General features: G+C 69.9%; 206 protein-coding genes and 2 pseudogenes (2 of these 208 only partly in view). 94 read left to right on the top strand and 114 right to left on the bottom strand.

Annotated elements, in window-relative coordinates; translation table 11 throughout:
* Positions 1–194: the beginning of a helix-turn-helix transcriptional regulator gene (locus QTI20_RS27090; protein ID WP_286555246.1), read on the bottom strand. 577 nt of this gene lie to the left of the window's left edge; only the first 194 of its 771 coding nucleotides appear in the window; the start codon lies at positions 192–194; its stop codon lies off the left edge, out of view.
* A 105-nt stretch (positions 195–299) separates the two neighbouring features.
* Between QTI20_RS27090 and QTI20_RS27085 the strand changes: the two genes are divergently transcribed.
* From QTI20_RS27085 to QTI20_RS27070, 4 genes are all read left to right on the top strand, one after another.
* Positions 300–776 carry a DUF3237 domain-containing protein gene (locus QTI20_RS27085; protein WP_286555247.1) on the top strand — a complete coding sequence of 159 codons (477 nt, stop codon included), beginning with the start codon at positions 300–302 and terminating at the stop codon, positions 774–776.
* Between the two features lie 40 nt (positions 777–816).
* Entirely contained in the window at positions 817–1,809 is a 993-nt protein-coding gene (locus QTI20_RS27080) for a Bug family tripartite tricarboxylate transporter substrate binding protein (protein ID WP_286555248.1), read from the top strand.
* A 34-nt stretch (positions 1,810–1,843) separates the two neighbouring features.
* Positions 1,844–3,121 (top strand): flavin-dependent oxidoreductase, encoded by a 1,278-nt coding sequence (locus QTI20_RS27075; RefSeq protein WP_286555250.1) that lies wholly within the window; start codon positions 1,844–1,846, stop codon positions 3,119–3,121.
* Positions 3,122–3,203: 82 nt separating this feature from the next.
* Positions 3,204–3,845: a TetR/AcrR family transcriptional regulator gene (locus tag QTI20_RS27070; RefSeq protein ID WP_286555252.1), complete on the top strand. Its 642-nt coding sequence runs from the start codon at positions 3,204–3,206 to the stop codon at positions 3,843–3,845.
* Between the two features lie 19 nt (positions 3,846–3,864).
* On the opposite strand, the gene QTI20_RS27065 is transcribed toward QTI20_RS27070, so the two are convergent.
* On the bottom strand, positions 3,865–5,439 hold the full coding sequence (locus QTI20_RS27065) for a carboxylesterase family protein (RefSeq protein WP_286555254.1): 1,575 nt from the start codon (positions 5,437–5,439) through the stop codon (positions 3,865–3,867).
* Entirely contained in the window at positions 5,436–6,449 is a 1,014-nt protein-coding gene (locus QTI20_RS27060; RefSeq protein ID WP_286555255.1) for an ABC transporter substrate-binding protein, read from the bottom strand. Before QTI20_RS27060 ends, QTI20_RS27065 begins: the two co-directional genes overlap by 4 nt.
* A 246-nt stretch (positions 6,450–6,695) precedes the next feature.
* Here QTI20_RS27060 and QTI20_RS27055 point away from each other — a divergent pair, with 246 nt between their 5' ends.
* The 3 genes from QTI20_RS27055 (at position 6,696) to QTI20_RS27045 (ending at position 10,031) form a co-directional block, all read left to right on the top strand.
* Positions 6,696–7,898, top strand: a complete 1,203-nt coding sequence (locus tag QTI20_RS27055) for an aromatic ring-hydroxylating dioxygenase subunit alpha (protein ID WP_286555257.1) — start codon at positions 6,696–6,698, stop codon at positions 7,896–7,898.
* Positions 7,895–8,851, top strand: a complete 957-nt coding sequence (locus tag QTI20_RS27050; RefSeq protein WP_286555258.1) for a PDR/VanB family oxidoreductase — start codon at positions 7,895–7,897, stop codon at positions 8,849–8,851. The genes QTI20_RS27055 and QTI20_RS27050 overlap by 4 nt, the downstream gene beginning before the upstream one ends.
* Positions 8,852–8,981: 130 nt before the next feature.
* Positions 8,982–10,031 carry a helix-turn-helix transcriptional regulator gene (locus tag QTI20_RS27045; RefSeq protein WP_286555259.1) on the top strand — a complete coding sequence of 350 codons (1,050 nt, stop codon included), beginning with the start codon at positions 8,982–8,984 and terminating at the stop codon, positions 10,029–10,031.
* Between the two features lie 3 nt (positions 10,032–10,034).
* On the opposite strand, the gene QTI20_RS27040 is transcribed toward QTI20_RS27045, so the two are convergent.
* A complete protein-coding gene (locus QTI20_RS27040) occupies positions 10,035–11,423 on the bottom strand; it encodes an aminopeptidase P N-terminal domain-containing protein (protein WP_286555261.1) in 1,389 nt (462 codons plus the stop codon).
* A gap of 131 nt (positions 11,424–11,554) precedes the next feature.
* Between QTI20_RS27040 and QTI20_RS27035 the strand changes: the two genes are divergently transcribed.
* Positions 11,555–13,603 carry a hypothetical protein gene (locus QTI20_RS27035; protein ID WP_286574306.1) on the top strand — a complete coding sequence of 683 codons (2,049 nt, stop codon included), beginning with the start codon at positions 11,555–11,557 and terminating at the stop codon, positions 13,601–13,603.
* A 28-nt stretch (positions 13,604–13,631) separates the two neighbouring features.
* Here the strand turns inward: QTI20_RS27035 and murU are convergent, their stop codons facing one another.
* A complete protein-coding gene (gene murU / locus QTI20_RS27030) occupies positions 13,632–14,327 on the bottom strand; it encodes an N-acetylmuramate alpha-1-phosphate uridylyltransferase MurU (RefSeq protein ID WP_286555663.1) in 696 nt (231 codons plus the stop codon).
* A gap of 11 nt (positions 14,328–14,338) precedes the next feature.
* Positions 14,339–14,731, bottom strand: a complete 393-nt coding sequence (locus QTI20_RS27025; RefSeq protein WP_286555264.1) for an S-adenosylmethionine decarboxylase family protein — start codon at positions 14,729–14,731, stop codon at positions 14,339–14,341.
* Between the two features lie 116 nt (positions 14,732–14,847).
* On the opposite strand from QTI20_RS27025, the gene tkt reads away from it, so the two are divergent.
* Entirely contained in the window at positions 14,848–16,899 is a 2,052-nt protein-coding gene (gene tkt, locus QTI20_RS27020; RefSeq protein WP_286555267.1) for a transketolase, read from the top strand.
* 39 nt (positions 16,900–16,938) lie between these two features.
* Positions 16,939–17,940, top strand: a complete 1,002-nt coding sequence (gene gap / locus QTI20_RS27015) for a type I glyceraldehyde-3-phosphate dehydrogenase (protein ID WP_286555269.1) — start codon at positions 16,939–16,941, stop codon at positions 17,938–17,940.
* A 54-nt stretch (positions 17,941–17,994) separates the two neighbouring features.
* Here the strand turns inward: gap and QTI20_RS27010 are convergent, their stop codons facing one another.
* Both QTI20_RS27010 and QTI20_RS27005 read right to left on the bottom strand, forming a co-directional pair.
* Positions 17,995–18,303: a putative quinol monooxygenase gene (locus tag QTI20_RS27010; protein ID WP_286555271.1), complete on the bottom strand. Its 309-nt coding sequence runs from the start codon at positions 18,301–18,303 to the stop codon at positions 17,995–17,997.
* A gap of 65 nt (positions 18,304–18,368) precedes the next feature.
* Positions 18,369–19,301, bottom strand: a pseudogene (locus QTI20_RS27005) (LysR substrate-binding domain-containing protein).
* A 115-nt stretch (positions 19,302–19,416) separates the two neighbouring features.
* Between QTI20_RS27005 and QTI20_RS27000 the strand changes: the two are divergent.
* Both QTI20_RS27000 and QTI20_RS26995 read left to right on the top strand, forming a co-directional pair.
* Positions 19,417–20,508 (top strand): tartrate dehydrogenase, encoded by a 1,092-nt coding sequence (locus QTI20_RS27000; protein WP_286555273.1) that lies wholly within the window; start codon positions 19,417–19,419, stop codon positions 20,506–20,508.
* A gap of 40 nt (positions 20,509–20,548) precedes the next feature.
* Positions 20,549–21,539: pseudogene (locus tag QTI20_RS26995) on the top strand (Bug family tripartite tricarboxylate transporter substrate binding protein).
* Positions 21,540–21,549: 10 nt separating this feature from the next.
* On the opposite strand, the gene QTI20_RS26990 reads toward QTI20_RS26995, so the two are convergent.
* Positions 21,550–21,957, bottom strand: coding sequence for a VOC family protein (locus QTI20_RS26990; RefSeq protein ID WP_286555275.1), 408 nt, complete (start codon positions 21,955–21,957; stop codon positions 21,550–21,552).
* 104 nt (positions 21,958–22,061) lie between these two features.
* On the opposite strand from QTI20_RS26990, the gene QTI20_RS26985 reads away from it, so the two are divergent.
* Complete coding sequence (locus QTI20_RS26985) at positions 22,062–22,706, top strand: TetR/AcrR family transcriptional regulator (protein ID WP_183028583.1); 645 nt, start codon at positions 22,062–22,064, stop codon at positions 22,704–22,706.
* 3 nt (positions 22,707–22,709) lie between these two features.
* Here the strand turns inward: QTI20_RS26985 and QTI20_RS26980 are convergent, their stop codons facing one another.
* From QTI20_RS26980 to QTI20_RS26965, 4 genes are all read right to left on the bottom strand, one after another.
* The gene (locus tag QTI20_RS26980) at positions 22,710–23,897 is read right to left on the bottom strand and encodes an MFS transporter (RefSeq protein ID WP_353621774.1); all 1,188 of its coding nucleotides are present in this window, start codon (positions 23,895–23,897) and stop codon (positions 22,710–22,712) included.
* Between the two features lie 130 nt (positions 23,898–24,027).
* Entirely contained in the window at positions 24,028–24,999 is a 972-nt protein-coding gene (locus QTI20_RS26975) for a Bug family tripartite tricarboxylate transporter substrate binding protein (RefSeq protein ID WP_286555278.1), read from the bottom strand.
* A 26-nt stretch (positions 25,000–25,025) separates the two neighbouring features.
* Entirely contained in the window at positions 25,026–25,379 is a 354-nt protein-coding gene (locus QTI20_RS26970) for an AtuA-related protein (protein ID WP_286555280.1), read from the bottom strand.
* Between the two features lie 8 nt (positions 25,380–25,387).
* Positions 25,388–26,743: an acyclic terpene utilization AtuA family protein gene (locus tag QTI20_RS26965; RefSeq protein WP_286555281.1), complete on the bottom strand. Its 1,356-nt coding sequence runs from the start codon at positions 26,741–26,743 to the stop codon at positions 25,388–25,390.
* 111 nt (positions 26,744–26,854) lie between these two features.
* Between QTI20_RS26965 and QTI20_RS26960 the strand changes: the two genes are divergently transcribed.
* Together QTI20_RS26960 and QTI20_RS26955 are read left to right on the top strand one after the other, a co-directional pair.
* Entirely contained in the window at positions 26,855–27,760 is a 906-nt protein-coding gene (locus tag QTI20_RS26960; RefSeq protein ID WP_286555282.1) for a LysR family transcriptional regulator, read from the top strand.
* A 29-nt stretch (positions 27,761–27,789) separates the two neighbouring features.
* Positions 27,790–28,179: a DUF1090 domain-containing protein gene (locus QTI20_RS26955; protein ID WP_183028588.1), complete on the top strand. Its 390-nt coding sequence runs from the start codon at positions 27,790–27,792 to the stop codon at positions 28,177–28,179.
* 13 nt (positions 28,180–28,192) lie between these two features.
* Here QTI20_RS26955 and QTI20_RS26950 read toward each other — a convergent pair whose 3' ends face one another.
* From QTI20_RS26950 to QTI20_RS26935, 4 genes are all read right to left on the bottom strand, one after another.
* Positions 28,193–29,248: a pirin family protein gene (locus QTI20_RS26950; protein ID WP_286555285.1), complete on the bottom strand. Its 1,056-nt coding sequence runs from the start codon at positions 29,246–29,248 to the stop codon at positions 28,193–28,195.
* 118 nt (positions 29,249–29,366) lie between these two features.
* A complete protein-coding gene (locus tag QTI20_RS26945) occupies positions 29,367–30,170 on the bottom strand; it encodes an IclR family transcriptional regulator (RefSeq protein WP_286555286.1) in 804 nt (267 codons plus the stop codon).
* A gap of 12 nt (positions 30,171–30,182) precedes the next feature.
* Complete coding sequence (locus QTI20_RS26940) at positions 30,183–30,635, bottom strand: MaoC family dehydratase (RefSeq protein ID WP_286555288.1); 453 nt, start codon at positions 30,633–30,635, stop codon at positions 30,183–30,185.
* Positions 30,632–31,843, bottom strand: coding sequence for a CaiB/BaiF CoA transferase family protein (locus QTI20_RS26935; RefSeq protein WP_286555290.1), 1,212 nt, complete (start codon positions 31,841–31,843; stop codon positions 30,632–30,634). The genes QTI20_RS26940 and QTI20_RS26935 overlap by 4 nt, the downstream gene beginning before the upstream one ends.
* Positions 31,844–32,003: 160 nt before the next feature.
* Here QTI20_RS26935 and QTI20_RS26930 point away from each other — a divergent pair, with 160 nt between their 5' ends.
* From QTI20_RS26930 to QTI20_RS26905, 6 genes are read left to right on the top strand one after another with little or no spacing between them, the layout of a single operon-like run.
* Positions 32,004–33,008: a C4-dicarboxylate TRAP transporter substrate-binding protein gene (locus QTI20_RS26930; RefSeq protein ID WP_183028593.1), complete on the top strand. Its 1,005-nt coding sequence runs from the start codon at positions 32,004–32,006 to the stop codon at positions 33,006–33,008.
* A 35-nt stretch (positions 33,009–33,043) separates the two neighbouring features.
* A complete protein-coding gene (locus tag QTI20_RS26925; RefSeq protein WP_183028594.1) occupies positions 33,044–33,592 on the top strand; it encodes a TRAP transporter small permease in 549 nt (182 codons plus the stop codon).
* Positions 33,589–34,902 carry a TRAP transporter large permease gene (locus QTI20_RS26920; protein WP_183028595.1) on the top strand — a complete coding sequence of 438 codons (1,314 nt, stop codon included), beginning with the start codon at positions 33,589–33,591 and terminating at the stop codon, positions 34,900–34,902. The genes QTI20_RS26925 and QTI20_RS26920 overlap by 4 nt, the downstream gene beginning before the upstream one ends.
* A gap of 37 nt (positions 34,903–34,939) precedes the next feature.
* Entirely contained in the window at positions 34,940–36,064 is a 1,125-nt protein-coding gene (locus tag QTI20_RS26915; protein WP_286555294.1) for an extracellular solute-binding protein, read from the top strand.
* Positions 36,061–37,203, top strand: coding sequence for a CaiB/BaiF CoA transferase family protein (locus tag QTI20_RS26910; RefSeq protein ID WP_286555296.1), 1,143 nt, complete (start codon positions 36,061–36,063; stop codon positions 37,201–37,203). Before QTI20_RS26915 ends, QTI20_RS26910 begins: the two co-directional genes overlap by 4 nt.
* A 40-nt stretch (positions 37,204–37,243) precedes the next feature.
* Positions 37,244–37,972, top strand: a complete 729-nt coding sequence (locus tag QTI20_RS26905) for an SDR family oxidoreductase (RefSeq protein ID WP_286555297.1) — start codon at positions 37,244–37,246, stop codon at positions 37,970–37,972.
* Positions 37,973–37,979: 7 nt separating this feature from the next.
* Here the strand turns inward: QTI20_RS26905 and QTI20_RS26900 are convergent, their stop codons facing one another.
* Positions 37,980–38,228, bottom strand: coding sequence for a DUF3297 family protein (locus QTI20_RS26900; protein ID WP_183028599.1), 249 nt, complete (start codon positions 38,226–38,228; stop codon positions 37,980–37,982).
* A gap of 53 nt (positions 38,229–38,281) precedes the next feature.
* Between QTI20_RS26900 and QTI20_RS26895 the strand changes: the two genes are divergently transcribed.
* Complete coding sequence (locus tag QTI20_RS26895) at positions 38,282–38,878, top strand: DNA-3-methyladenine glycosylase (protein WP_183028600.1); 597 nt, start codon at positions 38,282–38,284, stop codon at positions 38,876–38,878.
* Here the strand turns inward: QTI20_RS26895 and QTI20_RS26890 are convergent.
* The 3 genes from QTI20_RS26890 to QTI20_RS26880 are packed head-to-tail and all read right to left on the bottom strand — an operon-like array spanning position 38,875 to position 44,821.
* Positions 38,875–40,365 carry an efflux transporter outer membrane subunit gene (locus QTI20_RS26890; protein ID WP_286555300.1) on the bottom strand — a complete coding sequence of 497 codons (1,491 nt, stop codon included), beginning with the start codon at positions 40,363–40,365 and terminating at the stop codon, positions 38,875–38,877. The two genes, QTI20_RS26895 and QTI20_RS26890, sit on opposite strands and share 4 nt — an antisense overlap.
* Before the next feature lies 1 nt (position 40,366).
* A complete protein-coding gene (locus QTI20_RS26885) occupies positions 40,367–43,543 on the bottom strand; it encodes an efflux RND transporter permease subunit (RefSeq protein ID WP_286555301.1) in 3,177 nt (1,058 codons plus the stop codon).
* 9 nt (positions 43,544–43,552) lie between these two features.
* Positions 43,553–44,821, bottom strand: coding sequence for an efflux RND transporter periplasmic adaptor subunit (locus QTI20_RS26880; RefSeq protein WP_286555303.1), 1,269 nt, complete (start codon positions 44,819–44,821; stop codon positions 43,553–43,555).
* A 286-nt stretch (positions 44,822–45,107) separates the two neighbouring features.
* Here QTI20_RS26880 and QTI20_RS26875 point away from each other — a divergent pair, with 286 nt between their 5' ends.
* Positions 45,108–46,502, top strand: a complete 1,395-nt coding sequence (locus QTI20_RS26875) for an amidase family protein (RefSeq protein WP_286555304.1) — start codon at positions 45,108–45,110, stop codon at positions 46,500–46,502.
* A gap of 16 nt (positions 46,503–46,518) precedes the next feature.
* Here QTI20_RS26875 and QTI20_RS26870 read toward each other — a convergent pair whose 3' ends face one another.
* A complete protein-coding gene (locus QTI20_RS26870) occupies positions 46,519–47,022 on the bottom strand; it encodes a GNAT family N-acetyltransferase (protein WP_286574305.1) in 504 nt (167 codons plus the stop codon).
* Positions 47,016–47,900, bottom strand: coding sequence for a LysR family transcriptional regulator (locus QTI20_RS26865; protein WP_286555308.1), 885 nt, complete (start codon positions 47,898–47,900; stop codon positions 47,016–47,018). Before QTI20_RS26865 ends, QTI20_RS26870 begins: the two co-directional genes overlap by 7 nt.
* Before the next feature lie 127 nt (positions 47,901–48,027).
* Here QTI20_RS26865 and QTI20_RS26860 point away from each other — a divergent pair, with 127 nt between their 5' ends.
* Entirely contained in the window at positions 48,028–48,924 is an 897-nt protein-coding gene (locus tag QTI20_RS26860) for an alpha/beta fold hydrolase (protein ID WP_286555310.1), read from the top strand.
* 37 nt (positions 48,925–48,961) lie between these two features.
* On the opposite strand, the gene QTI20_RS26855 is transcribed toward QTI20_RS26860, so the two are convergent.
* From QTI20_RS26855 to QTI20_RS26835, 5 genes are read right to left on the bottom strand one after another with little or no spacing between them, the layout of a single operon-like run.
* A complete protein-coding gene (locus tag QTI20_RS26855; RefSeq protein ID WP_286555314.1) occupies positions 48,962–49,864 on the bottom strand; it encodes a hypothetical protein in 903 nt (300 codons plus the stop codon).
* An 11-nt stretch (positions 49,865–49,875) separates the two neighbouring features.
* A complete protein-coding gene (locus QTI20_RS26850) occupies positions 49,876–50,130 on the bottom strand; it encodes a hypothetical protein (protein WP_183028609.1) in 255 nt (84 codons plus the stop codon).
* Positions 50,131–50,167: 37 nt separating this feature from the next.
* Entirely contained in the window at positions 50,168–50,644 is a 477-nt protein-coding gene (locus tag QTI20_RS26845; RefSeq protein WP_183028610.1) for an FKBP-type peptidyl-prolyl cis-trans isomerase, read from the bottom strand.
* 59 nt (positions 50,645–50,703) lie between these two features.
* A complete protein-coding gene (locus tag QTI20_RS26840) occupies positions 50,704–50,979 on the bottom strand; it encodes a hypothetical protein (protein ID WP_286555317.1) in 276 nt (91 codons plus the stop codon).
* On the bottom strand, positions 50,979–51,644 hold the full coding sequence (locus QTI20_RS26835; RefSeq protein ID WP_286555318.1) for a hypothetical protein: 666 nt from the start codon (positions 51,642–51,644) through the stop codon (positions 50,979–50,981). Before QTI20_RS26835 ends, QTI20_RS26840 begins: the two co-directional genes overlap by 1 nt.
* A 58-nt stretch (positions 51,645–51,702) precedes the next feature.
* Between QTI20_RS26835 and QTI20_RS26830 the strand changes: the two genes are divergently transcribed.
* Together QTI20_RS26830 and QTI20_RS26825 are read left to right on the top strand one after the other, a co-directional pair.
* Complete coding sequence (locus QTI20_RS26830) at positions 51,703–52,188, top strand: metallophosphoesterase family protein (protein ID WP_286555319.1); 486 nt, start codon at positions 51,703–51,705, stop codon at positions 52,186–52,188.
* 247 nt (positions 52,189–52,435) lie between these two features.
* Complete coding sequence (locus QTI20_RS26825; protein ID WP_286555320.1) at positions 52,436–52,657, top strand: DUF3606 domain-containing protein; 222 nt, start codon at positions 52,436–52,438, stop codon at positions 52,655–52,657.
* An 8-nt stretch (positions 52,658–52,665) separates the two neighbouring features.
* Here the strand turns inward: QTI20_RS26825 and QTI20_RS26820 are convergent, their stop codons facing one another.
* The 3 genes from QTI20_RS26820 to QTI20_RS26810 form a co-directional block, all read right to left on the bottom strand.
* Positions 52,666–53,391 carry a hypothetical protein gene (locus QTI20_RS26820; protein WP_286555321.1) on the bottom strand — a complete coding sequence of 242 codons (726 nt, stop codon included), beginning with the start codon at positions 53,389–53,391 and terminating at the stop codon, positions 52,666–52,668.
* 25 nt (positions 53,392–53,416) lie between these two features.
* Entirely contained in the window at positions 53,417–55,555 is a 2,139-nt protein-coding gene (gene glgX, locus QTI20_RS26815; protein ID WP_286555322.1) for a glycogen debranching protein GlgX, read from the bottom strand.
* Positions 55,556–55,669: 114 nt separating this feature from the next.
* Positions 55,670–56,056: a DUF2845 domain-containing protein gene (locus QTI20_RS26810; protein WP_286555324.1), complete on the bottom strand. Its 387-nt coding sequence runs from the start codon at positions 56,054–56,056 to the stop codon at positions 55,670–55,672.
* A gap of 355 nt (positions 56,057–56,411) precedes the next feature.
* On the opposite strand from QTI20_RS26810, the gene QTI20_RS26805 reads away from it, so the two are divergent.
* The gene (locus QTI20_RS26805; protein ID WP_286555325.1) at positions 56,412–56,867 is read left to right on the top strand and encodes an HIT family protein; all 456 of its coding nucleotides are present in this window, start codon (positions 56,412–56,414) and stop codon (positions 56,865–56,867) included.
* Here the strand turns inward: QTI20_RS26805 and QTI20_RS26800 are convergent.
* The 4 genes from QTI20_RS26800 to QTI20_RS26785 all read right to left on the bottom strand — a co-directional run bounded on the left by QTI20_RS26800 (position 56,864) and on the right by QTI20_RS26785 (position 59,517).
* The gene (locus QTI20_RS26800; RefSeq protein WP_286555327.1) at positions 56,864–57,892 is read right to left on the bottom strand and encodes a MerR family transcriptional regulator; all 1,029 of its coding nucleotides are present in this window, start codon (positions 57,890–57,892) and stop codon (positions 56,864–56,866) included. The genes QTI20_RS26805 and QTI20_RS26800 overlap by 4 nt on opposite strands.
* Before the next feature lie 9 nt (positions 57,893–57,901).
* The gene (locus tag QTI20_RS26795) at positions 57,902–58,510 is read right to left on the bottom strand and encodes an NUDIX hydrolase (protein WP_286555328.1); all 609 of its coding nucleotides are present in this window, start codon (positions 58,508–58,510) and stop codon (positions 57,902–57,904) included.
* Positions 58,511–58,512: 2 nt separating this feature from the next.
* Positions 58,513–59,025, bottom strand: a complete 513-nt coding sequence (locus QTI20_RS26790) for a P-loop nucleotide/nucleoside kinase family protein (protein ID WP_286555329.1) — start codon at positions 59,023–59,025, stop codon at positions 58,513–58,515.
* A 186-nt stretch (positions 59,026–59,211) separates the two neighbouring features.
* A complete protein-coding gene (locus tag QTI20_RS26785) occupies positions 59,212–59,517 on the bottom strand; it encodes a hypothetical protein (RefSeq protein ID WP_183028624.1) in 306 nt (101 codons plus the stop codon).
* A gap of 50 nt (positions 59,518–59,567) precedes the next feature.
* Between QTI20_RS26785 and QTI20_RS26780 the strand changes: the two genes are divergently transcribed.
* Together QTI20_RS26780 and QTI20_RS26775 are read left to right on the top strand one after the other, a co-directional pair.
* Positions 59,568–61,124, top strand: coding sequence for a CYTH and CHAD domain-containing protein (locus QTI20_RS26780; protein ID WP_286555331.1), 1,557 nt, complete (start codon positions 59,568–59,570; stop codon positions 61,122–61,124).
* Positions 61,125–61,261: 137 nt separating this feature from the next.
* Entirely contained in the window at positions 61,262–62,422 is a 1,161-nt protein-coding gene (locus tag QTI20_RS26775) for a YihY/virulence factor BrkB family protein (protein WP_286555333.1), read from the top strand.
* Between the two features lie 22 nt (positions 62,423–62,444).
* Here the strand turns inward: QTI20_RS26775 and QTI20_RS26770 are convergent, their stop codons facing one another.
* Complete coding sequence (locus QTI20_RS26770; RefSeq protein WP_286555335.1) at positions 62,445–63,239, bottom strand: transglutaminase-like domain-containing protein; 795 nt, start codon at positions 63,237–63,239, stop codon at positions 62,445–62,447.
* A gap of 85 nt (positions 63,240–63,324) precedes the next feature.
* Complete coding sequence (locus tag QTI20_RS26765; protein WP_286555337.1) at positions 63,325–65,775, bottom strand: catalase; 2,451 nt, start codon at positions 65,773–65,775, stop codon at positions 63,325–63,327.
* Positions 65,776–65,925: 150 nt separating this feature from the next.
* Here QTI20_RS26765 and QTI20_RS26760 point away from each other — a divergent pair, with 150 nt between their 5' ends.
* The gene (locus QTI20_RS26760; RefSeq protein WP_286555338.1) at positions 65,926–67,242 is read left to right on the top strand and encodes an Nramp family divalent metal transporter; all 1,317 of its coding nucleotides are present in this window, start codon (positions 65,926–65,928) and stop codon (positions 67,240–67,242) included.
* A 20-nt stretch (positions 67,243–67,262) separates the two neighbouring features.
* Here the strand turns inward: QTI20_RS26760 and QTI20_RS26755 are convergent, their stop codons facing one another.
* The 10 genes from QTI20_RS26755 to QTI20_RS26710 all read right to left on the bottom strand — a co-directional run bounded on the left by QTI20_RS26755 (position 67,263) and on the right by QTI20_RS26710 (position 75,630).
* Complete coding sequence (locus tag QTI20_RS26755) at positions 67,263–68,459, bottom strand: ABC transporter substrate-binding protein (protein ID WP_183028630.1); 1,197 nt, start codon at positions 68,457–68,459, stop codon at positions 67,263–67,265.
* Between the two features lie 29 nt (positions 68,460–68,488).
* Positions 68,489–69,196, bottom strand: coding sequence for an ABC transporter ATP-binding protein (locus tag QTI20_RS26750; RefSeq protein WP_286555339.1), 708 nt, complete (start codon positions 69,194–69,196; stop codon positions 68,489–68,491).
* On the bottom strand, positions 69,183–69,947 hold the full coding sequence (locus QTI20_RS26745; RefSeq protein WP_183028632.1) for an ABC transporter ATP-binding protein: 765 nt from the start codon (positions 69,945–69,947) through the stop codon (positions 69,183–69,185). Before QTI20_RS26745 ends, QTI20_RS26750 begins: the two co-directional genes overlap by 14 nt.
* Positions 69,940–70,950: a branched-chain amino acid ABC transporter permease gene (locus tag QTI20_RS26740; protein WP_183028633.1), complete on the bottom strand. Its 1,011-nt coding sequence runs from the start codon at positions 70,948–70,950 to the stop codon at positions 69,940–69,942. Before QTI20_RS26740 ends, QTI20_RS26745 begins: the two co-directional genes overlap by 8 nt.
* On the bottom strand, positions 70,947–71,816 hold the full coding sequence (locus QTI20_RS26735) for a branched-chain amino acid ABC transporter permease (protein WP_183028634.1): 870 nt from the start codon (positions 71,814–71,816) through the stop codon (positions 70,947–70,949). The genes QTI20_RS26740 and QTI20_RS26735 overlap by 4 nt, the downstream gene beginning before the upstream one ends.
* Before the next feature lie 218 nt (positions 71,817–72,034).
* Entirely contained in the window at positions 72,035–72,205 is a 171-nt protein-coding gene (locus tag QTI20_RS26730) for a hypothetical protein (protein ID WP_183028635.1), read from the bottom strand.
* Between the two features lie 35 nt (positions 72,206–72,240).
* Positions 72,241–73,638, bottom strand: coding sequence for an ATP-dependent RNA helicase DbpA (gene dbpA / locus QTI20_RS26725; RefSeq protein ID WP_286555340.1), 1,398 nt, complete (start codon positions 73,636–73,638; stop codon positions 72,241–72,243).
* Positions 73,639–73,661: 23 nt separating this feature from the next.
* The gene (infA, locus tag QTI20_RS26720) at positions 73,662–73,928 is read right to left on the bottom strand and encodes a translation initiation factor IF-1 (RefSeq protein ID WP_183028637.1); all 267 of its coding nucleotides are present in this window, start codon (positions 73,926–73,928) and stop codon (positions 73,662–73,664) included.
* Positions 73,929–73,980: 52 nt separating this feature from the next.
* Positions 73,981–74,238 (bottom strand): hypothetical protein, encoded by a 258-nt coding sequence (locus QTI20_RS26715; RefSeq protein WP_183028733.1) that lies wholly within the window; start codon positions 74,236–74,238, stop codon positions 73,981–73,983.
* 336 nt (positions 74,239–74,574) lie between these two features.
* Complete coding sequence (locus QTI20_RS26710) at positions 74,575–75,630, bottom strand: sugar phosphate isomerase/epimerase family protein (protein WP_286555342.1); 1,056 nt, start codon at positions 75,628–75,630, stop codon at positions 74,575–74,577.
* A 145-nt stretch (positions 75,631–75,775) separates the two neighbouring features.
* On the opposite strand from QTI20_RS26710, the gene QTI20_RS26705 reads away from it, so the two are divergent.
* Complete coding sequence (locus QTI20_RS26705) at positions 75,776–76,663, top strand: gamma-glutamyl-gamma-aminobutyrate hydrolase family protein (protein WP_286555344.1); 888 nt, start codon at positions 75,776–75,778, stop codon at positions 76,661–76,663.
* Between the two features lie 9 nt (positions 76,664–76,672).
* On the opposite strand, the gene QTI20_RS26700 is transcribed toward QTI20_RS26705, so the two are convergent.
* Genes QTI20_RS26700 through QTI20_RS26690 form a run of 3 tightly spaced genes read right to left on the bottom strand, consistent with a single transcriptional unit; the run spans position 76,673 to position 80,698 of the window.
* On the bottom strand, positions 76,673–78,181 hold the full coding sequence (locus tag QTI20_RS26700; RefSeq protein WP_286555345.1) for a class I adenylate-forming enzyme family protein: 1,509 nt from the start codon (positions 78,179–78,181) through the stop codon (positions 76,673–76,675).
* A gap of 17 nt (positions 78,182–78,198) precedes the next feature.
* The gene (locus QTI20_RS26695) at positions 78,199–79,839 is read right to left on the bottom strand and encodes an acyl-CoA dehydrogenase family protein (protein WP_286555346.1); all 1,641 of its coding nucleotides are present in this window, start codon (positions 79,837–79,839) and stop codon (positions 78,199–78,201) included.
* A 28-nt stretch (positions 79,840–79,867) separates the two neighbouring features.
* A complete protein-coding gene (locus QTI20_RS26690; protein WP_286555348.1) occupies positions 79,868–80,698 on the bottom strand; it encodes a thioesterase family protein in 831 nt (276 codons plus the stop codon).
* A 71-nt stretch (positions 80,699–80,769) separates the two neighbouring features.
* On the opposite strand from QTI20_RS26690, the gene QTI20_RS26685 reads away from it, so the two are divergent.
* Positions 80,770–81,399, top strand: coding sequence for a TetR/AcrR family transcriptional regulator (locus tag QTI20_RS26685; protein WP_286555350.1), 630 nt, complete (start codon positions 80,770–80,772; stop codon positions 81,397–81,399).
* Positions 81,400–81,415: 16 nt separating this feature from the next.
* Here the strand turns inward: QTI20_RS26685 and QTI20_RS26680 are convergent, their stop codons facing one another.
* Together QTI20_RS26680 and QTI20_RS26675 are read right to left on the bottom strand one after the other, a co-directional pair.
* A complete protein-coding gene (locus QTI20_RS26680) occupies positions 81,416–81,607 on the bottom strand; it encodes a hypothetical protein (protein WP_286555352.1) in 192 nt (63 codons plus the stop codon).
* An 85-nt stretch (positions 81,608–81,692) separates the two neighbouring features.
* A complete protein-coding gene (locus QTI20_RS26675; protein WP_286555353.1) occupies positions 81,693–84,626 on the bottom strand; it encodes a DNA topoisomerase III in 2,934 nt (977 codons plus the stop codon).
* A 179-nt stretch (positions 84,627–84,805) separates the two neighbouring features.
* Between QTI20_RS26675 and QTI20_RS26670 the strand changes: the two genes are divergently transcribed.
* Genes QTI20_RS26670 through QTI20_RS26660 form a run of 3 tightly spaced genes read left to right on the top strand, consistent with a single transcriptional unit; the run spans position 84,806 to position 86,402 of the window.
* Positions 84,806–85,417, top strand: coding sequence for an SET domain-containing protein (locus QTI20_RS26670; protein WP_183028646.1), 612 nt, complete (start codon positions 84,806–84,808; stop codon positions 85,415–85,417).
* A gap of 11 nt (positions 85,418–85,428) precedes the next feature.
* Positions 85,429–86,223 carry a biotin--[acetyl-CoA-carboxylase] ligase gene (locus QTI20_RS26665; protein ID WP_183028647.1) on the top strand — a complete coding sequence of 265 codons (795 nt, stop codon included), beginning with the start codon at positions 85,429–85,431 and terminating at the stop codon, positions 86,221–86,223.
* A 2-nt stretch (positions 86,224–86,225) separates the two neighbouring features.
* On the top strand, positions 86,226–86,402 hold the full coding sequence (locus tag QTI20_RS26660) for a sporulation protein (protein WP_286555354.1): 177 nt from the start codon (positions 86,226–86,228) through the stop codon (positions 86,400–86,402).
* 24 nt (positions 86,403–86,426) lie between these two features.
* On the opposite strand, the gene QTI20_RS26655 is transcribed toward QTI20_RS26660, so the two are convergent.
* The 3 genes from QTI20_RS26655 to QTI20_RS26645 all read right to left on the bottom strand — a co-directional run bounded on the left by QTI20_RS26655 (position 86,427) and on the right by QTI20_RS26645 (position 89,190).
* Positions 86,427–87,866 carry a sensor histidine kinase gene (locus QTI20_RS26655; RefSeq protein ID WP_183028649.1) on the bottom strand — a complete coding sequence of 480 codons (1,440 nt, stop codon included), beginning with the start codon at positions 87,864–87,866 and terminating at the stop codon, positions 86,427–86,429.
* A gap of 55 nt (positions 87,867–87,921) precedes the next feature.
* On the bottom strand, positions 87,922–88,596 hold the full coding sequence (locus tag QTI20_RS26650) for a response regulator (RefSeq protein WP_286555356.1): 675 nt from the start codon (positions 88,594–88,596) through the stop codon (positions 87,922–87,924).
* Between the two features lie 111 nt (positions 88,597–88,707).
* A complete protein-coding gene (locus tag QTI20_RS26645; RefSeq protein WP_286555357.1) occupies positions 88,708–89,190 on the bottom strand; it encodes a MarR family winged helix-turn-helix transcriptional regulator in 483 nt (160 codons plus the stop codon).
* A gap of 142 nt (positions 89,191–89,332) precedes the next feature.
* On the opposite strand from QTI20_RS26645, the gene recA reads away from it, so the two are divergent.
* Genes recA through QTI20_RS26630 form a run of 3 tightly spaced genes read left to right on the top strand, consistent with a single transcriptional unit; the run spans position 89,333 to position 91,732 of the window.
* Entirely contained in the window at positions 89,333–90,457 is a 1,125-nt protein-coding gene (gene recA, locus QTI20_RS26640; protein ID WP_183028652.1) for a recombinase RecA, read from the top strand.
* Positions 90,458–90,516: 59 nt separating this feature from the next.
* Positions 90,517–90,969 (top strand): recombination regulator RecX, encoded by a 453-nt coding sequence (gene recX / locus QTI20_RS26635; protein ID WP_286555359.1) that lies wholly within the window; start codon positions 90,517–90,519, stop codon positions 90,967–90,969.
* Between the two features lie 49 nt (positions 90,970–91,018).
* Entirely contained in the window at positions 91,019–91,732 is a 714-nt protein-coding gene (locus tag QTI20_RS26630; protein WP_286555362.1) for a hypothetical protein, read from the top strand.
* 18 nt (positions 91,733–91,750) lie between these two features.
* On the opposite strand, the gene QTI20_RS26625 is transcribed toward QTI20_RS26630, so the two are convergent.
* From QTI20_RS26625 to QTI20_RS26595, 7 genes are all read right to left on the bottom strand, one after another.
* Complete coding sequence (locus tag QTI20_RS26625; protein WP_286555364.1) at positions 91,751–92,860, bottom strand: mandelate racemase/muconate lactonizing enzyme family protein; 1,110 nt, start codon at positions 92,858–92,860, stop codon at positions 91,751–91,753.
* 4 nt (positions 92,861–92,864) lie between these two features.
* Complete coding sequence (locus QTI20_RS26620; protein WP_286555367.1) at positions 92,865–93,668, bottom strand: transporter substrate-binding domain-containing protein; 804 nt, start codon at positions 93,666–93,668, stop codon at positions 92,865–92,867.
* A 37-nt stretch (positions 93,669–93,705) separates the two neighbouring features.
* Entirely contained in the window at positions 93,706–94,638 is a 933-nt protein-coding gene (locus tag QTI20_RS26615) for an alpha/beta hydrolase (RefSeq protein ID WP_286555369.1), read from the bottom strand.
* Positions 94,639–94,651: 13 nt separating this feature from the next.
* On the bottom strand, positions 94,652–95,464 hold the full coding sequence (locus QTI20_RS26610; protein WP_286555370.1) for a transporter substrate-binding domain-containing protein: 813 nt from the start codon (positions 95,462–95,464) through the stop codon (positions 94,652–94,654).
* Between the two features lie 61 nt (positions 95,465–95,525).
* On the bottom strand, positions 95,526–96,254 hold the full coding sequence (locus QTI20_RS26605; RefSeq protein ID WP_286555372.1) for an amino acid ABC transporter ATP-binding protein: 729 nt from the start codon (positions 96,252–96,254) through the stop codon (positions 95,526–95,528).
* Positions 96,238–96,894: an amino acid ABC transporter permease gene (locus QTI20_RS26600; RefSeq protein ID WP_503011451.1), complete on the bottom strand. Its 657-nt coding sequence runs from the start codon at positions 96,892–96,894 to the stop codon at positions 96,238–96,240. Before QTI20_RS26600 ends, QTI20_RS26605 begins: the two co-directional genes overlap by 17 nt.
* A 10-nt stretch (positions 96,895–96,904) precedes the next feature.
* Complete coding sequence (locus QTI20_RS26595) at positions 96,905–97,588, bottom strand: amino acid ABC transporter permease (RefSeq protein WP_286555373.1); 684 nt, start codon at positions 97,586–97,588, stop codon at positions 96,905–96,907.
* A 266-nt stretch (positions 97,589–97,854) separates the two neighbouring features.
* Here QTI20_RS26595 and QTI20_RS26590 point away from each other — a divergent pair, with 266 nt between their 5' ends.
* From QTI20_RS26590 to QTI20_RS26580, 3 genes are all read left to right on the top strand, one after another.
* Positions 97,855–98,628 carry an SDR family oxidoreductase gene (locus tag QTI20_RS26590; RefSeq protein WP_286555374.1) on the top strand — a complete coding sequence of 258 codons (774 nt, stop codon included), beginning with the start codon at positions 97,855–97,857 and terminating at the stop codon, positions 98,626–98,628.
* A gap of 158 nt (positions 98,629–98,786) precedes the next feature.
* Positions 98,787–100,085: an L-fuconate dehydratase gene (locus tag QTI20_RS26585; protein ID WP_286555376.1), complete on the top strand. Its 1,299-nt coding sequence runs from the start codon at positions 98,787–98,789 to the stop codon at positions 100,083–100,085.
* Between the two features lie 46 nt (positions 100,086–100,131).
* Positions 100,132–100,944 carry an IclR family transcriptional regulator gene (locus QTI20_RS26580; protein ID WP_286555378.1) on the top strand — a complete coding sequence of 271 codons (813 nt, stop codon included), beginning with the start codon at positions 100,132–100,134 and terminating at the stop codon, positions 100,942–100,944.
* A 44-nt stretch (positions 100,945–100,988) separates the two neighbouring features.
* On the opposite strand, the gene yiaA is transcribed toward QTI20_RS26580, so the two are convergent.
* Both yiaA and argC read right to left on the bottom strand, forming a co-directional pair.
* Positions 100,989–101,426 carry an inner membrane protein YiaA gene (gene yiaA, locus QTI20_RS26575; RefSeq protein ID WP_286555380.1) on the bottom strand — a complete coding sequence of 146 codons (438 nt, stop codon included), beginning with the start codon at positions 101,424–101,426 and terminating at the stop codon, positions 100,989–100,991.
* A gap of 79 nt (positions 101,427–101,505) precedes the next feature.
* Positions 101,506–102,429, bottom strand: coding sequence for an N-acetyl-gamma-glutamyl-phosphate reductase (argC, locus tag QTI20_RS26570; RefSeq protein ID WP_286555382.1), 924 nt, complete (start codon positions 102,427–102,429; stop codon positions 101,506–101,508).
* Between the two features lie 183 nt (positions 102,430–102,612).
* Between argC and sucC the strand changes: the two genes are divergently transcribed.
* The 8 genes from sucC to QTI20_RS26530 all read left to right on the top strand — a co-directional run bounded on the left by sucC (position 102,613) and on the right by QTI20_RS26530 (position 110,850).
* Positions 102,613–103,776 carry an ADP-forming succinate--CoA ligase subunit beta gene (gene sucC, locus QTI20_RS26565; RefSeq protein ID WP_286555384.1) on the top strand — a complete coding sequence of 388 codons (1,164 nt, stop codon included), beginning with the start codon at positions 102,613–102,615 and terminating at the stop codon, positions 103,774–103,776.
* Positions 103,777–103,786: 10 nt separating this feature from the next.
* Positions 103,787–104,680: a succinate--CoA ligase subunit alpha gene (gene sucD, locus QTI20_RS26560; protein WP_286555386.1), complete on the top strand. Its 894-nt coding sequence runs from the start codon at positions 103,787–103,789 to the stop codon at positions 104,678–104,680.
* 92 nt (positions 104,681–104,772) lie between these two features.
* On the top strand, positions 104,773–105,459 hold the full coding sequence (locus QTI20_RS26555; RefSeq protein ID WP_286555388.1) for a TerC family protein: 687 nt from the start codon (positions 104,773–104,775) through the stop codon (positions 105,457–105,459).
* 17 nt (positions 105,460–105,476) lie between these two features.
* Positions 105,477–106,283, top strand: coding sequence for a Stp1/IreP family PP2C-type Ser/Thr phosphatase (locus QTI20_RS26550; protein WP_286555390.1), 807 nt, complete (start codon positions 105,477–105,479; stop codon positions 106,281–106,283).
* 66 nt (positions 106,284–106,349) lie between these two features.
* Positions 106,350–107,006, top strand: a complete 657-nt coding sequence (locus QTI20_RS26545; RefSeq protein WP_286555392.1) for an FHA domain-containing protein — start codon at positions 106,350–106,352, stop codon at positions 107,004–107,006.
* A gap of 35 nt (positions 107,007–107,041) precedes the next feature.
* The gene (locus QTI20_RS26540; RefSeq protein WP_286555394.1) at positions 107,042–109,312 is read left to right on the top strand and encodes a CHASE2 domain-containing protein; all 2,271 of its coding nucleotides are present in this window, start codon (positions 107,042–107,044) and stop codon (positions 109,310–109,312) included.
* Positions 109,313–109,324: 12 nt separating this feature from the next.
* Complete coding sequence (locus QTI20_RS26535) at positions 109,325–110,131, top strand: 3',5'-cyclic-nucleotide phosphodiesterase (protein ID WP_286555395.1); 807 nt, start codon at positions 109,325–109,327, stop codon at positions 110,129–110,131.
* 212 nt (positions 110,132–110,343) lie between these two features.
* Positions 110,344–110,850 (top strand): pilin, encoded by a 507-nt coding sequence (locus QTI20_RS26530; RefSeq protein WP_183028671.1) that lies wholly within the window; start codon positions 110,344–110,346, stop codon positions 110,848–110,850.
* Between the two features lie 705 nt (positions 110,851–111,555).
* Here the strand turns inward: QTI20_RS26530 and QTI20_RS26525 are convergent.
* From QTI20_RS26525 to QTI20_RS26500, 6 genes are read right to left on the bottom strand one after another with little or no spacing between them, the layout of a single operon-like run.
* Complete coding sequence (locus tag QTI20_RS26525; protein WP_286555396.1) at positions 111,556–112,089, bottom strand: type IV pilin protein; 534 nt, start codon at positions 112,087–112,089, stop codon at positions 111,556–111,558.
* Positions 112,071–115,409 carry a pilus assembly protein gene (locus tag QTI20_RS26520; protein WP_286555398.1) on the bottom strand — a complete coding sequence of 1,113 codons (3,339 nt, stop codon included), beginning with the start codon at positions 115,407–115,409 and terminating at the stop codon, positions 112,071–112,073. Before QTI20_RS26520 ends, QTI20_RS26525 begins: the two co-directional genes overlap by 19 nt.
* 11 nt (positions 115,410–115,420) lie before the next feature.
* Positions 115,421–116,008, bottom strand: a complete 588-nt coding sequence (locus QTI20_RS26515; protein ID WP_286555400.1) for a pilus assembly PilX family protein — start codon at positions 116,006–116,008, stop codon at positions 115,421–115,423.
* Between the two features lie 8 nt (positions 116,009–116,016).
* Complete coding sequence (locus tag QTI20_RS26510; protein ID WP_286555401.1) at positions 116,017–116,793, bottom strand: PilW family protein; 777 nt, start codon at positions 116,791–116,793, stop codon at positions 116,017–116,019.
* Positions 116,790–117,353, bottom strand: coding sequence for a type IV pilus modification protein PilV (gene pilV, locus QTI20_RS26505; RefSeq protein ID WP_286555402.1), 564 nt, complete (start codon positions 117,351–117,353; stop codon positions 116,790–116,792). Before pilV ends, QTI20_RS26510 begins: the two co-directional genes overlap by 4 nt.
* Positions 117,350–117,916, bottom strand: a complete 567-nt coding sequence (locus QTI20_RS26500; RefSeq protein WP_286555404.1) for a GspH/FimT family pseudopilin — start codon at positions 117,914–117,916, stop codon at positions 117,350–117,352. The genes pilV and QTI20_RS26500 overlap by 4 nt, the downstream gene beginning before the upstream one ends.
* Positions 117,917–118,137: 221 nt before the next feature.
* Here QTI20_RS26500 and QTI20_RS26495 point away from each other — a divergent pair, with 221 nt between their 5' ends.
* The 4 genes from QTI20_RS26495 to asnB all read left to right on the top strand — a co-directional run bounded on the left by QTI20_RS26495 (position 118,138) and on the right by asnB (position 124,177).
* Positions 118,138–119,808, top strand: a complete 1,671-nt coding sequence (locus QTI20_RS26495) for a PglL family O-oligosaccharyltransferase (RefSeq protein ID WP_286555406.1) — start codon at positions 118,138–118,140, stop codon at positions 119,806–119,808.
* Positions 119,809–119,890: 82 nt separating this feature from the next.
* The gene (locus QTI20_RS26490) at positions 119,891–121,072 is read left to right on the top strand and encodes a glycosyltransferase (protein ID WP_286555407.1); all 1,182 of its coding nucleotides are present in this window, start codon (positions 119,891–119,893) and stop codon (positions 121,070–121,072) included.
* On the top strand, positions 121,069–122,247 hold the full coding sequence (locus QTI20_RS26485) for a glycosyltransferase (protein WP_286555409.1): 1,179 nt from the start codon (positions 121,069–121,071) through the stop codon (positions 122,245–122,247). The genes QTI20_RS26490 and QTI20_RS26485 overlap by 4 nt, the downstream gene beginning before the upstream one ends.
* 37 nt (positions 122,248–122,284) lie before the next feature.
* The gene (asnB, locus tag QTI20_RS26480) at positions 122,285–124,177 is read left to right on the top strand and encodes an asparagine synthase (glutamine-hydrolyzing) (protein ID WP_286555411.1); all 1,893 of its coding nucleotides are present in this window, start codon (positions 122,285–122,287) and stop codon (positions 124,175–124,177) included.
* Here asnB and QTI20_RS26475 read toward each other — a convergent pair.
* Complete coding sequence (locus QTI20_RS26475) at positions 124,174–125,496, bottom strand: chloride channel protein (RefSeq protein ID WP_286555413.1); 1,323 nt, start codon at positions 125,494–125,496, stop codon at positions 124,174–124,176. The two genes, asnB and QTI20_RS26475, sit on opposite strands and share 4 nt — an antisense overlap.
* Before the next feature lie 61 nt (positions 125,497–125,557).
* Positions 125,558–126,037 (bottom strand): cyclic pyranopterin monophosphate synthase MoaC, encoded by a 480-nt coding sequence (moaC, locus tag QTI20_RS26470; RefSeq protein WP_183028678.1) that lies wholly within the window; start codon positions 126,035–126,037, stop codon positions 125,558–125,560.
* A gap of 64 nt (positions 126,038–126,101) precedes the next feature.
* Between moaC and QTI20_RS26465 the strand changes: the two genes are divergently transcribed.
* Complete coding sequence (locus tag QTI20_RS26465) at positions 126,102–127,682, top strand: M48 family metalloprotease (protein ID WP_286555415.1); 1,581 nt, start codon at positions 126,102–126,104, stop codon at positions 127,680–127,682.
* A gap of 92 nt (positions 127,683–127,774) precedes the next feature.
* Complete coding sequence (locus QTI20_RS26460; protein WP_286555417.1) at positions 127,775–132,958, top strand: non-ribosomal peptide synthetase; 5,184 nt, start codon at positions 127,775–127,777, stop codon at positions 132,956–132,958.
* Here QTI20_RS26460 and QTI20_RS26455 read toward each other — a convergent pair.
* From QTI20_RS26455 to QTI20_RS26445, 3 genes are all read right to left on the bottom strand, one after another.
* Positions 132,945–133,295: a phage holin family protein gene (locus tag QTI20_RS26455; protein WP_286555418.1), complete on the bottom strand. Its 351-nt coding sequence runs from the start codon at positions 133,293–133,295 to the stop codon at positions 132,945–132,947. The genes QTI20_RS26460 and QTI20_RS26455 overlap by 14 nt on opposite strands.
* 104 nt (positions 133,296–133,399) lie before the next feature.
* Positions 133,400–133,864 carry a hypothetical protein gene (locus QTI20_RS26450; protein ID WP_286555420.1) on the bottom strand — a complete coding sequence of 155 codons (465 nt, stop codon included), beginning with the start codon at positions 133,862–133,864 and terminating at the stop codon, positions 133,400–133,402.
* Between the two features lie 48 nt (positions 133,865–133,912).
* On the bottom strand, positions 133,913–134,650 hold the full coding sequence (locus tag QTI20_RS26445; RefSeq protein ID WP_286555421.1) for a TerC family protein: 738 nt from the start codon (positions 134,648–134,650) through the stop codon (positions 133,913–133,915).
* Between QTI20_RS26445 and QTI20_RS26440 the strand changes: the two genes are divergently transcribed.
* The 4 genes from QTI20_RS26440 to QTI20_RS26425 all read left to right on the top strand — a co-directional run bounded on the left by QTI20_RS26440 (position 134,637) and on the right by QTI20_RS26425 (position 136,561).
* Positions 134,637–134,855 carry a hypothetical protein gene (locus QTI20_RS26440; protein WP_286555422.1) on the top strand — a complete coding sequence of 73 codons (219 nt, stop codon included), beginning with the start codon at positions 134,637–134,639 and terminating at the stop codon, positions 134,853–134,855. The genes QTI20_RS26445 and QTI20_RS26440 overlap by 14 nt on opposite strands.
* Positions 134,856–135,067: 212 nt before the next feature.
* Positions 135,068–135,514, top strand: coding sequence for a DUF3717 domain-containing protein (locus QTI20_RS26435; RefSeq protein WP_183028685.1), 447 nt, complete (start codon positions 135,068–135,070; stop codon positions 135,512–135,514).
* A gap of 7 nt (positions 135,515–135,521) precedes the next feature.
* Positions 135,522–135,830 carry a putative signal transducing protein gene (locus QTI20_RS26430; protein WP_286555424.1) on the top strand — a complete coding sequence of 103 codons (309 nt, stop codon included), beginning with the start codon at positions 135,522–135,524 and terminating at the stop codon, positions 135,828–135,830.
* Entirely contained in the window at positions 135,827–136,561 is a 735-nt protein-coding gene (locus QTI20_RS26425) for a sulfite exporter TauE/SafE family protein (RefSeq protein WP_259652221.1), read from the top strand. The genes QTI20_RS26430 and QTI20_RS26425 overlap by 4 nt, the downstream gene beginning before the upstream one ends.
* A 4-nt stretch (positions 136,562–136,565) precedes the next feature.
* Here the strand turns inward: QTI20_RS26425 and QTI20_RS26420 are convergent, their stop codons facing one another.
* The 6 genes from QTI20_RS26420 to QTI20_RS26395 form a co-directional block, all read right to left on the bottom strand.
* Positions 136,566–137,126 carry a YaeQ family protein gene (locus QTI20_RS26420; RefSeq protein ID WP_183028688.1) on the bottom strand — a complete coding sequence of 187 codons (561 nt, stop codon included), beginning with the start codon at positions 137,124–137,126 and terminating at the stop codon, positions 136,566–136,568.
* A gap of 50 nt (positions 137,127–137,176) precedes the next feature.
* Complete coding sequence (locus QTI20_RS26415; protein WP_286555665.1) at positions 137,177–139,312, bottom strand: TonB-dependent receptor family protein; 2,136 nt, start codon at positions 139,310–139,312, stop codon at positions 137,177–137,179.
* 56 nt (positions 139,313–139,368) lie between these two features.
* Complete coding sequence (locus QTI20_RS26410) at positions 139,369–140,496, bottom strand: PepSY-associated TM helix domain-containing protein (protein WP_286555427.1); 1,128 nt, start codon at positions 140,494–140,496, stop codon at positions 139,369–139,371.
* Positions 140,497–140,626: 130 nt separating this feature from the next.
* Complete coding sequence (gene purB / locus QTI20_RS26405; RefSeq protein WP_183028690.1) at positions 140,627–142,006, bottom strand: adenylosuccinate lyase; 1,380 nt, start codon at positions 142,004–142,006, stop codon at positions 140,627–140,629.
* Positions 142,007–142,037: 31 nt separating this feature from the next.
* Positions 142,038–143,096: a M48 family metallopeptidase gene (locus QTI20_RS26400; protein ID WP_286555429.1), complete on the bottom strand. Its 1,059-nt coding sequence runs from the start codon at positions 143,094–143,096 to the stop codon at positions 142,038–142,040.
* 5 nt (positions 143,097–143,101) lie between these two features.
* Entirely contained in the window at positions 143,102–144,256 is a 1,155-nt protein-coding gene (locus QTI20_RS26395; protein ID WP_286555430.1) for a YjgN family protein, read from the bottom strand.
* Positions 144,257–144,408: 152 nt separating this feature from the next.
* Between QTI20_RS26395 and QTI20_RS26390 the strand changes: the two genes are divergently transcribed.
* On the top strand, positions 144,409–145,020 hold the full coding sequence (locus tag QTI20_RS26390) for a glutathione S-transferase N-terminal domain-containing protein (RefSeq protein ID WP_286555432.1): 612 nt from the start codon (positions 144,409–144,411) through the stop codon (positions 145,018–145,020).
* A gap of 69 nt (positions 145,021–145,089) precedes the next feature.
* Here the strand turns inward: QTI20_RS26390 and QTI20_RS26385 are convergent, their stop codons facing one another.
* The gene (locus QTI20_RS26385; protein WP_286555434.1) at positions 145,090–148,695 is read right to left on the bottom strand and encodes an indolepyruvate ferredoxin oxidoreductase family protein; all 3,606 of its coding nucleotides are present in this window, start codon (positions 148,693–148,695) and stop codon (positions 145,090–145,092) included.
* A gap of 173 nt (positions 148,696–148,868) precedes the next feature.
* Between QTI20_RS26385 and QTI20_RS26380 the strand changes: the two genes are divergently transcribed.
* The gene (locus QTI20_RS26380) at positions 148,869–149,351 is read left to right on the top strand and encodes an Lrp/AsnC family transcriptional regulator (protein WP_286555436.1); all 483 of its coding nucleotides are present in this window, start codon (positions 148,869–148,871) and stop codon (positions 149,349–149,351) included.
* A gap of 149 nt (positions 149,352–149,500) precedes the next feature.
* Here the strand turns inward: QTI20_RS26380 and QTI20_RS26375 are convergent, their stop codons facing one another.
* On the bottom strand, positions 149,501–150,961 hold the full coding sequence (locus QTI20_RS26375; RefSeq protein WP_286555438.1) for an ATP-binding protein: 1,461 nt from the start codon (positions 150,959–150,961) through the stop codon (positions 149,501–149,503).
* A gap of 183 nt (positions 150,962–151,144) precedes the next feature.
* On the opposite strand from QTI20_RS26375, the gene QTI20_RS26370 reads away from it, so the two are divergent.
* The 8 genes from QTI20_RS26370 (at position 151,145) to QTI20_RS26335 (ending at position 159,682) form a co-directional block, all read left to right on the top strand.
* The gene (locus QTI20_RS26370) at positions 151,145–152,767 is read left to right on the top strand and encodes an MFS transporter (RefSeq protein WP_183028697.1); all 1,623 of its coding nucleotides are present in this window, start codon (positions 151,145–151,147) and stop codon (positions 152,765–152,767) included.
* Positions 152,768–153,069: 302 nt separating this feature from the next.
* Positions 153,070–153,888 (top strand): creatininase family protein, encoded by an 819-nt coding sequence (locus QTI20_RS26365; protein WP_183028698.1) that lies wholly within the window; start codon positions 153,070–153,072, stop codon positions 153,886–153,888.
* A gap of 2 nt (positions 153,889–153,890) precedes the next feature.
* A complete protein-coding gene (locus QTI20_RS26360) occupies positions 153,891–154,697 on the top strand; it encodes an ABC transporter ATP-binding protein (protein WP_286555440.1) in 807 nt (268 codons plus the stop codon).
* Complete coding sequence (locus tag QTI20_RS26355; protein WP_286555442.1) at positions 154,675–155,556, top strand: ABC transporter permease; 882 nt, start codon at positions 154,675–154,677, stop codon at positions 155,554–155,556. Before QTI20_RS26360 ends, QTI20_RS26355 begins: the two co-directional genes overlap by 23 nt.
* Positions 155,553–156,923, top strand: a complete 1,371-nt coding sequence (locus QTI20_RS26350) for an FAD-binding oxidoreductase (RefSeq protein ID WP_286555443.1) — start codon at positions 155,553–155,555, stop codon at positions 156,921–156,923. The genes QTI20_RS26355 and QTI20_RS26350 overlap by 4 nt, the downstream gene beginning before the upstream one ends.
* A 40-nt stretch (positions 156,924–156,963) precedes the next feature.
* Positions 156,964–157,983: an ABC transporter substrate-binding protein gene (locus tag QTI20_RS26345; protein ID WP_286555445.1), complete on the top strand. Its 1,020-nt coding sequence runs from the start codon at positions 156,964–156,966 to the stop codon at positions 157,981–157,983.
* Positions 157,984–157,985: 2 nt separating this feature from the next.
* The gene (locus QTI20_RS26340) at positions 157,986–158,948 is read left to right on the top strand and encodes a PDR/VanB family oxidoreductase (protein ID WP_286555447.1); all 963 of its coding nucleotides are present in this window, start codon (positions 157,986–157,988) and stop codon (positions 158,946–158,948) included.
* Between the two features lie 47 nt (positions 158,949–158,995).
* Positions 158,996–159,682 carry a TetR family transcriptional regulator C-terminal domain-containing protein gene (locus QTI20_RS26335; RefSeq protein WP_286555448.1) on the top strand — a complete coding sequence of 229 codons (687 nt, stop codon included), beginning with the start codon at positions 158,996–158,998 and terminating at the stop codon, positions 159,680–159,682.
* Here QTI20_RS26335 and QTI20_RS26330 read toward each other — a convergent pair.
* From QTI20_RS26330 to mdeB, 14 genes are all read right to left on the bottom strand, one after another.
* Positions 159,675–160,139 carry a RidA family protein gene (locus QTI20_RS26330; protein ID WP_286555449.1) on the bottom strand — a complete coding sequence of 155 codons (465 nt, stop codon included), beginning with the start codon at positions 160,137–160,139 and terminating at the stop codon, positions 159,675–159,677. The two genes, QTI20_RS26335 and QTI20_RS26330, sit on opposite strands and share 8 nt — an antisense overlap.
* Positions 160,136–161,332 carry an amidohydrolase family protein gene (locus QTI20_RS26325; RefSeq protein ID WP_286555450.1) on the bottom strand — a complete coding sequence of 399 codons (1,197 nt, stop codon included), beginning with the start codon at positions 161,330–161,332 and terminating at the stop codon, positions 160,136–160,138. The genes QTI20_RS26330 and QTI20_RS26325 overlap by 4 nt, the downstream gene beginning before the upstream one ends.
* On the bottom strand, positions 161,329–162,156 hold the full coding sequence (otnI, locus tag QTI20_RS26320; RefSeq protein ID WP_286555451.1) for a 2-oxo-tetronate isomerase: 828 nt from the start codon (positions 162,154–162,156) through the stop codon (positions 161,329–161,331). Before otnI ends, QTI20_RS26325 begins: the two co-directional genes overlap by 4 nt.
* Positions 162,157–162,179: 23 nt before the next feature.
* Positions 162,180–162,848, bottom strand: a complete 669-nt coding sequence (locus tag QTI20_RS26315) for a class II aldolase/adducin family protein (protein ID WP_286555452.1) — start codon at positions 162,846–162,848, stop codon at positions 162,180–162,182.
* Positions 162,849–162,909: 61 nt separating this feature from the next.
* Positions 162,910–164,181 carry a 3-oxo-tetronate kinase gene (gene otnK, locus QTI20_RS26310; RefSeq protein ID WP_286555453.1) on the bottom strand — a complete coding sequence of 424 codons (1,272 nt, stop codon included), beginning with the start codon at positions 164,179–164,181 and terminating at the stop codon, positions 162,910–162,912.
* Positions 164,178–164,474 (bottom strand): putative quinol monooxygenase, encoded by a 297-nt coding sequence (locus QTI20_RS26305; RefSeq protein WP_286555455.1) that lies wholly within the window; start codon positions 164,472–164,474, stop codon positions 164,178–164,180. The genes otnK and QTI20_RS26305 overlap by 4 nt, the downstream gene beginning before the upstream one ends.
* 17 nt (positions 164,475–164,491) lie before the next feature.
* Complete coding sequence (locus tag QTI20_RS26300) at positions 164,492–165,466, bottom strand: Bug family tripartite tricarboxylate transporter substrate binding protein (RefSeq protein ID WP_286555457.1); 975 nt, start codon at positions 165,464–165,466, stop codon at positions 164,492–164,494.
* Positions 165,467–165,531: 65 nt separating this feature from the next.
* The gene (locus QTI20_RS26295; RefSeq protein ID WP_286555459.1) at positions 165,532–166,623 is read right to left on the bottom strand and encodes an isocitrate/isopropylmalate dehydrogenase family protein; all 1,092 of its coding nucleotides are present in this window, start codon (positions 166,621–166,623) and stop codon (positions 165,532–165,534) included.
* Positions 166,624–166,670: 47 nt separating this feature from the next.
* The gene (locus tag QTI20_RS26290) at positions 166,671–167,399 is read right to left on the bottom strand and encodes a GntR family transcriptional regulator (RefSeq protein WP_286555460.1); all 729 of its coding nucleotides are present in this window, start codon (positions 167,397–167,399) and stop codon (positions 166,671–166,673) included.
* Between the two features lie 116 nt (positions 167,400–167,515).
* Entirely contained in the window at positions 167,516–168,499 is a 984-nt protein-coding gene (locus QTI20_RS26285; RefSeq protein WP_286555461.1) for a 4-hydroxythreonine-4-phosphate dehydrogenase PdxA, read from the bottom strand.
* A 7-nt stretch (positions 168,500–168,506) separates the two neighbouring features.
* A complete protein-coding gene (locus QTI20_RS26280; RefSeq protein WP_286555462.1) occupies positions 168,507–169,484 on the bottom strand; it encodes a Bug family tripartite tricarboxylate transporter substrate binding protein in 978 nt (325 codons plus the stop codon).
* A 70-nt stretch (positions 169,485–169,554) separates the two neighbouring features.
* Positions 169,555–170,523, bottom strand: a complete 969-nt coding sequence (locus tag QTI20_RS26275) for a LysR family transcriptional regulator (RefSeq protein WP_286555464.1) — start codon at positions 170,521–170,523, stop codon at positions 169,555–169,557.
* Positions 170,520–171,413, bottom strand: a complete 894-nt coding sequence (gene ltnD / locus QTI20_RS26270) for an L-threonate dehydrogenase (protein WP_286555465.1) — start codon at positions 171,411–171,413, stop codon at positions 170,520–170,522. Before ltnD ends, QTI20_RS26275 begins: the two co-directional genes overlap by 4 nt.
* Positions 171,414–171,504: 91 nt before the next feature.
* Positions 171,505–174,153 carry an alpha-ketoglutarate dehydrogenase gene (mdeB, locus tag QTI20_RS26265; protein WP_286555467.1) on the bottom strand — a complete coding sequence of 883 codons (2,649 nt, stop codon included), beginning with the start codon at positions 174,151–174,153 and terminating at the stop codon, positions 171,505–171,507.
* A 106-nt stretch (positions 174,154–174,259) separates the two neighbouring features.
* On the opposite strand from mdeB, the gene QTI20_RS26260 reads away from it, so the two are divergent.
* Positions 174,260–174,721, top strand: coding sequence for an Lrp/AsnC family transcriptional regulator (locus tag QTI20_RS26260; protein ID WP_219215195.1), 462 nt, complete (start codon positions 174,260–174,262; stop codon positions 174,719–174,721).
* Between the two features lie 21 nt (positions 174,722–174,742).
* Here the strand turns inward: QTI20_RS26260 and QTI20_RS26255 are convergent, their stop codons facing one another.
* Positions 174,743–176,779 (bottom strand): PhoX family protein, encoded by a 2,037-nt coding sequence (locus QTI20_RS26255; RefSeq protein WP_286555472.1) that lies wholly within the window; start codon positions 176,777–176,779, stop codon positions 174,743–174,745.
* Positions 176,780–177,053: 274 nt separating this feature from the next.
* On the bottom strand, positions 177,054–178,190 hold the full coding sequence (gene mltA, locus QTI20_RS26250) for a murein transglycosylase A (protein ID WP_286555473.1): 1,137 nt from the start codon (positions 178,188–178,190) through the stop codon (positions 177,054–177,056).
* Between mltA and QTI20_RS26245 the strand changes: the two genes are divergently transcribed.
* Positions 178,189–178,335, top strand: a complete 147-nt coding sequence (locus QTI20_RS26245) for a hypothetical protein (protein WP_286555475.1) — start codon at positions 178,189–178,191, stop codon at positions 178,333–178,335. The two genes, mltA and QTI20_RS26245, sit on opposite strands and share 2 nt — an antisense overlap.
* 242 nt (positions 178,336–178,577) lie before the next feature.
* The gene (locus QTI20_RS26240; protein WP_183025284.1) at positions 178,578–179,225 is read left to right on the top strand and encodes a YiaD family glycine zipper/OmpA-like lipoprotein; all 648 of its coding nucleotides are present in this window, start codon (positions 178,578–178,580) and stop codon (positions 179,223–179,225) included.
* A gap of 11 nt (positions 179,226–179,236) precedes the next feature.
* On the opposite strand, the gene QTI20_RS26235 is transcribed toward QTI20_RS26240, so the two are convergent.
* The 4 genes from QTI20_RS26235 to QTI20_RS26220 form a co-directional block, all read right to left on the bottom strand.
* The gene (locus tag QTI20_RS26235) at positions 179,237–179,863 is read right to left on the bottom strand and encodes a response regulator transcription factor (protein WP_286555477.1); all 627 of its coding nucleotides are present in this window, start codon (positions 179,861–179,863) and stop codon (positions 179,237–179,239) included.
* Between the two features lie 342 nt (positions 179,864–180,205).
* Positions 180,206–182,224 carry a two-component system sensor histidine kinase NtrB gene (locus QTI20_RS26230; protein ID WP_286555667.1) on the bottom strand — a complete coding sequence of 673 codons (2,019 nt, stop codon included), beginning with the start codon at positions 182,222–182,224 and terminating at the stop codon, positions 180,206–180,208.
* Positions 182,225–182,264: 40 nt separating this feature from the next.
* Entirely contained in the window at positions 182,265–183,089 is an 825-nt protein-coding gene (locus tag QTI20_RS26225) for a carbon-nitrogen hydrolase family protein (RefSeq protein WP_286555479.1), read from the bottom strand.
* The gene (locus QTI20_RS26220) at positions 183,086–187,156 is read right to left on the bottom strand and encodes a YhdP family protein (RefSeq protein ID WP_286555481.1); all 4,071 of its coding nucleotides are present in this window, start codon (positions 187,154–187,156) and stop codon (positions 183,086–183,088) included. The genes QTI20_RS26225 and QTI20_RS26220 overlap by 4 nt, the downstream gene beginning before the upstream one ends.
* 24 nt (positions 187,157–187,180) lie before the next feature.
* Between QTI20_RS26220 and glnE the strand changes: the two genes are divergently transcribed.
* Together glnE and QTI20_RS26210 are read left to right on the top strand one after the other, a co-directional pair.
* On the top strand, positions 187,181–189,964 hold the full coding sequence (gene glnE, locus QTI20_RS26215) for a bifunctional [glutamate--ammonia ligase]-adenylyl-L-tyrosine phosphorylase/[glutamate--ammonia-ligase] adenylyltransferase (RefSeq protein WP_286555482.1): 2,784 nt from the start codon (positions 187,181–187,183) through the stop codon (positions 189,962–189,964).
* On the top strand, positions 189,948–191,042 hold the full coding sequence (locus QTI20_RS26210; RefSeq protein WP_286555483.1) for a septal ring lytic transglycosylase RlpA family protein: 1,095 nt from the start codon (positions 189,948–189,950) through the stop codon (positions 191,040–191,042). Before glnE ends, QTI20_RS26210 begins: the two co-directional genes overlap by 17 nt.
* Before the next feature lie 10 nt (positions 191,043–191,052).
* Here the strand turns inward: QTI20_RS26210 and QTI20_RS26205 are convergent, their stop codons facing one another.
* From QTI20_RS26205 to QTI20_RS26195, 3 genes are all read right to left on the bottom strand, one after another.
* Positions 191,053–191,511, bottom strand: coding sequence for a carboxymuconolactone decarboxylase family protein (locus QTI20_RS26205; protein WP_286555485.1), 459 nt, complete (start codon positions 191,509–191,511; stop codon positions 191,053–191,055).
* Between the two features lie 69 nt (positions 191,512–191,580).
* A complete protein-coding gene (locus QTI20_RS26200; RefSeq protein WP_286555487.1) occupies positions 191,581–192,462 on the bottom strand; it encodes an RNA polymerase sigma-70 factor in 882 nt (293 codons plus the stop codon).
* 55 nt (positions 192,463–192,517) lie between these two features.
* Positions 192,518–193,375, bottom strand: a complete 858-nt coding sequence (locus QTI20_RS26195) for a ferritin family protein (RefSeq protein WP_286555489.1) — start codon at positions 193,373–193,375, stop codon at positions 192,518–192,520.
* A gap of 604 nt (positions 193,376–193,979) precedes the next feature.
* Between QTI20_RS26195 and yajC the strand changes: the two genes are divergently transcribed.
* From yajC to QTI20_RS26175, 4 genes are all read left to right on the top strand, one after another.
* A complete protein-coding gene (yajC, locus tag QTI20_RS26190) occupies positions 193,980–194,309 on the top strand; it encodes a preprotein translocase subunit YajC (RefSeq protein WP_183025275.1) in 330 nt (109 codons plus the stop codon).
* A 94-nt stretch (positions 194,310–194,403) separates the two neighbouring features.
* Positions 194,404–196,287 carry a protein translocase subunit SecD gene (gene secD, locus QTI20_RS26185; RefSeq protein ID WP_286555491.1) on the top strand — a complete coding sequence of 628 codons (1,884 nt, stop codon included), beginning with the start codon at positions 194,404–194,406 and terminating at the stop codon, positions 196,285–196,287.
* A 12-nt stretch (positions 196,288–196,299) separates the two neighbouring features.
* Complete coding sequence (gene secF, locus QTI20_RS26180) at positions 196,300–197,253, top strand: protein translocase subunit SecF (protein ID WP_286555493.1); 954 nt, start codon at positions 196,300–196,302, stop codon at positions 197,251–197,253.
* A gap of 136 nt (positions 197,254–197,389) precedes the next feature.
* Positions 197,390–199,744, top strand: coding sequence for a DUF1631 family protein (locus tag QTI20_RS26175; RefSeq protein WP_286555497.1), 2,355 nt, complete (start codon positions 197,390–197,392; stop codon positions 199,742–199,744).
* 18 nt (positions 199,745–199,762) lie between these two features.
* Here the strand turns inward: QTI20_RS26175 and QTI20_RS26170 are convergent, their stop codons facing one another.
* Genes QTI20_RS26170 through QTI20_RS26160 form a run of 3 tightly spaced genes read right to left on the bottom strand, consistent with a single transcriptional unit; the run spans position 199,763 to position 202,714 of the window.
* Positions 199,763–200,278 carry a Smg family protein gene (locus QTI20_RS26170; protein ID WP_286555498.1) on the bottom strand — a complete coding sequence of 172 codons (516 nt, stop codon included), beginning with the start codon at positions 200,276–200,278 and terminating at the stop codon, positions 199,763–199,765.
* 54 nt (positions 200,279–200,332) lie between these two features.
* Entirely contained in the window at positions 200,333–201,481 is a 1,149-nt protein-coding gene (gene dprA / locus QTI20_RS26165; RefSeq protein ID WP_286555500.1) for a DNA-processing protein DprA, read from the bottom strand.
* 21 nt (positions 201,482–201,502) lie between these two features.
* Positions 201,503–202,714, bottom strand: a complete 1,212-nt coding sequence (locus tag QTI20_RS26160; RefSeq protein WP_286555501.1) for a LysM peptidoglycan-binding domain-containing protein — start codon at positions 202,712–202,714, stop codon at positions 201,503–201,505.
* A 162-nt stretch (positions 202,715–202,876) separates the two neighbouring features.
* Here QTI20_RS26160 and def point away from each other — a divergent pair, with 162 nt between their 5' ends.
* The 6 genes from def to QTI20_RS26130 all read left to right on the top strand — a co-directional run bounded on the left by def (position 202,877) and on the right by QTI20_RS26130 (position 207,228).
* Positions 202,877–203,410, top strand: a complete 534-nt coding sequence (gene def, locus QTI20_RS26155; RefSeq protein ID WP_286555502.1) for a peptide deformylase — start codon at positions 202,877–202,879, stop codon at positions 203,408–203,410.
* On the top strand, positions 203,407–203,907 hold the full coding sequence (locus tag QTI20_RS26150; RefSeq protein ID WP_286555504.1) for a hypothetical protein: 501 nt from the start codon (positions 203,407–203,409) through the stop codon (positions 203,905–203,907). The genes def and QTI20_RS26150 overlap by 4 nt, the downstream gene beginning before the upstream one ends.
* A gap of 16 nt (positions 203,908–203,923) precedes the next feature.
* Complete coding sequence (gene fmt, locus QTI20_RS26145) at positions 203,924–204,874, top strand: methionyl-tRNA formyltransferase (RefSeq protein ID WP_286555668.1); 951 nt, start codon at positions 203,924–203,926, stop codon at positions 204,872–204,874.
* Complete coding sequence (locus tag QTI20_RS26140; protein WP_286555505.1) at positions 204,874–205,611, top strand: AzlC family ABC transporter permease; 738 nt, start codon at positions 204,874–204,876, stop codon at positions 205,609–205,611. Before fmt ends, QTI20_RS26140 begins: the two co-directional genes overlap by 1 nt.
* Complete coding sequence (locus QTI20_RS26135) at positions 205,608–205,946, top strand: AzlD domain-containing protein (protein WP_286555507.1); 339 nt, start codon at positions 205,608–205,610, stop codon at positions 205,944–205,946. The genes QTI20_RS26140 and QTI20_RS26135 overlap by 4 nt, the downstream gene beginning before the upstream one ends.
* A gap of 88 nt (positions 205,947–206,034) precedes the next feature.
* Positions 206,035–207,228, top strand: a complete 1,194-nt coding sequence (locus QTI20_RS26130) for a phosphoglycerate kinase (RefSeq protein ID WP_286555509.1) — start codon at positions 206,035–206,037, stop codon at positions 207,226–207,228.
* Between the two features lie 63 nt (positions 207,229–207,291).
* Here QTI20_RS26130 and QTI20_RS26125 read toward each other — a convergent pair whose 3' ends face one another.
* Complete coding sequence (locus QTI20_RS26125; RefSeq protein ID WP_286555511.1) at positions 207,292–208,401, bottom strand: fatty acid desaturase; 1,110 nt, start codon at positions 208,399–208,401, stop codon at positions 207,292–207,294.
* 184 nt (positions 208,402–208,585) lie between these two features.
* Between QTI20_RS26125 and pyk the strand changes: the two genes are divergently transcribed.
* The 7 genes from pyk to QTI20_RS26090 all read left to right on the top strand — a co-directional run bounded on the left by pyk (position 208,586) and on the right by QTI20_RS26090 (position 215,737).
* Entirely contained in the window at positions 208,586–210,034 is a 1,449-nt protein-coding gene (gene pyk / locus QTI20_RS26120; protein ID WP_286555512.1) for a pyruvate kinase, read from the top strand.
* A gap of 241 nt (positions 210,035–210,275) precedes the next feature.
* On the top strand, positions 210,276–210,986 hold the full coding sequence (locus QTI20_RS26115; RefSeq protein ID WP_286555513.1) for a hypothetical protein: 711 nt from the start codon (positions 210,276–210,278) through the stop codon (positions 210,984–210,986).
* Complete coding sequence (locus QTI20_RS26110; protein WP_286555514.1) at positions 210,983–211,960, top strand: hypothetical protein; 978 nt, start codon at positions 210,983–210,985, stop codon at positions 211,958–211,960. Before QTI20_RS26115 ends, QTI20_RS26110 begins: the two co-directional genes overlap by 4 nt.
* Before the next feature lie 94 nt (positions 211,961–212,054).
* The gene (locus tag QTI20_RS26105) at positions 212,055–212,594 is read left to right on the top strand and encodes a hypothetical protein (protein ID WP_286555515.1); all 540 of its coding nucleotides are present in this window, start codon (positions 212,055–212,057) and stop codon (positions 212,592–212,594) included.
* A 108-nt stretch (positions 212,595–212,702) separates the two neighbouring features.
* Positions 212,703–213,614 (top strand): alpha/beta hydrolase, encoded by a 912-nt coding sequence (locus QTI20_RS26100; protein WP_286555517.1) that lies wholly within the window; start codon positions 212,703–212,705, stop codon positions 213,612–213,614.
* Positions 213,615–213,669: 55 nt separating this feature from the next.
* Positions 213,670–214,734: a class II fructose-bisphosphate aldolase gene (gene fba, locus QTI20_RS26095; protein ID WP_183025260.1), complete on the top strand. Its 1,065-nt coding sequence runs from the start codon at positions 213,670–213,672 to the stop codon at positions 214,732–214,734.
* 94 nt (positions 214,735–214,828) lie between these two features.
* Positions 214,829–215,737, top strand: a complete 909-nt coding sequence (locus QTI20_RS26090) for a phosphoribosylaminoimidazolesuccinocarboxamide synthase (protein ID WP_286555519.1) — start codon at positions 214,829–214,831, stop codon at positions 215,735–215,737.
* Positions 215,738–215,759: 22 nt separating this feature from the next.
* On the opposite strand, the gene QTI20_RS26085 is transcribed toward QTI20_RS26090, so the two are convergent.
* Positions 215,760–216,200 carry an META domain-containing protein gene (locus QTI20_RS26085; RefSeq protein ID WP_183025258.1) on the bottom strand — a complete coding sequence of 147 codons (441 nt, stop codon included), beginning with the start codon at positions 216,198–216,200 and terminating at the stop codon, positions 215,760–215,762.
* Positions 216,201–216,240: 40 nt separating this feature from the next.
* Entirely contained in the window at positions 216,241–217,161 is a 921-nt protein-coding gene (locus tag QTI20_RS26080) for a tetratricopeptide repeat protein (protein WP_286555521.1), read from the bottom strand.
* Positions 217,162–217,197: 36 nt separating this feature from the next.
* Here QTI20_RS26080 and purE point away from each other — a divergent pair, with 36 nt between their 5' ends.
* From purE to QTI20_RS26065, 3 genes are read left to right on the top strand one after another with little or no spacing between them, the layout of a single operon-like run.
* Positions 217,198–217,755, top strand: coding sequence for a 5-(carboxyamino)imidazole ribonucleotide mutase (gene purE / locus QTI20_RS26075; RefSeq protein ID WP_183025256.1), 558 nt, complete (start codon positions 217,198–217,200; stop codon positions 217,753–217,755).
* Positions 217,752–218,939 carry a 5-(carboxyamino)imidazole ribonucleotide synthase gene (locus QTI20_RS26070; RefSeq protein WP_286555523.1) on the top strand — a complete coding sequence of 396 codons (1,188 nt, stop codon included), beginning with the start codon at positions 217,752–217,754 and terminating at the stop codon, positions 218,937–218,939. The genes purE and QTI20_RS26070 overlap by 4 nt, the downstream gene beginning before the upstream one ends.
* 4 nt (positions 218,940–218,943) lie before the next feature.
* A complete protein-coding gene (locus QTI20_RS26065) occupies positions 218,944–219,945 on the top strand; it encodes an L-threonylcarbamoyladenylate synthase (protein WP_286555525.1) in 1,002 nt (333 codons plus the stop codon).
* A 3-nt stretch (positions 219,946–219,948) separates the two neighbouring features.
* Here the strand turns inward: QTI20_RS26065 and QTI20_RS26060 are convergent, their stop codons facing one another.
* Both QTI20_RS26060 and dacB read right to left on the bottom strand, forming a co-directional pair.
* The gene (locus QTI20_RS26060; RefSeq protein ID WP_286555527.1) at positions 219,949–221,550 is read right to left on the bottom strand and encodes an alpha/beta hydrolase family protein; all 1,602 of its coding nucleotides are present in this window, start codon (positions 221,548–221,550) and stop codon (positions 219,949–219,951) included.
* Between the two features lie 106 nt (positions 221,551–221,656).
* Positions 221,657–222,241, bottom strand: partial view of a D-alanyl-D-alanine carboxypeptidase/D-alanyl-D-alanine endopeptidase gene (gene dacB / locus QTI20_RS26055; protein ID WP_286555528.1) — the end only. The gene runs 843 nt beyond the window's last position; 585 of the gene's 1,428 nt are visible here — the last part of the coding sequence; the start codon falls outside the window, past its right edge — the gene reads right to left on this strand; the stop codon is at positions 221,657–221,659.

The following is a 222,241-nucleotide window of genomic DNA, read 5'->3' as shown; positions in this document are numbered from 1 at the left end:
ACGCCGCGGGCGGCCGAAAGGAACAGCGCCGGCCGCGCGCCCAGCCGGTAGACCGACCAGGAGGCGGCGGGCACCAGCTCCTGCAGCCCGTCGAGCACGGCCGGGCCGAAGCCGGGGCTGCCGAGGTGGCCGATCAGCTCGCCCAGCACCTGGGTGCGCCGGTCGCTCGCGGGGGCCGCCTGCCAGCTTCTCATGGCCGCGCCTGCCGAGGGGGCGAGGGAAGGAAAGCAAGGGCGGCGCGCATGCTGTCATCTTCCGGGATGACAGACCGTCCGGCCACCCGGAATTACGCTAGCCGGATGCCCTCGAACCCCTCGCTCGCCCCACCCTTGCTCGAACATTTCGCCACCCTGCGCGTGGAGGTCGGTGCGCCCCAGGACGTGGGCGTCACGCCGCGCGGCCGGCGCCGGCTGATCCCGATCACCGGCGGCGCGGCCGAGGGCCATGGCTGGCAGGCGCGCGTGGCGCCGGGCGGCGCCGACTTTCAGCTCATGACCGCCAGCGGCATGACCGACCTCGACGCGCGCTACACGCTCGAGACCGATGCCGGCGACTGGATCTACGTGCAGAACACCGCGCTGCGCTGCGGCGCGCCCGAGGCGATGGCGCGGCTGGCGCGCGGCGAGCCGGTCGACCCGGCCGAAATCTACTTCCGCTGCGCGCCGCGCTTCGAGACCGCCTCGGTGGCGCTGGGCTGGATCAACGAACGGCTGTTCATCGGCAGCGGCGTGCGGCGTCCCGACCGCGTCGAGATGCAGTTCTTCAGCGTGGCCTGAGCCGGCCCGCGCTCTTTCCCCAAAACACCCGGAGACCGTCATGACCCTCTTCCCTTCGCACCGCCGTGCGGCCCTGGCCGTGGCCGCCGCCTTCGTCGCCTGCGCCGCCCTGCCCGCCGCGGCCCAGGGCGCCTACCCCGACAAGCCGGTGCGCATCATCGTCGGCTTCCCGGCCGGCACCGGGCCCGACATCGTGGCGCGGCTGCTGGCGCAGAAGCTGTCCGAGGGCTGGGGCAACCTGGGCGTGGTGGTCGACAACAAGCCGGGCGCGGGCGGGCTGATCGCGGCCAGCGAGGCCGCGCGCGCCGCGCCCGACGGCTACACGCTGATGCTGGGCGAGACCGGCCAGCTGAGCATCGCGCCCAGCAGCTACAACCGCCTGCCCTACGACCCGGCCCGGGACTTCGCGCCGGTGAGCCAGGTCGTGACCTCCGACTTCGTGCTGCTGGTCAATCCGCTCAAGGTGCCGGCGAAGAACGTGCGCGAGTTCGTCGACTGGAGCAAGCAGCAGAAGGGCCTGTTCATGGCCACCTTCGGCGCCGGCACGCCGGGCCATTTCGGCGCCTACATGTTCGGCGACGCGATCGGCCAGAAGCCCGAGCCGGTGCACTACCGCAACACGGCCGATGCGCTGGGCGGGCTCTATGCGGGCGACGTGTCGGGCGTGTTCGCCACCGTGGGCCTGGCCGCGTCCACCGTGAAGGCGGGCAAGCTGGTCGCGCTGGGCAGCACCGGCGCCACGCGCAGCCCCTCGCTGCCCGAGGTGCCGACCATCAAGGAGCAGGGCTACCCGAACCTGGCCTTCACCGCCTGGTTCGGCATCGTGGCGCCCGCGAAGACGCCGCCCGAGATCGTGCGCAAGCTCAATGCCGACATCGTCAAGGCCGTGCAATCGACCGAGGGAAGGCAGAAGATGCTGGACGCGGGCTTCCGCGCCACGGGCACGAGCGCGGCAGAATTCGCCAAGGTCATCGCCGACGACACGCAGGTGTGGGGCAAGGCCGTGGCGGCCACCGGCTTCAAGGCCGACTGAAGCGCCGCCGAACGACAACCCAGGAGACAGCATCATGAAAGTGGCCATCATCGGCGCCGGCATCGGCGGACTCACGCTGGCGCTCGCGCTGCAGCGCGAAGGCATCGAGGCCGAGGTCTTCGAGGCCTCCGAGACCATCCGCCCGCTGGGCGTGGGCATCAACCTGCTGCCGCACGCGGTGGCCGAGCTCACGGCCCTGGGCCTGGGCGACGCGCTCGCCGAGATCGGCATCGAGACCGCCGCGCTGGCCTACTACAACCGCTTCGGCCAGCGCATCTGGCACGAGCCGCGCGGGCGTGCCGCCGGCTACCCGGTGCCGCAGTACTCGATCCACCGCGGCGCCTTCCAGATGCTGCTCTACGAAACCGCGGTGCAGCGCCTGGGCGCCGGCCGCATCCACACCGGCCAGGTGCTCGAATCGGTCGTGCGCACCGGCTCGGGCCTGATGGACGCGCCGGGCCAGCCCGCGGTCTTCACGCTGCGCAGCCGCGCCGACGGCTCGCTCGCCGAGCACAGCGCCGACGTGCTGGTGGGCGCCGACGGCATCCACTCGGCGGTGCGCCGGTCCTTCTATCCGAGCGGCGACCTGCCGCGCTTCTCGCGCCGCCTGCTGTGGCGCGGCGTGACCGAGGCCGCGCCCTACCTCGACGGCCGCACCATGTTCATGGCCGGCCACCAGGACCAGAAGTTCGTCTGCTACCCGATCTCCGAGCCGCTGCGGCGCGAAGGCCGTTCGCTGATCAACTGGATCGCCGAACTGCGCGTGCCCGGCACCGACGACGACACGCCGCCCAAGAGCGACTGGAACAAGAAAGTCGACAAGTCGGTGTTCGCCGATGCCTTCCAGGACTGGCGCTGGGACTGGATCGACATCCCCTCGGTGATCGACGGCGCCGAGGCGATCTACGAATTCCCGATGGTCGACAAGGACCCGCTGCCGGGCTGGACGCGCGGCCGCGTCACGCTGCTGGGCGATGCGGCGCACCCGATGTATCCCATCGGTTCCAACGGCAGCGCGCAGGCCATCATGGACACGCGCGCGCTGACGGTGGCGCTCACGCAGTTCAAGGACCCGTCGATGGCGCTGCGCGAGTACGAGGCCGACCGCCTGCCGCGCACCGCGGGCATCGTGCTGCGCAACCGCATGAACGGTCCCGAGCAGGTGATGCAGATGGCGCACGAGCGCGCGCCCGAAGGCTTCACCGAGATCGACAAGGTGGTGCCGCACGCCGAACTCGCGGCCATCGCGCTGCGCTACAAGCAGCTGGCGGGCTTCGACCCCAAGAGCGTGGTGGCGCGGCCCGCGGCCTGAAGCGCGAGGCGCCATCGGCGCCCGGCCGCGGCCTCGCTTCCGCCGTTACCATCGGGCGAGTGAGACACTGCGACGGAGCGCCATGGTCAACGAGCGGAAACTAGCCAAGCGGTCGCGACCCGAGATCCAGGAAGACATACGGCAGGCGGCGATCCAGGAATTCGCGCTGCACGGGCTGCGCGGCGCGACCACCCAATCCATCGCCGAGCGGGCCCAGCTGTCCAAGGCCCAGCTGCACTACTACATCGAGAGCAAGGAAGCGCTCTACGTCGAGCTGCTGCAAGGGGTGGTCGACGAATGGAGCCGCGAATCCTTCGGCCAGCGCGACGGCGATCCGGCCCATGTGCTGGCTTCGTACGTGAAGCGCAAGCTGGCCTTCTCCTTCGACCAGCCGCTGCTGTCGAAGATGTTCGCCAACGAACTGATCAGCGGCGCCGAAGTGCTGCGCAGCATCCTCACGCAGCCGCGCACGCGCGCCGGCCAGGCCATCCAGACGCTCACGCAGTGGATCGACGAAGGGCGGATCCGCGCGCTCGATCCCTGGCTGTTCCTGATGCACATCTGGGCCGTCACGCAGCACTACGCCGACTTCGACGTGCAGGTGCGTTTCATGATGCGCGTGCGCGCCGGCCAGCCACTGGACCGGGCGCGCATCGTGCGCGAGGTGGTGGCCTTCGTGCTGCACGGCTGCGGCCTGACGCCTGGCGAGGACGACCTGGCCTGAGGCGCCGCGCGGCGCCGGTTCAGCGCGCGTCGAGGAAGGGCCGCCACTTCGCGCAGGCCCCGTGCATGTCGGCGAAGGGATGCGGCGTGGCGGCGGGCGGTTCGGCCCACACGTAGGCCGACGGCGCGGATGCGGTCATCGGCCGCCATCCGGGCGTGGCCGGATCGCCGCCGTGGGCGATCGCGGCCCAGCTGCGCATCATGCGCAGCGACAGGGCCCTGTCCTGCGGCGTGAACGGGTAGCCGGGCGGGTAGACCGGCGCGCCGAAGAGCAGGTCCAGCTCGTCGCCGTGCGTGGCGCCCAGGTAGGGCTTGGGATGGTTCGCGCTCACATGCGCGAAGCGGTAGCCGTGCACCGGGCGCCGGCTGTGGCGCACCAGGGCCAGCGCCGCGTCGTGGCTGCCGCAGTCGATGTAGAAATCGCCCAGCAGCCGGCTCAGCGCCCGCCAGTTGCCCTCGGCCGCGCGCAGCGGCGCGTACCAGGAGAGCATGTCCTCGACCTGCTGCGATGCGTAGAAGGGTTGCAGCGCGCCGCGCGCCGCCTGTTCGTAGACCGCATCGGACACCGGCTCGCCGGGTTTCTTCCAGCCGGTGCGCGACATGGCCATGAAGTGGCCTTCGCTGGCGTTCAGCCCCAGGGTCACCGCGACCTCGCGCTGGAAGCGGCCTTCGCGCAGCAGCTGCAGCGGTTGGGCCTGGAGCTGCCGGCCGTCGACCGTGGGCTGGAAGGCGTGGCTCCGGGCCAGGCCGGGCAGCAGCCTCTCGGCGGGCCGCTGGCGCAGGCAGTCGAGCAGCGCCTCGCCGTCGACCGGGCAGCCCTGTGCCTGCGCCAGGGCCTGGGTGCCGCGCGTGGCCTCGGCCAGCGTGGGAAGCCGCCATTGCCAGGTCGACTGCAGGATGGCGCGCTGGAACAGGCCGGCCGCGTCCTCGGCCAGCAGCTGCTGCAGCACGCTGCCGGCGCCCGCGCTCTCGCCGAACAGCGTCACGCGCGCGGGGTCGCCGCCGAAGCGCGCGATGTGCTCGGCCACCCAGCGCAGCGCCATGCGCTGGTCCTGCAGGCCCGCATTGGCATGGCCTCGAGCGGCCTGCGCCGGGGTGGCGAGGAAGCCGAAGGCGTTGAGCCGGTAGGCCGGCGTGACCACGATCACCCGGCCCTCGCGCGCGAGCTGTTCCACCCGGTTCTCCGAGCTGCGGCCGGTCCAGTAGCGGCCGCCGTGCAGGAAGACCATCACCGGCAGCGGCGCATCGCTCGTGCGTGCCGCATCGGGGCGGTAGACGTTGAGATAAAGGCAGTCCTCCGACATGCCGATCTCGGCCGGCACGGGGCCGTCCTGCATGCAGGCGGGCTTGAAGCGGCCCGCGTCGAGCACGGCGGGCGCCCAGGCCGCGGCGGGCGCGGGGGACTGGAAGCGGCGCGCGCCGAGCGGCGGCTGCGCGAAGGGTATGCCCAGGAAGGCGGCGGTGCGGTGGGCGTCGACGGAGACGCCCTGCACCGCGCCCTGCGCGGTCTGCACCAGGGGCCGGTCGTCCGCGGCGGCGCCCAGGCTCCACGCGAGGAGCGCCGTGCCCGCGATCGCACGCAGGCCCGGGCTCACCTGGCGGCCGACTTCAGGCCGACCTTCTTGTTCACGAACTGGTCGCTGACCGCGAGGTCCGCGCTGACCTCGCCCGGCTTGTAGATGCCGGCCTTGACCATGCGCTCGGCGAAGTCGCGCACGCGGGCCTTGTCGATGGCGCCGATGCCCTGCGTGGCGGCATCGCCCGAATCGACCAGGCCCAGCTGGAGAACCTGGGCGCGCTCGGCCGCCAGCTTGGCGTCGTTGAGGTCGGGGTTGAACTTCTTGATCAGCTCCAGGCCGGGCTTGGGGTCGCCGTGCAGGAAGTTCTGCCAGCCGATGATGGACGCATCGACGAAGCGCTGTACCAGCGCCGGGTTGCTCTTGATCAGCTCGTTGCGCGTTTCGATCAGGTTGCCGTAGGTGTTGTAGCCGTGGTCGGCCAGCAGGAACACGTCGGTCTCGGCGCCCAGCTCGGCCGCGTACAGCACCTCGGCGGTGGCGAAGGCCTGCTGCACCGAGGCCTTGTCGGCCATGAAGGGCGCGAGGTTGAAGGTGTAGGGGCGGAACTGCTCGTCGCTGAAGCCGTGCTCGGCCTTGAGCCACTGCCAGAAGCCGAACTGGTTGCTCTTGGCGATGAAGACCGTCTTGGCCGACTTGAGCTCGGCGAAGCTGCGGTACTGGCCCTTGTGCGTGATGAGCGCGGTCGGGTCCTTCTGGAAGAAGGCCGCCACCACGGTGGTGGGCACCTTGTTGCGCGTGTTCTCCAAGGCGGTCAGCAGGCCGCCGGTCATGAGGAAGTCGACGCGGCCCGCGGCCAGCATGGGCCGGTTGTTGACCTGCGGCCCGCCTTGCTGGATCGTGACCTCGAGGCCGTGCTTGGCGTAGGTGCCGTCGGCCACCGCCTGGAAGAAGCCGCCCTGGCTGGCCTGCGCCTTCCAGTTGGTGGCGAGGCTCACCTTGTCCTGCGCCAGGGCCCAGCCGCTCGCGGCCAGCAGGGCGGCGGTCGCCAGCAGTCTGGCGCCGGACATCGAACGAAACCGTTTCATCGTGTTTTCCTTGGGGCGGCTGGGCCGGTCGGTTGCCGATCCTCCGGTCGACTGTACAAACGGTTTAACCGAACGGTCAAATTGGAGATTACCCTGATGCGCGACGACGAAGTCCTGCTTGTCCGCAACCAGCGTTGCGGCATATCATTTGGTTTGACCGATCGGTAAAACTATTGGCCCATGCCTCGAAGAGGCCCACCGACATGCGCGGCGGGCCCGCAGGGCCGCCACGAAGGAAGCCCTCTGATGAACGCCGTCGCGCAACCCATCCGCCTGTTCGGAACCGCCTACGGACGCAAGCCCGCCACCCACGATGCGACGCTGACCGAGGTCGGTCCGGGCACGCCCTGCGGCGAGTTCATGCGCCGCTACTGGCATCCCGTGGGATTGTCCGAGCGCGTGACCATGGAGCGGCCCGAGCGGGTGCGCATCCTGGGCGAAGACCTGATCCTGTTCCGCGACCGCAAGGGCCGCCCCGGCCTGCTGTACCCGCGCTGCGCCCACCGCGGCACCGACCTGTTCTTCGGCCGCATCGAGGACGAGGGCATCCGCTGCTGCTACCACGGCTGGTTGTTCAGCGTGGACGGCCAGTGCCTGGACCAGCCCTGCGAGAAGAACGGCGGCGAGCACCGTGGCAAGATCCGCCAGCCCTGGTACGCGGTGCAGGAGCGCTACGGCATTGTCTGGGCCTACATGGGCCCGCCCGAGAAGATGCCGCTGCTGCCGCGCTGGGACATCCTGGAGGACGTGGCGCCGGGCATGAAGCTGCACGTCACGCATTCCAGCCTCTACGCGGGCGGCGACGACGACGTCGAGCTGGTGCCGTGCAACTGGCTGCAGGAGTGGGAGAACGTGATGGACCCCTTCCACATCCCGGTGCTGCACACCTCCTTCAGCGGCGTGCAGTTCGTGCCCGAGATGGGCGTGATGCCCGACGTGCAATGGGAATACACCGACACCGGCGTGCGCTACAGCGCCTACCGCAAGCTCGAGGACGGCCGCGAGGTCGACCGCGTGACCGCCGCCATGTTCCCCTACGTGCGCATGGTGCCCAACGTGCAGTTGCGGCACGGCGCGGCCTCGGGTGTGGGCTGGGTGGTGCCGGTGGACGACACCACCTTGCGCCTGTGCTTCGCGATGAAGATCCCCGAAGCGGAGAACGCCCTGCCCCGCAGCCCCAACCTGCGCCCCTGGTCGAAGATGACGCCGGCCGAGCGCCAGCGCTTCCCCGGCGACTGGGAGGCCCAGGTCGGCCAGGGCCCGATCACGCTGCACAGCGAGGAGCACCTGGCCACCAGCGACAAGGGCGTGGGCATGCTGCGCCGCAGCCTGCTGCAGCAGATCAAGGCGGTGCAGCAGGGGCGTGACCCGGCCGGCGTGATCTTCGATCCCGCGCAGGAACTGGTGCGGGTCGAGGCCGGCAACTTCTTCCGCGACGCGGCCCAGTGACCGGCCCGGCCCACACCGCGCGCGTCGGCCGGCGGCTGCAGCTGGCCGCGCAGGCCTGGCTGTTCGAACTCGAGCCGGACCCGGCCTATCCCTTCGAGCAGGTCGCGCCCGGCGCGCACATCGACGTCGAACTGCCGGGCGGCCTGGTGCGCCAGTACTCGCTGCTCACGCACCTGGCCGAGCAGCCGCGGCGGCTGGTGATCGCGGTCAAGCGCGACGACCTGGGACGCGGCGGTTCGCGGCAGCTGTGCGACGCGGTCGCGCCCGGCACCCGCCTGGCCATCGGCGCGCCGCGCAACCACTTCGCGCTGCATGCGGACGATGCGCCGGCCGTGCTGTTCGCGGGCGGCATCGGCATCACACCGATCTGGTCGATGGTGCAGGCGCTGCGCCAGCGCGCCACGCCCTGGACGCTGCACTACGCCGCGCGCTCGCGCGCCGATGCGCTGCTGCTGGAGCGGCTGGCCGGCGACCCGCAGGTCCACCTGCATTTCGACGACGCCTGCGAGGGCCGGCCGATGGACATGGCGCGCCTGGTGCAGCAGGCAGCGCCGGATGCGCACCTCTACTGCTGCGGCCCGGCGCCGATGCTCGATGCCTTCGAGGCAGCCTGCAGCGCGCGCGAGCCTTCTCAGGTGCACCTGGAGCGCTTCAGCGCGGTGGTGCCGCCGGCACCGGCCACCGGCACGGCCTGCGTGCTGCGCCTGGCGCGCACCGGCCTGGAACTGAAGGTGGAAGCCGGTGCCTCGATCCTCGACACGCTGCGCGCGGCCGGCGTGGACGTGGCGTCCTCCTGCGAGCAGGGCATCTGCGGCGCCTGCGAGACGGCCGTGCTCGAAGGCGAGATCGAGCACCGCGACAGCATCCTGAGCCCGTCGGAGCGGGCCGCCGGGCAGGTGATGATGATCTGCTGCTCGCGGGGCAAGGGCGAACGCCTGGTGCTGGACCTCTAGCGCGAGAGGACGACGGGGCCCGTGGCGGGCCCTATTGACGGCCGGGGTTTTTCCGCGACCATCGCGGCACGTGTGCATGCCGCGGCCGGCCCTCGCCGCCTGTCGCCTGCACGTCCGCGGAAGGAGAACCATGTCCGAGCGTGCCGCTGCGTCCCCCCTGCACTTCGACACCGCTGCGCTGCCGCAGCGCGACCGTTTCGCGTTCTGGGCGGAAGAGCTCGGCGCCAAGGTCGGCTACACCGACTACGACAGCCCGGAGCGCCAGACCTTCTCGCAGCGGCTCACGATCATGGAGGTCGCGGGGCTCTCGCTGATGCGCGCCAGCGGCAGTGCGGTCGACATCCATCGCCGCGTGCCCAGCGGCCTGAAGGAGGCCGACATCTATCCGCTGCACCTGCTGCTGAAGATCGGCGGCGGGGCCACGCTCTGCGAGCAGCAGCGGCGCTCGACCATCCTCCAGCCCGACGAGTGCGTGCTCATCGATTCGGACCAGGCGCTGCGCCTGCGTTCGGTCGAGCGCACCGATTCGTGGATCATCGGCCTGTCGCGCCCGCTGATCGAACGCTGGCTGCGTCCGGCCGGCGACCTGGCCGCGCTCCCGCTGCGCTCGAACGCGGGATGGGCCGGCGCGCTCTCGCGCTACCTTCAGGCGCTGCAGGTCGATCAGGTGCAGGACATCCACAGCCCCTTCGAGCAGGAACTGGTGGCGCAGCACGTCATGTCGATGCTGTCCTTCGCGCTGTCGGAGACCGGCGCCATGCCGGACCTCCAGTCGGTCGCCGCGCGCGACCGGGCCCTGCATGGCCGCATGTGCGGGTGGATTCGCGAGAACCTCGCCGACCCGGCGCTCGGCGCCCAGAAGATGGCCGATCACTTCGGGGTGTCGCTGCGCCATGTGCACAAGGTGTTCGCCATCGCCGGCCGGGGCACGACCTTTCTGGCCATGGTGCAGCGCTGCCGCCTCGAGGAGGCCACGCGCCTGTTGCGCACTGCCGATGTCAGCGGCCTGTACATGGCGCAGATCGGCTACCGCTGCGGCTTCTCCGACCCCGCGCATTTCGGCCGGGTGTTCCGCCAGCGCTACGGCTGTTCGCCCCAGGAGTTCACGCGGGCCGAATCGAGCGCACGCGGCGGGCGCCCCGCGCCGCTGCCCGCCGCGGCGCAGGCCGCGCCGCGCTGAGGCTCAGCGCATCAGCGCTTCGATCTCGTCGCCGTCCACCGGCACGTCGCGCGTGAGCAGCTCGCAGCCGTCGGCGGTGACGATCGCGTCGTCCTCGATGCGGATGCCGATGTGGTGGAACTGCTCGGGCACGCCCTCGCCCGGCCGCACGTAGATGCCGGGCTCGATGGTCAGCACCATGCCGGGCCGCAGGATGCGGCTCGGGCGGTTCTTCACCGTCTCGCCCGACAGCGGGTCCCTGCGTTCGCTCACCTCGCCGACCTGGGTGGGCTCGACGTAGCTGCCGCAGTCGTGCACGTCCATGCCCATCCAGTGGCCGGTGCGGTGCATGTAGAAGGGGAAGTAGGCGCGCTGCTCGATCACGTCCTCCAGGCTGCCGACCTTGTTCGCGTCGAGCAGGCCCACGTCGAGCATGCCCTGCGCCAGCACCTTGACCGCGGCGTCGTGCGGATCGGTGAAGCGGTTGCCGGCCTTGGTCGCCGCCACCGCGGCGTACTGGCTCTGCAGCACGATGTCGTAGAGCGTGCGCTGCGGTCCGCTGAACTTGCCGTTGGCGGGGAAGGTGCGCGTGATGTCGCTCGCATAGCCGTCGAGTTCGCAGCCCGCGTCGATCAGCACCAGTTCGCCGGCGCGCACCGGCGCCGCATCGGCGTGGTAGTGCAGCACGCAGGCGTTGGCGCCGGCGGCCACGATCGAGGCGTAGGCCGGGTACTGCGAACCGCCCATGCGGAACTCGTGCATCAGCTCGGCGTCGAGGTGGTATTCGCGCAGGTCGCGGCCCTCGCGCAGCATGCGCGCCGAGGTCTGCATCGCGCGCACATGGGCCCGCGCGCTGATCCGGCCGGCGCGCCGCAGGATGTCGATCTCGTGGGCGTCCTTGACCAGCCGCATCTCGTCGAGCGGGCCGCAGAGGTCGCGCTGGGTCTCGGGGCACAGCGCGCCGAAGCGCACGCGGGCGCGCACGGAAGAGAGCCAGCCGTCGATGCGCGACTCCAGCCCCTTGTGGGTGGCGAAGGGGTACCAGACCGCGGAGCGGTTCTCGAGCAGGCGCGGCAGTCGGGCATCGAGCTCGGTCACGGCGACGGCTTCGTCCACGCCCAGGGCCTCGGGCGCGGCCTCGGGGCCGAGCCGGTGGCCGTCCCAGATCTCGCGTTCCAGGTCCTTGGGCGCGCAGAACAGCGTGCTGTGGCCGCTGCCGTCGAGCACCAGCCAGGCGTTGGGCTCGGTGAAACCCGTCAGGTAATAGAAGTAGCTGTCGTGACGGTAGAGAAAGTCGCTGTCGCGATTTCGCGACCGTTCCGGTGCCGTCGGAATCACCGCGATGCCCGTGCTTCCAAGCTGGGCGGCCAGGCGCGCACGGCGCTCTGCATAGGGAGGACTGATGGTCGTCATCTCACGATGCTATACGTTTGTAACACCCCTTGTGGCATGGAAACCGCTTTCAGAAAAGGTTTGAAAGCCTCATTGCCACAAAGCCATCGCAGCCGCAAGATTGCAGGCCTGTCAATCAGAGGAACTCACCTGTGAATGTAGTAAAAAGTGCCGCTTTTGCGGTCTTGATTGCAGCGCTGGCTGCATGTGGAGGGGGCGGAGGCGGTGGTTCGTCGGCGGGCGGCGGCAATGCGGGCGTCGGTTCCGGCGACGTCAACGCCGGTGCGGGTGCCGGCAGCGGCAGCGGCAGCGCCGGTGGATCGCTCGGCAGCACCCCGGCCCAGGACGACATCGTCGACAGCGCGCGCAACGTCGTGCCGGCCGCCTACATGGCCATGGCCGCGCAGATGAGCAAGGCGGCCGGCCTGTCCTACCGCTACGGCCCGGACCCGGTGGCCTACGGCACCTCGGGCAATGGCGGCCGGCCCACGCTCAGCGATCGCGCCGACCAGTCCTACGACCCGATCTCGATCCGCCTGCCCAACGGCAACCGGGGCTGCGTGCCCGCGGCGCAGGGCGGCTACTGCGGCACCTGGCAGGTCGGCGGCCCGCTGGTCTCGGACCCGGGCGACTACTCCTCGAGCATCCTGCACGCGGCCTACGTGGCCGACACCCCGGCCCAGAGCGTCGGCGTGGCCACGCTGCAGTCCATCAGCATGGGCCACAACACCTTCGCGCAGAAGCCCGAATCGAGCTGGACCACGGGCACCGCGAACAGCGGCACCAACGACCTCAATGCGCAGAGCTACGGCCAGTCCGCGCGCGACCCGGTGGCCGTCGGGCGCTGCTACCGCACCGGCTGGTGCACCACCAGCCTGATGGTGTTCCAGAACGGCCTGATCGGCACCGCCGGCAGCAACACCGCGAGCAACAAGACCACGGTCCAGCTGGCCGCGAACAAGGTGCCGACGGCCGTGTCGGTCACGCCGGGCGGTGAATTCGCGCTGGTGACCGTCTGGGACACGAGCCAGCCCGCGCGTCCGCGCGGCCAGATCGCGGTGATCGCGCTGGCCGGCCTGTGCGCCGGCTGTTCGCCCGACAACCCGGGCGGCTGGTACGACAACTGGGGTGAGTGGAAAGGCGTCTTCCCCGGCCTGCCCAACCTGGGCAACATCAGCTACATGAAGGTGCTGGGCTATGTGGACCTGCCCGACGCGCTGCGCGCCCCGACCGAGATCTCGTCGTCGACGGGCATGGAGTTCGAGGGCTACCGCGTGCACACCGCCAACGGCGACCTGAGCAACTACTGGGCGCTGCCTTTGAGCGACGAGTCGATCCGCCGCAGCTTCTACAACGGCTACAACGCCAGCGCTTCGGCCACCGCCGGCGTGGCGGTGGTGGTGTCCAAGTCGGAGCAGCGCGCGGCCTTCATCGACCTGCGCCCGCTGTTCAACTTCTACCGCGAGAAGTACTTCAACGGCTCGCAGAGCGACTTCAACGCCATGGTCGCCGGCCGCGGCGCCGGTGCCAGCCAGTGGCCCTACACCTTCGACGCCGCCCCGGCCCAGAAGCCGGTGCTGATCAAGACCGAGGACTTCGCGGCCAAGCCGACGGCCGTCAACGTGCGCCTCAACGGTGCGGCCCGCGCCTTCATCGCGACGCAGGAAGGCCAGCTGCACATCTACGACCTGGGCAACTACCTGCGTGCCTCGAGCGGCGGCGCGGCCTCGGAGATCGTGCGCCGCGGCGGCGTGAGCGTGGGCCGCAACCCGACCCACATCGCCTACGTCAAGCCGCACGGCAACGCGAACACCCGCACCATCTACACCCAGGGCTACGACCGGGAGGTGATCGTCACCTCGCGCGGCGACCGGCGCCTCGAGTGGGTGCAGTTCGCCGGCGACTTCAACAGCGCCAGCGTGCGCAAGACGCTCACCGACACCCGCCTGGTCGACCCGATCGCGAGCGAGGACGCCGAGAACCACGGCACCGAATCCTATGTGGTCTCGGTGGCCGACTACGGCGGCAAGAAGATGAGTAACTACCGCTACGGGCCGGTGATTTTCTGGACCAACCAGCGCTCCGACTGGACCTGCCAGCCGCCCAACGGCTGCCCGACCCTGGGCGGCGACGCCGAGTTCGGCGGCAGCTACGCGCTGCCGGGCAAGCCCTTCCAGGTGGGCGGCTCGAACATCCCTTGACCAGGGAAGCCGGGGAAGCCCCCGCGGCTCAGGTGGCGTTCAGCGCCGCCAGCCGCTCGGGCGTGCCCACATCGGTCCACCGGCCCAGGTAGCGTTCCGCGCTCACCTGGGCCTTTTTCATGGCCCCGCGCAGCAGCGGCGCGAGCGCGGCGCGCTCGCCTTGCGGATTGCCCGCCGCGATGGCGCACAGCGGCGGCGCGAAGAAGGCCGCGCGGTAGAGCGCGAAGGTGGAGAAGGTCAGGCGCTCGGGCGCATCGTCGAGCGCCAGGCCCTCGGCCGAGATGCCGAAGTCGCCCCTGGGGTTGTGGGCCGGGTTCGGCACCAGCCACAGGTGGGCCAGCTTGCCGCTGGCGACGAAGCGATCGACCGCGGCCTGGGTGAAGGCGAAGTCCGGCGCGTGGATGTCGCCCGCCACCACCCAGAACACCTCGCCCAGCAGCGGCAGCGCGCGCACGATGCCGCCGGCCGTCTCCAGCGCCTCGCCGAAGTCGCGGCCCTCGTGCGAGTAGACGATGGAACGCCCCGCGGCGCGGCCGTCGCCGAAGCGGGCCTCGATCTGCTCGCCCAGCCAGGCCGTGTTGACCACCAGCGAGCTGAAGCCCCCGGCCGCCAGCGCGTCCATGGGCCACTGCATCAGCGGCTTGCCGTGCACCGTGAGCAGCGGCTTGGGCGTGTGGTCGGTCAGCGGCCGCATGCGTTCGCCGCGGCCGGCGGCCAGCACCATGGCGCGGGTGCTCATGCGCTGGCCACCTCGGGCCCCGCGCCGCGCATCAGCGCATGGCGCTCCACGCGTTGCGGCTCGAACAGCGCCAGCAGCGTGTCCATCAGCGCCTGGGCCTTGTCCGAGTGGTCGGCACCGAAGTTGCACACGTAGACGTCGAGGGTCGCGCCGCGCCGTTCGGGCCAGGTGTGGACGCACAGGTGCGATTCGGCCAGCAGCACCGTGGCCGTGACGCCGCCAGGCCCTTCGGCGGTGGCGGGAAAGGCATGGACCAGCTGGCCCACGGCCTGCAGGCCGGCTTCCCGCACCGCGCGGGCGCAGCGTTCGCCCAGCAGCGGCGCATCGGTGAGCCACGGCGCGGCGCAGCGGCAGTCGTGGAGATCGGCGGTGAGGTGCAGCCCTTGCATAGGCCTGCGACTCTAGCAGCGGGCCGGGGCATGCAGGCCCCGGACACGACCCCCTCATCCCCGCCCGCTAAAATTGCGGGTTCTCCCCAACACCACACCCCCAGAAAGCCTCACTGATGGCCAACCAAGCCTTGATGGCCAACGCGATCCGCGCGCTGGCAATGGATGCCGTTCAACTCGCGAACTCGGGCCATCCGGGCGCCCCGATGGGCATGGCCGACATGGCGGTCGCACTCTGGGGCGACCACCTGCGCCACAACCCGGTCAACCCGCACTGGCCCGACCGCGACCGCTTCGTGCTGTCCAACGGCCACGCGTCGATGCTGATCTACGCGGTGCTGCACCTGACGGGCTACGACCTGCCGGTCGACGAGCTCAAGAAATTCCGCCAGCTGCACAGCAAGACCGCCGGCCACCCCGAAGTCGGCGTCACGCCCGGCGTCGAGACCACCACCGGCCCGCTGGGCCAGGGCATCACCAACGCCGTGGGCTTCGCGCTGGCCGAGAAGCTGCTGGCCGCGGAATTCAACCGCCCCAGCCACGCCATCGTCGACCACCACACCTACGCCTTCCTGGGCGACGGCTGCCTGATGGAAGGCATCAGCCACGAAGCGGCGGCCCTGGCCGGCGCCTGGAAGCTGGGCAAGCTGATCGCGCTGTACGACGACAACGGCATCAGCATCGACGGCCCGGTCAAGCCCTGGTTCATCGACAACACCGCCGAGCGTTTCAAGGCCTACGGCTGGAACGTGCTGGGCCCGGTCGACGGCCATGACGCCGCCGCCGTGTCCAAGGCCATCGCCGAAGCCAAGCAGGCTGGCGACAAGCCCACGCTGGTGATCTGCAAGACCCACATCGGCAAGGGCAGCCCGAACCGCGCCAACACCGCCAAGGCGCACGGCGAGCCGCTGGGCGCCGAGGAGATCGGCCTCACGCGCAGCGCGCTGCAGTGGGCGCACGCTCCGTTCGAACTGCCCGAGGCCGTCTACGCCGAGTGGGACGCCAAGGCCGCCGGCGCCAAGACCGAAGCCGCCTGGAACGAACGCTTCGCCGCCTACACCGCCGCCTTCCCCGACCTGGCCGCCGAATTCACGCGCCGCATGAAGGGCGAGCTGCCCAAGAGCTTCCACCAGACCGCCTTCGACGCGGTGGTGGCGGCCCACACCAAGGGCGAGACCGTCGCTAGCCGCAAGGCCTCGCAGCTCGCGCTGGAAGCCTTCACCGCCGCGCTGCCCGAACTGCTGGGCGGCAGCGCCGACCTGACCGGCTCGAACCTGACCAACACCAAGAGCACGCCCAACCTGCGCTTCGACGAGCAGGGCAACGTGGTGCGCAGCGAGGGCAACGAACAGTTCCCCGACGGCCTGCTGGGCCGCCACATCAACTACGGCGTGCGCGAGTTCGGCATGGCGGCCATCATGAACGGCGTGGCGCTGCATGGCGGCTTCATCCCCTACGGCGGCACCTTCCTGACCTTCAGCGACTACAGCCGCAACGCGATCCGCATGGCCGCGCTGATGAAACAGCGCGTGATCCACGTGTTCACCCACGACTCCATCGGCCTGGGCGAAGACGGCCCGACGCACCAGTCGATCGAGCACGCCGCCTCGCTGCGCCTGATCCCGAACCTCGACGTCTGGCGTCCGGGCGACACCGCCGAGACCACCGTGGCCTGGGCCGTCGCGCTGCAGAACGCCACCCGCCCGACCGCGCTGCTGCTGTCGCGCCAGAACCTGCCCTATTCGCCCAAGGCCGACCTCAGCGACATCAGCAAGGGCGCCTACGTGCTGGCCGAGCCCGAGCGCGTCGGCCTGAAGAGCAAGAAGGTCAAGGCCGTGATCATCGCCACCGGCTCCGAAGTGCAGCTGGCGCTCAAGGCGCAGGAGCTGCTGGCCGCGAAGAAGATCGCCGTGCGCGTGGTGTCGATGCCCTCGACCACCACCTTCGACCGCCAGGACGTGGCCTACAAGAAGAGCGTGCTGCCCAAGGGCCTGCCGCGCATCGCCGTCGAGATGGGTTCCACCGACGGCTGGTGGAAGTACGGCGTCGCGGCCGTGGTCGGCATCGACACCTACGGCGAGTCGGCCCCCGCGGGCGTGCTGTTCAAGCATTTCGGGTTCACGCCGGAAAACGTGGCCGCCACGGTCGAAGCCGCGCTCGCGCGCTGAGTTTTCCGCATCAGTTTTTCAACCTTAGGAGCAAGTCAGATGGCTATCAAACTCGGTATCAACGGCTTCGGCCGCATCGGTCGCAACGTGCTGCGCGCCGCCGTCCAGAACTTCAGGAACGAGATCGAGATCGTTGCCATCAACGACCTGCTCGAGCCCGACTACCTGGCCTACATGCTGCAGTACGACTCGGTGCACGGCCGCTTCCAGGGCGAGGTCTCGGTCGACGGCAACACGCTGATCGTCAACGGCAAGAAGATCCGCCTGACGCAGGAACGCGACCCCGCGAACCTCAAGTGGAACGAAGTCGGCGCCGACGTGGTGCTCGAGTCGACCGGCCTGTTCCTGACCAAGGAAACCGCGCAGAAGCACATCGACGCGGGCGCCAAGAAGGTGATCCTGTCGGCCCCCTCGAAGGACGACACCCCGATGTTCGTCTACGGCGTGAACGACAAGAAGTACGCCGGCGAAGCCATCGTGAGCAACGCCAGCTGCACCACCAACTGCCTGGCCCCGCTGGCCAAGGTGCTCAACGACAAGTGGGGCATCAAGCGCGGCCTGATGACCACCGTGCACGCGGCCACCGCCACGCAGAAGACCGTCGACGGCCCGAGCAACAAGGACTGGCGCGGCGGCCGCGGCATCCTGGAGAACATCATCCCGTCGTCGACGGGCGCGGCCAAGGCCGTGGGCGTGGTGATCCCCGAGCTCAACAAGAAGCTCACCGGCATGAGCTTCCGCGTGCCGACCTCCGACGTGTCGGTGGTCGACCTGACGGTCGAGCTGGAAAAGGAAGCGACCTACAAGGAAATCTGCGCCGAGATGAAGGCCCAGAGCGAAGGTCCGCTCAAGGGCATCCTGGGCTACACGGAAGACAAGGTGGTGGCCACCGACTTCCGCGGCGACCCGCGCACCTCGATCTTCGACGCCGAAGCCGGCATCGCGCTCGACGGCACCTTCGTCAAGCTCGTGAGCTGGTACGACAACGAATGGGGCTACTCGAACAAGTGCCTGGAGATGGTCAAGGTCGTGTCGAAGTAAGCTTCGCGGACCGAACAAAAAACGCGCCCTCGGGCGCGTTTTTTCGTTGGCGGGTCAGACCGCTTCGAGCACGTGGATCGCGCGGCTCGCGGTCCAGTCCTTGACCTTGGCGCCGTAAGCCGCCATGTGCGCCGACGCGGCGTGCGCCTGCAGCGCGGCCACGCTCTCCCAGCGCTCGATCACCACGAAGGTGTCCTCGCCGAAGGTGCCGCGCGAAGGCGGCATGCCGGCCGCGTCCACGGTCGCGGCGTATTCGATGCAGCCTTCTTCGGCGAGCACCGCCGGCACGTTGGCCTGGAAGGCCTCGAGGACCCGGGCGCGCAGGCCGGGCTTGGCGGTGATGATGGCGAGGACATGGATCATGGTGAAGAGCTTCTCCTGGGTTGGGAGCACGAATCTAACCCGGGCCCCGCCGGCGCGCCTGACACCTATTTGCCAGCGTGGCCGGCCTCGCCCCTGGCCAGCGCCGCCGCCATGAAATCGACGAAGGCCCGCACCCGCGTCGACAGCTGGTGGCGTTGCGGGTACACGGCGTGGATGTCGGCCTCGGGCGTGCGCTAGCCGGGCAGCACCTGCACCAGCCGGCCGCTGCGCAGGTAGCGCGCGATGTCCCATTCGGCCCGCATCACGATGCCGTGGCCGTCGAGCGCCCAGCTCACCGCGATCTCGCCGTCGTTGGTGGCCAGCGGGCCGCGCGTCTTCACCGCCTGCGTGCGCTCGGTGGCGCCGCGGCCGCTGGTCAGGCGCCAGGTGCCGTAGGCCTCGTCGCCCTGGCGGATGCCGATGCAGGCGTGGCGCGCGAGGTCGTTCGGCACCCGCGGCGTGCCCGCGCGCGCGAGGTAGGCCGGCGCGGCGCACAGCAGCCGCCGGTTCGAGGCGATGCGCCGCGCGATCACGCGCGTGTCGGGCGGCATGCCGAAGCGGATGCAGACGTCGAAGGCATCGTCGGTCAGCGGCGGCGGGTTGACCGACAGCTGCAGCTGCACATCGACTTCTGGATAGCGGCGCGCGAAGCGCGAGATCACCGGCGCCACATGGCTGCGGCCGAAGCCCAGCGTCGCGTTGACCCGCAGCAGGCCCTGCGGCTCGCCCTTGGCCTGGCCCAGCAGCTGGGCCATGTCCTCGATCTCGCCCAGGATGCGGCGCGCATGCGCCAGGTACAGCTCGCCCTCGGGCGTGAGGCCCATGCGCCGCGTGGTGCGGTTGACCAGCGTCAGGCCCAGCCGGGCCTCCATCAGCGCCAGCCGCTTGCTCACCGCGGGCGTGGTCACGCCCATCTCGCGCGCCGCCGCGCTCAGGCTGCCGGCCGCGGCCAGGGTCGAGAAGAAGCCCAGTTCGGCGGGCTGGATGGACGTGCTCACGGCCTTCTCCACTGTTGAATTGAAGTTAACGATGGATTCAATTCGGGGGTGAATGCATCGTGCCGGCCGATCCTACATTGCGTCATCCAGACCACCGCACATGAAGGAAGACACCATGAAGACCTATCGCATCGCCACCATCCCGGGCGACGGCATCGGCAAGGAAGTGATCCCCGCCGGCCGGCAGGTGATGGAGGCGCTGGCCGCGGCCGAAGGCACGCTGCGCTTCGAGTTCGAGGACTTCGGCTGGGGCGGCGACTGGTTCCGCGCCCACGGCGAGATGATGCCGGCCGACGGCCTGGACGCGCTGCGCGGCAAGGACGCGATCCTGTTCGGTTCCGCCGGCGACCCGCACATCCCCGACCACATCACGCTGTGGGGCCTGCGGCTGAAGATCTGCCAGGGCTTCGACCAGTACGCCAACGTGCGGCCCACGCGCATCCTGCCGGGCATCGACGGCCCGCTCAAGCGCTGCGGCCCGCGGGACCTCGACTGGGTGATCGTGCGCGAGAACTCCGAGGGCGAGTACGCGGGCGTGGGCGGCCGGGTGCACCAGGGCCATCCGATCGAGGCCGCGACCGACGTCAGCATGATGACCCGCGCCGGCGTCGAGCGGATCATGCGCTTCGCCTTCAGGCTGGCGCAGTCGCGGCCGCGCAAGCTGCTCACCGTGGTGACCAAGAGCAATGCGCAACGCCACGCGATGGTGATGTGGGACGAGATCGCGGTGCAGGTCGCGGCCGAGTTCCCCGACGTGCGCTGGGACAAGGAGCTGGTCGACGTCGCCACCGCGCGCATGGTCAACCGGCCGGCCACGCTCGATACGCTGGTCGCGACCAACCTGCACGCCGACATCCTGAGCGACCTGGCCGCGGCGCTGGCCGGCAGCCTGGGCATCGCGCCCACCGGCAACATCGACCCCGAGCGCCGCTACCCCTCGATGTTCGAACCGATCCACGGCTCGGCCTTCGACATCATGGGCCAGGGCCTGGCCAACCCGGTCGGCACCTTCTGGTCGGTCGTGATGCTGCTCGAGCACCTGGGCGAGCCCGAGGCCGCGGCGCGCGTGATGCAGGCGGTCGAGCAGGTGACGGCCAACCCCGCGCTGCACACGCGCGACCTCGGCGGCACGGCGACCACCGAGGCGGTCACGCGCGCGGTCTGCGAGTTCATCGCCGGCGCGCACGGCGAACGCCGCGCGGCCTGAGCCCCGGCCCCCTCGCCAAAAACAAAGACGGAGACAAACCATGCGCATCCCCTTCCAGCCGCATCGCCGGCAGCTCGTGCACGCGGCCTTGCTCGCGCTCGGCCTCTCGTCGACCCTGGCCTGGGCCCAGGCCTGGCCCACGCGGCCGATCAACCTGATCGTGCCCTTCCCCGCCGGCGGCACCACCGACGTGCTGGCGCGCGCGCTGGCCGACCGGCTGTCGCAGAAGCCTCGGCCAGCCGGTGGTGGTCGAGAGCAAGCCCGGCGCCGGTGCCACGCTCGGCGCCGACTACGTGGCCAAGGCCAAGCCCGACGGCTATACCCTGCTGATGGGCGCGGTGCACCACACCATCGCGACCAGCGTCTACAAGAAGCTGCCCTACGATTTCCAGAAGGACCTGGCGCCGGTGAGCACCGTCGCGATGGTGCCCAACGTGCTGGTGGTCAACGCCGCGCTCACGCCGGCGCGCAACGTGAGCGAGCTGGTCGCGCTCGCGAAGTCGGCGCCGGCGAAGCTGGCCTACGGCTCGAACGGCAACGGCACCGCGCAGCACCTGATCGGCACGCAGTTCCAGGCCAGCACCGGCACCGAGCTGCTGCACGTGCCCTACAAGGGCAGCGGCCCGCTGACCACCGACCTGCTGGGCGGCCAGATCGCGCTGTCCTTCGACACCATCACGCCGGTGCTGCAGCACATCCAGGGCGGCAAGCTGCGCGCGCTGGCGGTGACCACGGCCAAACGCTCCTCGGTGCTGCCCGAGGTGCCCACGCTGGAAGAGGCCGGGCTCAAGGGCTTCGACATCGGCACCTGGTTCGGCGTGCTGGCGCCGGCCGCCACGCCCAAGGAGGTCATCGCGCGGCTCAACGCCGAGATGGTGAAGATCATCCAGTCGCCGGATTTCGCCAGGCGCATGCAGGCCATCGGCGCCGAGCCGCTGGGCGGCACGCCCGAGCAGATGGCGCGGCAGATCGCCGACGAGACCGCCCGCTTCGCCCGGCTGGTGAAGGACGGCAAGGTCGCGATCGAATAGGCGCCGCCCTTCAGCCCGGGATCGCGCCGGGTTCCATGTACACCAGCTCCCACATGTGGCCGTCGAGGTCCTCGTAGCCGTGCTGGTACATGAAGCCGAGGTCCTGCGGCTGCGTGGGCGTGCGGCCGCCCGCGGCCACGGCCTTCCTCACCATCTCGTCGACCTGCGCGCGGCTCTCGCACGACAGCGCGATCAGCACCTCGGTGGCGGCCTTGGCGTCGGCGATCGGCTTGGGCGTGAAGGTCTTGAAGAACGTCTCCACCAGCAGCATCACGTGGACGTGACCTTCGCTCACGATCATGCAGGTCGCGTTCTCGTCGGTGAACTGCGGGTTGAAGGTGTAGCCGAGCGCGGTGAAGAAGTCGACGGACTTCTTCAGGTCCTTGACCGGCAGGTTGACGAAGATCTGGGTGGCCATGGTCTTTCTTTCCTTTGACGAGCAGGTGGATCGCAATTTGTGTACGCTGTACACAAACCATAACTCAGACAATGGACGCTGTCCACAAAGGAGAATCCCGAGCCATGCGTTCCGTTCCGCAGCCTGTCCGCAGCACCTACCGCCATGGCGACCTGCGGCGTGCCTTGCTCGAGGCGGGCCTCGCGCTGGCGCGCACCGGCGGGCCCGAGGCCGTGGTGCTGCGCGAGGTCACGCGCCAGGCCGGCGTGGTGCCCAACGCGGCCTACCGTCACTTCGGCAGCCGCGACGACCTGTTGAAGGCCGTGCGTGCCGCGGCGCTGTCGGCCTCGGCCGCCGCGATGGAGGCCGAACTGGCCGCCGTGCCCGCGGGCCTGCCGCCGGCCGAGGCCGCGCGCGCGGCGCTGCGCGCCATCGGCACCGGCTACCTGCGCTTCGCCCAGGCCGAGCACGGGCTGTTCCTCACGGCCTATGCGGCCTCGGACGACCTCAAGGGGCCGGTCGACCCGGCCCGCGCCGGGCCCAGCGGCAAGAACCCGTTCCAGCTGCTGGGCGAGGCGCTCGACCGCATGGTGGCCGCCGGCGTGATGCCGGCCGAACGCCGGCCCGGCGCCGAGTTCCTGGCCTGGTCGGCCGTCCACGGCCTGGCGATGCTGGTGCTGGACGGGCCGCTGGGCCCGGTGATCGGCCCGCAGATGCAGCAGGTGGGGCAGCGCCTGCTCGACATGGTCGAGCACGGCCTGGCCGCCTGAAGCTCAGCCGGCCTTCGCGGCGCTGGCCGGTTTCGGCAGCCAAACGAAGGCCAGGGCCCCGGCCACCAGCAGGCCCGCGATGGTGAGCAGCACGCTCACGAAGGGATCGGCGCCATGGGCCGAGGCGGCCGAGGCCACCGCGCCCGTGAGCCACTGCATCACGGCCACGCCCAGGAACATCGCCATCGTGAACACCGCCATCGCGCGGCCCGTCATCGCGGGTGGGTAGGCGGCCTTCACGTCGGCGTACTGCAGCACGATGTAGCCCGACAGCAGGCCGCCCGCGATCGCGCCCGCCACGTCGAGGGCGGCTCCGGGGTTGAAGGCCATCACCGCGAAGATCGCGGCCACCGCGAAGGTGAAGCCCACGATCCAGCGCCGCCGCGCCGCGCCGGGGTCGAAGCGGCCGAACAGGATCGGGCCGAACATGCCGACCACCGACACCGCGATCGCCACGTTGCCGCTCTGCACCAGCGAGAAGCCGTGGCGCTCGATCAGCAGCGGGCCCAGCCACAGGCCGCGCAGCGAGATGAAGGAGGCATAGGTCACGGCCGCCAGCGCCAGGATGCCCAGCGTGTGCGGCAGCGCGAACAGCGCGCCGTAGCTGCGCAGCGCGCCGAGCACCGAGGGCCGTTCCGAAGCCGCGACCGGTGCCGGCGGCTCCCGCACCAGCCAGAGGATCAGCGCCCAGGCCAGTGCCGAGCCCACGGCCAGCGCGAGGAAGCCGGTGCGCCAGGAGGTGGCCTGCACCAGCCACGCCAGCGGCGTGCCGGTCAGCAGCATGCCCAGCGAGCCCACGCCCAGCGTCAGGCCCGACACCGCGGCGAAGCGCTCGGGCGGGAACTGGCGTGCGATGAACACGGTGCACACCAGGAAGGCCGGCGCGCAGCCCACGCCGATCAGCACCTGGCCCACCACCAGCACGCCGAAGCTGGGCGCCATGGCCGACAGCAGCGCGCCCGCGATGGCCAGCGGGAAGGCCAGCAGCACCGTGCGCCGCACGCCCTGCAGGTCGATGCCGATGCCCATCAGCAGCTGCAGCGCGCCGAAGGCGAAGTGGAAGGCGCCCGCGAACACGCCCAGCGCCTGCGGCGACAGGCCGAACTCGGCCTGCAGCGGCGTGGCCAGGATGGCGGCGATGGTGCGGAAGGCCTGGCTCAGCGCGAAGGCGCCGATCAGCGCCAGCAGCATCAGCCAGGGGGGGGCGTGTCTCGAGGGGCTCGTTGTCATTCTTGTCGCGCGCACGGGGCGCAAAGCCAATGCGACAGCGAGCCTAACCGCTCTCGCCGCGCGCGGCTGTCGCGCGCGGCGCCCTGCCGGGTCAGTCGAGCTTCACGCCGGTGCTCTTCACCACCTCGCGCCACTTGGCGACATCGGCCTGCACCAGCGCGGCGAAGGCCTCGGGCGTGTTGGCCACGGGCAGCGCGCCCAGGTCGAGCATTTGCTTGTTCACCTCGGGCTGCTTCACGGCTTCGGCGATGGCCTGCTGGAGGGTCTTCAGCACGGCCGGCGGCGTGCCCGCCGGTGCCAGCAGGCCAAACCAGCCCGACACCTCGTAGCCCGGCACGCCGTTCTCGGCCACGGTCGGGATCTCGGGCGCGCCGGGCCAGCGCTGCGCGGTGGTCACGGCGATGGCGCGCACCTTGCCGCTACGCACGAAATTGATGGTCGAGGGCAGGTTGTCGAAGCCCACCTGCACCTGGCCGCCCATCAGGTCGGTGAGCATGGGCGCGGCACCCTTGTACGGCACGTGCAGCATGTCGACGTGGGCCATCATCTTGAGCAGCTCGGCGCTCATGTGCGGCGAACCGCCCAGGCTGGTCGAGCCGTAGTTGAGCTTGCCCGGCTGCGCCTTGGCGAGCGCCAGCAGTTCCTGCAGGTTCTTCGCCGGCACGCTCGGGTGCACCGCGATGATGTTGGGTGTGCTCGCGACGATGGTCACCGGCGCGAAGTCCTTCACCGCGTCGTAGGGCAGCGTCTTGTAGACCGCCGAGTTGATGCCGTGCGTGCTGGCCGTGCCCATCAGCAGCGTGTAGCCGTCGGCCGGCGAACGCGCCACCTCGGCCGAGCCGATGGCGCCGTTGGCGCCGCCCTTGTTCTCGACCACGAAGGGCTGCTTGAGCCGTTCGCTGAGCTGCTGCGCGGCCACGCGCGCGATGATGTCCGTGGTGCCGCCGGCCGGATAGGGCACGATGAGCCGCACCGGCTTGCTGGGGTAGCCCTGGGCCTGCGCTGCGGCCATGGCCGCCACCGACAGCAGGGCCGCGCCGAAGCATCGAATCGTCGTCTTCATCTGGCTTGTCTCCTTTTTTTATGAAGCTAGAGCAGGTGCTGCCCGTGCAGCTTGGGCGCGAGCGCGTCGGGCACCTCGATCTCGAAGCCCAGCACCGCGGCCGACAGCGCCTTGCCGTAGTTGTCCAGGCACAGGCTGCGCGACACGCCACCGCCCAGCGCGCCGTGGCAGACGAAGTTCATCGCGTCGATGTTGCGCGCCTCGTAGCGCAGCACCTCGCCGGTGATCGCGCCGCGGTAGAAGGCCTTGAAGCGCTCGGCCGTGAGCTGCTCGCGCAGCAGGTCGTAGAACTCGGGCTCGTAGGCGAAGACCGAGATGTTCGAGGTGTTGCCCTTGTCGCCCGAGCGCGCATGGGCCACGTGTTGCAGAAGAACTTTCATGGCGTTGCTCAGCTTTCGAAGTACTGGATGGAGGCCGGCACCTGCTCGCGCGGCACCAGCGAGGACCACACGCCGATCACCTCGCGCGTGCGCTCCTGGTGCGGCACGCGCTTGCCGGTGTGGGCGATGCCCGAGACCGCCATGCCGTCGACCTCGCGGCCGACCTTCGCGGCCTCCTCGCGGGTCTTGGTGCGCGCTGCCACCCGCACCGCGATCTCGTAGGGCTCGGGCGCATCGGCGGGGGTCGCGTCGCCGTGGATCGCGTTGATGCCCAGGAAGTCGACGCGCATGTCCTCGGCGTCGAGCTTGACGATCTTGAAGCGCTCCTCGAGCACCTTCTTCGCGAGTTGCGCGCGGCGCAGCGCGCCCGGGCCGGCGTAGAAGAACATGTCCTCGCCGATGAAGCCCTCGGTGCAGCCGATCGAGACCTTGAGCGTGGGCGTGCGCGGCTTGCCGCCCAGGCCGGTGACGCGCACGCGGTCGGGGCCGATCTGCTCGAGCTTCGCACTCGTGAAGTCCACCACCGCATCGGGCGTGAGGTAGTTGGCCGGGTCGTGCACCTCGTAGAGCATCTGCTCCTTCACCGTCTGCAGCGTCACCGCGCCGCCGCTGCCGGCCACCTTGGTGATCACCACGTCGCCGTTGGCCTCGACCTCGGCGATCGGGAAGGCGAAGTTCCAGGGCTCGGGCACGTCCTTGAAGCCGGGGTCGGAGAAGTAACCGCCGGTCACCTGCGCGCCGCATTCCAGCAGGTGGCCGATGCCGTTGCCCGCGCCCACGCGCGCATGGTCGAGCGGGTCCCAGCCGAACTCGTACATCATCGGCGCCATGAAGATCGACGGGTCGGCCACGCGGCCCGTGACCACGATGCGCGCGCCGGCCCGCAGCGCCTCGACGATGGGCTCGGCGCCGAGGTAGGCCTCGGCCGAGATCAGCGTGGGCTTCAGGGTGTGCGTGGGCTGGCCGTTCTCGAGGATGGTGTCGGTGAGTTCGAGCACGCGGTCGGTGATCAGGCTGCCGCTCACGGCCGCCACCTTCACGCCGGTCACGCCGATCTCCTGCAGCAGCTCGACGATGCGCTTCGCCGCCGCCACCGGGTTGATCCAGCCCTGGTTCGAGACGATGCGCGTGCCGTTGCGCATGCAGGCCGGCAGCACCGCGCGCATGCGATCGTCGAGGTAGGTGTCGTAGCCGGGGAAGCTGGGGTCGCGCCGGGCGCGCACCTGCGCCGCCGAGACCGTCGCCTCGGCCATGGTCTCGAAGCAGAGGTAGTCGAGTTCGCCGCGTTCGGCGTTCAGTGCGGCGGGCTCGACGCGGTCGCCCCACCAGGCTGCGCCCGAACCGATCCGGAGGGTCTTGCTCATGTGGTCTTGTCTCCTGTGTGTGCGGACGATTCTGTACAGTGCCCCGGGGCCCGACAACGCACGCCGCAGCACAGCGCCTGTGAAGCCGCGGCACAGTACAAAGAAACCCGCATGGACAAATTCGGTGAGATGACGGTCTTCCTCCGCGTGGTGGAAGAAGGCAGCTTTTCAGGCGCGGGCCGGCGGCTGGCGCTGTCGCCCTCGGCCGTGAGCAAGCTCATCGCGCGGCTCGAGGCGCGGCTCAACGTGCGGCTGTTCGAGCGCATCGCGGGCGCGATCCGGCTGACCGAGGAAGGCGCGCAGTTCCAGCGCGCGAGCCAGCGCGTGGTCGACGCGATGGCCGAGGCCGAGAACATCGCGGGCGCGGCCGAGACCGAGGTCTCGGGCACGCTGCACATCCACACGCCGCTGACCACCGCCAAGTACCTGCTCGCGCCGCTGCTGCCCGCGCTGATGGCGCGCCACCCGGCGCTCAAGCTCGAGTTCATCATCGGCACCGAGCGCGGCGACTTCGTCAAGCAGGGCATCGACGTGGCCATCCACAGCGGCCGGCCCACCGAGCTGTCGCTGATCGGCCGGCCGCTGATGCCGCGGCCCTGGGTGATCGCGGCCTCGCCGGCCTACCTGCGCGAGCACGGCACGCCGCGCACGCCCGACGAACTGCTGCGCCACCGCTGCCTGAACTTCACCATCCGCACGCAGTGGAACGCCTGGACCTTCCGCGAGAGCGACGGCGCGCTCAAGACCATCGACATCCCGCGCCACATCGGCGCCAACCAGGGCGAGTTGCTGCGCACGCTGGCCATCGAGGGCCTGGGCGTGGTGCGGCTGGCCGAATTCAACATCGCGGCCGACCTGGCGCGCGGCGCGCTGGTGCCATTGCTGGCCGACTACCGCGAGAAGACCGACGACATGCTCTACGTGCTGTACCCGCGCGGCCGCGTGCTGGCGCCGCGGGTGCGCGCCTTCCTGAATTTTCTCGAGGAGAGTTTTCCGGCCGGCGCTGGGGCAAGATGAAAGCCTCTGCTCCCATCGAAAGGAATGCCATGCGAAAGTCCCTCTCCCTGATCGCCATGGCCGCCGCGGCCCTGGTCTTCGTGCCGCACGCCGCGCTGGCCCAGCCCGCGCCCGGCACCTGCGAATTCAAGAAGGCCGACATCGCACGCGACATCGAGGAAGCCAAGGCCAAGGGCCAGAAGAGCCGCGTGCGCGGCCTCGAGAAGGCGCTGCGTGAAACCCAGGCCAACTGCAGCGACGCCAAGCTGCAGAAGGCGCACCACGCGAGCATCCAGCGGCAGGAGAAGAAGGTGGCCGAGCGCCAGCGCGACCTCGACCAGGCACGCGCGCAGGGCAAGGCCGACAAGATCGCCAGCCGCGAGGCCAAGCTGGCCGAGGAACAGGCGCAGCTCCAGAAGCTGCGCACCGGCGCGCGCTAGAAAGCCGCGCGCCTCAGGCCTTGGCCGTCACCGGCCGTTCCTCGTGCCCGTCCGGATGGCGCGCGAAGCGGGCCGGGTCGCTGCCGTGCACCGGCGCCTCGTCCTTCCAGGGCCAGCCGCCGAACTGGGTGCGGCGGTAGTCCTGCATCGTCTGCGCGATCTCGGCCTGCGTGTTCATCACGAAGGGGCCGTACTGCGCCACCGGCTCGGCGATGGGCTTGCCCTGGAGCACCAGGAACTCGCCCTCGACCTCGCCGTTGAGCAGCTCCACCGCCTGGTCGGCGCGCAGCTCGATGGCCGCATGGCCCGTCACCTCGCGGCCGCCGACCTGCACCGACGCGCCCTTGAAGAAGTACAGGCTGCGGCGCGTGCCGGTGCCCAGCGCGGCCGGCAGCGTCCAGCGGGCGCCGGGCGCCATGCGGATCGTCCAGATGGCCACGTCCGAGCCCTCCTGCGCGGCCCACGAATCGGGCGGCGGCGCGAGCGGGCCGCCGGTGCTGCCGGGTGCGCCGTCCACCGGCCCGATGCGACCGGCCACGCAGGCCACGTCGGTGCTGCGGCCCTCGCCGTCGGTGGCGGTGAAGCGCGGCACGTCCTCGGCCCAGAACATGGTGAAGTGCGGCGCCACCATCTTGTGGCTGGCCGGCAGGTTGAGCCAGATCTGGAACAGCTCCAGCGGGTTGGGCGCGCCCGCATCGAGCAGCGGGAACATCTCGGAATGCACGATGCCCTTGCCCGCGGTCAGCCACTGCACGTCGCCGCCGCCGAAGCGCGCGGCCGCGCCCAGCGAGTCGGAATGGTCGATCAGGCCCTTGCGCACGATGGTCACGGTCTCGAAGCCGCGGTGCGGGTGGCCCGGGAAGCCGGGGATCTCCTCCCCGTGGTACATGCTCCAGCCGTCCTTGCGGCTGAAGTCCTGGCCGATGGCGCGGCCGGCCAGCGAGGCGGCCGGCCCCATCGCGCCATTGGCCGCGGGGTAGGCGTCGTCGTGGTACGCGCAGAACAGGAACGGGTCGATGGTCTCCCACGGAAAGCCGAGGGGCTTGATCTGGACGATGGGGTCGGTCATGGGGTCTTCCTTGTGTGTGCCGGGCCGATGGGGCGCGGCGATCCAGCCTCGAATATGGGGCCGGATCGGCCGCCGCAAAGGCCGCCGCGGAAGACAGGCTGTTGCGCCAGCGGAACGGCTAGGCGATGCCCGCGATGCGCCCGATGTCCTCGGCGCACCGCTGCAGCCGCGGCAGCAGATCGAACAGGTCGTCGTGCGCGGTGTGGGTGCCGCGCAGCGAGGCGATGGTCAGCACGGCGCGGGTGCGGCCGCGCGGGTTGCCGACCGGCACGCTCAGGTCGCGGCCGCCCACGAAGCGCGCGTTCTCGGCATAGCCCCAGCCGTCGGCGCGCATCTTGGCCAGCAGCGCCAGGTAGGCGGCGCGCTCCTCGGCGCTGCGGCGCTGGTATTCGGCGCGGCGGCCGAGCAGCTCGTCGCGCTCGGCGTCGGGCGAGTTGGCCAGCAGCACCTGGCCCGACAGCGTGTCGACCGCCGAATGCAGCGAGCCGGCCTCGACCGAGAGCCGGATCGAGGTCGGCGCATCGACCTGCGTCAGCACCAGCAGCTGGTCGCGGTGCAGCACGCTCAGGTGGCAGGACTCGCGGATGTTGTCGACCAGTTCGCGCATCGGCGCCGTGGCCGCGCGCAGCAGCTGCTCGTGCGGCGAATGGGTGCGGCTCAGTTCGAACAGCTTGAGCGTGAGCACGTAGCCGCCGTTGTCCTCGCGCCGCAGGTAGCCGCGCGCCTCCAGCGCGCTCAGCATGCGGAACAGCTCGCTGGGCTCGCGGCCCAGCGCCCGCGCCAGCTGCGCCTGCGTCATCGGCACCGCCTGCGCCGACAGCAGCTCGAGCACGTCGAGCGCCTTCTCGACCGCCGGCACCGCGTACTTGGGGCGGCGTTCGGCGTCGGTGTCGTCGGTCTCGGGGGCGGTGGTGTGCTTCATGGGCCGATCAGTTTAGCCCTGTGCCGAACGCCTTTCGACGATGTGCAGGTGCTCGCAGACCAGCACTGTCTCCTGCCGCTGGTTGGTCACGGTCACGGTCTCGACCACGATGCCGTGGCCGCTGCGCTTGGGGTGGTCGCGCTTGTCGGTGATCGCCACCTTGGAGTAGATCGTGTCGCCGATGAACACCGGCTTCACGAAGCGCAGGCGGTCGTAGCCGTAGGACATGGCGCGCGGGTTGATCACCGTGGCCGTCAGGCCGATGCCCACGCTGAAGACCAGCGTGCCGTGCGCGATGCGCTGGCCGAAGTCCTGCGTGGCGCACCAGGCGGCGTCCATGTGGTGCGGGAAGAAGTCGCCGGTCTGGCCGGCGTGCAGCACGATGTCGGCCTCGGTGAGGGTGCGGCCGGTGGTGGTGCGCGTGGCGCCCGGCACGTAGTCTTCGAAGAATTGCTCGTGGGTCATGGTGCGAGAGAGGAGGAAGGTGAGGAAGGCAGGCCGTACTCGCGTGCGATGGCCTCGGTGTCGGCGCCCAGGCGCGGCGCGCCCTGCGCGCTGTAGAGCCGCCGGCCGTCGATGCGGATCGGGCAGCGCGTGGTCTGCATCGTGGCGCCGCTGGCGCTGCGGATGGTCTGCGTCATGCCCAGCGCGGCGAAGGCCGGATGGGCGGTGAGCTGCGGCCAGCGCAGCACGTCGGCGCTCCACACGCCGGCCGGCTCGAGGATCGCGAGCCAGTGGGCGCTGTCCTGTGCCAGCAGGTCCTGCTGCAGCTGCTGCTTGAGCGCGTCGCGGTTGCGGAACCAGCCGCCGCGGTCGGCCGCCAGCGCGGCCAGCGCGTCGCTGCCGATCAGCTGCGCGAGCTTGTCCATCGGCGTCATCGCCACCGCCATGAAGCCGTCGCGCGTGCGGTAGATGCCGTAGGGCGCGGCGCCGTGCACGCTCGCATGGTTCTCGGCGGTGCGCGCGGGCTGGCTGCCGTCGCCATTGAGGAAGGCGGTGAAGGGCTCGAACTGCAGGTCCAGCGCCGACTCGAGCAGGCTCACGTCGACCCGGCCGCCGCGCCCGGTCACGCCGCGCCGCAGCAGCGCCGCGAGGATGCCCTGCACCAGGTGCGCGCCGGTGATCACGTCGATCATCGAGACGCCGGCCGGCACCGGCGGGCCGCTGCCGTCGGCGTGCGCATCGCCGCCCAGCCAGGCCAGGCCCGAGAGCGACTGCACCAGCAGGTCCTGGCCGGGCTTGTCGCGCCACGGGCCCTCCTCGCCGTAGCCGGTGACGGCCGCATAGACGAGGCGCGGGTTGAGCGCCATCGCACTGGCCGCGTCGAGCCCGATGCGCTCCATCACGCCGGGGCGGAAGTTGTGGATCATCACGTCGGCGCCTGCGATCAGCGCCTTCACCCGCGCCAGGTCGGCCGGCGCCTTCAGGTCGGCCGCGAAGCTGCGCTTGCGCCGGTTGATGGTGTGGAACAGCGCGCTGTCGCCCTCGAAGGTCTGGTCGGCCAGCACCAGGCCGCGGCACAGGTCGCCCCCGTCGGGCCGTTCGACCTTGACCACGTCCGCGCCCAGGTCGGCGAGCCGCAGCGCACACGAGGGGCCGGCCAGGAACTGGCTGAAATCCAGCACGCGCAGGCCGGCCAGCGGCAAGGCCTCCGGAGTCGATGAATCAAGCATGAGCAAACAGTAAGTTCATATGAGTTGGCATGCGTGCGCCTTGTCGCGGAAAACCCTAATCGACAATGCACCCGTCTGGCAGCATCATTTCATACATGAACTGATAGTTCATATAGGAATTACACCAATGCGCCCCGAGCGCTCTCCCTTGGAGACAACCATGACCTCCCGCCGCACCGTCGTTTCGACCCTGTCCACCCTCGCCGCCGGTCTGGCGCTGGCCCTCGGCGCCGTCGCGCCCGCGGCGGCGCAGAACTACAGCCTGCGTTTCTCCACCTCGCAGGTGAACCCCAACGAACCGGTGGTGAAGGTGATGCACTCCTTCGCCGACCGGGTGAAGGAGCGCTCGGGCGGGCGCATCACGCTGAACATCTTCACGGGCGACCAGCTGGGCCCGCAGAAGAAGGTCAACGAGATGATCAAGGGCGGTGCGCGGGTGCTGAGCGTGACCGACTACGGCCAGCTGAGCCAGTTCGTGCCCGACCTCGGCATCCTGGCCGGCCCCTACCTCTACGGCAGCCAGGACGAGGCGAAGAAGCTGTTCGCCTCCGAGGTGTTCAAGGAGATGTCGACCCGTCTCGAGCAGCAGGGCATGAAGCTGATCGTGGTCGACGGCCTGTTCGGCGTGCGCCACGTGCTGGGCAGCAAGCCGGTGCGCACGCCCGCCGACATGGCCGGCATGACGCTGCGCGTGCCGCCCTCGCCGATCATGCTCGAGACCTTCACCGCCCTCGGCGGCCGGCCCACCGCGCTGCCCTGGGGCGAGGTCTACAACGCGCTGCAGACCAACGTGGTCGATGCGGCCGAGGCCAACTACGGCTCGCTGGTCGGCTCCAAGTTGTATGAAGTGCGCAAGGTGCTGTCGACCACGGCCCACCAGACCATGTACGTCGCGATGGTCACCAGCACCGACTTCTTCAAGAGCCTGCCGCCCGACCTGCAGACCGTGCTGCTCGACGAAGGCAAGAAGGCCGGCGCCGAACTGACGCAGCTCACGCTCGCCTCCGACGCGGCCTATGCCGACGAGATGAAGAAGGCCGGCGTGCAGTTCGTGACCGACGTCGACCACAAGGCCTTCGCCGAGAAGGCCAAGGTCGCCTACGCCAAGGTGCCCGGCCTCACGCCCGGCATGTACGACAAGGTCCGCGCCGCGATGACGCGCTGAGCGGCCGCTTCGGTCCATTCCAACACTTCACATCCATGACTGAATCGGTCGTTCCCGCCGGCCCGCCGGCGGCGCCTCTCCCCGCGCCCATCGGGCCCGGGCCCCTGCTGAGCCTGCGCCGCGCGGACGAGGCCATCGGCGTGCTCTGCGCCTGCGCCATCGTGCTGTCCATCACCTGGGGCGTGGTCACGCGCTACCTGTTCCCGCAACCCGCTTCCTGGACCTTCGAGGTCGCGGTCATCGCCTTCGGCTGGCTGGTGTTCTTCGGTGCCGCGGCCTGCATCCGCTGGCGCATGCATGCCGACGTCGACGCCCTGGTCGCGATGTTCCCGCCCGCGGTGCGGCGCGGCATCTTCATCTTCAACTGGTGGCTGCTGGCCGTGCTGTTCGCCACGCTGACCGCCATGTTCGTCTGGCAGGCGGTCATCGCGCACTCGATCCGCGTGGTGGTCATCGACATCCCGCGCTCGGTGGTCTACGGCCCGATGGCCTTCGCATCGCTGCTCATGCTGGTGCAGCACATCCTGCTCAAGCCCTGGGCCACCGGCTGGAAATGGCAACCGTCTTCGGAGATGTCGCTGTGAGTTCCTTCCACCTCTGGCTGCCGGCCATCCTGATGCTGGTGCTGCTGGCCCTGCAGACGCCCATCACCTGGGCCATGGCCATCGCGGCGCTGGGCTTCTTCGTGCTCAACATCGGCGAGATGCCGCTGGCCAACTTCGCGCAGCAGATGGCCGAGGGCACAGAGTCGGTGTCGCTGCTGGCGCTGCCGCTGTTCGTGCTGGCCGGCTGCATCATGAACGCCTCGGGCATCACGCGGCGGCTGCTCAACCTGGCCGAAGTGCTGGTCGGCCACATGACCGGCGCGCTGGCGCAGATGTGCACCGTGCTCGCCACGCTGCTCGGCGGCCTCACCGCCTCGGCCAACGCCGATGCCGCGATGCTGGCCAAGACCATCGGCACGCAGATGGTGGCGCGCGGCTACAGCGCGCCCTTCGCGGCGGTGATCACCTCGTCGGCCGCGATCATCACCGCGCTGATCCCGCCCTCGATCGGGCTGATCATCTACGGCTTCCTGGCGGAGGCCTCGATCGGCCGGCTGTTCGCGGCCGGCATCGTGCCGGGCCTGCTGCTGGCCGTGGCGCTGATGTTCACCACCCACGTGCTGGCCATCCGGCGCAAGTACAAGCCGCAGCGCGCCACGCGCGCCAACGCCAAGGAGCTGGGCCAGGCGCTGATCGACGGGCTGTGGGCGCTGTCGATCCCGGTGGTCATCATCCTGGGCACGCGCTACGGCATCTTCACCACCACCGAGTCCGGCGCGATCGTGGTTCTCTACGTGCTGGCGGTCGCGATCTTCGGCTACCGCGAGATGAAGATCGGCCAGCTGCCGGAAGTGCTGGCCGAATCGGTGCGCGACTCGGCCAGCGTGATGATGATGATCTGCGCCGCCTCGGCCTTCGGCTTCTACCTCTCGTGGGAGCAGGTGCCGCAGGCGATGTCGGGCTGGCTCGCGGGCACCACCAAGGACCCGATCCTGCTGCTGCTGCTGATCAACCTGGTGCTGATCGTGCTGGGCACGGCGATCGAGGGCTCGGCCGCGCTGATCATCCTCACGCCCATGCTGCTGCCGCTGATCGACGGCGCGCACATCGACAAGGTGCACTTCGGCATCGTGCTGATCACCAACCTCACGATCGCCGGCATCACGCCACCGGTGGGCGGGCTGATGTACATCTCCTCGCAGACGCTCAAGGTGCGCATGGGCGACTACTCGCGCGAGGTGGTGCCCTACCTCGCCGTGATGATGGGCCTGCTGGTCATCCTCTCGATCTTCCCGCAGATCTCGCTGTGGCTGCCGAACCTGCTCTACGGCACCGGCGCCGTGCAGTGACGCCCCGCGCGCGCTCTCCCCTTTTCGTCGAATCCGCATGACAACCATCACCCTCAAGGGCATGACGTGGGACCACCCACGCGGCTACGAACCCCTGGCCGCCTGCTCGGCGCTGTGGCAGCAGCGCACCGGCGTCCGGATCAGCTGGGACCGCCGTTCGCTGCAGGACTTCGAGTCCTTCCCGGTCGACGAACTGGCGCGCCAGTACGACCTGATCGTGGTCGACCATCCGCACGTGGGCCAGGTCACGCGCGAAGGCTGCCTGCTGCCCTTCGACGAGGCGCGGCTCGCGTCGATCGCGCAAGGCACCGTCGGCCGCTCCTTCCCCAGCTACCACTGGCAGGGCCGGCAATGGGCGTTGCCCATCGACGCCGCCACGCAGGTGCAGGCCTGGCGGCCCGACCGGCTCGAGGCCGCGCCCACCGACTGGGCGCAGGTGCTCGAGCTTGCCCGGGCTGGCCGCGTGGCGCTGCCGCTGCGCGCGCCGCATTCGCTGATGTGCCTCTACACGCTCTGCGCGCAGCGCGGCGCGCCGGGCCGCGTCGAGGGCCCCGAGCTGTTCGATGTCGAGGTGGCGAGCGAAGTCTGCGAGCAGCTGCGCGCGGTGATCGACGTGATCGATCCGCAGTGCCTCGCGATGGACCCGATCGCGGTGTTCGAGGCCATGGCGCAGCCGGCTTCGCGCATCGACTGCGTGCCGCTGATCTACGGTTACGTGAACTACGCCTGGCAGGGCTTCCGGCCGGTGCGCCTGGGCTTCGCCGACATCCCCCACTTCCAGGGCCGCGGCCCCGTGGGCTCGGCGCTGGGCGGCACCGGCATCGCGGTGTCGGCCCGCACCGCGCATGCGAAGGAAGCCTTCGACTTCGCGCTCTGGGTGGCCGATGCCGAGGCGCAGCGCGGCCCCTTCGCGGCCGCGGGTGGCCAGCCCGGCCATGCGGCGGCCTGGGAAGACGAGGCGGTCAATACCACCGCCGGCGACTTCTACCGCGCCACGCGCGCCACGCTCGAGGGCGCCTGGGTGCGGCCGCGGCATGACGGCTACATGCCCTTCCAGCACGCGGCCTCGCTGCGGCTCAACGCCGGCTTGCAGTCCGCCGAGCCGGCGCGCGCGATCGTGCAGGCGCTCAACACCATGTTCCGCGAGAGCCTCGCGCCATGACCGCGCCGCTCGAAGGCCTGCTGGTGCTGGACCTCGCGCAGTTCCTGTCGGGTCCCTCGGCCGCCCTGCGGCTGGGCGACCTGGGCGCGCGCGTGATCAAGGTCGAGCGCCCGGGCAGCGGCGACATCTGCCGCACGCTCTACCTCACCGACACCGACGTGGGCGGCGACTCCACGCTGTTCCATGCGATCAACCGCAACAAGGAGAGCCTGGCGATCGACCTCAAGAAACCCGAGGACCTGGCCGCGCTGAAGCGGCTGGTGGCGCGGGCCGACGTGCTGATCCAGAACTTCCGCCCCGGCGTGATCGAGCGCCTGGGCCTGGGCTACGACGACGCGAAGGCCCTCAACCCGCGCCTGGTCTATGCGGGCGTCTCGGGCTACGGCGAGAGCGGGCCCTGGGTCGACATGCCGGGCCAGGACCTGCTCGCGCAATCGCTCTCGGGCGTGACCTGGCTCAACGGCCACGAGGGCGACGGCCCGGTGCCGCTCGGGCTCTCGATCGCCGACATGCTGGCCGGCCACGCGCTGACCGAAGGCATCCTCGCGGCCCTGGTGCGGCGCGGCATCACCGGCGAAGGCGCGCATGTGCAGACCAGCCTGCTCGAGGCGCTGGTCGACCTGCAGTTCGAACTGCTCACCACGCACCTCAACGACGGCAAGCGCCTGCCCACGCGCGCGGGTTTCCGCAACGCCAACGCCTACCTCGCCGCGCCCTACGGCATCTACCCGACCAGCGACGGCTACCTGGCGCTCGCGATGATGCCGCTGGCGCAACTGGCGCAGACGCTGCCCCTGCCCGCGCTCGCCGGCTACGGCGCGCAGGACGCCTTCACCCAACGCGACGAGATCAAGCGGCTGATCGCGGCCACGCTGTCGCAGCAGCCCACCGCGCACTGGCTCGCACGGCTGCAGCCGGCCGACGTGTGGTGCGCCGAGGTGCTCGACTGGCCGCGCCTGCTCCAGAGCCAGGCCTTCGGCCTGCTCGACATGCTGCAGACGGTGCAGCGCGGCGACGGCACGCCGGTGCACACCACGCGCGGCCCGGTGCGCATCGACGGCGCCCGCGCCCGCAGCGCCCGCGGCGCACCGCGGGTGGGCGAGCACAGCGCGCCGATCCGGGCCGAGTTCGGCCTCTGATCCCTCTTTTTCTTCAACGCTTCTTCCATCCAGACCCACCATGAGCCTCGCAGGCAAGACCGTCCTCATCACCGCCGCCGCCCAGGGCATCGGCCGCGCCAGCGTCGAAGCCTTCTCGCGCGCCGGCGCCACCGTGTGGGCCACCGACATCAACGAAGGCGCGCTGGCCGAACTCGCCGCGCTGCCGGGCGTGGAGACCCGCCGGCTCGACGTGCTGCAGGACAGCGCCGTGCAGGCGCTGGTGGCCGGGATCGGCGCGGTCGACGTGCTGTTCAACTGCGCGGGCGTGGTGCATGCGGGCAATGTGCTCGAGGCGCCCGAGAAGGACCTCGATTTCGCCTACGACCTCAACGTCAAGGCCATGGTGCGCACCATCCGCGCGGTGCTGCCGGGCATGCTCGCGCGCCGCGACGGCGCGATCATCAACATGGCCTCGGTGGCCAGCAGCGTGAAGGGCGTGCCCAACCGCTTCGCCTACGGCGTGACCAAGGCGGCGGTGATCGGACTGACCAAGTCGGTCGCGGCCGACTTCGTGGCGCAGGGCGTGCGCTGCAACGCGATCTGCCCCGGCACCGTCGATTCGCCCTCGCTGCACGAGCGGCTGCGCGCGCAGGGCGACTACGAGGCCGCGCGCACCGCCTTCATCGCGCGCCAACCCATCGGCCGCATCGGCCAGCCCGAGGAGATCGCCGACCTGGTGCTCTACCTGGCCCAGGCGACCTACACCACCGGCCAGATCCACGTGATCGACGGCGGCTGGGCGATTTGAGCGTTCTTCAGCGGTAGAACACCTCGACCCGGCCCTTGAGCTTGAGCAGCAGCGGCTTGCCCTTGCGGTCGACGGTCTTGCCGGCCGGCACCTTGATCCAGCCTTCGCTGATGCAGTATTCCTCGACGTCGGCGCGTTCCTTGTCGTTGAAGCGGATGCCGATGTCGTGCTCGAACACGGCGGCCACGTGGTGCGGGCTGCGCGGGTCGATGGAGAGATGGTCGGGCAGGGCGGGACGGTCGGTGGTATCGGTCATGGGCATGTGATTTCTTCGAAGCCGCCATTTTCTCTGGGAAACTGCGCGGGTCCATGCCACGCCCCCTGCATCGCCTCGCCGCCATCGATTTCGACGCCCCCTCGGAGGTGGTGGCGCGCGCGCTGATCGGCGTCACGGTGCTGGTCGACGGCGTGGGCGGGCGCATCGTCGAGACCGAGGCCTACGACCGCGACGACCCGGCCTCGCACACCTTCGGCGGGCCGACGCCGCGCAATGCCGCCATGTTCGGCCCCTCGGGCCGGGTCTACGTGTACCGCTCCTACGGCATCCACTGGTGCCTGAACTTCGTCTGTCGCGAGGCCGGCCACGGCGCCGGGGTGCTGATCCGCGCGCTCGAGCCTACGGCCGGGCTGGCGACCATGCGTCGCCGGCGCGGGCTCGAGGACCTGCGCCTGCTGTGCGCGGGCCCGGGCCGCGTCGGCCAGGCGCTGGGCATCGATGCGGGCTTCAACGGCCAGGCGCTCGATGCGCCGCCCTTCGTGCTGATCGCGGCGCCCGGCGAGCAGCCGCCGGTGCAGGTCGAGGTCGGCCCGCGCATCGGCATCACCAAGGCAGCCGAGGTGCCGTGGCGCTTCGGCGAAAAGGGCTCGCGCTTCCTCAGCAAGCCCTTCCGCACCGCAGGCCGCTAGCCGCCGGTGGACACCGGCGCGGCGTTGCCGGCCGCCTGCTCGGTGGTCTCGCGCCAGCCGCCGCCCAGCACCTTGTAGAGCGTGAGCCGGTTGGCCTGCTCGATCAGCTGCAGGCTGATCAGCGACTGCTGCACCGTGTAGAGCGAGCGCTGCGCGTCGAGCACGTCGAGATAAGCCGCGCCGCCGCTCTTGAACAGCGCATCCGACAGCTCGAAGGCGCGCGTGGTCGCGGCCACCAGCGACTGCTGCGCCGCCAGGCGCTCGCCCAGCGTGCGGCGCGCGGCGAGCGCATCGGCCACTTCGCGGAAGGCCACCTGCAGCGTCTTCTCGTACGTCGCCAGCTGGATCTGCTGCTGCGCCTGCGCCACGCCCAGGTTGGCGCGGTTGAGGCCGGCGTCGAAGATCGGCAGGTTGATCGAGGGCGCGAAGCTCCAGGCCGCGCTGCCGTCCTTGAACAGGCCCGACAGGCTGCTGCTGGCCGTGCCGGCCGAGCCGGTCAACGTGATGCGCGGATAGAAGGCCGCGCGCGCGGCGCCGATGTTGGCGTTGCTCGCGCGCAGCGCATGCTCGGCCGCCAGCACGTCGGGCCGCTGCTGCAGCACCGACGACGGCAGCTCGGCCGGCGGCGGCAGCAGCTGGGCCGCGGGCGCCTGCGCGATCTCGGTGATCGGCGGCGGCAGCAGCGCGGGCGGCACCGCGGTGCCCACCAGCAGGGTCAGCGCGTTGCGGCTCTGCTCGACCTGGCTGTCGAAGGCCGCGGCGTCGGCGCGCGCGGTGTCGACCGTGGTCTGGGCCTGCGCCAGCGCCAGGCCCGACTGGGCGCCGAGCTCGTAGCTGCGCTTGATCAGGTCATAGGACTTCTGCCGGCTGGCCAGCGTGTCGCGTGCCAGCTGCAGGCGCTGCTGGTCGGTGGCGAGCACCAGCCAGGCCGTGGCCACCTCGGCCACCAGGCTGATCTGCGTGCCGCGGCGTGCGTCCTCGGTGCCGAAGTAGCTTTCCAGCGCGGCCTCGTTGAGATTGCGCACCCGGCCGAACAGGTCGAGCTCGTAGGCGGTGAGCCCGAGGCTCACGTTGTACTGCGTCGCGGTGCGCGACACGCCGCTGGCCGACACGCCGCCCGGCGTGCGCGTGCGGTTGCCGCCCGCGCCCAGGCCGAGCGCGGGGAAGGCCGCGGCGCGCGAGATGCCGTACTGCGCCAGCGCGCGATCGATGTTGAGCGCGGCGACGCGCGCATCGCGGTTGTTCGCGAGCGCGAGCTCGACCACGCCGCGCAGCCGCGCATCGACGAAGAAGTCGCGCCAGCCGATGTCGCGCGCGGCAGGTGCGGCGGTGTCGGCACCGGCGGCCGAGGTCCAGGCCGCGGGCACCGGCGCGGCGGGTTGCGTGTACTGCGGCGCGAGGTTGACGCAGCCCGCGAGCAGCGCCGCGGGCAGCACCAGGCCGAAGGTGGCGCGTCGCAGCAGCGAGGAAGCGGTGTGGCGCGTCATCTCAATGGCTCCCTTGCTCGATGGCCGGCGTCGAAGCCGACGAGGCATTCTTGCGCGCCCGGCGACGCTCCATGAAGCTGCTGATCAGCACGAAGAACAGCGGCACGAAGAAGATGCCCAGGGCCGTGCCCACCACCATGCCGCCCAGCACCGCGGTGCCGATCGACTGGCGGCCTCCCGCGCCCGCGCCGGTGCCGATGGCCAGCGGCAGCACGCCGAAGCCGAAGGCCAGCGAGGTCATCAGGATGGGCCGCAGCCGCAGGCGCACCGCCTGCAGCGTGGCCTCGATCACGCTCTTGCCCTGCTCATGCAGCTGCTTGGCGAATTCCACGATCAGGATCGCGTTCTTCGACGACAGGCCCACGGTGGTCAGCAGCCCGACCTGGAAGTACACGTCGTTGCTGAGGCCGCGGGTCCAGGTGAACAGCAGCGCGCCCACCACGCCCAGCGGCACCACCAGGATCACAGAGAAGGGCACCGACCAGCTCTCGTAGAGCGCGGCCAGGCACAGGAACACGAACAGGATCGAGATGGCGTAGAGCATCGGCGCCTGCGCGCCCGACAGCCGCTCCTGGTAGGAGGCACCGGTCCATTCGTAGCCGATGCCCTGCGGCATCTGCTTCATGACCTCTTCCACCGCCAGCATCGCCGCGCCCGAGCTCACGCCCGCGGCCGCGTCGCCCACGAACTCGTAGCTGGGGCTGCCGTTGTAGCGGATCAGCTGCGGCGAGCCGTAGGTCCAGCGCGTGCTCGAGAAGGCGCCGAAGGGCACCATCTGGCCCAGCGTGTTGCGCACGCTCCAGCGGCCGATGTCGCTGGGCAGCATGCGGAAGGCGGTGTCGCCCTGCATGTAGACGCGCTTCACCCGGCCGTTGTTGAGGAAGTCGTTGACGTAGGTGCCGCCCATCGCGGTCGACAGCGTGCTGTCGATGGCGCTGGTGTTCAGGCTCAAGGCCCCGGCGCGCGCATCGTCGATGTCGACCGCGAACTCGGGCGTGTCTTCCAGGTTGTTGTTGCGCACGTTGGCCATCTCGGGCCGCGCGTTGAGCAGCTGCAGCGCCTGGTCGCGCGCCTTGAGCAGCGCATCGTGGCCCAGCGCGTTCAGGTCCTTCAGGAAGAAGTTGAAGCCCGCGTTGGCGCCCAGCCCGCGCACCGCCGGCGGCAGCAGCACGAAGATGCGCGCGTCGCGGATGGTCGAGAGGTCGCGGCTCGCGCGCCGCGTGATGGCCGCGGCCGAGCTGTCCTTGCCGGTGCGCTCGCTCCAGTCCTTGAGCTTGACGAAGGCGCGGGCCGAGCTCTGGTCGCCGTTCTGGCCGGTCAGCAGGTTGATCGCGACGACTTCGGGCTGCTTGTCGAAATAGTCCTGCACCTGCTGGATCACCGGCTGCAGCCGGGCGTTCGACGAACCCGGCGGCAGCGTGATCTGCACCTGCACGAAGCCCTGGTCCTCGTCGGGCAGGAAGGAGGTGGGCAGGCGCAGGAACATGAAGGCCATCACCGCGCAGATGCCCACGTAGACCAGCAGGCTGCGCTTGCCGCGCCGCAGGATGCCGCCCACGATGCCCTGGTAGCGGTCGGCGCCGCTGTCGAAGCGGCGGTTGAAGCCGGCGAAGAAGCGGTCGACGTAGCCCAGGGGACCCTTGCGCGGCGCGCCGTGCGGCGAGTGCGCGCCCTTGGGCACCGGCTTGAGCAGCGTGGCGCACAGCGCGGGCGTGAGCGTGAGCGCGACCAGCACCGACAGCACCATCGCCGAGACGATGGTGATCGAGAACTGGCGGTAGATCACGCCGGTCGAGCCGCCGAAGAAGGCCATCGGGATGAACACCGCCGACAGCACCAGCGCGATGCCCACCAGCGCGGGCGTGATCTCGGCCATCGACTTCTTGGTCGCCTCCTTGGGCGACAGGCCCTCCTCGCTCATCACCCGCTCGACGTTCTCGACCACCACGATGGCGTCGTCCACCAGGAGGCCGATGGCCAGCACCATGCCGAACATGGTCAGCGTGTTGATCGAATAGCCGAACACCGAGAGCACGCCGAAGGTGCCCAGCAGCACCACCGGCACCGCGATCGCGGGGATCAGCGTGGCGCGGAAGTTCTGCAGGAAGATGTACATCACCAGCACGACCAGCAGCATGGCCTCGGCCAGCGCCTTCACCACCTCGTCGATCGACGCGCTCACGAAGGGCGTGGTGTCGTAGCTCACGAAGGTCTCGAGCTGGTTCGGGAAGAAGGGCTTGAGCTCGGCGATCTTGGCGTTCACGGCCGCCGCCACCTGCACCGCGTTGGCGCCGTCGGCCAGCACCACGCCCAGGCCGGCGCCGGGCCGGCCGCTGAGCACCGAACGCACCGTCAGGTTCTCGGCGCCGAGTTCGATCCGGGCCACGTCCTGCAGCCGCACCACCGCGCCGTCGGGCGTGGCGCGCAGCACCACGGCGCCGAACTGCTCCACCGTCTTGAGCTTGCTGCGCGCGGTGATGGTGGCGTTGAGCTGCTGGTTGCCGGTGGCGGGCAGCGCGCCCAGCTGGCCGGCCGAGACCTGCGCGTTCTGGGCCTGCAGCGCGGTGTTCACGTCCGAGGGCATGAGCGAGTACTTGCGCAGCTTGTCGGGGTCGAGCCAGATGCGCATCGCGTAGCCGGTGCCCAGCGTCTGCACCTCGCCCACGCCGTCGATGCGGCTGATCACGTCGACCAGGTTGCTGGTGATGTAGTCGCCCACGTCCACCGCCGAGGCGCTGCCGTCGTCCGAGTACATCGAGACGATCATCAGGAAGTCGTTGCCGCCCTTGATCACGAACACGCCGCGGGTCTGCACCTGCTGCGGCAGCCGCGCCATCGCGGGCTGCAGCTTGTTCTGCACCTGCATCTGCGCCACGTCGATGTTGGTGCCCGGGGCGAAGGTCAGCTGGATGCGCGACACGCCCGAGGAATTGCTGGTGCCCTGGATGTACAGCAGGTTGTCCACGCCGGTCATCTGTTGCTCGATCACCTGGGTGACCGAGTCCTCCACCGTCTTGGCCGAGGCGCCGGTGTAGGTCGAGACGATGGACACGCGCGGCGGAGCGATGTCCGGGTACTGCTCCAGCGGCAGCGTGCGGATCGACATCAGGCCCGCGAGCATGACCACGATGGACAGCACCCACGCGAAGATGGGGCGGTCGATGAAGAACTGTGCCATGGCGCTTCCTCAGCGCGCGGCCACGACGGCCGTGCCGGCGACGCTCGCCGCCGCGCCGGGCGCGGGGCCATTGGGCGTCTTCGCGGCCGGGTTGGCGCCCGTGGGCACCACCTCCGATGCGCGCACCGTGTCGCCCGGGCGCGCGCGCTGCGAGCCCTCGACCAGCACGCGCTCACCCGCGGCCAGGCCGCTGAGCACCTGCCAGCGGTTGCCCATCGCGCGGCCGACCACGATGGGGCGCTTGACCAGCTTGTTGTCGGCGTCGACCACCAGCGTCGAGGCGCTGCCGTCGGGCGCGCGCGTCACGGCCTGCTGCGGGATCAGCAGCGCGGCTTCGTTCACGCCCTCCTGCAGCACCGCACGCACGTACATGCCGGGCATCAGCATGCGGTCGGGGTTGGGCACCAGCGCGCGCAGCGTGACGCTGCCGGTGCCGGCATCGACGGTCACGCCGGAGAAGGTCAGGCGGCCGGGGTGCGGGTAGGCCGTGCCGTCTTCCAGCAGCAGCTTGATCGGCGCCTCGTTGGCGTTGCCGCGCTGCAGCCGCCCTTCGGCCAGGTCGCGCTTGAGGCGCAGCAGCTCGCTGCTGGACTGCGTGACGTGCACATGCACCGGGTCGAGCTGCTGCACCGTGGTGAGCGCGGTCGCCTGGTTGGCCGTGACCAGTGCGCCGGGCGTGACGGTCGAGAGTTCCACCCAGCCGGTGATCGGCGAGTTGATGCGGGTGTAGCCCAGGTTGATGCGCGCCGTCTGTTCGGCCGCGCGCGCCACCGCCACGTCGGCCTCGGCCTGCAGCGCGGCGGCCTGGGTGGCTTCGTTGACCTGCTGGCTGATCGCGTCGATCTTGACCAGCTCGGCATTGCGCCTGGCCACCGTGCGGGCCGTGGCCAGCGTGGATTCGGCCTTGCGCACGTTGGCCTGCGCGCTGGCGTGGACCGCCTGGAACGGCGCCGGATCGAGCTGGTAGAGCGGCTGGCCTTCCTTGACCTGCGAGCCCTCGGTGAACAGCCGCTTCTGGATGATGCCGCCCACCTGGGGCCGGATCTCGGCGATCACCGGCGCCACGGTGCGCCCCGACAGCTCGGTGCTGAAGGCCAGCCGCTCGGTCTTGAGCGTCACCACCCCGACCTCGCGGACCTGCGCCGGCTTGGCCGCCTTGGCGCTGTCGGTGCGGGAGCAGCCGGCGGCCACCAGGGCGGCGACCAGACCCAGGGCAAGGCCGATTCGGAGCCCGCGGGAGGCGGTGGCGGGCGGCACGGGTCGGGCAAGGTGGGGCATGGGAGCGCAGTGAATAGGTGGGCGAACGCAGAGTGTGAAACAGCCGGGGGTATCGAGTTCAACGCCAGGCTTTGCAAGCGGTCAGCTTTACCGAACTTCACAAAGAAAGCTGCCGCTGGTGGTGCCATGCAAGTGCGATGCCTGCAATCGGCGGCTCGACGGCACCTGGATGCCCTCCCTGTCGGGCCGCCCGGCCCGCCGGGATTCTGCCGCAACGCAGCTTTTCGTGGGCGGCTTCGTGCGGCCGCCGCTGGACACCCGGCGCGCCAGACGGTACACCGCTGGGATGACAGACATCTGGCGCCTCTCCGCCTCCGACGTCGCGGCCCTGATCGCGCAACGCAAGCTCTCGGCCGTCGAAGCGGCCCAGTCGGCGCTGGCCCGGCTCGCCGCGGTCAACCCCCGGCTCAACGCCGTGGTCGACTGGCGGCCCGACGCCGTGCTGGCCCGCGCCGACGCCATCGACGCGGCGCTGGCGCGCGGCGAGAACCCCGGCCCGCTGGCCGGCGTGCCGGTCACCGTCAAGGTCAACATCGACCAGGCCGGCTTCGCCACCACCAACGGCGTGCGCCTGCAGAAAGACCGCATCGCCGCCACCAACAGCCCGGTGGTCGACAACCTGGAGCGGGCCGGCGCGGTGATCGTCGGGCGCACCAACACCCCCGCCTTCAGCTACCGCTGGTTCACCGACAACGCGTTGCACGGCCGCACGCTCAACCCGCGCAACGCGGCGCTCACGCCGGGCGGTTCCTCCGGCGGCGCCGCCTCGGCCGTGGCCGCGGGCATCGGCCACATCGCGCACGGCACCGACATCGCGGGCTCGATCCGCTACCCGGCCTACGCCTGCGGCGTGCACGGCCTGCGCCCCTCGCTGGGCCGGGTGGCGGCCTTCAACGCCTCGGGCCCCGAACGCACCATCGGCGGCCAGATCACCGCCGTCTCGGGCCCGCTCGCGCGCACCGTGGCCGACCTGCGGCTGGCGCTGGCCGCCATGTCCGGCCCCGACGACCGCGATCCGTGGTGGGTGCCCGCTCCGCTGGAAGGCCCCGCCCAGCCTCGCAGCGCCGCGCTGTGCCTGCGGCCCGACGGGCTGGCCACCGCGCCCGCGATCTGCGCGGCGCTGCACGACGCAGCCGAGCGTCTGCGCGACGCCGGCTGGACCGTGGAGGAGATCGACGACCTGCCGCCGCTGGAGGAAGCCTGCCGCGTCCAGACCCTGCTGTGGATGGGCGACGGCTACGAAGCCATGGTCGAGGCCGCGCGACTGGAGGGCGACCCCGGCGCCATCGCCGCGCTGGCGGGCCAGGCCGGCGTCGCGGCCTCGCTCACCGCGGCGCGGCTCTCGACCGCCCTGGCCCAGCGCGCCACGCTGGCCCGCGCCTGGCAGGAGTTCTTCGGCGCGCGCTACCCGGTGCTGCTGATGCCCGCCAGCGCCGAACTGCCCTTCGCGGCCGACCTCGACCTGCAGGGCGCCGAGGCCTATGCCCGCGTCTGGGCCGCGCAGACGCCGATGATCGGCCTGCCGCTCACCGGCCTGCCCTCGCTGGTGGTCTCGACCGGCATGGCCGGCGCCAGCCCGGTCGGCGTGCAACTCGTCGCCGGGCGTTTCCGCGAGGACCTGTGCCTGGCAGCCGGCGAGGCGATCGAGGCGCGCGGCGTGCCGCCGATGCCGATGGACTGAGCGACGCCGCAGCGGCTCAGCTGGCCGGCGCCAGCCTGCGGCTCATGCGCGCATTGCGCAGCACGACGCCGGCCCGCTCCACCGTCTGCCGCTGGTCGACGTTGAAACCCGCGCGCTCGAAGAAGGCCTCGGCCGCCAGGCTCACGTGGGCGAACAGCAGGCCGATCCCGCGCTCACGGGCCGAGGCCTCGATGCGCGCCATCAGCGCCTTGGCCACTCCGCGCCCGCCACAGTCGCCCGCGACGAAGAACATGTCGATGTAGCCCGAAGGCTGCAGGTCGGCAAAGCCCGCGATGCGCCCGTCGAGTTCGGCCACGAAGGGCTGCAGCGCGTGCATGCGCGCTGCCCACTGCGCAGCGTCGTGCGCCGCCGGCGCCCAGGCCGCGCGCTCGGCGGGTGTGTAGTACGGGGCGGCGAGGGTGTGGACGGAGGATGCGAAGACGGCGCGCAGGGCGGGGGCGTCGGCGGGCGCGAAGGCCCGGACGCGCGGCGGCGCATCGGAGCGGCCGGCGCTCACCATCGGGCAGGGGCCGCGAAGCGATGGCGCTGGCCGGCCGCGCCGACGGAGGCGATCAGGTCGTCCGCGATCGTGGAGCTCGCCCTCGCGAAGGCATGGAACTGCACCCGCGGGAGCGCGGGCAGGCCCTCGGGGCGGCCCAGGGCGCGCAGGCCCTCCTGCAATTGGCTGCGCGCCACGGGCGTGACGGCGAAGCCGGCCTTGGCCGCGGACAGGCAGCCCGCCATGCTGCTGCTCTCGAAACCCACGCTCCAGGCGCGGCCGGCCTTGTTCAGTGCGGCGACCGCCGCCTCGCGGTAGACACAGGGCTCGGGGAACACCGCCAGCACCAGCGCCGCGCTGTCGTCGAACGCGCCCTCGCCGCCGTACGCCCAGACGAGTTCCTCTTCCCAGAGCAGCTCGCCGGTGGCCTCCGTGCCGGCGCACTGCTTGCCGAACACGACGTCGAGCCGTCCCCGCTGGAGCAGCTTCACGAGATCCGCCGTGATGCCGACCTTGAGTTCGATGGGCGCGCCCGGATGCCAGCGCTTGTAGGTCTGCAGCACGCCGGCCAGCCAGGTGCCGGCGAAATCCTCACTGGCGCCCACCCTCAGCCGGCCGGCCGGGGCGCTGTTCAGGCGCGCGCGCACCTCGCGCTCCAGCCCCACGATGCTGCGCGCATAGGTGTGCAGCAACTGGCCCGCGGGCGTGAGTTGCAGGCTGCGCGTGGTGCGCTTCAAGAGCACGGTGGACGCGGCGAGCTCCAGGCGCTTGATGTGGCCGCTGACCGCGGACGGCGTCAGGGCCAGCTGTTCGGCGGCCAGGCCGAAACCGCCGGACTCGACGACTTCGAGGAAGGTCCGCAGCAGGGTGATGTCGAAGACGGGTGCGGTGCTGGTCATCGCGGCAGCAAGAAAACGAGGCGGTTTGGATTCATCACGATTCATCGTCAGTTTCAATCAATTGATCATGAATCGTCAACACTGTCGGTCCTAGTCTTGGCGGTCTCAATTCGAAAGGATGCACAGGATGAGCCGCTATTCAACGGTCAGGACGCCCACGCTGGCGATTGGCTGCCTGGAATGGAATTCCACCGGCAGCCGCAGCGCCGTGCTGCTGCACGGTTGGCCCGACAGCCCGGAAACATGGATCGGCGTGGCCGAGCGCCTGGCCGCGCAGGGTTACCGCGTGCTGTGTCCGGCACTGCGGGGCTTCGGCCCCACGCGCTTCCTCGAGGCCGACACGCCGCGCAGCGGCGAACTGGCGGCGCTCGGGCGCGACCTGCTCGATTTCATCGATGCGCTGCACCTCGAGCGCCCCTTGCTCGTCGGCCACGACTGGGGCGCGCGCGCCGTCGCGAACGCCTGCGGGCTGCGCGCCGACGCCGCCTCGGCGATGGTGATGCTTTCCGTCGGCTACGGCACCAACGACCCGCACCAGGCGATCAGCCATGCCCAGGCGCAGGCCTACTGGTACCACTGGTTCATGGCCACGCCCCGGGGGCAGCAGGCGATCGTCGAGGAAGACGCCAAGGCCTTCGCCCGCACGATGTGGGACACCTGGTCACCCCAGGGCTGGTACACCGCCGCCGCCTTCGAGGAGGCGGCCCGGGCCTTCGAGAACCCGGACTGGGCGGCCGTGGTGCTGCATTCCTACCGCCACCGCTGGGGCTTCGTGCCCGGCGACCCGGCCTATGCGGAGGACGGGCGCAGGCTGAACCCCGCCCCGCGGCTGTCGGTGCCGACGCTGGTGCTGCACGGCGCCGCCGACGCCTGCAACCACCCCGACACCTCCGCCGGCAAGGAGGCCTTTTTCTGCGGCCCCTACCAGCGCATCGTGCTGCCCGGCGTGGGGCATTTCCCGCAACGCGAGGCGGCGGCCGAGGTGGCGGATGGGATCCTGCGCTTCGTCCAAAGCCATGCCTGAGTGTGCGGCCCGGGTGCCGCCTGCATGGCGGTGGGCGTCAGAGCATGTCGATCGCTTCGACCACAGCGCCTTCCGTCGGGACGCGGCGCACCGAGTTGCCGGCAGGGTCGTACAGGACCACTGCGCCTGTGGTGGCGAAGACGAGCCGGCCTTTTTCGACCTTGCCGTCGCCACGGATGACGGCCACGCAGTCCGCGCCGCGGGGGCGCTTTCCCTCGATCTTCGGTGCGCGCTGCATCAGGGTGTCGATGCGCTGCTGGCGTGAGATGCAGACCTTGGGTTCGACCACCCAATGGCGGATGTGGACCTCGCCTGCGGAGAGGCCGGCGATGGGAACCAGCGCCAAGGCGGTGCTCAGAACCAGCAATGCCAGAAAGCAGCCGATCACTATCGCGGGAGTCGCAAGCGTGACGAACGCCGGGACGAAGAGCACCAGCAGCAGCGGTTCAATCCAGCGTTTGTCTTGCACGCGTTTGCGCACCTGGGCGCGTGCGCGTTGCGCCGCCGCTGACGCCATCCACCGCTTTCCAAACCACCAAAGCGCGAGAAGGGCTGGGAAGAGGATGGAAAAGACAAAGGACATCTTCCAGAGTCGCCAAATCGTCGGGCTCAGGCGTCCCGACACCTCCGTAACGAAGCCCCATGTGTCAGGCTGCGAAATGCCCGCAAACACCTGTGCAACAGCCCATCCACCCAGGTTGAACAGATCAGTGGCCGAACTGAACAGCGTGGCGTGCGGAACGCCCAACGTGCTCTGGACGGCGAGCGCCACACCGTAGCCCAGCAAGGCCAGCACGATGCCGGCGGTCGAAGCCAGGGCCAGCACCACACCCAGCCAGTGGGTGCCACGCTTGGCCAGCGCATCCTTGCCCCCGTCGTCGCTCGCGCGTGTCTCCACAGCGGGCGCGAGCACGCGCAAGCCGGTGTCCGGGCCGCTCACGGCGGTGAGGTCTACCGCCCCGCCACCGACCACCCCGCATGCAGGTTGGCCTTGTCGTTCTCGTATTCCCAGCGCGTGCCGCAGCGGTCGCAGCGGTAGCTGGTGACGGTCACCGAGCGGCCGTCCTCGCGCTCTTCCTTGCGGTTGCTGCCTTGCACCAGCTCGGCATGGCCCGGCGCGCGGCGCCAATTGCGCTGGATGCCGGTGCAGGGTTCGCACAGCTCCATCTTCTTCTGATCGGCCTGTCGGGCGCTTGCGATGCTCATGATGGGGCTCGTTTCGTGATGGCGAAGATGGGGTGGCTCAATGGTGGTGGCCGCCGGCGCCGTGCACGTGGCGGTGCTCCAGCTCCTCGGGGGCGGCGGCGCGCACTTCCAGCACCTTGAGCGCGAAGCGCAGTTCCAGGCCGGCCAGCGGGTGGTTGCCGTCGAGCAGCACCTTGTCGCCCTTGATCTTCTTCACGTAGAAGACGTGCGGCGTGCCCTGGTCGTCGCGGCCTTCGAGCTGGCCGCCGACCTTCACGCCCGGCGGGAATTCGCTCTTGGGGATGGTGCGTTCCAGCGCGGGGTCGCGCACGCCGAAGGCGTCTTCGGGCTTGAGCTGCAGCGTGACGGCGTAGCCGGCTTCCTTGCCGTCCAGCGCTTCCTCGATCTTGGGCAGCGTGTTGTCGTAGCCGCCATGCAGGTAGCCCATGGGCTCCTTGGCTTCCTCGATGAGCTTGCCCTGCAGGTCGCTGACCTTGTAGCGGAGGGTGACGACGGTGTCTTTTTCGATTTTCATGGGGGGATTGTCCCGCAGAGAGGCCGCGACTGCACCCGGCGCGCCGGCAGCTCCCCACTTCAGCGCGGCCGGTACAGCCGCCCGAGCGCCGTCGCCAGCGCCATCGACACCCGCCGCCGCACCAGCGTCAGGGGCGGCAGCGACGCCAGCGGCCCGCGCGTGAAGCGGTAGAAGGCCTGGCTCGCGGCCGACGGCGGCCGGCCACGCAGCGCGCCGCGCAGATGCCGGCCCTGCCAGGGCTTGGCCGCCCCCACCGCATGCGACAGGTGGCGCCCGCCCGGCACGAAATCCATCGCTTCCGGGCCCTGGGTGCACAGCGGGGCGTCGTCCAGCATCACGGCGAAGTTGAGCGCGTCCTCGTCGGTCGAATGAAAGGGGTGGTCGGGCGCCCCCAGCTTGCGCTGCCGCAGCGCGCCGCCGTGTTCCGCGGCGATCTGCTCGCACAGGCGCTGCCAGGTGGCGAGCAGCGCGTCGTGCGCGCGCGGTACGCCGAGGAAGCCGCTGTTGTAGTAGCGCGCGCCAGCGCGCGCTGCGGCAGTTCGCCCTGCGCGGCAGCAAAGAAGCGCGGCCAGCCTTCACGCCGCGGATGGTCCGACGGCAGCGCGCCATCGAGGTCCTCGACCAGCGCGACCTCGCCACCGGCGAACCAGGCCTCGATCTCGGCCCACGCGCATTTCACGACCAGGTCGGGGTCGAGGTAGACCACCGCCTCGGCCGCCGGGTCGTGCAGGTGCAGCAGCTCGCGCATGAAGGCGGGCTTCTGGTAGTTGAGGCTGCGCGGCGGATCGAGCGCCAGGGTTTGCAGCGCCACTTCGGGCGTGACCTGCAGCCGACCTGCTCGGCAGTCGAAACCTGCATGCCGCACCAGCCACGCCGGCAGCGGCCCGCGGTGCCCGGCCCACACCGTGCCCTCGAACCCGGCCGCTACCAGCGAGTTCACCAGCGTCGCCACGCCGTGGTGGTAGTGGCCTTCGAAGAGGGTGCAGACGGTGGAGCGCATGGCAGGGATGATCGCGCACCGGGCGGCGCCCGCCTGCCGCCATCTGCAGAATCGCCTCATGCCCCGCATCGCCCTCCTCTCCGACACCCATGGCCTGCTCCGCCCGGAAGCCCTGGCCTTCCTTGCCGGCAGCGATCACATCGTCCACGGCGGCGACATCGGCGGCCCGGAGATCCTGGCGCAGTTGGCGGCCATCGCGCCCTTGAGCGTGGTGCGCGGCAACAACGACCGCGGGCCCTGGGCCGAGGCCATCCCACCTTCGCTGACCGTCACGCTGAGCGGCGTCGCGGTGCATGCGGTGCACGACATCGCCGACCTGCAGCTCGGCCCCGCCGACGCGGAGGTGCGGGTGGTGGTATCCGGCCATTCCCACAAGCCGTCGATGGCCGAGCGCGACGGCATCCTGTTCATCAATCCCGGCAGCGCGGGGCCGCGTCGCTTCAGCCTGCCGATCTCGGTGGCGGAGCTTCTGATCGACGACGGCGGGCGCGTGACGCCGCGGCTGGTCACGCTGGCGGTGCCGCCCACGCCCCGTCGCCGCTGACCCGGCCCACGCAATCGCCGCAGAATATGCGGCGATTGGCGCGGCAATCACCGCATGCCAGGTGGCCGTGATCGTCCAATGCAGCAGCAGGGCCGAAGGGTCCTGCGGTGCTCGATCGGTGCGAAACGACGCACCGCACCCGCGCGCTGTGAGCGTGCGCCGACGAGGCCGGCGTCGGAATGACTACCGAAGCGACGGCGCCGCCGCACTAGCTTGGTTCCCTGTTCACCCTTTCACGAGCCGAACCATGTCCAACCCCCAGAACCCCGCCGCTTCCCCCGACCGCATCGACACCCAATCGGCCGCCTCGCTGGCCGAATGGGCCGGCAAGCTCGACGTGAGCGAAGCGCAGTTGAAGGAAGCGGTCGCCAAGGTCGGCGACCGCGCCACCGATGTCGAACTGCACCTCAAGGGCAGCCGCAGCACCACCAACACCGAGCGCGTCGAGGAGACCGGCGACGCGCCCTGAGAACGGCCTCAGTAGCCCGAACTGAGGTTGCGCCGGGCCTCGTCGCGCTGGCGCTGGGCGCGTACTTCATCGCAGCGCGGATGGCGGGCGTAGGCTGCTTGCGCGCAGTGGTTGGCTTCGCAGCGCGCGGCGAAGGCGAAGAACAGCTGCTCGCAGCCGACGCGCGGGTCGGCCCGGCCTGAGGCGTGGCGCGGCGCCTCGGTCGCCGCGGCCGGCTTCGACGCCGGCGTGACCATCCGAGGCGGCACCGTCGATGGCGTGACCACGGGCGGCGGGACGGCGGCCGGCAGCGCGCGCTCGATCGGACTTTCGCCGGGCGCCAATGCCGCTTCGAAAGGCACGCTGCTCGACGTCGGCGTCGGAGCCGCCAACGACGGCGCGGCCGCCGGAACGGCTGCAGCCGCCGCCACCGGCGTGGGCGCGGCCTTGGGCGCTGTCCCCGCGCCGGGCCACATCGGCGTCAACGTCACCCAGCTCAGCAGCGCGATCAGCGCGACCCCCAGCAGCAGCACCGCGCCGAACCAGCCCCAGGCGCCGGGCAGGTCCAGCAGGCGGTGCGCACGCTGCGGCGTCGCATAGGGCGAGGGCCCACGCGTCGGCGTCAGCGCGGCGGGCAGCGTCTGCAAGGCCGAGGGCCCGGTGGCCGCGAAGGCCGGCAGCTTGGCCGCACAGCCACGGCAGAACATGGCCTTGTCGCGGTTGTGCGCCTGGCAGGCCTGGCAGATCACGGTCATGCGCGCTCCTTCGGGCGGCGGGTGGTCACTGCGGCGAGGTGAACACCAGCAGCGAGCGCCCGGTCACCGTGTAGCCATGGCCGGGCGCGAAGGCCGCATCTTCCTGCGCGTCGAGCGCCGTGTCGACCACCCGCGTCCAGCCCTTGCCTTCGGGCCGCGCGGGCAGCTGGAAGTCGATCGCGCCCTCCCACGAATTGAACACCAGCAGCACGCTGTCGTCGGCCGCGGGCCGCGGCAGCGAGGACGCCGGTGCGTGGCCTTCGAGCAGCAGGCCGAAGCAGCGGGTCTGCGGATCGGTCCAGTGCGCCTCGTCCATCTCGGCGCCGTCGGGCGCGAGCCAGCTCGAGTCCTTGACCTGCGCGGCTTCGCTCCATTCGCCGCTGAGGAAGCGGTTGCGGCGCAGCACCGGCAGCGTGTGGCGCAGCCGGGTCAGGTGCTGGGTGAAGGCCGTCAGGCTGCGGCCGGCCGGTGCGCTGGCGGCTTCCCAGTCGAACCAGGAGATGTCGCTGTCCTGGCAGTAGGCGTTGTTGTTGCCCTGCTGAGTGCGCGCGAACTCGTCGCCGGCCAGCAGCATGGGCGTGCCCTGCGACAGCAGCAGCGTGGCGAGCATGTTGCGCTGCTGGCGGGCGCGCAGCGCGAGCACCTCCGCATCGTCGGTCGGACCTTCGGCGCCGCAGTTCCAGCTGCGGTTGTCGCCGTGCCCGTCGCGGTTGCCTTCGTTGTTGGCCTCGTTGTGCTTCTCGTTGTAGCTGGTGGTGTCGGCCAGCGTGAAGCCGTCGTGCGCGGTGATGAAGTTGACGCTGGCCCAGGGCCGGCGGCCGCGCTTGTTGAAGCGGTCGCCGCTGGCCGTGAGGCATTGCGCGAGCGCCGGCGCCATCGCTTCGTCGCCCTTCCAGAAGGCGCGCACCGTGTCGCGGAAGCCGTCGTTCCACTCGGCCCAGCCGGGCGGGAAACCGCCGACCTGGTAGCCGCCCGGGCCGATGTCCCAGGGCTCGGCGATCAGCTTGACGCTGGACAGCAGCGGGTCCTGCCGGCAGCTGTCGAGGAAGCCGCCGCCTTCGTCGAAGCCGTGGTCCTCGCGCGCCAGGATGGTCGCCAGGTCGAAGCGGAAGCCGTCGACGTGCATTTCCGTGACCCAGTAGCGCAGGCTGTCGGTCACCATCTGCAGCACCCGCGGGTGGCTCAGGTTGACGGTGTTGCCGGTGCCCGTGTCGTTGATGTAGTAGCGCGGGCCGGTGCCCTCGCCTTCGGGCATCAGGCGGTAGTAGCTCGCGTTGTCGATGCCCTTGAACGAGAGCGTCGGGCCCATCTCGTTGCCTTCGGGCGTGTGGTTGTAGACCACGTCCATGATCACTTCCAGCCCATGGGCGTGGAAGCGGTCGACCATGTGCTTGAACTCGTCGATGTTGGGGCCGTCCATGTAGCGCTGGTCGAGCGCGAAGAAGCCGATGGTGTCGTAGCCCCAGTAGTTGGTCAGGCCCTTCTCGGTGAGGAAGGGCTGGTTGAGGAACATCTGCACCGGCAGCAGCTCGACGCTGGTCACGCCCAGTTCCTTGATCGGGCCGATGACCTCGTCCAGCGCCAGGCCGGCGAAGGTGCCGCGGAACAGCTCGGGCACTTTCGGGTGCTTCATGGTGAAGCCGCGCACGTGGGTCTCGTAGAACACGGTCTGGTTCCAGGGCACGCGCACCGCGTCGGTCTGCTTCCACTCGAAGCGCGAATCGACCACCACGCACTTGGGCATGAAGGGCGCGCTGTCGCGCTCGTCGAAGCTCAGGTCGCCGTCGGGATGGCCCACGGTGTAGCCGAACAGCTCCGGGCCCCACTGGAGCTCGCCCATGTGCGCCTTGGCGTAGGGGTCGAGCAGCAGCTTGTGGTGGTTGAAGCGATGGCCCTTCTCGGGCTCGTAGGGGCCGTGCACCCGCAGGCCGTAGCGGGTGCCGGGTTCGAGCCCGGGCACGAAGCCGTGCCAGACCTCGTCGGTGTACTCGGGCAGCGTGATGCAGGCGGTTTCGGTGGTGCCGGCCTCGTCGTACAGGCAGACCTGCACCCGGGTGGCATGGGCCGAGAACACGGCGAAATTGACGCCGCGCCCGGTGTAGGTGGCGCCGAGCGGGTGGGGGGCGCCTTCTTCGAGGGCGGGCGGCGGCGAGGTGTCGGGCATGGGTGGGTCCGGGGCAAAGACCGAACTGTCGGCCGGCGCGGGGCGCCGCGCCACGGGAACGCCGCTGCACTTGACGTAGGCCGGCGCCATCCCTGCGCCGTCCGGCGCGGGTTGTCAGCGCATGCGGTCGCCGTCGCGCACCGATTCGACCGCGCCGTTGTAGAGCCGCACGATGCCCAGGAAGGAGCCCGGGCCGCGGTCGTAGGTCCAGTCTTCCATCGGCACGCACTGGGGCAGCAGCAGCGCATCGGGGCCCTGGCGGCGTTGCGAGGGGACGATCCAGCCCAGCTGGTAGGTCGGCACGCAGATGCTCTCGCGGTCCAGCGGCTGGCCGCACTTCTGCAGCACCGACACGCGGGAATCGCCCCGGCTCACCAGGTAGCCGTTGCAGCCCAGCGACTGGGCCTGGGCCGCCGGCGCGAGCAGGGCGGCCGCCGCGGCCAGCAGCCAGGGCGTGGCCCGAAGTGCAGTGCGGCGCAGGGCCAGGGTGGGAACGCGCATGGAGAGGAATGTCATGTCCGGGAGGGGGCGGTATGCGCTCATTTTGCGTCATGGGGCGATGGCACCATGACCCCCGCGGCCGTCCTCCCGCCAAGGCCTGTGCCATGCCCCGCCGATGCTGCTGGAACCTGGCGATCGGCGTGGTCACGGGCGCGCAGGCCTTGCTGCTGCTGCTGCTGCCCTTCGCGCTGTGGCGCGACGGCGGCACGCACAGCGCGGCCGAACGGTGGCGGCTGGCGCTCGCGGTGGCCTGCGTGGCGCTGGCCTGGCCTGGCCTGGGCGCGGGGCTGCCTATCATGCGGGCAGCGCGCCGTGTCCACCGGCGCTTCGCCCTCAACCCTCGGAGACCCCGCCCATGCCCATGTTCGTCGACACCTCCCCGCCGGGACACTGCATCTTCTGCCGCCTGGTGGCGGGCGAGATCCCGGCGGCGCGCGTGTACGAGGACGCGCTGACCGTCGCCTTCATGGACATCGGCCAGGTCAACCCCGGCCATGTGCTGGTGGCGACGAAGCGACATGCGGCCAACCTGTTCGAGCTCACGCCCGCCGAAGCCGCGGCCGTGATGCAGACCGCGCAGAAGGTGGCGGGCGCGGTGCGCGACGCCTTCGACCCGCCGGGCCTGACGCTGCTGCAGGCCAACGGCCCCGAAGGCGGCCAGACGGTGTTCCATTTCCACCTGCACGTGGTGCCGCGCCATGCCGACGACGGCGTCGGCCTCGGCTGGCCGCGCAAGGAGCCGGGGCCGCAGGTGCTGCAGGGCTATGCGCAGCGGCTGCGCGACGCGCTGGCCGGTGCTTCGGCCGCCTAGGCGGCGGGCGGGCGCCAGGCGATGACGCCTTCGGTGCGGGCCCGGACCTCGGGCGCGGCCAGGCAGGTCGCGACGGCCTCGTAGCCGGGCGCACCCGGAAAGGGCAGCACCCGCGTGGGCGGGCTGTGGTTGGCGGGGCACAACAGGATCGCCACATGGGCCCCCACGGCCGCCAGGTCCAGCATCGCGCAGGAACGGGTCATGAGGAACAGCGGCCGGGCATCGGGCCCGCGGGCGTGCAGATGGGCGGCCAGCGCCCGTTGCGTGGCGCCGTCCAGGCCCTGCTCCACCAGGTCGACCACCCACGCCGCCGGGCCTTCGTCGGCCAGGCCGGCGAGCAGCGCGACCAAGGCCTCCGAGGCGCTGGCGCCCTCCTCGACCAGCCGGGCCAGCGTCTGCTCGACGCGCCAGCGCAGGGCCGGGTCGGCGTCCAGCTTCGCCCGCGCGCGGCCGTCGGTGGCCCGTTCCAGCCCCAGGAAGGCGGCGCCCGGCAGGACTTCCGCCAGGCGCAGCGCCAGCCGCGTCTTGCCGCTGCTCAAGGGGCCGACGATGTAGTTGAGCGGCCGGATGTCATGCAGCCTGAACAGCTCGCCGCCCCAGGGCCAGGGCAGTTCGAATTCGACGCCGAGGCCGGACCGCGCGTGCTGCAGGCGCGTCAGCTCCTCGACCGTGGGCCGGTGGCCCCGTTCCAGCTCGGCCCGCAGGCCGCGCACCCGGTCGATGGTGCCGGCCAGCTGGCGCACGCGGCCCTCGAGCGCGGCCTGGTGGGCCGCCAGTGCCGGCGCCAGGTCGTCGGCCTCGCCCAGCAGCACGCCGGCCACCTGCGCGAGGCTCAGGCCCAGCGCGCGCAGCGCCACGATGTCCGCGGCCCGCTGCATCTGCGCCGGGCCATAGGCGCGCCAGCCGGCGGCGTTGCGCTCGGGGGCCACCAGGCCGCGCTCTTCATAGAGACGCAGCGCCTTGGCGGACACGCCGAGCCTTCGGGCGGCCTGTCCGGGGTTGAGGAAGCGAAGGGAAGCCGTCAAGAAATCACCTCATCGGTTGGGATCGAAGGGTGCGTTTCTAGGGGCGGCCGCAGGGGCCGGGTCAAGCAGGGCGCGCAGCTTGGGCACCAGGTGCTGCATGCGCCGGCCCGGGAGCGCGAGGAAGTCGGCGATGGGCATCCATTCCACGCCGTCGACCTCCTCCAGCTGAGGCCGGGGCGTGAAAGGACGCGTCGCCACCACCGCGAACAGGACGTCGTGGTGCCGGTGCGCGCCCTCGCCCTTGGCCGGGCGGGCCGCGATCGCGTGGGTGTCGATGTCCAGCGCCTGGCCGTCCCACAGCGCCTGCGTGTCGGCGGCCGGCAGGCCGGTCTCCTCTTCCACCTCGCGCAGGCCGGACGCGAACAGGCTGGCCGAATCCGGCTCGACATGGCCGCCCGGCTGCATCCAGCTTTGGTAGACCTTGTGATGGATCAGCAGCACATGACGGAGGCCGGCATCGAAGACCAGCACGCTGGCGGTGATGTGGCCCGCCATGTTGGCGCGGCTGAAGATGTCCTCGTCGTGCGCGATCTGCGCGCGCAAGGCGCGCAGGCGCTCGTGCTCGCCCGGGTGGCGGGCCAGGTAGTGCGCGAATTCGTCCCGGGTCCTTGCGTGCATGCTCATTCGTGGCGGATGACGTGGAAGCCTTCGTCCGCCGTGGGGGCGACGAAGTGGCGGCTGATCTGATCGAACTCGGCGTCCGTGGTTTCGAAGGGGTGCCCGCCCGCGAGGTTGCGTGCGCGCAGCCGGGCCTTGCACACGTCGTCGGGCACGTCCAGATGGTGCAGGCGATGGGGCGCGCCCGCCTTCTCGAACACGCTGCGGGCCCAGCGCCGGGTCGCCACGGTGTTCGACGGGAAGTCCAGCACCACCGAGGTGCCGGCCGAGAGCAGCGCCTCGACGTGGCCGGCCATGGCCTCGCGCAGCCGGCCGGCGCAGCGCACATAGTCCGCGAGCGCGTGGATCTCGCCCGGGTAGAGCCGCGCGAGCCAGTCGTCCTCGCTGATGCGCACGGTGTTCGGCGCCGCCGCGAGGCGCTGGGTGAGCGTGGACTTGCCGGCGCCGATCTTGCCGCAGACCAAGTGCAGCACGGCGGGCGTGGAAGGCTTCGAAGGCGTGTCGGTGGCTTGCATCTTTTTCAATCTCCAGTGACGTTGAGGGCACCCCGGGAGACAGAAAAAAACCCGCCTCGGGGGGCGGGTTTCGGAGGGCTGCTGCAGCCGCGCGTCAATCCACCCTCTTTCGAATGGTGCGAATGATCGACGCGATGCGCGGGCAGGCCATGGCCGGAGCATAGTCGATGACGGCGCCCGGCGGGTTCACCACGGGCTCTGCCAGCCCAGCAGCTCGGCCAGCCGCGTGACGATCCAGCGGGCCTCGTCGGCCGAGACACCCGACTCGGGCGTGGCCAGGCCGTCGTGGATGCGGTGCAGCACCTCGTCCTCCGAGGGCACCTCGACGTGCGCCAGGATGCGCGCGTGCTCGGTCAGGTGGGTCGCCAGGTCCTCGCACACCTCGTAGCGCTGGCGCACGTGGTCGATGGGTTCGCGCAGGCGCTGGCGCGCCGGGTCGGCATAGAGCGCGAAGAAGGAGGGCGGGATATCGATCTGGTACGCGTCGGACATGCAGGCGATCATGCCCGACACTGTTGTGCATTTTCTCGAGCTCGACCGCCATGGAAATCGAATTCAAGTTCCACATCCCCGCCGAGCGGCTCAAGGCCGTCGAATCGGCCGTGCGCCGCGCCCCGGTGCAGCGCACGCGGCTGCAGGCGCGCTATTTCGACACCGCCGACGGCACGCTGGCAGCCCACGGCGCGGTGCTGCGGCTGCGCAAGGAGGGCCGCCGCTGGGTGCAGACGGCCAAGGCGCTGGGCGACGGGCCGCTGCACCGGCTCGAGCACAACGTCGACCTGGGCCTGGCGCGCGCCGGCGACGCGTCGGTGCCGGACCCGGGGCGCCATGCGGGCACGCCCGTGGGCGAGCGCCTCGCGGCGCTGCTGGCCAAGGCCGACCAGCCGCTGCAGCCGACCTACGGCACCGACATCTGGCGGCTCACGCGCCAGCTGCGCAGCGGGTCCACCGTGGTCGAGCTGGCGCTGGACACCGGCACCATCACCGCGCACCCGCCGGGCATCGCCGCGCCGCGCACGGCCGCGGTGTGCGAGCTCGAGCTGGAGCTGGTGCGCGGTCCGGTCGAAGGCCTGGTGGCGCTGGCGCAGCGCTGGTCGCGCACGCACCGGCTGTGGTTCAGCACCGTCTCCAAGGCCGAGTGCGGCGAGCGCCTGCTGGCGGGCACGGGCACGGGCACGGTGCCGGCGGTCAAGGCCGCGCCGCCGCGCTTCGGCGAGGGTGAGCAGGGCTTTCCCGATGGCCCGGCGCTGCAGCGCGCCGTGCTCGCGTCCTGCCTGGCGCAGATCCTGCCCAATGCCAGCGAGATCGCGGCCGGCAGCGAGGACGCCGAACAGCTGCACCAGCTGCGCATCGGCATCCGCCGCCTGCGCACCGCGCTGCGCACGCTCGAGGCGCTGGGCCCGGGCTTCGACCCGGCCTGGACGCCGCCGCTGGTCGCGGTGTTCCAGGCGCTGGGCGCGCGCCGCGATGCCGAGCTGCAGCAGCAGTCGCTCGCGCTGCCGCTGCACGAGGCCGGCGTGCCGCCGATCGCGTGGCCGGCGGACCAGGCCGATGCACCGGCGCCCGGCGACGCGGTGCGCGCGGCGGCCTTCCAGGCGGCGCTGGTCGGGCTGATCGGCTTCACGGCGCAGGCGCTCACGCGCGGCGCCGACGCGCCGCCGCCGGAAGGCGCCACCCCGGCCGAGGCGCGCCGCCAGGTGCGGGCGCTGCTGCGCAAGCTGCATGCGCGCGTGGTGCGCGACGGCGAGCACTTCGCTTCGCTCGATGCCGAGGCCCGGCACGCGGTGCGCAAGCGGCTCAAGCGGCTGCGCTACCTGGCCGAGTTCGTGGCGCCGCTGTTCGGCCCCAAGCGCGCCGAGCGCTACCTGCGCCGGCTCGGCCCGGCCCAGGACGCGCTGGGCTGGTTCCAGGACGAGCAGGTGGCGCTCGAGTCCTGCTTCGAAGCGGCCGAGGGCGCCACGCCCGAGGAGGCGCCGCCGCTGTGGTTCGCCATCGGCTGGCTGTCGGCCCGGCAGCCCGAGGGTGTGCGCAGCAGCGGCAAGGCCTTGCGGCAGGTCGACAAGGCGCGGCCCTTCTGGCGCAAGCGGGCCAAGGGCTGAAGGTCGGCGACTGGCGGCGCGCTGCCTGCGCATCGTCTTTGGCCTACTCCAGCTTCCGCGCTTGACGTCACCGGCGGTCGCACCGGCCGGGTCACAGTGGGCGTTCGCCTCCCACCCTGCCCTTGCCGGTCGCCGCCATGAAGCCCCAACACCTGTTCGCCCTGTGCCGCAAGGCCGTCACGGCCTGGATCGACGATTTCGCGCCCAGCATGGGCGCCTCGATCGCCTACTACACCGTGTTCTCGCTGGCGCCGCTGCTGGTGATCGTGATCGCCATCGCGGGCGCGGTGTTCGGCCGCGAGGCGGTCCAGGGCGAGATCGTCGCGCAGCTGCAGGGCCTGATCGGGCGCGACGGCGCGATCGCGGTCCAGGGGCTGATCAAGAGCGCCGACGCGCCCGCGCGCGGGCTGGTGGCGGGCGGCATCAGCATCGTGGTGCTGCTGGTCGGCGCGACCACGGTGTTCGCCGAACTGCAGAGCGCGCTCGACCGCATCTGGCACGTGCCCGAGGCCGACAAGCCCAGCGGCGTCTGGGCGGTGCTGCGCGCGCGCGTGCTGTCCTTCGGCCTGATCCTCGGGCTGGTGTTCCTGCTGATGGTCTCGCTGCTGGTGAGCGCGGGCGTGGCGGCCTTCGGCGGCTGGGCCGGCGGGCTGATGCCGGGCTGGGAAGTGCTGCTTCAGGGCTTGAACGTGCTGATCTCGCTGGCGATCACGACCGTGCTGTTCGCGATGATCTTCAAGTTCATGCCCACCGCCGCGATCCGCTGGCGCGACGTCTGGGTCGGCGCGGTCGTGACGGCGGTGCTGTTCGAGGTCGGCAAGATGCTGATCGGCCTCTACATCGGCAAGAGCGGCGTGGCCGAGTCCTTCGCCGCCGCCGGCTCGCTGGTGGTGCTGCTGGCCTGGGTCTACTACGCCGCGCAGATCTTCCTGCTGGGGGCCGAGTTCACCAAGGTCTATGCCGACGAGCACGGCTCGGTGGCCGGCGCCAAGGCGGTGGCCAGCACGCGCGCCACGGCCGCGGCGGCCGAGGCCGGCACCGACGCGGCGCCCGCGGCGGTGGCCGCCGGTGCGGTGGCGCCGGGGGCCGGGCCGAAGGCACCGCGCGCACCGAGCGACGAGGCGACGCTGGCACGCACAGCCGAGACGCAGCGCCAGATCGCGTTGCGGCTGCAGAAGACCACGTCCCAACTGACGCGCCAGGTGGCGGTGCTCGCGCTCGCGACACTGGCCAGCGGGGTGGTCGCGCGCTGGCAGAAACGCCAGCGCCGTGCCGCGCGCCGGGCGCGTCAGCACTGAGGCGACGACCGCGTGGGCGGGCTCAGGGCAGCGGCGTGTCCAGGTGCTGCACCGTGACGCGCATCTCGCCCATTTCCAGTGGCCCGTAGTTCGAGACGAAGGCCACGTCGGCCGCGTCGCGGCCGTAGGCCACCACGATGCGCCCGCCCAGCGGCTGGGCCTGGGTGGCATCGAAGGTGTACCAGCGGCCGTCGATGAAGGCCTCGAACCAGGCGTGCATGTCCATCGGGTCGAGGGTGTGCAGGTAGCCCACCACCATCCGGGCCGGGATCTTGAGCGCGCGCGTGAAGCCCACGCCCACGTGCGAGAAATCGCGGCACACGCCCGCGCCGTGCGCCAGCGTGTCGAGCGCGTCGGTGGTGGCGTCGCTCACGCCGTACTGGTAGACCAGGTTCGAATGGATCCATTGGCGGATCGCCTCCACCTGGTCGTAGCCGGGCGCGGCGTCGCCCACGATCTCGAGCGCGCGGGCTTCCATCTTGTCGGAGGGGCAGTAGCGGCTCTGCAGCAGGTAGAGCAGCGCATCGTCGGGCAGCCGGTCGACGGGCGTGGGCGGCGCGCCGGGCGTGACGCGGATGTACTGCTCGGTCTCCATCACCATCTCGACCTCGATGCGCATCTCGCCCTCGGGGATGGTCAGGCGCTGGCACAGGTTGCCGTAGCTGTCGACGTACTCGGTGGTGCGCACCCAGGGCGAGAGCTCGTAGCGCTCGCTGATCATCCATTGCGCCAGGCCGCTGCGCGGGCGCAGCATCGCGACCACGGGGCAATCGACCGCGGCCTTCACGGTCATGGTGCAGTTGGCTTGGAGCTTCATTCGTCGATCTTCGGAAGGATTGGAAGCGCCGCAACGTGCCACGCGGGCATGGCGCCCGCGTGACCGCCAAAGTCGACGAATCCGGTCAGACCCGCGGCGGATCGCTGTCGCGCGCCGTGTGCCGGTGCTGGCCGACCGCCGCGATGAAGTCGGCCGTGGCCGCCTCGATGTGGGCGCTGTCGGCCAGGATCAGGCCGGGGTCGGCCGCGCCGTCGGGCAGGGTCAGCGGCACGCCGGCCTCGCTCAGCAGCGCCTGCGAGGCACCCAGCGCGAGGATGGTCTTGCAGTGGCGGTACTGGTCCTTGACGAAGTCCAGCGTGTGGGCGACCGCGGCCAGCGCCTCGGCCGCGCCCTCGCCGTCGGGCAGCACCAGCGCATCGAACAGGAAGCCGGGGCTGTTCTCCATCGAGGCGTCGGCCTCGAAGACTTCGCCCGTGGCCGCGGTGAAGCGGCCCAGGCGCGGCCCGACCAGCCGCGGCACGGCGCCGGCTTCGAACAGCGCGGCCTGCAGTGCGGCGAGCGACGGACCGTCGACGCCGTCGGCCACCAGCAGCGCGATCTTGCGCGAGCGGATGCCGCCGTCGCCGGGGCGCGCCATCAGCGAGAGCGCGGGCGAGCGCTCGACCTCGGGCGTGGCGGGCGTCTCCAGCGCGCGCGGCAGCGCCGGCGGCACTTCCATGCCCAGGCCGGCCGCAACCTGCGCCGCCAGCGCGGGCGAGGCGTTGACCAGGCCCGCGATCACGCGTTCCCGCACCGCGGGCACGGTCACCTTCGACAGCTCGAAGCGGAAGGCGGCCGCGATGTGGGCCTGCTCGACCGGCGTCTGGCTCTCGAAGAACAAGGTGGCCTGCGTGTAGTGGTCGGCGAACTTCTCGGGCTTGGCGCGCACCTTGTCGCTCGATGCCTGCGCATCGATGCGCTTGGCCACGCTGGTGAAGCCCTGGGCCGCGCCGGCCTGGAAGGGACAGCCGCCGGCCAGCGAGTTGGGCTCGTAGGCCACGCGGCCGCGGTGGATCGCCTGGCGGTGCATGCCGTCGCGCTGGTTGTTGTGCACCGGCGCGATCGGCGCGTTGATCGGCAGCTCGTGGAAGTTCGGGCCGCCGAGCCGGCTGATCTGCGTGTCGACGTAGGAGTGGATGCGCCCGGCCAGCAGCGGGTCGTTGGTGAAGTCCAGGCCCGGCACGATGTGCGCGGTGCAGAAGGCCACCTGCTCGGTCTCGGCGAAGAAGTTGTCGGGGTTGCGGTTGAGCACCATGCGGCCCACGATCTGCACCGGCACCAGCTCCTCCGGCACGATCTTGGTCGCGTCGAGGATGTCGAAGCTGAAGCCCTCGGCCTGTTCCTCGGTGAAGATCTGCAGGCCCAGTTCCCACTCGGGGTACTCGCCCGCGTCGATGGCTTCCCAGAGGTCGCGGCGATGGAAGTCCGGGTCCGCGCCCGAGATCTTCACCGCCTCGTCCCACACCAGCGAATGCGTGCCCAGCTTGGGCTGCCAGTGGAACTTCACGAACACCGATTCACCGGCCTCGTTGACCAGGCGGAAGGTGTGCACGCCGAAGCCCTGCATCATCCGGTAGCTGCGCGGGATCGCGCGGTCGCTCATCTGCCACATCAGCATGTGGGTGGATTCGGGCATCAGGCCGACGAAGTCCCAGAAGGTGTCGTGGGCCGAGGCGGCCTGCGGCATGCCGTGGTGCGGCTCGGGCTTGACCGCGTGGACCAGGTCGGGGAACTTGATCGCGTCCTGGATGAAGAACACCGGCATGTTGTTGCCCACCAGGTCCCAGTTGCCTTCGTCGGTGTAGAACTTGACGGCGAAGCCGCGCACGTCGCGCGCCGTGTCCTTGGAGCCGCGCTCGCCGGCCACGGTCGAGAAGCGCACGAACACCGGCGTGATCTTGCCGGCCTCGGCGAACAGCGAGGCCTTGGTGTACTCGGTCAGCGGCGCATAGGCCTCGAAGAAGCCGTGCGCGGCCGAGCCGCGCGCATGCACGATGCGCTCGGGGATGCGCTCGTGGTCGAAGTGCGTGATCTTCTCGCGCAGGATGAAGTCCTCGAGCAGCGCCGGCCCGCGCACGCCGGCCTTGAGCGAGTTCTGGTTGTCGGCCACCGGCACGCCCTGGTTGGTCGTGAGGCGCTGGCCCGAGGAATCGACGCGCACGCGGTCCAGCGTGTCGATGGTGGCGTTCACGCCTTCGGCCGCGACCGTGCCGGTCTTGTCCGAGGGGTTGGCTTCCGACAGCGTGCTGCCGCCGGGCAGGCGCGAGGCCGGTGTGGCGCTCAGGCCTCGCGGCGGCGTCGGCGCATTGGCTTCGCCGTGTTCCAGCGGCTTGTTGGTGTTGGCCGGCATCGCGGCCACCAGTGCCTGTGTGTCCGCGGCCCGCTGGGCCGGCAGATCGCCAGGGGCTGCGTTGGGCGGCGCCGGATGGGCCGGGCCGCTGTCGGTGTTGCGGGCGGCGGTCTGGGCTGCGACGGCCGTGGCGGGGTCGACCGGCGAGGGCGCGGGTCGTTGTGCGGGAGCGCGGGATTTGGCCATGGCGGTGGGATTTCCGGGTGAATTCAGGTGGGGGGGAGCGCCACGCTAGGCAGCGCACCCCGCCCGGCCTGTAGGACGCCACCCCCGCTTGCCACGGGTGCTGTCCCATGCGGCCGATCCGCTCTGGCAGCGGGCCCTATCATCCGACGCATGTCCTTGCTGCCCCGCAACGCCACGGCGCCCTTCTGTCCCTCCGAAGTCAAGGGCAGCATCGCCGTCGATCCCGGCCTGCCCCTGCACCGCAAGCTCTGGCGCTACGCCGGCCCCGGCCTGCTGGTGTCGGTGGGCTACATGGACCCCGGCAACTGGGCCACCGACATCGAGGCCGGCTCCAAGTACGGCTACGGCCTGCTCTTCGTGGTGCTGCTGGCCAGCCTGGCGGCCATGCTGCTGCAGACGCTGTGCGTGCGGCTCGGGCTGGTGGCGCAGAAGGACCTGGCGCGCGCCTGCCGCGAGCACTACTCGCCGCGCGTCAACCGTTTTCTCTGGCTGGGCGCCGAGCTGGCCATCGTGGCCTGCGACCTGGCCGAGGTGCTGGGCAGCGCACTCGCGCTGCACCTGCTGTTCGGCGTGTCGATTCCGGTCGGCATCGCGATCACCGCCTTCGACACGCTGCTGGTGCTGGGCCTGCAGGGCGCGGGCTTCCGCCGGGTCGAGGCCATCGTGCTGGCGCTGGTGCTGACCATCGCCGGCTGCTTCGCGGTCGAGCTCGCGATCTCGCAGCCCAACTGGTTCGGCGTGGTGATGGGCTTCGGCCCCAGCCTCGCACGGCTGCAGCAGCCCGGCGCGCTGTACCTGGCGATCGGCATCGTCGGCGCCACCGTGATGCCGCACAACCTCTACCTGCACTCCTCGATCGTCCAGACCCGGCTGCTCGACCACACCGAGGCGGCGCGGCGCGAGGCGCTGCGCTTCTGCACGCTGGATGCGGTGGTGTCGCTGTCGCTGGCGCTGCTGGTCAACGCCGCGATCATGGTGCTCGCGGCCAGCGCCTTCCACGCCAGCGGCCACCAGGAGGTGGCCGACATCGAGGACGCCTACCACCTGATCGAACCACTGGTGGGCAGCGCGCTGGCGGCCACGCTGTTCGGCATCGCGCTGCTGGCCTCCGGCCAGAGCTCGACCTTCACCGGCACCATCGCAGGCCAGATCATCATGGAGGGCTTCCTCGACCTGAAGATCCCCTGCTGGCAGCGCCGGCTGATCACGCGCGCGCTGGCGCTGGTGCCGGCCTACCTGGGCGTGCGCTGGTTCGGCGACGGCGGCATCGGCAAGATGCTGGTGCTGAGCCAGGTGGTGCTGAGCTTCCAGCTGCCCTTCGCGATCTGGCCCCTGGTGCGCTTCACCAGCGACCGCGCGCTGATGGGCGAGCACGCCAACGGCCCCGTGATGAAGGCCTCGGCGTGGACGCTGTTCGCCGTGATCAGCGTGGCGAACGTGTGGCTGGTCGCCACCGTGCTCGGCTGAGCACGGCGGACTTCACCGCCTCACTTCATCAGGTCGCTGAGGTTCACCGGCTTGATCTTGCCGCCTTCGACGGTGGCCACCAACGGGTCGAGCAGCGTGCCGCCCGTGGCGTCCACGCCGCGGAAGTCGGCCGCATTGACCTCCTTGGGCAGCTTGGTCATGGCCTCGCCGATCTTGGCGCGGATGGCGGCGGCGTCGCTCGTGCTGCCGGCCAGCTTCATCGCGCCGGCCAGCGCATGCGTCATCGCGTAGTTGTAGGAAGACTCGGTGGTGGGCGCCTTGTCGGCGCCGTAGGCCGCGCGGTAGGCCGCGGCGAAGGTCTGCGGGCCGACGCGCACGTCGTCCGACACCGGCAGCACGCCGATCGAGCCCTCGAGCGCGCCCAGGCCGCCCGTGACCTTGGCCATCTCGTCGAACTTGGCCTGGTCCATGATCAGGAAGCCGCCCTTGAAGCCCAGTTCGCGCGCCTGCTTGGCGACCAGTGCCGAGGGCTCGGACGGGCCGCCGATGAACAGCACGTCGGGCTTCTCGGCCAGCACGCGGCTCACGCCGCTGTAGAAGTCGGCCGAACGGTTGTACGACATGGGGTTGTTCGACACCACGGTGCCGCCGGCCTTCTTCCAGGCCGGCTCGAACAGCGCGCTCCAGTTCTTCGCGTACTCGTGGTCGCCCGGCAGCATGCCGACCTTCTTGCCGAACTTGGCCATCTCGTAGCGCGTGAAGGGCTCGATGTAGCCGGCGAAGGTCGGCGGAATGCGGATCGTCAGCTTGTTGCCGGTCTCGGTGATCTTGGGCGTGCTGGAGTAGGCCAGCACGATGAACTTCTCCTGCTCGTTGAAGGCCTGCATCGCGTAGATGCCGCCCGAATGCGGCACGAACACCGCCGGCGTCTGGTACTGCTGCACCAGGCGGCGCGAGTTGATCGCGGCCTCGGCCGGCGCGTACTTGTCGTCGAGCGCGACCAGCTCGAGCTTGACCTTCTTGCCCGCCACCTCGAGGCCGGCCGCGTTGATCTCCTTGAGCGCCATCTCGATGCCGTTGACCACGTTCTTGCCGTAGAGCGCGGCGCCGCCCGACAGCGGGCCGGTGAAGCCGATCTTGACCACGTCCTGGGCCGAGGCGGCGCCGGCGCCGAGCGTGGCGAGCAGGGCCACGGCCAGCGGCAGGGCCGCCAGGCGACGGCGGGGCAGGCCAGCGGGGGAAATCTCGTTCTTCATGGGTGTTGTCTCCGGTGTGAAAAAGAAAATCAGGCGCCGATGTAGGCGGCCCGGACGGCTTCGTTGTTGAGCAGCGAATCGCGGTCGCCCTCGAGCGTGATGCGCCCGCGCTCGATCACGTAGGCACGGTGCGCGATGGCCAGCGCCGAGAAGGCGTTCTGCTCGGCCAGCAGCACGGTGGTGCCGGCCTGGTTGATGCGCTGGATGACCTCGAACACCTGCTTGACCACCAGCGGCGCCAGGCCCAGCGAGGGCTCGTCGAGCAGCAGCACCTTGGGCCGGCCCAGCATCGCGCGGCCGATGGCCACCATCTGCTGCTGGCCGCCCGACAGCGAGCCGGCGGGGTCGTCCTGCTTCTTCTCGAGGATCGGGAACAGGCCGAACACCTCGTCGATCGAACGCCGGATGCCGGCCTTGTCGCCGCGGTGCACATAGGCGCCGAGCTCCAGGTTCTTGCGCACCGTCATCATCGGGAACAGCTTGCGGCCCTCGGGGCACTGCACCAGGCCGGCCTGCACGATCTGCGCGGTGCGCATGCCCGCGATCTCGCGCTCGGCCAGCCGGATGCTGCCGGCGCTGGGCTTGTGGATGCCGCTGGCCGCCATGAAGATCGAGGTCTTGCCCGCGCCGTTGGCGCCCAGCAGCACCACCAGCTCGCCCGCCTCGGCATGCAGCGTGAGGCCCTGCAGCGCGCGGAAGCTGCCGTAGTGCAGGTCGACGTTCTCAAACCGCAGCATGGTCGGCTCCCAGGTAGGCTTCGATCACCTGCGGATCGCGGCGGATCTCCGCGGGCGTGCCCTCGGCGATCTTGGCGCCGTTGTTCAGCACCACGATCTTGTCGGCCAGCCGCATGATCATGTCCATCTTGTGTTCGATCAGGCACACGGTCTTGCCGTGGTCGACCAGCTTGCGGATCAGCGCCGCCAGGCCGACGGTTTCCTCGGGGTTCACGCCGCCCGCGGGCTCGTCCAGCAGCAGCAGTTCGGGGTCGGTCGCGAGCGCCAGCGCGAAGGCCACGCGCTTGCGCTCCTCCTGCGTGATGTCGGCCGCGATGCGGTGCGCCACGTGCGACAGCCCGACGAAGTCCAGCGCCTCGCGCGCCTTCTCGCGGCACAGGCGTTCTTCCTCCCGCAGCCGGCGCGAGTTGACCAGCACGTCCCACAGCCCCGACCGCGTGCGCAGCCGGTGGCCCACGATCAGGTTGTCGAGCACGGTGGCGTTGTCGAACAGGTGCGTGCTCTGGAAGGTGCGCGCGATGCCCAGCCGCGCCACGTGGTCGGGCCGCAGCCCGGTCACGTCGCGCTCCTTGAACACGATGCGCCCCGAGGTCGGCGGGTGCGTGCCGGCCACCAGGTTGAAGAAGGTGGTCTTGCCCGCGCCGTTGGGGCCGATGATGGCGCTGACCTGGCCGCGCTCGAAGCGCGTCGTGACGTCGTCGACCGCGGTCAGGCCGAAGAACTGCTTGGTGAGGCCGGTGATCTCAAGCATGGGACGGGTCCTCCTTGGCCGGCGCTGCAGGGGGAGTTGCAGGGGCCGGCGCCAGCGCCGCCGCACGCCGCGCGCGGCGCTTGAGCCAGGTGCCGACCAGGCCGTCGGGCAGGAAGATGATCAGCGCGATCAGCACCGGCCCGAAGACCACCATGCGGTAGTCCTGCAGGAACTGCAGGCTCTGCGTGAGGTAGGTCACCAGCAGCGTGCCCACCAGCGGACCGAGCAGCGTGCCGACGCCGCCCACCAGCACGAACATCACCAGGTCGAAGGTCACGACCTCGCTCGCCAGGTCGGGCCCGAGAAAACGCACCTGGCCCGCGTAGAGCGCGCCCGCGAAGCCCGCATACACCACCGACAGCACGAAGGACAGGGTCTTGGTGCGCATCAGGTCGATGCCCAGCGCCTCGGCCAGCTCGTCGCTGTTGCGCACCGCCATGAAGCTGCGGCCCAGCAGCGAGCGCACGATGCGCGCCATGACCCAGATGCCCAGCACCAGGAAGGCCAGCACCAGGTAGTACTGCGACAGCGGCGTGCCGAACTGCACCGGCCCCAGGCCCGGCGGCGAGGGGATGCCCATGATGCCCACCGGCCCGTGCGTGAGGCTTTCCCACTTCTCGATCAGCAGGAACATGATGTAGCTCACGCAGAGCGTGAAGATCGAGAAGTAGTGGCCCTTGAGGCGCAGCGACAGCAGGCCCACGAAGAAGCCCAGCACCGCGGTCACGCCGCCCGCGAGCAGGAAGGCGATCCAGAACGGCACCTGGTGGTCGACCGTCAGGATGCCCACCGTGTAGGCGCCCACCGCCATGAAGGCGCCGTGCGCGAGGTTGAACTGCCCCGTGTAGCCGGTGATCAGGTTCAGGCCCAGCGCGGCGATGGCCATGATGAAGGCCTGCGTCGCGACCGAGATCAGGTAGTTGTTCTGCGCGAACAGCGGGAACACCAGCGCCGCCAGCGCCAGCAGGGCCCAGCCGGTGCGGCCTTCGAACAGCCGGCTCATGCGCGCGCTCCCTTGGGCGTGAACAGGCCCTGCGGCCGGAACGACAGGATCACCACCAGCAGCACGAAGGCGATGATGTCCTTGTAGTCGGTGGAGAAGTAGAAGCCGCCGAAGCTCTCGGCCAGCCCGATGATCAGCCCGCCCACGATGGCGCCGGGGAAGCTGCCCATGCCGCCCAGGATGATGATCACGAAGGCCTTGGTGATCACCAAGTGGCCCATCGCCGGGTAGACCAGGTTGATCGGCGCGTACAGCACCGCGGCGATGGCCGCCAGCGCGCCCGAGATCGCGAACACCAGCAGCTTGACCCGGGTGGCGTCGATGCCCACCAGCGCCGCGCCCTGCGGGTTCTGCGCCATCGCGATGATGGTCGAGCCGGTCACGGTGCGGGTGAGGAACAGGTGCAGCACCGCCACCAGGCTGAAGGCGCCGACGATGATCAGCAGCCGCTGCAGCGGCGCGGTGAGGCCGAAGATCTCGACGATCTGGCCGTAGGGCGTGGGCATGCGGTGGAAGTCGGCGCCGAACATCGCCTGCGCCCCGGCCTCGAGGAACAGCAGGATGCCGATGGCCGCGATCATGTCGTGCAGCTCGGGCGCGTTGCGCAGCGGGTGGAACACCAGCCGGTCGGCCAGCATCGCGATGGCCGCCACGATCACCGCCGCGCCGGCCATCGCCACCCAGTAGTTCAGGCCCAGCTTGACCATCAGGTAGTAGCCGGCGAAGGCGCCCGACATGTAGAACGCGCCATGGGCGAAGTTCGGCACGTGCAGGATGCCGTAGACCAGCGTCAGGCCCAGGGCCACCAGGCTGTAGACCCCGCCGACCGTCAGGCCGTTGAGAAGTTGCTGAAAGAACAGTTCCACGTCGATCCCTCGCAAAAGACCCCGGGCCGTGCCGCGTCGTCGGCGGCACAGGGGCAAGCGAGGCATTGTGGGGACCGGGTCGGGGCCGGTCGACTGAGGTTTGCCCGCGGTACGGTCGCGTCTGCGACTTTCTACCGAAGGGTAGGTTCAGGCGGACGCCCCATGAAAAACGCGCCCGAAGGCGCGTCGTTCACGGAGCGGTCCGAAGGGGCTGGAGATCAGCCGCCCTTCTTGGCGCGCTTGCCGGGGTTCTTCTTGCTGCGCGTGGCGACGCCGCGTTCCAGGCTGACCTTCTGGCCGCCACCCATCTTGGGCAGGCTGAAGCCCGGCAGCGGGGTGGGGGCGGGGGTGGCAATGCGGTCTGCCTCGGTGCGAATTTTCTTGGGCATGGTAGCTCGGGATAAAAAAGGGTCGAAGGGCGTAATTAAGCCACATCGTCGAGCAGCCGTACCTTGACGGACTTGCCCTTGACACGGCCGGTGGACAGTTTGTGGGCCGCTTCGCGTGCAATGCGACGGTCGACAGCCACATAGGTGGAGAACTCGTTGACGTTGATCTTGCCCACCTGCTCCTTGGTGAAGCCGGCGTCGCCGGTGAGCGCGCCCAGCACGTCGCCGGCGCGGATCTTCTCCTTGCGGCCGCCGACGATCTGCAGCGTGGACATCGGCGGGCGCAGCGGTTCGCCGGTGCCGGGCGTGAGTTCGGCCAGCGCATGCCAGTCGGATTCGCGGCCCTGCAGCTGCTCGATCTTGCCGACGCTGCCCATCTCGTCCATCGAGGCCAGGTTCAGCACCAGGCCTTCGGCGTCCGCGCGGCCGGTGCGGCCGATGCGGTGGATGTGGATCTCCGAATCGGGCGTCACGTCGACGTTGATCACGGCTTCGAGCTGGGCGATGTCCAGGCCGCGCGCGGCCACGTCGGTCGCCACCAGCACCGAGCAGGAGCGGTTGGAGAACTGCACCAGCACCTGGTCGCGCTCGCGCTGCTCCAGCTCGCCGAACAGCGCCATCGCGCTGAAGCCCTGTGCCTGCAGCACCGCGACCAGGTCGCGGCATTGCTGCTTGGTGTTGCAGAAGGCCAGCGTGCTCTGCGGGCGGAAGTGGTCGAGCAGCAGCGACACCGCGTGCAGCCGGTCGTTGTTCTTGACCTCGTACCAGCGCTGGACGATCTTGCCTTCCTCGTGCTGGGCGGCCACGGTGATCTGCTGCGGCGCCTTCATGAACTGCGCCGCCAGCTTGGCGATGCCTTCGGGGTAGGTGGCCGAGAACAGCAGCGTCTGACGCTCGGGCGGGCACTGGCGCGCCACCGTCACGATGTCCTCGAAGAAGCCCATGTCCAGCATGCGGTCGGCTTCGTCGAGCACCAGCGTGTTGAGCGCCTCGAGGCTCAGGTTGCCGCGTTCGAGGTGGTCCATGATCCGGCCGGGCGTGCCGACCACGATGTGGGCGCCGTGCTCGAGGCTGGCGTTCTGGCCGCGCAGGGCGACACCGCCGCACAGCGTGACGACCTTGATGTTTTCCTCGGCGCGCGCCAGCCGGCGGATCTCGGTCGTGACCTGGTCGGCCAGCTCGCGCGTGGGGCACAGCACCATCGCCTGCACCGCGAAGCGGCGCGGGTTGAGGTTGGCCAGCAGGGCGAGGGCGAAGGCCGCGGTCTTGCCGCTGCCGGTCTTGGCCTGGGCGATCAGGTCCTTGCCGAGCAGCGCCACGGGCAGGCTGGCCGCCTGGATGGGCGTCATCTGCAGATAGCCCAACTGCGTGAGGTTGGCGAGCGTCTGCGGCGCGAGCGGCAGCGAGCCGAAACCGGTGGCGGAACCTGTCACTGGGATGCGTCTCTGGTCGTCGATCAACGGCGCGGTGCGCCGCCGTTGTTGGTGGGCGGCGGGCCGCGGCGTTCCAGGTGGCGGAAGGTGATCCGTCCCTTGGTCAGGTCGTAGGGCGAGAGCTCGAGCGACACCTTGTCGCCCGCCAGGATGCGGATGTGATGCTTGCGCATCTTGCCGCCGCTGTAGGCGATCAGTTGGTGACCGTTGTCGAGCGTCACGCGGTAGCGCGAGTCGGGCAGGACTTCCGTCACTGCGCCGTTCATTTCGATCAGTTCTTCCTTGGCCATGAATTACCTCTGAAAAGTTGTCGTGATGATGATGGGAAAAGCCGTGTGCCGCTCAGGCGGCGCAATGCATTGGAGTGTGCTGCGGGACGGTGCGTTCACGCACCCAGCCCAGCCCCTGGTCGACCGCGTAGCGCAGCGCGGCGCCGTGGCTCGAGAAATGGGGCGTGAAGCGCATGACGCGGTCGTGCATGCCGCTGCCGCGGCCCGAGCGGATCGACACGGACGCGGCGAAGCGACCGTCGTCCAGGTTCTTGATGAGCGGCGAGACGAGGTACTTGCCCACCGCCACGCTGTGTTGAATGATGTCCATGAAAGCCTTCGCGCATTGCGACGCCGCAATACGCTGAAAATAATTGAAAACGGGCGCGGGCCGGCCGCTGGAGGCTTCAAAAAAAGCACCCGGGGACGCAGACAGCGCGAAATTCGCTTCAACAGGAACGAAGGCAGTGGTGGCAATCATGGGCGCCCGGTCTGGCGCTCCAACACACTGTATTGGGCCGGCTTGAAAGTGAGGCGCCTGACGATCCGGGGATCGGCCAGGTCAGCCGGCAGGATGACGAAGTGCTTCGTCGTGGTATCGAAACGAACCGCACATTCTACCCGATCTGGCACAAGTGTTGCTAATTGGCGTGACAACGGCACGACATCAGCCGAGGCCGAGCATCTGCCGGTTGGCCGCCCGGTCGACCCCGCCGGCGGCGAAATCGTCGAAGGCGCGGTCGGCCACGCGGATGATGTGGTCGGCGATGAAGGGCGCGCCTTCGCGGGCGCCGTCCTCGGGGTGCTTGATGCAGCACTCCCACTCCAGCACCGCCCAGCCGTCGAAGTCGTAGGTGGCCATCTTCGAGAAGATGGCGCCGAAATCGACCTGGCCGTCGCCCAGCGAGCGGAAGCGCCCGGCGCGGTTCACCCAGGACTGGAAGCCGCCGTAGACGCCCTGCTTGCCGCTCGGGTTGAACTCGGCGTCCTTCACGTGGAAGGCCTTGATGCGCTCGTGGTAATGGTCGATGTAGGCCAGGTAGTCGAGCTGCTGCAGCAGGAAGTGGCTCGGGTCGTAGAGCAGGCAGGCGCGCGGATGCTGGCCCACGCGCTCGAGGAACATCTCGTAGCTCACGCCGTCGTGCAGGTCCTCGCCCGGGTGCACTTCGTAACAGACGTCCACGCCCACGTCGTCGAAGGCATTGAGGATCGGCAGCCAGCGCCGGCCGAGCTCGTCGAAGGCCTCGTCGATCAGGCCCGGCGGCCGCGGCGGCCAGGAATACAGGTAGGGCCAGGCCAGCGCGCCCGAGAAGGTGGCGTGGGTCTTCAGGCCCAGCCGCGCCGAGGCCCGGGCCGCGAGCATCAGCTGCTCGACCGCCCACTGCTGGCGCGCGACCGGGTTGCCGCGCACCTCGGGCGCCGCGAAGCCGTCGAAGCCGGCGTCGTAGGCCGGGTGCACCGCCACCAACTGGCCCTGCAGGTGGGTCGACAGCTCGGTGATCTGCAGGCCGTGCCGGGCCAGCGTGCCCAGCACCTCGTCGCAGTAGGCCTGGCTCTCGGCGGCCTTCTTGAGGTCGAACAGGCGCGCGTCCCAGCTGGGGATCTGCACGCCCTTGTAGCCCAGGCCCGCGGCCCAGCCGGCGATGGCGTCGAGCGAGTTGAACGGGGCCGTGTCGCCGGCGAACTGGGCCAGGAAGATGCCCGGGCCTTGGATGGTCTTCATCGCGGTGTCCTCATGGGGGGCGCAGTCCGTCTGCGGTCTGCGCAACACGAAAGCATATAGGCATGTCGTCCGACTGGCCTGCGGCGCCGCGCCGCGCCACAATGGCTTTCCGTCTCTGTACGCCGCGCCGCCCGCGGCCACCGCCATGCCTCAGAACGTTGCCGGTCGATTGAAGATCGGCCTCTCCGCCTGCTTCCAGCACGCCGACCCTTCGCGTTCCCTGTTCACCAACAAGACCCTGCAGTACGTCGAGCAGTCGATCGCGCACTGGCTGATGTCCGCCGGCGCCATGGTGGTGATGGTGCCCTGCCCGACCGGCGAGACCGCGCGCGGCGACACCAAGCTGTCGCACTACGCCGAGTGGCTCGACGGCGTGGTGATGCACGGCGGCGCCGACGTCTGGCCCGGCAGCTACGGCGAGGTGCCGATGCGCGACGCCTGGGTCGGCGACCGCATCCGCGACCTCTACGACCTGGCGCTGGTCGAGGCCTTCGAGCAGGCCGGCAAGCCGATCTTCGGCGTCTGCCGGGGTTTGCAGCTGATCAACGTGGCCTTCGGCGGCACGCTGTTCCAGGACATCGAGACCCAGCACCCCAACGCGCTGCGCCACCGCGACCCGGTGAGCTACGACCAGAACTTCCACGACATCGTGCTGGTCGAGGGCTCGCAGCTCTCGCGCATGTACCCGGGCGTGCAGCACGCGCGGGTCAACAGCATCCACCACCAGGGCATCAAGGACCTGGCGCCGGGCTTCGAGGTCGAGGCCTGGAGCTACCCCGACCGCGTGCCCGAGGCGATCCGCCGCGTGAGCGGCCGGGCCGGCCGCGGCTACATCGCCGCCACCCAGTGGCACCCCGAGTTCCACAAGGCCGGCAGCACCATCAGCACGGTCGACGACACGGCCATCCTCAACGACTTCCTCGGCGCCTGCGCTGCGGCCCGCGTGCAGCCGCACCGGCCGCACCGCAGCGCGCCCGGCAAGATCCGCGACCGCGCGGCGCGCATGCTGCGCCAGGCGCTGCTGCGGCGCTGAATCCGCCGCTCAGGGCGGCGCGCGCAGCAGGTGCTTGAGCAGCTTGCCGGTGGCGGTGCGCGGCAGCGTCTCGCGCACTTCGTAGACGCGCGGAATCTTGTAGCGCGCCAGCCGGGGTTCGAGGAAGGCGCCGAGCGCCTGCGCCTCGAGCGTGCAGCCGGGGCGCGCCACCAGCACCGCCGTCACTGTCTCGCCCCATTCGGGGTGCGGGCGGCCGATCACGGCCACGTCCTGCACCTCGGGGTGGGCGGCCAGCGCGTCCTCCACTTCCTTCGAATAGACGTTCTCGCCGCCGGTGATGATCATGTCGCGCAGCCGGTCGACGATGAACAGGAAGCCGTCTTCGTCGATGCGCGCCAGGTCGCCGGTGCGGTACCAGCCCTGCGGGTCGAAGGCCTCGGCCGTGGCCTGCGGGTTGTCGAGGTAGCCCTGCATCACGGCCGGTGAGCGCAGGTGGATCTCGCCGACCTCGCCCGCCGCGCAGCGCCGGCCGTCCGGGTGGCGCACTTCCACCGCCACGCCGGGCACGCCCGCGCGGCCGATGGAGCCGGCCTTGGCGATCGCGTCCTCCGGGTACAGCACCGTGCCCAGCGGGCCCGATTCGGTCATGCCGTAGACCTGCACGAAGCGGTCGCTGCGGTAGCCCTGCGCCAGCTTGCGCGCCATGTCGGCGCCCAGGGGGCCGCCGCCGTAGGCCCACAGGCGCATCGCGCTGAAGTCGTAGCCGGCCACGTCGGGCACCACCGACAGCGGCGCGAGGAAGGCGATCGGCGCGCCGAAGGTGAAGCTGATGCGCTCGGCCGCCAGCGTGTCGAGGAAGGCCTTGGGCGCGTACTCGCGCAGCAGCACCACGGTGCCGCCCATCAGCAGCGTGCCCAGCAGCCAGTTGTTGAGCGGCGACGAGTGCCAGACCGGCATCGCGATCAGCGTGCGCTCGTTGCGCGACAGCGCCATGCCCGCGGCCGTGCACACCGCCGCCATGAACACGTTGCGGTGGCTGTGCAGGCAGCCCTTGGGCTTGCCGGTGGTGCCCGAGGTGTAGAGGATCTGGGCCGGCGTGTCGGCGGCCGGCGGCGCTGCGTCGGCCAGCGGCGCGGCCTGCGCCAGCAGGTCCTCGAACAGCGGCAGGCCCTCGGCCGCCTGCGCGGTCGCGAGCCAGTCGCAGCGGTGCGCCACGCGCGCGGCCTGCGGCGCCAGCGTGCCGTCGACCAGGCACAGCCGGGCGCCCGAATGGGCCAGCAGGTAATCGATCTCGGGCGCCTGCAGCTTGTGGTTGACCGGCACCACCGCCGCGCCCAGACGCCAGGCGCCGAACATCGCGAGCACGAAGCCCGGCGTGTTGAAGCACAGCAGCGCCACCTTGTCGCCCGGGCCGACGCCTTGCGCGCGCAGCACGGTCGCCGCGCGGCGGGTGAGCTCGGCCAGTTCGGCGTAGGTCCAGGCGCGGCCGTCCTGCCGCAGGGCCTCGCGCGTCGGCTGGACCAGGGCATGCTGGTCGAGGAGGGAAACGAAATCCATCGGTGTCGCCTCGTTCTTCAGTGCCAGGCCGCGCGCACCAGCGCGCCGGGGTCGCCCGTGCCGGCGCTGATGCCGGTGACCGGGCCCCAGTCGGGGTCGAAGCGGCTCGACAGGAACGCGGCCGAGGCGTCTGCGCTCGCGTGCTGCAGCATCAGGCTGGCCTGCGTGGCGCGCACCAGCCGCTGCGTGAAGCGGCGCGCCTGGCGCTCCAGTTCCTGCGGCGGCAGCTGCACCATGCGGCGCAGCGCCTCGAGCTCGGCCAGCAGCCGCGGCTCGCCGGCCGCGATGCCCTGCAGCTGTTCGAGCACCAGCTGCACGTCGTCGGGGTTGCGCGAAACGGCGCGCAGCACGTCCAGGCACATCACGTTGCCCGAGCCTTCCCAGATCGAGTTGACCGGCGCCTCGCGGAACAGGCGCCCCATCGGGCCGTCTTCCACATAGCCGTTGCCGCCGAAGACTTCCATCGCCTCGCCGGTCAGCGCCACCGCGCGCTTGCAGTTCCAGAACTTGGCGGCCGGCGTGAGCAGCCGGCGCCAGGCCGTGTCCAGCGGCGCGGCCGAGCCGAAGCGCGAAGCCAGCTCCATCGCCAGCAGCGTGGCGCTCTCGGATTCGAGCGCCATGTCGGCCAGCAGCTCGGTCATCACCGGCTGGTCGACCAGCGCCTTGCCGAAGGCGTAGCGGTGGCTCGCGTAGTGCGCGGCCTGCGTGAAGGCCTGCCGCATGAAGCCCGCGCTGGACAGCGCGCAGTCGAGCCGGGTCACGGTCGCCATCTCGATGATGGTCGGGATGCCGCGGCCCTCGTCGCCCACGCGCACGCCCCAGGCCTCCTTGAACTCGACCTCGCTGCTGGAGTTGGAGCGGTTGCCGACCTTGTCCTTCAGGCGCTGGATGTGGATCGCGTTCTTGCTCCCGTCGGGCCGCCAGCGCGGCACGAAGAAGCACGACGACCCGTGCTCGTCGGTCTTGGCCAGCACCAGGTGGCCGTCGCACATCGGCGCCGAGAAGAACCACTTGTGGCCGGTGATCAGGAACTCGTCGCCCCACGGACCGCTGCCCGCGGGCACGGCGCGCGTGGTGTTGCTGCGCACGTCGCTGCCGCCCTGCTTCTCGGTCATGCCCATGCCGACCGTCATCGAGGTCTTGCCCTCGAGCGGGATGTCGCGCGCATCGTGCTCGTTCGAGGCCAGCTTGGCGCGCAGGTCGGCATACAGCGGGGCGTTGCGGCGCATCACCGGGATGCAGGCCTTGGTCATGGTGGTCGGGCAGGTCGAGCCCGACTCGATCTGGCTGTGCATGTAGAGCGAGGCGCCGTAGCCCACCCAGGCCGAGGGCCGCTCGTCGAAGAAGGGCAGGTTGGCGATGCCGTTGCGCCGGGCGATGGCCATCATCGTGTGCCAGGCCGGGTGGAACTGCACCTGGTCGATGCGCTCGCCGATGCGCGAGTGCGTGTGCAGCTCGGGTTCGTGGCGGTTGGCGTCCTCGGCGGCGCGCAGCGTGGCCTCGGCGCCGTACTCGGCCCCCTGGCGCACCAGCTCTTCGTCGCGCCAGCCCGCGCCGCCACGCGCGACCGCGGCGCGCAGCGCGGGGTCGCGCGTGTAGACGTTGTAGTCCTTGAGTTCGGGAACCTGGTTGTCGGGGTGGATGCCGGTGGTGCTCATGGTCTTGTCTCCAGTGTCGGGAAAGGTTTCAGGTGGCGGCGCGCTCGCGCAGCACCAGCGTCTGGGTGGCGATGCCGATCGGGCCGCGTTCGTCGTACAGCCGGGACACGACCAGGCCGACGCCGTCGCCGTGCGCCTCGGTGGCCGAACGCAGGCCGATCCATTCGCCCTCGGGCGCGCGGAACAGGTTCAGGCTCATGTCGGCGTTGGTGAACAGGAAGCGATCGGGCGGCAGCACCCAGCTCAGGCCGTTGCCGAAATCGGCGGCTGCCGCGGCGCGCATGACGGGCGAGGTGGCCACGCCCTGCACCAGCGGCACCGCAAGCCGGAACCATGCGCCGCCGGGGCCGGGCTGCGTCGCGTCGCCTTCGGCCAGGCGGGACTCGACCGCGCTGCCGTAGAAGGAGACGCTGTCGGGCAGGCCCGGAATGCGCAGGCGCTCGCTGCAGTCGCGCGGCAGCGGCCGCAGCGGCGCTGGCGGCCAGCCCGGCAGGTTCGTCGGCAGCGCCAGCGCGTTCCTGGCCAGCAGCAGCGCATGCGCGCGCGCCACGCACACCTCGCCCGCCAGCAGCTCGATGCCCACGCGCACCGTGGCGCGCGAGGCCTGCACCTGGGTGCGCGTGACCAGCGGCGCCACCGGCACCGGCCGGACCAGCTCCACCGTGAGCCGCGTGAGCTGCCAGCCGGGGCCGGGCGCGGCGCGCTCGGCCACATGCGCGAGCAGGCCGCAGGGCGCGCCGCCGTGCTGGGCGCGCGGGTCCCAGGGGCCGCGCGACAGCGCGCTGGGCTGCCAGGCGTCGCCCGCGCCGGTGTAGACGGCGGTGCGCGAATCCTCGGGGGCGGTGGTGGTGGGGGTCATTGCAGAATGCCTTGGATGTCTCCAAAAATTCTAGGAACAACCGGGCCGCAAGGTGTTCGGGTTCGGTGCCGATGAGCAGCGCCCGCCCACCGGCCGCCGCGCCCAGGAGAAAGCCGCGCCAGTCCCGCGCGCGCCACACCTCGCAGGCCCTGCAGGAAGCCTTTGTTCGGCTTTGGGTCGAGAAGGGTTATGCCGCGGTCACCATCCGCGAGATCGTGGCCGTGGCGGGCACGGGCCTCGGCAGCTTCTACGAATACTTCGAGAACAAGGAAGACCTGGCGCGCGTCTGCCTGCACCTGCGCTCCAAGGCGCTGCTGCTGGCCATGCGCGCGGCCGTCACCGCGCAGGCGGGCCGGCCGCTGCGCGAGATCGTCGATGCGGTCATCGATTCGCAGGTCGAGGCCCACCGCGAGCAGCCGCTGGCCTGGGGCGCGCACTACCTGCTCGAGCGCCACCTCTCGGGCCCGGAGGCCTATCGCAAGATGTACGACCGCTTCGTGACCGAATGGGTGGGCGCGCTCGAGGCCGCGTCGGACCTCGCGCCCGACTGCCGGAAGAAGGAGGTGGCCCGCGTGAGCCAGACCATCCTCTACGGCCTGATGGCGCATGCGCACATCGGCACCGGCGGCCGGCCGGACCTGCCGGCGCTGTCACGGCAGCTGCGCGGCGCGCTGCACGGCTACCTGGCCGGCGCGGCCTGAACGGGAAGCGGCAGCGCTACTTCTTCTGCTCGTAGCGGCTCACGCCGGCATCGATGGTGCCGAAGGCCTCGACGCCGCTGCGCGGGCTGCCCGCGGTCGGGCCGTCGACACGGCTGTCGCCCGCGGAGGGCAGGCCGCCGCAGGCCGAGGCGAGCGCCGCCGCGGCGAGCAGCACGGGAACGAGAAAGGGGCGCGGGGAAAGAGACACGGGCGGCTCCAAAAGGGGCGAACGAACACCCCACTGTAGGGGTGGCGCGCCGGGATGCCGGTAACACCCCGTACGCGCCTTCCGGTCAGCTGCCTGCCGTGAGGTGCTTGCCCACGATGCCCGCCAGTTCGAACATCGTCACCTGGTCCTTGCCGAAGACCGGCTTGAGCTTGGCGTCGGCGTTGATCGCGCGCTTGTTGGCCGCGTCCTGCAGGCCGTTGGCCTTGATGTAGTCCCAGAGCTTCTTGATGACCTCGGTGCGCGCCACCGGTTCGGCGCCGATCACCGCGGCCAGCGCGTCGCTGGGCTTGAGGCCCGCGCCCGGCTTGCGCGGCGCCTTGGGCGCGGCGGCCTTCTTGGCGGCCGGCGTCTTCGCCGCGGCGGTCTTCTTGGCCGCGACCTTCTTCGCCGGCGCCGCCTTCGAGAAGGTCTTGCGCGCGGGGAACTTGCTGCCGCCTTCGCGCGGCGCGAACTCGAAGGTCACCTTGCCCTCTTCCTTGTTCCAGACCAGGAAGGCCTTGAAGGCGCGGCGCGTGCGCATCGAGACGAACTTGTCGAGCAGGTCGGTCTTGCCGGTGGCCAGCAGCTTCTCCATCTGCGCGCGTTCGACCGGCTGCGTCAGGATGATCTTGCCGGTCTTGAAGGTGCAGCTCGGCGTGGGCTGGCCCTCGGTCGGCACCGACTTCTCGCAGACGTAGTTGGCGCCGTGCTCGAACACCGGGGCGCCGCAGATCGGGCAGGGGCCGACCGTGTCCTGCTGGCTGAAGTCGACGATCTCGCCGCTCTCGCCGTCCTTGTCGTCGCCGAAGTCGAACTCCAGCTTCCAGTTCTTGGCCTCCTCGTCGAACTTGATCACGATCTCGGCGGTGAAGGGCCAGCCGGCCTTGGAGCGGAAGCCGTCGAGCGGGCCGATGTGCTTGTCCGCCAGCAGCTGCTCGGCCTCGGCCACCTCGAAGGTGCGCCCGGCCGGCGACTTGCCGAAGGAGAAGCCGCAGGGCTCCGCGCCAGGCTTGCCGGTGCAGCTGTAGCGGCGGTAGTTCTCCTTCACCACGCCACCGCAGTTGGGGCAGGGCGTGGCCAGCGTGGCGTAGTCGCCGGGCACGGTGTCGCGGTCGTATTCCTTGGCCTTCTTGACGATGTGCTGCGTCATCTCGGCGATCTCGCGCATGAAGTCGGCGCGGCTCAGCGCGCCCTTCTCCATCTGCGCGAGCTTGTATTCCCATTCGCCGGTGAGCTCGGCCTTGGAGAGTTCCTCCACGCCCAGGCCGCGCAGCAGCGTCATCAGCTGGAAGGCCTTGGCGGTGGGGATCAGCTCGCGGCCTTCCCGCAGCATGTACTTCTCGGCGATCAGGCCTTCGATGGTGGCCGCGCGCGTGGCGGGCGTGCCCAGGCCCTTCTCCTGCATGGCCTCGCGCAGCTCGTCGTCGTCGATGGTCTTGCCCGCGCCTTCCATCGCGCCCAGCAGCGTGGCTTCGGAATAGCGCGCGGGCGGGCGGGTCTTGAGCGCCTTGAGGTCGGCCGATTCGGTCTTCACCACCTCGCCAGCCTTCACCGGCACCAGGTTCTTGCCGTCCTTCTCGTCGTCCTCGCTCACGGCTTCCTTGCCCCAGATCGCGAGCCAGCCCGGCTTGACCAGCACCTTGCCGTCGCTGCGGAAGGGGTATTTCTTGCCGTTGGTTTCCACCGTGCTGATGCGGGTCGTGACCTGGAACTCGGCGCTCGGGAAGAACACCGACAGGAAGCGGCGCACCACGAAGTCGTAGAGCTTCTGTTCGGCCTCGCTCAGGCCGCTCGGGGCCTGCAACGTCGGGATGATGGCGAAGTGATCCGACACCTTGGCGTTGTCGAAGATGCGCTTGTTGGGCTTGACGTAGTTGCCGTCCACCGCCTGCTTGGCGAAGGGCGCGAGGTGCTTCATGCCGCTGTCGGCCAGCATGGCCATGGTGTTCTTCACCACCGGCAGGTAGTCCTCGGGCAGCGCGCGCGAGTCGGTCCGCGGGTAGGTCAGCGCCTTGTGGCGTTCGTAGAGGCTCTGGGCCAGGGCCAGCGTGGTCTTGGCCGAGAAGCCGAAGCGGCCGTTGGCCTCGCGCTGCAGCGAGGTCAGGTCGAACAGCGCGGGCGAGGCCTGGGTGGTCGGCTTCGATTCCTCGGTGACGGTGGCGGGCTTGCCGCGCGCCGCGTCGGCGATCTCGCGGGCTTCGCGCTCGCTCCACACGCGGTCGGCGCGCATCTCGGGGTCGGCCACGCCATCCGGGCCCGGCGGCGGCTTCTTGAAGCTGGCGTCGAACCACTTGCCCGGGTACTGGCCGGCCTCGGCCTGGAAGGCGCCGTGGATTTCCCAGTAGTCGCGGCTCACGAACTTGCGGATCTTCTCCTCGCGCTCGACCACCACCGACAGCGTGGGCGTCTGCACGCGGCCGACGGTGGTGAGGAAGAAGCCGCCGTCGCGCGAGTTGAAGGCGGTCATGGCGCGGGTGCCGTTGATGCCCACCAGCCAGTCGGCCTCGGAGCGCGAACGCGCGGCGTCGGCCAGGCCCTGCATCTGCTGCTCGGTGCGCAGCGAGTCGAAGCCGTCGCGGATCGCCTGCGGCGTCATCGACTGCAGCCAGAGCCGGCGCACCGGCTTGTTCAGCGGCGTCTTGCCGCCCGCGTACTGCTCGATCAGCCGGAAGATCAGCTCGCCCTCGCGGCCCGCGTCGCAGGCGTTGATGAGCTGCGTCACGTCCTTGCGCTTGGCCTGCTTCACGACGGCGTTGAGGCGCGTCTTGGTCTTGTCGACCGGCTTGAGGTCGAAGTGCGGCGGGATCACGGGCAGGTTGGCGAAGCTCCACTTGCCGCGCTTGACGTCGAATTCCTCCGGCGCCTGGATCTCGACCAGGTGGCCGACGGCGCTGGTCACGACGTACTGCTCGCTCTCGAAGTATTCGTCGTAGCGCTCGAACTTGCCGGCCGTGGGCGTGAGGGCGCGGACGATGTCCTGCGCCACCGACGGTTTCTCTGCAATTACCAGTGTCTTCATAAGTCCAGCATTCAAAAAATGGGGCGAGGCGGGCCCGGGCTGCCGGTCGGCGGCCCGCGGTCCCCTCGGACGGCAGCCATGGCGTGCAGTGTGCAACGCGAGTGCGCCCTACAATCGGCGGCTCTCGCGTGCGCACGCACGCGCATGTGTGTGCATATTCAAACTATCAGACTTCGGCGATGCCTTCAAAAATCCCCTCGATCCCAGGCCGCCGCATCCAGACCCGCCGCTCGGGCGTCCACGGCAAGGGCGTATTCGCCGTGCAGGACATCGCCAAGGGCGACACGCTGATCGAATACAAGGGCGAGGTGATCACCTGGAAGGAGGCCCTGCGCCGCCATCCGCACGATCCGGCCCAGCCGAACCACACCTTCTATTTCCACGTCGACGACAAGCGCGTGATCGACGGCAAGGTCGACGGCAACGCCGCCAAGTGGATCAACCACGCCTGCGACCCGAACTGCGAGGCCGACGAGATCGAGGGCCGCATCTTCATCAAGGCGCTGCGCGACATCCCGGCCGGCGAGGAGCTCAACTACGACTACGGCCTGATGATCGACCTGCCGTACACGCCCGAGCTGCTGGCCGAGTTCCCCTGCTGGTGCGGCGCCGAGACCTGCCGCGGCACGCTGCTCACGCCCAAGGACGAGGACGACGAGAAGAAGGCGCGCAAGGCGAAGAAGAAGGCCCGCAAGGCCAAGGCCGAGAAGAAGGCGGCCAAGGCGGAGAAGCTCGAGAAGGCCGAGAAGGCCGAAAAGAAGAAACGCAAGAAGGCCAAGGCCGCCGATTGAGGATGCCCGCGATGCAGCAGCCCAGCGCCTGGTTCGAGGACGAGATCACCGCCGCCGTGGCGCCGCGGCTGCCGGGCTTCGGCGTCGAGGTGGTGGCCGAGATCGATTCGACCAGCACCGAGCTCATGCGCCGGGCGCGCCAGGGCAGCGTCGCCCCGGTGCTGCTGGTGGCGCTGCGCCAGACCGCCGGGCGCGGCCGGCTCGGCCGGCCCTGGCAGAGCGCGCAGCTGTCCTCGCTGACCTTTTCCCTGGGCCTGCCGCTGGCGCCGCGCGACTGGTCGGGCCTGTCGCTGGCCGTGGGCGTCAGCGTGGCCGAGAGCCTGGACCCGGGCGGCGCCGCGGGCCTGCAGCTCAAGTGGCCCAACGACCTCTGGCGCGAGGACCGCAAGCTCGGCGGCATCCTGATCGAGACCGCGCTGCCGCAGTCCGAATCCGCGCAGCGCTACCTGGTGATCGGCATCGGCCTGAACCTGGGCCCGCGCGAGGCCGAGGGCCTGAACACGCCGCCGGCCTGGATCGGCGAATGGCGGCCCGAGGCGAGCGCGGGCGAACTGCTGCGCGCGGTGGTGCCGCCGCTGGTCGACACCGTGCAGGCCTTTGCCGAACGCGGCTTCGCGCCCTTCGCCGAGCGCTTCGCCCAGCGCGACACGCTGCGCGGGCGCGAGGTGCAGCTCAGCGACGGCACCGCCGGGCTCTGCGACGGCGTGGGCTGGGGCGGCGAGCTGCGGGTGCAGACCGCGGCCGGCCTGCAGGTCATCAGCAGCTCCGAAGTCAGCGTGCGGCCTCGCGTCCGCGCGGGCGCCTGAGCATGCGCAGCCGCTTCGTCGTGCTGGCGCTGGTGCTGGCCAACCTCGGCTACTTCGCCTGGAGCCGGGGCAGCTTCGCGGCCCTGGGCTTCCAGCCGGCCGGCTTCGGCGAAGCCGAGCCGCACCGCCTCGCGCTGCAGGTGCGCCCCGAGCTGCTGCAGATCCGCCAGGCGCCCTGATCCGCCGGCCCGCCGCGGCGGCGGCTACTTCTCTTCGAGTTCGAAGCGCACGCTGAAGCGCGTGCCGGGCGGATGCTGGTCCGGATGCGCATCCTCCAGCCGCACGCTGGCGCCATGCTGGCGCGCGATCTCGCGCACGATCGGCAGGCCCAGGCCCGAGCCGTCGGCCTCGTTGCCCAGCACGCGGTAGAAGGGCTCGAACACCAGCTCGCGGTCGGCCTCGGCGATGCCCGGCCCGTTGTCCTCGACCTGCAGCACCACCACCCGGCCGAAGGGGTCGGCCAGCACGCGCGCGGTGATCATGCCCGCGTGGTCGGGCGGCGAGGGCGTGTAGTTCAGCGCGTTGTCGACCAGGTTGCGCACCAGCTCCTTGAGCAGCGTCGGGTTGCCCTGCAGCGTCACGCCCGGCGTGCCGGCCTCGGCGCCGTCGTAGCCCAGGTCGATGCGCCGCTCGATGGCGCGCGGCACGGCTTCGCGCACCACCTCGATGGTCAGGCGCGCGAGGTCGCAGGCCTGGCGGCCCAGCGTGGCGCTGCTGCCCTCGGCGCGCGCCAGCGACAGCAGCTGGTTGACCGTGTGGGTGGCGCGCACGCTGGCGCGGCCGATCTGCTTGAGCGACTGCTTGAGCTCCTCGGCGTTGGCGCCTTCGCGCTGCGCCAGGTCGGCCTGCATGCGCAGCCCGGCCAGCGGCGTCTTGAGCTGGTGCGCGGCATCGGCCAGGAAGCGCTTCTGCGTGGCGATCGAATCGTGCAGCTTGTTGAGCAGTTCGTTGACCGACGACACCAGCGGGATCACCTCCAGCGGCACGCCCGATTCGTCGAGCGGGCTCAGGTCGTCGGGCCGGCGCTCGCGGATGCGCGCCTCCACCACCGACAGCGGCTTGATGCCGCGCACCAGCGCCAGCCAGATCAGCAGCACCGCCAGCGGCAGGATCGCGAACTGCGGCAGCAGCACGCCCTTGATGATCTCGGTGGCCAGCACCGACTGCTTCTCGCGCGTCTCGGCCACCTGCACCAGCGCATGCGGCGCCTCGGGCGTGGCGCCCGGCACCCACAGCGAGCCGATGCGCACCGCCTTGCCGCGCATGGTGGCGTCGTGCAGGTAGACCATGCCGGTGGTCGGCAGCTCGTCGGAGTGCGGCGGCGGCACGTCGCGCTCGCCGCTCAGCAGCTGGCCGCGGCCGTCGAGCACCTGGTAGTAGACGACGTCGGTGTCGTCCCCGCTCAGGATGTCGCGCGCGGCCTGCGGCAGCGGGAACTGGATGCGGCCGTCCTGCACCACCAGCAGCCGGGCCAGCGTGCGCACGTTGTTCTCGAGCGCGCGGTCGAAGGGCGCGTTGGCGATGCCCTGCGCCACCAGCCAGGTCACGCCGATGCTCACCGGCACCAGCAGCAGCAGCGGCGTGAGCATCCAGTCGAGGATCTCGCCGAACAGGGAGCGCTGGGCGCGCTGGAAGAGCTTCACGCCCGCCCCCAGGCTCGACGGACGGAGCGGGCGACGGGCACTGCGCGAAGGTGCATCAGGGGGCAATTTTCTCGAGGCAGTATCCCAGGCCGCGCACCGTCGCGATGCGGATCGGGCCTTTCTCGATCTTCTTGCGCAAGCGGTGGATGTAGACCTCGATGGCGTTGATGCTCACCTCCTCGCCCCACTCGCACAGCCGCTCGACCAGCTGGTCCTTGCTGACCAGCCGGCCGGCGCGCTGCAGCAGCACCTCGAGCAGGCCCAGCTCGCGGGCCGAGAGTTCGATCATCTTGCCGTCGATGGTGGCCACGCGGCCGGCCTGGTCGTAGACCAGCGGGCCGTGCTTGATCGCGTTGCTGGTGCCGCCCATGCCGCGCCGCGTGAGCGCACGCACGCGGGCCTCGAGCTCCTGCAGGCTGAAGGGCTTGGCCATGTAGTCGTCGGCGCCGTGGTCCAGGCCCTTGACGCGTTCTTCCACGCTGTCGGCCGCGGTGAGCACCAGCACCGGCAGCTGCGAGCCGCGCGCGCGCAGCCGCTTGAGGATTTCCAGGCCGTGCAGGTTGGGCAGGCCCAGGTCGAGGATCAGCAGGTCGAACTCGCTGTTGGTCATCAGCGCGGCATCGGCCTGCGAGCCGGTGGCCACGCGGTCCACGGCCGCGCCCGAGGTGCGCAGGCTGCGCAGCAGGGCATCGGCCAGCACCTGGTCGTCTTCCGCAATCAGAATCCGCATGAGCCACCTCCGGCTTGTGGGGCGCATCGTTGCGCTTTTTTACTCGTCTCCGCGGCGGATTCTAGGCGTGGGCCTGCCGGCGACCCTTGCGTTGGCGCAGCTTTTCGCCGATCAGCCGGCGTAGGCCTCGAGGCCGATCGTGACCACGGTGGCGATCTCGTCGCCCACACTGGCGCGGAACTCGGCTTCCGCCTGCGCCACCGCCCGGCGGAAGGCCTCGAGCCAGGCCAGCCCGTCGGCCGTGAAGCGCACCCGCCGCGCGCGTGCGTCCAGCGGATCGGCTTCGCGCGTGACCAGGCCCCAGGCCTCGCACTGGTCGACCAGCGTGCCCATGGCCTGCTTGCTCATGCCGGCGCGCTCGGCCAGTTCGGTCAGGCGCGAGCCGCCGCGCGCCAGGTGCCGCGTGATGTGGATGTGGGCCGCGCTGACCTGCGCGCGCGCCGCGAGGTTCGACAAGGCCAGCGGCACCTCGGCGTCGTGCGCCATCAGCGCCAGCACGCGCTCGTCGAAACGCCGCATCGCATGGCCCAGCAGCCGGCCCAGGTGGGTCTGGCGCCAGGCGTCGGGGTCGGCCGCGAAGGGGTGGTCGCTCATCCGTTAATGGTAAGGCAAACTGACAAAAAAGTGGGTTGCCATCAAATTACTGCCCGCTACACTACTGTTCAAGCATCCAGCCTGTCATTAAAAGCAGCGGGATGAAAACCCAACAACCCGTTGATATTCAAGGAGATTTCTCATGGACGCACTCGTCAAGGGCAGCAGCATCTCGGTGGCCGGCAGCGAAAAGGCCAAGGCCCTGCAGGCCGCGCTCGCGCAGATCGAAAAGCAGTTCGGCAAGGGCACGATCATGCGGCTGGGCGAGGGCGAGGCCCTGGAGGACGTGCAGGTGGTCTCCACCGGTTCGCTGGGCCTGGACATCGCGCTGGGCGTCGGCGGCCTGCCGCGCGGCCGCGTGATCGAGATCTACGGCCCTGAATCCTCGGGCAAGACCACGCTCACGCTGCAGGTCATCGCCCAGATGCAGAAGCAGGCCGGCACCTGCGCCTTCGTCGACGCCGAGCATGCGCTCGACGTGCAGTACGCCCAGAAGCTGGGCGTCAACCTGTCCGACCTGCTGATCAGCCAGCCCGACACCGGCGAGCAGGCGCTCGAGATCGTCGATTCGCTGGTGCGCTCCGGCGCGGTCGACCTGATCGTGGTCGACTCGGTGGCCGCGCTCACGCCGCGCGCCGAAATCGAAGGCGACATGGGCGACTCGCTGCCCGGCCTGCAGGCCCGCCTGATGAGCCAGGCGCTGCGCAAGCTGACCTCGAGCATCAAGAAGACCAACTGCATGGTCATCTTCATCAACCAGATCCGGATGAAGATCGGCGTGATGTTCGGCTCGCCCGAGACCACCACCGGCGGCAACGCGCTGAAGTTCTACGCCTCGGTGCGGCTGGACATCCGCCGCATCGGCACCATCAAGAAGGGCGAAGAGGCGATCGGCAACGAGACCAAGGTCAAGGTGGTCAAGAACAAGGTCAGCCCGCCCTTCAAGACGGCCGAGTTCGACATCCTGTTCGGCGAGGGCATCAGCCGCGAAGGCGAGATCATCGACATGGGCGTGACCGCCAAGATCGTCGACAAGTCGGGCGCCTGGTACGCCTACAACGGCGAGAAGATCGGCCAGGGCCGCGACAACGCGCGCGAATTCCTGCGCGAGAACCCGACGCTGTCGCGCGAGATCGAGAACAAGGTGCGCGAGTCGCTGGGCATCCCGCTGCTGGCGGCCGATGCGGGCTCGGAAGCGGCCGAAGCCGAAGCCAAGGCGAAGGCCAAGGCCGACGCCAAGGCGGCCAAGCAGCAGCCGCAGGCCTGATCGGGCGGCGGGCGCCGGCCGCGCGGCCGGTGTTCGCCACCTGATCGCTTCAAGCCTTCATGGGTTTTGCCGCTCCTTCCCTCAAGGGCCGCGCGCTGCGCTTGCTGAGCCAGCGCGAGCATTCGCGGCCCGAGCTCGAACGCAAGCTGGCGAAGTACGAAGAGGTGCCAGGCACGCTGGCGCAGGCGCTCGACGAACTGGCGGCCAAGGACTTCATCAGCGAGTCGCGCGTGGTGCAGTCGGTGATCAACCAGCGCGCTTCGCGCATGGGCGCCGCGCGGGTGCGGCAGGAGCTGCAGCAGAAGGGCGTCGCGCCCGAGGCTATCTCCGAAGCGGTGGCGCAGCTGAAAGACAGCGAACAGGCGCGCGCGCGCGAAGTCTGGCGGCGCCGCTTCGATGCATTGCCGCAGGATGCGAAGGAACGTGCCAAACAGGCGCGCTTCCTCATGGCGCGGGGCTTCTCCGCCGCGGTGGTCGGCAAGGTGCTGCGCAGCGAACTCGACGACGAGTGAGGGGCGGACCCATGTCGGGCGGCCCCCAAGCGGCTGGCATGATCCGCCCATGTCGTCGAACCCCACCCCATCCCTCGGCCGCACCGGCCTGCGCGCCGGCACCGCCTTCGCCGGCGCCGTCTTCAAGAGTGCGCTGCTGGCCATCCTGCTCGGTGGCGGCGTGTTCTTCTTCTACGTCAGCCAGCTGAGCGGCCCGGGCATGCCCGCGGCGCGTGCCGGCGGCGCGGGTGCGGTGATCGCACTGCTGTTCACGCCTTCGGTGCTGGTCGCCCTGCTGCTGCTGGGCTTCATGCCGCTCTACCTGATGCTGGGCATCGCGCAGGGCCGCAGCCGCGCGCTGCGCCAGGTGGTGCTGGCGCATGGCGACACGATCGCGCAGCGGCTGGGCGCCGCCATCGCGGGCCGCGTCGAGGCGATGCCGCGCACCCATGGCGCCTTGCAGCGCACGTCCGAATGGCTGTCGGTCGATGCGCTGAGCCGCCAGCTCGCGCCGGTGTTGGGCGAGGGCCGCGCGGTGCGGGCCGTGATCGGCTTCGTGCTGGGCCGGCTGCCGCTGTCGACGCTGCTGGCCGACTGGCAGGCCGGGCGCGCCGCGCACGGCGGCACCGAGGCCGGCGTGGAAGACCCGGCCCTGCGCGCGCTGCTGCAGCAGCACATCGGCGACACATTGCAGGAGATGGCAACCCCGTCGCGCACCCTGCTCTACATCGCGCTGGCCGCGCACGCCCTGCTGCTGGGCTTCGGCCTCTGGCTCGTCGCCTGAGGCCGCCCCGCGCGAGGATCAGCCGCGCACCACCAGCGGCTCGAACTTGCGGCGCGCCTTGAGCTGCGCCGGGTCCCATTCGATGCCCAGGCCGGGCGTCGACGGCGCCACCGCGTGGCCGGCTTCGATCTGCAGCCGGCTGGTCGTGAGGTCGTCGAGCTGCGGGATGTACTCGACCCAGCGACCGTTGGGCACGGCCGCGCACAGGCTCACGTGGATCTCCATCAGGAAGTGCGGGCACATCGCGATGTTGTGCGCCTCGGCCAGATGCGCGATCTTGAGCCAGGGCGTGATGCCGCCCACGCGCGCCACGTCGGCCTGCACGATCGAGCAGGCGCCCTGCTGGATGTACTCGGCGAACTGCGACAGGTGGTACATCGATTCGCCCACCGCCACCGGCACGCTGGTGCTGGCCAGCAACTGCGCATGCGCGCGCACGTGCTCGGCCGGCATCGGCTCCTCGAACCAGGCCAGGTCGATGGCCTCGTACTGGCGCGCGCGGCGCACCGCTTCCGACACCGTGAAGCTCTGGTTGGCGTCGACCATCAGCTCGAAGCCCGGGCCCACCGCCGCGCGCACCGCCGACAGGCGCGCGATGTCCTCGGCCACGTGCGGCTTGCCGACCTTGACCTTGGCGCCCAGGAAGCCCGCGGCCTGGGCGGCGAGCGTCTGCTCGACCAGCTGCGCCTGCGGAATCTGCAGCCAGCCGCCCTCGGTGGTGTAGACCGGCACGCGCGATTGCGCGCCGCCGGCCAGCTGCCACAGCGGCAGCTTCGCCACGCGGGCGTTGCGGTCCCACAGCGCGGTGTCGACGGCCGCCAGCGCGAGGCTGGTGATGGCGCCCACCGCGGTCGCGTGCGTGTGGAAGAAGAGGTCGCGCCAGATGGCTTCGTAGTGCTGCGGATCGCGCCCGATCAGCCGCGGCGCCAGGTGGTCCTGCAGCAGCGCCACGATCGACGAGCCGCCGGTGCCGATGGTGTAGGTGTAGCCGGTGCCGGTGGAACCGTCGTCGCAGCGCACGGTGACCATCACGGTCTCCTGCGTCACGAAGGACTGGATGGCGTCGGTGCGCACCACCTTGGGTGCGATGTCGATCTGCGCGATCTCGACCTGGTCGATCTTGGCCATCGGCTCAGCCTCCGTTGCGCGTCACTTCCACGGGCAGGTCGGCGCCGTGGTACTTCTTGTAGATGGTGTTGAGCTCGCCGCTCTGCAGGTGGGCCTTGACGAAGGCATCGAGCTTTTCCTTGAGGCGCGGCTCGTTCTTGCGCAGGCCGATCGCGAGCATGTTGACCTTCATCGTGAACTTCGGCTCCATCTGCTTGGCCGGGTTCTTCTCGTTGATGGTCTTGAGCAGCGGCGGCGCGGTCGCGAAGATGTCGGCCTGGCCGCTGACCACCGCGGTGATCGAGGTGGCGTCGTCGTCGAAGCGCACGATCTGCGCGCCGGCCGGCAGGATCTTGGTGAGTTCCTGGTCGTTGGTGGTGCCGCGGGTGGAGATCACCTTCTTGCCCACCAGGTCGGCCGGGCCGCTGAGCGTCATGCTCTTGGGCGCGCCGACCACCGCCAGGATGGCGGCATAGGGGATCGAGAAATCGACCACCTTCTCGCGCTCGGGCGTGACCGACATGCTGGAGATCACGATGTCGGCCTTGTCGGTCTGCAGGAAGGGAATGCGGTTGGCGCCGGTGGTGGGCACGATCTCGAGCGTCAGGCCCAGGCTCTTGGCCAGCAACTGCGCGGTCTCGACGTCGGAGCCGACCGCGTTGAGCTTCTCGTCCTTCATGGCATAGGGCGGCACGGCCAGGTCGATCGCGATGCGGATCTTCTTGGCGGCCGTGATGGTGTCGAGCTGGTCGGCGCTGGCGTGCGTGGCACACAGCGCGGCGGAAGCGACGAGCAGGGCGGAGGCGATGCGGTGCAGGGTGGGAGTCATGATGTTCCGTCGGGGGGTGAAGAAGGGAGAGCGGGGTTCAGCCGCGCGTGATGGCCTGCACCCAGGCGAGCATCGCGGCGTAGCTGTGGCGGGCGGCGGCGCACGTGCTGCGGGCACGCAGGTAGCCGTGGATCAGTCCGGGGCCGTCGTCGAAGCTGACGTCCACGCCGTCCTGGCGCAGCCGCTGGGCGTAGAGCGCGCCGTCGTCGTATAGCGGGTCGTTCTGGGCCGAGCCGATGAAGGCCGGCGCGCAGCCGCGCAGGTCGGCCGCGGCCATCGGCACGGCGCGCGGGTCGCTCGCGTCGCCGGGCGCCTGCAGGTACTGCCGCAGGAACCAGCGGATCTGGGTGCTGGTGAGCACGGGGGCATCGGCGTTGACCAGGTACGAGGGCGTCGTGAAGTCGACGTCCAGGCAGGGGTAGAGCAGCACTTGACCGAGCGGCGCCTGCGGCGTGCCGCGCAACGCCAGGCTCAGCGCCGCCGCGAGGTTGGCACCGGCACTGTCGCCGCCAACCAGGATGCGCGCGGCGTCGATGCCCAGTTCGGAGGCGTGCGCGGCCACGTGTTGCAGCACGCTCAGGCAGTCTTCGAAGGCAGCCGGAAAGGGATGCTCGGGCGCGAGCCGGTAGCCCACGCTGATCACGGTGCAGCCGGTGTCGGCCGCGATGTCGGCGGCGATCTCGTCGTGCGACTCGATGCTGCCGATGACCCAGCCGCCACCGTGCATGAACACCATCGCGGGCCGGGGCTGCGAGCCCTCGCCGCTGCGGTAGATGCGCACGGGCACGGGCTGCGACGCGTCGCCCATCTTGGTGTCGACGACGCTCAGGCCGGCCGGGCGCGGCTTGCGCGCCGCGACCGTCAGGCTCTCGTAGCGCTGGCGCCATTCGGCCACCGGCAGCTGTTCGGGCGGGATCGGCCAGGCCTTCTTGCCGGCGGCGACGAAGGGAAGGAGTTCGCGGTCGAGCATGGCTTCCTGCTTCTCAGTCGCCGCTCTTCAGCAGGTCGGCCGGCAGGTCGGTGCCGTGGTACTTGCGGTAGATCTCGTTGAGCGGGCCCTGGAGGTTGGCCTTCACGATGGCGTCGATGCGGGCCTTGAGCGCCGGCTCGTTCTTGCGCAGGCCGATGCCCAGCATGTTGGCCTGCATCACGATCTTGGTCTCCATCTGCTTGGCGGGTGCCAGCTGGTTGATGCGGTTGAACAGCGAGGGCGCGGTGGCGAAGGCATCGGCCTGGCCGCTGATCACCGCGGTGATCGAGGTCGCGTCGTCGTCGAAGCGCACCACCTGCGCGCCGGCCGGCACGATCTTGTTGAGTTCGGCCTCGTTGGTGCTGCCGCGGCCCACCGCGATGCGCTTGCCCACCAGGTCGGCCGGCGTCTTGATCGACATCGCCTTCGGTGCGCCGACCACCGCCAGGATGGCGGCATAGGGCGTGGAGAAGTCGATCACCTTCTGGCGCTCGGGCGTGATCGAGAAGCTCGAGACCACGATGTCGACCTTGTCGGTCACCAGGAAGGGGATGCGGTTGGCGCCCATGGTGGGCACGATTTCCAGTTCCAGGCCCAGGTTCTTCGCGATCAGCCGTGCGGTGTCCACGTCCGAGCCGGTCGAGTTGAGCTTCTCGTCCTTCATGCCGTAGGGCGGCACCGAGAGGTCGACGCCGATGCGGATCTTCTTGGCCGCGGTGATGTTGTCGAGCTGGTCGGCCTGCGCCGGATGCATCAGCGCGAAGGGCGCGGCCAGCAGCAATGCGGACAGCAGGGCGCGGCGGCGCGCGGAGCGGGAACGGGTCATCGAGAAGTCTCCTGTAGTTATGGGAACGAAGAAACGCGGGCGGACCGGGCCCCGCTGCGGCTCAAAGCCCGGTGCCGAGGAACTGGCGCAGTTCGGGCGTCTGCGGCGCGCTCAGGATGCTGGCGTCGCCCTGTTCCCAGACCTGGCCCTGGTGCATGAAGATGATCTTGCTGGCCACGCCGCGCGCGAAGGCCATCTCGTGCGTCACGAGGATCATGGTCATGCCCTCGCCCGCGAGCTTCTCCATCACCTTGAGCACTTCGCCGGTGAGTTCCGGGTCGAGTGCCGAGGTGACTTCGTCGAACAGCATCAGCTGCGGCTGCATCGCGAGCGAACGCGCGATCGCCACGCGCTGCTGCTGGCCGCCCGAGAGCTGCTCGGGGTAGGCGTCGGCCTTCTCGGCCAGACCCACGCGCTGGAGCACGTCCAGCGCCAGCGCGTTGGCCTCGCTGGCGCCCAGCTTCTTCACCGACTGCGGGGCCAGCGTGATGTTCTGCTTGACCGTCAGGTGCGGGAACAGGTTGTAGCTCTGGAACACGATGCCCACGTCGCGGCGCAGCGCGCGCAGGTCGAGCGCGGCGTCGTGCACCTGGTGGTTGCAGACCTGGATGGTGCCGCTGTCGATGGTCTCGAGGCGGTCGATGCAGCGCAGCGCGGTGCTCTTGCCCGAGCCGCTCTTGCCGATGATGGCGACCACCTCGCCGCGGTTGACCGAGAAGGACACGCCCCGCAGGACATGGTTCTGGCCGAAGCGCTTGTGGACCTGTTCGAGTTCAACCACGGGTTGCATTGAGCTTCCTTTCGAGCGTGCGGCTCCAGCGGGACAGCGGATAGCACATGATGAAATAAAGGACCACCGCACATCCGAAGTACAGGAAGGGCTGGAAGGTCGAGTTGTTGAGCACCTTGGCGTTGTAGGAGAGCTCGGCGTAGCCCACCACCAGCGAGGCGATCGAGGTGTTCTTGATGATCTGCACCAGGAAGCCGACGGTCGGCGGCGTCGCGATGCGCAGCGCCTGCGGCAGGATCACGCGGCGCATGCGCTCGATGCGCGTCAGGCCCAGGCATTCGGCGGCTTCCCACTGGCTCTTGGGCACCGACTGGATGCAGCCGCGCCAGATCTCGCCGAGGAAAGCGCCGGAATAGAGGGTGATGGCCAGCGCGGCCGCGGCCAGGGCCGGCACCGAGCCGATGCCCACGATGCTGGGGCCGAAGAAGCACACGCCCATCAGCACCAGCAGCGGCGTGCCCTGCACCACCTGGATGTAGGCGGTGGCGGCGATGCGCACCGCGGGCAGCGGCGAGACCCGCGCCAGCGCCACGGCCAGCCCGATCAGGCCGCCGCCGACGAAGGCCAGCGCAGAGAGTTGCACCGTGCCCCAGGCACCGAGCAGAAGAAAACCGAAATGATCGACCGGCATCAACGTCATGGCGCGGTCCTCACAGCGAGGTGCCGAGCTTGCGCCGGCGCGGGAAGACGAGCTGCGCCAGCAGCCAGAAGCCCAGGCGCATCGCATACGACAGCGCCAGGTACACGGCCCACAGCACGAGGAAGATCTCGAAGTTGCGGAAGGTGTCCGACTGGATGCGGTTGGCCACGCCGAACAGCTCCTCGGCGCCGATCGAGGACATGATGCTGGAGGCCAGCATCAGCAGCACGAACTGGCTGGCCAGCGCGGGGTACACCCGCTCGATGGCCGGGCGCAGGATCACGTGCCAGAACACCTGCGCCTTCGACAGGCCCAGGCATTCGGCCGCCTCGAGCTGGCCCTTGTGGATCGACTCGATGCCCGCGCGGATGATCTCGCAGCTGTAGGCCCCGATGTTGATCACCAGCGCCAGCACCGCGCCGACCATGATCGGCATCGTCACGCCGGCACTCGACAGGCCGAAGATCAGGAAGTAGCTCTGGATCAGCAGCGGCGAGTTGCGGATCGCCTCGACATAGCCGCCCGTCAGGCGCTGCAGCCAGCGGTGGCGGCTGTTGCGGCCCAGCGCGCAGGCGGTCCCGAGCGCAAAGCCGAGCACGGTCGCCACGAAGGACAGCTGGACCGTGGTCCAGGCGCCTTCGAGCAGCAGCGGCCACTGCGCGAGCACCGGCTCGAAATCGAACTGATAGTTCACGAGGTCTCCTTGGAAGCAGGCCGCGCCGCGGGGGCCGGCCCTGAAGCGCGACAGAAAGTCAGCGCTCGGTGTTTTTGCAAATGAAAGATGTTTTTATGGTGTCGGCGGCGATTCTGTCAGGCCGAACCCTGCTTTTCCCATAGGGTTAACACCGAGCGCAAGGGTTCTCCAGGGCCAGCCTTCCTTTGGTATCGTGACGCGCTTAAATTTCACTAAAGAAAAACTCTTTTATTAATGCGATGCGCACGCGTCGCGGGAAGAACACCATGACGCAACGGGTCCAGGGCAAAAGAACTTTGGTGACGGCCGCCGGCAACGGCATCGGCCGCGAGAGCGCGCTGGCGCTGGCGCGCGAAGGCGCACAGGTCTGGGCCACCGACATGAACGACGAGGCGCTGGCGGCGCTGGCCGAGGACGCGCGCGCCGAGGGCCTCGCGGGCCTGACGACCGCGAAACTGGACGTGCGCGACAGCGCGGCCGTGGCGCGCATGGCGGCCGAGATCGGCCCGCTGGACGTGCTCTTCAACTGCGCGGGCTTCGTGCACGGCGGCAGCATCCTCGAGTGCGAGGACAGCGACTGGGACTTCAGCTTCGACCTCAACGTCAAGTCGATGTACCGCACCATCCGCAGCTTCCTGCCCGCCATGCTGGCGCACGGCGGCGGTTCGATCATCAACATGGCCTCGGCGGCCTCGAGCGTGAAGGGCGTGCCCAACCGCTTCGTCTACGGCGCCTCGAAGGCGGCGGTGATCGGCCTGACCAAGGCGGTGGCGGCCGACTTCGTGCAGAAGGGCATCCGCTGCAACGCGATCTGCCCGGGCACCATCGAGTCGCCCTCGCTGCGCGGCCGCATCGCGGCCCAGGCGCGCGATGCGAACGCCGACGAGGCGGCGGTGCGCGCGGCCTTCGTGGCGCGCCAGCCCATCGGCCGCGTCGGCCGGCCCGAGGAAGTCGCGGCGCTGGTGGTGTACCTGGCGTCGGACGAATCGGCGTTCACGACGGGGACCATCCACATGATCGATGGTGGTTGGTCGAACTGAGCCCACCCCCGTCTCTCGCTCACTGCGTGTAGCTCAACTCCCCCCTCGAGGGGGCGATACCGGCGGCCCGGCGGAGCCGGTTCCGCGGTATCCCTGGAATGGGGTGTGCGCTTGCATCGGCTGACCGGCCTCCTTCATCTACTTTTATCGGACACACCATGACGCGCATCACCGACCTCCGGGTCCTCGACATCCGCTTCCCCACTTCGCAGCACCTGGACGGCTCGGACGCCATGAATCCCGATCCGGACTACTCGGCCGCCTACGTGGTGCTCGAGACCGACCAGCCGGGCCTCGAGGGCCATGGCCTGACCTTCACCATCGGCCGCGGCAACGAGATCTGCTGCGCGGCGCTGCGCGCCATGCGCCACCTGCTGGTGGGCCAGGACCTGGCGGTGATCGCGGCCGACATGGGGCGCTTCTGGCACCACGTGACCAGCGACAGCCAGCTGCGCTGGATCGGTCCCGACAAGGGCGCGATCCACCTGGCGACCGGGGCCATCGTGAATGCGGTGTGGGACCTCTGGGCCAAGGCCGAGGGCAAGCCGGTGTGGCGCCTGGTGGCCGAGATGTCGCCGGAAGAGCTGGTGCGCTGCATCGACTTCCGCTACATCACCGACTGCATCACGCCCGAGGAGGCGCTCGCGCTGCTGCAGAAGGCCGCCGTCGGCAAGGAAGAACGCATCCGCACGCTCGAGGCCGAAGGCTATCCCTGCTACACCACCTCGGCCGGCTGGCTGGGCTACTCGGACGAGAAGCTGCGCCGGCTCGCACAGGAGGCGGTGGACGCGGGCTTCGACTACATCAAGCTCAAGGTCGGCCGCGACCTGCAGGACGACATCCGCCGCCTCAAGGTGGCGCGCGAGGTGCTGGGCCCGGACCGCCATCTGATGATCGACGCCAACCAGGTGTGGGAGGTCGACCAGGCCATCGACTGGGTCAATCAGCTGGCCTTCGCCAAGCCCTGGTTCATCGAGGAGCCGACCAGCCCTGACGACGTCGAGGGCCACCGCAAGATCCGCGAGGGCGTGGCGCCGGTGAAGATCGCGACCGGCGAGATGTGCCAGAACCGGATCATGTTCAAGCAGTTCATCATGCGCGGCGCGATCGACGTGGTGCAGATCGACTCCTGCCGCCTGGGCGGCGTGAACGAGATCCTGGCCGTGATGCTGATGGCCGCCAAGTACAAGCTGCCGGTCTGCCCGCACGCCGGCGGCGTGGGCCTGTGCGAGTACGTGCAGCACCTGTCGATGATCGATTACCTTTGCATCTCCGGCACCCGCGAGGGCCGCGTGATCGAGTACGTGGACCATCTGCACGAGCATTTCGAGACGCCCTGCGTGATCCGCGGCGCGGCCTACATGCCGCCGACGGCGCCCGGTTTTTCGATCACCATGAAGCCCGAGTCCCTGCGACAGTACGAGTTTCATGCCGAGGTCGAGCCGCGGCATTCCTGAAGTAAAAGAGGCACGCCGGCCTGCCGCGGCGTGATGGAGAGACCCGATGACCGAACCGACCGCCCCTTCCAACGATGCCGCCAGCGCGCGCTACTCGGCGCCCGCGCTCGAGAAGGGCCTGGACATCCTGGAGGCGCTGGCCGACAGCCTGCACGGCTACACACTCAACGAGCTGGCGCAGAAGGTGTCGCGCAGCGTCGGCGAGATCTTCCGCATGGCGGTGACGCTCGAGCGGCGCGGCTTCGTGCGCGTCGACGAGAACGACCGCTACACGCTCACGCTGCGCATGTTCGAGCTGTCGCACCGCCAGCAGCCGCTCAAGTCGCTGGTGGCGACCGCGCTGCCGCTGATGCGCGAACTGGCCAACCGCGCCCACCAGTCCTGCCATCTGGCGATGTACCAGCAGGGCCGCGTGGTGGTGATCGCGCAGGTCGACGGGCCCGACCGCTGGACCTTCGGCCTCAAGGTGGGCGTGACCATCGGCCTGACCGACACCTCGGCCGGCCATGTGCTGCTGGCCTTCCGCGACGAGGTGGACCGCGCCCGCATGCTGGCCGCGCGGGTCAAGGTGGAGGGCGAGCAGGAGCTGGATCCGGGCGAACTCTTCGCGCTGCTGGGCGAGGTGCGCAGCCGCGGCTACGCCTCGATGCCCAGCCAGCAGATCAAGGGCGTGCGCAACATCGCCTTCCCGATCCTGGGCCAGGCCAACCATGTGATCGCGGCCATCAACGTGCCGCACATCGAGCGCATCGACCAGAAGGTCACGCCCGACGTCGAGCAGGTCTGCGAGATCGTGGCCAACATCGCGGCGCGGCTGTCGGCGCTGATGGGGCACAGCAGCTTCAACGAGCTGGCCTGAGGAGCGCGCGCAGGCGCCTGCGTGCGTTCTGCGCCGGGCGGGGGTCAGCCCACGTCGGGCACGTCTTCGGCCAGCGGCTGCTGGCTCTTGTACGAGGCGATGTCGCGCACGTTCTTCTGCACCGCCACCGAACCGAAGAGCGCGAGCAGGAAGGACATGCCGTAGAAGCCCTTCTCGCTGTTGGCGAGCGTGGCGTTGAACAGGCCGACGGCCAGCAGCGCCACCGACAGCAGCAGCGAGATCCAGCACAGGCCATAGTAGATGGCGGTGACCGAGGTGCCCTCGAGCCGGTCGCGCACGCTCTTCTGCAGCGACACGGCGGCAAACAGGCCGTACATCAGGATGGTGAAGTAGTAGCCCTTCTCGTTGAGCTGCATGGAGGCGTTCCACAGCCCGATCAGGTAGACCAGCGAACCGATGACCAGCGCGGCCCAGGACGCGGCGACGAATGCGCCGGTGGGTTTCTGCAAAGCGATTGCCATGAGAGCCTCCTCGATGTGATTGGAGGCGCGATTATGGTGCGATGCGCGCCCGGTCACGAAGGGGCGCGGGCCCCGGGGCTCAGAGCCCCAGCATCAGCTTCAAGTTCTGCACCGCGGCGCCGCTGGCGCCCTTGCCCAGGTTGTCCAGGCGCGCGATCACCACCGCGTGGCGGTGGTCCTCGTTCGGGAACACGCGCAGCTCGAGGTCGTTGGTGTCGTTGAGCGCGGTCGGCTCGAGCTTGCCGTCGGCCGTGGGCGGCAGCACCTTGACGAAGCCGTCGGGCGTGTTGCTCTTCGCATAGTGCGCGGCGAGCGCGTCGTGCAGGTCGCTGGCCTTCGGCTGGCCCGGCAGGTCGTCCAGGTGCAGCGGCAGCTGGACCAGCATGCCCTGCTTGAAATTGCCCACCGAGGGGATGAACACCGGCCGGCGCGTCAGGCCGGTGAACTTCATGATCTCGGGGATGTGCTTGTGCTTCAGGCCCAGTGCATAGGTCTCGAAGGGCGCGGCGTTGCCCGCCTCGTAGGCCTCGATCATGCTGCGGCCGCCGCCCGAATAGCCGCTGACCGAGGGCAGCGCGAGCGGGAAATCCTTGGGCAGCAGGCCGGCGTCGATCAGCGGGCGCACGATGGCGATGGCACCGGTCGCATAGCAGCCGGGGTTGCCCACGCGCTCGGCCTTGGCCACGGCCTGCCAGTGGCCTTCGACGAGCTCGGGGAAGCCGAAGACCCAGGCGGGGTTGGTGCGGTGCGCGGTCGAGGCGTCGACGATCTTGGGCTTTTTCCCCGGCAGCTGGTCGATCAGCGCCACCGACTCGATGGCCGCGTCGTCGTGCAGGCACAGGATCACCAGGTCGACCCCGGCCATCAGGTCGCGCTTGGCGTTGACGTCCTTGCGCAGCTCGGGCGCGATGCTCACGATGTCGATCTGGGGCATCTTCGCGAGACGTTCGCGAATCTGGAGGCCGGTGGTGCCGGCTTCGCCGTCGATGAAGACCTTGGCCATGGGGTGGGTGTTTCTACGGAGAAAGAGGGTACGTGATGTCCGCAGGAAGGCGCTCGCCTTTGGTGCGGCGCACCATGATACAGTCGTTGATTGTTCGTCGCCCCCGCCCTGCAGGACGCCGTGGCCCACGAGCAACAGCATCAACCATCTCCCGTTTTCAAACCTCCGTCCGAGAGAAACCTCATGAAGATTCACGAGTACCAAGGCAAGGAAATTCTTGCCAAGTTCGGCGTGCCCGTGCCGCGCGGCATTGCGGCCTACACGGTCCAGGAGGCGGTCGAGGCCGCCCAGAAACTTGGCGGCCCCGTGTGGGTGGTCAAGGCCCAGATTCACGCGGGTGGCCGCGGCAAGGGCGGTGGCGTCAAGGTCGCCAAGACCATCGAGGACGTCAAGAAGCTCGCCGGAGAAATCCTCGGCATGCAGCTCGTCACGCACCAGACCGGCCCCGAAGGCCAGAAGGTTCGCCGCCTCTACATCGAAGACGGCGCCGACATCCACAAGGAATACTACGTTTCCGCCGTGACCGACCGCGCGACCCAGAAGGTCGCGTTCATCGCCTCGAGCGAAGGCGGCATGGACATCGAGGAAGTGGCGCACTCCACGCCCGAGAAGATCATCACGGTCTTCGCCGATCCCAAGGAAGGCCTGACCGACGCGCAAGCCAAGGAAATCGCCGACGGCATCGGCATGCCCGCCGATTCGACCGCCCAGACGATCGACATCCTCAAGAAGCTCTACACCTGCTACATGGAGACGGACGCCTCGCTGGTCGAGATCAACCCGCTCAACCGTGACAGCAAGGGCAACGTGATGGCGCTCGACGCGAAGTTCAACTTCGACCCGAACGCACTGTTCCGCCACCCCGAACTCGTGGCCCTGCGCGACCTCGACGAGGAAGACGCGGCCGAAGTCGAGGCTTCCAAGTTCGACCTCGCCTACATCTCGCTCGACGGCAACATCGGCTGCCTGGTGAACGGTGCCGGCCTGGCCATGGCCACCATGGACACCATCAAGCTGTTCGGCGGCGAGCCGGCCAACTTCCTGGACGTGGGCGGCGGCGCCACCCCCGAGAAGGTCACCGAAGCCTTCAAGATCATGCTGAAGAACAAGAACGTGGAAGCCATCCTCGTGAACATCTTCGGCGGCATCATGAAGTGCGACACCATCGCCACCGGCGTGATCGCAGCCTGCAAGGCCGTGAACCTCTCCGTGCCGCTGGTCGTGCGCATGAAGGGCACCAACGAAGTCGAAGGCAAGAAGCTGCTGGCCGATTCGGGCCTGCCCATCATCAGCGCCGACACGATGGCCGACGCGGCTCAAAAAGTGGTGGCGGCAGTCGCCAAGTAAGGAACAAGTCATGTCGATCTACATCAACAAAGACACCAAGGTCATCACGCAAGGCATCACCGGCAAGACCGGTCAATTCCATACGGAAAAGTGCCAGGAATACGCGAACGGCAAGAACGCCTTCGTCGCGGGCGTGAACCCGAAGAAGGCCGGCGAGTCGATCTTCGGCATCCCGATCTTCGGTTCGGTCAAGGAAGCCGCCTCGCAGACCGGCGCCACCGTGTCGGTGATCTACGTGCCGCCGCCGGGCGCTGCCGCGGCGATCTGGGAAGCGGTCGAAGCCGACCTGGACATGGCGATCTGCATCACCGAAGGCATCCCGGTCAAGGACATGCTCGAAGTGCGCAACAAGATGAAGGCCAAGGAAGCGGCCGGCGGCAAGAAGACCCTGCTGCTGGGCCCGAACTGCCCCGGCCTGATCACGCCCGACGAAATCAAGATCGGCATCATGCCCGGCCACATCCATCGCAAGGGACGCATCGGCGTGGTCTCGCGTTCGGGCACGCTGACGTATGAAGCCGTGGCGCAACTGACCGAGATCGGCCTGGGCCAATCGTCGGCGGTCGGCATCGGCGGCGACCCGATCAACGGCCTCAAGCACATCGACGTGATGAAGGCCTTCAACGACGATCCGGACACCGACGCGGTGATCATGATCGGCGAAATCGGCGGCCCGGACGAGGCGGACGCCGCCCGCTGGTGCAAGCTCAACATGAAGAAGCCGGTGGTCGGCTTCATCGCCGGCGTGACCGCGCCTCCGGGCAAGCGCATGGGCCATGCCGGCGCGCTGATCTCGGGCGGTGCCGACACGGCCGATGCCAAGCTCTCCATCATGGAAGAGTCGGGCTTCACCGTGACGCGCAACTTCTCGGAGCTGGCCAAGCTGCTGAAGGCCCGCCTGTAAGCATCGCGTCCCGCGACCACACACAAACGAAAAGCGCTCGCAATTCATATTGCGGGCGCTTTTTCAATACATAACAGTGGAAAAAGAGAGACATGGAACTACTGCAAAGCGCTGACTTCTGGATCGGTCTGGTCAAGATCGTCTGGATCAACATCATTCTTTCGGGCGACAACGCGGTGGTGATCGCGATGGCCGCCCGTTCGCTGCCGCCCGCGCAGCAACGCAAGGCCGTGCTCTTCGGCTCGGGCGCGGCCGTGGTGCTGCGCATCGCGCTGACGGTGGTGGCGGCCAAGCTGCTGGGCCTGCCCTTCCTGCAGATCGTCGGCGGCCTGCTGCTGCTGTGGATCGGCCTGCAACTGCTGGGCGACGAGGAAGAAGGCGAAGGCGAGAGCAAGGAATACGGCAGCCTCATGGCCGCCGTGCGCACCATCCTGATCGCCGACCTGGTGATGAGCCTGGACAACGTGATCGCCGTGGCGGCCGCGGCCCAGGGCAACACCACGCTGCTGATCCTCGGCCTGGCCATCAGCATCCCGCTGGTGATTTTCGGCAGCACGCTCATGATCAAGCTCATGGAGCGCTTCCCCATCATCGTCATGCTCGGCGCCGCGCTGATCGGCTGGGTCGGCGGCGAGACCATCGTCAGCGACGTGTTCCTGCGCGACGTGCTGACGGCCAACCCGTGGCTGCACTACGCGGGGGCCGCCGCCGGCGCCGCCTTCGTGGTGTTCGTCGGGCGCGCCCTGCAGCGGCGCGGCAGCGGTTCTCCCGCGCACTGAGCCTCCCTCCCTCGACCATGAGCCGCTCCGACACATCTCCTTCCCCCCTTCAGGAAGACGGCGTCTGGTCATGGGAGTTCTCGGCGCTCACCGACCCCGGTCGGGTGCGGGCCAACAACGAGGATGCGGTGGCTTTCGACCCGGCGCTGGGCCTGGCGATCCTGGCCGACGGCATGGGCGGCTACAACGGCGGCGAGGTGGCCAGCGGCATGGCGCTGGCCTTGCTGCAGGCGAGCTTCGGCCGCTGGCTGGCCCACGCCGGTCCGTCGGCCCATGCGCGCGCGGTGCGGCGTGCGCTGCAGGCCGGCACCGACGAGGCCAACAGCGCGATCCTCGAGGCCGGCATGGCCAACCTGCAGCTGCAGGGCATGGGCACGACGCTGGTGCTGGCCGCCTTCGGCCCGCAGCGCGTGGTGATCGGCCACATCGGCGACTCGCGCTGCTACCGGCTGCGCCGCGGCCAGCTCGAGCTGCTCACGCGCGACCATTCGCTGCTGCAGGAGCAGCTCGATGCCGGCGTCATCACGCCGCAGCAGGCGGCGCGTTCCCCGCATCGCAACCTGGTGACCCGGGCCCTGGGCATCGAGCGCTCGGTGAATCTCGAGATGCACGAGCACGGCACGCAGCCCGGCGACCTTTACCTGTTATGTTCCGACGGCCTGAGTGAGATGGTCTCCGACGCGCAGCTTTCCACAGTTTTGTTACAAAATTGCAGTTTGGCGGAGAAAGCACTACTTTTGGTTGCAATGGCGAACGACAATGGCGGACGGGACAATATCTCTGTTGTCCTGGCAAGCGCCGGCGTCGCGCGCACTGCAGGGTAAGGCCCGGGAAGGTCGAACTTCCCCCCGGGCCGCGCTGATAAAAACTGGCAGTTTCAGGAGTCGGCCATGCCGAAAATGATTGTTTCGATCGACGGAGTCGTCATCAAGGAAGTGACGCTTGCCAAGGACCGGACCACATTGGGGCGGCGGCCTTACAACGACATCGTCATCGACAATCTGGCCATCAGCGGCGAGCACGCCGTGCTGCACATGATCGGCGGCGACGTCTACCTCGAAGACCTCAACAGCACCAACGGGACCTACGTCAATTCGCGCGCCATCAAGAAGCAGGCGCTGGAGAACAACGACGTGGTCGAGGTCGGCAAGTACAAGATCCGTTACCTCTCGGGCAACGAGCCCGGCGGCTACGCCGGCGTGGCGGCCCGCGTCGGCACGGCGCCGGCCTTCTCCTCCATCCCGCTGTCGAGCAGCCCGACCGTGCCGGCGCCTTTGATGGGCGGCGGCGTCGCCCAGGCCGCCATCCGCGTGCTGTCCGGTGCGGGCGCGGGGCGCGAGCTGTCGCTGGAAAAGGTCGTGACCACCATCGGCAAGCCCGGTGTGGCGGTGGCGGCGGTCACGCGCCGGCTGCACGGCTACGTGGTGGCGCCCATCGACGGCGGCACCACCCTCAATGGCGAACTGCTCGGCAACGAGGCGGTGGCGCTGCAGGACGGCGACGTCCTGGAGCTGGGCGGCACCCGCATGCAGTTCGTCCAGGCCTGAGGGCCCTTGCCTTTCTCCCCGCCTGACGTGGCGCCATGAACGCGCTGCGCCGGCACTGGCTCCGAATCGCCATCACCCTGGTGCCGGTGCTGCTGGCGCTGGGCCACTCGGTCGGCGCCTGGCGCTCGCCCTTCGTCGAGCCCTTCGACAACTTCATCTATGACGCGCGGCTGCGGCTCACCATGCCGCACACGCTGGACCCGCGCATCGTCATCGTCGACATCGACGACCCCAGCCTCCAGCAGTTCGGCCAGTGGCCCTGGAGCCGCGACAAGCTGGCCGACCTCACGACGGAACTCATGGGGCGCCAGCAGGTGGCGGTGCTGGGCTACGACGTGCTCTTCGTCGAAGCCGACGGCAGCACCGGCCTGGGCAGCCTGCGCCAGCTGGCCGACGGCCCGATGCGGGGCGACCGCGCCTTCGCCGCCGAGATCGACCGCCTGGCACCTTTGCTGGACCACGACGCCACCTTCGCCCGCGCGCTGAGCGACCGGCGCGTCGCGCTCGGCTACTACTTCACCCAGACCGTCGTGCCGCATGCCAAGGGCGTGCTGCCCGCGCCGCTGCTGCCGGCCGACGCCTTTCCCTCCGGCGACCACCGCGCCGCCCGCTGGAACGGCTTTGCCGGCAGCATCGAGCCGCTGGCCCGGGCCGCGCCGGTCAGCGGCTTCACCAACGTGCTCATCGAGACCAGCGAGGACGGCGTGATCCGCGCGGCACCGCTGATGGCCCGCTACGAAGGCGACGCGGCCGTGCCCGGCTATTACGAATCGCTGGGCCTCGCGCTCTACCGGCTGGCCCACGGGCAGCCGCCCGTGAGCGCGACCCTCGCGCCCACCGGGCTGGCCGGCGGTGCCGCCCCGCTGGAGGCGCTGGTGCTCGACGTGCCCGGCGGGCGCCGGCTGCGCGTGCCGGTCGACCAGAGCGCCAGCCTGCTGGTGCCCTATCGCGGCCCGGGCGGCGTGCGCGGCGGGTCCTTCCGCTACATCTCGGCGGTCGACGTGCTGCGCGGCAAGCTGGCGCCGGGCGAGCTCAAGGGCCGGATCGTGCTGGTCGGCGCCACCGCCCCCGGCCTGCAGGACCTGCGCGCCACCCCGGTCGGCGCCGCCTTCCCCGGCGTGGAAGTGCACGCGAACATCATCTCGGGCCTGCTGGACCGGCGCCTGCCCTTCGTGCCCGACTACGCGCCGGGCTACGAAGTGCTGGCGCTGCTGCTGGTCGGGCTCACGCTGGCCTTCGGCATGTCGCTGCTGCCGGCGGCGCGCGCGGCACTGCTGGGCCTGGGCGCCAGCGTGGTCGTGGTGGGGCTCAACGCGGCGCTGTTCTCCAGCTTCGGCGTGGTGCTGCCGCTGGCGGCCACGGTGCTGATGATCGGCATGGTCTTCGTGCTCAACATGAGCTGGGGCTATTTCGTCGAGGCGCGGGCCCGCCGCGGCCTGGCGCGGCTGTTCGGCACCTATGTGCCGCCGGAGCTGGTCGACAAGATGCTCGAGCGGCCCGAGCGCTACAGCATGCGCGCCGAGAGCAAGGAGCTCACCGTGATGTTCTGCGACATGCGCGGCTTCACGCAGCTCTCGGAAACCATGGCGCCGACCGAGCTGCAGGTGTTCCTCAACACCGTGTTCAGCCGGCTCACCGCGATCATCAACGCGCACCGCGGCACGGTCGACAAGTACATGGGCGACTGCGTCATGGCCTTCTGGGGGGCGCCGGTCGACGCGCCCGACCATGCGGTGCTGGCGGTGCAGGCGGCCATCGAGATGGCGGCCGCCGTGCAGCAGATCAACCTGGCGCACCGTGCCAGCGGACGGCCCGAGATCAGCGTGGGCATCGGCCTGAACACCGGCGTGATGAGCGTCGGCGACATGGGCTCGGCCGTGCGCCGCAGCTACACCGTGGTCGGCGATGCCGTGAACCTGGCTTCCCGCCTCGAGAGCCTCAACGGCCACTACGGCACCGAGATCCTGGCCACCGACGCCACGCGCCAGGCCAGCTCGCTGTTCCTCTGGCAGGAGCTCGACTGGGTCTATGTGCGCGGCAAGGCCCGCGCCGTCGCCCTTTTCACGCCCGTCGCGCGCGCCGACGCGGCCGAGCCGGCCCTGCATGCGCAGCTGGAGCGCTGGTCGCTGGTGCTGGCGGCCTACCGGTCGCAGCAATGGGCCGAAGCCCGCCAACTGCTGGCCCCCCTGCTCGCGGTGGATGCGAAAAAAGTCCTTTACCAGGTCTACGAGAAGCGTTTAGCCTCGATGGCGCGGCAGCCCCAAGACCCGGACTGGGACGGCGCCATCCGTTTCGAAACCAAGTAACAAGGGTCCCCTATGCAGGTGCGTGTGTTGGGCTGCTCCGGCGCGATTGCCAAAGACTGCCGCACCACCTCCTTCCTGGTCGACGACGATGTGCTGGTCGACGCCGGCACCGGCGTCGGCGACCTCACGCTCGAGGAAATGGCCGGCATCGACGACGTGCTGCTGACCCATTCGCACCTCGACCACATCGCCGCCCTGCCCCTGATGATCGACGCCGTGGCGTCCGCTCGCGCCCGGCCGCTGCGGGTGCACGCGCTGCGCGCCACCATCGAGGCCCTGCGCGCCCACGTCTTCAACAACGTCATCTGGCCCGACTTCGCGAGCATCCCCAGCCTCGAGTCGCCCTTCGTGAGCTTCCACGACATCGCGATCGGCCAGACCCTGCAGCTCGGCAGCCGCTCGCCCAAGGCCATCGAGGTGCTGCCCGCCGTCCACACCGTGCCCGCCTGCGGCTATGCCGTGCGCACCGCCGACGGCGGCCCCTACTGGGTCTTCAGCGGCGACACCGAGCGCAACCCGCCCTTCTGGGCCCGCGTGAACACGCTCGACGTGGCCATGCTGGTGATCGAGACCGCCTTCAGCAACCGCGAGCAGGGCCTGGCCCAGCGCAGCCTGCACCTGTCGCCCGCCAGCCTGGCCGACGAACTGGCCCACATCGCCCCGGGCCGGCGCTACCCCATCTACATCACCCACACCAAGCCCGCCGAAACGGCGGAGATCATGAGCCAGATCGACACCTTCGCCGCAGGGTGGCTCACGAACGGGCTGGAGGGGCGAGACATCCGGTGGCTGCAGACGGCGGGGGTGTTGGTGGTTTGAGCACTGAGAGCGACGCGTTTGGTCGTTAGTGACAAAAAATGTCACTTAGAGGCTGTGGCCGGACAACATTTGTGTCGCGAGTTGTAAGTCAAACGTGAACGATTTGGCGGCAAAACCCTGGTTGAAGGCCGCATTTCCGCTTGGCATGCTTGCTGCGGATAGGAAGGCACCGGGACGCGCTCTCGGCCTCATAAACAACCTGGAGTAGTGAAATGAACCGTCGTTCCATCGCACGCAACGTGCAAAAGGGTTTCACCCTGATCGAGTTGATGATCGTTGTGGCGATCATCGGTATCTTGGCTGCTGTGGCGCTGCCGGCTTATCAGGATTACACGGTTCGTAGCCGAGTATCGGAGGCTCTTGTACTCGCTTCCGGTGCGAAAATCACCGTTGCAGAAAATGCGGCTAGCTCAGCCGCTAGCCTTTCGACTGGAGCAATTGAAGTGGCCGCAACTGCAGCTGCAGCAACAGCGACGGCCAATCAAAAGGTTGCATCGACTAAAAATGTCAAAACCCTCGATGTGAGCTCCACAACCGGCGCTATCACGGTCGTTACGACCGATTCCGCAGGCGCTGTAACGATTACCCTCACGCCTCAAGCCAATGGATCTGCTTTGGCTGTTTCGACGCCGCCGGCTGGCCCCATCACGTGGAAGTGCAGCGTTGATGCAGAAACCAAATTCAAGTATGCACCGAGCGAGTGCCGCACCAAGACCTAAAACTTAAATATGGATGCTTAAACTTCCCCTGCGTGGGGAAGTTTTTTTGTTTTCGATGGATTCTTTCTCCCTAACGAACGATCTAGCAGGGCTGTTGAATTCCGTCGGCTGATGTCGAGCAGGTTCTTCAGAGGTTCGCAGAATTCTTTAGCGTTTTCAGCGGCATGTGTGATGCATCACTTCGATGTGGATGCGCCCAGCCCAGGCCATTGGTGTTTACACCATCGCTCGATCGCGTCCGGCATCGAACTGAAGATCCGCCATCCGCACGATGGTGCTCGAGGCCATCGTCACTTGATGTCTTTGGTAGGCCGCTGGGATGGCGGCAGAATTCTGGCTCCCTCCTGAACAGCCGCGCAGGGCTTGCTTGGGGGTTGCTGCGCGGTTTGTGACGTGCGCGTTCTCCAGTGCATTGCGCCGATACCACCGCCGTTCTGACCATCATTCTCCAGGGTTTGGCTGAAGCTCTAGCAAGCAGTCAACGTTCTTGTAACGCTGGATTGGTCGCAGGAGGTCCAGTGCAATTCGAGGCGCGAAGTCCTCTAGCTTGGCCATCGCGAACAATGCCCTATCGAATTCCCTCTCTTTTCACGTTGAGCGCGAACATAGTCCCTGCAAGGACAGCTCCATGAGCTGATTTCGTTGGAGTGATTCATTGCCTCGGGAAGACATCAAAATTTACTTTGTAAAGCTGATGTCGAAAGGCTACCAGCAATTGGATGTTGCGGCTATCTCGGTGCCTGCGCTATTGAAGTTGGTCTGCACGCCCATTTGATTTAAACGAAATTCGTAGCAGGTTGAGTCTGATGTTTGCGAGCCCACAGGCGTCGCCTTTGCAATAAAAGATGGCAGCGCTGTTGAAGTCGCTGCAGTGGCGTCCGCGCGCAAAGAGTAATAGCTCGCCCCACTCGAATTCACCGACTGAGGCCAGCTAGTGACGGCGTATCCAAGGGCCGCAGGATCCCCGGAATATGAGTTATTGATGCTGAAATATCGTTCTTGCCGTGCTGCCATATCTAGTAGTGCATTTTTGGCGTCGACTCGACGCGCCTTTTGGATGTAGTTTCGGTAAGATGGAATTGCAATGACGCTCAAGATTCCGATCACTGAAACCACAATCATCATTTCGATCAGCGTAAAGCCGCGTATCTGGGAACGCTTCGAGAAGCCGGGAATGCCAGAATTTTTTTTCATTTTGCTGCTTTCGCAAGGGCTACGCATCAGCGCAGTTTGATCCATGTCAGTCGCCCGCCCTTGCCATTCGCTCCTGGATTGACCTGCGTGACGGACCCGACGCCGCTTACGGTTTGTGTAGCCAGATACTTCTTGGTATCCGTGCTGACGATCGAGGGCGAGCCTACGCCGCTCAGCCCAATACCGGCAACCACCAAACCGTTGGTGGTGATGACATTGTTGGTGGCGTCCCCGAAATAAGACGAGCGCGGTGCGCCGCCTGTTTCGGGCGCGATGGCCATGGTGAAGCCCGAGGCGGGTTGTGCATCGCAGGTCAGCGTCTGGGTGACGGCCGGCAGCGTCGTATTGACCAGGAACAGGCCATCCGAAATCACGGGGTTGTAGACGATCTGTTCGTTCGTGCCGGGCAGCACGAGCCGCCAGCCATAGTGCGGATTGTTCGTTGCGCCGCCACTGCAGGTGGTCGAGCCTTTCCAGCACACCGCATTCTGGGTCACGGTCCGCACGCCCGAGATGTTGCCGTTGTTGTAGGCCAGCGTGGTCGCCGTCTGCGTCTGGAGGGTCGTGGTGTTGACAGTCTGGGTGCCAGTCAGGCTGGTGTACTGGCTGCCGCTCTTGGCGTTCCAGGCCGTCATGTCCCAATCCCAGATACCGTAGATTGCTTGTGCGCCGGTCGCGGGCGTCGCCGACGAGGTCAGCGTCTGCGGCATGATCTGGCCGGTTCCGAAGCTCACCAGGATCCGCGGCGCGATGGACGCGGCGATCGACGAGGTCACGGTGACCCGCGTCGTGATCGGCTGCGATCCGGTCGCGAAGATCGGGGCGGCGCGAACGGCCCAGTTCGAAGCCGTGTTGCTGGTGAGGTCGAAGCGCCAGACGTTCCCGAATACGTCACCTGCATAGACGTAGTCCGTCACGTGGTCGTCGTCGAGGTCCGCCGAGGTGACATAGGCGATGCCGTTGCGCGCCGTGATGGTGCTGCCGGTGGTTCTCGGGCCGGAGCCGGTGCCGGCTTCGAGGAAGCGGAAGGTCTTGGCGCCGGTCGTCTGGTCCACCGTCATGATGAACAGGCCGGCCTTGCCCGACTTGCTGTTCAAACCGTTGCCGAACAGGACGGCCCAATTGCCGTCGTGAAGGCGCCGGATGATGGGCGTGCCGTAGACGCTGCCCAGGCTGTCCTTGCACAGGGAGCTTGAAGTGTCTCCTGTACAGCTCAGCGTGCTGGAGTTCCATTCGCCCAAGACCAGGCTGCTGGCGTTCGTCTCGCTGAAGTTGCCAGGGTTGGTGACGTCCAATGCGTAGAGCGTGCCGGTGGCGATCGAGGTCGCATCACCCACCACGCCGGTGGCATTGCCCCCGGCGCCCAGGCCTCCGACGATCCATGTGTGCCAAGCCCCGCCGTAGTAGAGGTCCCCCGTGCCAGGCGTGGCATCGACGAAGGCGTTGTGGCTGTACTGCGGAGATGAATAGTCGAGCGCTGGCGTCGTGGATCGGATCGTGGTCAGCGCCGCATTCGGCATGTAGGCCAGCAGTTCACGCCCGTCGTTCGCCGCCGTCGTGTCGAAGGCGCCACCCGCGGTGTACGCCCCCGCGCGGAAGCCATGCAGCAGACCGTCGTTCGCACCCACGTAGACCACGTTGGTCCGCGTTGCGTTGGTGCTTGCAAAGGACGCATAGCTCGTACCGCCTTCGGGCATGGTTGCGGTCGGGAACAGGGCGTCGCTCCAAAGACCCTTGTAGGGCAGATTGGGTGCACCCACCCACGTGGGGCTGGAGTTGACAATGTCGCCCAGCACGCTGTTGCGGACCCTGAAGGTGCCGGTGCCCGAGGTGGTCACTTCGTTGCTGCGGTCTCCCCGCAGGTACGACAGCCGGGAAGAGGTATCCAGCGCGGTCTTTTGTGCGGCCGTGAGCGAATCCCAGGCGAATGCCGTCCCTGCGCTGCCGCTCCAGGTCAGGATGTTTCGCTGCGCCGAAGCCTGTACGGTGTTGGACGAACCCGTTGCGGTGCAAGTGCCTCCGGTCAGCACGCAGCTGGCATCCCAGTTCGCCACCGGGTTGATCGACACGGTCTTGGTGGTCGCGTCCTCGACCAGGTTCTGCGCTGTCATCTGGCCCCACCAGTTGGTGGGATGGTAGTAGGCCAGGTAGAGCTGCGTGCCGACCTGCACCTTGGCCGATTGCTGGATGTTGATGCCGGCGGAACTGGCCGACGCGTTGATCTGCGCCGCCTTGAAGCACATGATCTCGTGCACGTTGCTGCCGCCGCCGGTACCGGAGCTGAATCCGAAGCGGAACTTGGACGGCAACGGCCCGTTGGAGGCCGTGATCGCCTGGTTGGTGATCACCGGTGTCGTCGTGCCGCCGTTGATGCTGTAGGAGAGGCTGAGCAGCCCATCCTGCGTGATCTTGAGGCCGTAAGTGATGGGCGTCGCGGCTCCTCGTGTGGGATTGGATACCGCCTCTTGGCTGTAGAGGGTCGAGCCGGAGGGCAGATCGCTGTGCGCGATGTAGGGGTAGGTCAGGACGGGCGTGCCGGTGTCATTCGGCGACGAACGGTTGTAGTTCCACAAAGTGCCCGTGCGGCAGGTATTGCCGACGGCTGCCTGCTTGTTGCTGACACTGGACGGGTAGTAGTTGGGATAGGTCCGGTTCAGCCAGGCCCAGGTGATGTTGCCGGCGCCGCGCAAGGTGACGCGTCCGGCACCCTGGCCAGGGCCACTGGCGGTGTTGTCGCCGGGGTTCGAGAAGTTGCCGAACTCATCGATGCCGAGGCCGATGTAGGCGCCCAGCAAGCCGTCGTTCGTGCCCTTGGTGTTCGCACAGCTGTAGCCAAGGCTGCCCCCGAAAGCGCCGGTGGTGGTCTGTGCATTGACCTCGGTCACCTGGTCGGCGTTCACCAGGAAGAAGGCAATCCCGTCGGCGCCAGACAGCTGACCCCGGTGATTCGTGTATGCGTTCCCGCCGTAGGTCGCCGTCTGGAACGTGACCTCGAGGCCCTGGTTCGAGGGGAAGTCGAACTTCGAATAGATGGCGCCTGTCTGGTCGTTGCCATTGGAATTCTTTCCCGTGTCGCCGTTCGTCAGGCGCAGCGCGCCCTGGCCGACCGGGTCGCCTGCGGATCCCAGGCGCCCGGTCACGCCGCCGACCTGCGTCTTGCCGCTGTAATAAGGCAGGCCCGCGCATTTGGGAATCGTCCCTGAACCGTCGCCCGCGGTGAGGCAAGCGCCGTTGAGGCTCTGCCATTGGTACGAAGAGGACCCGCCCGTGAGGGTATCGCTGATGACCAGTTGCGCCTGCGCGCCGATGGCCGACAGGCCCAGCAGGGCCAGCGCGCACGCGGATCGGAGTGGTGTGGACGTCATAAGGGCTTTCATCAAGGTCCGCTCAGGTCTTTGGTGGCGTAGGTCATCGCGTAGGTGCTCTGAACAACACTGGCGCTGGTGGTGCTGCCGCCGTATCCCACGCCCGTGACCTGGTAGAGCATCGACTTGCCGTCGGGGCCGATGCCGAGGTAGGAGATGTAAAGGCTGGGGACGGTGGCGTAGTTGACGTCGCCGACCACGCCGGACGTGGCCGAATTGAGGCCGCCGCCGCCCAGGACGGTCATGGTGGGCGGCTTGTATTCAAACCGGTTGGCCCAGGGCAGCACCGCGGGCGTACCCAGGGCGTTCGAACAGATCTTCATGTTCGCCTGGGTATTGGCGTTCACGACACCGGCGCAGGCCGAGCCGGTCCCGGTGTTGCCCTGGTTGATCCACCACTCCGCGTAGCGCAGCGCACTGTCGGCGGCGAGCAGCGAGCGCTGTTTCTCGAGCGTGTTGCCGGTGATCTTTTCCTGCAGCCCGAAGCTTCTGTACATGCTCACGGCGACCAGGGTGACGATGACCAGGATCAAGAGGCTGGTGATCAGGGCGATGCCCTGCTGCGCAGTTCGGCCTTTCGAATGCGAAGGGGGGAGCATGAAGTGGTTCACCGGCGGTTCATCAGGTTGATGGTCTGGACGAGAGGCTGCGGCATGGTCACGGGCGCGCCGGGCTTGGATGCCGTCGTGTCCAGGAAGACGAGCTTGAGCTGGGCCGTGTACACGTTGGCCCACAGGCCGGCATCGGTGATCGCCGATGCGGGCAGGTAGGTATCGATCGCGTTGTTGACGTCGCCGTCGGTGTCGACGCCGTACAGGATGCTCATCTTGTCGACATTGCCCGCCAGCGTCACCGGGCTGCCGGTGCCCACCGTGCAGGTGAGCTCGTTGTTGGCGTTGACGGCGAATCGGTTCGTGTAGATGGTCGTCGCGCCGGAAGTGTTGGTGGCGCCCTGGCAGTTCATCAGTCCGTCGTTGTTGGCGGTCTGGTAGCGGACGGTGACGGCGTCACTGTTGGCCGCTCTGCCGCTGCCATTGCCGCTGCCGACGATGAACTGTCCGGCGGCGAAGACCGAGCTGCTGCCGTCGGCGCCGGTCACGGTCGCGGCCGGGAGCGCGGCACTTTGCGTGTCGGTGCGCGGGTTCACGAAGTAGCCGGCGGACTGGATGGTCGTGGTCATCATGGTGACGACCAGACGCTGGCTGTCTTGCAGATCGGTGAACTGGCCCTGCGTGTTGAAGGTGTTCTTCATGTTCAGATAGATGCTCAGCACCGCTCCAAGCACGAAGAGCGAGATTGCCAGGGCCACCATGAGTTCGATCAGGCCGAAACCGGCCTGCCGCATGCGCCGCCGGGGCTGCCGCGGTGTGGTGAAGGTGGTCATGGTTCGATGTACAAAGTGAACGAGCGCGAACCGCCGGTGGCGGCACTGTCCGATGCGGTAGCCCGGGTGGAGGCGACATAGCGCTCTTTCCAGCTGATGGTCAGCACGCAACTCACCGGGACACTGGTCGAGGTGCTGCAGCTGACGGTGGAGCTCGATGTCGGCAGGAGATTGGCCAGGTTGCTGGCCCATTGCTGCACGTCGCGCGCGGCCAGCTGCGCGGATGTGCAGGCAGCGGTGGCGGGCTTCGCCGTCGCTTCACACGAGCCCACGGTGGCCGAAAGCACGCCGGTGGCGTCGGTCACGGTCGACTGCGCCGTGCTGAAACTGGCCGGTGCCACGCCGGACGCCCAGTAGGTCCTGTTGCCTTGCATGGCGGCCGCGAGGCTTGCGGCCTGCATCGAGACGATGGAGCGTGCGTTGGAGACTTGGGTGCTCGACAGCGCCAATGCCTGCATCTTGGCGAAGCCGAAGATGCCGATCGTGACCAGCAGGATGGCCACCAGGACTTCGAGGAGGGTGAAGCCGCGCTGGAACGACGGCGGGACCGGGCGCTTCATGTGCAGTTGCTCCCGTTGGGCGAAACGACCTGCGGGCGACCGACGAGGCTCAGCGTCACGCAGCGCGTGGTCTGCGCATTCGCCGGATTGGTGCGCATCGCCAGGGTGATCGTGCCCGTGAGGCCCAGCGCAAAACCGTCGCGGCTGTAGGTGATGGCCGCGATGCTGTTGCTTGCCGTGAACGTGTCCGAACCGGGCCAGGGGGCTTGCCTGCGGAGAAGCGCCTCGGCCACCTTCGTCGCGTCGCGTGTCTTGCTGTTGTCGGGGTCGGCGAACACGATCCAGCCGGTGCCCCAGGTGGTGGTGCCCAGGCAGGTGGAGCCGTCCGATGATGCGCAGATCGTGACAGGCAGCCCCTGCTTGATCGCTTCCGCGCGCGTGAACTGGAGATCGCCGATGAAGGCATTGGTCTGGGTCGCCAAACGGTTCCGCTGGATCAGCAGCGAGAAGGAGGGGACCGCCACCACCATCAGGATCGCCACGATCGCCAGGACGACCATCAGTTCGATTGCGGTAAAACCTGTCACGGCCCCAGGCGCAGGCCTCCGGTCGAGCGGGGGCATGCGATCTGAGGGAACGCGTGCAGGGTATGGGCACTTTTTCATTAGGGACGGCTGAAGGCCTGAATGCGGAAGAACTAATGCACGATGTTTTTCAAATGTAGCAATTTGTTCGCTGCCGCAGTGTCCCCAAACGAGCGTTCGCGACGAACGGAAGGGGGCAGCCGCCCAATGGTGCAGCCGCGCAGTGCGAGCCGTGAATTTTTCACATTTCTGGGTGACCCATGAGCCTTGACGTCCATGCGAGCCGTGGGTGGCCGGACGGTCTTGGATTTGCTCCGTTTGTCGCCTTCCCCTTCCTCTCCCCCCTCGTCGCCGGCCCCTCCGCCAACGTCTGGCAACTGCTCGTCAGCTGGCTGTGCGCGGCCTTGCTGTGGTGGCTGGGGCCGCGGGCCATGCCGTCGCGTGGGGTCCTGCTGTGGCTGGGGGCGCTGGCCCTGGCGATCGTGCTGGGCCGGGGCCGCGACACGGGGCAGCTCCTGGGCGCCTGTGCGGCGATCGCGGTCACCGCGATGGCCGCCTGCGTGGGCGCGGGCATCGCGCGGACGCCCGGCGCCCCGGGCACGCGCGCCTTCGCCGTCGGCCTGCTGGCCGCGGGGCTGCTCAGCGCGCTGCTCGGCCTGTGCCAGTACTACGGCGCCGCCGCGGCGCTCGCGCCCTTCACCACCGCGCCCGAGGTCGGCCAGGCCTACGGCAACCTGCGCCAGCGCAACCAGTTCGCCACGCTGATCAGCATGGCGCTGGTGGCGGCGCTGTGGCTCCACGCGGGACTGGGCACCCGCGCCCGCCTGGCTTGGTCGGCGGGACTGGTGCTGTTGACCCTGGCCGCCGCCGCGTCCACCTCGCGCACCGGCTTGCTGCAATGGTCGGCGATCGGCATCCTGGCGGCGGCGCTGGCCTGGGGCGAGCGCCGCCGCAGCGCGCCGGGCGCATCCCTGCGTCTGCCGCACCCGGGGCTGCTGCTGGCGCTGATTCCCGCCTACTTCCTCGCCGCCTGGGCCCTGCCGATGCTGGCCGGGTCCGAGGTCGAAGGCATGCTGCAGCGCCTGCGCGACGGCGCGCCCGAAGGCAATGCCCGGCTGCTGCTGTGGCGCAACGTGCTCGAGCTGATCGCCGAGCATCCCTGGCGGGGCTGGGGTTGGGGCGAGCTGAGCTATGCGCACTTCAGCCACCTGTACGCCGGGCCGCGCTTCATCGAGATCCTGGACAACGCCCACAACCTGCCGCTGCACCTGGCCGTCGAATTGGGCGTCCCGGCCGCGGTGCTGCTGTGCACGGGCTTCGCCGCGCTGGCGCTGGCCGCCCGGCCCTGGCGCGAGCGCGATCCGCAGCGGCTGCTGGCCTGGGGCGTGCTGGGCGCGATCGTGCTGCACAGCCTGCTCGAGTACCCGCTCTGGTACGGGCCCTTCCAGCTGGTCTTCGGCCTGTGCCTGGGCCTGCTGTGGCCGGCGGCGGCAGGTGCGCGCACGAAGGTGAGCGGGCCGCGCATCGGCGGGGCGCTGGCGGCGCTGCTGATCGCGGTGGTCGGCTATGCGGGCTGGGACTACCTGCGCATCAGCCAGATCTACGTCGCCCGCGGCGAGCGCCTGCCGCCCTGGCGCGACGACACGCTGGCCAGGTTGCAGGGTTCCTGGCTGTTCGCGGGCCAGGTGCGCTTCGCCGAGCTGTCGCTGATGCCCGTGACCCGGGCCGATGCGGCCCAGGTGAATGCGCTGGCGCAGCGCACGCTGCACTTCTCGCCCGAGCCGCGCGTGGTCGCCAAACTGATCGAAAGCGCCACGCTGATCGGGCGCGACGACCAGGCGCTCGCATGGGCGGCACGCTTCAAGATCGCCTATTCGGAGGAATATGCCCGCTGGATGCGGGGGGAGCCGGTCGAAAAAGAGCCGAATTGAGGTTGCGAAATGTCACAGGTTCGCGACAATCGAGACCTTTGTTAAAACTTTGAACTTACTTTTGTCGGTTCATGAGAGGCCCATGAGAATTCTGCGCGTCATTTCCAGCATGGACCCCGTGCACGGCGGTCCCTGCCAGGGAATCCGCAACATCGTGCCGGCGCTGGCCGCGCTGGGCGTGCACAACGAGGTGCTGAGCTTCGATGCGCCCGACGCCGCCTTCCTGGGCCAGGATCCGTTCCCCGTCCACGCCATCGGCCCGGCGCGCACGCCCTACGCCTACTGCCCGGCCCTGCGCCCCTGGCTGCTGCAGAACCTCGGGCGCTTCGACGTGGTGATCGCGCACGGCCTCTGGCTGCACAACAACGCCGGCACCTGGGGCGCGCTGAAGGCGTACCGCCGGCAGACCGGCCAGCCCGGCCCGCGCTTCTGCGTCATGCCGCACGGCATGCTCGACCCCTATTTCCAGCGCGCGCCCGAGCGCCGCTGGAAGGCGCTGCGCAACACCCTCGCCTGGACCCTGTTCGAAGGCGCGGCCATCCACGGCGCCGACGCGATCCTGTTCACCTGCGCGCAGGAACTGCTGCTGGCGCGCGAGCCCTTCTCGCCCTACCACCCGAAGCGCGAGCTGGACGTGGGCTACGGCATCCAGGCGCCGCCGGCGCGCCACGAGGGCATGGCGGTGGCCTTCGCCGCCCGCTGCCCGACGCTGGCAGGCAAGCCCTACCTGCTGTTCCTGAGCCGCGTGCACGAGAAGAAGGGCACCGACCTGCTGCTGCGCGCCTGGCTCGCGCTGCGCCGCGAAGGCGCGGACCTGCCGGCGCTGGTCATCGCCGGCCCGGGCCTGGACAGCGAGCACGGGCGCGCGCTGCAGGCGATGGCCGCGGGCCAGCCCGACGTGCATTTCCCCGGCATGCTGCGCGGCGACGAGAAGTGGGGCGCGCTCTACGGCTGCGAGGCCTTCGTGCTGCCCAGCCACCAGGAGAACTTCGGCATCTCGGTGGTCGAGGCCATGGCCTGCGGCCGGCCGGTGCTGATCAGCCACCAGGTCAACATCTGGCGCGAGTGCGAGGCGGGCGGCCTGGTCGAGGCCGACGACGAAGCCGGCGTGCTGCGCCTGCTCACGCGCTGGCTCGCGCTGTCGCCCACCGAGCGCGCGGCGCGCGGGGCCGCGGCCCATGCGGTCTACCGCCACAACTTCGAGGCCGACGAAGCGGCCCGGCGCCTGCTCGTGGCCTTGAAGACGATGCAGGCCGAAGCATGAATGTCGTGCTGTTCGCCCATCCGGATTTCCTGGGCTCGGCCAGCATGCCGCGCTACACCCGCTGGCTGGCCGACGGCCTGCTGCAGCGTGGCCACACGGTGCGCATCTGGGCGCCCCGGCCCGGGTTCCATGCCTGGCCGGTGCCCAAACGCTTCAAGAAGTGGATGGGCTACCTCGACCAGTTCGTGGTGTTCCCGCGCTGGGTGCGGCGCGAGAAGGCCCGGCAGCCGGCCGACACGCTGTATGTGTTCAGCGACCACGCGCTCGGGCCCTGGGTGCCGCTGGTGGCTTCGCAGCCCCATGTGATCCATTGCCACGACCTGCTGGCGCAGCATTCGGCGCTGGGCCGGGTGCCGCTCAACCGGCCGGGCTTCACGGGCCGGCTCTACCAGCGCTACATCCGCAGCGGCTTCACGCAGGGCCGCCGCTTCATCGCGATCTCGAAGAAGACCGAGCAGGACCTGCGCGGCTTCATCGGCCCGCAGCCGGTGTGCGATGTCGTCTACAACGGCGTGAACCCGCAGTTCCACCCGGCGCCCGATGTGGCGGCCGGCCGCATCGAACTGGGCCGCAGGCTGGGCCTCGACCTGTCGCGCGGCTTCCTGCTGCACGTGGGCGTGGACGTCTGGTACAAGAACCGCGGCGGCGTGCTGGCGATGGTCGACCGCTGGCGCCGCGGCACGCCGCAGGGCCTGCCGCTGTTGATGATCGGCCCGCCGCCCACCGACGCCCTGGTCGCCCAGCGCCTGGGCATGCATGCGCCCGACGAGGTGCACTTCCTGTCGGGCGTCGCCGACGAGGTGCTGGTCGGCCTCTACGGCACGGCCACGGCCTTCCTCTTCCCCTCGATCGCCGAAGGCTTCGGCTGGCCGATCGCCGAAGCCATGGCCTCGGGCTGCCCGGTCGTCACCACCGATGCGGCGCCGATGAACGAGGTCGCGGGCGACGCGGGCTTCTACGTGCCGCCGGCCGATGCCGCGGCCCCGGCCGACGAGGCCTGGACCACCGCTGCCGCCACCGTGCTCGCGCAGGTGGTCGGCCTGAGCGACGAGGCGCGGCGCGCGGCCATCGAACACGGCCTCTCGCAGGTGCGGCGCTTCGACTCCGATGCCGCGCTCGACCGCATCGAGGCGATCTGCATGCAGACGCTGGCCTCGCACGCGCGGCCGGCCTGAGCCCCTTCCACCTTCAACGCCACAAGGCCCCTCCACCATGTGCGGAATCGCAGGAATCATCAGTTTCGACCACAGCGCGGACCCGGCGGCCATCGACCGCATGAACACGGCGATGCAGCACCGCGGCCCCGATGCCGAAGGGCGCTACGAAGCCGATGGCGTGCTGATGGGCCAGCGCCGGCTGTCGATCATCGACGTCAGCGACGCCGCCAACCAGCCCTTCACCGAGGAGACCGGCCGCTACGTGATGGTCTTCAACGGCGAGATCTACAACTACAAGGAAGTGCGCGCGCAGCTCGACTACGCCTGGAAGACGCACTCCGACACCGAGGTCATCCTGGCGGCCTTCATCCGCTGGGGCGCCGACTGCCTGTCGCGCCTGAACGGCATGTTCGCGATCGCGATCTGGGACAAGCACAAGCGCGAACTCTTCATCGCGCGCGACCGCATCGGCGTCAAGCCCTTCTACTTCGTGCGCCAGGCCGGCAGTTTCACCTTCTGCTCGGAAGTGCGCGGCCTGATCGCGGCCGGCGCGAGCGACGGCCGCATCGACCGCCAGTCGCTGCGCGAGTACCTGGGCAGCGTGTCGGTGAAGACGCCGCACACCATCCTCGAGGGTGTGGAGCAGCTGCTGCCCGGCGAATGCGCGACGCTGACCGAGCGCGCCTTCGAGCGCCGCATCTACTGGCACCTGACGGGCGCCCCGACGCAGCCCATCGCCGCCGACGCCTACGCCGACTACGGCCGCGTGACCGCCACCCTGCGCGAGCTGCTCGACGCCTCGATCCAGATGCGCATGGTGGCCGACGTGCCGGTGGGCGCCTTCCTCTCGGGCGGCATCGATTCCTCGGCCGTGGTCGCGCTCATGGCGCAGCACCACGACCAGCCGGTCGACACCTTCTCCATCGTGTTCGAGGACAAGGAGTTCGACGAGCGCGAGTACGCGCAGATCGTCGCGAAGAAATACGGCACCCGCCACACCGAACTGCTGCTCGATCCGCAGGAGGTGGTGCGCATCCTGCCCGACTACATCCGCCGCACCGACCATCCGACGCTGGACGGCATCAACACCTTCATCGTCTCCAAGCTGGTGGCGCAGACCGGCATCAAGGTCGCGCTCTCGGGCCTGGGCGGCGACGAGCTGTTCGCGGGCTACCCGGGCTTCGAGCGCTGGCTCACCGTGTCGCGCCACAAGAAGCTGTTCGGCCACCCGCTGTTCCGCCAGGGCGTGGGCGCGGCCAGCGCGGTGCTCAAGACGCGCGCGCTGTCCAAGCTCAACGACCTCACGAGCGGCGGCAACCTCGACCTGTCGTCCTTCTATGGCGCGAGCCGCAGCGTGTTCGTGCGCGGCGACCTCGACCGGCTGCTGAGCTTCCCGGCCGACGCGCATGCGCGCGGCTGGGAACACGTCAACTTCGGCGCCGCGGCGCAATTCCCGCTGCTGGGCCAGTACTCGATCGCCGAGCTGTCGGGCTACACGCTCGACGTGCTGCTGCGCGACACCGACCAGATGAGCATGGCATGGGGCCTGGAGATCCGCGAGCCCTTCTTCGACTACCGGCTGATCGAGTACGTGCTGCGCATGCCCGACGCGATGAAGACGGACTTCAAGACGCCCAAGAAGGCGCTGGTCGACGCCATGGGCGCGCTGCTGCCGCCGGAGATCGTGCACCGCCCGAAGAAGGGCTTCGCCTTCCCCTGGGACCGCTGGCTGCGCAACGACCTGAAGGATTTCTGCGCCGCCGCGCTGGACCAGTTGGGCCGCAACGCGCTGTTCGAGCGCGCCGAAGTGGCCTCGCTGTGGCAGCGCTTCCTGGCCGGCGACCGGCGCGTCAACTGGACGCACGTCTGGTCGCTGGTGATGCTGCAGTCGTGGATGGCGGCGCGCGCGGCCGAGGTGCCGGCGGCCGCGGAGCCGGCCACCGTCTAGGCGGGCCGGGCGCGCTCCAGCGCCGACACCATGTGCTCGGCCAGCGCCTCGTAGAGCGGCCGGCTGATCATGCGCGACACCAGGCTGGCCAGCATCGCGCTGGCCATCAGGCTCAGCACCATCGCGTGGCCGTCGACCATTTCCATCACGATGATGAAGGCCGTGAGCGGCGCCTGCGTGACGGCGGCGAGGAAGCCGGCCATGCCCATCGCGATCAGCGCCGGCCCGAACTCGGGGCCTGCCATCTGCGCGATGCCGTCACCGATGCCCGCGCCGATGGACAGGGAGGGCGCGAAGATGCCGCCCGGCACGCCGCACCAGGCCGTGAGCCAGGTGGCGATGAACTTCAGCAGCGTGTAGAGCGGGGTCAGCGGGTCGTGGCCGGCCAGCATCTGCTTGACAGCCTCGGAACCGGCGCCGAAGGTGGCGCCGCCCGTGACCAGGCCGATCACCGCCACCAGCAGCCCGCCCACCGCCGCGAACCTGACGGGCCAGCGCGCCCGCCACCGGTTCAGGCGCTGCGGCGAGCCCGTCAGCGACGCGATCATGAGGCGCGCGAAGAGCCCGCCCGCCACGCCGCTCACCAGCGTCACCAGCACACCGGGGCCGAGCAGGCGCCAGCCCATGGCCGGCACCTTGATGACGCCGAAGTAGCTCAGGTTGCCGAAGGCCGACACGGCCACCAGCCCCGCCAGCACGATGGCCGTGATGATCACGCCGCTGGCCCGGGCCTCCAGCCGGCCCGAGAGTTCCTCGATGGCGAAGACCACGCCGGCCAGCGGCGCGTTGAAGGCGGCCGCGATGCCGGCGGCGCCGCCCGCGATCAGGAGCGCGCGGGTGTCGATCGTGCTGCCGGGCGAGAGCCAGCGCCGTGCATGCTGCATCACGCCGGCGGCCACCTGCACCGAGGGGCCCTCGCGGCCGATCGACAGGCCGGCCGCGAAGCCGGCGACGCCGAGCCCGATCTTGGCGACGGTCAGGCGCAGCGACGCGAACAGGCCGCGCTGCGCGGGCGGCACGGCGGGATCGAGTGCGGCCTTGATCTGCGGAATGCCGGAGCCGCTGGCGCCCGGGAACCATCGGCGCGTGGCCCAGACGATGGCCGCCGTGAGGGCCGGCGTCCACAGCAGAAGGGCCCAGGGCGCGGCGTGGTGCAGCCGCTCGAACAGCCTGAAGGCGCCGTCGGCCGCCATCGTGAAGCCCACCACGAACAGCCCGGCCGCCACCGCATAGCTCAGCACGATCGCGCGGTCGAGCCAGAGACGCCAGCTGGACAGCTCGGCCCGCAGGTTCAGGAAGAAGTCGGGCTCGTGGTTCATGGCGGACCATTCTGGCAGCTGCCATGCATCCGGGCGGCGGCCCGGCCTGCACCGCGCGGGCTCAGTCCGCCAGGTAGCTGCCCGATTTGCCGCCGTGCTTCTCGAGCACGCGCACGTCGGTGATGGTCATGCCGCGGTCGACCGCCTTGCACATGTCGTAGATGGTCAGCAGCGCGACCTGCACCGCGGTCAGCGCCTCCATCTCGACGCCGGTGGGGCCGACGGTCTCGACCGTGGCGGTGCACACCACCTGCGGCACGCCGCCCTCGGCCAGCGCGAAGGCCACGGCCACGCGGGTCAGGGCCAGCGGGTGGCACAGCGGGATCAGGTCGCTGGTCTTCTTGGCCGCCTGGATGCCGGCGATGCGCGCGATGCCCAGCACGTCGCCCTTTTTCGCGCTGCCCGATTCGATCAGCGCCAGCGTATGGGCCTGCATCTCGATGCGGCCGGTGGCCACGGCCACGCGGTGGGTCGCGGGCTTGGCCGCCACGTCCACCATGTGGGCCTGGCCGTGGGCGTCGAAGTGGGTAAGGGTACTCATGGGTGAACTGTCGCTCCGGTTGTGCATCATACGAGGCCGTTTCGCTCCCGGAGATGCCGCCCCCATGCCGCAATGGACCGCCGTTCGCACTGCCCGCCCCGCCTGGCGCCGGGCCTGCGTGGCCCTGCTGATCGCCAGCCAGTGCCTGCTGCCGCCGCTGGCCCGTGCGCAGCTGCTGCCCGGCATGGGCGACGGCGGCGAGATGACGGCCGCGGCCGAACGCCGGCTCGGCGACCAGATCGCGCGCGAGCTCTACCGCGACCCCGACTTCATCGACGACCCGGTGCTGGTCGACTACGTGCAGTCGGTCTGGCAGCCGCTGATGGCCGCGGCGCGCGTGCGCGGCGAGCTCACGCCCGAGCTCGACGAGCGCTTCGCCTGGGCCGTGCTGCTGGGCCGCGACCGCAGCATCAACGCCTTCGCGCTGCCCGGCGGCTACCTGGGCGTGCACCTCGGCCTGATCGCCGTCACCGACAGCCGCGACGAGCTCGCCACCGTGCTGGGCCACGAGCTCTCGCACGTCACGCAGCGCCACATCGCCCGCATCATGGCCAAGCAGAGCCGGCAGATGCCGCTGCTGTTGGCGGCGATGGTGCTGGGCATGATCGCGGCCGGCAAGAGCCGCAACGGCGACGCGGGCCAGGCGGTGCTGATGGGCAGCCAGGCGCTGGCCATGCAGAGCCAGCTCGACTTCTCGCGCGACATGGAGCGCGAGGCCGACCGCGTCGGCTTCGGCGTGATGACGCAGGCCGGCTTCGCGCCCCAGGGCGCGGCCTCGATGTTCGAGAAGCTGCAGTACGCCTCGCGCCTCAACGACAACGGCTCCTACCCCTACCTGCGCAGCCATCCGCTCAACAGCGAGCGCATCGCCGACATGCAGGCGCGCTTCCAGTTCCGCGGCGAAGGCTCGGCCGTGCCCGCGGCCGGAACCGTGCCGGCCGCCGCGGCCAAGCCGGTGCTGAAGATGGACCACGCGATGATGGCCGCGCGCGCCCGCGTGCTGTCGCGGCCCGGGGCCGACGTGCTGCGCCAGGGCGTGGAGGCGGCCGGTGGCACCGATTTCGCGCGCCGCGCGCCCGCGCAGCAGGCCGGCCTGCTGTACGCCGGGGCGCTGGGCGCGAGCGAACTGCACGATCCGCGCACGGCCCGCCGGCTGGCCGACCGGCTCACGGCGTTGGTGGCGGCCGATCCGGCTGCGGCGCTGCAGGCCCGGCTGCTGAGCGCCGAGCTCTACCTCGCGGCCGGCGCGGCGCCGCAGGCCGCGGCCCTGCTGGAGCCAGGGGCCGCGCCGCGCACCCGCGCCGAGCTGCTGCTGGCGGCGCAGGCCGCCGTGGCCCTGCGCCAGCCGGGCCCGCTGGTGGCGCCCCTGCGTGACTGGGTCGCGCTGCACCCGCGCGACGCCGGCGCCTGGCACGCGCTGTCCACCCTCTACGGCGCGCAGAACGACGCGCTGCGCGCCGTGCGCGCCGATGCCGAGGCCAATGTCGCGGTGCTCGACTATGCGGGCGCGCGCGACCGCTTCAAGGCCGCCCAGGACCTGGCGCGGGGCGGCGGCGACCACTACGAAGCCTCGATCATCGACACCCGTGCCCGGGCCGTGGACGCACTGCTGCAGCAGCAGCAGGCCGATCCGCCGTTGCGTTGACGCCGAAGTTCGCGCCGATTGCGGAGCAATGCCCGTTGCAGCGCAGCAATATTGAGCCGAAACCGCGCCGCGTGAAACACAATGTAGCTATTGTGTTTTCAAAAACCCTGTCCGACGTCTTCGACGCCCAGTGCAGCGCACACCCCGAGCGTCCGGCCTATGTCTTCCTTCGCGACGACCTTTCGGTGGCCGAGCAGCGCAGCCACGCCGAGCTGGCGGACGAGGTGCGCGCGCTGGCGCAGGGCCTGGCGGCCATCGCGCGGCCGGGCGACCGGGTGCTGCTGGCCCTGCCGCCCGGGCTGGACTTCGTGCGGGCCTTCTGGGCCTGCCTGCGCGCGGGCTGCGTGGCGGTGCCGGTGCCGGCGCCCGACCCCGTGCGGTTGCTGCGCAGCGCGCCGCGCCTGCGCGGCATCCTGGACGACACCGCCGCCGCGCTGGTCTGGACCTCGGCCTCCTTGCGCGAGGCGGCCCGCCAGGTCTTCGAGCCCGGAATGTTCACCGCCGCCCGCTGGATCGCCGCCGACGACCTGAACGGCACGGCGCCCCTGCCGGCGCCCGCGGCACCGGAGGCGCTGGCCTACCTGCAGTACACCTCGGGCTCGACGCTGGCGCCGCGTGGGGTGCGGGTGAGCCATGCGCAGGCGCTGGCCAACGTGCGGGCGCTGCACGCCGCCACCCGGGTCGATGCGCACAGCCGGGTCCTGACCTGGCTGCCGCATTTCCACGACTACGGCCTGATCTTCGGCGTGCTCGCGCCCTTCTGCGCGGGCGCCACCAGCTGGATGATGTCGCCGCTGGCCTTTCTGCGCCGGCCCCTGCGCTGGCTGGACGCGATCGGCGCGCTGCGCATCACCCATTCCGGCGCCCCGCCCTCGGCCTTCCTGGCCTGCCTTCGCGCGTTGGACGGCGCGGCGCCGGCCGCCGATCTCTCGTCGCTGGTCGCGCTGAGCTGCGGGGCCGAGCCGATCCGTGCCGAGACGCTCGAGCGCGTGCTGGCCGATTTCGGCCGCGCCGGCCTGCGGCCCGAGGCCCTGCTGCCGGCCTACGGCCTGGCCGAGACGGTGCTCGGCGTGAGCACCTCTCAACCCGACCGGCCGCCGCTGCTGCTCGCCGTCGACGCGGCCGCGCTGCTGCATGACCGCGTCGTGCCGCGCGATGGCGGCGCGGGATCGGTCCGGCTGGTCGGCTGCGGCCCGCCGCTGGCGGACACCGAGGTGCGGATCGTCGATGCCCTCACCGGCGCCGCGGCGGCGGCCGATGCCGTGGGCGAGATCTGGGTGCGCTCGCCCAGCGTGGGCGACGGCTACTGGCGCCAGCCGGCGCTGTCCGATGCGACCTTCGGCGGCCGGCTGCCCGATGGCCGCGGGCCCTTCCTGCGCACCGGCGACCTGGGCTTCCTGCACCAGGGCGAGCTCTTCGTCGCCGGTCGGCTCAAGGACCTGGTGATCGTCCATGGCGGCAACCACTACCCCCAGGACCTCGAATGGAGCGCCGAGCGCGCCCATCCCGCGCTGCGCACCGGCTACGGCGCGGCCTTCGCGGTCGACACGCCCGATGGCGAAGCGCTGGTGCTGGCGCTGGAGACCGAGCGCCGCGCGTCGGCGCCCGATGCCGACGCCGTGGCGGCCGCGGTGCGGCGTGCCATCGGCGAGGCGCACGGCCTGCCCGTGGAAGCCGTGGTGCTGGTGCGCTCGGGCTCGCTGCCGCGCAGCTCCAGCGGCAAGATCCAGCGTCGGCGCACGCGCGAGCTCTACCTGGAGAACCGGCTCGACATGCAGGCCGTCGTGGCGCGCGACGCCAGCGGCGATCCGGCACTGCAAGCCGATGCCGACGCCCCGGCGCGCGCGCTGCACCTGATGCCGCGCGACGCGCCCGAGCAGGCGGTGTGGGACATCTGGCGCGAGGTGCTCGACACCACCGCCTTCGGCGTGCACGAGAGCTTCTTCGAACTCGGCGGCACCTCGCTGCTGATGACGCAGGTGGCCACGCGCGTGAGCCAGCAGATGGGCATCGAGCTGCCGCTGGCCGACCTGTTCGAGCACACCAGCGTGGCGGCGCTGGCCGACCATGTGACCCGCCTGCTCGCGGCCGCCGGCGACAGCGCGCCGGTGCCGGTCGCGGCACCGGTGCGGGTGCCGCGCGACGGCCCGCTGCCGGTGTCGCTGTCGCAGCGGCGCATGTGGGTGATCCAGCAGTTCGACCCGGCCTCCTCGGCCTACAACGTGGCGGTCTCGGTGCGGCTGCGCGGCGCGCTCGACGTCGCGCTGCTGCAGCGCGCCTTCGACCTGATGGTCGCGCGCCACGAGAGCCTGCGCACCCGCCTGATCCTCGACGGCGCCGGCCCGGTGCAGCGCATCGCGCCCTCGGCCTCGTTCGCCATCGAGCAGATCGACCTCTCCGAGCGGCCCGACCGCGTGGCCCAGGCCCGCGTGCTGCTGGGCGAGCGCCTGGCCGCGCCCTTCGACCTCGCGCAGGCGCCGCTGCACCGTGCCAGCCTGCTGCGCTTCGACGCCCGCGACCATGTGCTGCTGTGGGTCATGCACCATGCGATCGCCGACAACTGGTCCTTCGCGGTGCTGATGCGCGAGGCGCTGGCCGCCTATGCCGCCTGGCAGGCGGGCCGCACGCCGCAGCTCGACCCGATCCCGGTCGAGTACGCCGACTACGCCGCCTGGCAGCGCAGCCCGGCCGCGGTGGCGCAGCGGCAGCCGCAGCTGGCCTACTGGCGCGCCCGCCTGGCCCGGCTCGCGCCGCTCGACCTGCCGACCGACTTCGCGCGCCCGCAGCGGCCCAGCTTCCGCGGCGCCCGGGTCTCGGCCGCGCTGCCCGTGGGACTGCGCTCGGCCGTGCGCGCCTACTGCGCGCGCGCGTCGGTCACGCCCTTCGTGGTGCTGCTCGCGGCCTTCAAGCTGATGCTGACGCGCCAGGCGCGCAGCACCGACATCGCGGTCGGCACGCCGGTGGCCAACCGCCACCGCTTCGCCGCCGAGCACCTGGTCGGCACGCTGGTCAACACGCTGGTGATGCGCACCGATCTTTCCGGCGACCCGAGCTTCGACGGGCTGGTCCAGCGCGTGCGCGAGACCGCGCTGCAGGCCTATGCCCACCAGGAAGCCCCGTTCGACGAACTGGTCGAGTCGCTGGGCCACGACCGTTCGCTGCATCCCGAAGGGCTGGTGCGCGTGCTGTTCAACGTGCTCAATGCGCCGCTCGGGCGGCTCGACCATGCGGGCCTGGAGGTGGAGGAGTTCCCCTTCGAGCGCACCACCGCGCAGTTCGACCTGTCGGTGCACATCGACACCGAGTTCACCCACCGCATCCACCTCGAGTACGCGAGCGACCTGTACGCGCCCGCGACCGCCGAGCGCATGCTCGAGAACTACCTGGCGCTGCTCGAGCGGCTGCTGGCCCGGCCCGCGGCACCGCTGTCGGCGATGGCCATCGTCGCGCCGGCCCAGCGCGCCTTCCTGCGCGAAGGCTGGAACGCCACGCAGGCGGCGCTGCCACCCGAGCAGACGGTGCATCGCTACCTGGCGAGCGCCGCGGTCGCGCCCGAGACGGTCGCGGCCGTCGATTCGGCCGGCCTGCGGCTGAGCTACGGCGAACTCGCGGCGCGCTCCAATGCGCTGGCCCGTGCGCTGCGCGCGCGCGGCATCGGGCGCGGCCATCGCGTCGGCCTGGGCGTGGCGCGCGACACGGCCATGCTGGTGGCGCTGCTGGGCGTGCTGAAGTCGGGCGCGGCCTATGTGCCGCTGGACCCGGACTTCCCCGCCGAGCGGCTGCGCTTCATGGCCGCGGACGCGGGCCTGTCGGCCCTGCTGACGCGCGGCGTCGCGCCCGACGGCCTGGCCGACAGCAGCGTGACGCGGCTGAGCCTCGACGACGATGCGCTGCTCGCCGGCCACGCGCGCGAGCCGCTGGCGCCCGACGCCCTGCACGATGCCGGGCCGCTCGATCCGGCCTACATGATCTACACCTCGGGGTCGACCGGCCGTCCCAAGGGCGTGGTGGTGCCGCACCGCGCGGTGGTCAACTTCCTGGCCAGCATGGCGCGCGAGCCCGGCCTCACGGCCGACGATCGGCTGCTGGCCGTGACCACGCTGTCCTTCGACATCGCGGTGCTCGAACTCCTGCTGCCGCTGGCGGTGGGCGCGCGGGTGGTGATCGCCGACGCCGAGCAGGTGCGCGATCCCTACGCGTTGAGTGCGCTCGGCGTGCGCCAGGAGGTCACCGCCCTGCAGGCCACGCCCACGCTGTGGCGCATGCTGCTCGATGCGGGCTGGCGCCGTCCCGCCGGCAGCACGCGCTTCCAGGCGCTGATCGGCGGCGAAGCCCTGCCGCCGGCCCTGGCCGAGCGCCTGCTGGCCAGTGGCGTGACGCTGTGGAACATGTACGGGCCGACCGAGACCACCGTGTGGTCCACCGTCTGGCGCGTCGCGGCGCCGCGCGCGGGCATCGCGATCGGCCGGCCCATCGCCAACACCGACGTGCAGGTGCGCGACGTGGACGGCCAGCTGTGCCCGATCGGCGTGGCCGGCGAACTCTGCATCGGCGGCCTGGGCGTGACGCTGGGCTACCACCAGCGCGACGCGCTGACGGCCGACCGCTTCCCGCCCGATGCCGACGGCATGGCGCCCGAGGCCCGCTGCTACCGCACCGGCGACCTGGGCCGCTGGCGCCACGACGGCCAGCTCGAGCACCTGGGGCGCCTCGACCGCCAGGTCAAGCTGCGCGGGCGGCGCATCGAGCTCGGCGAGATCGAAGCGGTGCTGCTCGACCATCCGGACATCGTGGAGGGCGTGGTCGCCACCCATGCGCCGCGCGAAGAGGACCTGCAGCTGGTGGCCTACCTGGTGCCGCGCGGCGCGCCGCCCGATGCGGCCGCGCTGCGGGCCTACCTGCGCACGCGGCTGCCCGAGTACATGCTGCCGCAGCAGCTGGTGTGGCTCGACGCGCTGCCCCTGCTGCCCAACGGAAAGATCGACCGCCATGCGCTGCCGGCGCCACGGACCGAAGCCCGTGCGCAGCCGACCGCGCGCAGGGCGCCGCCGACGACGGCGCCGGAACGGGCCATCGCCGCCATCTGGTGCGAGTTGCTGGGGATCGAGGCGGTCGGGCTGGAGGACAACTTCTTCGACCTGGGTGGCCATTCGCTGCTGGCGATGCGCGCCGTGGTCGCGATCCGCGAACGGCTCGGCTGGCAGGTCCAGCCGCCGCGCATGGTTTACGAGACGCTGGGCCAGCTGGCCCGCGAAGAGAACCTCAGCGCTTCGTGAGGCCGCCCAGCGCGGCTTCGATCAGCAGGCGCAGCAGCGAGTAGATCAGCGAGCCGATCAGCGCGGCCACGAAGCCGTTGACCACGAAGCCGCTGAGCAGGCCCGAGGCGGCCCAGAACATCAGCGCGTTGATCACGAACAGGAACAGGCCCAGCGTGACCAGCGTGACCGGCAGCGTGAGCACGATCAGCACCGGCCGCACCACCATGTTGAGCAGGCCGATCACCGCCGCCGCGATCAGCGCCGAGGTGAAGCTGCTCACCTGCACGCCCGGGTAGATGTAGGTCACCGCCAGCAGGGCCAGCGCGCTCAGGAGCCATTGGATGATCAGTCGCATGCGGGCCAGCATACCCGAGGGCCGCGCGTGCACAAAGCACAACGGCCGCCCGAGGGCGGCCGTTGCGGCTGGACGCGAGACGCGCCTTACGGGCCTTGCTCGCCTTACTCGGCGAGTTCGTTCGCCAGCACCAGCAGGGCGCCCAGTCCCAGGGTCGCGCCCGGCAGCGCCCAGCCGGGATGGCCGACCGGCTTCTGGCCCGGCGTCACCGGTTCCATCTCCACACCCAGCTTCGGGCGGCGCGCATCGATCACGCGGGCCGCGCCGTGCTCGAGCTTGAGGCGCTGCGTCAGGTCGGTCAGCGAGCCCTGGGCCAGCACCGGCGTCACATCGTCACCCGGTCCGCGCAGCAGCGGCAGCACCTGTTCCTGCACCTTCGCGAACCACTTGCCGCGCCAGTTCTCCCGCGCGCTGTGGCTCACCCATTTGCTGATGCGATGCGTCATGCGCGGTGCGCAGGCCACCAGCACCCAGTGCTTGGCACCGGCACTCACGGTCTCGGCCGGCGCCTTGGCGAGAAACTCGCGGGCGTAGGCCGCGTCGTCGACAAACAGAATGATTTTTTCCACGATGCGCTCCTTGTGATAGTCAGAGTAAGAGAGACCCGGGACCCGAAATCAGACGGCGGCCGCTTCGTGCGCCTTCGGCCGGCGCGAGGCCACCCACTTGCCGATGGCCAGCACGACCAGCGCACCCGCGATGCCGGCGGCGTACTTGATGGTGTCGGTCTGCGGAATCTTCGGCACCCAGGTCCAGGCGTCCAGGCGGACGACGGCGGGGTCGGAAATCAGCATCGTGCCGGCGATCCAGCCCAGCAGCATGCCGCCCAGCGTGATGATCATCGGGAAGCGGTCCATGAGCTTGATGACCAGCTGGCTGCCCCAGACGATGATCGGGATGCTGACCAGCAGGCCGAAGATCACGAGCGGCATCTGGTGGCCTTCGCCCGCACCCTGTGCGGCGCCGGCGATGGCGATCACGTTGTCCACGCTCATCACGAGGTCGGCAATGATCACGGTCTTGACGGCGGCCCACAGCTTGTCGCTGCCGGCGATGTTGCCGTGCGCGTCGTCATGGTCGGGGGCCAGCAGCTTGATGCCGATCCAGACCAGCAGCAGCGCGCCGATGATCTTGAGGAAGGGGATCGCGAGCAGCGTGAGCGCGAAGAAGATCAGGATCACGCGCAGCAGGATGGCGCCGGCGGTACCCCAGAGGATGCCCTTGGTGCGCTGTGCCGGCGGGAGCTTGCGGCAGGCCAGCGCGATCACCACCGCGTTGTCGCCGCCCAGAAGGATGTCGATCATGATGATCTGACCGACCGCGACCCAGAATTCCGGGGTCATGAATTGTTCCATTGGATTCCTCTTTTCGTTTCGATTCACCGATCAGGATCGGATCGACGCGGTGGAACGAGGCCCGGAATCTCCGGAACGCGCAATCGCTTCGATCCAACCCTTGCAGGTTCAAATCGAAGGTCTTGCTCGGCCGCGCAGCGCGCGGCCCGACAGGCCGGAAGTTGTTGTGCTTCGTATTGACGACCTGGCGATACCCGCGGCGTGAACCGCAGGCGGGAGCTACTCCCCTTCGTGGCGCGAATTAGAGCATCCGCGGCGCGGGTGTGGCAACCGGCCGTCCGGCGCCCTCAAGAAAAAGCGTCCAGGAATCGTTGCCACCGCTGGTTTTGTTGCTCTGGAAATGAGAGCGCCCCATATCCTTGGGGCAACCCGGGACTTTGCCGAACTATGATGCCGTCCCTGCATTTTTTCCTTTCCATGGCCGCCATTCACATCACCGACATCGAGGCCGCCATCAACCACTGGCGCGAGAAGAAACCCTCGCCCGACGGCATCACGCTCGCGCCCGAGTTGCGCGCGCTGGCCAAGGTCTACGCCCTGATGGTCTACTACCACGAGGACGAGGTCGACGAGGTCGGCTTCCCCGCCGAGGCCTGGACCGCCTGGCTCGCCTGGTACGACACCACCATCGACACCCCCTGCATCGCGATCTGCTCCACCAGCCAGGGCGACGACGAATGCAAGGGCTGCGGCCGCAGCTTCGACGAGGTCCAGTACTGGCCCGCGATGACGCCGGCCGAGAAGCGCCAGACCTGGCGCCGCATCACGATGGAAGACAAGGCCTGGCGCTTCAACACCTACGCCGAACGGGCCCGCGAGAACGCGCCCGACGACGACGCGGCCGATCCGCCCGCGCCGGACTGAGCCGACGATGCGCCGGCTGGCCCAGGCCCCCAACCTCGCGATCGCGACGCTCTGGGCGCATGCGCTGCGCGAAGAAGGCCTGGCCGTGTCGGTGCAGCGCGAGTACCTGGGCGCGGTGGTCGGCCAGCTGCCGCCCGACCAGTGCCTGCCCGAGGTCTGGATCGAGGACGACGATCAGTTCGATGCCGCCACGCGCGCGCTGCGCGAGCTGCAGAACCGGCCGCAGCGGCGCTGGCATTGCAGCTGCGGCGAACTGGTCGAAGGCGGCTTCGAGCAATGCTGGCAGTGCGGCGCCATGATGCCGACCTTGCCTTGACCGCCTACCTCTTCGTCCTCGCCGTGGGCCTGCTGGCCGGCGCCGTCAGCGGCGTGATCGGCACCGGCTCCTCGCTGATGCTGCTGCCGGTGCTGGTCTGGGCCTTCGGCCCCAAGCAGGCGGTGCCGATCATGGCCGTCGCGGCCGTGATGGCCAACCTGGCGCGCGTGCTGGCCTGGTGGCGCGAGGTCGACTGGCGCGCCTTTTTCGCCTATGCGGTGCCGGGCGCGCCGGCCGCGGCGCTGGGTGCGCGCACGCTGATCGCGCTGCCGCCGGCGGCGATCGATCTCGGGCTCGGCCTGTTCTTCCTCGCCATGGTGCCGTTGCGCCACTGGCTGCGCGCGCGCGACTTCCGCGTGCGGCTGTGGCAGCTCGCGCTGGCGGGCGCGGTCATCGGCTACCTCACCGGGCTGGTGCTCTCGACCGGCCCGCTCAGCGTGCCGGTGTTCGCGGCCTACGGGCTGGTGCAGGGCGCCTTCCTCTCGACCGAGGCGATGTCCTCGCTGGCGCTCTACGTGAGCAAGGTGCTGGCCTTCGGCGGCATGGGGGCCTTGCCGCTGCCGCTGCTGCTGCAGGGCCTGCTGGTGGGCGCGTCGCTGATGGCCGGCACCTTCATCGGCAAGGCGGCGGTGCTGCGCCTCGGGCCGCGCGCCTTCCAGTATCTGATCGACGGGCTGCTGCTGTGCTCGGGCACCGCGCTGCTGCTGGCCGCCTTCAGGCACGGCGGCTAGCCGGCTAGCGCAGCCGCTGCAGCTCGATGTCGATGCTGTTCTTGCCGTCGCCCAGCATCAGCGTGTTTTCCTGGATCGTCGCCTGCAGCTGCATGCTGCGTTGCGCCAGCGCCGCCACGGCCTGCGAGGTCTCGCTGGCGATGCGCCACACCTGCAGGTTGTCGGGCCGCGTGAGCTTGTTCTCGATGCCCTTCCACCAGATGCCGGCCGCGTGGCTGAAGCAGTAGAGCAGCACCTCGTCGGCCTTGCCGCAGGCCTTGAGCAGCGGCTTGTCCTCGGGCTGGCCGACCTCGATCCAGACGCGCGTGCGGCCGGTGAAGTCGCGCAGCGACACGTCGGGGTCGTCGGGGTTCGACAGGCCGGCGCCGAAGCCCAGCACGCCGTCGCCGTCGCACACGCTCTGCAGCTTGTGGGCGTTGAGGGCCAGCGCGATGAGCCGGACCATCATGCGTTCGTCGTTCTCGCTCGGATGGCGCGCGAGCGTGAGGGCGTGGTCGGCGTAGTAGCCGTGGTCGATGTCGGCGACCGCGAGGTTCGCCTTGAAGATGGTTGATTTGAGCGCCATGGGTGCGCGAGTGTATGCGCGCGCGGCGCACACACCCGGCACGCTGCCGCCTAGAACGCGACCGACGCCTGCAGGTACACCGTGCGCGGCTGGCCCACGTACTTGCCGCCGTTGTTGTCGACCGAGCGGGTGAAGGTCTGGCGGTCGAACAGGTTCTTCACGCCGACCGCGAGCTTGAGCTGGTTCAGCGCGGGGCCGAAGTCGTAGCCGGTGCGCAGGTTGACGGTGGCGAAGCCCGGGATGTCGCCCAGCCGGCCGCTCGCGTCTTCCAGCGTGGTGTAGCTCGCGCCCGGGTCGGGCGAACCCGGCGAGCGCTGCTTGCTCTGCGCGAACAGGTCGGCGTTGACCGTCCACGGGCCGCGCTCGTAGCGCGCGCCGAGCGAGGCCACCTGGCGCGAGTAGAAGGGCAGGTCGCGGCCGGCGAACACGCCGGCCTTCGAGATCGCCTGCGTGTAGGTGTAGGTGGCCGACACCGACAGGCCCTTGAGCGCGGGGTTCAGGTCGCCCAGCTGGTAGCGCAGCCCCGATTCGATGCCGCGATGCCGGGTGGCGCCGAGGTCGGTCCAGGTGCCGTCGCCCACGATGGAGCGGGCCAGCTGCAGTTCCTTGTCGAAGTCGACGTTGAACAGCGTGAGCTCGCCGCTCAGGGCCTCGCCCTTGTAGTGCGTACCGATTTCGTAGGTGGTGGCCTTCTCGGGGTGCAGGCCGGAGGTCGACTGCGCAAGCTGCGCGTACTGCTGCGGCCCGAAGGACACGCCGGCGTTGGCGAACAGCGACCACTTCGCGTCCACGCGGTAGAGCACCGACAGCGTCGGCAGCACCTCGTTGGCATCGACCTTCGGGTTCAGCACGCCGGTGATCGTGCCGCCGGCCAGGTTGGTCACGTCGTTGAAGGTGCGGATCGATTCGTAGCGCACGCCGGGCGTGACGGTCCAGTTGCCGAAGTCGATCCGGTCGTCGATGTAGAAGGCGTGGGCGGTGGTGCCGCCGGCGCTGGTCTGGTAGACGTTCTGCGCCAGCGTGTTGGCGTCGAAGCCCACGCGCGGCCGGTAGTAGCTGCTGCGCGAGGCCACTTCCGAGCTGGCCTCCTTGAGGTAGCGGTAGCCCACGCTGACTTCCTGCACCACGCTGCCCGAGTCGATGAGGCGCGAGTAGCGCGGCTCGAGCGCGAAGGTGTGGTAGCTGCGCGGGGCCGCGGTCAGGCGGCGCTGGCCGGCGGTGGTGCCGCTGCCGTCCTGCTCGATGTGGCTGCCGCGGAAGGAGTCGGTGTAGTAGGTCAGCAGCTCGAACTTGTTGACGCCGTCGTTGTGCGTGTACTTGATCGAGCCGTCGGTGCGGCGGCCGGTGAAGTCGTCGAAGGGGCGGGTCGACTGGTACGGGTCGGCCGCGTACTGCGCGCTCGTCAGGCCGCCGGGCATGCTGCCGCTGCCTTCGAAGTGGTGCAGCGACAGCGCGATGTCGTCGGTCTTCGAGATGCGGTAGGCGCCCTTGAGCATCAGGTCGTCGATGTCGGTGCGGTCGTTGGCGGCGCGGTAGCCCTGGCCGTGCGTGCCCGAGTACAGCAGAGCGAGGCCCAGGCCCTTGTCGTTGGTGCCGCCGATGAACAGGTTGGGCGTGCTCTTGGTGCCGCCGCCGTGGCTCGCGCTCTCGACGCCCACGCTGGCCTCGCCCGCGAACTGCTGCGGGATCGCGCGGGTCACGAAGTTGATGATGCCGCCGACGTTCTGCGGCCCGAAGCGCACCGAGCCCGCGCCGCGCACCACGTCGACCGCCTCCAGGTTGCCCAGCGACAGCGGCGCCAGCGACAGCTGGGGCTGGCCGTAGGGCGCATAGGCCAGCGGCACGCCGTCGAGCAGGATGGTGGAGCGCGGCGACAGCCGCGAGGTCAGGCCGCGCACGCCGACGTTGAGCGAGACGTCGCTGCCGCCGGTGCCGTTGCTCTCCTGCACCTGCACGCCGGGGATCTGGCGCAGCACGTCGCGCACGTTGGCCGAGCCGCTCTCGCGGATCTGCTGGCGCTCGACGATGGTGCGCGCACCCGGGTGCTCGAGCACCTTGGTCTCGGTGGGCGTGCCCAGCCAGTCGCCGGTGACGGTGACCGCATCGAGCGAATCGTTGGCGCCGGCCGGCGGGGCGGTGGCGGCATCGGCCGCGAAGGCCTGGAAGCTGACGGGGAACAGCGCCATCACCAGGGCGGCGCACTTTCTCTTCTGGAACACGGGGACTCCTCGGGGTCGAACGATCAGGAAACAGGGGGGCGGCGCGCGTCGGCGGCCGCGGCCGCGGCGGGGCTCGGCGCGCGGCGGCGCCACCAGAGCCAGACGCCGGTGAAGCTCAGGCCGGCCAGCACCAGGCCCAGCAGCGCCGTGACGGCCTCGTGCAGCGGGCCGCCAAGCACGCCGGTGTGCAGCGGATAAATGATGGCCACCGCGCCGGAGCCGGTGTCCAGGTCCTGCCAGCGGCGCGTGGCCAGCACCTCGCCGGTCAGCGGATGCAGCCAGACCGAGCTGATGCCGTTGGGGTGCGGGTCGTCGGCGAGCCGGAAGCGCACCCGCAGCGGCCGGTCGGGGCCGGCCGGCACCTGCACGTAGCCGATGGGCTGGCCCGGGAACACCTGCTGGGCGCGCGCCACCAGCTCGTCCAGCGTCAGGTGGGGGCCCTGCGCCGGGCCCTTGGGCACCTTGGGCGGCTTGATTGGCGTCTGGCCGAGCGTGGCGGAAATGACGTCGCCCAGCGGCCGCCAGGCCATGTAGGCGCCGGTGAAGACCGAGACCGCGATCAGCAGGCCCAGCACCGCGCCGCCGGTGCGGTGCAGGTCGAACAGCCCGCGCAGCAGGCCGCGGTCGAGCGCGATGCGCAGCGAGGGCGGCCAGCGCCTGGGCCACCAGAGCACCAGCCCGGTGGCCAGCAGGAACAGGTAGGCCAGCGCGGTGAAGGCCAGCACGCCCTTGCCGGTGTCCTCGAGCAGCAGGCTGCTGTGGAGCTCGAACAGCAGGTTGTAGGCGCCCTCGTGCGTGCCGCGCCGCCCCTGCTCGGCGCCGGTCGCGGGGTCGAGGTAGAGCGTGCCGTCCCAGGGGCCGCGCACCAGCACCCACAGGGTCTCGCCGGGTTCGCGCGGGGGGCGCAGGGTCATGCGGGTCTTGGGCCCGAACTCGGCCACGATGCGCTGTCGCAGGGGCTCGAGCGGCAGCGCGGCCGCGCCCGCGGGGCTGGCGGCGGTGAAGAAGGCGGGGTGGGCCAGCCGGTCGAGCGGCAGCGCGACCACCAGCACGGCGCCGAGCAGTGCGGTGAGGCCGAGCAGGGGACCGAGGGTGAGGCCGATCCAGCGGTGAAGGCGAAGCCAGAGGCGTCTCAGGGGAGCGCGCGCCATGAAGCCAGGGACCGAAGTCCCGTCAAAAAGTCGTTGGCTGGCGCGCCGCGAGAGGCGCGTTGGCTGGGAGGTTGCCCGTCGGACAGGGCGCCGGGGTCGTGTAGGACCCGGCGCCGCGCCGCGCGAGGGCTCAGATTCTACGGGCGAGTTCGCCGGCCTTGCCGGTGTAGCTGGCCGGCGTCATGGCCAGCAGACGGTCTTTCTCGGCCTGCGGGATCTCGAGCGAGCGGATCAGCCCGTGCAGCGCCTCGGCCGTCACGGTCTTGCCGCGCGTGACTTCCTTGAGCTGCTCGTAGGCGCCCTGCACGCCGAAGCGGCGCATCACGGTCTGGATCGGCTCGGCCAGCACTTCCCACGAGGCGTCGAGGTCGTCGGCCAGCGACTCCTCGTTGATCTCCAGCTTGCCCAGGCCGGTGGCCAGGCTGGCATAGGCCAACGTCGCGTAGCCGAAGGCCACGCCGATGTTACGCAGCACCGTGCTGTCGGTCAGGTCGCGCTGCCAGCGGCTGATCGGCAGCTTCTCGCTCAGGTGGCGCAGCACCGCGTTGGCCAGGCCCAGGTTGCCTTCGGCGTTCTCGAAGTCGATCGGGTTGACCTTGTGCGGCATGGTCGACGAGCCGATCTCGCCCTTCTTCAGGCGCTGCTTGAAGTAGCCCAGGCTCACGTAGCCCCAGATGTCGCGCGAGAAGTCGATCAGGATGGTGTCGGCGCGGGCCACCGCGTCGAACAGTTCGGCCATGTAGTCGTGCGGCTCGATCTGGATGCTGTAGGGCTGGAAGGTCAGGCCCAGGCCCAGCGGGGCCGGCGTCTCGATGACCTTGCGGCTGAAGCTTTCCCAGTCGAACTCGGGCCAGGCGGCCAGGTGGGCGTTGTAGTTGCCCACCGCGCCGTTCATCTTGCCCAGCAGCTGCACGCCGGCGATCTGGTCGCGCGCCTTGGAAAGGCGCACCGCGACGTTGGCGATCTCCTTGCCGACGGTGGTCGGGCTGGCGGTCTGGCCGTGGGTGCGCGCCAGCATCGACACGTCGGCGAACTGGTGCGCCATCTCGCGCAGCTTGGCGACCAGGCCGTCGAGCGCGGGCAGCAGCACTTTTTCGCGCGCGGCCTGGATCTGCAGCGCGTGGCTGGTGTTGTTGATGTCCTCGCTGGTGCAGGCGAAGTGCACGAACTCGGCCGCGCTCAGCAGCTCGGGCCGGGCTTCGAAGCGCGACTTGATCCAGTACTCGACCGCCTTCACGTCGTGGTTGGTGGTCTTCTCGATCTCCTTGATGGCCAGCGCGTCGGCCTCGGAGAAGTTGGCGACCAGGCCCATCAGGTACTTGCGGGCACCGGGCGTGAGCGGCTTGAACTCGGCAAAGCCGCAGTCCGACAGGGCGATGAACCAGGCCACCTCGACCTGCACGCGACGGTGCATGTAGCCCTGTTCGCTCATCAGGGGGCGCAGCGCGGCCAGCTTGGCGGCGTAGCGGCCGTCGAGGGGGGAAAGGGCGGAAACGGTGGAGAAGCTCATGGGCCCAATTTTAGGCGGGCCGCCGCCGGGCCTACTCGGCCGCGGCTTTGAAGAAGGCGATGCGCTCGGCCGTGGCCGGGTGGGTGGCGAAGGCCATGCCGATCGAGCCGCCCTGGGCGCGGCCGCCCGGCTGCGTGCCACGCCAGCGCTCGATGGCCTCGAAGAAGCCCGCCATGGCGCGCGGCGAGATGCCGGCCGCGCGCATCAGCCGCACCGATTCCTCGTCGGCCTCGCGTTCGGCATCGCGCGAATAGCCCAGCGTGGCCAGCAGCACCGGCGCGGTGCCGATCAGCGTGCCGAAGTCGCCGAAGGCCACCGAGACCGCGAAACCGACCGCCGAGGCCTGGACCAGCTGGCGCATGGTGTGGCGCAGCCGCACATGGCCGAACTCGTGGGCCAGCACGCCCAGCACCGCGTCGTCGTCGCCCGGCAGCAGCTGCACCAGCGCGTCGGTGAGCACGATGGTGCCGCCCGGCAGCGCCAGCGCGTTGGGGCCCAGCGCCTTGTCGCGGCCCTGGCGGAACTGCAGGTTCCAGGGCGGCGCGCCCTCGGGGTGCGCGGCCTCGACCATGCGGGTGAAGGCGCGCTGCAGGCGTTCCTGGTCGGCCACGGGCAGCGCGCTCGGGCGCAGCATGGTGTCGTCGAGCTGGGCCAGCGTCCGGGTGCCGATCAGCGCATCGACCCGGTGCGGCACCAGGGCCGTCACGCCGCGCGCCGCCCAGGGCAGGCCCCACTGGTACATCGCGCCCACGGCGGCCAACAGCAGGAGCAGCCCCACGGCCACGCCGCGCCAGCTCTGCTGCGCGCGCACCACGCGGCTTTCGGTCGCGCCCACCTGCTGCGCGACCCAGGCGTCCCATTGCGCCACGTCCTGCGCCTGCAGGCTGGCGCCGCCGGGCAGCGCCAGCAGCCGGCCGCCGTGGCGCGTGCGTTCGGGCCAGCGCAGGCCGGCCAGCGGCACGGCGAAGGGCGTGGCCGCGCCGTCCCCGAGCGGCGTGACCTGCAACCGCGCACCGGCGATGGCCAGGCGCGCGCGCTGGGGCCTGCTGCTGAGGCCATCGAAATAGCGCGCCTCCAGCGCCTCGCTCACGGCGTTCAGAGGCCGATGTCCATGCCGAACAGGTCGGCCGCCATGTCGCCGACCGCCGCCGGGTTCTCCTGGCTGCCGGTGCGCGTGAGGGCGTCGAGCGAGCCGCGGGTCTCGAGCGTCACGGCCTCCAGGCGCGCGCGCCGCGTGTGGACCACGGCGAAGGGCCAGTACAGGCCCAGCGTGAGGAAGATCAGCAGGAAGTTCTTCAGCTGCAGGCCGATGTAGGGGCCGAGCTTCATCTGGCTGTCGAAGCGCAGCACCGGGTTGCCGGTGGCCGACCAGAACAGGTTCTGCAGCCGCACCTGCAAATAGGACTGGGGCAGGATGTTGAACAGCAGCACGCCGCCGATCGCGAACAATCCCAGCAGCGTGAGGATGGCGGCGCTGGCCCCGGCCTTGCGGCCGATCAGCCCGAGCGAGGCGAAGAGCCCGAAGACCAGCGCCATGCCGACCAGGGCGAGCAGGCCCAGCCCGAGCATGCGCAGGAAGACGCCGTAGACGCTGCCGGCCCTGGCCGTGAGCCGCGTCTGCAGGCCGCCGAGCGTGAAGTGGTCGTGCTGGTAGCGGCGCAGTTTCCAGAGGAAGAAGGGAAAGCTGGCCGCGAAGGCCAGCATGCCGAAGCCGATCAGGCCCGACGCCAGCGGCGAAGGCTCCCGGCTGCCGGGGTCCACCGTCAGGCCGGCGAGGGCCAGCGGCAGGATGGCCAGCATCAGCGGCGGCAGCATCGCGCCATAGGCGCCGGCCCGGTCGCCCGCGAAGTGGAAGCGCAGCCCGCGCCAGCTCGTGTTGGCCAGCCGGAAGCGCAGCGAGGCGTGGAACAGCGCCGGCCACAGGCCCACGAAGGCCACGGCCGCCAGCAGCTCCGCCCAGCCCGAGAAGGCGCCGGCCACCAGGTAGGCGATCAGGAAGGTCCCGGCGATCAGCGTGCCGCGCAGCATCCGCGCCGGCTCGCCATGGAAGTCGAGCGCATCGCCGCCGACCCAGGTGTTGGCGTAGAAGTATTTGAGCTTGCGCACCTTGGCCCAGGGCAGGTAGATCCCCAGGGTGACCACGGTCAGCAGCAGGTTGACGATCCAGATCCGGAAGTACTCGCTGCCGCTGGCCGTGAAGCGCACGGGGTGGCGTTCGGGGGCCGTGGCGGCCGCTGTGTCGATGTCCATGGCTTTTTTCGCTCCCTCGTTGGTGATGCGCCACGATTCTGCACGCGCGGTCGCCCGCGGTCGCCAAGGCGCGCGGCACGGCGCGGCCTCACACTAGAATCAAAGCGCTACAGAACGAGGATTCCCCGAGGGGGGAAAGAGAGAGAGACCCAATGAAACTGATCGGATCTGCCGCCAGTCCCTACGTGCGCAAGGTGCGGGTGGTCATGGCCGAAAAGCGGCTCGACTATCAGTTCGCCATCGAGGATGTCTGGTCGGCGGACACTGCCATCGCCAGTTCCAATCCGCTGGGCAAGGTGCCTTGCCTGGTGATGGAAGGCGGCGAAGCCATGTTCGATTCGCGCGTGATCGTCGAGTACCTGGACACGATGTCGCCGGTCGGCAAGCTGATCCCGCAGCAGAGCCGCGAGCGCGCCGAGGTCAAGACCTGGGAGGCGCTGGCCGATGGCGTGATGGACGCCGGCGTGCTGCTGCGCCTCGAAGCCACCTGGGCGCACCGCGCCGAAGGCGAGCGCAGCCAGGCCTGGATGGACCGCCAGCGCGGCAAGGTCGTGGCCGGCATCGCCGCCATGGCCAAGGGCCTGGGCGACAAGCCCTTCTGCAGCGGCATCCACCTGAGCCTGTCGGACATCTCGGTGGGCTGCGCGCTGGGCTGGATCGAGTTCCGCTTCCCCGAGATCGACTGGCGCGGCCAGCACGCCAACCTGGCGAAGCTGCAGGACAAGCTGATGCTGCGCCCCAGCTTTGCCGAAACCAAGCCCTGAGCACGCCGCTGCCTCGGACATGGAAAAAAGCGCCGCGAGGCGCTTTTTTCATGGGCGGTCGTGTTGCGCTCAGGCCGCTTCGCGCTCGCCCTGCGGGTGGCGCCACTTGGCCAGCAGCGCGGTCCAGCGCGTGCGCGCGGCCGCCAGGTTGCGCTCCTTCACGTGGCCGTAGCCGCGGATCTGCTCGGGCAGCTTCGCGATCTCCAGCGCCACGTCGTGGTTGGCGGCGTTCAGGCCGGCGATCACTTCCTCGATGCTGGCGCGGTACTCGCCGATCAGCGCGCGCTCGGTCTTGCGTTCCTCGGTGCGGCCGAAGATGTCGAAGGCCGTGCCGCGCAGGCCCTTGAGCTTCGCCAGCAGCTTGAAGCCGGTCAGCATGGCCGGGCCGAACTTCTGCTTCTGCAGCTCGCCCTTGGCGTTCTTCTTGGCGATGATCGGCGGCGCCAGGTGGTAGTTGAGCTTGAAGTCGCCTTCGAACATGCCGTTGACGCGGTCGAGGAAGCTGCGGTCGGTGTGCAGCCGCGCGACTTCGTACTCGTCCTTGTAGGCCATCAGCTTGAACAGGTAGCGCGCCACCGATTCGCTCACCGTGGCCTTGCCCACCGCCGCCGTCTCGGCCTGCTGCACCTTGGCGACGAAGGCCCGGTATTGCTCCGCATAGGCGGCGTTCTGGTAGGCCGTGAGGAACTCGACGCGGCGCTTGACCAGGCCGTCGACCGTCTCGCGCTTCTTGAACTCGATCACCTGGCCCGGCGACACCAGCTTCTGCACCGAGCCCAGGTCGTTCGCCGCGCGGCGGCCCCATTCGAAGGCCGTCTTGTTGTTCTCGATCGCGACGTTGTTGAGCTCGATCGCGCGCATCAGCGACGCGTACTCGAGCGGCAGCCAGCCCTTCTGCCAGGCGTAGCCCAGCAGCATCGGGTTGGCGTAGAGGCTGTCGCCCATCAGCGAGACCGCGGCGGCATCGGCGTCGAAGCTGCCCAGGCCGTCCAGGCCCACGATGCGGGCGATCTGGTTGGCGCAGTCGTCCTGCGGGTTCTGCCAGTTGGGGTTGCGCACGAAGGCGGCGGTCGGCGTGCTGTGGCTGTTGAGCGCCACGTGCGTGCGGCCTTCGAGCATGCGGGCCAGCGTCTCGGCGTTGACCGCCACCAGCGGGTCGGCCGCCAGGATCAGGTCGGCCGCCGCGGTGCCCACGCGCGTGGTGCGGATCGCGGCCTGCGATTCGCCGATCAGCGCGTGGCTCCAGGTCGCGCCGCCCTTCTGCGCCAGGCCGGCCGCGTCCTGCGTGACGATGCCCTTGCCCTCGATGTGCGCGGCCATGCCCAGCAGCTGGCCGATGGTGATCACGCCGGTGCCGCCGACGCCCGCCACCACCACGCCCCAGACCTGGTCGCGCGCGAGCTGCGGCACGGCCGGCTCGGGCAGCGGGCCCAGTTCGAAGGGCGAGTTGGCCTTGTTCTTGGCCTTCTTCTTGAGCGCGCCGCCCTCGACCGTGACGAAGCTCGGGCAGAAGCCCTTGAGGCAGCTCATGTCCTTGTTGCAGCTGCTCTGGTTGATGGTGCGCTTGCGGCCGAATTCGGTCTCCAGCGGCTCCACCGACAGGCAGTTGCTCTGCACGCTGCAGTCGCCGCAGCCTTCGCACACCAGCTCGTTGATCACCACGCGCTTGGCCGGGTCGACGGCGGTGCCCCGCTTGCGGCGGCGGCGCTTCTCGGTCGCGCAGGTCTGGTCGTAGATGATCGCGGTGGTGCCCTTGATCTCGCGGAACTCGCGCTGGATCTCGTCGAGCAGGTCGCGGTGCTTGATCTCGGGATCGCCCGCCACCTTCACGCCCTCGTACTTCTCGGGCTCGTCGGTGACGATCACGATCTTCGCCGCGCCTTCGGCCTGCAGGCTCTGCGCGATCTGCAGCACCGAGTGGCCCTCGGGGCGCTCGCCCACGGTCTGGCCGCCGGTCATGGCGACCGCGTCGTTGTAGAGGATCTTGTAGGTGATGTTCACGCCGGCCGCGATGCTCTGGCGGATCGCGAGCAGGCCGCTGTGGAAGTAGGTGCCGTCGCCCAGGTTGGCGAAGATGTGCTGGTCGGTGGTGAAAGGCTGCTGGCCCATCCATGGCACGCCCTCGCCGCCCATCTGCGTGAAGCCGATGGTGCTGCGGTCCATCCAGGTCGCCATGTAGTGGCAGCCGATGCCGCCCAGCGCGCGCGAGCCCTCGGGCACCACGGTGCTGGTGTTGTGCGGGCAGCCCGAGCAGAACCAGGGCAGGCGGTCGGCGCCCTGCACGCCGCCGAGCTTGAGCACGTCCATCGAGCGCTCCTTGGCCTCGAGGATCGCGAGCTGGGCGTCGATGCGCGCGCGCATGTCGGCACCGGCCTGCTCGAACAGGCCGGTCTTCTTGAGGCGCTGCACGATGGCTTTGGCGATCAGCGCCGGGTTCAGGTCGGCGTTGGCGCGCAGCAGCGTGTGCGAGGTCGGGTTGGGCATCGACCATTCGCCGCCGGAGTAGCCGTCAGCGCCCGCGACCAGGCCTTCGTCGAACTTGCCGACCACGTTGGGGCGCACGTCCGAGCGCCAGTTGTAGAGCTCTTCCTTGAGCTGGTACTCGATGACCTGGCGCTTCTCCTCGACCACCAGGATCTCCTGCAGGCCGGTGGCGAACTGGCGCGTGAGCTGGGCCTCGAGCGGCCACACCACGCCGACCTTGTGCAGCCGGATGCCCAGCTGGCGGCAGGCCGCGTCGTCCAGGCCCAGGTCGATCAGCGCCTGGCGCGTGTCGTTGAAGGCCTTGCCGCTGGCCATGATGCCGAAGCGGTCGTTGGGGCCTTCGATCACGTTATGGTTGAGCTTGTTGGCGCGGATGTAGGCCAGCGCGGCGTACCACTTGTAATGCATCAGCCGCGCTTCCTGGTCCAGCGCATGGTCGGGCCAGCGGATGTGCAGGCCGCCGGGCGGCATCTCGAAGTCGGTGGGGATGACGATCTCGACGCGCTCGGGGTCGATCATCGCGGTGGCGCTGGACTCGACGATCTCCTGGATCGTCTTCATGCCCGACCACACGCCCGAGAAGCGGCTCATGGCGAAGGCGTGGATGCCCAGGTCCAGGATCTCCTGCACGTTGGTGGGGAAGAACACCGGCGTGCCGCAGGCCTTGAAGATGTGGTCGCTCTGGTGCGCGGCCGTGCTGCTCTTGGAGATGTGGTCGTCACCGGCGACGGCGATCACGCCGCCGAACTCGGTGGTGCCCGCCATGTTGGCGTGCTTGAAGACGTCGGAGCAGCGGTCCACGCCCGGGCCCTTGCCGTACCAGATGCCAAACACGCCGTCGAACTTGTTGGTGCCTTGGGGCGAGAAGCCCAGCTGCTGCGTGCCCCACAGCGCGGTGGCGGCGAGCTCTTCGTTCACGCCCGGCTGGAACACGATGTTCTGCGCCTTGAGGTACTTGCTGGCTTTCCACAGCGCCTGGTCGTAGCCGCCCAGCGGCGAGCCGCGGTAGCCGCTGATGAAGCCGGCGGTGTTCTTGCCGTTCTGCTGGTCCCGCAGGCGCTGCAGCATCGGCAGCTTCACGAGGGCCTGCACCCCGCTCATGAAGGCGCGGCCGTAATCGAGGCTGTATTTGTCGTCGAGCGTTACCGTCTCGAGTGCTTTGCGGATGTGCTCGGGCAGCGGGGCATTCATCGTCTTGTCTCCTGGTGGCATGGCCTTGTGGGCCTGGCTGGTGGGTCTGTGCCCGGGTAGGGCATGGACCCCATGGTGCACGCAAAGTGTATGCCTGCACAACCGACAGGTGTTTGCTTTCTACGCCCTTCAAACGACCATTTGGGGAAGATTCTTTCTTAGAATCGACGTAAATGGAAAGCCTCGACAAGTTTGATCTCGCCATCCTGCAAGAACTGCAGGCCGACGGCCGCCTCACCAACGCCGAGCTGGCCCAGCGCGTGGGCCTGTCGGCCGCGCCCTGCTGGCGCCGGGTGCGGGCGCTGGAGGAAGCCGGCTTCATCAAGGGCTACCGCGCCGAGATCGACCGCCACAAGATCGGGCTGGGCGTGCTCGCCTTCGTGCGCGTCGACACCGAGCGCGTGACCCACGAGGCCACGCGCAAGCTGGAGGACGCGATCCGCAAGATGCCCGAGGTGGTGGCCTGCCACTACATCAGCGGCACCGGCACCTTCGAACTGCAGGTGGTGGCCCAGGACCTCGACGGCTTCTCGACCTTCGCCCGCCAGCAACTGATGAACCTGCCCAACGTGAAGGACCTGCACACCAGCTTCTCGCTGGGAGAGGTGAAGGCGAGCCATGCGTTGCCGCTGGGGCACCTGGCTTTGAAGAAGTGAGGGGATCGGACCGGCGGAGCCGCTCGTCATTTACTTGTCAAGCAAACGATGCGCTTGCAAATTGTTGATTCATATGGGTTTTATAGGTGAATGGCGGGGCCTGAAGACGCACTCCATCAAATACCCATCAAGCAAAATTTGGACGGGCCTCAGGCCCATTCCGGCACGTATTTGCGCAGCTTGGACGCAGCATCCGGGTCCATCAGCCGGATCACGCCTGCTTCCAGCGCTTCCTTGAGCAGGCGGGACGCCGTCGCGCTGTTCCTGGGGTCGATGCCGAAGCGCTCCCTGAGCGAGGTGTTGGTCATGGCCTCCCGCTGCACGTGGCGCAGACATGCATGCAGGTAGACCGCCCGAATGCGATCGGCTTTCGTCATCTTGGTCAGGGGCATCGGGGCAAACAAGATGCTGCGCATCGAATCGCCCACCACGTCGAACGACGGCGCCGGCAACTGGTAGAACTCGGTTTCGAAGACAACCTTGTCGACCCCGCTGCCACGCTCCTCACAGATGCCGATGCGGCGCATCAGCGATGCCAGCGCTTCGTTGCGCGAACGTGGCGGGTGGTCCAGCAACCGGTTCGTGTCCACCAGCGGCGGGCCCGGATTGGTGATCTCCATGCGATCCGAGAAGATCTCCACCATCGGCCCGCTTCCGGTCACCGACAAATCCTGGTGAATCAGTGCATTGGCGACCAGCTCGCGAATCGCCAGCTCGGGATACATCGGCACCGTCTTGCGCAAGGCCTGGCCGATCATCTCGTTGCTCGGCAACAAGCCATTGATGAAGCCGATCAGGCCCTCGAAGCCGGCCGCGTAGCCGCGGTTGCCCTCCTGCTCCCGCAAGGTCTGTACCCGGCCGACGCCGTTGTACGCAATGACCCGCACGGCCTTGCGCTGCAGCCGCCCGAAATCCGAAAGGCGCCGTGCAAACAGCATGGCGCCGAGATTGCGAATGCTCCATGTGCCGCCGTCTTCGCGCTCGATCAGATGGTCTTCGTTCAAGGCCTGAAGGATCGCGTCCCTGCCGTTGGGCAGGGGCCGTCCCAGCAGTTCGAAGTAGGCCGGGTAGTCGAGCAGCGCCACGGTCTCGTCCGCGCTCAAGCGCTGCGCGGCCGTCAGGAGTTCAAAGGGCACGGCGTCCAGGATGCGCCACAGCTCACGTTCCTTTTCCTGGAAGTCCTTGAGCCTCTTTTTGTATGAACCGATGCGGATGTGCTCGGTGCCGGCGAACTGCACAGGGTGACGCACCGCACGCGACAGTTCCAGCAGCACCACGCGCATGCCGTCGATGTCGATCGCATGGAATCGAAAGTCGATCTTTGGCGAGAGCTGCCGCAACAGCCAGCTCTCCAACTCCTCGTTGCCGATGCGGCAGGCTGCCGGGTCGAATGTCGTTCCGACGATGGCATGCGCAAGATCTTCGATGCCCCAGACCACATAGGCTTGTGCCTTGCCCTCCAGCGCCGCCGAATTTGCGAGTGCCGAGATGTACTCCCCGATGTCCTGCGGATCGGCCTTGCTCTGCTTGAATTGGAGCCAGCCGGTCTCTCTGGGCAAGGCCGCGAGTTCGTGCACCACGCTGCGCCAATAGTCTTCGTCGCGAATCACGTGCTCTCCTTCGTCGCGCGGCAACTGCGATCCGCGCCCGAGCCCCGCAGATGCATGTCCTGCACTCCCCGTCCGCAGCGGCGAGCTTCTCGCCGATCAGCCCTGGGGCGTTGGCTTCGGGGTGTTGTCATGGGGGCGATTGTCGGGCCACCCCACAATTGTCGGGCCACAATAGCCCACCCGATGCCACCCATCTCCCCCGAAGAAACACCCCTCTCCCCGCCGCGCGCCAAGCCTGCGCGCGTCGGGCCTTTCGAGCCGCTGAAGCTGCCGGTCTTCCGCATGCTGTGGAGCACCTGGCTGCTGGCCAACGTCTGCATGTGGATGAACGACGTGGCGGCCGCGTGGATGATGACCACGCTGACCACCACGCCGATCTGGGTCGCGCTGGTGCAGTCGGCCTCCACGCTGCCGGTGTTCCTGCTGGGCCTGCCCAGCGGGGCGCTGGCCGACATCCTCGACCGGCGGCGCTGGCTGATGGCCACGCAGTTCTGGCTGGCGGGCGTGGCGGTGGTGCTGTGCATCGCGGTGGCGCTCGACATGATGAGCGCGCCGCTGCTGCTGGCGCTGACCTTCGCCAACGGGATCGGGCTGGCGCTGCGCTGGCCGGTGTTCGCGGCCATCGTGCCCGAGCTGGTGCCGCGGCCGCTGCTGCCGGCCGCGCTGGGGCTCAACGGCATCGCGATGAACGCCTCGCGCATCGTCGGCCCGCTGGTGGCCGGCGCGCTGATCGCCAGCGCGGGCACGCTGTGGGTCTTCGTGCTCAATGCCGTGATGTCGGTGGCCTCGGGCTTCATCGTGCTGCGCTGGCGGCGCGAGCACACGCCCAATCCGCTGGGCCGCGAGAAGCTGATCAGCGCGATGCGCGTGGGCGTGCAGTTCGTGCGCCAGTCGCTGCGCATGCGCGCGGTGCTGGTGCGCATCTCGATCTTCTTCCTGCACTCGACCGCGCTGCTGGCCCTGCTGCCGCTGCTGGCGCGCGGCCTCGAGGGCGGCGGCGCCGGCACCTTCACGCTGCTGCTCGCGGCCATGGGCTCGGGCGCGATCAGCGCGGTGCTGGTGATGCCGCGGCTGCGCCAGGCCTATGTGCGCGACCAGCTGGTGCTGCGCGGCGCGCTGCTGCAATCGGCCGCGACCGCGGTGATGGCGGTCGCGCCCAACACCTGGGTGGCGGTGCCGGCCATGTTCTTCGGCGGCGCGGCCTGGATCACGGTGGCGAACTCGCTGTCGGTGTCGGCGCAGCTCGCGCTGCCCGACTGGGTGCGCGCGCGCGGCATGTCGATGTTCCAGATGTCGATCATGGGCGCCAGCGCCTTCGGGGCGGCGCTCTGGGGCCAGATCGCCACCGTGAGCTCGCTGCAGGCCAGCCTGCTGATCGCGGCCGTCACCGGCGTGCTGATGATGGGCGCGGCACTGCGCTACGTGGTCGACGGCGGCGTCGACGACGACGTGAGCCCGGCCGCGCCGGGCTGGGCCGACGTGCCGCCGCATGCGCCGCCCGGCGAGGGGCGGCTGGTGATCATGGTCGAGTACCTGATCGATCCGGCGCGCGCCGCGGCCTTCCAGGAGGTGATGCAGCAGACGCGCCGCACGCGCCTGAGCGAGGGCGCGATCGGCTGGGAGCTGCTGCACGACATCGCCGAGCCGGGCCGCTACGTCGAGGAGATCGTCGACGAGTCCTGGACCGGCCACCTGCGCCGCTTCCACCGCGCCACCGCGGCCGACCTGGCGCTGCGCGAGCGCCGGCTGGCCTTCCACCTGGGCGACGGCCCGCCGGTGGTGAAGCGCTTCGTCGTCCGCCGCTGAGCACGCGCGCAGGGGCCTGCTGCGCCCCCGATCCCGCACCTGCGCTCCTCACCGCACCGGCGTGCGGCGCCGGTCCCCGATGCAGGCCCGGTGCGCTGCTGCATTCCATAAATTGACCACTCGTACAAGTATTGGGGCGGGCGGTGCACCGCTTCGAGTCGCCATACCCGGTCTGCACTCCTTTTTTCCCTGGGAGAATCCCGAATTTCCGGCCCGGCCTTTGCTCAGGGTTAGTCGCTACCCCTATTACTATTGACCACTCGGATAATTTTGATTCCCCACCCACAAGAGGAACGCCGCCCATGACGACACGCTTGCGCACGCGCTACTGGTCCGACCTGACCAGCGAAGAGTTTTCCCGCCTCGACCGCGAACGGCTGATCGCCGTGCTGCCCGTGGGCGCGACCGAGCAGCATGGGCCGCACCTGCCGATGTCGACCGACACCGCCACCATCGACGGCATGGTTCGGGCGACGATTCCCTACCTGCCCGACGACCTGCCGGTGCTGTTCCTGCCCACCGTGGCCTACGGCAAGAGCAACGAACACTCGCGCTACCCGGGCACGCTGACCGTGTCGGCCGCCACGCTGATCGCGCTGTGGAAGGACATCGGCGCCTGCGTGGCCAAGGCCGGCGTGCGCAAGCTGGTGCTCTACAACAGCCATGGCGGCCAGATGGGCGTGATGGACATCGTGGGGCGCGATCTGCGCGAGGAGCACGACATGATGGTCGTGTCCGCCAACTGGTACACGCTGGGCCTGCCCGAAGGCCTGTTCACCGCGCACGAAGGCCGGCATGGCGTGCATGCCGGCGACCTCGAGAGCTCGGTGATGCTGCACCTGACGCCCGACGACGTGCAGTCCGACAAGTTCCAGAACTTCCACTCGATGACGGAGGACCTGGCCCGCGAGAACAAATTCCTTTCGATCACGCCCACCGGCAAGCTCGGCTGGCAGATGCACGACATCAACCCCGCGGGCGCGGCCGGCGACGCCACGCGCGCCACCGCCGAGAAGGGCGCGGCCGTGCTCGACCACGTGGGCCGACGCTTCGTCGAGCTGCTGCAGGAGGTCGACCGCTTCCCGCTCTCGCGCCTGGACAACGTTCCCGCATGGCGCTGAGCATGGACGCATCCGCCACCCCCGCCGCCACGCCGCCGCTGGTCAGCCTGCGCAACGTCGGCAAGCGCTTCGCCAACGGCACGCTCGCGCTGCAGGGCATGACGCTCGACTGCGGCGAGCACGACTTCATCAGCTTCCTCGGCCCCTCGGGCTGCGGCAAGAGCACGGCCCTGCGGCTGATCGCCGGCCTCACGCGCGCGAGTTCGGGCGAACTGAACTGGTCGCGCGAGAACTCCAGCGGCAGCAAGAGCGACCGCGAACTGGGCTTCGTGTTCCAGGAGCCCACGCTCATGCCCTGGGCCAAGGTCTTCGACAACGTCTGGCTGCCGCTCAAGCTGGCCGGCATGAGCCGCGACGCGGCCGCGCCGGTGGTCGAGCAGGTGCTGGAGATGGTGGGCCTGTCGCGCTTCGCCGACGTCTATCCGCGCGAGCTCTCGGGCGGCATGAAGATGCGGGTGTCGATCGCGCGCGCGCTGGTCACCCATCCGCGCCTGCTGCTGATGGACGAGCCCTTCGCCGCGCTCGACGAGATGACCCGCATCAAGCTCAACAACGACCTGCTGGCGATCTGGCGCGAGCACCGCTTCTCGGTGATCTTCGTGACCCACAGCGTCTACGAGTCGGTCTATCTGTCGAACCGCATCGTCGTGATGGCGGCGCGCCCGGGCCGCGTGATCGACGAGATCCGCATCGACGAGCCCTACCCGCGCGGCGAAGCCTTCCGCACCTCGAGCCGCTACAACGCCCACTGCACCGCAGTGTCGCAATCCCTGCATGGAGCCCTGCATGGCATCGACATCGATCATTGAGCCCGGCGTGGCCCTCCAGGACGGCGACGCCACCTCCGCCGATGCGCTGCGCGCGCGCGACGAGCGCCTGCGCCGGCGCGAGCGCACGCTGCGCATCGTGGTGCCCATCGCCGTCGTGGCGCTGCTGCTGATCGTGTGGGAAGCGCTGGTGCGCATCAACAACGTGCCGCACTACATCATCCCCGCGCCCACGCTGATCCTCAGCACGCTGTTCGACAACTGGGGCACGCTGTCGAGCGCGCTGTGGTTCACGGTCAAGCTCACGTTGCTGGCGCTGCTCGCGGCCATCGTGGGCGGCGTGCTGCTGGCGATCGCCTTCGCGCTGTTCAAGTGGGTCGAGATCGGGTTGTTCCCGATCGCGGTGATCCTGCAGGTCACGCCGATCATCGCGATCGCGCCGCTGATCCTGATCTATGTGTCGAGCACCACCGCGGCCCTGCTGCTGTGTGCCTGGATCGTGGCCTTCTTCCCGATCCTGTCGAACACCGTGATCGGCCTCAAGAGCGCCGACAGCAACCTGCGCGACCTGTTCCAGCTCTACAAGGCCTCGCCCTGGCAGACCTTCCGCTACCTGCTCGCGCCCAGCGCGCTGCCCTACTTCATGGCGGGCCTGAAGATCGCGGGTGGCCTGAGCCTGATCGGCGCGGTGGTGGCCGAGTTCACGGCCGGCACCGCGGGCCGCGAGACCGGCCTGGCCTCGCGCATCCTCGAGTCCAGCTTCCGCACCGAGATCCCGATGATGTTCGCCGCGCTGCTGCTGGTGTCGCTGCTGGGCATCGTGATCTTCCTGGTGTTCGCGGCGCTGTCGCGGCTGGTGCTCGGCCATTGGCACGAGAGCGAGATGCGGAGGGAGCGATGAGCACCACGACCACCGTCGACTGGGCCGCGGTCCGCGCCGACCTGCAGGGCCTGAACCTGATCGACGCGCCGGGCCAGCGCCGGCAGCTCTCGCGCGACTTCTACTGGTACAGCCCGATCCTCACGGCGCAACTGGCCGACTGCCTGGCCGATCTGGTGGTCAAGGTCAGCACCGAGGACGACGTGCGCCAGGTCTGCGCGGTGGCCGCCAAGTGGAAGCTGCCGCTGACCGTGCGCGGCGGCGGCACCGGCAACTACGGCCAGTGCGTGCCGCTGCACAACGGTCTGGTGCTCGACGTCACGCAGATGTGCCGCGTGCTCGCCATCGACGACGGCCGGGTGCGGGTGCAGGCCGGCGCGCGCATGCACGACATCGAGCAGGCCGTGGCCGAGACCGGCCAGGCGCTGCGCATGTGGCCCTCGACCTGGCACGTGGCCTCGATCGGCGGCTTCATCTCGGGCGGCTTCGGCGGCATCGGCTCGGTGCGTCACGGCATCCTGCGCGACCCCGGCAACATGCTGCGCGCGCGCGTCATGACGGTGGAGCGCGAGCCGCGCATCATCGAACTGCAGGGCGACGAGATCCAGCAGGTGCAGCATGCCTTCGGCACCAACGGCGTGATCCTCGACGTCGAGGTCGCGCTGAGCCCGGCCATCGAATGGGTGCACTGCACCGCGCTGTTCGACAGCTACCGCGGCGCGCTCGACTTCAGCGTGGCCGCGAGCACGCCCGAGATCGACCTGTTCCTGCTGTCGACCGTCGAGGCGCGCTTCTCGCCCTACTACGTGCAGATGGGCGCGCTGTTCCCGCCCGACCGGCATGCGGCCTTCACCATGGTGGCGCCGGAATCCATGGAACGCTTCCGTGCGCTGGTGGCAGCCCACGGCGGCACCGTCTCGCTGGCCGGCACCGAGGCCGAACTGGTGGCGCGCGGCCTGCCGCCGGCCTACGAGTGCGCCTTCAACCACACGACGCTGCAGGCGCTCAAGGTCGACCGCAGCTGGACCTACCTGCAAGTCGCCTATGCACAGCCCTTCGACCCGGCCGTGGTCGACCGCCACCTCGCGCTGTTCGGCGACGAGGTGCTGCAGCACCACGACTTCGCGCGCGCCGGCGGCGCCTACGGCACCTTCGGCATCCTGCTGGTGCGCTGGAAGGACGAGGCCCACCAGTACGCCGTGATGCGCGAGATCGAGTCGCAGGGCGGCTGCCTGATCTTCAACCCGCACGTCTACACCATCGAGGACGGCGGCATGAAGGCCATCGACGACCAGCAGATCGAATTCAAGAAGCGCAGCGACCCGATGGGCCTGATGAACCCCGGCAAGACCCGCGGCTGGACCCCGGAGATGGCGCGCGACGCCTGAGCTTTTCTTCGTTCCCAAACACCCCACACAAGGCATTCCCATGCGACTCCAAACCCCCTTCATCGCACGCGCACTGCTGACGACGCTGCTCGCCGGCACGGCCTTCGCCGCCCTCGCGCAGGACAAGGTCGTGCTCGCCACCAACTGGCGCGCCCAGCCCGGCCACGGCGGCTTCTACCAGGCGCTGGCCGACGGCACCTACAAGAAGTTCGGCCTCGACGTCGAGATCCAGCAGGGCGGTCCGCAGGTCAACAACCGGCCGATGCTGCCGGCCGGCAAGATCGACTTCCTCATGACCGGCAACCTGCTGATGGCCTTCGACAACATCAAGCAGAAGGTGCCGACGGTGGTGGTCGCGGCCTACTTCCAGAAGGACCCGCAGGCCATCATCGCGCACCCGGGCCAGGGCTTCGAGAAGTTCGCCGACCTGGCCAAGGCCAAGACCGTGCTGCTCGCCAAGGACGGCCAGATCAGCTACTGGCAGTGGATGAAGAAGGCCTACGGCATGCGCGACGAGCAGGTGCGCCCCTACAACTACAGCCTGTCGCAGTTCCTGGCCGACAAGCAGTCGGTGCAGCAGGCCTATGCCACCTCGGAGCCCTTCGCGGTCGAGAAGCAGGCGGGCTTCAAGCCGGTGGTGCTGTCGCTGGCCGACGCGGGCTGGTCGACCTACGGCATGGTGATCGAGACGCGCCAGGACCTGGTCAAGAACAAGCCCGACCTGGTGCGCCGCTTCGTCGAGGCCACCAACATCGGCCACTACAACTACCTCTACGGCGACCGCAAGGCGGCCGACGCGATGATCCAGAAGATCAACCCGGACATCAGCGAGGACTACATCGAGAAGTCGATCCCGGTGCTGCGCGCGCACATGGACGTGGGCGATGCCCCCACCAAGGGCATCGGCGCCATCAGCGACGCGCGCATGAAGGACTTCTACGACAAGACCGTCGAGGCCGGCCTCTACAAGCCGACCGACTTCAACTACAAGGACGCCTACACCACCCAGTTCGTCAACAAGGGCACCGGGCTGGACATCCGCAAGGCGCTGGTCAAGTAGCCATGCTCGAACGCATCCTGACGGTGCGCGTCGCGCGCATCGCACGGCAGACGCCGGAGATCCTGTCCTTCGAGTTCACGCACCCGCTGGGCCGCGCCTTGCCGGCCTACCAGGCCGGCGCGCACATCGACGTGCACACGCCCGGCGGCTTCATGCGCCAGTACTCGCTGGCGCAGGACGGCGGCGATGCGCCGCCGCTGTCCTACCTGATCGGCGTCAAGCGCGAAGGCGCGAGCCGCGGCGGCTCGGCCGCGATGCACGAGCGCGTGCGCGAGGGCGACCTGGTGCCCATCAGCGCGCCGCGCAACACCTTCCCGGTGCAGGCCGCCGCGCGGCGCCACCTGCTGCTGGCCGGCGGCATCGGCATGACGCCGCTGCTGGCGATGGCGCAGTCGCTGGCGCGCAGCGGCGCCGACTTCACGCTGTGCCTGTTCGCGCGCAGCGAGGAGCACCTGGCCTTCGCCGAGGCGCTGCGCGCCCCCGCGCTCGCGCCGCATGTGCGGCTGCATCTCGACCGCGAGGGCGCGGCCCAGAAGATCGACCTGCGCGCGCTGCTGGCCGAGCCCGCGGCCGACACGCACCTCTACGTCTGCGGGCCCGCCGGCTTCATGGACGCGGTGCGCCAGGCCGCCGCCCACTGGCCCGAGGATGCGCTGCACGCCGAGTACTTCGCGGCGCCGGCCGATGCGGGTGGCGCGACCGGCAAGCCCTTCGTGCTGAAGCTCGCGCAGCGCGGCATCACGGTGCCGGTCGCGGCCGACCAGAGTGCGGTCGATGCGCTGCACGGGGTGGGCATCGACATCCCGGTCTCGTGCCAGCAGGGCCTGTGCGGCACCTGCGTGGTGCCGGGCGAAGGCGCGGGTGCCGAGCACCGCGACTTCTGCCTCACGCGCAGCGAGCGCAGCCACAAGATCGCGCTGTGCTGCGCGCGCGCCGTGGGCGAGGAACTGGTGCTCGACCTTTGATGCGGCACGGGCGCGAGCGCGCCCGTCTCTGGCACCATTCGCTTCACATGATCCCGCCGACCGACACCGCTCCCGCCGCCCCGGCCACCGACGAACCGGTCGCGCCGGAGGCCCCCGCCACGCGCGGGCGCTCGCGCAAGTACACGCAGGTGCTGGGCACCATCTACCAGGCGGCGATCGAGGTGTTCGCGAGCGAGGGCCTGACCGGCGCCTCGACCCAGGCCATCGCCGACAAGGCGGGGCTGTCGAAGGCCCAACTGCACTACTACATCGAGAGCAAGGAAGCGCTCTATCGCCAGGTGCTGCAGGACATCCTGACCGACTGGATCGGCGTGTTCGGTTTTGCCGACGAGGCCTTCGGCCCGCGCAAGGTGCTGGGCGACCTGATCCAGCGCAAGATGGCCTTCTCCTTCCAGCACCCGCTGCGCTCGCGCATCTTCACCGCCGAGATGATGCGCGGCGCGCCGGTGCTCAACGCGATGATGGCCACGAGCAAGCAGCGCACCGAGCAGGCCGCGGCCGTGATCCAGAACTGGATGAACCAGGGGCTGATGGACAAGTCCGATCCGCTGCTGGTGCTGTTCCACATCTGGGCCGTCACGCAGTTCTACGCCGACCACGCGACCCAGGTCGCCTACTTCCGCGGCGTGGCGCCGCAGGACGACGAGAAGGACCAGCGCTACCTGAATGCACAGGTGCTGGCCTTCCTCCTCAAGGGCGCGGGCGTCAGGTAGCGCGCGCGGGTAAGTACATGGTGGCTTCGACTTCCACCAGCACCTCGTCCCCCGGCAGGAAGCGCGACACCTCCACCACCGTGCTGACCGGCGGCTCGCCCGGATAGAACAGGCCGCGCACGCGGTTGTAGAAGGCGTAGTGCGGCAGGTGGCGGAAGTACTGCACCAGCTTCACCACGTCGTCCATCGTGCCGCCGTGCTCGGCCGCGAGCTGGCGGATGCGTTCCAGCACGAACCAGCTCTGCGCCACGATCGCGGCCTCGAACACGTCGACCGACATCTGTCCGGTGGCGTAGCCCAACGTGCCCAGCGCCTCGCGCGCCGCAGCGGGGATGTCGTCGTAGCCCGCGACCGCGCGGCGGATCGACGGGTCGACCGCCACCACGCCGCTCATGAAGACGAAGTCGCCGACGCGCTTGGCGGCCGCGTAGTTGGCCATCGGTTTGCCCATGCTCATGCCATGTTCTCCAGGGTGCGGCCCGCGCGGATGACGGTGCGGCGTCGGCCGCGGGGGTCCAGCAGTTCGTGTTCGTCGGTGGCCGCGAGCAGCAGCAGGTCGGCCGGGCAGCCCGCGGCGATGCGGCCGTCCCAGGCCAGGCCGAGCGCCCGTGCCGGGTTGAGGGTGATGGTGTCGAGCCAGTCGAGCGCGGGCGCCAGGTGCGCCACCTGCACGCCCAGGCCGAAGGTCTCGAGCAGGTCGTAGCCGCCGTAGGGGTAGAAGGCGTCCTGCACGTTGTCGGTCGCGAGGCTGGCGCGCACGCCATGCGTGGCCGCCTCGCGGATGCGCGTGATGCCGCGCGCCACCGGCGTGCGGTCCCAGGCGCCCTGCAGGTAGAGGTTGGTGGTCGGCAGCGCGATCAGGTGCAGGCCGGCCTTGGCGCACAGCGCGAGCGTGTGCGCCGCGTCGGCGTCGGGCTGCATCGCGAGCGAGCAGGCGTGGCCGCAGACCACCGGCAGGCCGGGGCCGTGGGCGATCGCCAGTTCGGCGATGGTGCGCAGGCCCGTGGCCTCGACGTCCAGCCCTTCGTCGACATGGAAGTCGAGCGCCAGGCCGTGCTGTTGCGCGAGTTCGAACACGCGGCCCAGCGTCTCGGTCAGGTTGGGGTTGCGGTAGACGAAGGCACCGAGCACGCCGCCGGCGCGCTTCACGTCCCGCGCGATGCGCTCGCCCGCCGCGGCATCGGCGAACACGTCGAGCGGCGTGAGCGAGACGAACTGCAGCGCGACGCGGCCTTCCCAGGCCTCGCGCAGGGCCTCGACCACGCCCAGCGCCACCGGCGCCTCGGGCTCAACCCAGTCGAGGTGCGTGCGCAGCGCGCGCGTGCCCGACTGCCAGGCTTCCTGCAGCGCGCGTTCCATGCGCGGGCGCAGGGTCTGGGCGGTCCAGCCCGCGCGGTGCGCGTTCATGCGGCGGATGGCGGTGAACAGGTCGCCCTGCGCGGCACCGACCTCCTGCACCGTGTAGTTCTTGTCCAGGTGCACATGGGCATCGACCGGCGCGCTGAGCAGCGTGCCGCGCGCGGCCGGCTGGCCCGGCGTGGGCGTGACCGAGGCCACGCGCGCGCCCTCGAGCACCACGTCGAAGACGTGCGATTCACCGGGGTCGAAGCCGCACAGGCGCGGCGGGATGCGGACGGCCTCGAGCCTCACGCCTTGGCACCGCCGTTCGGCAGGCTGCGCAGCCAGCCGAGGCCGGCCGAGGTGCCGCCGGCCACCGCGCCGCGCTCGGGCCGGTACTCGCAGCCGACCCAGCCCTCCCAGCCGCTCTGGGCCGACACCGCGTCGATCACGCCGAACAGGTAGCCGTAGTTCATCTCGCCCACATCGGGCTCGTGGCGCTCGGGCACGCCCGCGATCTGCAGGTGGCCGACGCGGCCCGTGGGCAGGTACTGGCGGATCTTCATCGCCACGTCGCCCTCGACGATCTGGCAGTGGTACAGGTCGAACTGCACCTTGAGCCGGGGCGAGCCGATGGCTTCGACGATGGCGTGCGCCTCGTCCTGCCGGTTGAGGAAGAAGCCCGGGATGTCGCGCGTGTTGATCGGCTCCATCAGCAGGTCGACGCCGGCCTTCTCGGCCTCGGCCGCGGCCCAGCGCAGGTTCGCGACATAGGTCGCCTTCGCGGTCTCGCGCGCCATGCCCGCGGGCAGCAGGCCGGCCATCACGTGCACGCGCGGGCAGTCGAGCGCGGCCGCGTAGTCGAGAGCGCGCGCGATGCCTTCGCGGAACTCGACCTCGCGGCCGGGCAGGCAGGCCAGGCCGCGCTCGCCGGCCTCCCAGTCGCCGGGCGGTGCGTTGAACAGCACCTGTTGCAGGCCGTTCGATTTCAGCCGCGCGGCGATCTCGGCCGCCGGGTAGGCGTAGGGAAACAGGTACTCGACGCCCTGGAAGCCATCCTGCGCGGCGGCTTCGAAGCGGTCGAGGAAATCGAGCTCGGGATAGAGCATCGAGAGGTTGGCGGCGAAGCGGGGCATGGCGTGTCTCGTGTCTGAAAAGGTTACCAGCGTGCGCCGAAGTGGCGGCGCAGTTCGTCGATCTGCGCGGCCGTGAGTTCGGCGGGCTTCGGGTCGGCGGACCCCCAGAGTTTCGCCGTTTCCTCGAGCTCTTCCAGCGTGGCCATCGCGGCGGCGGGGGTGTCGTGCCAGACGTTGGGACCGAGCCGCTCGAGCATCACGGCGCGGATCGGCGTGCCCTGCGCGCCGCGTTGTTCGATCGCCTGCGCCACGGCTTCGGCGGCCGCCTCGGCGCCGGGCCGGTGGTAGGGGATGACCGGCACATGGCCCACCTTCATCACGAAGTAGGGCGTGAGCGCGGGCAGCAGGTCCTCGTCTTCTGCGTGGGGCTGCAGCGTGAGCGCCACGCAGTGCGTGCTGTGGGTGTGGATCACGCAGCGCGTCTGCGCGTCGAAGCGCGTGGCGGCCGCGTAGATGCGTCGGTGCAGCGCGATGGTCTTGCTCGCGCGGTCGCCGCCGGTCTGCACGCCCTGCGCGTCGAGCCGGGCCAGCCGCGCGGGATCGAGGAAGCCCAGGCAGGCGTCGGTGGGCGTGATCAGGAAACCGTCGTCGAGCCGCACGCTGATGTTGCCCGCGGTGGCGTGCACGTAGCCGCGCGCGAACAGGCTGCGGCCGACGCGGCAGATCTCGTCGCGTGCCTCGCTTTCGGTCATTGAGAAACCTCCGTGCTACGCACTGCGGTGCGAGCTTGCTTGGGGCGGCCCGGCGCCGCGCTCATACCAGGGCCTTGAAGGCCTTGGTGAAGAAGTCCGCGCTGCCGAAGTTGCCCGACTTGAGCGCGATGTGCAGCGGCGCGGCCTCGGCCAGCGCATGGCACCAGGGCACGCCCGGATCGATCTGGGCGCCGATCTGCAGCTGCGCGATGCCCAGCGCCTGCACGCAGGCGCCCGAGGTTTCGCCGCCGGCCACCAGCAATTGGCGTACGCCGTGCTGCGCGACCAGGCCGCGCGCGATGGCCGCGAGCGCGCGCTCGACCATGGCGCCGGCCTCGTCCACGCCCAGCTTCGCCTGCACCGCCTTCACGGCCGAGGGCTCGGCGGTCGAATAGACCAGCACCGGTCCCTGCGCCAACAGCGGCGCGGCCCAGGCCAACGCCTGCGTCACCACGTCGTCGCCGGCCATGAGCCGCAACGGATCGATCGCGAAGGCCGGGCCACCGCCGTCGATGAAGTGCTTCACCTGCGCATTGGTCGCGAGCGAGCAGCTGCCCGACACCACGGCCCGCAGGCCGCCTGCGGGTGGCAGCGCGCTGGCACCGGCCGAGGGCGCGAGCCCGAAGTTGGCCGGCAGGCCGATCGCCACGCCCGAGCCAGCCGTGACCAGCGGCATGCCGGCCAGCGCCGGGCCCAGCCGCAGCAGGTCGTCGTTCGTGACCGCGTCGACGATGGCCACGCCCACGTCCTCGGCGCGCAGCACCGCGATGCGTTCGCGGATGGCGGCATCGCCCTGCGCCACCGTGCGGTGGTCGATCAGGCCGACCTTGCGGCGCGTCTGCGCCTGCATCACGCGCACCAGGTTGGCATCGGTCATGGGCGTGAGCGGATGGTCCTTCATGCCGCTGTCGCTGAGCAGCAGCTCGCCCACGAACAGGTGGCCCTTGAACACCGTACGGCCGTTGTCGGGGAAGGCCGGCGTGGCGATGGTGAAGGCGGTGTCGAGCGCGTCCATCAGCGCCTCGGTCACCGGCCCGATGTTGCCGGCCGCCGTGCTGTCGAAGGTCGAGCAGTACTTGAAGTAGATCTGCTGCGCGCCCTGGGCCTGCAGCCAGCGCAGCGCGGCCAGCGACTGGTCGATCGCCTGCTGCGCGGGGATGGTGCGCGACTTGAGTGCCACCACCACCGCATCGACCTCGACGGCCAGCGGACCCTCGGGCACGCCGATCACCTGCACCACGCGCATGCCGGCGCGCACGAGGTTGTTGGCGAGGTCGGTGGCACCGGTGAAATCGTCGGCGATGCAGCCGAGCTTCAGGACGGCGCCGCTCATGCGGCCTCCGCCAGCACATGCGTGCGCACGGCCTTGCGCACCACCCAGTCGCGCGTCAACGCATCGAAGGCGAGGAAGTGCGGCGACGCCAGGTGCGCCTGGATGGCGGCCGGGTCGTCGTACAGCTCGTAGAGGAAGAAGGCGCCCGGGTCCTGCGGGTCGCGGCACACGTCGAAGCGGCTGCAGCCGGGTTCGTCGCCGAGCGAACGCTGCGCGTTGTGCGCGATGGCTTCGGCAAAGGCCTCGGCCTGCGCGGGTTGGATCTGGAAGTCGACGAGCAGTGCGTGGGTCATGGATGCGTAGGTGTATGTCAGTCCAGGCTCAGCTTGGCCTTGGCGGCCAGCGTGGCGAATTTTCCCATCTCGGCCTTGATCTGGGTGTTCATTTGTTCAGGCGTGTTGCCCACCGGCTCGGCGCCCATCTCCAGCCATTGCTTCTTCATCTCGGGCGTGGCGAGGATGCGCGCCGAATCGGCGTACACCTTGTCGATCACCGCCTTGGGCGTGCCGGCCGGCGCCATGAGGCCGAACCAGGTCGCGATGTCGAAGCCGGTCAGCCCCGCTTCCGACAGGGTCGGCACCTCGGGCAGCGCCGACGAGCGCTTGGCCGTGGCCACCGCCAGTGGACGCAGCTTGCCGCCCTTGATCAACGGCAGGCAGGAGGCCACGGTGTCGAACATCATCGTGGTCTGGCCGCCCATCAGGTCGACCAGCGCCGGGCTGCTGCCCTTGTAGGCCACGTGCAGGATGTCGGTACCGGCCATGTCGTTGAACTGCTCGCCGATCAGGTGGTGCGCCGTGCCGGCGCCGGTGCTGCCGTAGCTGAGCCGGCCGGGCTGGGCCTTGGCCTGGGCGATGAGTTCGCTCACGTTCTTCGCCGGATTGGCGGTCGAGACGATCAGCACGTTGGGCACGATGGCCAGCACCGTGATCGGTGCCAGGTCCTTGCCGAAGTCGTAGGGCAGCTTCTTGTAGACCGACTGCGCGATCGAGTGGTGCACCGCGCCCATCAGCAGCGTGTAGCCGTCGGGTGCGGACTTGGCCACGTAGTCGGCGCCGAGCGTGAGGCCGGCGCCGGGCCGGTTCTCCACCACCACCGGCTGGCCCCAGGCCTCCGCGAGTTTCTGGCCGATGGCGCGCGCGATCTGGTCGGTGCTGCCGCCGGGCGGCGAAGGCACGACGATCTTCACCGGCTTGGTCGGCCAGGCCGTGGCCTGGGCTTGGGCGGCGAACGGAACGCCCAGGGTGGCGGCCGCGAGCAGGGTGGCTTTCAGGAAGCTTTTCATTTTTTGTCTCCGTCACTGTGGTTTGAAAAACGGGACGGCGGGCGAGGCCCGCCGGCAGCGTGCGCCTACACGGGGCGCAGTGCCGAGACCACCGCGCGTGTGATGTCGGCCGTGCCGTGCGTGCCGCCGAACTCCATCGGCCGCACCTGGCCGGAAGCGAACACCTGCTCGACCGCGCGCTCGATGAGCGCGGCGCCATCGGCCAGCGCACTGTCGCCGCTGCGATCGGCCAGCCACTCGAGCATCATGGCCGCCGACAGGAGCATCGCGGTCGGGTTGGCCTTGCCCTGGCCCGTGATGTCGGGCGCGGTGCCGTGCGCGGGCTGGAACAGCGCGTGCTTGTCGCCGATGTCGCCCGAGGGCGCCATGCCCATGCCGCCCACCAGCGCGGCGATCAGGTCCGAGAGGATGTCGCCGAACATGTTCTCGGTCACCAGCACGTCGTAGGTCCAGGGCTTCATCACCAGGTTGAGCGCCATCGCGTCGACGTAGCCGCTGTCGGCCGCCACGGCCGGATGGCGCGCCGCCACTTCCTCGAACACCTTGCGGAAGAAGGCCATCGAGGCGAAGACGTTGGCCTTGTCCACGTTGGTCACGCGGCCCGCACGGCCCAGGCGCTCGGCACGGCGTGCGGCCAGGCGGAAGGCGAACTCGCAGATGCGCGTGGTGCCGTGGCGCGTGATGCGCATGGTGTCGAACACCTCCTCGTCGCCGCGCACGTCGCCCCGGCCGCGCGCGTAGAACAGGCCTTCGGTGCTTTCGCGTACCAGCACCAGGTCGATGTGCTCGGCCTTGGGATGCGACAGCGGCGTGGGCAGGCCGCGGAAGGTGCGGATCGGGCGCACGCCGGCGTAGAGGTCGAAGTGCATGCGCAGGTCGAGCTGCGGAATGATCTCGGTGCCGTCGGCGCCGCGCACGTGCGGCAGGCCCATGGCGCCGAACAGGATGGCGTCGGCCGCCTCGCAGCTGCGCAGCGTGGCCTCGGGCAGCGCGACGCCGCTGTCGAGGTAGTGCTGCGCGCCGGCCGGCAGCCACTCGAGCGCCAGCGCACGGCCGATGCGCGGCTGCACGGCCTGCAGCACGGCCTCGGCCGCGTGCATGACTTCGGTGCCGATGCCGTCTCCGGGCAGGACGGCGATGCGGTAGTTCTTTTCCATGGAAAGGGTGCTCGTGTGTGAAGTGAAGAAGGGCGGGACCGGGCGGCCTACATCTGCTGCAGCCGGTAGTGCTCGAACAGCGCCAGCAGCTCGCGGCTCGCGCGCTGGCGGTGCGCGCGGTTCACCGCCGAGGCGCCGGCCGAATCGCCGGCACGCAGGCATTCGACGAGGGCCATGTGCTCCTGCGTCGAGTTCACCGGCTTGGGCCGCAGCCGCAGCGTGAACATGCGGGCACGGTGCGCGCGGTCCCAGTGGCTGAAGACCGCATCGGTCAGCAGGCGGTTGCCGGCCATCGTGACCAGCTGCGCATGGAAGGCCTCGTCGGCGCGAGCCCAGGCATCGAGGTCATCCCTGGCCAGCGCGCGCGCCATCGCCTGCGTCGCCTGCACCAGCGGCGCGAGCTCGGCGTCCGAAGGGCGGCGCGTCGCGACCCGCTCGACGGCCAGGCTCTCGAGCGCCGTGAGGATCTCGTAGATCTCGCGCATGTCGGTCGCCGACATCGGCAGCACGCGCATGCCGTGGCGCGGGATCACCTGCACCAGGCCTTCGCGTTCCAGCCGGATCAGCGCCTCGCGCACCGGCGTGCGGCTCAGGCCCAGCTCCAGCGCGATCTCCTGCTCCAGCGCCTGGTGGCCGGGCGGCCAGACGTTGTCGAGGATGCGGCGGCGCAGGCCCTCGTAGGCGAGGTCCTTGCGCGAGGACGAGGGCGTCGCTGCGTCCTGCGCGGATCGTGCGGCGCCGCGTGCTGCGGTGGGCTGGAGCTTGGGACGGGGCATGGAGGGCGATCGGCGATTAACGTATGGATTAATGTATACGTTGATTTGCGCAGACGGGCCTTGGGAAAACCCTGGCCCGGCGCGCGCCGGTGCGTCGCGCCAGGCGCTGGTGCGGCTCAGGCGCTGGCGCTGGCGCGTGCCCGGTGGCTCAGTCCCATCCGGCACGCCAGGTCGAAGGCGCTGGTCATGGCCGTGGCCTGCGCCGTGCCCTGGCCCACGATGTCGTAGGCCGTGCCGTGCGCGGGCGTGGTGACCGGGATCGGCAGGCCGCCCTCGACCGTCACGCCGATGTCGAAGCCCAGCAGCTTGGTCGCGATCTGGCCCTGGTCGTGGTACATCGTGACGATGCCGTCGAGGTCGCCGCGGCGGGCGCGCACGAAGATGGTGTCGGCCGGGTACGGGCCTAGCGCGGGGAAGCCCTGCGAGGCCGCGAGGCGGATGCCGGGCTCGATCACCTCGGCCTCCTCGCTGCCGTAGTTGCCGTTGTCTCCGTTGTGCGGATTGAGCCCGCACACGCCGATGCGCGGCTGCGCGGTGCCGGCCGCGCGCAGCGCGTCGCTCAGCATGCGGATCGCGCCGGCCACGCCTTCGGGCGTGAGCAGCGACGAGACTTCCTTGAGCGCCACGTGCGAGGTCACGCGCGCGGTCCACATCGGGCCCAGCACGTTGAACTCGCCGCAGGGGCCGCTGTAGTCGAGCAGCTTGGCGAACCAGCGCATCTCGTCTTCCTCGTGCATGCCGCCCATGCGCATCGCGCCCTTGTTGAGCGGCGCGAAGCACAGCGCGTCGGCCTGCCCGTCGGTGACCAGGCGCGTGCCCAGCGTCAGGCTGTCGAGGATGAAGCGGCCGTTGTCGGGGCTCGCGACCGAAGGCGCGAAGCGCGCGTCCTGGCCGGCCCATTCGACGAAGCGCAGGCGCTCGCCGGCCACCGGCAGCGGCACACCGGCCGCGCGCGCGCCGGCTTCGAGCGCCTCGCGGTTGCTGATCAGCTGGATGTCGGCCTTGGTGGCGGTGGCCGGGTCGGCCAGCAGCCGCGCGACGATTTCGGGGCCGATGCCGGCAGGGTCGCCGATGGCCAGTGCGATGCGGGGGAGTGTCATGGGGGGCTCAGTCCAGCTTGATGTTGCGTTGCTTGATCAGGGCGCCGAAGCGCTGGTAGTCGGCCGCCTGCAGCTGCACGAACTGCTCGCGCGTCAGCGTCGAGGGCGTGCCGCCCAGTGCGCGCAGCCGGGTCTGCACCTCGGGCAGCTGCAGGGATTTGTTGAATTCGCTCACCAGCCGGTCGAGCGCCGGCGCGGGCGTCTCGCTCGGCGTGTACATCACGTACCAGGTGCTCATCTCGGCGTTCTTCAGGCCCAGCTCGGCCAGTGTCGGCACGTCGGGCAGCTCGCTCGAGCGCTGCGGCGTGGTCACGGCCAGCGCGCGGAACTTGCCGGCCTTGATCAGCGCCATGGCCGAGGAGGTGGTGTCGAGCATCAGGTCGACCTGGCCCGCGAGGATGTCCGAATGCGCCTGCGAGCTGCCCTTGTAGGGCACGTGGACCATGCGGGTGTCGCTGGCGGCCATGAACAGCTCGCCCGCGATGTGCTGCACGCTGCCGATGCCCGAGGAGGCATAGCTGAGCTTGTCGGGCTTCGCCTTGATCTCGGCCAGCAGCGCGCGGAAGTCCTTGGCCGGGTTCTGCGCGTTGACGATCAGCACGTGCGGCACCATCACCACCATGCCGAGCGGCGTGAGCTGCTTGAGCGGATCGAAGCCCAGCTTCATCAGGTGCGGCGCGATCACCTGCGGCGAGTTGGTGGCCATCAGCAGCGTGTAGCCGTCGGCCGGCGCCTTCGAGGTCAGGTCGGCGGCGATGGTGTTGGCCGCGCCGGGGCGGTTGTCGACGATGATCGACTGGCCCAGGCCCTGGCCCATCTTCTCGGCGAAGATGCGCGCCACCACGTCGGTGCCGCCGCCGGCCGAGGCGCCGACGTTGATGCGCAGCGGCTTGTTCGGAAAGGCCGCGGCCTGGGCGTGCGCCGCCAGCGGGACGGCGGCGGCGAACGCGAGAAGCGCGAGCGCGCGGGCGAAGGCGTGGGTCATGTGGGATGTCTCCTGTAGTGCGCGCACTGTAGGAGAGGCCGCGCGCCGCGGCCATCGCTCATTGCGCGACTCAGGATTCGCGGTTTGCGAATTCACCCGGGCACAGCATCGCGGCCACGGTCATTGCCGCCGAGGACATCGCGGCGGCCGGCTGGTGGCACAGCGTGAAGCGCCGCGCGGCCCAGTCGTCGTCGATGCGCAGCCGCCTGAAGGCCTGGCCGCCCGCGAAGCTCTGCGCCACCGCCTGCGGCATCAGGCCGATGCCGATGCCCTGCGCGATCATGGCCGTCATGCTGTCGAAGCTGCCCACGTGGATGCGCATGCGCAGGCTGTGCTGCGCCTCAGAGGCCATGCGCGCCAGCGTGGTCGAGATGGCCGAGCCCTGCGTGAGGCCGATCACGTCGTAGGGCAGGAAATCCTCCAGCCGCACGCTGCGCCGCGCGGCCAGCGCATGGCTGGCGTGCACCACCAGCACCAGCCGGTCCTCGTGGTAGTGCAGGGCCGGCAGCGCCAGGCCGCCCTGCGTGCTCTCGTAGATGCCCAGGTCGACCACGCCGCGGCTCACGGCCTGCAGCACGCCCTGGCTGTTGATCTCCTGCAGGTCGATCTTGATGCCGGGGTAGGCCGCGTGGCAGCGCTGCAGGTCCTGCGGCATGAACTGCAGCACGGCCGAGGTGCAGGCCGCGATGCGCACCACGCCCTTGTCGCCGTGGCGGAAGGCCTGCGCGTCGTCCTGCATGCGCGACACCGCATGCGCCACGCTGCGCGCATGGGCCAGCAGGGTGCGGCCCGCGTCGGTCAGCGCCATGCCGTGCGGGAGGCGCTGGAACAGCGGCACGCCGAACTGGGCTTCGAGTTCCTTCATGCGGCGCGAGGCCGCGGCCGGCGCCAGCGCGATGCGCTCGGCGGCGCGCGTGATGCTGCCGGACTCGGCCGTGGCGATGAACAGCCGCACCGTGGTCAGGTCGAAGTGCACCCGGCCGGGCACCGTGTCCGGCGGGGCGGCCGAGGCCGCGGGCTTCGCGGCGCGCGTGTTCACTGCTTCGTCGCGCCGGGCAGCGTGATGCCCGGGAAGATCTTGATCACCGCGCTGTCGTCTTCCTTGGCGAAGCCGGCGGTCGAGGCCTGCATGAACATCTGGTGCGCGGTCGAGGCCAGCGGCAGCGGAAACTTGCTCGCGCGCGCCGTGTCGAGCACCAGGCCCAGGTCCTTGACGAAGATGTCGACCGCCGACAGCGGCGTGTAGTCGGCCGCCAGCACGTGGGCCATGCGGTTCTCGAACATCCAGCTGTTGCCCGCGCTGTGCGTGATGACCTCGTACAGCGCCGCCGCATCCACGCCTTCGCGCAGGCCCAGCGCCATCGCCTCGGCCGCCGCGGCGATGTGCACGCCGGCCAGTAGCTGGTTGATGATCTTGACCTTGCTGCCCGCGCCCGCGCTGTCGCCCAGCCGGTAGACCTTGCCCGCCATCGCGTCGAGCACCGCGCCGGCCCGTGCATAGGCCTCGGGCCTGGCGGCCGACATCACGGTCATCTGGCCGCTCGCGGCCTTGGCCGCGCCGCCGGAGATCGGCGCGTCGATGTAGTGCAGGCCGGTGGCGTTCAGGCGCTGTTCGAGCGCCACCGACCAGTTCGGGTCGACGGTCGAGCACATGACGAAGGTGCTGCCGGTCCGCATCGTGGCGGCGGCGCCGTGCTCGCCGAAGAGCACGGCCTCGGTCTGCGCGGCGTTGACCACCACGCTCACGACGACGTCGCAGGCCGCGCCGACGTCGGCCGGCGTGGCATGGGCGACGCCGCCGCCCTCGGCGAAGGCCTCGGCCGCGCCGGGCCGCACGTCGCAGACGTGCACTTCGTATCCGTTGCTGCGCAGCGTCTGCGCGATGCCCAGGCCCATGGCGCCCAGGCCGATCAATCCGACAGTGTTCATGGCAATGCCCGCAGGCGTGCTGGTTCAGGAGGGCCTGACCATACCCCGATGCCGCGCGCGCACCAACGGGACAAGCCCGTGGGCGACGGGGTCAGCGCAGCGTGAGCTTGGCGGCGCGAACAATGCTGGCCGCATCGACGCCGAAGAAGTCGCGCAGCGCGGCGCGGGTGTCGCTGCGGCCGAAGCCGTCGGTGCCCAGCGTGAGGTAGCGACGGCCTTCGGGCAGGAAGGCGCGCACGCTCTCGGGCACGGCGCGCACGTAGTCGGTGGCGGCCACGATCGGCGTCTTGGCCTTGCCCAGCTGCTGGGCGATGAAGGCGGTGCCGGCCTCTTCCCCGTTCAATGCCCGCGTCTGGCAGGCCGCGCCGTCGCGCGCGAGTTCGCTCCAGCTGGTGACGCTGATCACCTCGGCCGCGATGCCCTCGGCCTCGAGCTGCTGCGCGGCCTTGACCACCTCGGTCAGGATCGCGCCCGAGCCCATCAGCGTGACCTGGGGCTTCTTCGGCTTCGATGCCGCGTCGCGCCAGCCCTCGTAGCGCCAGCAGCCGCGCAGGATGTGTTCCGCGGCCTCGACCGGCACGTCGGGCTGCGCGTAGTTCTCGTTCATCAGCGTGACGTAGTAGAAGACGTCGCGCTGCTCGACCATCATCTCCTGGATGCCGGCATCGACGATCACCGCCATCTCGCCCGCGAAGCCCGGGTCGTAAGCCTTGCAGTTGGGGATGGTCGCGGCCACCAGGTGGCTGCTGCCGTCCTGGTGCTGCAGGCCTTCGCCGCCCAGCGTGGTGCGGCCCGAGGTCGCGCCCAGCAGGAAGCCGCGCGCGCGCTGGTCGGCCGCGGCCCAGATCGCATCGCCCACGCGCTGGAAGCCGAACATCGAGTAGTAGATGTAGAAGGGCAGCATCGCCAGCCCGTGCACGCTGTAGCTGGTGGCCGCGGCGGTCCAGCTCGCGATGGCGCCGGCCTCGCTGATGCCTTCTTCCAGGATCTGGCCGTCGGTGGCTTCGCGGTAGCTCAGGATCGAGTCGATGTCCTCGGGCGCATAGCGCTGGCCCACGCTGGAATAGATGCCGACCTGCTTGAACAGGTTGGCCATGCCGAAGGTGCGCGCCTCGTCGGCCACGATGGGCACCACGCGCGGGCCCAGGGCCTTGTCTTTCAGCAGGTTGCCCAGCATGCGCACGAAGGCCATGGTGGTGCTCATCTCCTTGCCGTGGGCGGCCAGCGCGAACTGCGCATAGGCGGCGAGTTCGGGCTTGGGCACGACCGCGCAGTCGGTCTCGCGCCGGGGCATCGCGCCGCCCAGTGCGTCGCGGTGCGCCTTGAGGTAGCGCATCTCGGCGCTGTCCTCGGCGGGCTTGTAGAAGGTCAGCGAGGTGGCCTGCTCGTCGGACAGCGGCAGGTCGAAGCGGTTGCGGAAACCGATCAGGTCCGCGCTCTCGAACTTCTTGTGCGAGTGCGTGGTCATCTTGCCCTGGCCCGCGGCGCCCATGCCGTAGCCCTTCTTGGTGTGGGCCAGGATGACGGTGGGCTGGCCCTTGTGGGCGGCCGCCGCGGCGTAGGCCGCGTGGATCTTCACCAGGTCGTGGCCGCCGCGCTTGAGGCGGTCGATCTGCTCGTCGGTCATGCCTTGCGCGAGCTTCTTCAGCTCCTCGTTCTGGCCGAAGAAGGAGTCGCGGTTGAAGCGGCCGTCCTTGGCCGCGAAGGTCTGCATCTGGCCGTCGACCGTGTGGGCGAAGGCGCGCGCCAGGGCGCCGGTGGTGTCGCGCGCGAACAGGCCGTCCCAGTCGCTGCCCCAGACCAGCTTGATCACGTTCCAGCCCGCGCCCGCGAACAGCTTCTCCAGCTCGTCGACGATGCGGCCGTTGCCGCGCACCGGGCCGTCCAGGCGCTGCAGGTTGCAGTTGACCACCCAGGCCAGGTTGTCGAGCTTCTCGCGCGCGGCCAGCGTGAGCGCGCTCATCGATTCGGGCTCGTCCATCTCGCCGTCGCCGAACACGCCCCAGACCTTGCGCTGGCTGCAGTCCTGCAGCTGGCGGTCGCTCAGGTAGCGCATGAAGCGCGCGTGGTAGATCGAGCTGATCGGGCCGATCCCCATCGAGCCGGTGGGGAACTGCCAGAAATCGGGCATCAGGTAGGGATGCGGGTAGCTCGACAGGCCGCGCGCGCCGCTGCCCTGGGTGAAGGCGGGCGCGGTGAGTTCCTGGCGGTAGTGCAGCAGGTCGTCTTCGCCGAGCCGGCCTTCGAGGTAGGCGCGGGCGTAGACGCCCGGCGCGCTGTGCGGCTGGAAGAACACCAGGTCGCCGCCATGCCCTTCGTTGCGCGCATGGAAGAAATGGTTGAAGCCGACTTCGAACAGATCGGCCGCGCTCGCATAGCTCGCGATGTGGCCGCCGAGTTCGCCGTAGGCCTGGTTGGCGCGCACCACCATCGCCAGCGCGTTCCAGCGCATCAGCGAGCCCAGGCGTTCCTCGATCGCGAGGTCGCCGGGGAAGGCGGGCTGGGCGTCGACGCCGATGGTGTTGACGTAGGGCGTCGAGAGTTCCGGCTTCCAGCCGATGCGCTGCTGGCTGGCGACCTGGGCCAGCGCATCGAGCATCTGGCGCGCGCGCTCGGGCCCCTGCGCCTGGGCCAGCGCCGTCAGCGCATCGCGCCATTCGGCGGTTTCCTGCGGGTCGGGATCGTGGGCGTCGGGGGTCATCAGGGCGTGCAACTGCGAGGCGGAAATCGGTGCATTCATAGCAGGCACTTTAGGATGCTACGCGCCGCATGAGCTGCCGTGAAGAGCGGTTGTTCGCATGGCTGGCCGCATAAAATGCCGAAAAAATACGAGGCAACGGCATTTCATGAAACTCGATCCCATGGATCTGCGCATCCTCGACGAACTGCAGCGCGATGGTTCGCTGTCCAACGTCGAACTGGCGCGGCGCGTGCACCTTTCGCCCTCGCCCTGCCTGGCGCGCGTGAAGGCGCTGGAGGCGGCCGGCGTGATCGACCGCTATGTGGCGCTGGCGAGCGCCCAGGCGCTGGGCCTGGGGCTCAATGTGTTCATCTCGATCAGTCTGCGTACCCAGGGCAAGGAGTCGCTGGCCGACTTCGAGCGGCGCATCGCCGAGCACGACGAGGTGATGGAGTGCTACCTCATGACCGGCGACCGCGACTACCTGATCCGGGTCGCGGTCGCCGACATGGCGGCGCTGGAGAAGTTCATCATGGAACAGCTCACGCCGATTCCCGGCATCGAGAAGATCCGCTCGAGCTTTGCGCTCAAGCAGGTGCGCTACAAGACCGCGTTGCCGCTGCCCTGAAGCGCACGCCGCATCAGGCCGTCAGGCCTTCTTCTTCGCGCCCAGCGAAGGCTGGACGGGGTCGGCCGTGAGGTAGCCGACGGCCGCGCCGAAGCGGTCCTTGTAGTTGGCGCGCACCAGCGGGTCCAGCGTGGGCTGCACCTTGGCATGCAGGCCGCTCCAGTCGCCCGCGTGCTGGAAGTTGCTCATGATGTAGGTCCAGCCGTTGAGCTCGTCCACCGCGTGCAGGCCGGTCGACTCGCCACCCGCGGGGATCGACATCAGGCGCGACAGCTTCTTGGTGTCGACGTTGTACGCCCACAGGAAGTTGTTGACGTGGCTGCTGCTGTCCTCGCCGATGAACAGCGTGCGCATCTTTTCCGAGAACTTGAGGTTGTCGGGGTTGCCGACCTTGTCGGGGTTCGAAGTGTTGCCCAGCGCGTCGGCCGGCACGTCTTCGCCGACCAGCAGCGCGTGCGTCTTGGTGGGCACCCATTCGCTGGCGATCGCCGCGCCGTCGGTGTCCTTCTGGCTGCCGGCCAGGTCGTGCGCCATCACGCCGCCGGCCGCGAGCTTCTTGGGCAGCGCGATGTTGGTCGCGGCCGTCCAGCCCTTGCCGCCCTGGATCATCGAGTCCTGGATGTTCTGCAGCGCCGAGTACGCCACCTTGTCCTTGATGTTGACGGTGGTGCCTTCCATCTTGGTGAAGGCCATGCTGGCGTTCTTGAGGTTGGCGTAGCGGTGGGTCTCGAGGAAGGCCGCGGCCTTCTCCATGCCCGGCTTCAGGCGCACCCAGTTGGCCTTGCCGTCGGCATACAGCAGCGTGAAGGTGTTGTCGACCGGCGTGGCGGGGGTCAGCGGCACCGCGTCGGCCGAGCCGTTCTGCACCGCATAGACGATGTCCATGATGTCCGAGGTCTTGAGCGTGTTGGCCAGCTTCTCGATCTCGGCGCTGGTGGCGTGGCCCAGCTTGATCCAGCTCATCTTGGTGGCCGCGGCCGCCGGGTCGATGGAGTAGCCCGCGTCGTAGCGCGCCACGTAGAGCGTGCCGGCCGAGAGGTCCTTCTCCTTGTCGGCGACGAACATGAAGAAGCCGCCGTTGGTGTAGTCGTCGCCCATGATGGCGGTGCGGTTGTCGGGCATGACCTGGATCAGCTCGTGCGAGATCCGGCCCATGCAGTAGTGCTTCTTCACGCTGCCGGTGCCGTCCGGGTTGACCGTGATTTCGGGCAGGTGGCCGTAGTGGTACGGGTTGGCGATGGTCTCGCTGCCGAACACGTTCTTGCTGTAGGCCTTGAACTGCGCATTGCCGGTCGCGATGTTGGCATCGGGCTCGTACTCTTCGCTCGACAGGTGGGTGTTCCACGGCGACAGGCTGGCGCCGCAGGTGATCCACAGGCCGTGTGCGGGCGAGGTGTCGACGTTGTGGTACTTGACCAGGCTCAGCTTGCCGGTGGTCTGGTCCTGGTCGAGCGTGAGCACGGCGATCGGCGAAGGCAGGCGGCCGTAGGTGTCGTTGCCGGCCTGGTCGCGCGTGTTGTATTCGAACTGCACCACGGCGAACAGGGCCTTGCCCTTGATGCCGGGCACGGTCGGGTTCGCCAGCGCGAGCAGCGAGGTGCCGTCGGGCGAATCGGAGAAGAACTGGCGCTCCTTGCCCGGCACCGAGGCGTCGATGATGGGCTGGTTGTAGATGTCCACATAGCCGCCCGCGAGCACCGTGCCGCCCTTGCCGTCGGGCACCTGGTCGCCGGTGACGAAGAAGGGGCGGTAGGCCAGCTTGAACTCGGCGGCGCTGCCGTCGTCGTAGGCGATCTTGAGCGTCGAGCCGACGCTGGTGGTCGCCATCGCGGCCGGATCGCTCAGCGTGGGCGCGGCCATGCCGTTGAAGGTCGCCGACACGTAGTTGGCCGCGGCCGGCGGCGTGACGGGAGGCGTGACCGGGGGCGTGACGGTGTTGTCGTTGCCGCCGCCGCAAGCGGTCAGGAAAGCGACACCGCCCAGGGGCAGCATCGGCGCGGCGGAGAACAGCTTGAGGGCCTGGCGGCGCGAGGCGCGGAAATCAACGGGTTCGGACATGGCGATGTTCTTTGAGGTCGTGGGGTGAATCGACGCGACGGCCCCAGCATTTCCCTCGGCCGTCGCACGCCACCGGACCTTAGGCAACGCCCATGACATGGCCATGCCGTGGGCATGACAGAACGGTGACAAGTGCGACGTTCAAGCGCCGCGCGCGGCGTGTGAGTTCAAGACCAGGGACACCGCGGAACCGGCTCCGCCGGGCCGCCGGTGTCGCTCCCTTGAGGGGGAGGGCAAGCGGACACGAAGTGCCGCGCCGCCTTCGGGGGTGGGGCTACTTCGGCCAGAGCGCCCAGAGGCGCAGCGGCTGGTTCACCGTCGCCGCCAGCTTGCCGGCCTCGAGCCCGGTGCCGGCGAAGTAGTCGGCGCGCACGGCGCCCAGGATCGCGCTGCCCGTGTCCTGCGCCACCACCAGCTTCTGCAGCTGCACCGAAGGGCCCGGCGAGGTCAGCCAGACCGGCGTGCCGTAGGGGATGCTGTCGCGGTCGACCGCGATCGAGCGGCCGGCGGTCAGCGGCACGCCCTGTGCGCCGCGCGGGCCGAAGGCCGCATCGACATCGCTCAGCGTCTCCTCGCGGAAGAACACGTAGCGCGGGTTGCTCCACATCAGCTGCGAGACGCGCTGCGGGTTCTGCGCGACCCAGGCCTTGGTGTCGTCGGGCCAGCGGCTCACGCGGCCCGCGCCCTGGTTGATCAGCCACTGCTGGATGCTGCGGTAGGGCTGCTCGTTGGTGGCGGCGAAGGCGACGCGCACCATGTGCTGCCGGCCGTCGGGCTCGGTCAGGCGCAGGCGGCCCGAGCCCTGGATGTGCAGCATCATCGCGTCGACCGGGTCGGCCATCCAGGCGATCACGCGGCCGCGCAGCGCGGCCTGCGCCTCGGGCAGGGTCTCGATCTGCTCGCGCGTGAACCAGGGCCGCTTGGGCACCAGGCCGACCGGCGTGGCGTGGATCGGCACGTTGAACTGCGCGGTGGGCTGGCGCGAGGCCTCGTAGACCGGTTCGTAATAGCTGGTGAGCTGGCCTTCGCTCTGGCCCGCGAGCGATTCCACGCGGTAGGGCTGCAGCCGCTCGGTCATCCACTGGCGCTGCGCGTCGGCGTCCGCGATCGCGAGCCGGCGCACGTCCTGGCACAGGGGCGCGAAGGCCGCGTTGGGGCGCGCGCAGTTCGAGACCATCGCGTCCCAGCCTTCGTGGGTGGCGTCGTCGTTGAAGCCGGGCAGTTCGGACCAGGCCACGGGCACCCAGCGGCTCTTGGGGTGCGCGAGCGATCCGGTGAGCGGACCCAGCACCGGCGGCGGGCTGCCGGCAATGGGCGGGGAAGTCGTGGGGGGGATGCGCGTGCCGGTCGAGCAGGCTGCGAGCATTGTTACGATGGCCGTCACCACCAGCCACCGGAGTCCTTTTGTCATGGGTCTGATTTTGCTTGAAGCGCTCGGCGCCCTCGTGCTGCTCGTCTTCATCGTGTGGTGGACCATGTTCTCGGGCCGCAAAGGCGGCGAAATCGACCCGGTGCACAAGGCGGACGCCCCGGAAGACACGCCGCCGCGCGGCTGAATGTCACACTTTCCCTGTCGGGCGAGGCCGCATCGTATCGTGGGGTAACGGCGGCAGCGCTATTGATTTGGTAGCTGTAGGGCCTTTGCCTTCAGGGGTCTCCGGGCAGTTGAAGCCCCGAATGCTGACAGGCCCGGACGCGGGTGGCGGCTTTTCAGCCCTGCGTTCGTCGGGATAATTGACCGACATCCCGCGGCAGATCATGCTGCGGCGTCTCTCAACTTCGATCGAAGGAAACCGCCATGAAGAAACTCGTACTCGCCACTGCCGCATTCGCCGTCGTCCTGACCGGCTGCGCCGGCATGAGTGACACGCAACGCAACACCGGCATCGGCGCCGGCGTCGGCGCGCTGGGCGGTGCCGCCATCGGTTCCGTCACCGGCGGTCGCGCCGGCACGGGCGCGGCCATCGGTGCCGGCGTGGGCGCACTGGGCGGCTACCTCTGGTCGCAGCGCATGGAGAACCAGAAGCGCGAGATGGAAGCCGCCACCCGCGGCACCGGCATCGGCGTGACGCAGACCGCCAACAACGAGCTCAAGCTCGCGATCCCGAGCGACGTGTCCTTCGACACCGGCCGCTCGGCCATCAAGGCCAACTTCGCCCCGGTGCTCAACCAGTTCGCCAACGGCCTGCGCAACAACCCGAACGCCGAAGTGCGCATCATCGGCCACACCGACAGCACCGGCAGCGACGCGATCAACAACCCGCTGTCGGTCGACCGCGCCGCCAGCACGCGCGACTACCTGATCGCCCGCGGCGTGCCCTCCAACGCCTTCCGCATCGAAGGCCGCGGCTCGCGTGAACCGATCGCCGACAACAACAGCGACGCCGGCCGCGCGCAGAACCGCCGCGTCGAGATCTACGTCGGCGAGCGTTCGCCCCAAGGCTGATCCGGCGCCTCTCAGAGGCCCCGGAGCAGGTTGGCCAGTTCCACGGCCGACTTGACGTCCATTTTTTCGAACAGCCGCGCGCGGTGGACCTCCACCGTGCGCACGCTGATCGACAGCTGATCGGCGATCAGCTTGTTGGGCAATCCCTCGACCACCAGCTGCATCACGTCGCGCTCGCGGTCGGTGAGTTCGCCGATGCGCGCGCGCAGGGCCTGGCGCGCGGCCTGGGCATGGACCGCCTGCAACGAGGCGGCCAGCGCCTTCTCGATCCGGTCCACCAGTGCGTTGTCCGAGAACGGCTTCTCGCAGAAGTCGAAGGCGCCGCGCTTGACCAGGTCGACCGCGGTCGGCACATCGGCATGGCCGGTCAGGAAGATCACCGGCATCGCTTCCAGCAGCCCGCGCTCGGCCAGCCGGTCGAACAGCACCAGGCCGCTGGTGCCCGGCATGCGAACGTCCAGCAGCAGGCAGTGGGGCTGCGGCAACGGCGGCATGCTCGTGATGTAGGCCTCGAAGGCATCGGCCGAAGCAAAAGGCTCGCTCGCCAGCCGGCGCGAGCGCAGCAGCCAGGCCAGCGCGTCGCGCACGCTCGCATCGTCGTCGACGATGAAAACCAGTCCATCGATCAGGGGTTGCATCTCAATTCTCTCCAGGCCGAACGGCAAGCGAAATCCATACCATGAACCCTAGGCCAGGACACCGCGGAACCGGCTTTGCCGGGCCGCCGGTGTCGCCCCCTTGAGGGGGAAGGCAAGCGGACACGAAGTGCCGCGCCGCCTTCGGGGGTGGGCCAGGGACACCGCGGAACCGGCTTCGCCGGGCCGCCGGTGTCGCCCCCTTGAGGGGGAAGGCAAGCGGACACGAAGTGCCGCGCCGCCTTCGGGGGGGGGCCAGGGACACCGCGGAACCGGCTTTGCCGGGCCGCCGGTGTCGCCCCCTTGAGGGGGGAGGCGCCGAAGGCGCATCGGGGGTGGGCCATGTCACGCCATGGGCAGTGTGAAGCGGAAGAGGGTTCCGCGCGGCCGGTTCGGCTCGTACATCAGCACGCCGCCGTGCTGCTCGACCACCGTGCGGCACAGGCTCAGGCCCAGGCCCATGCCGTCGGACCGGGTGGTGAAGAAGGGCGTGAACAGGCGCTTGGCCACCTCGTCGCTGATGCCGCTGCCGACATCGGCCACCGTGAACAGCAGCCAATGGCGCATGTCGGCCGGCGCGCCCTCCACCCGCAGACTGCCGGCACGCGCCACGCGCAGCACCAGCACGCGCTCGCGCAGCTCGGGCATGTCCATGGCCTGCATCGCGTTGCGCGCGAGGTTCAGCAACACCTGCTCGACCAGCGTGCGGTCGCACTGCACCGGCGGCAGTCCGTCCTCGAGCACCATCTCGACGCGCACGTCGAGCTTGCGCGCCTGCAGCCGCACCAGCGGCAGCACCGCATCGAGCAGCGCCTGCGGCGCCACCGGCTCGCGCGTGCGGTCGCGCCGGCGCACGAAGTCGTGCACGCTGCGGATCACCTGGCCCGCGCGGTCGGCCTGCTCGGCGATGCGGCGCACCGCCATCGCGACCTCGGCGTTCTCGCCCTCGGCGCCCTGCAGCAGGTTGAGCGAGCCGGTCGCATAGCTGGCGATCGCGGCCAGCGGCTGGGTTAGCTCGTGGCTCAGCAGCGAGGCCATCTCGCCCACGGTCGCGAGCCGGGCGCTGGCCTGCAGCCGCTCCTGGCTGGCGCGCGAGAGTTCCTCCACGCGGCGCTGCTCGCTGACGTCGATGAAGGCGCTCATCCAGCCGGTCTGCACGCCGTGGGCGTTGATCAGCGGGGCCTCGAAGATCAGCACCGGGAAGCGGGTGCCGTTCTTGCGCATGAACACCGATTCGAAGCCCTCGCGCGGCGGCAGGCCGCCGGCCAGCCGCAGGGTCTGGCGCTTCTGGTATTCGTGCGCCAGTTCGGTCGGCCAGTAGGGCGCTTCGCCGAAGCCCGCGGCGACCAGCTCCTCGGCGCTGAAGCCCACCATCTCGCAGAAGGCCGGGTTGACGTAGGTGATGCGGCCCTGCAGGTCGCGCGCGCGCAGGCCGGTGACGACCGAGTCCTCCATCGCCTTGCGGAAGGCCAGCGTGTCGGCCAGGTCGCTCTCGGCGCGCAGCCGGCGGCGCGTGTCGCGCGCCAGCAGCACCAGCACCGAGACCAGCGCGATCGAGATGGCCGTGACCAGCGCGGTCAGCAGGTTGGGAAACACGTCGGGCGCGGCGCGCCAGCCGTCGACCCGCAGCACCAGCGCGGTGCCGGGCAGGTCGATCAGCTGCTGCGTGCTGAAGACGCGGCTGCCGATGCGCCGCGCCGTGCCGACCGACGCGAGCCGTGTGCCGTCGGGCTCGGTCAGCGAGACCTCCTGGCCGCGCCGCAGCGTGGGGGCGACCAGTTCGATCAGCATGTCGCGCAGCGCATAGGTGGCGATCAGGTAGCCGCCGCCCTCGAGCGGCACGCAGAGCTCCATCACCTCGAGGCCGCCGCTCTCGGGCAGCGCGACGTAGTGGCTGGGCGAGTAGGCGGCGCCCTCGAGCTTGTGGGCCGAGGTGCAGGCCAGCGAGACGTCGGACTGGGCCGACTGCCGGCCGGCCTCATCGAACAGCGTGATGCGGTAGGGCGTGTCGGCCGCGGCCAGCGTGCGCAGCGCGCCGTCGCGCCATTCGAGCCGCAGCCACTCGCGGTGCCCGCGCATCAGGGCGGCCGACTCGGCGTTCCAGCGCGCGCGGTCGAGCCCGCCGGTGGCGAGCGCATGCAGGCCCTGCACGTTGCGCTGCAGGCCGGCGCGCAGGTCCGCTGCCGCATCGGCGGTGTCGCGGTCGAGCGCCGCCTGCACCTGCTCGGCCTCGTGCCGGCCGGCCAGCCAGACCACGGTGCCCAGCAGCGCCAGCACCAGCAGCGCCAGCAGCACCCAGAGGAACCAGCGCTGCCAGACCGAGCGCAGGCTCAGGAAGGCCTGGCCGCCGATGCGGATCGCCAGGCGCGTGGCGAGGTTCTCGCGCGGCACCGGGGGCAGCGTCTCAAGCGGCGGGGAGGACACGGTGCGAGAGGGCGGGGAGTTGCGCGCGTGCCGCGGCGGTGCGCGTGGCGTCGAGTTCGAACAGCACCAGGCCTTCGTCCTGCGCGCGCTGCGCCACCACCGTGCCCCAGGGGTCGACGATCATCGACTGGCCCCAGGTCCGGCGGCCGTTCTCGTGCGTGCCGCCCTGCGCGGGCGCCACGACCCACGCCAGGTTCTCGATGGCGCGGGCGCGCAGCAGCACTTCCCAGTGGGCCGCGCCGGTGGTGTGGGTGAAGGCGCTGGGCACCAGCAGCAGTTCGGCGCCGCCCTGCGACAGCGCGCGGTAGAGCTCGGGAAAGCGCAGGTCGTAGCAGACCGACAGGCCGATGCGCCAGCGGTGCCCGTCGCGCGAGGGCAGCTCGAAGCTGACGGGCTCGCTCCCGCGGGCGACCACGCGTCGCTCGTCGTAGTGCTCGCGGCCGTTGTCGAAGAAGAACAGGTGGATCTTGTCGTAGCGCGCCACGCAGCGGCCATCCGGGGCATAGGCGAGCGAGCTGTTGAACACGTGCCCTTCGTCGGCGGTCTCGATCGGCAGCGTGCCGCCTACGATCCACAGGCCGAACTCGCGTGCCGCGTCGGCCAGGAAGCCCTGCACCGCGCCGTCGCCCGGCCGTTCCCGCAGCGCGAGCTTGTCGGTGTCCTTGGCGCCCATCACGCAGAAGTACTCGGGCAGCACGGCCAGTTCGGCGCCGGCGGCCGCGGCTTCGGCCAGCAGGTCGTGGGCGCGGGCCAGGTTGGCTTCGCGGGCGATGGCCGACACCATCTGGATGGCTGCGACTTTCATGGCCGGTTCTCCTTCTGTGCTTCGTTCACGGGCGTGCTGCGGCGGGGCACCTTGGTGATCTTCGGGTCGGCCCAGGTGCCTTCGATCTCGAACTCCTGCGTCGCGGCGGCGGCCAGCGGCTTGCTCAGCAGCATCTGCGCGAGGAAGGTGCTCAGGCCGATCACCGGGTTGATCGCGGTGGCGACCAGCGAGGCGGTGCCGGCGTTGATCTCGGGCACCACCACCACGCGCAGGCTCTGGGTCTCGCGCGCCAGGTCGGCCGAGCCGTCCATCAGCGCGGCGGCGTTCACGCCCTTCATCTGCAGGTTGTTGGTGCTGGCCACGCCGCGCGCGATCTTCGCATCGCCGCGCACGAAATCGAAGGCGAAGCCGTCGCTGAACACGTCGCGGAAGTCGAGCGTGAGCCGGCGCGGCAGCGCCTGCAGGCTCAGCACGCCCAGCAGCTTGGCCAGCCCCGGATCGGCCTTGAGGAACTGGCCGCTGCCCACGTCGATGTGCAGCTGGCCGTTGAGGCTGGGGTAGTCGAGCGACAGCGGCGAGCCCTGCCAGTCGACCTCGCCCTCGAGCCGGCCGCGGCCGCGCCGGATCACGTCCTTCATGTTGAAGCGCGCGAGCAGCGCGCCCGCGTCGGCCATCTCGAGCTTGAAGTTCATCGCGGTGCGGCGCCGCGCCGCGTCGTTGCCGGCCCAGGTGCCCTGCGCCGTGAAGCTGGCCTCGGGCATGGTGAAGGCCAGCTTGTTGAGCCGCCACTCGCGGCGCGCGCCGCCGCGGTTGACGGCGTCGATCTCGGCCCGGCCCAGGTGCCGGCCCAGCAGCTCGAAGTCGTCGACCACGATGTCGAGCGCCGGCAGCGCGCCCGGCTGTTCGTCGAGCAGCGACTCGACGTCCTTGGCCTCGCTGGCCGCGATCTTCAGCCGCGACAGCCGCGCATAGATGCGCCCGTTCTGCGAGGTGTTGTACTCGGCGTAGCCGCTGAGTTCGGTGGCGTCGATGTTGGCCCGCCACAGCGCGCCCTCGCGCGAGCCGCCCAGCACCACCTCGTGCAGCGTGCGGCCGCCGCCGATGCCCAGGGCCTGCGCGCGCACCGCGATGGAGGTCGGCAGGTAGGCCGAGGGGTCGTTGCCGCCGGCGCCGGTGTCGACCGCGTTGCCGGTCGCTTCGCCGAACAGCGCCTGCCAGGCCGGCAGGTCGAACTGCGCGAGGTGCAGCGTGGCCAGCACGCCGCGCTCGGGCGCGGCGGCGGTCTCGCCCTCGGGCAGCCCGACGCCGATCGCGCCCTGCAGCACGCGCGGCTCGGCGCCCGAGATGTCGCGCACGTAGTGGGCCGAAGCCACGCGGCCCAGGCCCAGCGCGATGCGGTCGTGCAGCAGCGGCGCGGTGCCCGCCCGAGCCTCGCGCAGCACCACCTTCTTCTCGATCTGCAGCGGCATCGCCTCGTCGGCGTTCTTGGCCAGCGGCGCGGGCAGGGACAGGGCCAGGCCCTGCAGGCTGCTGTTGACCGAGAACTCCGGCGTGCCGTCGCGCACCGACAGCGTGGCGCTGTAGCCGGTACCGCCGACGGCCTTGGCCGCCACCCGGGGCAGCCATTCGACTTCGCGCACGGCCCGCAGGCCTTCGGCCGTCACGTTGCCCTGTGCCCGGAAGCTCATCTCGGGGCTGGCGCCGGCGTAGCGGCCGCGGCCCTCGATGCGTGTGTCGCCGCCGGCCAGGCGGCCCTGCACGCCGCTCAGCGTGAAGCCGGTCTCGGTGAAGCCCAGCGTGCCGCGGACCTGGGACACGGTCGGGGCCTCGGGCGCGAGCTGCAGCTCGTTGCCGGCCAGCACCACGGTGGACTGCACCTTGGCCTTGTCCATGTTCTCCAATGGCAGGTCGAGCTTGAGCCGGTAGTCGGCGTTGCCGGTGGCGCGCACCTTGGCGATCGGTTCGGCGGCCTCGCCGGTCAGCGGCGCGCCGACCTTGAGCAGTTCGGCCAGCGGCCCGCGGGCCTGGGCATCGACCTCGAGCAGCGGCGCGTGGTGCGCCATGTCGGCGATCTGCACGTCGGCCTGGGTCACCTCGATGCCCGGCGCGCCGACGATGCGCCCGCGCGCATTGCGCACCCGCATGCCCGAGCGCTCGAAGATCAGGTCGCCCGCCACGCCGGTGAGCGCGGGCCAGGGCAGCGCCTTGGCCGTGGTGCTGGTGTTGGCAGCGGCCGGCACGTAGGCGTAGTCGACGCCCGACACCTTGGCCGCGATGCGGAATTCGCCGTCGCGCGGGTCGTTGAAAGGCACGTCCCAGAGGTCGCCGCGGACCTTGAAGTCGACCGTGCTGGCGCGGCCCTTGGTCACGCTCTGCTGCACGTAGTCGCGCGTGTGCTTGGGGATCTCCAGCGGCAGGTAGCGGAACACCCGCGTGCCGTCGGCGTTGGTCAGCTGGCCCTGCAGGTCGAGCACGCCGGGATAGCGCGAACGCGCGCGCGACACCGCCGGATCGCTGGTGCGCCAGCTGGCGCGCGCCTCGCCGGTGGCGTCGGCGTTGGCGAAGCGCAGGTCGTTCACCTGCAGCTGCGCCTTGGCGCCGTCGAGCTTCCATTGCAACTGGGCCGAGAGCCGGTCGATCGGGATCAGCGGGTCCTCGAACACGCCGGGGAATTCGAGGCTGCCCTGCGCGATCGAGAGCGTCGCCTTGCCGCCGTCCTGGGTGGCGTCGAACTCGATGCGGGCGCCGCTCAGGCCGGGCGTGCCCGGGTGCGGCACCGCCGCGGCCGCCTGCGGCTTGGCGTCGGCGGGCGGCTTGGCCGGCTGCGAGGCCAGGCCGAGCCCGCGCACGCTGCCCGTGGCGCGGTAGTGGTGCGGGGCGTCGAGCGCGCCCTGCCAGCCGAGGTCGAGGCGCTCCACCACGCCGCGGGGCGCATAGGTGGCCAGCGCCTGGTGCGTGGCGTCGCCCAGCGGCAGCCGGCCGGCGATCAGCGCCAGCGCCGCCAGGTCGAGCGCATCGGCCTTGAAGGCGCCGCGCTCGGGGCTGCGGCCCTGGGTGGGCGTGTGCTGGAACCACAGGTTGCCGCCGGGCCAGCGCAGGCCGTCGGCGGCGGTGAACTGCAGCGCGGTGGTGGAGAACTCGAGCGTCTTGTCGTTGAGCCGGCCCGCGAGGCGGCCGGTCACGCCGCGCAGCACCAGCGGCTCGAGCCCGGTGTCGAGCGAGGCGTCGATCTGGTCGAGCGAAAGGTCGGTGGCGCCGCCCACGATCTGGCCGTTGCGCACGTCGGCCCAGGCGCGCAGGCCGCCGCTGCCTTCGCGGATGCGGGCGTCGATCGACACGTAGCGGCCGAGCCGGCGCACGTCGATGTGCGGCAGCTCGGCGTACATCTGGCCGGTCCAGCTGTGCCAGTTGCCGCGGCGCACCGACAGCAGCGGCTGGCGGAACTGGCCGCGCAGCGAGAAGCGCTCGCCCCAGCCCTCGGGCGGCGTGGCGTCCAGGCGCAGCGCATGGCGGCGCCCGGCGTTGCGCGCGACGAAGCGCACGTCGGTCAGCATCAGGGGTTCGGCCTGGCGGCGTTCGTCGGTCCAGCGCACCGTGCCGCCCTCGATCACGAACTCGCGCTGGGCGAAAAACCAGTCGGCGCCGCGGGTCTCTCCGCTGGTGTCGGTCGACATGTCGAGCCCGGCCACGTGCAGCTTGCCGAGCGCGTCCAGCCGCACCTCGAGCTGGGGTTTCTCGATGTAGAGCTGTTCGAAGTTGAGGTGCCACAGCGAGCGTGGCGAGACGCTGGCGACCACGCGCACCAGCCGCAGCGCTTCGCGCTGCTGGGCGTCGAGCAGCACCACGTCGCGCAGCTCGAGCACCGGAAACAGGGTGCCGGAGCGCGCGCGGATGTCGCCGATGCGCACCGGTACCCCGACGGCACGGGAGGCCTGCGCCTCGATGGCCTCACGGTAGTCGCCGATTCGCGGCACAATCCAGCCGTGTAGGACAACGACCGCCAAGGCGAACAACGACCACGCGGCAATCAACAGACCCAGCAGCCATCTCGCCATGACAGCGGTGAACTTGAGCAGCTTAGAAGGATGGGACGCCGTGTCGTTCATTGAGGATCGCGCTGTGCAGGAATTATGACCCCCAGCCTCTCGACGGGTTCCGCTCCCACCGATGCCATCGTGCATCCTTCCACGGCGGCCGCCTTGCCGCCCCTGTCCGCCCATTCGCGCTTCGTCCAGCGGCTGCGCCGCCGTTATGCCGGCGAGCTGGCGCTGCTGCCCGCGGGCGAACCGCTACGCCCGCAGATGCGCCAGGCCTACGAACAGTTGCGTGCGCGCGGCGACAGCGCCGCCGATGCGCTGCGCATCGTGCGCCAGCTGGTCATGGAGCGGCTGGTCACGCTCGATTGCGACCGCCAGGCCCCGCTGGCGGTGGTCACCACCGCCGTCACCCAATTGGCCGAGTTCGCGCTCGACATCGCCTGCGCCGAGAGCGCGGCCGAACTCGACGCGCGCCACGGCGCCCCCCTGGGCCCGGACGGCCAGCGCGCCCAGTTCTGGGTGGTGGGCATGGGCAAGCTGGGTGCGCGCGAGCTCAACGTGTCGAGCGACATCGACCTGATCTACCTCTACGACCAGGACGGCGACACCGCGGGCGACGCCGACGGCCGCGGCCGGATCTCCAACCACGAGTACTTCGCGCTGGCGGTCAAGCGCATTTATGCGCTGGTGGGCGACACCACCGAGCACGGCTTCGTGTTCCGGGTCGACCTGGCGCTGCGGCCCAACGGCAATTCCGGCCCGCCGGTGGTCTCGCTCGACGCGCTCGAGGAGTACCTGCAGGTGCAGGGCCGCGAGTGGGAGCGCTTCGCCTGGATGAAGAGCCGGGTGGTGGCGCCCGCTTCGGTGGTGGCCGACGGCTCGGCCCAGGCGCTGCGCGGCGTGGTGCTGCCCTTCGTGTTCCGCCGCTACCTCGACTACAGCGTCTTCGATTCGCTGCGCACGCTGCACCGGCAGATCCGCGAGCAGGCGGCGCGCCGCAGCGCCGGCCGGCCCGAACGCGCCAACGACGTCAAGCTGTCGCGCGGCGGCATCCGCGAGATCGAATTCACCGTGCAGCTGCTGCAGGTGGTGCGCGGCGGCCAGTTCCCCGAGCTGCGCACCCGGCCCACGCTCGATGCGCTGCAGCGGCTGGCGCGCGCCGGCCTGATGCCGCAGGACACGGCCGACGCGCTGGCCGTGGCCTACGAGTTCCTGCGCCGCGTCGAGCACCGCATCCAGTACCTGGACGACCAGCAGACCCATGTGCTGCCGGTCAACGACGAGGACGTGCGCTGGATCGCGCAGTCGATGGGCCTGCCCGACTGCTGCGCCTTCCTGGCCGAGCTCGACACCCACCGCGAGTTCGTGGCGCAGGAGTTCGACAAGCTGCTGGGCGGCGAGAAGCAATGCAGCGGCTGCAACGGCAAGGCCAAGACCGAGCCGCCGGCCGACCTCCACGACCTGATCGCCCAACTGCCCGCGGCCTTCGGTGCGCGCGTCGAGCGCTGGCGCGAGAGCCCGCGCATCCTGGCGCTGCGCGACGAGACGCGCGCGCGGCTGCGCCAGCTGGTGCGCCGCACCGGCCAGTGGATCGACGGCGTGGCCCGGGACGCCTCCGAGGACGTCAAGGCGCAGCGCACCGAGGCCGCCCTGCGCTGGGCCGACTGGATCGAGCCGCTGCTGCGGCGCGAGAGCTACCTGGCGCTGCTGGTCGAGCGGCCGGCGGTGCAGGAGCGGCTGCTGCGGCTGTTCGGCGCGGCGCGCTGGCCGGCGCGCTACCTGATGCAGCACCCGGGCGTGATCGACGAACTGGCCAGCGACGAGATGCTGGGCGGGCGTTTCGTCGCCGCCGAGTTCGAGCGCGAGCTCGAATCGCGGCTGGACTCGCTGCGCCGCACGGGCGAAGACGATGAAGAGCGCCTGCTCAACCTGCTGCGCCATGCGCACCATGCCGAGGTGTTCCGCACGCTGGCGCGCGACGTCGAAGGCCGGATCACGGTCGAGCAGGTGGCCGACGACCTGAGTGCGATGGCCGACACCGTGCTGCGCATCACCGCGCGCTGGTGCTGGCAGCATGTGCGCAACACCCATCGCGAGGTGCCGCAGTTCGCGGTCATCGGCTACGGCAAGCTGGGCGGCAAGGAGCTGGGCTACGGCAGCGACCTCGACATCGTGTTCGTCTACGAGGACGAGGACGAACGCGCGGGCGAGGTCTACGCGGCCTACATCCGCCGGCTCATCAACTGGCTCACGACCAAGACGCGCGAAGGCGACCTGTTCGAGATCGACACCGCGCTGCGGCCCAACGGCAATTCGGGCCTGCTCATCACCACCTTCGCGGCCTACGAGAAGTACCAGCTGGGCCGTGGCAGCAACACCGCCTGGACCTGGGAACACCAGGCCATGACGCGGGCGCGCTTCGTGCTGGGCGACCCGGCGCTGGGCGAGCGCTTCGAGGGCATCCGCAACGCCGTGATCTGCGCGCCGCGCGACCACGAGGCGCTGCGCGCCGAGATCTTCGCGATGCGCAACAAGGTCCGCGCCGCGCACCCGGTCAAGGCCGGGCGCTTCGACGTCAAGCACAGCCCCGGCGGCATGGTCGATGCCGAGTTCGCGGTGCAGTTCCTGGTGCTGTCGCAGGCCTGCGGCCACCGCGAGCTGGTGCCCAACCTGGGCAACATCGCGCTGCTGCAGCGCGCCGAGGCCGCCGGGCTGCTGCCCGAGGGCGTGGGCCAGCGGGCCGCGGCGGCCTACCGCGAGCTGCGCCGCGTGCAGCACCGCGCGCGGCTCAACGAAGAACCCACGCAGGTGCCGCTGCCGGCCCTGGCGGCCGAACGCGAAGCCATGCTGGCGCTGTGGCATGCGGTCTTTGGCTGACCGTTTCGCAGGCCCGCGCGCCGCGGCCTGGTCGGCCCTCGCGGCGGCGCTGGTGCTGGCGGGCTGCGCCAGCGGCCCCAAGGGCGGCGAGGGCCGCAGCGGGCGCGACGGCCCGGGCGCCAATCCGCCGGCCAACCTGTCGAGCGTGCCCGACGCCGAGCCGCGCATCGAATCGATACGCAGCAGCGGCGGCACCAGCAAGCCCTACACCGTGCTGGGCCGCGCCTATGTGCCGATCACCGACGACCGGCCGCTGCGCGAGAGCGGCATCGCCTCCTGGTACGGCAACAAGTTCCACGGCCAGTCCACGGCCAGCGGCGAGCCCTACGACATGTACGCCATGACGGCGGCGCACAAGACGCTGCCACTGCCCAGCTATGTGCGGGTGCGCAATCCGGCCAACGGCCGCGAGGTGGTGGTGCGGGTCAACGACCGCGGCCCCTTCCACGACGGCCGCATCATCGACCTGAGCTACACCGCCGCGCTCAAGCTCGACCTGCTGCGCGGCGTGGGGCCGGTGGAGATCGAACGCATCACCAACGAGGACATCCGCACCGGCGCCTGGCGCCGCGGCGGCGAGACGATGCTGGCCTCGGCCGCACCGCCGCCGCCACCGCCGCCCCCACCGTCCCCTCCCAGGGCCCCGGCGCCCGTGGCCGTGCCCGCCGCCTGGACCGCCAACGCCGCCGCCGTGCCGGCCGACAGCGTGGCGCCGCCCGCGCAGCCTTCCGCGGCACCCGCGCCCTCGGCGATGGTCGTGACCGAGCTGCCGCCCTTGACGCCCGCCGCAACGCCGACGCCCTCGCCGCTGCCGCTGTCGTCGTCGAACGCCGAGGCACCGTCCGCCGGCTTCTGGCTGCAGCTGGGCGCCTTCCGCGAGCTCGACGGCGCCGAGGGCCTGCGCAGCCGGGCCGCGCGCGGCCTGCCCGCGCTGGCGCCGCAGCTGCGCGTGTTCAGCGAGGACGGCACGCACCGGCTGCAGGCCGGGCCCTTCGCCACCCGCGACGCGGCGGCTGCGACGGTGTCGCAGGTGCGCGAGGAACTGCGCATCGCGCCGATCGTGGTCGAGCGGCGCTGAGCTGCTTTCTTCAGGCGATGGTCTTCTCGGCCACCGGCAGGCGCATGCCCACGCCCAGCCGGTTCCAGGCGTTGATCTGCGCGATCGCCACCGTCAGGTCGACGATCTCGGCGTCGCTGAACACGGCCTGCAGCTGCGCGAAGTCGGCATCGCGGTCGCCGTGGTGCTCGGCCAGGCGGGTCAGGCTCTCGGCCCAGTGGAGCGCGGCGCGTTCGCGCGCGTCGTAGAAGCCGACCTCGCGCCAGGTCGCGATGCTGTTGATGTGCTGCCAGTCGACCTCGAGCTTGCGCAGGTCGCGCACGTGCATGTCGAGGCAGAAGGCGCAGCCGTTGAGCTGCGAGACGCGGGTCTGGACGATCTCGAACAGGCGCTGGCCCAGCGTGTGGCCGGCCAGCGCGCCGTTGACGCCGAGCATGGCCTGGTAGGCCTTGGGCGCGATCTTGAACCAGGAAAGGCGGGGGGTGTTCATGACGGGTTTCCTTGGATGAAAGTCATTGGATACCCCCGGAAGACGCGCCAGCCTGGGCGCCTGTGACGCTCAAGACCCGAAATTCGCGGCGACGTGCGCCAGTTTGTCAGGATTGCGCTGCGCATGGATGCGCACGATGCGTTCGCCGTCCCACTCGATGCCCTGCACCGACTCGAGCACGCCGTCGACGTAGCGCAGCATCCCCGGCGCGCCGTTGACCTCGGCGATCTCGATGCGCACCAGGCCGGGGTAGCGGCGCGCGAGCGCGAAATAGATCTGGGCCACGCGCTGGGCGCCGACGATGGGCTTGCCGAAGGACGGCACCTTGCCGCCGCCGTCGCCGAGGATCGCCACGTCTTCGGCCAGCAGCGCCTTGAGGCCATGCAGGTCGCCCTTCTGCGCCGCCTCGGCAAAACCGCGCAGGAGCCGCAGGTGGGTGTCGCGCGTCACGGCCTGGCGCGGCCGCTCGCCCTCGCGCACCTGGGTCCGGGCCCGGTGCACCAACTGCCGGCAGGCGGCCTCGCTCTTGCCCAGCGTGTGGGCGATCTCGCCGTACTCGGCATCGAACACTTCACGCAGCAGGAAGGCGGCCCGGGCCTCGGGCGCCAGCCGCTCGAGCAGCGTGAGGAAGGCCATCGAGAGATCGTCGGCGCGCTCGAGCAGCTGCTCGGGCGTGCGCGGACCGTCGTCGATCAGCGGTTCGGGCAGCCAGGTGCCCACATAGTGGGTGCGCTGCAGCTTGGCCGCGCGCAGCCGGTCGATGGCCAGGCGGGTGGTCACGGTGACCAGCCAGGCCTCGGCGCTGTCGAGGGTGTGGTGCGCCGCGGCGTGCCAGCGCAGCCAGGCGTCCTGCACCACGTCCTCGGCCTCGGCCAGCGAGCCCAGCATGCGGTAGGCGATGCCCTGCAGCCGGGGGCGCAGGCGGTCGAAGGTGAGGGTGGGGTCGTCCATGCCGCTCAGACGAAGGGGCGCGGGCCGTTGTGACAGCCCGCGCGGCGCAGGGGCCTCAGGCGCCCTGGTATTCCGGCTTCGGGCCGAGCGAGGCCGACAGTTCCTTGCGGTAGCGGTTGAGCTCCTGCACCGACTTGAAGCTGCGGTTCATCAGCAGGCTCAGGTTGTGCAGGATGCGCTCGCCCACCTTGTTCTCCCAGACCGCGTCGAACTTGATCTGGTTGTCCAGCCAGTGCTCGAGCCAGTCCGGGTCGGGCATGCGGCTCTGGATGGTGTCGTTGGGGAACAGCGCCTTGCTCACGTGCAGGTTGGTCGGGTGCAGCGCCTGGGCCGTGCGGCGCGCGCTGGCCATCAGCACGCCGACCTTGGTGAAGGCGGCGCGCGCCTCGTCGCCGAACTTCTCCATCGCGCGCTTCATGTAGCGCAGGTAGGCGCCGCCGTGGCGCGCCTCGTCCTGGCTCAGCGTGGTGTAGATGTGCTTGATCACCGGCTCGGTGTGCCACTCGGCCGCGCGGCGGTACCAGTGGTTGAGCCGGATCTCGCCGCAGAAATGCAGCATCAGTGTCTCCAGCGGCGGTGCCGGATCGAAGTCGAAGCGGATGTCGTGCAGTTCCTGCTCGGTCGGCGCGTGCTGCGGGCTGAAGCGCTTGAGGTATTCCATCAGCACCAGCGAATGCTTCTGCTCCTCGAAGAACCAGATCGACATGAAGGCCGAGAAATCGCTGTCGTGCCGGTTGTCGCGCAGGAACATCTCGGTGGCCGGCAGCGCCGCCCACTCGGTGATGGCGTTCATCTTGATGGTCTGCGCCTGCTCGTCGGACAGCTTGCTGCCCTCGAAGGATTGCCACGGAATGTCGCGGTCCATGTCCCAGCGGACGGATTCGAGTTGTCTGAACAGTTCGGGATAGAGCATGTGCGTCCTTCGTGGGCCGGCGGATTCTAGGTGGCGGAGGGAGGGCCGCGACCCGCGCGGGCGGCTTGCCGCGGCGGGTGCCGCCAGCCTAAGCGGCTTTGGCGCCCGGCATGCGCAGCCACCCTCCGCGTTGCAGGGTCGGACGCGGCGCTGTATTCCGGATGCATTTGGTGACAATCTGGGGCCCTGGCACGGGGAACCGGGCCCCCGCCGGCCCGCTCATAAATCCATCGCATCGTGATCGAACGATGACAAATGTTTTTATGTTGCGAGGCCTTCCAGGCATCCGCCTGGACTGAAATCCCGGGGCGACCCTCCTCCTCCTCCCTCCCTCCTCCTTCGCGTCGGGGCGCCTCGCAACATTTTTGTATTCCCCACCTGGCGTCATGCGCCGCGGGCCGTTGCCCGCGGTGGCCGCCGGCCGTGCGCGCCGCCCGCCAAGACCCCGATCCCGCGCCGGATAACGCCCGGCCCCCCGGGCCGGCGCGCCGAATACAATGCCGGGTGCTGCGCGGCCCCTGCCGCGCCCCATGGCCGCAATCCGCGGCCACGGCAGCGCCGCCCCCGCGGCGCGCTCCCACCCGCTCTTCTGCTGGAGACTCTCTTGTTCATTTCCTCTGCTTTCGCCCAGACCGCACCCGCAGCCGCGGGCGGCGACATGTTGTCCTCGCTCGGCAGCATGCTGCCGTTGGTGCTGATGTTCGTGGTGCTGTATTTCGTCATGATCCGGCCCCAGATGAAGCGTCAGAAGGAAGCCCGCGCCATGATCGAGGCGCTGGCCAAGGGCGACGAAGTCGCCACCGCCGGCGGCGTGCTCGGCCGCATCACCTCGCTGGGCGAGCAGTACCTCGGCCTCGAGATCGCCAACGGTGTCGAGATCAAGGTCCAGCGCTCGGCGGTGGTCCAGGTGCTGCCCAAGGGCGCGATCAAGTAATCGGGGCCGGACACCGCCCGCCCGTCGGGCGGTGCTCCCCTCTCTCCGGCCCGTCCGGTTCGCGCGCAACGCCCAACGCTGAATTTCTTCTCATATGAACCGTTACCCGGTCTGGAAGTACGCGATCCTGGTGGTCGTGCTGCTGGTGGGGCTGATCTACGCCCTGCCCAATTTCTTCGGCGAGGCGCCGGCCGTGCAGGTGTCGGCGGCCAAGGCCACCGTCAAGGTCGACGCGGCCACGCAGACCCGCGTGACCGAGGCCCTCCAGGCCGGCGGGCTCAAGCCCGACGTGCTGACGCTGGACGCCACCTCGGTGCGCGCCCGTTTCCTCAGCACCGACGACCAGCTCAAGGCGCGCGACGTGCTCCAGCGCGCGCTGGTGCCCGATGCGGCCGACCCGTCCTACGTGGTCGCGCTCAACCTGGTCTCGCGTTCGCCGACCTGGCTCACCGCGCTGCATGCCTTCCCGATGTACCTGGGTCTCGACCTGCGCGGCGGCGTCGACTTCCTGCTGCAGGTCGACATGAAGGGCGCGATCGACAAGAAGGCCGAGTCCTTCGCCGGCGACCTGCGCACCGCCCTGCGCGACAAGGGCATCCGCGGCAGCGCGGTCAACCGCAACGGCCAGTCGATCGAGGTGCGCTTCCGCGACGCGGCCAGCCTCGAGGCGGCCAAGCGCCTGGTGCAGGACCAGTTCGCCGACCTCTCGACGGTCGACAGCCAGGACGGCGCCGAGTGGAAGCTCACCGCCTCCATCAAGCCCGAGGCCGCGCGCCGGCTGCAGGACGCGGCGCTCAAGCAGAACATCACCACGCTGCACAACCGGATCAACGAACTCGGCGTGGCCGAGCCGGTGATCCAGCAGCAGGGCCTGGACCGCATCGTGGTCCAGCTGCCGGGCGTGCAGGACACGGCCAAGGCCAAGGACATCCTGGGCCGCACCGCGACGCTCGAGATGCGCATGGTCGACGAATCGACCGAAGGCCGCGCCGCCGAACTCGGCACCGGCCCGGTGCCCTTCGGCTCCGAGCGCTTCCTCGACCGCGAAGGCCGCCCGGTCATCGTCAAGAAGCAGGTGCTGGTCACCGGCGAGAACCTGACCGACGCGCAGCCCGGCTTCGACTCGCAGACGCAGCAGCCCAAGGTCGACCTGACCATGGACGCCAAGGGCGGCCGGATCATGCGCGACGTGAGCCGCGACAACTACCGCAAGCGCATGGCGATGCTGATCTTCGAGAAGGGCAAGGGCGAAGTGCTCACCGCCCCGTCGATCAACGGCGAGCTGGGCAACCGCTTCCAGATCTCCGGCTCGATGAACGTGGTCGAGGCCAACGACCTCGCGCTGCTGCTGCGCGCCGGCTCGCTGGCCGCGCCCATGGAGATCATCCAGGAACGCACCATCGGCCCCAGCCTGGGCGCCGACAACATCGACAAGGGCTTCAAGAGCGTGATGTACGGCTTCATCGCCATCATGGTCTTCATGTGCCTGTACTACGCGCTGTTCGGCGTGTTCTCGTCGATCGCGCTGGCGGTCAACCTGCTGCTGCTGATCTCGATCCTGTCGATGCTGCAGGCCACGCTCACGCTGCCGGGCATCGCCGCCATGGCGCTGGCCATCGGCGTGGCGATCGACTCCAACGTGCTGATCAACGAGCGCATCCGCGAGGAACTGCGCGCCGGCGCCTCGCCGCAGGCCGCGATCCATGCCGGCTACGACCGCGCCTGGGGCACCATCCTGGACTCCAACGTGACCACGCTGATCGCGGGCATCGCGCTGCTGGCCTTCGGATCGGGCCCGGTGCGCGGCTTCGCGGTGGTGCACTGCATCGGCATCGTGACCTCGATGTTCTCGGCCGTGTTCTTCTCGCGCGGCCTGGTGAACTTCTGGTACGGCGGCAAGAAGAAGCTCAAGAGCGTCTCGATCGGCACCGTCTGGCGCCCCAAGACCGACGGCACGACCCCGGTCGAAGCCAACTAAAGGATCGATGCCATGGAGTTCTTCCGCATCCACAAGACCATCCCGTTCATGCGCCATGCCAAGGTGCTGAACCTGATTTCCATCGCGACCTTCCTGCTGGCGGTGTTCTTCCTGTTCCACCGCGGGCTGCACCTGTCGGTGGAGTTCACCGGCGGCACCGTGATGGAGGTCGCCTACCAGCAGTCGGTCGACGTCGGCAAGGTCCGCGACACCATCGGCAAGCTGGGCTACGCCGACGTGCAGGTGCAGAACTACGGCACCTCGCGCGACGTGCAGATCCGCCTGCCGGTGCAGAAGGGCCAGACCTCGGCGCAGCAGAGCGCCCAGGTGATGGAGGCGCTCAAGGCGGTCGAGCCGACCGCCACCCTGCGCGGCAACGAGTTCGTCGGCCCGCAGGTCGGCGAGGAACTCACCACCAACGGCCTCAAGGCGCTGGGCATGGTGGTGGTCGGCATCATGATCTACCTGGCCTTCCGCTTCGAGTGGAAGTTCGCCCTGTCGACCGTGCTGGCCAACCTGCACGACGTGGTGATCATCCTGGGCTTCTTCGCCTTCTTCCAGTGGGAGTTCTCGCTGGCGGTGCTGGCGGCGGTGCTGGCGGTGCTGGGGTATTCGGTCAACGAATCGGTCGTGATCTTCGACCGGATCCGCGAGAACTTCCGGCGCTACCGCAAGCTGACCACGGTCGAGACCATCGACAACGCGATCACCTCGACCATCAGCCGGACCATCATCACCCACGGCTCGACGCAGCTGGTGGTGCTCTCGATGTTCTTCTTCGGCGGCCCGACGCTGCACTACTTCGCGCTGGCGCTGACCATCGGCATCTGCTTCGGCATCTACTCGTCGTGCTTCGTGGCCGCGGCCATCGCCATGTGGCTGGGCATCAAGCGCGAGGACCTGGTCAAGACCCCCGTGAAGCACGAAGGCGATCCGTACGATCCGAATGCCGGCGCCACGGTCTGAGCCTTCAGGTCCGGTGACATGATGCGGGACCCGGCGGCTTCGGGTTGGGGAGCATCGGATGCCCTTGTGCGTCCGCCCCGACCCGGGCAAGCTCGCGGGGTCCGATGATGTTCTTTCGCCGTCCTGAAACCCTCCCATGAGCACCGCGCGTCCCCAGGCCCTGTCCCAGCAACTCGCACGCGAGACGCGCCAGCGCTTCATCGCGGCGACACAGGCGCTGATCGAGCCGCTGGCGCAGGCGATCCGCGACCGGCTCTCGGCCTCGGCGGCCCAGATGGGCAATGCGCGCGACATGCAGGACTGGCGCGACGATTTCCTGGCCTTCCAGTCCCTGGGCGGCCGCTGGGTGGCCCAGACCCAGGAGGCCTGGCGCAAGGCGCAGGAAGTCACGGCCGTCGGCACCGACGCCCATTCGCTGTCGAACCTGGAGCTGATGGGCGACGACGTGGTCGAGACCCAGATCCTCTCGTCCCGGCTGGGCCAGGCGGTGCAGGGCAAGTCCAATTTCGAGATCAACGACCTGCGCCTGCGCATCCAGCACCTCGAGGGCACCGAGGAGCTCGGGGCCAAGGACGTGCTCAAGCCCGAGGCGCTGGCCCGGATCATGGTCGAGCAGTGGCTGGCAGCCGGTCTCACGCGCGTGCTCTGGACCCGGGTGCAGGACGTGATCGAGCGCGGCGTGCTCGAGGCCACGGCCAAGGCTTACACCGATGCGAACCGCCACCTGGTCCAGCAGGGCGTGATGCCGGAGATCGACCTCAAGAGCTTCGTGCGGCGCACCGCCTCCGGCCATTCCGGCGTGATGCCCCTGGGCGGCGGCCACGCGCCCTCCGGCGCGGGCCGGCCGATGGCGGCGGAGAGCATGGGCTTCCAGGCCGGCGCCGGCGCGATGGGCGCCATGCATTCGATGGGCATGGCGGGCGACACCCTGGCCGGCACCGGCGGGTCGCCGCTGTCCATGGCGCGCCAGCGCGCCCAGGGCGTGCTGCTCAACCTCAAGCGTTTCGTCACGGCGCGCATCGGCGGCGACATGGCGCCCCGTGGTGCCGGCGGCACCGGTGAAGGCGGACTCCTGCGCGGCGGCGCGGGCCCCGGCGCCGGCCTGCCGGGCGGCTTTGCCGCGGCGATCTCCGATGCCGGCGCGGCCTACCAGCTGGCCTCGTCGCAGTACGTGGTCGGCGACGAGGTCGCGGCCCTTCAGCACAGCGCGGCCGAGCTGCGCCGGCGCGCCACCGATCTCAAGCGCCGCGCGCCGACCACCGCCGACAAGGCCACGGTCGAAATCGTCGCGCTGATGTTCCAGGCCATCCTGGCCGAGGAGCGCATCCCCTTCTCGGCCCGCGTCTGGTTCGCGCGCCTGCAGATGCCGGTGCTGCGCGTGGCGATCGCCGAGCCCGAGTTCTTCGGCACCCTGCAGCATCCGGCGCGCATGCTGATCGACCGCATGGGCTCGGTGGTGATGGGCTTCGACGCCGCCGCCATCTCCGGCAGCGCGCTCGAGGGCGAGATCCGCCGCGTGGTGCAGGTCATCGAGCAGTACCCCGAGACCGGCCAACGCGTGTTCAAGCTGGTGTTCGACGAATTCGTCGCCTTCCTCAACAAGTACCTGACCCAGAGCGACAGCACGCAGCGCGTGATGAGCGTGGCGCAGCAGGTCGAGCAGAAGGAGACGATGGCGATCCAGTACACCATCGAGTTGCGCAAGATGCTCAACGACATGCCGGTGCGCGAGGAGATCCGCGAGTTCCTGTTCAAGATCTGGGCCGAGGTGCTGGCCATCGCCGCGCTCAAGTACGGCGCGCAGGACGAGCAGACCGTCACGCTCAAGCGCGCCGCCTCCGAGCTGGTCTGGGCCGCCAGCGCCAAGCCCAACCGCAACGACCGCACCCGCGTGATCCAGGACCTGCCCAAGCTGCTGCAGCGACTGCGCTCGGGCATGGCGCTGCTGGGCATCGTGGGCGAGCCGCAGGAAGCGCAGATCAAGACCATCGGCGTGACGCTGTCCGACGCCTTCCTGTCGAAGACCGAGGCCATCCCCCAGGCCAAGATCGAGGCCATGGCCTCCAGGCTGGCCAACCTCGAGGACTTCGTGAGCGACGAGGGCACGGCCGAGCTGCCGCTGGATGCCGCCAGCATCGAGCTGCTGCTGGGCGTGGACGCCGCCTCGATCGAGGTCGTGCCCGACACCCGCGGCGCGAAGATCGACGAGGACATGCTGCAGTGGGCGCGCGAGCTGCAGGTCGGCAACTGGTTCATGCTCGACCACAACAACCGGGCCAGCCAGGTGCAGTTCGTCTGGCGCAGCGAGCGCAAGCAGCTGCATCTGTTCGCCTCGGCCGACGGCCGCAGCTTCCTGATCCAGGCCGGGCGGCTGGCCTCCTACCTGCAGGCCGGCCTGCTGGTGCCGGCCGAGGAAGAGACGCTCACCGTGCGCGCCACGCGCGAGGCGCTGGCCAAGCTGGACGCGAACCCCGAGCGCCTGCTCAACTGAGGGCCGCGCCGCGGCGCCTCAATGTGCGATGCGGTCCCGGCGGCCGTCGCACAGCTCGTCGAGCACCAGGGCGTCGGGTTCGATGCCGGTGCTCCAGTGCACCATCAGCACGATGATCTTGAGCTCGTCGAGCGCCACCGGCTGGCCCGCGGTCGCCATGGCGCGCTCGATCACGATCTCGCGCAGGCCGCCGCCGAGCACGCCGGCCGCTTCCAGGAAGTGCACGAAGCCCAGGCATTCCGCGCCCAGGTGATCCTGTTCGGCGGCGGAGTAGACGCGCATCGAGTCGGCCGCCGGCGCCAGCGCCGCCTCGCCGGGCGTGCGCGCCAGCACCGTCGCGCTCGAGGCGTCGGCCTGCTGCTGCAGCGGGACACCCTGGGTCGCGAAGCTCAGCTCGTCGAGCCATTGCAGTGCGGCGCGGATCTCCTCGTCCTCGAAGCCCTGGGCGCTGAGCTTGCGGCCCAGTTGCTCGGGTTCGGGGCACGCGTTGCCGCGCCAGTAGTTTTCGTAGACGAACACAAGCACTTCAAACATGGGCCCAATATAGCCCACGCGCCGCCATCGGCGGGCGCGATCTGCGCCCTTCGCTCAGCCCTGCGCGACGCGCTGGAACAGCCCGCCCGGCAGGCGCGCCACGCGCCCCTCGAGTTCGAGTTCCAGCAGCAGGCCCTGCAGCGTGGCGGCGCCATGGCCGGTGCGCGCGCACAGGGCGTCGAGGCCGACCGGATCGAAGCCGATCGCCTGCAGCAATGCGAGGTCGGCGTGGTCCGGGGTTTCTTCGGCATCCGCGTGGGATGTGGCCGTGGCGGCACTGTCGAAACGCAGCTCCTCGAGCACGTCCTGCACCGACTCGACCAGCTTGGCGCCCTGGCGGATCAGCGCATGGCAGCCGCGCGACTGCGGCGAATGGATCGAGCCGGGGATCGCGAACACCTCGCGGCCCTGCTCCACCGCCAGCCGGGCGGTGATCAGCGAGCCGGACTGCAGCGCGGCCTCGATCACCAGCGTGCCGCGCGCGAGCCCGGCGATGATCCGGTTGCGCCGGGGGAAGTTCGGATGCAGCGGCGGCGTGCCGAGCGCGAACTCGCTGACGATCAGCCCGTTCGACGCGATGCGGTGGGCCAGCGCGCGGTGCCGGGCCGGGTAGACGCGGTCGAGGCCGGTGCCCACCACCGCCACCGTCGCGAGCCGGGGGCCGCGCTGGGCGGCCTCCACCGCGTCCAGCGCGCCCTGGTGGGCCGCGCCGTCGACGCCCAGCGCCAGGCCCGACACCACCACGACATCGGCCTCGCCCAGCGCGCGGGCGAAGGCCCGGGCATTGAGCTCGCCCTGCGGCGTGGGGTTGCGGCTGCCGACGATGGCCACGCTGCGTGCCAGCTGCGTCAGGTCGAATTCGGCGGCGCCCAGCAGGTAGAGCATCGGCGGCGGATCGGCGGTCTCGAGCAAGGCGGCGGGATAGCCCGGATCGCCCAGCGTGAGCAGGCGCCGCACCGCGCCGTCCGGCTCGACGGTCTGCAGCCAGTCCCAGGTCTTGGCGTGCTGTGCGTCGAGATCCGCGGGCGGCCGTTGCAGCGCGGCCGCCTGCGCCGGCGTGACGACGTCGCGCAGGGCCGCGGGCGATTGCGTGAACACGGCTCCGGGCAGCCCGAAGGCGGCGAGCAGCCGGCGTGCCGTGCCGTCGCCGATGCCCGGCGTCAGCGCGAGCCGCAGCCAGTCGGCGAGTTCGTCACGTTCCACGCCGACGAACCCGCGCCGGCCTCAGGGGTTGACCAGCAGGTCGCCCACGCGCGGCGTGTCGTTGATCTCGAGCACCAGCGCGTACGACACCTTCTCGAAGGGCCGGAACACCATCAGCAGGCCGATGCGTTCGTTGGGCAGCTTGAGGGTTTCCTTGCTGCCGCCGGTGCGGTCGACGATGGTCTCGCCGTTCTTGAGGATGGCCAGCACATGGCCGTTCTCGATGCCGTCGCGCACGCCCTTGTTGATCGCGACCACCTGGTTCTGGGCCGCGAACTGCACCGCGTTGCCGTAGACCGAGACGATGCGGCCGTTGAAGGGCTGTGTCGGTGCGCGCGGCACATAGCTCAGCAGCTGGCGCGCCGGCTCGGGCAGCAGCCGGTCGCCGGCGCGGATCTCCTCGCGCGCCGCCACGATGTCGACGGTGGCCGGCACCACGGTCGAGACCGCCTTGCCGTCTTCCAGCACCTGGGCCACGGACTCGCCGCGCTGCAGCAGGGCCTTGCCCAGGTACTGCGCCTCGTAGCCCAGGATCTCGCCGGTGCCCGGGTCCTTGAGCGGCGTGGCGTTGCGGAACACGCGGAAGGTCTTCTGCGGTCCGCCCGCGTCGACCAGCGGCGCATTCGGCTCGCCGCGGGCATAAGCCCGGTCGCCGCGCGCCAGCAGCACCCGGCTGTCGTTGCCCGCGACGATGCGCGGCGCGGCCAGCAGCGTGCCTTCGTCGACCACGATCGGCTCGCTGAGGAAGGGCTCGATCAGGCTCGGGTTGAGCGTGGGCAGGGCCAGGCCGGACAGCGATTCGGAGCGGGTGCGCGGCGACAGCTTGATCGTGCCGCCATCGCCACCGCCGCCCGCGCCGCGCCGGGTGCTCAGCCGCGCGCGGCCGCCGCTCTTGTCGAGGTACAACACCTGGCCCGGGTAGATCCGGTGCGGGTTGGCGATGTCGTCGAGGTTCATGCCCCAGAGCTCGGGCCAGCGCCACGGGCTGCGCAGGTAGAGCCGCGAGATGGCCCACAGCGTGTCGCCGGACTTGACGGTGTATTCGTCGGGCGCGCCGGGCGCCAGTTCGCTGAGCGGCACGCCGGTCTGCGCGGCCTGCTGGGCCGTGGCGCGCTGCTGGGGGGTGACGGGATAGTTCTGCGCTGCGGCACCCACGCCCAAGCCAAGTGCGGCCACGGTCGCCAGCGCGGTGAGGACGGTCGAACGCTGGCGAGGGAGGCAGGTTTTTTTCATGATTGAATCGATGTCCACGCAGAGGCCGCACCGGGCGTACGAATCCTCACAATTTGCTACGAATTTTGCGCTGAAGCCCTTGATAGGGCAACGCTTATCGCGCCAGGCGCCGCCGGGCGCCTCTGGAATTGGCGAAAATAGCCACAATTTCCCCCCGACTTCATGGCCAAAAGAACCATCCTGAGTTTCCCCGATCCGCGCCTGCACACGGTGGCCAAACCGGTGCAGGGTATCGACGCGCAGACCCGCACGCTGGTCGCCGACATGCTCGAGACCATGTACGACGCCAAGGGCATCGGCCTGGCCGCGACCCAGGTCGACGTGCACCAGCGCGTGGTGGTCATCGACGTGTCCGAGGAGCGCGATGCGCCCCTGGTGCTGATCAACCCCGAGATCGTCTGGGCCAGCGACGAGAAGGTGCTCAACGAGGAGGGCTGCCTCTCGGTGCCCGGCATCTACGACGGCGTGATGCGCTCGACCGCGGTGCGCGTGAACGCCCTCGACGCCGACGGCAAGCCGCACACCCTCGAGGCCGACGGCCTGCTGGCCGTGTGCATCCAGCACGAGCTCGATCACCTGCTGGGCAAGGTCTTCGTCGAGTACCTGTCGCCGCTCAAGCGCAACCGGATCAAGAGCAAGCTGCTCAAGCAGCAGCGCGAGGAAGAGCGCGACGCCGCCCAGGACGCCCGACGGTGAGCGCGAACTGGCGCCCGTCCCTGGCCTGTGCCGCGCTGGCGGCCCTGGTCCTGGCCGGCTGTGCCAGCGAGCCCACCCGGCTGCCGATGGGCGTCACGCGCGCCGAGGCGCTGCAGCGGCTCGGCACGCCGACCGCGGTCTATGCGATGCCCGGCGGCGGCGAGCGCCTGCAGTACTCGCGCGGCCCGATGGGCTACGAGGTGAACAACGTCGACGTCGACGCGCAGGGCCGGGTCGTGGCGACCCGCCAGGAACTGCAGGAATCGCTGTTCGACCGCACCATCCAGGCGGGTGTCTGGCGCGAGGCCGATGTGCTGCGCACCTACGGCCGGCCCTACGAGACCGCGCGCGTGGGTTCCTTCGACGGCCTGGTCTGGACCTGGCGTTTCAAGTCGATGAATGCGCCGCGCCTGCTGCACATCTACATCGACCCGACCGGCGAGGTGGTGCGCTACCACACCGCCGATGACGTGATGCGCGACGACGTGCGCTGGTGAGAGGTTTTCCTTGAGTCTGAAGATCGGCTTTGCCGGCACCCCCGAGTTCGCCCGTGTCGCCCTGGAAACCCTGCAGGGTGCCGGTTTCGACATCCGTCTGGTGCTGAGCCAGCCCGACCGCCCGGCTGGCCGCGGCATGAAGCTGCAGGCCTCGCCGGTCAAGCAGTTCGCGCTGCAGCACGGCTGGCCGGTGGCGCAGCCGCGCAGCCTGCGGCTCGACGGCAAGGTTCCCGACGAGGCCGCCGCGGCGCGCGACACGATCCTGGCAGCCGGACTCGACGTGCTGGTGGTCGCGGCCTACGGCCTGATCCTGCCGCAGTGGGTGCTCGACGCGCCTCGGCTGGGCTGCCTCAACATCCATGCGAGCCTGCTGCCGCGCTGGCGCGGCGCCGCGCCCATCCACCGCGCGATCGAGGCCGGCGACACCGAGACCGGCGTCACCATCATGCAGATGGACGCGGGCCTGGACACCGGCGCGATGCTGCTGCGCGAGGCGCTGTCCATCGGCGACGACAGCACCGCGCGCCTGCACGACAGGCTGGCGGCCATGGGCGGCCGGCTGATCGTCGAGGCGCTGCGCCAGGCCGAGGCCGGCACGCTGCAGCCGGTGCCGCAGCCCGCCGAAGGCGTGAACTACGCCCACAAGATCGAGAAGCACGAAGCCGCCATCGACTGGCGGGAGGATGCCGCGACGCTGGTGCGCCGCGTGCGCGCCTTCGACCCCTTCCCCGGCGCCAGCAGCGTGCTCGACGGCGTGGCCGTCAAGTGCTGGTCGGCCGAGGTGCACAGCGGCGGCGCGGCCGAGGCCCCCGGCACGGTGCTGGCCGTGTCGCCCGCGGGCATCGACGTGGCCGTGCACGGCGGATCGGTCCGCCTGACCGAGCTGCAGCGCCCCGGCGGCAAGCGCCTGGCCGCGGCCGACTTCCTGCACGGCTTCGACGTCAAGCCCGGCCAGGTGTTCGGCTGATGTTCCTGAGCGCAGCGGTTCGCCGCCGTCCCACCTTCCGCGAAGGCGTCGTCACCATGGCGCCGATGGCGCTGGGCATCGGCGCCTGGGGCCTGATGACAGGCGTGGCGATGGTCAAGTCCGGCATGAGCGTGATCGAGGCGGTGGCGATGACGCTGCTGGTCTACGCGGGCAGCTCGCAACTGGCGGCGATCCCGCTGCTGGTGGCCGGCGCGCCGGCCTGGGTGGTGCTGGCCACGGGCTTCTGCGTGAACCTGCGCTTCGTGGTGTTCAGCCTGCACCTGCGGCCCTACCTGATGCACATGCCGCGCTGGCGCCGCATGCTGCACGGCTACCTGACGGCCGACCTGAGCTACGCGGTCTTCACCACCCGCTACCCGGTGCCGCCGACCGACGAGGCCGAGCAGCAGGCGCAGGAGGCCTACCTGACCGGCGGCTACTTCATCACCTGGTGCGCCTGGATGGGCATGAGCGCGGTCGGCATCGCGCTGGCCAACTTCATCCCCCAAGCCTGGGGCCTGGGCTTCGCGGGCGTGCTGAGCCTGGTCGGCATCCTGTGCTCGATGGCCACCACGCGGCTGCGCGTGCTGTCGGCGCTGATCGCCGGCGCCACCGCCGTGGCCGCCTACGCGTTCCCGCTCAAGCTCAACATCGTGACCGGCATCGGGGTCGCGGTGCTGCTGTGCTTCTGGCTCGAGAAGCAGTTCGTTCGCAACCCCACGGAGGCCGACCGATGAACGGCGAGACCGATCCCTGGACCCTGGTGGTGATCCTCGGCCTGGCCGGCGTGACGGTGCTCACGCGCTGCTTCTTCTTCATCCTCGACCGCCCCTGGGGCCTGCCCGAATGGGCGCACCGGGCGCTGCACTACGCGCCCATCGCCGCGCTGTCGGCGGTGGTCATCCCCGAGATCGTGATGAGCCAGGGCCACCTGGTGAGCACCTGGCAGGAAGCGCGCCTCTACGCGGCGCTGGCCGGCGCCGGCTACTACTTCTGGCGCGGCGGCGTGCTGGGCACGATGGTGGTCGGCATGGCCGTCTACCTGCCGCTGCACCTGGGCCTGGGCTGGTAGGCGCGCGCGGGTTGCCAGCCCGCGCCAGGCCCAAAACTACAATGGCCCCAGCCCCCGTCTTCCCTCTTTCCTCACTTCCTCTCCCGCCATGAACGTCATCCGCTTCACCGATCTCTGTGCGCAAGGCAAGGCCGCCGGCCAGCGCGTCTTCATCCGTGCCGACCTCAACGTGCCGCAGGACGACGCCGGCCGCATCACCGAAGACACGCGGGTGCGCGCCTCGGTGCCCTGCATCCAGCTGGCGCTCGACGCCGGCGCCGCCGTGATGGTGACCTCGCACCTGGGCCGCCCGACCGAGGGCGCGTTCAAGCCCGAGGATTCGCTCGCCCCCGTGGCCGAGCGCCTGAGCGAACTGCTGGGCCGCGAAGTGCGCCTGGTGGCCGACTGGGTCGACGGCGTCGAGGTGCAGCCCGGCCAGGTCGTGCTGCTCGAGAACTGCCGCGTCAACAAGGGCGAGAAGAAGAACGACGAGACGCTCGCCAAGAAGATGGCCGCGCTGTGCGACATCTACGTGAACGACGCCTTCGGCACCGCCCACCGCGCCGAAGCCACCACCTACGGCATCGCCCAATTCGCCAAGATCGCCTCGGCCGGCCCGCTGCTGGCGGCCGAGATCGACGCCATCACCAAGGCGCTGGCCCACCCGGCGCGCCCGCTGGTGGCCATCGTGGCCGGCTCCAAGGTCAGCACCAAGCTCACCATCCTCAAGAGCCTGGCCGAGAAGGTCGACCAGCTGATCGTCGGCGGCGGCATCGCCAACACCTTCATGCTGGCCGCGGGCCTGTCGATCGGCAAGTCGCTGGCCGAACCCGACCTGCTGGACCAGGCCACGGCCGTGATCGAGGCCATGCGCGCGCGCGGCGCCGCGGTGCCGATCCCGGTCGACGTGGTGACGGCCAAGACCTTCGCGGCCGATGCGCCGGCCACCGTCAAGGCCGCCGATGCGGTGGCCGAGGACGACCTGATCCTGGACATCGGCCCCAAGACCGCCGAACTGCTGGCCGCGCAGCTGCGCGAGGCCGGCACCATCGTCTGGAACGGCCCGGTGGGCGTGTTCGAGTTCGAGGCCTTCTCGCACGGCACCGAGGCCATCGCCCGCGCCATCGCCGAGAGCAAGGCCTTCTCGATCGCCGGCGGCGGCGACACGCTGGCCGCGATCGCCAAGTACGGCATCGAGAAGGACGTGGGCTACATCTCCACCGGCGGCGGCGCCTTCCTCGAGATCCTCGAGGGCAAGACCCTGCCGGCCTTCGAGATCCTGACCAAACGCGCGGCCGGCTGATCGCCTCCGGCGCCAACGAAAAAGCCCGCGGATGCGGGCTTTTTCAATGGCGATGCGAGCGGATCAGGCCGCGGTCGGCACCGGCGCGCGCATCGCGCTGGTGGCGCGGCCCTGGAAGTCGGTCCAGCACTGGCGCGAGAAGTCGTAGAGCTTGCAGGCGCGGGCGGTCGAGAAGTACCACTTCCAGGAGAAGGGCTGGACGATGATGCGCTCGGGCAGCAGGTGCTCGAGCATCTTCTGCGCTTCCTTGAGCTTGTACAGCGGGATGCTCATGTCCACGTGGTGCGCGGTGTGCTCCATGATGTGGTGCATCAGCGCGCCGACCTGCATCGGGAAGGTCAGGTGCACGGTGGTCGAGACGAAGGGCTGGGCGCGCTGCCAGGCGGCCTTCTCGTCGTGCCACTGCACCTTGACGTGCGTGTGGTGGCCGTAGATCACGAAGCCCATCATGTTGAACCAGAAGGCCATCGGCACCACGAAGCCGATCAGCAGCGCCAGCAGCACCGACTGGCCGGTGGCCAGCGCGGCGGCCGCGAGGGCCGCGATCCAGAGCGCGGCGAAGCCGGTGACCAGCGCGCAGTCCTTGCCGAAGATCGGGCGGTAGCTGTTGCCCATCACCGAGCGGCGGGGGAACATCATCTTCTTCCACCAGATCTCGATCATGTAGTACAGCCCCGGGCCCCAGCCGCTGCGGTAGATGCGCTCGAGCCCGCGGCGCACCGGCGACAGCGCGCGGTACTCGTCCTGCGTGAGCGGCGCCCAGACGAAGTCCACGCCCTTGAGGTTGGTGAAACCGTGGTGCACCACGTTGTGGCCCATGTCCCAGAGGCTGTAGGCGGTGAGCGAGGGCAGGAAGGCGATCCGGCCCAGCCACTTGTTCAGGCGCCGGTGCGGCGTCAGGCTCTGGTGGCAGCCGTCGTGGCCGATGATGAACAGCCGGCCGATCACGAAGCCCGCCAGCAGCGCGGCCAGCAGCTTGAGCCAGATCGGCTTGAGCAGCACCGTGCCGGTCAGCAGCGCGCCGAACAGCAGGTAGTCGATGGCCAGCATCACCAGCGCGCGCACGGTGGTGCGCTGCGAGATCGGGATCAGCCAGGAGCGGATGATCTTGCGGTGCGGCAGCGGCGCTTCCGGCGGCAAGGGCGTGACAACGGGATCAGATGGGCTCTGCATAGGACGGGCAAAAAGAGGAAGAACGACGGCGCAGTCATGCACCGTAACGTATTCATCGGAAGGGGATATGACGGAGATCAAGCACCTCCAGGGTTGTCTGGGCAACCGTGTCATATCGCGCGAGGTCATCCCCGCATGTGAGAATTGTGCCAAAAGCCCGAATACCCCCAGGAGACGCAACCCCGTGGACACCACCCGCCTTCCCCGCCATGCCACCAAGATCGTCGCGACCCTCGGTCCGGCCTCGAACACGCTCGAGCTGATCGAGCAGCTGATCCACTACAAGGTCAGCGTGGTGCGCCTGAACTTCAGCCATGGCATCGCCCAGGACCACATCGACCGTGCCGCCATGGTGCGCGAGGCCGCGCGCCGCGCCGGCCGCGAGGTCGCGATCATGGCCGACCTGCAGGGGCCGAAGATCCGCGTGGGCAAGTTCGCCCAGGGCAAGATCTGGCTCGAACCCGACGCCAAGTTCGTGCTCGACGCCTCGCGCACCGAGCTGGGCGACGTCGATGCCGTGGGCCTCGATTACAAGGACCTGCCGCGCGACGTGAAGGCCGGCGACCGCCTGCTGCTCAACGACGGGCTGATCGTGCTCAAGGTCGACATGGTCCGCGGCCAGGCCGTGCACACCACCGTGGTGCTGGGCGGCGAGCTGTCGAACAACAAGGGCATCAACAAGCAGGGCGGCGGCCTCACGGCCCCGGCGCTGACCGCCAAGGACATGGAGGACATCAAGACCGCGATGAGCTTCCAGGCCGACTACGTGGCCGTGAGCTTCCCCAAGAACGCGACCGACATGGAAATGGCGCGCCAGCTGTGCAACGTGGCGGCGGCCGAGTTCGGCCACCGGCCGGGCATGATCGCCAAGATCGAGCGGGTCGAGGCGATCCCCAACCTGGAAGAGATCCTGCGCGCCAGCGACGGCATCATGGTGGCCCGCGGCGACCTGGCGGTGGAAGTGGGCAACGCGGCGGTGCCGGCGCTGCAGAAGAAGATGATCCGCATGGCGCGCGAGATGGACCGCGTGGTCATCACCGCGACCCAGATGATGGAGTCGATGATCACCAACCCGGTGCCCACGCGCGCCGAGGTGAGCGACGTGGCCAACGCGGTGCTCGACGGCACCGACGCCGTGATGCTGAGCGCCGAGACCGCCTCGGGCCGCTACCCGCTGGCCACCGTGCAGGAGATGAGCCGCATCTGCGAAGCCGCCGAGCAGGCCGAGGACACGGCGCGCGACACCGACTTCAGCGGCCACACCTACGCCCGCATCGACCAGGCCATCGCCATGGGCGCGCTGTTCACCGCCCACCACCTGGGCGCCAAGGCCATCGTGGCGCTGACCGAGTCGGGCTCGACGCCGCTGTGGATGAGCCGCCATTCGGCCCACATCCCGGTCTATGCGCTGACCTCGCGGCTGTCGACCCAGCGCAAGATGGCGCTGTTCCGCAACGTGCGCCCGCTCTTGATGGACTCGCAGACCGACCGCGACACCGCGCTCGAGCAGGCCGAGGCCCACCTGAAGAAGCGCGGCATCGTGCAGAGCGGCGACGTCTACGCGATCACCTGCGGCGAGCCCATGGGCGCGCCGGGCGGCACCAACATGCTGAAGATCTGCCGGGCCTCCTGAGGCGAGCCGGCGCTGCGGGCACCCGTGGCGGTGCCGTTCGCCGCGCTGCCGGCGACACCGACTTCGACCCCCTGGACGCCGGCGCGTGCGCGCCCCGGCGTGCGGAAGCCTGCTGCTCGATTCAGGATTGTTGACAAACAGGTGTTCTCAGCGGCACTAACATCCGGCAAATCGGCCGCGCCGATCGGATGGACTGGCACCGATGCGCGGCAGCAGATCGCAGAGGGAGAGGGCTTCAAAGATGGCGCAATCGCATCCGTTCAAGGCGCTGCTGCTGGCAGGGGTGACGGCGTTCTGTGTTGCCGGATGCGGCGTTGTGCCGGAGGCATCGAATTCGCGCCCTTCGACGGCCGGGTCGTGCGCCGTGCAGAGTGCCGAAGCGCGACCGCCCAAGCACCCGATCGTGGAACTGGCCGCGTGCATCGCGCGGACGGACGACCTCTTGGATCCTGATCGTCTTTTTCATGAAACCTTAGGCATCAAGGACTACGGCGGATTGGGTGTGACTTCTTGGGGCATCCAGGCGGGCGTGGGTAGACGCTCCGACCGAAATTCGCTGGAACATCTGCCCAGTGGCGTCGATGGCTTTTTGTTCCAACGCGTAGACGTCGAGAAGTTCACGGTCGGCGGGAAGAGGTATCTCACCGTGAGTCTCGCCCCGTCCCGATCCTGTGTGACGTTGGCCGATGTCGTCGCAACCTTCGGAAATGGCTATGCCATATCACCACATCCTGTCGTCGCGCCTGCGCCGGCCCTGCCAGGCGTTATCTCTTTTCCGCCGGCGAAGGCTGGGAAGTTTCCAGGGGTCTATTACTCGGCGCAGCGCTTGTTCAACGGTCCCGTCAACGGGACCGTTCACTTTGATTTCGACTACGACGAATGTGCACACAGCATTTACGTGCAACGCGACCTCAGGACAACTGACAGACCAGCAAAGGGAGAACCCAGATGAGCAACTTCACCCCTGCCCTCACCTCGGAGTGGTTGGTCGATGAAAAGAACAGGTTCGGGGCATACAACATATCGCCAGAGGCGCTGGCACTGATCAACAGATCGGAAACCCTTAAGGCCGACATGCGCGCCTATGCAAACAGTGACTTCACAACCTTTGGAAGGATCAACTCTCAAGCTGGCGCGGGCGAATACAGCACGAACGTAGGTGACAAGAAGGGCTACCTCCACATCGCCCGCGACCGCTTCAGCACCCCTGAGAACACCGTGAGCGTGCTGGCCCACGAACTCGGGCACTTCCGCGTCGAGGAGCCCGATGCCGCGATGGCGAAAGCACGCGCCCATGCCCTGGCGGCCAAAGACAAGGCCGCTTACCAGAACGCCTGTCACCTGACCGAAGGCTACGCGCACTACAACGAAGTCAAGGTGCGCGAGGAGATCCTGGAAACCGTTCGGCTGGCGGCCGAGCTGGAGCAGCGACCCCTCACCGCGCAGGAGCTGCAACTGGAATCCCGTTGGCGTGGCGAAGGGGTGTACGGCAGCCGTGGCGAAGGCCAGGACCATCTGATCGCCAGCCGCATTGCCGATGCCGCGCGCGAAGAGCCTGGACACTTGACCGCCACGCAGGTCATGGAGAAGGCGGTCTTTGCGCTGGCGCAGAACAACAGGGCCCATGTCACGTCGAGCACCGGGCAAAGCTACGAGCAGTTCTGCGACACCGAAGCCAGCCGGATGCTGTCGAGCGGCAGCGCGCCTGCGTCCGCCACGGACGGTGCGCTGCACATGCTGCAGCCGGTATCGAGCGAGCCTTCGCCCACCGAAGACTTGTCCGCCTTCCTGGACCGCATGCTGGCCGCCGACGACGCGACTTTCAGGCGCATGCAGCGGACCCTGGCGGACCTCCCGCCTGGACGGGAAGTGATCGCAGAGGGCATCGCCGAGGTGAATCGGCAGGAGCAGATGGCGGCGCAATAGCAGCAACAGGTGCAGGCGCAGCAGCCGCAAGCGCTGGTGATGGTCCTGCCTCACTGAGTCCAGCGACGCGCGAAACATCCAAGGGCAAAGCAAGGTGAACGACCAAACCCTGCTGGCGCTGGCCAGCAAGATGAGCGCATTGGTCGAGAAATTCGAGCGCCAATGCGAACAGTCCGGCACGGAACTGCGGCGACTTTCCCAGCAGGTGCCGGCCGTCGTGCGCCAGGCCGCCGACGATCAGTGGCGCGGGGTGCCGGAGGCGGTGCTGGCCGATGTCCGCCGCGGCATCGAAGGACCGTTGGCCGACCATGAGCGGCGCTTGCGCGAAGCCGGCGAGCAGGTCCACCAGGCTTCTGTGGCGCTGAGCGCGCAGTTGCGACGCGCCGAGGCCTTGCATCGTCACCTGGTCTGGAAGGTCGCAGGCATTACGTTGGGTAGCCTGGTGTTGATGCTGGGCGGCGGTTCCTGGTTGTCACGCCACTACTACGACGAGATCAGGAAGAACCAAGTGTCTGCCACCTTGCTCAAGGCCTACAACGAAGCCGATGTCACGTTGTGCGATGGGCGCCTGTGTGTGAAGACTGACAAATCCGCCAAGCCCCATGGCGACTACCTGCCCGTCAAGCCGCGTTGACGGTCGACGCTTGGCTGCGGGCCGACGATCCGTCGCTGCGGCGTAGGCCGGGGCCGCGTCCTTTCGGCCCGGGGAAAACCAAATGCGCCCGGGCTGCGTACAGCCGGGATGCCCTTCTCCCACTTCCTCCGCCGCCGCCGCAGCGCGCTGCTGGCCGCCGGCGCGCTGGCCCTGTCCGCCTGTTCCCCGATCAAGCTGCTGGACCGGCTCACGCCGAGCGACACCTACCAGGCCGAGACCGGCATCGCCTACGGCAGCGCGCCGCGCCAGCAGCTCGACGTCTACCGGCCGCTGCCGGCCACGTCGCCGCCCGAGGGCCGGCGCCCGCTGATCGTCTTCTTCTACGGCGGCACCTGGACCACCGGCGAGCGCGCCAGTTTCCGCTTCGTGGGCGAGGCGCTGGCGGCGCGCGGCGCGGTGGTGGTGATCCCCGACTACCGGCTGGCGCCGGGCGTGACCTACCCGGTGTTCGTGCAGGACAGCGCGCTGGCCCTGAAATGGGGCCTGGACAACGCGGCCCGGCTGGGCGCCGACCCGCAGCAGGTCTATGTGATGGGCCACAGCTCGGGCGGCTACAACGCCGCCATGCTGGCGCTCGACGCGCGCTGGCTGGGCGCGGTGGGCGCGAGCCCGAAGCAGCTGGCCGGCTGGATCGGCCTGGCCGGCCCCTACGATTTCCTGCCCATGGGCGACCCCGACGCGCAGCGCGCCTTCGACTGGCCGAACACGCCGCGCAGCTCGCAGCCCATCGCCCATGTCTCGGCCGCCTCGCCGCGCGCGCTGCTCATGGCGGCCAGCAAGGACACCCTGGTCGACCCGGTGCGCAACACCGGCCAGATGGTGCAGAAGCTGCGCGCCGACGGGGTCGAGGTGCAGACGCGCAGCTTCGACAACCTGAGCCATGTGACGCTGATCGGGGCCCTCGCCACCCCGATCCGCTGGATCGGCGGGCCGGTGCTGCCGCCCATCCTGGACTTCGTGGGGTTGCCGTCGGACCTGTCCGACAAGGTCGCTCGGTAGAATCGAGACAGTTTTTCTGCAGTCTTCCCACCAATCTTCCCGCGAGGTATTTCCCATGGCTCTCGTCTCGATGCGCGAACTGCTGGATCACGCAGCCGCCAACGGCTACGGCATTCCGGCCTTCAACGTCAACAACCTCGAACAGGTCCAGGCCGTGATGGAAGCGGCCAAGGAAACCGGCGCGCCGGTGATCCTGCAGGCCAGCGCCGGTGCCCGCAAGTACGCGGGTGAAGGCTTCATCAAGCACCTGATCCAGGCCGCGCTCGAAAGCTACCCGAACATTCCGCTGGTCATGCACCAGGACCACGGCCAGAACCCGGACGTGTGCCAGGGCGCGATCGACCTGGGCTTCTCCTCGGTGATGATGGACGGCTCGCTCGAGGCCGACGGCAAGACCATCGCCAGCTACGAGTACAACGTCGAAGTGACGAAGAAGGTCGCGCAGTTGGCGCACCGCGTCGGCGTCACGGTCGAAGGCGAACTGGGCTGCCTGGGCTCGCTCGAGACCATGAAGGGCGACAAGGAAGACGGCCACGGCACCGACGCGACCATGACCCGCGAACAGCTGCTGACCGACCCCGAGCAGGCCGCCGACTTCGTCAAGCAGACCCAGATCGACGCGCTGGCCATCGCCATCGGCACCAGCCACGGCCCGTTCAAGTTCACCCGCAAGCCCACCGGCGACATCCTGGCGATCGACCGCATCAAGGAAATCCACCAGCGCATTCCCAACACCCACCTGGTGATGCACGGCTCGTCGTCGGTGCCGCAGGAACTGCTGGCCATCATTCGCCAGTACGGCGGCCAGATCAAGGAAACCTACGGCGTGCCGGTCGAGGAGATCCAGGAAGCCATCAAGCACGGCGTGCGCAAGATCAACATCGACACCGACATCCGCCTGGCCATGACCGGCGCGGTGCGCAAGTTCCTGTTCGAGAACCCCGAGAAGTTCGACGCCCGCGAATGGCTCAAGCCGGCGCGCGAAGCGGCCAAGCTGGTCTGCAAGCAGCGCTACATCGAGTTCGGCTGCGAAGGCCAGGCCGCGAAGATCAAGGGCGACACGCTGCAGGTCGTGGCCGCCAAGTACGCGAACGGCGAACTCGCACAGCAAGTCCGCTGAGCGAAAGCGGCGGACAACGAGCCACCGTTCGCGGTGGCTTTTTTCTGCGCGCACAATCCGCTTTCCCTTCCCCTGTTTCCATCACGCCCCCGCCATGACGACCGTCCACACTTCCTCCATCCAAAGCCTGCCCCTGCTCGCGCGCGGGAAGGTGCGCGACAACTATGCGGTCGGCACCGACCGCATCCTGATGGTCGCGAGCGACCGGCTCTCGGCCTTCGACGTGATCATGGGCGAACCCATCCCGGGCAAGGGCGTGCTGCTCACCCAGATGGCGCTGTGGTGGTTCGAGCGCCTGGGCCACCTGTGCCCCAACCACCTGACGGGCGAGGCGCCCGAGAGCGTGGTGACCGAGGCCGAGGTGCCGCAGGTCAAGGACCGCTCGATGCTGGTCAAGCGCCTGAAGCCGATCCCGGTCGAGGCGGTGGTGCGCGGCTACCTGGCCGGCAGCGGCTGGAAGGAATACCAGGAATCGCGCTCGGTCTGCGGCGTGCCGCTGCCCGAGGGCCTGCGCAACGCCAGCAAGCTGGCGCGCCCGATCTTCACGCCGGCGGCCAAGGCCGCCATGGGCGAGCACGACGAGAACATCAGCTACGACCGCGTGGTCGAGATGGTGGGCCCCACGCTGGCCCAGCAGATCCGCGACACCAGCATCGCGATCTACGAGACCGCGGCCCAGATCGCGCTGGCCAAGGGCATGATCATCGCCGACACCAAGTTCGAGTTCGGCCTGGACGAGGCCGGCACGCTGGTGCTGATGGACGAGGTGCTCACACCCGACAGCTCGCGCTACTGGCCGGTCGAGGGCTACGACGAGGCGCTGGCCAACGGCACCAACCCGCCGAGCTACGACAAGCAGTTCGTGCGCGACTGGCTCGAATCGACCAAGGTCAACGGCAAGCCCTGGGACAAGACCCCGCCCGCGCCGCGCCTGCCGGCCGAGATCACCGAGAAGACCGCGGCCAAGTACCGCGAAGCGCTGGACCGGCTGACCGCCGGCTGAGGAGGTTCGAGGCGGGCCGCGCTCAGCGGCTCTCGAGCACCGCGGTCGTGCGGCCGCTGCCGTCCAGCAGCGTGAGCCGGTTGCCGCCGGCCAGGCTGTACTGGGTGGTCGCCTTGATGGCGGCCAGGAAGTCGGTCTCGATGATGCTGCGCGTGTTGTCCAGGCAGGCCATGCGCGTGGCGGCCAGCTGCTCGATCTTCAGTGCATGCCCGGTGCGCTGGTAGCTGCCGGTCAGGCGGTTGCAGCCGCCCGAACCCGTGACCCGCGCGCCGTCGAACTGCAGCTGCGCGCCGCGTTGCGGGTCGGGGTCGACCGGCAGCGGCTGGCCGCCGATGCTGACCAAGCGCCAGGTGCGCGACTCGATCGGTTCGTCCAGGCTCACCGTGGTGCCGCAGGCCGCCAGCAGGGCGGCACCGGACAGGAGCAGTGCGGTCAGGGCGGTGGGCCGGACGAAGGGGCGCATGGGAGAGGTCCTTTCAGGAACAACGAGGGGCGGGAGGGCCTCAGCTCAGCACGACGCTGCTCAGGCGCCGGCGGTAGGTCGCCACCGTCGGATCGTCGGGCGGGATCTGTCCGTCGGCCACCTTGGGCTTGGGCGGCTCGATGAGTTCGAGCACCGCAATGTACGTCTTGCGCGCCAGATCCTCGTTCCAGGCCTTGTCGCGCATCAGGATTTCCAGCAGCTCGTCCATCGCGTCGGTCCAGCGCTGGCCGGCGATCAGCAGCTGCGCGCGGCCGAAGCGGGCCTCGAAGTCGCGCTTGACGGCCGCGATGCGGGCGTCGAAGTCGGCCAGTGACGGTGCCGGGCCGTGGACCGGCGCGGCGAAGTCGATCGCGTTCATCCAGCGCTGCAGCGCGTCGAAGCGGCGCACCGCGGGCGCCTTGGCGATCACCGGCGCGAAGGCCACCTTGGCGTCGTCGCCGCGGCCCAGTTGCAGCAGCAGCTTGACGTAGTCGAAGCGCGCGTCGTCGTTGGCCGGGTCGGTGGCCACCGCGTGCTGCAGTCTTTCGAGCGCGCCCTCGGTGTCGCCCTCGGCCAGCGCTTCCTGCGCGGCTTCCTCCTGGGCGGCGGCCTCGAGCTCTTCGGCGGCCGGCACGTGCTTGTCGAGGAATTCGCGGATCTTCTCGGCGGGGATGGCGCCGACGAAGCCGTCGACCGGCTGGCCGCCCACGAACATCACGCAGAAGGGGATGCTGCGCACGCCGAACATCTGCGACAGCTGGGTCGAGATCTGCGGCACCTTGTCGGCGTCGAGCTTGGCCAGCGTGAAGCGGCCGGCGTACTCGGTCTCGAGCTGTTCGAGCACCGGGCCCAGCTGTTTGCAGGGTCCGCACCATTCGGCCCAGATGTCGAGCAGCACCGGCGTGGTGGCCGAACCTTCGATCAGCGCGGTCTGGAAGTTTTCGAGGGTGATATCGATCATCGGATGCAGATGGAGGCAAAACGTAAAATTGCGACCATGAACCAAACTATTCAGGTCGGCGTGGTGATGGGATCGAACTCCGACTGGGAGACGATGCGTCACGCGGTCGAGATTCTCCAGCAATTCGGCATCGCCCACGAAGCACGGGTGGTCTCGGCCCACCGCATGCCGGACGAACTCTTCGCCTACGCCGAGAGCGCGGCCCCGCGCGGGCTGGCCGCGATCATCGCCGGCGCCGGCGGCGCGGCCCACCTGCCGGGCATGCTGGCGGCCAAGACCACGGTACCGGTGCTGGGCGTGCCGGTGGCCAGCCGCCACCTGCAGGGCGTCGATTCGCTCTACAGCATCGTGCAGATGCCCAAGGGCGTGCCGGTCGCGACCTTCGCCATCGGCAACGCCGGCGCGGCCAACGCGGCGCTGTTCGCGATCGCCATGCTGGCGGTGGGCAATCCGCGGCTGCGCACCCAGCTCGACACCTTCCGCACGGCCCAGACCGCGGCCGCCCAGGCCATGACGCTGCCGCCGCCCGAGGCCGGCGCGCCGGTGGCGCCGGCGGTGTCGCCCTTCTCGCCGCAGGGCGGGGGCGCGCTGTGAGCGACGCCGTCACGCCCTACCTGCGGCCCGGCAGCACGCTGGGCGTGCTCGGCGGCGGCCAGCTCGGCCGCATGTTCGCCCAGACGGCCCAGCGCATGGGCTACTTCACGGCGGTGCTCGACCCCGATGCCGACAGCCCGGCCGGCCGCGTGAGCCACCACCACGTCCACACCGACTACACCGACGTCGCGGGCCTGGCCCGGCTGGCCGGCCTGGCCGAGGCCATCACCACCGAATTCGAGAACGTGCCCGCGCCCTCGCTCGAGCACCTGGCCGCGGCACGGCCGGTGGCGCCCGGCGCGGCCGCCGTGGCGATCGCGCAGGACCGGATCCGCGAGAAGGCGCACTTCATCCGCTGCGGCGTGGCCTGCGCGCCGCACGCGGTGATCGAGACCGCCGCCCAGCTGGACGCGGTCGCCGACGAACTGCTGCCCGGCATCCTCAAGACCGCGCGCCTGGGCTACGACGGCAAGGGCCAGCAGCGCGTCGCCACGCGCGCGCAGCTGGCCGCCGCCTGGGAAGCCACCGGCGGCGTGCCCTGCGTGCTCGAGAAGCTGCTGCCGCTGGACTTCGAGTGCTCGGTGATCGTGGCCCGCGGCCACGACGGCCAGATGGTCCACCTGCCGCCCCAGCGCAACCTGCACCGCGACGGCATCCTGGCCGTGACCGAGGTGCACCCGGACAACATGCCGGCCGCGCTGGCCGAGCGCGCGATCGCCTCAACCCGCTCGATCGCCGAGGGCCTGGCCTACGTGGGCGTGCTGTGCGTCGAGTACTTCGTGCTGGCCGACGGCGCGATGGTGGTCAACGAGATGGCGCCGCGCCCGCACAACAGCGGCCACTGGTCGATGGACGCCAGCGACGTGTCGCAGTTCGAACTCCAGGTGCGCACCCTGGCCGGCCTGCCGCTGACCGCGCCGCGCCAGCACAGCCCGGCGCTGATGCTCAACCTGCTGGGCGACCTCTGGTTCGAGGACGGCGACGACGCCACGCCGACCGAGCCGCCCTGGGCCGACGTGCTGGCGCTGCCCGGCACCCACCTGCACCTCTACGGCAAGACCTCGGCGCGGCGCGGGCGCAAGATGGGCCACCTGAACATCACCGGCGCCGACATCGCCACGGTGCGCGCCACCGCCGACTTCGCCGCTGCGGTGCTGGGCCTGCCCATCCCGCTTTCGGAATGAACCCATGATCGTCGACGGCCATTCCCCCGACGCCATCGCCGCCGCGGCGGTGCAATTGCGCGCGGGCGGCCTGGTGGCCTTCCCGACCGAGACCGTCTACGGCCTGGGCGCCGACGCCGGCAGCGACGCGGCCGTGACCGGCATCTTCCGCGCCAAGGGCCGCCCGGCGGACCATCCGCTGATCGTCCACGTGCCGGCCGGCCCCAAGGGCACCGAGGCGCTGTCGTACTTCGCGCAGCCGCTGCCGGCCTTCGCCGAGAAGCTGGTGCTGGCCTTCTGGCCCGGCCCGCTGACCCTGATCGTCACCCGCCAGCCCGGCGTCGCCGCGGCCTCGGCCGGCGGGCAGGACACCATCGGCCTGCGCTGCCCCGCGCACCCGGTGGCGCAGGCGCTGCTCGAGGCCTGCGCCGCGCAGGGCGTGCTCGGCCTGTCCGGCCCCAGCGCCAACCGCTTCGGCCGCGTGAGCCCGACCACCGCGCAGCATGTGCATGCCGAGTTCGGCGAGACGCTGATGGTGGTCGACGGCGGCCCCTGCGCCGTGGGCATCGAATCGACCATCGTCGACTGCAGCCGCGGCGCCCCGGTGCTGCTGCGGCCCGGCGCGATCACCCGCGACCAGATCGAGGCCGCCTGCGGCGAAGCCCTGCGCGACAAGCACGACCTGGCCGCGCCCGACCCGCGCGCCTCGGGCACGCTGGCCGCGCACTATGCGCCCGAGGCCAAGCTGCGGCTGATGGACGCGCGGGCCCTGCAGGCCGCGCTCGACGTGCTCGGCGCCCAGGCCGCGCACATCGCCGTCTGGTCGCGCACGCCGCTCAAGCACCGCTCGCAGCGGGTGGTGCAGCGGCGCATGCCCGACGACGCGGCGGCCGCGGCCCAGCAGCTGTTCGCGGTGCTGCGCGAGTTCGACACCGAGGGCGTCAAGCTGATCTGGGTCGAGACCCCGCCCGACACGCCCGAGTGGGAAGGGGTGAAGGATCGGCTGCAGCGCGCCGCAGCCGCCTGATCCTCAACTGCCCGCGGCCAGCACGCCCTGGAAGAAGCCGCGGGCCGTGGCCAGGCAGAAGGGCGGCACCAGCGAGCCGTGGTAGGCCAGCGTGACCGCCTGGGCCTTGTCGCTCGGCGTGCCCGGCGTGTTCGCCGCCAGCGAGGCCTTGGCCTGCGCGAAGCCGGCGCGCGCGGACGCGTAGGCGTCGCTCGCGGCCGAGTCCTCCAGGTCCACCATCGTCAGCGCAGCGGCCGGCACGCCCTTGGCGAGGAAATAGCCGAGCGTCGCGCGGGTGCTCACGAAGTTCACCGTCGGGTCGTTGGCGCCGCCGCACATCAGCACCGGCTTGGTCGGCGTCCAGTTGCGCAGGTCGTTCGCCACCGCCGCCTTGCGGAAGCCCGTGGACGGCGTGCAGCCCAGCGGTGTCGCCGTGCCCAGCGACGCCGGCGTGGCCGGCAGCGCATTGCCGGGGCAGGGGTTGGCCTGGATGTCGCCGGCCGCCAGCGTCAGGTAGCTCTGGCGCACCAGGTTGTTGGCGCCGTAGAAGATCGAGAGCTGGGCGTTGAGCGGCCCCGGCATGGCGCCGGCCGGGAACAGCGCCAGCTGCGGCAGCTTGCCCGAGGTGAACAGCGTGTCGGGCGACAGGCTGGGCAGCAGGGTGTCGATGCCGGTGGCATAGGCCGATTCGTAGACGTCGGCGGGGGTGGTGTAGACGTTGCCGAACTGCTGCTGCCAGCTGGTCGTCAGCAGCGGCACGAACAGCGTCGCGCCCAGCGCCGGCCAGCCCTGGAAGGTGTAGTCGGTCAGCAGGCTGATGGCCGAGGGCGCCGACAGCGGGGCCGAGGCCGTCACCGCCTGGCCCGTGGCCTGCAGCTCGCGGTGGGCCGCCATGGCCACGTAGCCGCCCTGCGAGTAGCCGCTGACGAACAGCGTGCCGGCATCGCTGGCGCCGATGGTGGCGAAGGTCTTGCGGGCGGCGGTGAGCGCATCCACCATGTCCTTGCCCTGCTGGTCGCCGTCGAGGTAGGGGTGGTAGGGCAGCGTCGACTTGTCGTAGCCCGCGTAGTTGGGCGCCACCACGATGAAGCCCTGGGCCGCGAAGGTGGCGGCGACCAGCAGGCCTTCGCCGGCCGCGGCCTGGGTGCTGTCGGTCCACTTGGCGAGGTTGTAGTTGCGGTCCGCCGTGGTGCCGTGCGCATAGAGCAGCACCGGCCGCTTGCCGCTGCAGGCCGCGTCGGTGCCCGTGGGCACCATCACCGCGGCGGTGGCGTTGGTGGCTTCGTTCTTGGCGCCGATGGTGCGGTACTCGAGGTAGCGCGTGTCGACGCCGCACTTGGGGGTGCCCGCCACCTGCAGCACCGCGCCGCCCTGGGCACTGCCCTGCAGGCTGGCCGTGAAGTCGGCGGCCGAGAGCTTGGCGGCCTGTTCGGGCGGGGCGACCACCGAGCCCCGGCCCGTGTCGGCGACGGGCGGCGGTGCGGGCGCCGGCGCGGGCGGGGGGGCCGGCGGCGTCACGACGACGCTGCTGTCCCCGTCGCTGCCGCCGCAGGCCGCGAGCAGCAGCGCGAGGCCCGCGAGGGCCGCTGCGTGGCGCAGCGGGGTGGAGAGATGTTGTTTTTGCACGGTGTGTCTCCTGCGTTGAAGGGAATCGAACGACCGTCCGATTCTGTTCAGCGCTCCACGCCCGATGCAATGGGGTTTGCCTGCGCCGGTGGCGCGGCGCCCCGGCTCAGTTGTCCTGCGTCGCCCAGTCCACCAGCGCGTCGAAGGCGGGCCGTGCCGCGGCCGCGTTGCCGTGGTTGGCGATCGCCACCAGCACGTAGCGCCGTCCGCTGGCGCCGTGCACGTAGCCGGCCACGCCGGCCGCGTCGCGCAGCGTGCCGGTCTTGAGATGCGCCGCGCCGCCCGAACGCAGTGCCCGCCTGCGCAGGGTCCCGTCCACGCCCGAGGCCGGCAGCGAGGACATCAGCTCGGGCATCACCGGCGAGCGCCAGGCCACCTGCAACATCTTGGCCAGCGCCGCGGCGCTGATGCGCTCGTCGCGCGACAGCCCCGAGCCGTTGTCGAACACCGGCTGGCCCTCGCCGGTGCCGATGCGGTCGTTCCACCATTGGCGGATCGCGCTGCGCGAGGCCTCGAGCGAGCCGCGCTTCTTCTGCTGCAGGCCCAGCGTGAGGAACAGCTGCTGCGCCATCACGTTGTTGCTGTACTTGTTGATGTCGCGGATCACCTCGGCCAGCGGCGGCGAGCTGAGCTCGAAGGCCGGCTTGAGCTCGGGCGGCACGCGCCCGTCGCGCACCTGGCCCTTGAGGGG

This window comes from Variovorax sp. J2P1-31 (assembly GCF_030317215.1).
Taxonomy (GTDB): Bacteria; Pseudomonadota; Gammaproteobacteria; order Burkholderiales; family Burkholderiaceae_C; genus Variovorax.
The sequence above is the reverse complement of the archived record's forward strand: the minus strand, read 5'-3'. Positions and strand labels throughout refer to the sequence as shown.

What these genes read in the sequence shown, in the direction of transcription:
- QTI20_RS27085 (WP_286555247.1), top strand. Translation starts at nt 300, where the DNA reads ATGCCCTCGAACCCCTCGCTCGCCCCACCCTTGCTCGAACATTTCGCC.
- QTI20_RS27080 (WP_286555248.1), top strand. Translation starts at nt 817, where the DNA reads ATGACCCTCTTCCCTTCGCACCGCCGTGCGGCCCTGGCCGTGGCCGCC.
- QTI20_RS27075 (WP_286555250.1), top strand. Translation starts at nt 1,844, where the DNA reads ATGAAAGTGGCCATCATCGGCGCCGGCATCGGCGGACTCACGCTGGCG.
- QTI20_RS27070 (WP_286555252.1), top strand. Translation starts at nt 3,204, where the DNA reads ATGGTCAACGAGCGGAAACTAGCCAAGCGGTCGCGACCCGAGATCCAG.
- QTI20_RS27060 (WP_286555255.1), bottom strand. Translation starts at nt 6,449, where the DNA reads ATGAAACGGTTTCGTTCGATGTCCGGCGCCAGACTGCTGGCGACCGCC.
- QTI20_RS27055 (WP_286555257.1), top strand. Translation starts at nt 6,696, where the DNA reads ATGAACGCCGTCGCGCAACCCATCCGCCTGTTCGGAACCGCCTACGGA.
- QTI20_RS27045 (WP_286555259.1), top strand. Translation starts at nt 8,982, where the DNA reads ATGTCCGAGCGTGCCGCTGCGTCCCCCCTGCACTTCGACACCGCTGCG.
- QTI20_RS27040 (WP_286555261.1), bottom strand. Translation starts at nt 11,423, where the DNA reads ATGACGACCATCAGTCCTCCCTATGCAGAGCGCCGTGCGCGCCTGGCC.
- murU (WP_286555663.1), bottom strand. Translation starts at nt 14,327, where the DNA reads ATGGTGCTGGCCGCCGGCCGCGGCGAACGCATGCGGCCGCTGACCGAC.
- QTI20_RS27025 (WP_286555264.1), bottom strand. Translation starts at nt 14,731, where the DNA reads ATGCAAGGGCTGCACCTCACCGCCGATCTCCACGACTGCCGCTGCGCC.
- tkt (WP_286555267.1), top strand. Translation starts at nt 14,848, where the DNA reads ATGGCCAACCAAGCCTTGATGGCCAACGCGATCCGCGCGCTGGCAATG.
- gap (WP_286555269.1), top strand. Translation starts at nt 16,939, where the DNA reads ATGGCTATCAAACTCGGTATCAACGGCTTCGGCCGCATCGGTCGCAAC.
- QTI20_RS27010 (WP_286555271.1), bottom strand. Translation starts at nt 18,303, where the DNA reads ATGATCCATGTCCTCGCCATCATCACCGCCAAGCCCGGCCTGCGCGCC.
- QTI20_RS27000 (WP_286555273.1), top strand. Translation starts at nt 19,417, where the DNA reads ATGAAGACCTATCGCATCGCCACCATCCCGGGCGACGGCATCGGCAAG.
- QTI20_RS26990 (WP_286555275.1), bottom strand. Translation starts at nt 21,957, where the DNA reads ATGGCCACCCAGATCTTCGTCAACCTGCCGGTCAAGGACCTGAAGAAG.
- QTI20_RS26985 (WP_183028583.1), top strand. Translation starts at nt 22,062, where the DNA reads ATGCGTTCCGTTCCGCAGCCTGTCCGCAGCACCTACCGCCATGGCGAC.
- QTI20_RS26980 (WP_353621774.1), bottom strand. Translation starts at nt 23,897, where the DNA reads ATGCTGCTGGCGCTGATCGGCGCCTTCGCGCTGAGCCAGGCCTTCCGC.
- QTI20_RS26975 (WP_286555278.1), bottom strand. Translation starts at nt 24,999, where the DNA reads ATGAAGACGACGATTCGATGCTTCGGCGCGGCCCTGCTGTCGGTGGCG.
- QTI20_RS26970 (WP_286555280.1), bottom strand. Translation starts at nt 25,379, where the DNA reads ATGAAAGTTCTTCTGCAACACGTGGCCCATGCGCGCTCGGGCGACAAG.
- QTI20_RS26965 (WP_286555281.1), bottom strand. Translation starts at nt 26,743, where the DNA reads ATGAGCAAGACCCTCCGGATCGGTTCGGGCGCAGCCTGGTGGGGCGAC.
- QTI20_RS26960 (WP_286555282.1), top strand. Translation starts at nt 26,855, where the DNA reads ATGGACAAATTCGGTGAGATGACGGTCTTCCTCCGCGTGGTGGAAGAA.
- QTI20_RS26955 (WP_183028588.1), top strand. Translation starts at nt 27,790, where the DNA reads ATGCGAAAGTCCCTCTCCCTGATCGCCATGGCCGCCGCGGCCCTGGTC.
- QTI20_RS26950 (WP_286555285.1), bottom strand. Translation starts at nt 29,248, where the DNA reads ATGACCGACCCCATCGTCCAGATCAAGCCCCTCGGCTTTCCGTGGGAG.
- QTI20_RS26945 (WP_286555286.1), bottom strand. Translation starts at nt 30,170, where the DNA reads ATGAAGCACACCACCGCCCCCGAGACCGACGACACCGACGCCGAACGC.
- QTI20_RS26940 (WP_286555288.1), bottom strand. Translation starts at nt 30,635, where the DNA reads ATGACCCACGAGCAATTCTTCGAAGACTACGTGCCGGGCGCCACGCGC.
- QTI20_RS26935 (WP_286555290.1), bottom strand. Translation starts at nt 31,843, where the DNA reads ATGCTTGATTCATCGACTCCGGAGGCCTTGCCGCTGGCCGGCCTGCGC.
- QTI20_RS26930 (WP_183028593.1), top strand. Translation starts at nt 32,004, where the DNA reads ATGACCTCCCGCCGCACCGTCGTTTCGACCCTGTCCACCCTCGCCGCC.
- QTI20_RS26925 (WP_183028594.1), top strand. Translation starts at nt 33,044, where the DNA reads ATGACTGAATCGGTCGTTCCCGCCGGCCCGCCGGCGGCGCCTCTCCCC.
- QTI20_RS26915 (WP_286555294.1), top strand. Translation starts at nt 34,940, where the DNA reads ATGACAACCATCACCCTCAAGGGCATGACGTGGGACCACCCACGCGGC.
- QTI20_RS26910 (WP_286555296.1), top strand. Translation starts at nt 36,061, where the DNA reads ATGACCGCGCCGCTCGAAGGCCTGCTGGTGCTGGACCTCGCGCAGTTC.
- QTI20_RS26905 (WP_286555297.1), top strand. Translation starts at nt 37,244, where the DNA reads ATGAGCCTCGCAGGCAAGACCGTCCTCATCACCGCCGCCGCCCAGGGC.
- QTI20_RS26900 (WP_183028599.1), bottom strand. Translation starts at nt 38,228, where the DNA reads ATGACCGATACCACCGACCGTCCCGCCCTGCCCGACCATCTCTCCATC.
- QTI20_RS26895 (WP_183028600.1), top strand. Translation starts at nt 38,282, where the DNA reads ATGCCACGCCCCCTGCATCGCCTCGCCGCCATCGATTTCGACGCCCCC.
- QTI20_RS26890 (WP_286555300.1), bottom strand. Translation starts at nt 40,365, where the DNA reads ATGACGCGCCACACCGCTTCCTCGCTGCTGCGACGCGCCACCTTCGGC.
- QTI20_RS26885 (WP_286555301.1), bottom strand. Translation starts at nt 43,543, where the DNA reads ATGGCACAGTTCTTCATCGACCGCCCCATCTTCGCGTGGGTGCTGTCC.
- QTI20_RS26880 (WP_286555303.1), bottom strand. Translation starts at nt 44,821, where the DNA reads ATGCCCCACCTTGCCCGACCCGTGCCGCCCGCCACCGCCTCCCGCGGG.
- QTI20_RS26875 (WP_286555304.1), top strand. Translation starts at nt 45,108, where the DNA reads ATGACAGACATCTGGCGCCTCTCCGCCTCCGACGTCGCGGCCCTGATC.
- QTI20_RS26870 (WP_286574305.1), bottom strand. Translation starts at nt 47,022, where the DNA reads ATGGTGAGCGCCGGCCGCTCCGATGCGCCGCCGCGCGTCCGGGCCTTC.
- QTI20_RS26865 (WP_286555308.1), bottom strand. Translation starts at nt 47,900, where the DNA reads ATGACCAGCACCGCACCCGTCTTCGACATCACCCTGCTGCGGACCTTC.
- QTI20_RS26860 (WP_286555310.1), top strand. Translation starts at nt 48,028, where the DNA reads ATGAGCCGCTATTCAACGGTCAGGACGCCCACGCTGGCGATTGGCTGC.
- QTI20_RS26850 (WP_183028609.1), bottom strand. Translation starts at nt 50,130, where the DNA reads ATGAGCATCGCAAGCGCCCGACAGGCCGATCAGAAGAAGATGGAGCTG.
- QTI20_RS26845 (WP_183028610.1), bottom strand. Translation starts at nt 50,644, where the DNA reads ATGAAAATCGAAAAAGACACCGTCGTCACCCTCCGCTACAAGGTCAGC.
- QTI20_RS26840 (WP_286555317.1), bottom strand. Translation starts at nt 50,979, where the DNA reads ATGCTGGACGACGCCCCGCTGTGCACCCAGGGCCCGGAAGCGATGGAT.
- QTI20_RS26835 (WP_286555318.1), bottom strand. Translation starts at nt 51,644, where the DNA reads ATGCGCTCCACCGTCTGCACCCTCTTCGAAGGCCACTACCACCACGGC.
- QTI20_RS26830 (WP_286555319.1), top strand. Translation starts at nt 51,703, where the DNA reads ATGCCCCGCATCGCCCTCCTCTCCGACACCCATGGCCTGCTCCGCCCG.
- QTI20_RS26825 (WP_286555320.1), top strand. Translation starts at nt 52,436, where the DNA reads ATGTCCAACCCCCAGAACCCCGCCGCTTCCCCCGACCGCATCGACACC.
- QTI20_RS26820 (WP_286555321.1), bottom strand. Translation starts at nt 53,391, where the DNA reads ATGACCGTGATCTGCCAGGCCTGCCAGGCGCACAACCGCGACAAGGCC.
- glgX (WP_286555322.1), bottom strand. Translation starts at nt 55,555, where the DNA reads ATGCCCGACACCTCGCCGCCGCCCGCCCTCGAAGAAGGCGCCCCCCAC.
- QTI20_RS26810 (WP_286555324.1), bottom strand. Translation starts at nt 56,056, where the DNA reads ATGCGCGTTCCCACCCTGGCCCTGCGCCGCACTGCACTTCGGGCCACG.
- QTI20_RS26805 (WP_286555325.1), top strand. Translation starts at nt 56,412, where the DNA reads ATGCCCATGTTCGTCGACACCTCCCCGCCGGGACACTGCATCTTCTGC.
- QTI20_RS26795 (WP_286555328.1), bottom strand. Translation starts at nt 58,510, where the DNA reads ATGCACGCAAGGACCCGGGACGAATTCGCGCACTACCTGGCCCGCCAC.
- QTI20_RS26790 (WP_286555329.1), bottom strand. Translation starts at nt 59,025, where the DNA reads ATGCAAGCCACCGACACGCCTTCGAAGCCTTCCACGCCCGCCGTGCTG.
- QTI20_RS26785 (WP_183028624.1), bottom strand. Translation starts at nt 59,517, where the DNA reads ATGTCCGACGCGTACCAGATCGATATCCCGCCCTCCTTCTTCGCGCTC.
- QTI20_RS26780 (WP_286555331.1), top strand. Translation starts at nt 59,568, where the DNA reads ATGGAAATCGAATTCAAGTTCCACATCCCCGCCGAGCGGCTCAAGGCC.
- QTI20_RS26775 (WP_286555333.1), top strand. Translation starts at nt 61,262, where the DNA reads ATGAAGCCCCAACACCTGTTCGCCCTGTGCCGCAAGGCCGTCACGGCC.
- QTI20_RS26770 (WP_286555335.1), bottom strand. Translation starts at nt 63,239, where the DNA reads ATGAAGCTCCAAGCCAACTGCACCATGACCGTGAAGGCCGCGGTCGAT.
- QTI20_RS26765 (WP_286555337.1), bottom strand. Translation starts at nt 65,775, where the DNA reads ATGGCCAAATCCCGCGCTCCCGCACAACGACCCGCGCCCTCGCCGGTC.
- QTI20_RS26760 (WP_286555338.1), top strand. Translation starts at nt 65,926, where the DNA reads ATGTCCTTGCTGCCCCGCAACGCCACGGCGCCCTTCTGTCCCTCCGAA.
- QTI20_RS26755 (WP_183028630.1), bottom strand. Translation starts at nt 68,459, where the DNA reads ATGAAGAACGAGATTTCCCCCGCTGGCCTGCCCCGCCGTCGCCTGGCG.
- QTI20_RS26750 (WP_286555339.1), bottom strand. Translation starts at nt 69,196, where the DNA reads ATGCTGCGGTTTGAGAACGTCGACCTGCACTACGGCAGCTTCCGCGCG.
- QTI20_RS26745 (WP_183028632.1), bottom strand. Translation starts at nt 69,947, where the DNA reads ATGCTTGAGATCACCGGCCTCACCAAGCAGTTCTTCGGCCTGACCGCG.
- QTI20_RS26740 (WP_183028633.1), bottom strand. Translation starts at nt 70,950, where the DNA reads ATGAGCCGGCTGTTCGAAGGCCGCACCGGCTGGGCCCTGCTGGCGCTG.
- QTI20_RS26730 (WP_183028635.1), bottom strand. Translation starts at nt 72,205, where the DNA reads ATGCCCAAGAAAATTCGCACCGAGGCAGACCGCATTGCCACCCCCGCC.
- infA (WP_183028637.1), bottom strand. Translation starts at nt 73,928, where the DNA reads ATGGCCAAGGAAGAACTGATCGAAATGAACGGCGCAGTGACGGAAGTC.
- QTI20_RS26715 (WP_183028733.1), bottom strand. Translation starts at nt 74,238, where the DNA reads ATGGACATCATTCAACACAGCGTGGCGGTGGGCAAGTACCTCGTCTCG.
- QTI20_RS26710 (WP_286555342.1), bottom strand. Translation starts at nt 75,630, where the DNA reads ATGAAGACCATCCAAGGCCCGGGCATCTTCCTGGCCCAGTTCGCCGGC.
- QTI20_RS26705 (WP_286555344.1), top strand. Translation starts at nt 75,776, where the DNA reads ATGCCTCAGAACGTTGCCGGTCGATTGAAGATCGGCCTCTCCGCCTGC.
- QTI20_RS26700 (WP_286555345.1), bottom strand. Translation starts at nt 78,181, where the DNA reads ATGGATTTCGTTTCCCTCCTCGACCAGCATGCCCTGGTCCAGCCGACG.
- QTI20_RS26695 (WP_286555346.1), bottom strand. Translation starts at nt 79,839, where the DNA reads ATGAGCACCACCGGCATCCACCCCGACAACCAGGTTCCCGAACTCAAG.
- QTI20_RS26690 (WP_286555348.1), bottom strand. Translation starts at nt 80,698, where the DNA reads ATGACCCCCACCACCACCGCCCCCGAGGATTCGCGCACCGCCGTCTAC.
- QTI20_RS26685 (WP_286555350.1), top strand. Translation starts at nt 80,770, where the DNA reads ATGAGCAGCGCCCGCCCACCGGCCGCCGCGCCCAGGAGAAAGCCGCGC.
- QTI20_RS26675 (WP_286555353.1), bottom strand. Translation starts at nt 84,626, where the DNA reads ATGAAGACACTGGTAATTGCAGAGAAACCGTCGGTGGCGCAGGACATC.
- QTI20_RS26670 (WP_183028646.1), top strand. Translation starts at nt 84,806, where the DNA reads ATGCCTTCAAAAATCCCCTCGATCCCAGGCCGCCGCATCCAGACCCGC.
- QTI20_RS26665 (WP_183028647.1), top strand. Translation starts at nt 85,429, where the DNA reads ATGCAGCAGCCCAGCGCCTGGTTCGAGGACGAGATCACCGCCGCCGTG.
- QTI20_RS26660 (WP_286555354.1), top strand. Translation starts at nt 86,226, where the DNA reads ATGCGCAGCCGCTTCGTCGTGCTGGCGCTGGTGCTGGCCAACCTCGGC.
- QTI20_RS26650 (WP_286555356.1), bottom strand. Translation starts at nt 88,596, where the DNA reads ATGCGGATTCTGATTGCGGAAGACGACCAGGTGCTGGCCGATGCCCTG.
- QTI20_RS26645 (WP_286555357.1), bottom strand. Translation starts at nt 89,190, where the DNA reads ATGAGCGACCACCCCTTCGCGGCCGACCCCGACGCCTGGCGCCAGACC.
- recA (WP_183028652.1), top strand. Translation starts at nt 89,333, where the DNA reads ATGGACGCACTCGTCAAGGGCAGCAGCATCTCGGTGGCCGGCAGCGAA.
- recX (WP_286555359.1), top strand. Translation starts at nt 90,517, where the DNA reads ATGGGTTTTGCCGCTCCTTCCCTCAAGGGCCGCGCGCTGCGCTTGCTG.
- QTI20_RS26630 (WP_286555362.1), top strand. Translation starts at nt 91,019, where the DNA reads ATGTCGTCGAACCCCACCCCATCCCTCGGCCGCACCGGCCTGCGCGCC.
- QTI20_RS26625 (WP_286555364.1), bottom strand. Translation starts at nt 92,860, where the DNA reads ATGGCCAAGATCGACCAGGTCGAGATCGCGCAGATCGACATCGCACCC.
- QTI20_RS26620 (WP_286555367.1), bottom strand. Translation starts at nt 93,668, where the DNA reads ATGACTCCCACCCTGCACCGCATCGCCTCCGCCCTGCTCGTCGCTTCC.
- QTI20_RS26615 (WP_286555369.1), bottom strand. Translation starts at nt 94,638, where the DNA reads ATGCTCGACCGCGAACTCCTTCCCTTCGTCGCCGCCGGCAAGAAGGCC.
- QTI20_RS26610 (WP_286555370.1), bottom strand. Translation starts at nt 95,464, where the DNA reads ATGACCCGTTCCCGCTCCGCGCGCCGCCGCGCCCTGCTGTCCGCATTG.
- QTI20_RS26605 (WP_286555372.1), bottom strand. Translation starts at nt 96,254, where the DNA reads ATGCAACCCGTGGTTGAACTCGAACAGGTCCACAAGCGCTTCGGCCAG.
- QTI20_RS26600 (WP_503011451.1), bottom strand. Translation starts at nt 96,894, where the DNA reads ATGACGTTGATGCCGGTCGATCATTTCGGTTTTCTTCTGCTCGGTGCC.
- QTI20_RS26590 (WP_286555374.1), top strand. Translation starts at nt 97,855, where the DNA reads ATGACGCAACGGGTCCAGGGCAAAAGAACTTTGGTGACGGCCGCCGGC.
- QTI20_RS26585 (WP_286555376.1), top strand. Translation starts at nt 98,787, where the DNA reads ATGACGCGCATCACCGACCTCCGGGTCCTCGACATCCGCTTCCCCACT.
- QTI20_RS26580 (WP_286555378.1), top strand. Translation starts at nt 100,132, where the DNA reads ATGACCGAACCGACCGCCCCTTCCAACGATGCCGCCAGCGCGCGCTAC.
- yiaA (WP_286555380.1), bottom strand. Translation starts at nt 101,426, where the DNA reads ATGGCAATCGCTTTGCAGAAACCCACCGGCGCATTCGTCGCCGCGTCC.
- argC (WP_286555382.1), bottom strand. Translation starts at nt 102,429, where the DNA reads ATGGCCAAGGTCTTCATCGACGGCGAAGCCGGCACCACCGGCCTCCAG.
- sucC (WP_286555384.1), top strand. Translation starts at nt 102,613, where the DNA reads ATGAAGATTCACGAGTACCAAGGCAAGGAAATTCTTGCCAAGTTCGGC.
- sucD (WP_286555386.1), top strand. Translation starts at nt 103,787, where the DNA reads ATGTCGATCTACATCAACAAAGACACCAAGGTCATCACGCAAGGCATC.
- QTI20_RS26555 (WP_286555388.1), top strand. Translation starts at nt 104,773, where the DNA reads ATGGAACTACTGCAAAGCGCTGACTTCTGGATCGGTCTGGTCAAGATC.
- QTI20_RS26550 (WP_286555390.1), top strand. Translation starts at nt 105,477, where the DNA reads ATGAGCCGCTCCGACACATCTCCTTCCCCCCTTCAGGAAGACGGCGTC.
- QTI20_RS26545 (WP_286555392.1), top strand. Translation starts at nt 106,350, where the DNA reads ATGCCGAAAATGATTGTTTCGATCGACGGAGTCGTCATCAAGGAAGTG.
- QTI20_RS26540 (WP_286555394.1), top strand. Translation starts at nt 107,042, where the DNA reads ATGAACGCGCTGCGCCGGCACTGGCTCCGAATCGCCATCACCCTGGTG.
- QTI20_RS26535 (WP_286555395.1), top strand. Translation starts at nt 109,325, where the DNA reads ATGCAGGTGCGTGTGTTGGGCTGCTCCGGCGCGATTGCCAAAGACTGC.
- QTI20_RS26530 (WP_183028671.1), top strand. Translation starts at nt 110,344, where the DNA reads ATGAACCGTCGTTCCATCGCACGCAACGTGCAAAAGGGTTTCACCCTG.
- QTI20_RS26525 (WP_286555396.1), bottom strand. Translation starts at nt 112,089, where the DNA reads ATGGATCAAACTGCGCTGATGCGTAGCCCTTGCGAAAGCAGCAAAATG.
- QTI20_RS26520 (WP_286555398.1), bottom strand. Translation starts at nt 115,409, where the DNA reads ATGACGTCCACACCACTCCGATCCGCGTGCGCGCTGGCCCTGCTGGGC.
- QTI20_RS26515 (WP_286555400.1), bottom strand. Translation starts at nt 116,008, where the DNA reads ATGCTCCCCCCTTCGCATTCGAAAGGCCGAACTGCGCAGCAGGGCATC.
- QTI20_RS26510 (WP_286555401.1), bottom strand. Translation starts at nt 116,793, where the DNA reads ATGACCACCTTCACCACACCGCGGCAGCCCCGGCGGCGCATGCGGCAG.
- pilV (WP_286555402.1), bottom strand. Translation starts at nt 117,353, where the DNA reads ATGAAGCGCCCGGTCCCGCCGTCGTTCCAGCGCGGCTTCACCCTCCTC.
- QTI20_RS26500 (WP_286555404.1), bottom strand. Translation starts at nt 117,916, where the DNA reads ATGCCCCCGCTCGACCGGAGGCCTGCGCCTGGGGCCGTGACAGGTTTT.
- QTI20_RS26495 (WP_286555406.1), top strand. Translation starts at nt 118,138, where the DNA reads ATGAGCCTTGACGTCCATGCGAGCCGTGGGTGGCCGGACGGTCTTGGA.
- QTI20_RS26490 (WP_286555407.1), top strand. Translation starts at nt 119,891, where the DNA reads ATGAGAATTCTGCGCGTCATTTCCAGCATGGACCCCGTGCACGGCGGT.
- QTI20_RS26485 (WP_286555409.1), top strand. Translation starts at nt 121,069, where the DNA reads ATGAATGTCGTGCTGTTCGCCCATCCGGATTTCCTGGGCTCGGCCAGC.
- asnB (WP_286555411.1), top strand. Translation starts at nt 122,285, where the DNA reads ATGTGCGGAATCGCAGGAATCATCAGTTTCGACCACAGCGCGGACCCG.
- QTI20_RS26475 (WP_286555413.1), bottom strand. Translation starts at nt 125,496, where the DNA reads ATGAACCACGAGCCCGACTTCTTCCTGAACCTGCGGGCCGAGCTGTCC.
- moaC (WP_183028678.1), bottom strand. Translation starts at nt 126,037, where the DNA reads ATGAGTACCCTTACCCACTTCGACGCCCACGGCCAGGCCCACATGGTG.
- QTI20_RS26465 (WP_286555415.1), top strand. Translation starts at nt 126,102, where the DNA reads ATGCCGCAATGGACCGCCGTTCGCACTGCCCGCCCCGCCTGGCGCCGG.
- QTI20_RS26455 (WP_286555418.1), bottom strand. Translation starts at nt 133,295, where the DNA reads ATGCGACTGATCATCCAATGGCTCCTGAGCGCGCTGGCCCTGCTGGCG.
- QTI20_RS26440 (WP_286555422.1), top strand. Translation starts at nt 134,637, where the DNA reads ATGAATTGTTCCATTGGATTCCTCTTTTCGTTTCGATTCACCGATCAG.
- QTI20_RS26445 (WP_286555421.1), bottom strand. Translation starts at nt 134,650, where the DNA reads ATGGAACAATTCATGACCCCGGAATTCTGGGTCGCGGTCGGTCAGATC.
- QTI20_RS26435 (WP_183028685.1), top strand. Translation starts at nt 135,068, where the DNA reads ATGGCCGCCATTCACATCACCGACATCGAGGCCGCCATCAACCACTGG.
- QTI20_RS26430 (WP_286555424.1), top strand. Translation starts at nt 135,522, where the DNA reads ATGCGCCGGCTGGCCCAGGCCCCCAACCTCGCGATCGCGACGCTCTGG.
- QTI20_RS26420 (WP_183028688.1), bottom strand. Translation starts at nt 137,126, where the DNA reads ATGGCGCTCAAATCAACCATCTTCAAGGCGAACCTCGCGGTCGCCGAC.
- QTI20_RS26415 (WP_286555665.1), bottom strand. Translation starts at nt 139,312, where the DNA reads ATGGCGCTGTTCCCCGTCAGCTTCCAGGCCTTCGCGGCCGATGCCGCC.
- QTI20_RS26410 (WP_286555427.1), bottom strand. Translation starts at nt 140,496, where the DNA reads ATGGCGCGCGCTCCCCTGAGACGCCTCTGGCTTCGCCTTCACCGCTGG.
- purB (WP_183028690.1), bottom strand. Translation starts at nt 142,006, where the DNA reads ATGAGCTTCTCCACCGTTTCCGCCCTTTCCCCCCTCGACGGCCGCTAC.
- QTI20_RS26395 (WP_286555430.1), bottom strand. Translation starts at nt 144,256, where the DNA reads ATGGACATCGACACAGCGGCCGCCACGGCCCCCGAACGCCACCCCGTG.
- QTI20_RS26390 (WP_286555432.1), top strand. Translation starts at nt 144,409, where the DNA reads ATGAAACTGATCGGATCTGCCGCCAGTCCCTACGTGCGCAAGGTGCGG.
- QTI20_RS26385 (WP_286555434.1), bottom strand. Translation starts at nt 148,695, where the DNA reads ATGAATGCCCCGCTGCCCGAGCACATCCGCAAAGCACTCGAGACGGTA.
- QTI20_RS26380 (WP_286555436.1), top strand. Translation starts at nt 148,869, where the DNA reads ATGGAAAGCCTCGACAAGTTTGATCTCGCCATCCTGCAAGAACTGCAG.
- QTI20_RS26370 (WP_183028697.1), top strand. Translation starts at nt 151,145, where the DNA reads ATGCCACCCATCTCCCCCGAAGAAACACCCCTCTCCCCGCCGCGCGCC.
- QTI20_RS26365 (WP_183028698.1), top strand. Translation starts at nt 153,070, where the DNA reads ATGACGACACGCTTGCGCACGCGCTACTGGTCCGACCTGACCAGCGAA.
- QTI20_RS26360 (WP_286555440.1), top strand. Translation starts at nt 153,891, where the DNA reads ATGGACGCATCCGCCACCCCCGCCGCCACGCCGCCGCTGGTCAGCCTG.
- QTI20_RS26355 (WP_286555442.1), top strand. Translation starts at nt 154,675, where the DNA reads ATGGCATCGACATCGATCATTGAGCCCGGCGTGGCCCTCCAGGACGGC.
- QTI20_RS26350 (WP_286555443.1), top strand. Translation starts at nt 155,553, where the DNA reads ATGAGCACCACGACCACCGTCGACTGGGCCGCGGTCCGCGCCGACCTG.
- QTI20_RS26345 (WP_286555445.1), top strand. Translation starts at nt 156,964, where the DNA reads ATGCGACTCCAAACCCCCTTCATCGCACGCGCACTGCTGACGACGCTG.
- QTI20_RS26340 (WP_286555447.1), top strand. Translation starts at nt 157,986, where the DNA reads ATGCTCGAACGCATCCTGACGGTGCGCGTCGCGCGCATCGCACGGCAG.
- QTI20_RS26335 (WP_286555448.1), top strand. Translation starts at nt 158,996, where the DNA reads ATGATCCCGCCGACCGACACCGCTCCCGCCGCCCCGGCCACCGACGAA.
- QTI20_RS26330 (WP_286555449.1), bottom strand. Translation starts at nt 160,139, where the DNA reads ATGAGCATGGGCAAACCGATGGCCAACTACGCGGCCGCCAAGCGCGTC.
- otnI (WP_286555451.1), bottom strand. Translation starts at nt 162,156, where the DNA reads ATGCCCCGCTTCGCCGCCAACCTCTCGATGCTCTATCCCGAGCTCGAT.
- QTI20_RS26315 (WP_286555452.1), bottom strand. Translation starts at nt 162,848, where the DNA reads ATGACCGAAAGCGAGGCACGCGACGAGATCTGCCGCGTCGGCCGCAGC.
- otnK (WP_286555453.1), bottom strand. Translation starts at nt 164,181, where the DNA reads ATGAGCGGCGCCGTCCTGAAGCTCGGCTGCATCGCCGACGATTTCACC.
- QTI20_RS26305 (WP_286555455.1), bottom strand. Translation starts at nt 164,474, where the DNA reads ATGACCCACGCACTGCTCGTCGACTTCCAGATCCAACCCGCGCAGGCC.
- QTI20_RS26300 (WP_286555457.1), bottom strand. Translation starts at nt 165,466, where the DNA reads ATGAAAAGCTTCCTGAAAGCCACCCTGCTCGCGGCCGCCACCCTGGGC.
- QTI20_RS26295 (WP_286555459.1), bottom strand. Translation starts at nt 166,623, where the DNA reads ATGGAAAAGAACTACCGCATCGCCGTCCTGCCCGGAGACGGCATCGGC.
- QTI20_RS26290 (WP_286555460.1), bottom strand. Translation starts at nt 167,399, where the DNA reads ATGCCCCGTCCCAAGCTCCAGCCCACCGCAGCACGCGGCGCCGCACGA.
- QTI20_RS26285 (WP_286555461.1), bottom strand. Translation starts at nt 168,499, where the DNA reads ATGACACTCCCCCGCATCGCACTGGCCATCGGCGACCCTGCCGGCATC.
- QTI20_RS26280 (WP_286555462.1), bottom strand. Translation starts at nt 169,484, where the DNA reads ATGACCCACGCCTTCGCCCGCGCGCTCGCGCTTCTCGCGTTCGCCGCC.
- ltnD (WP_286555465.1), bottom strand. Translation starts at nt 171,413, where the DNA reads ATGAACACTGTCGGATTGATCGGCCTGGGCGCCATGGGCCTGGGCATC.
- mdeB (WP_286555467.1), bottom strand. Translation starts at nt 174,153, where the DNA reads ATGAATGCACCGATTTCCGCCTCGCAGTTGCACGCCCTGATGACCCCC.
- QTI20_RS26260 (WP_219215195.1), top strand. Translation starts at nt 174,260, where the DNA reads ATGAAACTCGATCCCATGGATCTGCGCATCCTCGACGAACTGCAGCGC.
- QTI20_RS26255 (WP_286555472.1), bottom strand. Translation starts at nt 176,779, where the DNA reads ATGTCCGAACCCGTTGATTTCCGCGCCTCGCGCCGCCAGGCCCTCAAG.
- QTI20_RS26245 (WP_286555475.1), top strand. Translation starts at nt 178,189, where the DNA reads ATGGGTCTGATTTTGCTTGAAGCGCTCGGCGCCCTCGTGCTGCTCGTC.
- mltA (WP_286555473.1), bottom strand. Translation starts at nt 178,190, where the DNA reads ATGACAAAAGGACTCCGGTGGCTGGTGGTGACGGCCATCGTAACAATG.
- QTI20_RS26240 (WP_183025284.1), top strand. Translation starts at nt 178,578, where the DNA reads ATGAAGAAACTCGTACTCGCCACTGCCGCATTCGCCGTCGTCCTGACC.
- QTI20_RS26235 (WP_286555477.1), bottom strand. Translation starts at nt 179,863, where the DNA reads ATGCAACCCCTGATCGATGGACTGGTTTTCATCGTCGACGACGATGCG.
- QTI20_RS26225 (WP_286555479.1), bottom strand. Translation starts at nt 183,089, where the DNA reads ATGAAAGTCGCAGCCATCCAGATGGTGTCGGCCATCGCCCGCGAAGCC.
- QTI20_RS26220 (WP_286555481.1), bottom strand. Translation starts at nt 187,156, where the DNA reads ATGAACGACACGGCGTCCCATCCTTCTAAGCTGCTCAAGTTCACCGCT.
- glnE (WP_286555482.1), top strand. Translation starts at nt 187,181, where the DNA reads ATGACCCCCAGCCTCTCGACGGGTTCCGCTCCCACCGATGCCATCGTG.
- QTI20_RS26210 (WP_286555483.1), top strand. Translation starts at nt 189,948, where the DNA reads ATGCGGTCTTTGGCTGACCGTTTCGCAGGCCCGCGCGCCGCGGCCTGG.
- QTI20_RS26205 (WP_286555485.1), bottom strand. Translation starts at nt 191,511, where the DNA reads ATGAACACCCCCCGCCTTTCCTGGTTCAAGATCGCGCCCAAGGCCTAC.
- QTI20_RS26200 (WP_286555487.1), bottom strand. Translation starts at nt 192,462, where the DNA reads ATGGACGACCCCACCCTCACCTTCGACCGCCTGCGCCCCCGGCTGCAG.
- QTI20_RS26195 (WP_286555489.1), bottom strand. Translation starts at nt 193,375, where the DNA reads ATGCTCTATCCCGAACTGTTCAGACAACTCGAATCCGTCCGCTGGGAC.
- secD (WP_286555491.1), top strand. Translation starts at nt 194,404, where the DNA reads ATGAACCGTTACCCGGTCTGGAAGTACGCGATCCTGGTGGTCGTGCTG.
- secF (WP_286555493.1), top strand. Translation starts at nt 196,300, where the DNA reads ATGGAGTTCTTCCGCATCCACAAGACCATCCCGTTCATGCGCCATGCC.
- QTI20_RS26175 (WP_286555497.1), top strand. Translation starts at nt 197,390, where the DNA reads ATGAGCACCGCGCGTCCCCAGGCCCTGTCCCAGCAACTCGCACGCGAG.
- QTI20_RS26170 (WP_286555498.1), bottom strand. Translation starts at nt 200,278, where the DNA reads ATGTTTGAAGTGCTTGTGTTCGTCTACGAAAACTACTGGCGCGGCAAC.
- QTI20_RS26160 (WP_286555501.1), bottom strand. Translation starts at nt 202,714, where the DNA reads ATGAAAAAAACCTGCCTCCCTCGCCAGCGTTCGACCGTCCTCACCGCG.
- def (WP_286555502.1), top strand. Translation starts at nt 202,877, where the DNA reads ATGGCCAAAAGAACCATCCTGAGTTTCCCCGATCCGCGCCTGCACACG.
- QTI20_RS26140 (WP_286555505.1), top strand. Translation starts at nt 204,874, where the DNA reads ATGTTCCTGAGCGCAGCGGTTCGCCGCCGTCCCACCTTCCGCGAAGGC.
- QTI20_RS26135 (WP_286555507.1), top strand. Translation starts at nt 205,608, where the DNA reads ATGAACGGCGAGACCGATCCCTGGACCCTGGTGGTGATCCTCGGCCTG.
- QTI20_RS26130 (WP_286555509.1), top strand. Translation starts at nt 206,035, where the DNA reads ATGAACGTCATCCGCTTCACCGATCTCTGTGCGCAAGGCAAGGCCGCC.
- QTI20_RS26125 (WP_286555511.1), bottom strand. Translation starts at nt 208,401, where the DNA reads ATGCAGAGCCCATCTGATCCCGTTGTCACGCCCTTGCCGCCGGAAGCG.
- QTI20_RS26115 (WP_286555513.1), top strand. Translation starts at nt 210,276, where the DNA reads ATGGCGCAATCGCATCCGTTCAAGGCGCTGCTGCTGGCAGGGGTGACG.
- QTI20_RS26110 (WP_286555514.1), top strand. Translation starts at nt 210,983, where the DNA reads ATGAGCAACTTCACCCCTGCCCTCACCTCGGAGTGGTTGGTCGATGAA.
- QTI20_RS26100 (WP_286555517.1), top strand. Translation starts at nt 212,703, where the DNA reads ATGCCCTTCTCCCACTTCCTCCGCCGCCGCCGCAGCGCGCTGCTGGCC.
- fba (WP_183025260.1), top strand. Translation starts at nt 213,670, where the DNA reads ATGGCTCTCGTCTCGATGCGCGAACTGCTGGATCACGCAGCCGCCAAC.
- QTI20_RS26090 (WP_286555519.1), top strand. Translation starts at nt 214,829, where the DNA reads ATGACGACCGTCCACACTTCCTCCATCCAAAGCCTGCCCCTGCTCGCG.
- QTI20_RS26085 (WP_183025258.1), bottom strand. Translation starts at nt 216,200, where the DNA reads ATGCGCCCCTTCGTCCGGCCCACCGCCCTGACCGCACTGCTCCTGTCC.
- QTI20_RS26080 (WP_286555521.1), bottom strand. Translation starts at nt 217,161, where the DNA reads ATGATCGATATCACCCTCGAAAACTTCCAGACCGCGCTGATCGAAGGT.
- purE (WP_183025256.1), top strand. Translation starts at nt 217,198, where the DNA reads ATGAACCAAACTATTCAGGTCGGCGTGGTGATGGGATCGAACTCCGAC.
- QTI20_RS26065 (WP_286555525.1), top strand. Translation starts at nt 218,944, where the DNA reads ATGATCGTCGACGGCCATTCCCCCGACGCCATCGCCGCCGCGGCGGTG.